The organism is Streptomyces tritici (genome assembly GCF_048500665.1).
Taxonomy (GTDB): Bacteria; Actinomycetota; Actinomycetes; order Streptomycetales; family Streptomycetaceae; genus Streptomyces; species Streptomyces tritici.
The window spans coordinates 997,763-1,219,962 of record NZ_CP183183.1 but is presented as its reverse complement, the minus strand read 5'-3'; the positions used below and the strand labels follow the sequence as shown (position 1 = coordinate 1,219,962).

The 222,200-nt window shown below is 73.4% G+C and carries 206 protein-coding genes and 6 tRNA genes (2 of these 212 running past the window's edge); 134 read left to right on the top strand and 78 right to left on the bottom strand.

Annotation, left to right across the window (positions count from 1 at the left end; all coding sequences use genetic code 11):
- From fxsBH to fxsT, 4 genes are all read left to right on the top strand, one after another.
- Positions 1-1,262 carry the 3' portion of a radical SAM/SPASM protein FxsBH, inactivated beta-hydroxylase extension form gene (gene fxsBH, locus ACNJ93_RS05665; RefSeq protein ID WP_418956224.1) on the top strand. Its footprint begins 970 nt before the window's first position, so 1,262 of the gene's 2,232 nt are visible here — the last part of the coding sequence; its start codon lies off the left edge, out of view; it ends in the stop codon at positions 1,260-1,262.
- The gene (locus tag ACNJ93_RS05660) at positions 1,255-2,049 is read left to right on the top strand and encodes an aminoglycoside N(3)-acetyltransferase (protein WP_418956223.1); all 795 of its coding nucleotides are present in this window, start codon (positions 1,255-1,257) and stop codon (positions 2,047-2,049) included. The genes fxsBH and ACNJ93_RS05660 overlap by 8 nt, the downstream gene beginning before the upstream one ends.
- A 76-nt stretch (positions 2,050-2,125) precedes the next feature.
- Positions 2,126-3,487 carry a TIR-like protein FxsC gene (locus ACNJ93_RS05655; protein ID WP_418956222.1) on the top strand — a complete coding sequence of 454 codons (1,362 nt, stop codon included), beginning with the start codon at positions 2,126-2,128 and terminating at the stop codon, positions 3,485-3,487.
- Positions 3,471-7,400, top strand: coding sequence for an FxSxx-COOH system tetratricopeptide repeat protein (fxsT, locus tag ACNJ93_RS05650; protein WP_418956221.1), 3,930 nt, complete (start codon positions 3,471-3,473; stop codon positions 7,398-7,400). The genes ACNJ93_RS05655 and fxsT overlap by 17 nt, the downstream gene beginning before the upstream one ends.
- A 51-nt stretch (positions 7,401-7,451) precedes the next feature.
- Here fxsT and ACNJ93_RS05645 read toward each other — a convergent pair whose 3' ends face one another.
- Entirely contained in the window at positions 7,452-8,306 is an 855-nt protein-coding gene (locus tag ACNJ93_RS05645) for an alpha/beta fold hydrolase (protein WP_418956220.1), read from the bottom strand.
- 78 nt (positions 8,307-8,384) lie between these two features.
- Positions 8,385-9,485, bottom strand: coding sequence for a DUF3533 domain-containing protein (locus ACNJ93_RS05640; RefSeq protein WP_418956219.1), 1,101 nt, complete (start codon positions 9,483-9,485; stop codon positions 8,385-8,387).
- A 210-nt stretch (positions 9,486-9,695) separates the two neighbouring features.
- Here ACNJ93_RS05640 and ACNJ93_RS05635 point away from each other — a divergent pair, with 210 nt between their 5' ends.
- The 3 genes from ACNJ93_RS05635 (at position 9,696) to ACNJ93_RS05625 (ending at position 15,383) form a co-directional block, all read left to right on the top strand.
- Positions 9,696-13,259, top strand: coding sequence for a DNA polymerase III subunit alpha (locus ACNJ93_RS05635; protein WP_418956218.1), 3,564 nt, complete (start codon positions 9,696-9,698; stop codon positions 13,257-13,259).
- On the top strand, positions 13,256-14,254 hold the full coding sequence (locus ACNJ93_RS05630) for a DNA polymerase Y family protein (protein WP_418956217.1): 999 nt from the start codon (positions 13,256-13,258) through the stop codon (positions 14,252-14,254). Before ACNJ93_RS05635 ends, ACNJ93_RS05630 begins: the two co-directional genes overlap by 4 nt.
- Before the next feature lie 268 nt (positions 14,255-14,522).
- Entirely contained in the window at positions 14,523-15,383 is an 861-nt protein-coding gene (locus ACNJ93_RS05625; protein ID WP_418956216.1) for an esterase/lipase family protein, read from the top strand.
- Here ACNJ93_RS05625 and ACNJ93_RS05620 read toward each other — a convergent pair.
- Entirely contained in the window at positions 15,380-16,369 is a 990-nt protein-coding gene (locus tag ACNJ93_RS05620; protein ID WP_418956215.1) for a lytic polysaccharide monooxygenase auxiliary activity family 9 protein, read from the bottom strand. The two genes, ACNJ93_RS05625 and ACNJ93_RS05620, sit on opposite strands and share 4 nt — an antisense overlap.
- A 300-nt stretch (positions 16,370-16,669) precedes the next feature.
- Here ACNJ93_RS05620 and ACNJ93_RS05615 point away from each other — a divergent pair, with 300 nt between their 5' ends.
- Entirely contained in the window at positions 16,670-19,240 is a 2,571-nt protein-coding gene (locus ACNJ93_RS05615; RefSeq protein WP_418956214.1) for a hypothetical protein, read from the top strand.
- Positions 19,237-19,872, top strand: a complete 636-nt coding sequence (locus ACNJ93_RS05610) for a hypothetical protein (RefSeq protein WP_418956213.1) — start codon at positions 19,237-19,239, stop codon at positions 19,870-19,872. Before ACNJ93_RS05615 ends, ACNJ93_RS05610 begins: the two co-directional genes overlap by 4 nt.
- Before the next feature lie 13 nt (positions 19,873-19,885).
- On the opposite strand, the gene ACNJ93_RS05605 is transcribed toward ACNJ93_RS05610, so the two are convergent.
- Entirely contained in the window at positions 19,886-20,551 is a 666-nt protein-coding gene (locus tag ACNJ93_RS05605) for a response regulator (protein ID WP_418956212.1), read from the bottom strand.
- Positions 20,552-20,683: 132 nt separating this feature from the next.
- Between ACNJ93_RS05605 and ACNJ93_RS05600 the strand changes: the two genes are divergently transcribed.
- From ACNJ93_RS05600 to ACNJ93_RS05580, 5 genes are all read left to right on the top strand, one after another.
- A complete protein-coding gene (locus tag ACNJ93_RS05600) occupies positions 20,684-21,667 on the top strand; it encodes a Bug family tripartite tricarboxylate transporter substrate binding protein (protein ID WP_418956211.1) in 984 nt (327 codons plus the stop codon).
- Positions 21,664-22,197 (top strand): tripartite tricarboxylate transporter TctB family protein, encoded by a 534-nt coding sequence (locus ACNJ93_RS05595; protein WP_418956210.1) that lies wholly within the window; start codon positions 21,664-21,666, stop codon positions 22,195-22,197. Before ACNJ93_RS05600 ends, ACNJ93_RS05595 begins: the two co-directional genes overlap by 4 nt.
- 3 nt (positions 22,198-22,200) lie before the next feature.
- Positions 22,201-23,697 carry a tripartite tricarboxylate transporter permease gene (locus ACNJ93_RS05590; RefSeq protein WP_418956209.1) on the top strand — a complete coding sequence of 499 codons (1,497 nt, stop codon included), beginning with the start codon at positions 22,201-22,203 and terminating at the stop codon, positions 23,695-23,697.
- Positions 23,694-24,170, top strand: coding sequence for a GNAT family N-acetyltransferase (locus tag ACNJ93_RS05585; RefSeq protein ID WP_418956208.1), 477 nt, complete (start codon positions 23,694-23,696; stop codon positions 24,168-24,170). Before ACNJ93_RS05590 ends, ACNJ93_RS05585 begins: the two co-directional genes overlap by 4 nt.
- Positions 24,171-24,257: 87 nt before the next feature.
- Positions 24,258-24,680, top strand: coding sequence for a DUF6299 family protein (locus tag ACNJ93_RS05580; RefSeq protein ID WP_418956207.1), 423 nt, complete (start codon positions 24,258-24,260; stop codon positions 24,678-24,680).
- Here the strand turns inward: ACNJ93_RS05580 and ACNJ93_RS05575 are convergent.
- Positions 24,677-25,198: a DUF402 domain-containing protein gene (locus tag ACNJ93_RS05575; RefSeq protein ID WP_418956206.1), complete on the bottom strand. Its 522-nt coding sequence runs from the start codon at positions 25,196-25,198 to the stop codon at positions 24,677-24,679. The two genes, ACNJ93_RS05580 and ACNJ93_RS05575, sit on opposite strands and share 4 nt — an antisense overlap.
- The gene (locus tag ACNJ93_RS05570) at positions 25,179-26,099 is read right to left on the bottom strand and encodes an N-acetyltransferase family protein (RefSeq protein ID WP_418956205.1); all 921 of its coding nucleotides are present in this window, start codon (positions 26,097-26,099) and stop codon (positions 25,179-25,181) included. The genes ACNJ93_RS05575 and ACNJ93_RS05570 overlap by 20 nt, the downstream gene beginning before the upstream one ends.
- A gap of 81 nt (positions 26,100-26,180) precedes the next feature.
- On the opposite strand from ACNJ93_RS05570, the gene ACNJ93_RS05565 reads away from it, so the two are divergent.
- Positions 26,181-26,555, top strand: coding sequence for a GntR family transcriptional regulator (locus ACNJ93_RS05565; RefSeq protein ID WP_418956204.1), 375 nt, complete (start codon positions 26,181-26,183; stop codon positions 26,553-26,555).
- Between the two features lie 9 nt (positions 26,556-26,564).
- Here ACNJ93_RS05565 and ACNJ93_RS05560 read toward each other — a convergent pair whose 3' ends face one another.
- Complete coding sequence (locus ACNJ93_RS05560) at positions 26,565-27,674, bottom strand: DUF5925 domain-containing protein (RefSeq protein ID WP_418956203.1); 1,110 nt, start codon at positions 27,672-27,674, stop codon at positions 26,565-26,567.
- A 239-nt stretch (positions 27,675-27,913) separates the two neighbouring features.
- On the opposite strand from ACNJ93_RS05560, the gene ACNJ93_RS05555 reads away from it, so the two are divergent.
- A complete protein-coding gene (locus ACNJ93_RS05555; protein ID WP_418956202.1) occupies positions 27,914-28,720 on the top strand; it encodes an SGNH/GDSL hydrolase family protein in 807 nt (268 codons plus the stop codon).
- Here ACNJ93_RS05555 and ACNJ93_RS05550 read toward each other — a convergent pair.
- Positions 28,704-30,344 carry a serine/threonine-protein kinase gene (locus ACNJ93_RS05550; protein WP_418956201.1) on the bottom strand — a complete coding sequence of 547 codons (1,641 nt, stop codon included), beginning with the start codon at positions 30,342-30,344 and terminating at the stop codon, positions 28,704-28,706. The two genes, ACNJ93_RS05555 and ACNJ93_RS05550, sit on opposite strands and share 17 nt — an antisense overlap.
- Before the next feature lie 359 nt (positions 30,345-30,703).
- Here ACNJ93_RS05550 and ACNJ93_RS05545 point away from each other — a divergent pair, with 359 nt between their 5' ends.
- The gene (locus ACNJ93_RS05545) at positions 30,704-30,976 is read left to right on the top strand and encodes a hypothetical protein (protein WP_418956200.1); all 273 of its coding nucleotides are present in this window, start codon (positions 30,704-30,706) and stop codon (positions 30,974-30,976) included.
- A gap of 256 nt (positions 30,977-31,232) precedes the next feature.
- Here the strand turns inward: ACNJ93_RS05545 and ACNJ93_RS05540 are convergent, their stop codons facing one another.
- From ACNJ93_RS05540 to ACNJ93_RS05530, 3 genes are read right to left on the bottom strand one after another with little or no spacing between them, the layout of a single operon-like run.
- Positions 31,233-32,435, bottom strand: coding sequence for a CaiB/BaiF CoA transferase family protein (locus ACNJ93_RS05540; protein ID WP_418956199.1), 1,203 nt, complete (start codon positions 32,433-32,435; stop codon positions 31,233-31,235).
- A 47-nt stretch (positions 32,436-32,482) separates the two neighbouring features.
- A complete protein-coding gene (locus ACNJ93_RS05535) occupies positions 32,483-33,259 on the bottom strand; it encodes an ABC transporter permease (RefSeq protein WP_418956198.1) in 777 nt (258 codons plus the stop codon).
- Positions 33,256-34,212 carry an ATP-binding cassette domain-containing protein gene (locus tag ACNJ93_RS05530; protein ID WP_418956197.1) on the bottom strand — a complete coding sequence of 319 codons (957 nt, stop codon included), beginning with the start codon at positions 34,210-34,212 and terminating at the stop codon, positions 33,256-33,258. The genes ACNJ93_RS05535 and ACNJ93_RS05530 overlap by 4 nt, the downstream gene beginning before the upstream one ends.
- A gap of 63 nt (positions 34,213-34,275) precedes the next feature.
- Here ACNJ93_RS05530 and ACNJ93_RS05525 point away from each other — a divergent pair, with 63 nt between their 5' ends.
- Positions 34,276-34,992: a TetR/AcrR family transcriptional regulator gene (locus tag ACNJ93_RS05525; protein WP_418956196.1), complete on the top strand. Its 717-nt coding sequence runs from the start codon at positions 34,276-34,278 to the stop codon at positions 34,990-34,992.
- A 33-nt stretch (positions 34,993-35,025) separates the two neighbouring features.
- On the opposite strand, the gene ACNJ93_RS05520 is transcribed toward ACNJ93_RS05525, so the two are convergent.
- A complete protein-coding gene (locus tag ACNJ93_RS05520) occupies positions 35,026-36,240 on the bottom strand; it encodes a type ISP restriction/modification enzyme (RefSeq protein WP_418956195.1) in 1,215 nt (404 codons plus the stop codon).
- Positions 36,241-36,326: 86 nt separating this feature from the next.
- Here ACNJ93_RS05520 and ACNJ93_RS05515 point away from each other — a divergent pair, with 86 nt between their 5' ends.
- A complete protein-coding gene (locus ACNJ93_RS05515; protein WP_418956194.1) occupies positions 36,327-36,497 on the top strand; it encodes a hypothetical protein in 171 nt (56 codons plus the stop codon).
- Positions 36,498-36,561: 64 nt separating this feature from the next.
- On the opposite strand, the gene ACNJ93_RS05510 is transcribed toward ACNJ93_RS05515, so the two are convergent.
- Together ACNJ93_RS05510 and hmgA are read right to left on the bottom strand one after the other, a co-directional pair.
- Positions 36,562-37,311 (bottom strand): GntR family transcriptional regulator, encoded by a 750-nt coding sequence (locus ACNJ93_RS05510; RefSeq protein ID WP_418956193.1) that lies wholly within the window; start codon positions 37,309-37,311, stop codon positions 36,562-36,564.
- Positions 37,312-37,340: 29 nt separating this feature from the next.
- The gene (gene hmgA, locus ACNJ93_RS05505; protein WP_418956192.1) at positions 37,341-38,675 is read right to left on the bottom strand and encodes a homogentisate 1,2-dioxygenase; all 1,335 of its coding nucleotides are present in this window, start codon (positions 38,673-38,675) and stop codon (positions 37,341-37,343) included.
- Between the two features lie 150 nt (positions 38,676-38,825).
- Between hmgA and ACNJ93_RS05500 the strand changes: the two genes are divergently transcribed.
- The 7 genes from ACNJ93_RS05500 to ACNJ93_RS05470 all read left to right on the top strand — a co-directional run bounded on the left by ACNJ93_RS05500 (position 38,826) and on the right by ACNJ93_RS05470 (position 47,113).
- Positions 38,826-40,937, top strand: coding sequence for a right-handed parallel beta-helix repeat-containing protein (locus tag ACNJ93_RS05500; protein WP_418956191.1), 2,112 nt, complete (start codon positions 38,826-38,828; stop codon positions 40,935-40,937).
- A gap of 146 nt (positions 40,938-41,083) precedes the next feature.
- Positions 41,084-41,830 (top strand): hypothetical protein, encoded by a 747-nt coding sequence (locus ACNJ93_RS05495; RefSeq protein ID WP_418961318.1) that lies wholly within the window; start codon positions 41,084-41,086, stop codon positions 41,828-41,830.
- On the top strand, positions 41,827-43,362 hold the full coding sequence (locus ACNJ93_RS05490; protein WP_418956190.1) for a hypothetical protein: 1,536 nt from the start codon (positions 41,827-41,829) through the stop codon (positions 43,360-43,362). The genes ACNJ93_RS05495 and ACNJ93_RS05490 overlap by 4 nt, the downstream gene beginning before the upstream one ends.
- Positions 43,363-43,381: 19 nt before the next feature.
- Positions 43,382-44,005 (top strand): TetR family transcriptional regulator, encoded by a 624-nt coding sequence (locus tag ACNJ93_RS05485; RefSeq protein ID WP_418961317.1) that lies wholly within the window; start codon positions 43,382-43,384, stop codon positions 44,003-44,005.
- 119 nt (positions 44,006-44,124) lie between these two features.
- Positions 44,125-45,576 (top strand): CitMHS family transporter, encoded by a 1,452-nt coding sequence (locus tag ACNJ93_RS05480; protein WP_418961316.1) that lies wholly within the window; start codon positions 44,125-44,127, stop codon positions 45,574-45,576.
- A gap of 156 nt (positions 45,577-45,732) precedes the next feature.
- Positions 45,733-46,497 carry a hypothetical protein gene (locus tag ACNJ93_RS05475; protein ID WP_418956189.1) on the top strand — a complete coding sequence of 255 codons (765 nt, stop codon included), beginning with the start codon at positions 45,733-45,735 and terminating at the stop codon, positions 46,495-46,497.
- Positions 46,484-47,113, top strand: coding sequence for a sortase domain-bontaining protein (locus ACNJ93_RS05470; RefSeq protein ID WP_418956188.1), 630 nt, complete (start codon positions 46,484-46,486; stop codon positions 47,111-47,113). Before ACNJ93_RS05475 ends, ACNJ93_RS05470 begins: the two co-directional genes overlap by 14 nt.
- Here ACNJ93_RS05470 and ACNJ93_RS05465 read toward each other — a convergent pair.
- Positions 47,097-47,597 carry a GerW family sporulation protein gene (locus ACNJ93_RS05465; RefSeq protein WP_418956187.1) on the bottom strand — a complete coding sequence of 167 codons (501 nt, stop codon included), beginning with the start codon at positions 47,595-47,597 and terminating at the stop codon, positions 47,097-47,099. The genes ACNJ93_RS05470 and ACNJ93_RS05465 overlap by 17 nt on opposite strands.
- Positions 47,598-47,798: 201 nt before the next feature.
- On the opposite strand from ACNJ93_RS05465, the gene ACNJ93_RS05460 reads away from it, so the two are divergent.
- The 3 genes from ACNJ93_RS05460 (at position 47,799) to ACNJ93_RS05450 (ending at position 51,074) form a co-directional block, all read left to right on the top strand.
- A complete protein-coding gene (locus ACNJ93_RS05460; protein ID WP_418956186.1) occupies positions 47,799-48,341 on the top strand; it encodes a DUF3574 domain-containing protein in 543 nt (180 codons plus the stop codon).
- A 109-nt stretch (positions 48,342-48,450) separates the two neighbouring features.
- Positions 48,451-49,842: an aldehyde dehydrogenase family protein gene (locus tag ACNJ93_RS05455; protein WP_418956185.1), complete on the top strand. Its 1,392-nt coding sequence runs from the start codon at positions 48,451-48,453 to the stop codon at positions 49,840-49,842.
- 137 nt (positions 49,843-49,979) lie between these two features.
- A complete protein-coding gene (locus tag ACNJ93_RS05450) occupies positions 49,980-51,074 on the top strand; it encodes a zinc-binding dehydrogenase (RefSeq protein WP_418956184.1) in 1,095 nt (364 codons plus the stop codon).
- Positions 51,075-51,082: 8 nt separating this feature from the next.
- On the opposite strand, the gene ACNJ93_RS05445 is transcribed toward ACNJ93_RS05450, so the two are convergent.
- Positions 51,083-51,793, bottom strand: coding sequence for a DsbA family oxidoreductase (locus ACNJ93_RS05445; protein ID WP_418956183.1), 711 nt, complete (start codon positions 51,791-51,793; stop codon positions 51,083-51,085).
- Between the two features lie 78 nt (positions 51,794-51,871).
- Positions 51,872-52,810, bottom strand: coding sequence for a DMT family transporter (locus ACNJ93_RS05440; RefSeq protein ID WP_418956182.1), 939 nt, complete (start codon positions 52,808-52,810; stop codon positions 51,872-51,874).
- 169 nt (positions 52,811-52,979) lie between these two features.
- Here ACNJ93_RS05440 and ACNJ93_RS05435 point away from each other — a divergent pair, with 169 nt between their 5' ends.
- Positions 52,980-53,585 carry a TetR/AcrR family transcriptional regulator gene (locus ACNJ93_RS05435; protein ID WP_418961315.1) on the top strand — a complete coding sequence of 202 codons (606 nt, stop codon included), beginning with the start codon at positions 52,980-52,982 and terminating at the stop codon, positions 53,583-53,585.
- A 50-nt stretch (positions 53,586-53,635) separates the two neighbouring features.
- Here the strand turns inward: ACNJ93_RS05435 and ACNJ93_RS05430 are convergent, their stop codons facing one another.
- The 3 genes from ACNJ93_RS05430 to ACNJ93_RS05420 are packed head-to-tail and all read right to left on the bottom strand — an operon-like array spanning position 53,636 to position 56,316.
- Entirely contained in the window at positions 53,636-54,331 is a 696-nt protein-coding gene (locus ACNJ93_RS05430; RefSeq protein WP_418956181.1) for an ArsR/SmtB family transcription factor, read from the bottom strand.
- An 18-nt stretch (positions 54,332-54,349) separates the two neighbouring features.
- On the bottom strand, positions 54,350-55,663 hold the full coding sequence (locus ACNJ93_RS05425) for a HEAT repeat domain-containing protein (RefSeq protein ID WP_418956180.1): 1,314 nt from the start codon (positions 55,661-55,663) through the stop codon (positions 54,350-54,352).
- The gene (locus ACNJ93_RS05420; RefSeq protein ID WP_418956179.1) at positions 55,642-56,316 is read right to left on the bottom strand and encodes a TetR/AcrR family transcriptional regulator; all 675 of its coding nucleotides are present in this window, start codon (positions 56,314-56,316) and stop codon (positions 55,642-55,644) included. Before ACNJ93_RS05420 ends, ACNJ93_RS05425 begins: the two co-directional genes overlap by 22 nt.
- Positions 56,317-56,367: 51 nt before the next feature.
- On the opposite strand from ACNJ93_RS05420, the gene ACNJ93_RS05415 reads away from it, so the two are divergent.
- From ACNJ93_RS05415 to ACNJ93_RS05405, 3 genes are all read left to right on the top strand, one after another.
- A complete protein-coding gene (locus ACNJ93_RS05415; protein ID WP_418956178.1) occupies positions 56,368-57,516 on the top strand; it encodes an acyl-CoA dehydrogenase family protein in 1,149 nt (382 codons plus the stop codon).
- Positions 57,517-57,577: 61 nt separating this feature from the next.
- On the top strand, positions 57,578-57,865 hold the full coding sequence (locus ACNJ93_RS05410; protein ID WP_418956177.1) for a YiaA/YiaB family inner membrane protein: 288 nt from the start codon (positions 57,578-57,580) through the stop codon (positions 57,863-57,865).
- Positions 57,866-57,923: 58 nt separating this feature from the next.
- On the top strand, positions 57,924-58,550 hold the full coding sequence (locus ACNJ93_RS05405) for a TetR/AcrR family transcriptional regulator (protein ID WP_418956176.1): 627 nt from the start codon (positions 57,924-57,926) through the stop codon (positions 58,548-58,550).
- Here the strand turns inward: ACNJ93_RS05405 and ACNJ93_RS05400 are convergent.
- Entirely contained in the window at positions 58,541-59,002 is a 462-nt protein-coding gene (locus ACNJ93_RS05400) for a MaoC family dehydratase (protein ID WP_418956175.1), read from the bottom strand. The two genes, ACNJ93_RS05405 and ACNJ93_RS05400, sit on opposite strands and share 10 nt — an antisense overlap.
- A gap of 131 nt (positions 59,003-59,133) precedes the next feature.
- Here ACNJ93_RS05400 and soxR point away from each other — a divergent pair, with 131 nt between their 5' ends.
- Complete coding sequence (gene soxR, locus ACNJ93_RS05395; RefSeq protein ID WP_418956174.1) at positions 59,134-59,601, top strand: redox-sensitive transcriptional activator SoxR; 468 nt, start codon at positions 59,134-59,136, stop codon at positions 59,599-59,601.
- 97 nt (positions 59,602-59,698) lie between these two features.
- Here the strand turns inward: soxR and ACNJ93_RS05390 are convergent, their stop codons facing one another.
- The 4 genes from ACNJ93_RS05390 to ACNJ93_RS05375 form a co-directional block, all read right to left on the bottom strand.
- On the bottom strand, positions 59,699-60,772 hold the full coding sequence (locus tag ACNJ93_RS05390) for an RNA ligase (ATP) (protein WP_418956173.1): 1,074 nt from the start codon (positions 60,770-60,772) through the stop codon (positions 59,699-59,701).
- A gap of 88 nt (positions 60,773-60,860) precedes the next feature.
- Positions 60,861-61,439 carry a hypothetical protein gene (locus ACNJ93_RS05385; RefSeq protein ID WP_418956172.1) on the bottom strand — a complete coding sequence of 193 codons (579 nt, stop codon included), beginning with the start codon at positions 61,437-61,439 and terminating at the stop codon, positions 60,861-60,863.
- A 148-nt stretch (positions 61,440-61,587) separates the two neighbouring features.
- On the bottom strand, positions 61,588-62,820 hold the full coding sequence (locus ACNJ93_RS05380; protein ID WP_418956171.1) for an alpha/beta hydrolase: 1,233 nt from the start codon (positions 62,818-62,820) through the stop codon (positions 61,588-61,590).
- Between the two features lie 165 nt (positions 62,821-62,985).
- Positions 62,986-64,230 (bottom strand): exo-beta-N-acetylmuramidase NamZ domain-containing protein, encoded by a 1,245-nt coding sequence (locus ACNJ93_RS05375; protein WP_418956170.1) that lies wholly within the window; start codon positions 64,228-64,230, stop codon positions 62,986-62,988.
- 194 nt (positions 64,231-64,424) lie between these two features.
- Here ACNJ93_RS05375 and ACNJ93_RS05370 point away from each other — a divergent pair, with 194 nt between their 5' ends.
- Entirely contained in the window at positions 64,425-65,180 is a 756-nt protein-coding gene (locus ACNJ93_RS05370; protein ID WP_418956169.1) for an SDR family oxidoreductase, read from the top strand.
- A 101-nt stretch (positions 65,181-65,281) separates the two neighbouring features.
- Positions 65,282-65,875 carry a TetR/AcrR family transcriptional regulator gene (locus ACNJ93_RS05365; protein WP_418956168.1) on the top strand — a complete coding sequence of 198 codons (594 nt, stop codon included), beginning with the start codon at positions 65,282-65,284 and terminating at the stop codon, positions 65,873-65,875.
- A gap of 76 nt (positions 65,876-65,951) precedes the next feature.
- Here ACNJ93_RS05365 and ACNJ93_RS05360 read toward each other — a convergent pair whose 3' ends face one another.
- The 9 genes from ACNJ93_RS05360 to ACNJ93_RS05320 form a co-directional block, all read right to left on the bottom strand.
- Entirely contained in the window at positions 65,952-67,166 is a 1,215-nt protein-coding gene (locus ACNJ93_RS05360; RefSeq protein ID WP_418956167.1) for an acyl-CoA dehydrogenase family protein, read from the bottom strand.
- A 7-nt stretch (positions 67,167-67,173) separates the two neighbouring features.
- Complete coding sequence (locus ACNJ93_RS05355; RefSeq protein WP_418956166.1) at positions 67,174-68,196, bottom strand: phosphotransferase family protein; 1,023 nt, start codon at positions 68,194-68,196, stop codon at positions 67,174-67,176.
- A gap of 145 nt (positions 68,197-68,341) precedes the next feature.
- Positions 68,342-69,253 (bottom strand): MBL fold metallo-hydrolase, encoded by a 912-nt coding sequence (locus ACNJ93_RS05350; protein ID WP_418956165.1) that lies wholly within the window; start codon positions 69,251-69,253, stop codon positions 68,342-68,344.
- A gap of 101 nt (positions 69,254-69,354) precedes the next feature.
- Positions 69,355-69,651, bottom strand: coding sequence for a hypothetical protein (locus ACNJ93_RS05345; RefSeq protein WP_418956164.1), 297 nt, complete (start codon positions 69,649-69,651; stop codon positions 69,355-69,357).
- Positions 69,652-69,761: 110 nt separating this feature from the next.
- Positions 69,762-70,073 carry a DUF202 domain-containing protein gene (locus tag ACNJ93_RS05340; RefSeq protein WP_418956163.1) on the bottom strand — a complete coding sequence of 104 codons (312 nt, stop codon included), beginning with the start codon at positions 70,071-70,073 and terminating at the stop codon, positions 69,762-69,764.
- A complete protein-coding gene (locus ACNJ93_RS05335; RefSeq protein ID WP_418956162.1) occupies positions 70,070-70,462 on the bottom strand; it encodes a YidH family protein in 393 nt (130 codons plus the stop codon). The genes ACNJ93_RS05340 and ACNJ93_RS05335 overlap by 4 nt, the downstream gene beginning before the upstream one ends.
- Before the next feature lie 10 nt (positions 70,463-70,472).
- On the bottom strand, positions 70,473-70,997 hold the full coding sequence (locus ACNJ93_RS05330; protein ID WP_418956161.1) for an NUDIX hydrolase: 525 nt from the start codon (positions 70,995-70,997) through the stop codon (positions 70,473-70,475).
- An 18-nt stretch (positions 70,998-71,015) separates the two neighbouring features.
- Entirely contained in the window at positions 71,016-71,780 is a 765-nt protein-coding gene (locus ACNJ93_RS05325; RefSeq protein ID WP_418956160.1) for a glucose 1-dehydrogenase, read from the bottom strand.
- Positions 71,777-72,418 carry a TetR family transcriptional regulator gene (locus ACNJ93_RS05320; protein ID WP_418956159.1) on the bottom strand — a complete coding sequence of 214 codons (642 nt, stop codon included), beginning with the start codon at positions 72,416-72,418 and terminating at the stop codon, positions 71,777-71,779. The genes ACNJ93_RS05325 and ACNJ93_RS05320 overlap by 4 nt, the downstream gene beginning before the upstream one ends.
- A 95-nt stretch (positions 72,419-72,513) precedes the next feature.
- On the opposite strand from ACNJ93_RS05320, the gene ACNJ93_RS05315 reads away from it, so the two are divergent.
- On the top strand, positions 72,514-74,169 hold the full coding sequence (locus ACNJ93_RS05315) for an FAD-binding dehydrogenase (protein ID WP_418956158.1): 1,656 nt from the start codon (positions 72,514-72,516) through the stop codon (positions 74,167-74,169).
- 68 nt (positions 74,170-74,237) lie between these two features.
- Here ACNJ93_RS05315 and ACNJ93_RS05310 read toward each other — a convergent pair whose 3' ends face one another.
- Both ACNJ93_RS05310 and ACNJ93_RS05305 read right to left on the bottom strand, forming a co-directional pair.
- The gene (locus tag ACNJ93_RS05310; RefSeq protein WP_418956157.1) at positions 74,238-75,635 is read right to left on the bottom strand and encodes a gluconate:H+ symporter; all 1,398 of its coding nucleotides are present in this window, start codon (positions 75,633-75,635) and stop codon (positions 74,238-74,240) included.
- Between the two features lie 88 nt (positions 75,636-75,723).
- Positions 75,724-76,248 (bottom strand): gluconokinase, encoded by a 525-nt coding sequence (locus ACNJ93_RS05305; RefSeq protein ID WP_418956156.1) that lies wholly within the window; start codon positions 76,246-76,248, stop codon positions 75,724-75,726.
- A 144-nt stretch (positions 76,249-76,392) separates the two neighbouring features.
- On the opposite strand from ACNJ93_RS05305, the gene ACNJ93_RS05300 reads away from it, so the two are divergent.
- The 4 genes from ACNJ93_RS05300 (at position 76,393) to ACNJ93_RS05285 (ending at position 80,600) form a co-directional block, all read left to right on the top strand.
- On the top strand, positions 76,393-77,094 hold the full coding sequence (locus ACNJ93_RS05300; RefSeq protein WP_418956155.1) for a FadR/GntR family transcriptional regulator: 702 nt from the start codon (positions 76,393-76,395) through the stop codon (positions 77,092-77,094).
- 192 nt (positions 77,095-77,286) lie between these two features.
- Positions 77,287-78,759, top strand: coding sequence for an amino acid permease (locus tag ACNJ93_RS05295; protein WP_418956154.1), 1,473 nt, complete (start codon positions 77,287-77,289; stop codon positions 78,757-78,759).
- A gap of 126 nt (positions 78,760-78,885) precedes the next feature.
- Positions 78,886-79,971, top strand: coding sequence for an S-(hydroxymethyl)mycothiol dehydrogenase (locus tag ACNJ93_RS05290; RefSeq protein WP_418956153.1), 1,086 nt, complete (start codon positions 78,886-78,888; stop codon positions 79,969-79,971).
- Positions 79,971-80,600 (top strand): MBL fold metallo-hydrolase, encoded by a 630-nt coding sequence (locus ACNJ93_RS05285; RefSeq protein WP_418956152.1) that lies wholly within the window; start codon positions 79,971-79,973, stop codon positions 80,598-80,600. Before ACNJ93_RS05290 ends, ACNJ93_RS05285 begins: the two co-directional genes overlap by 1 nt.
- Here the strand turns inward: ACNJ93_RS05285 and ACNJ93_RS05280 are convergent.
- The gene (locus ACNJ93_RS05280) at positions 80,584-81,516 is read right to left on the bottom strand and encodes a pseudouridine synthase (RefSeq protein ID WP_418956151.1); all 933 of its coding nucleotides are present in this window, start codon (positions 81,514-81,516) and stop codon (positions 80,584-80,586) included. The genes ACNJ93_RS05285 and ACNJ93_RS05280 overlap by 17 nt on opposite strands.
- An 81-nt stretch (positions 81,517-81,597) precedes the next feature.
- A tRNA-Leu gene (locus ACNJ93_RS05275) sits at positions 81,598-81,685 on the bottom strand.
- Between the two features lie 142 nt (positions 81,686-81,827).
- Between ACNJ93_RS05275 and ACNJ93_RS05270 the strand changes: the two genes are divergently transcribed.
- The 3 genes from ACNJ93_RS05270 (at position 81,828) to ACNJ93_RS05260 (ending at position 84,417) form a co-directional block, all read left to right on the top strand.
- Entirely contained in the window at positions 81,828-83,153 is a 1,326-nt protein-coding gene (locus tag ACNJ93_RS05270; protein WP_418956150.1) for a M20/M25/M40 family metallo-hydrolase, read from the top strand.
- 142 nt (positions 83,154-83,295) lie between these two features.
- A complete protein-coding gene (chpH, locus tag ACNJ93_RS05265; RefSeq protein WP_418956149.1) occupies positions 83,296-83,529 on the top strand; it encodes a chaplin ChpH in 234 nt (77 codons plus the stop codon).
- 153 nt (positions 83,530-83,682) lie between these two features.
- A complete protein-coding gene (locus tag ACNJ93_RS05260) occupies positions 83,683-84,417 on the top strand; it encodes a chaplin family protein (protein ID WP_418956148.1) in 735 nt (244 codons plus the stop codon).
- Between the two features lie 47 nt (positions 84,418-84,464).
- Here ACNJ93_RS05260 and ACNJ93_RS05255 read toward each other — a convergent pair whose 3' ends face one another.
- Positions 84,465-84,653 carry a DUF5703 family protein gene (locus tag ACNJ93_RS05255; RefSeq protein WP_418956147.1) on the bottom strand — a complete coding sequence of 63 codons (189 nt, stop codon included), beginning with the start codon at positions 84,651-84,653 and terminating at the stop codon, positions 84,465-84,467.
- Positions 84,654-84,700: 47 nt separating this feature from the next.
- Between ACNJ93_RS05255 and ACNJ93_RS05250 the strand changes: the two genes are divergently transcribed.
- The gene (locus ACNJ93_RS05250; RefSeq protein ID WP_418956146.1) at positions 84,701-85,348 is read left to right on the top strand and encodes a hypothetical protein; all 648 of its coding nucleotides are present in this window, start codon (positions 84,701-84,703) and stop codon (positions 85,346-85,348) included.
- 139 nt (positions 85,349-85,487) lie between these two features.
- Here the strand turns inward: ACNJ93_RS05250 and ACNJ93_RS05245 are convergent, their stop codons facing one another.
- Positions 85,488-87,845 carry a helix-hairpin-helix domain-containing protein gene (locus tag ACNJ93_RS05245; RefSeq protein WP_418956145.1) on the bottom strand — a complete coding sequence of 786 codons (2,358 nt, stop codon included), beginning with the start codon at positions 87,843-87,845 and terminating at the stop codon, positions 85,488-85,490.
- Positions 87,842-88,825, bottom strand: coding sequence for an aldo/keto reductase (locus tag ACNJ93_RS05240; protein ID WP_418956144.1), 984 nt, complete (start codon positions 88,823-88,825; stop codon positions 87,842-87,844). Before ACNJ93_RS05240 ends, ACNJ93_RS05245 begins: the two co-directional genes overlap by 4 nt.
- A 130-nt stretch (positions 88,826-88,955) precedes the next feature.
- Between ACNJ93_RS05240 and ACNJ93_RS05235 the strand changes: the two genes are divergently transcribed.
- Together ACNJ93_RS05235 and ACNJ93_RS05230 are read left to right on the top strand one after the other, a co-directional pair.
- The gene (locus ACNJ93_RS05235; protein ID WP_418956143.1) at positions 88,956-90,005 is read left to right on the top strand and encodes an LLM class F420-dependent oxidoreductase; all 1,050 of its coding nucleotides are present in this window, start codon (positions 88,956-88,958) and stop codon (positions 90,003-90,005) included.
- Positions 90,006-90,229: 224 nt separating this feature from the next.
- Positions 90,230-91,015, top strand: coding sequence for a ferritin-like domain-containing protein (locus ACNJ93_RS05230; RefSeq protein WP_418961314.1), 786 nt, complete (start codon positions 90,230-90,232; stop codon positions 91,013-91,015).
- 75 nt (positions 91,016-91,090) lie between these two features.
- On the opposite strand, the gene corA is transcribed toward ACNJ93_RS05230, so the two are convergent.
- Positions 91,091-92,095, bottom strand: a complete 1,005-nt coding sequence (corA, locus tag ACNJ93_RS05225) for a magnesium/cobalt transporter CorA (protein ID WP_418961313.1) — start codon at positions 92,093-92,095, stop codon at positions 91,091-91,093.
- A gap of 52 nt (positions 92,096-92,147) precedes the next feature.
- Between corA and ACNJ93_RS05220 the strand changes: the two genes are divergently transcribed.
- The 4 genes from ACNJ93_RS05220 (at position 92,148) to mshC (ending at position 95,691) form a co-directional block, all read left to right on the top strand.
- Positions 92,148-92,849, top strand: coding sequence for a histidine phosphatase family protein (locus ACNJ93_RS05220; protein ID WP_418956142.1), 702 nt, complete (start codon positions 92,148-92,150; stop codon positions 92,847-92,849).
- Positions 92,850-92,959: 110 nt separating this feature from the next.
- A complete protein-coding gene (locus ACNJ93_RS05215; RefSeq protein WP_418956141.1) occupies positions 92,960-93,550 on the top strand; it encodes a DUF3090 domain-containing protein in 591 nt (196 codons plus the stop codon).
- Positions 93,514-94,332, top strand: a complete 819-nt coding sequence (locus ACNJ93_RS05210; RefSeq protein WP_418956140.1) for an SCO1664 family protein — start codon at positions 93,514-93,516, stop codon at positions 94,330-94,332. The genes ACNJ93_RS05215 and ACNJ93_RS05210 overlap by 37 nt, the downstream gene beginning before the upstream one ends.
- Positions 94,333-94,461: 129 nt before the next feature.
- Entirely contained in the window at positions 94,462-95,691 is a 1,230-nt protein-coding gene (gene mshC / locus ACNJ93_RS05205; RefSeq protein ID WP_418956139.1) for a cysteine--1-D-myo-inosityl 2-amino-2-deoxy-alpha-D-glucopyranoside ligase, read from the top strand.
- Between the two features lie 298 nt (positions 95,692-95,989).
- On the opposite strand, the gene ACNJ93_RS05200 is transcribed toward mshC, so the two are convergent.
- From ACNJ93_RS05200 to ACNJ93_RS05180, 5 genes are all read right to left on the bottom strand, one after another.
- On the bottom strand, positions 95,990-97,075 hold the full coding sequence (locus tag ACNJ93_RS05200; protein WP_418956138.1) for a PAC2 family protein: 1,086 nt from the start codon (positions 97,073-97,075) through the stop codon (positions 95,990-95,992).
- A gap of 156 nt (positions 97,076-97,231) precedes the next feature.
- Positions 97,232-98,836, bottom strand: a complete 1,605-nt coding sequence (locus ACNJ93_RS05195) for an FAD-dependent oxidoreductase (RefSeq protein WP_418956137.1) — start codon at positions 98,834-98,836, stop codon at positions 97,232-97,234.
- Positions 98,837-98,841: 5 nt separating this feature from the next.
- A complete protein-coding gene (gene glpK, locus ACNJ93_RS05190; RefSeq protein WP_418956136.1) occupies positions 98,842-100,368 on the bottom strand; it encodes a glycerol kinase GlpK in 1,527 nt (508 codons plus the stop codon).
- Between the two features lie 35 nt (positions 100,369-100,403).
- Positions 100,404-101,189: an MIP/aquaporin family protein gene (locus tag ACNJ93_RS05185; protein WP_418956135.1), complete on the bottom strand. Its 786-nt coding sequence runs from the start codon at positions 101,187-101,189 to the stop codon at positions 100,404-100,406.
- A 256-nt stretch (positions 101,190-101,445) separates the two neighbouring features.
- Positions 101,446-102,210, bottom strand: coding sequence for an IclR family transcriptional regulator (locus ACNJ93_RS05180; protein ID WP_418956134.1), 765 nt, complete (start codon positions 102,208-102,210; stop codon positions 101,446-101,448).
- Between the two features lie 266 nt (positions 102,211-102,476).
- Here ACNJ93_RS05180 and metH point away from each other — a divergent pair, with 266 nt between their 5' ends.
- From metH to ACNJ93_RS05160, 4 genes are all read left to right on the top strand, one after another.
- Positions 102,477-105,986: a methionine synthase gene (metH, locus tag ACNJ93_RS05175; protein WP_418956133.1), complete on the top strand. Its 3,510-nt coding sequence runs from the start codon at positions 102,477-102,479 to the stop codon at positions 105,984-105,986.
- A 131-nt stretch (positions 105,987-106,117) separates the two neighbouring features.
- Entirely contained in the window at positions 106,118-106,816 is a 699-nt protein-coding gene (locus tag ACNJ93_RS05170; protein ID WP_418956132.1) for an HAD family hydrolase, read from the top strand.
- A 499-nt stretch (positions 106,817-107,315) separates the two neighbouring features.
- Entirely contained in the window at positions 107,316-108,920 is a 1,605-nt protein-coding gene (locus ACNJ93_RS05165; protein WP_418956131.1) for an ABC transporter substrate-binding protein, read from the top strand.
- Between the two features lie 68 nt (positions 108,921-108,988).
- Complete coding sequence (locus ACNJ93_RS05160; RefSeq protein ID WP_418956130.1) at positions 108,989-110,575, top strand: ABC transporter substrate-binding protein; 1,587 nt, start codon at positions 108,989-108,991, stop codon at positions 110,573-110,575.
- Between the two features lie 123 nt (positions 110,576-110,698).
- On the opposite strand, the gene ACNJ93_RS05155 is transcribed toward ACNJ93_RS05160, so the two are convergent.
- Together ACNJ93_RS05155 and ACNJ93_RS05150 are read right to left on the bottom strand one after the other, a co-directional pair.
- On the bottom strand, positions 110,699-111,370 hold the full coding sequence (locus ACNJ93_RS05155; protein ID WP_418956129.1) for a response regulator: 672 nt from the start codon (positions 111,368-111,370) through the stop codon (positions 110,699-110,701).
- Positions 111,371-111,380: 10 nt separating this feature from the next.
- Positions 111,381-112,283 (bottom strand): RecB family exonuclease, encoded by a 903-nt coding sequence (locus tag ACNJ93_RS05150; RefSeq protein WP_418956128.1) that lies wholly within the window; start codon positions 112,281-112,283, stop codon positions 111,381-111,383.
- Positions 112,284-112,352: 69 nt separating this feature from the next.
- Here ACNJ93_RS05150 and ACNJ93_RS05145 point away from each other — a divergent pair, with 69 nt between their 5' ends.
- The 3 genes from ACNJ93_RS05145 to ACNJ93_RS05135 all read left to right on the top strand — a co-directional run bounded on the left by ACNJ93_RS05145 (position 112,353) and on the right by ACNJ93_RS05135 (position 115,360).
- Positions 112,353-113,660, top strand: a complete 1,308-nt coding sequence (locus tag ACNJ93_RS05145) for a site-2 protease family protein (protein WP_418956127.1) — start codon at positions 112,353-112,355, stop codon at positions 113,658-113,660.
- A gap of 18 nt (positions 113,661-113,678) precedes the next feature.
- The gene (locus ACNJ93_RS05140) at positions 113,679-114,566 is read left to right on the top strand and encodes a tRNA (adenine-N1)-methyltransferase (RefSeq protein WP_393647736.1); all 888 of its coding nucleotides are present in this window, start codon (positions 113,679-113,681) and stop codon (positions 114,564-114,566) included.
- A 212-nt stretch (positions 114,567-114,778) separates the two neighbouring features.
- On the top strand, positions 114,779-115,360 hold the full coding sequence (locus tag ACNJ93_RS05135; protein ID WP_418956126.1) for a hypothetical protein: 582 nt from the start codon (positions 114,779-114,781) through the stop codon (positions 115,358-115,360).
- A 25-nt stretch (positions 115,361-115,385) separates the two neighbouring features.
- Here ACNJ93_RS05135 and ACNJ93_RS05130 read toward each other — a convergent pair whose 3' ends face one another.
- Positions 115,386-115,697 (bottom strand): ferredoxin, encoded by a 312-nt coding sequence (locus ACNJ93_RS05130; RefSeq protein WP_418956125.1) that lies wholly within the window; start codon positions 115,695-115,697, stop codon positions 115,386-115,388.
- A 255-nt stretch (positions 115,698-115,952) separates the two neighbouring features.
- On the opposite strand from ACNJ93_RS05130, the gene arc reads away from it, so the two are divergent.
- From arc to prcA, 5 genes are all read left to right on the top strand, one after another.
- Complete coding sequence (gene arc, locus ACNJ93_RS05125; protein ID WP_418956124.1) at positions 115,953-117,719, top strand: proteasome ATPase; 1,767 nt, start codon at positions 115,953-115,955, stop codon at positions 117,717-117,719.
- A 168-nt stretch (positions 117,720-117,887) separates the two neighbouring features.
- On the top strand, positions 117,888-119,399 hold the full coding sequence (dop, locus tag ACNJ93_RS05120; protein WP_418956123.1) for a depupylase/deamidase Dop: 1,512 nt from the start codon (positions 117,888-117,890) through the stop codon (positions 119,397-119,399).
- Positions 119,400-119,547: 148 nt separating this feature from the next.
- Positions 119,548-119,760, top strand: a complete 213-nt coding sequence (locus tag ACNJ93_RS05115; protein WP_418956122.1) for a ubiquitin-like protein Pup — start codon at positions 119,548-119,550, stop codon at positions 119,758-119,760.
- Positions 119,761-120,041: 281 nt separating this feature from the next.
- Positions 120,042-120,881, top strand: a complete 840-nt coding sequence (gene prcB / locus ACNJ93_RS05110) for a proteasome subunit beta (protein ID WP_418956121.1) — start codon at positions 120,042-120,044, stop codon at positions 120,879-120,881.
- A gap of 35 nt (positions 120,882-120,916) precedes the next feature.
- Positions 120,917-121,681: a proteasome subunit alpha gene (prcA, locus tag ACNJ93_RS05105; protein WP_418956120.1), complete on the top strand. Its 765-nt coding sequence runs from the start codon at positions 120,917-120,919 to the stop codon at positions 121,679-121,681.
- A gap of 84 nt (positions 121,682-121,765) precedes the next feature.
- Here prcA and ACNJ93_RS05100 read toward each other — a convergent pair whose 3' ends face one another.
- The gene (locus ACNJ93_RS05100; protein WP_418956119.1) at positions 121,766-122,785 is read right to left on the bottom strand and encodes a LacI family DNA-binding transcriptional regulator; all 1,020 of its coding nucleotides are present in this window, start codon (positions 122,783-122,785) and stop codon (positions 121,766-121,768) included.
- 148 nt (positions 122,786-122,933) lie between these two features.
- Here ACNJ93_RS05100 and ACNJ93_RS05095 point away from each other — a divergent pair, with 148 nt between their 5' ends.
- The 14 genes from ACNJ93_RS05095 to ACNJ93_RS05030 all read left to right on the top strand — a co-directional run bounded on the left by ACNJ93_RS05095 (position 122,934) and on the right by ACNJ93_RS05030 (position 137,448).
- On the top strand, positions 122,934-124,250 hold the full coding sequence (locus ACNJ93_RS05095; RefSeq protein WP_418956118.1) for an MFS transporter: 1,317 nt from the start codon (positions 122,934-122,936) through the stop codon (positions 124,248-124,250).
- 9 nt (positions 124,251-124,259) lie between these two features.
- Entirely contained in the window at positions 124,260-125,621 is a 1,362-nt protein-coding gene (gene pafA, locus ACNJ93_RS05090; RefSeq protein WP_418956117.1) for a Pup--protein ligase, read from the top strand.
- 502 nt (positions 125,622-126,123) lie between these two features.
- On the top strand, positions 126,124-126,633 hold the full coding sequence (locus ACNJ93_RS05085) for a matrixin family metalloprotease (protein WP_418956116.1): 510 nt from the start codon (positions 126,124-126,126) through the stop codon (positions 126,631-126,633).
- Between the two features lie 23 nt (positions 126,634-126,656).
- Entirely contained in the window at positions 126,657-127,289 is a 633-nt protein-coding gene (locus ACNJ93_RS05080; protein ID WP_418956115.1) for a hypothetical protein, read from the top strand.
- Positions 127,290-127,427: 138 nt separating this feature from the next.
- Positions 127,428-128,402: an FKBP-type peptidyl-prolyl cis-trans isomerase gene (locus tag ACNJ93_RS05075; RefSeq protein WP_418956114.1), complete on the top strand. Its 975-nt coding sequence runs from the start codon at positions 127,428-127,430 to the stop codon at positions 128,400-128,402.
- A 75-nt stretch (positions 128,403-128,477) separates the two neighbouring features.
- Positions 128,478-128,855 carry an FKBP-type peptidyl-prolyl cis-trans isomerase gene (locus ACNJ93_RS05070; protein ID WP_418956113.1) on the top strand — a complete coding sequence of 126 codons (378 nt, stop codon included), beginning with the start codon at positions 128,478-128,480 and terminating at the stop codon, positions 128,853-128,855.
- 130 nt (positions 128,856-128,985) lie between these two features.
- Complete coding sequence (locus tag ACNJ93_RS05065; RefSeq protein ID WP_418956112.1) at positions 128,986-129,942, top strand: helix-turn-helix transcriptional regulator; 957 nt, start codon at positions 128,986-128,988, stop codon at positions 129,940-129,942.
- A gap of 17 nt (positions 129,943-129,959) precedes the next feature.
- Positions 129,960-130,925 carry a helix-turn-helix transcriptional regulator gene (locus tag ACNJ93_RS05060; RefSeq protein WP_418956111.1) on the top strand — a complete coding sequence of 322 codons (966 nt, stop codon included), beginning with the start codon at positions 129,960-129,962 and terminating at the stop codon, positions 130,923-130,925.
- A gap of 123 nt (positions 130,926-131,048) precedes the next feature.
- Positions 131,049-131,303, top strand: coding sequence for a hypothetical protein (locus ACNJ93_RS05055; protein WP_418956110.1), 255 nt, complete (start codon positions 131,049-131,051; stop codon positions 131,301-131,303).
- 9 nt (positions 131,304-131,312) lie between these two features.
- Positions 131,313-131,510: a hypothetical protein gene (locus ACNJ93_RS05050; protein WP_418956109.1), complete on the top strand. Its 198-nt coding sequence runs from the start codon at positions 131,313-131,315 to the stop codon at positions 131,508-131,510.
- Between the two features lie 222 nt (positions 131,511-131,732).
- Complete coding sequence (gene tatA / locus ACNJ93_RS05045) at positions 131,733-132,014, top strand: Sec-independent protein translocase subunit TatA (RefSeq protein ID WP_418956108.1); 282 nt, start codon at positions 131,733-131,735, stop codon at positions 132,012-132,014.
- 77 nt (positions 132,015-132,091) lie between these two features.
- The gene (gene tatC / locus ACNJ93_RS05040) at positions 132,092-133,051 is read left to right on the top strand and encodes a twin-arginine translocase subunit TatC (RefSeq protein ID WP_418956107.1); all 960 of its coding nucleotides are present in this window, start codon (positions 132,092-132,094) and stop codon (positions 133,049-133,051) included.
- Positions 133,052-133,133: 82 nt separating this feature from the next.
- The gene (locus tag ACNJ93_RS05035; protein ID WP_418956106.1) at positions 133,134-135,962 is read left to right on the top strand and encodes a DEAD/DEAH box helicase; all 2,829 of its coding nucleotides are present in this window, start codon (positions 133,134-133,136) and stop codon (positions 135,960-135,962) included.
- Between the two features lie 136 nt (positions 135,963-136,098).
- Positions 136,099-137,448 carry a cytochrome P450 gene (locus tag ACNJ93_RS05030; RefSeq protein ID WP_418956105.1) on the top strand — a complete coding sequence of 450 codons (1,350 nt, stop codon included), beginning with the start codon at positions 136,099-136,101 and terminating at the stop codon, positions 137,446-137,448.
- Between the two features lie 87 nt (positions 137,449-137,535).
- Here the strand turns inward: ACNJ93_RS05030 and ACNJ93_RS05025 are convergent, their stop codons facing one another.
- From ACNJ93_RS05025 to ACNJ93_RS05015, 3 genes are read right to left on the bottom strand one after another with little or no spacing between them, the layout of a single operon-like run.
- The gene (locus ACNJ93_RS05025; protein ID WP_418956104.1) at positions 137,536-138,459 is read right to left on the bottom strand and encodes an ADP-ribosylglycohydrolase family protein; all 924 of its coding nucleotides are present in this window, start codon (positions 138,457-138,459) and stop codon (positions 137,536-137,538) included.
- Complete coding sequence (locus ACNJ93_RS05020) at positions 138,456-138,896, bottom strand: ABA4-like family protein (protein ID WP_418956103.1); 441 nt, start codon at positions 138,894-138,896, stop codon at positions 138,456-138,458. The genes ACNJ93_RS05025 and ACNJ93_RS05020 overlap by 4 nt, the downstream gene beginning before the upstream one ends.
- A complete protein-coding gene (locus tag ACNJ93_RS05015) occupies positions 138,893-139,876 on the bottom strand; it encodes a hypothetical protein (protein ID WP_418961312.1) in 984 nt (327 codons plus the stop codon). Before ACNJ93_RS05015 ends, ACNJ93_RS05020 begins: the two co-directional genes overlap by 4 nt.
- A 179-nt stretch (positions 139,877-140,055) precedes the next feature.
- Here ACNJ93_RS05015 and ACNJ93_RS05010 point away from each other — a divergent pair, with 179 nt between their 5' ends.
- Positions 140,056-140,754: a MerR family transcriptional regulator gene (locus ACNJ93_RS05010; RefSeq protein ID WP_418956102.1), complete on the top strand. Its 699-nt coding sequence runs from the start codon at positions 140,056-140,058 to the stop codon at positions 140,752-140,754.
- Between the two features lie 298 nt (positions 140,755-141,052).
- Here ACNJ93_RS05010 and ACNJ93_RS05005 read toward each other — a convergent pair whose 3' ends face one another.
- Positions 141,053-141,889 (bottom strand): siderophore-interacting protein, encoded by an 837-nt coding sequence (locus tag ACNJ93_RS05005; RefSeq protein ID WP_418956101.1) that lies wholly within the window; start codon positions 141,887-141,889, stop codon positions 141,053-141,055.
- Between the two features lie 47 nt (positions 141,890-141,936).
- Positions 141,937-142,842 carry a 5'-3' exonuclease gene (locus ACNJ93_RS05000; protein ID WP_418961311.1) on the bottom strand — a complete coding sequence of 302 codons (906 nt, stop codon included), beginning with the start codon at positions 142,840-142,842 and terminating at the stop codon, positions 141,937-141,939.
- 307 nt (positions 142,843-143,149) lie between these two features.
- Between ACNJ93_RS05000 and ACNJ93_RS04995 the strand changes: the two genes are divergently transcribed.
- The 4 genes from ACNJ93_RS04995 to ACNJ93_RS04980 all read left to right on the top strand — a co-directional run bounded on the left by ACNJ93_RS04995 (position 143,150) and on the right by ACNJ93_RS04980 (position 147,646).
- On the top strand, positions 143,150-144,232 hold the full coding sequence (locus ACNJ93_RS04995; RefSeq protein WP_418956100.1) for a quaternary amine ABC transporter ATP-binding protein: 1,083 nt from the start codon (positions 143,150-143,152) through the stop codon (positions 144,230-144,232).
- Complete coding sequence (locus ACNJ93_RS04990) at positions 144,225-146,105, top strand: ABC transporter permease/substrate binding protein (RefSeq protein WP_418956099.1); 1,881 nt, start codon at positions 144,225-144,227, stop codon at positions 146,103-146,105. The genes ACNJ93_RS04995 and ACNJ93_RS04990 overlap by 8 nt, the downstream gene beginning before the upstream one ends.
- A gap of 264 nt (positions 146,106-146,369) precedes the next feature.
- Positions 146,370-146,924, top strand: a complete 555-nt coding sequence (locus ACNJ93_RS04985) for a helix-turn-helix domain-containing protein (RefSeq protein ID WP_418956098.1) — start codon at positions 146,370-146,372, stop codon at positions 146,922-146,924.
- Positions 146,924-147,646, top strand: coding sequence for a helical backbone metal receptor (locus tag ACNJ93_RS04980; RefSeq protein ID WP_418956097.1), 723 nt, complete (start codon positions 146,924-146,926; stop codon positions 147,644-147,646). The genes ACNJ93_RS04985 and ACNJ93_RS04980 overlap by 1 nt, the downstream gene beginning before the upstream one ends.
- Here ACNJ93_RS04980 and ACNJ93_RS04975 read toward each other — a convergent pair.
- Positions 147,573-148,745 carry a TDT family transporter gene (locus tag ACNJ93_RS04975; protein WP_418956096.1) on the bottom strand — a complete coding sequence of 391 codons (1,173 nt, stop codon included), beginning with the start codon at positions 148,743-148,745 and terminating at the stop codon, positions 147,573-147,575. The genes ACNJ93_RS04980 and ACNJ93_RS04975 overlap by 74 nt on opposite strands.
- 71 nt (positions 148,746-148,816) lie before the next feature.
- Here ACNJ93_RS04975 and ACNJ93_RS04970 point away from each other — a divergent pair, with 71 nt between their 5' ends.
- Positions 148,817-149,749, top strand: coding sequence for a LysR family transcriptional regulator (locus ACNJ93_RS04970; RefSeq protein ID WP_418956095.1), 933 nt, complete (start codon positions 148,817-148,819; stop codon positions 149,747-149,749).
- Positions 149,750-149,864: 115 nt separating this feature from the next.
- Here the strand turns inward: ACNJ93_RS04970 and ACNJ93_RS04965 are convergent, their stop codons facing one another.
- The 3 genes from ACNJ93_RS04965 to ACNJ93_RS04955 all read right to left on the bottom strand — a co-directional run bounded on the left by ACNJ93_RS04965 (position 149,865) and on the right by ACNJ93_RS04955 (position 152,903).
- Positions 149,865-150,554: a gamma-glutamyl-gamma-aminobutyrate hydrolase family protein gene (locus tag ACNJ93_RS04965; RefSeq protein WP_418956094.1), complete on the bottom strand. Its 690-nt coding sequence runs from the start codon at positions 150,552-150,554 to the stop codon at positions 149,865-149,867.
- A 29-nt stretch (positions 150,555-150,583) separates the two neighbouring features.
- Positions 150,584-152,029 (bottom strand): ethanolamine permease, encoded by a 1,446-nt coding sequence (eat, locus tag ACNJ93_RS04960; RefSeq protein WP_418956093.1) that lies wholly within the window; start codon positions 152,027-152,029, stop codon positions 150,584-150,586.
- Between the two features lie 145 nt (positions 152,030-152,174).
- A complete protein-coding gene (locus ACNJ93_RS04955) occupies positions 152,175-152,903 on the bottom strand; it encodes a FadR/GntR family transcriptional regulator (protein ID WP_418956092.1) in 729 nt (242 codons plus the stop codon).
- 78 nt (positions 152,904-152,981) lie between these two features.
- Between ACNJ93_RS04955 and ACNJ93_RS04950 the strand changes: the two genes are divergently transcribed.
- The 4 genes from ACNJ93_RS04950 to ACNJ93_RS04935 all read left to right on the top strand — a co-directional run bounded on the left by ACNJ93_RS04950 (position 152,982) and on the right by ACNJ93_RS04935 (position 157,499).
- A complete protein-coding gene (locus ACNJ93_RS04950) occupies positions 152,982-154,352 on the top strand; it encodes a glutamine synthetase family protein (RefSeq protein WP_418956091.1) in 1,371 nt (456 codons plus the stop codon).
- Positions 154,353-154,360: 8 nt separating this feature from the next.
- Positions 154,361-155,725, top strand: a complete 1,365-nt coding sequence (locus tag ACNJ93_RS04945; protein ID WP_418956090.1) for an aldehyde dehydrogenase family protein — start codon at positions 154,361-154,363, stop codon at positions 155,723-155,725.
- Between the two features lie 6 nt (positions 155,726-155,731).
- Positions 155,732-156,523, top strand: a complete 792-nt coding sequence (locus ACNJ93_RS04940) for a 3-oxoacyl-ACP reductase (RefSeq protein WP_418956089.1) — start codon at positions 155,732-155,734, stop codon at positions 156,521-156,523.
- A 67-nt stretch (positions 156,524-156,590) separates the two neighbouring features.
- Positions 156,591-157,499, top strand: coding sequence for a DUF2510 domain-containing protein (locus ACNJ93_RS04935; protein ID WP_418956088.1), 909 nt, complete (start codon positions 156,591-156,593; stop codon positions 157,497-157,499).
- 85 nt (positions 157,500-157,584) lie between these two features.
- On the opposite strand, the gene ACNJ93_RS04930 is transcribed toward ACNJ93_RS04935, so the two are convergent.
- Positions 157,585-158,787, bottom strand: a complete 1,203-nt coding sequence (locus ACNJ93_RS04930) for an amino acid deaminase/aldolase (RefSeq protein ID WP_418956087.1) — start codon at positions 158,785-158,787, stop codon at positions 157,585-157,587.
- Between the two features lie 682 nt (positions 158,788-159,469).
- Between ACNJ93_RS04930 and ACNJ93_RS04925 the strand changes: the two genes are divergently transcribed.
- The 3 genes from ACNJ93_RS04925 to ACNJ93_RS04915 all read left to right on the top strand — a co-directional run bounded on the left by ACNJ93_RS04925 (position 159,470) and on the right by ACNJ93_RS04915 (position 162,768).
- On the top strand, positions 159,470-160,555 hold the full coding sequence (locus ACNJ93_RS04925) for a hypothetical protein (protein ID WP_418956086.1): 1,086 nt from the start codon (positions 159,470-159,472) through the stop codon (positions 160,553-160,555).
- Complete coding sequence (gene mycP, locus ACNJ93_RS04920; protein WP_418956085.1) at positions 160,552-161,763, top strand: type VII secretion-associated serine protease mycosin; 1,212 nt, start codon at positions 160,552-160,554, stop codon at positions 161,761-161,763. Before ACNJ93_RS04925 ends, mycP begins: the two co-directional genes overlap by 4 nt.
- A 270-nt stretch (positions 161,764-162,033) precedes the next feature.
- On the top strand, positions 162,034-162,768 hold the full coding sequence (locus tag ACNJ93_RS04915) for an SseB family protein (RefSeq protein ID WP_418956084.1): 735 nt from the start codon (positions 162,034-162,036) through the stop codon (positions 162,766-162,768).
- Between the two features lie 28 nt (positions 162,769-162,796).
- Here the strand turns inward: ACNJ93_RS04915 and ACNJ93_RS04910 are convergent, their stop codons facing one another.
- Positions 162,797-163,165 carry a DUF1844 domain-containing protein gene (locus tag ACNJ93_RS04910; RefSeq protein WP_418956083.1) on the bottom strand — a complete coding sequence of 123 codons (369 nt, stop codon included), beginning with the start codon at positions 163,163-163,165 and terminating at the stop codon, positions 162,797-162,799.
- 295 nt (positions 163,166-163,460) lie between these two features.
- On the opposite strand from ACNJ93_RS04910, the gene infC reads away from it, so the two are divergent.
- The 12 genes from infC (at position 163,461) to ACNJ93_RS04850 (ending at position 177,655) form a co-directional block, all read left to right on the top strand.
- Positions 163,461-164,174 carry a translation initiation factor IF-3 gene (gene infC / locus ACNJ93_RS04905; RefSeq protein WP_418956082.1) on the top strand — a complete coding sequence of 238 codons (714 nt, stop codon included), beginning with the start codon at positions 163,461-163,463 and terminating at the stop codon, positions 164,172-164,174.
- Positions 164,175-164,300: 126 nt separating this feature from the next.
- Positions 164,301-164,495: a 50S ribosomal protein L35 gene (gene rpmI, locus ACNJ93_RS04900; RefSeq protein WP_041128339.1), complete on the top strand. Its 195-nt coding sequence runs from the start codon at positions 164,301-164,303 to the stop codon at positions 164,493-164,495.
- 106 nt (positions 164,496-164,601) lie between these two features.
- Complete coding sequence (gene rplT / locus ACNJ93_RS04895) at positions 164,602-164,988, top strand: 50S ribosomal protein L20 (RefSeq protein WP_019884941.1); 387 nt, start codon at positions 164,602-164,604, stop codon at positions 164,986-164,988.
- Positions 164,989-165,086: 98 nt separating this feature from the next.
- Entirely contained in the window at positions 165,087-165,926 is an 840-nt protein-coding gene (locus ACNJ93_RS04890) for a TrmH family RNA methyltransferase (RefSeq protein WP_418956081.1), read from the top strand.
- Between the two features lie 82 nt (positions 165,927-166,008).
- Positions 166,009-167,283, top strand: coding sequence for an ATP-binding protein (locus ACNJ93_RS04885; protein ID WP_418956080.1), 1,275 nt, complete (start codon positions 166,009-166,011; stop codon positions 167,281-167,283).
- Positions 167,284-167,419: 136 nt separating this feature from the next.
- Entirely contained in the window at positions 167,420-168,547 is a 1,128-nt protein-coding gene (gene pheS / locus ACNJ93_RS04880) for a phenylalanine--tRNA ligase subunit alpha (RefSeq protein WP_418956079.1), read from the top strand.
- Complete coding sequence (gene pheT, locus ACNJ93_RS04875) at positions 168,547-171,075, top strand: phenylalanine--tRNA ligase subunit beta (RefSeq protein WP_418956078.1); 2,529 nt, start codon at positions 168,547-168,549, stop codon at positions 171,073-171,075. The genes pheS and pheT overlap by 1 nt, the downstream gene beginning before the upstream one ends.
- A 134-nt stretch (positions 171,076-171,209) precedes the next feature.
- Positions 171,210-172,859 (top strand): LuxR C-terminal-related transcriptional regulator, encoded by a 1,650-nt coding sequence (locus ACNJ93_RS04870; RefSeq protein WP_418956077.1) that lies wholly within the window; start codon positions 171,210-171,212, stop codon positions 172,857-172,859.
- 98 nt (positions 172,860-172,957) lie between these two features.
- Positions 172,958-174,085, top strand: coding sequence for a flavin-containing monooxygenase (locus ACNJ93_RS04865; protein ID WP_418956076.1), 1,128 nt, complete (start codon positions 172,958-172,960; stop codon positions 174,083-174,085).
- Between the two features lie 225 nt (positions 174,086-174,310).
- The gene (locus ACNJ93_RS04860; RefSeq protein ID WP_418956075.1) at positions 174,311-175,384 is read left to right on the top strand and encodes a PP2C family protein-serine/threonine phosphatase; all 1,074 of its coding nucleotides are present in this window, start codon (positions 174,311-174,313) and stop codon (positions 175,382-175,384) included.
- Between the two features lie 351 nt (positions 175,385-175,735).
- Positions 175,736-177,073 (top strand): transcriptional regulator, encoded by a 1,338-nt coding sequence (locus ACNJ93_RS04855; protein ID WP_418956074.1) that lies wholly within the window; start codon positions 175,736-175,738, stop codon positions 177,071-177,073.
- 51 nt (positions 177,074-177,124) lie between these two features.
- The gene (locus ACNJ93_RS04850) at positions 177,125-177,655 is read left to right on the top strand and encodes an NUDIX domain-containing protein (protein ID WP_418956073.1); all 531 of its coding nucleotides are present in this window, start codon (positions 177,125-177,127) and stop codon (positions 177,653-177,655) included.
- A gap of 117 nt (positions 177,656-177,772) precedes the next feature.
- Here ACNJ93_RS04850 and ACNJ93_RS04845 read toward each other — a convergent pair whose 3' ends face one another.
- On the bottom strand, positions 177,773-178,633 hold the full coding sequence (locus ACNJ93_RS04845; RefSeq protein WP_418956072.1) for a 3-hydroxybutyryl-CoA dehydrogenase: 861 nt from the start codon (positions 178,631-178,633) through the stop codon (positions 177,773-177,775).
- A 168-nt stretch (positions 178,634-178,801) separates the two neighbouring features.
- Between ACNJ93_RS04845 and ACNJ93_RS04840 the strand changes: the two genes are divergently transcribed.
- Positions 178,802-180,091: a glycoside hydrolase family 10 protein gene (locus ACNJ93_RS04840; protein ID WP_418956071.1), complete on the top strand. Its 1,290-nt coding sequence runs from the start codon at positions 178,802-178,804 to the stop codon at positions 180,089-180,091.
- A gap of 31 nt (positions 180,092-180,122) precedes the next feature.
- Here ACNJ93_RS04840 and ACNJ93_RS04835 read toward each other — a convergent pair whose 3' ends face one another.
- Together ACNJ93_RS04835 and ACNJ93_RS04830 are read right to left on the bottom strand one after the other, a co-directional pair.
- Positions 180,123-180,320, bottom strand: coding sequence for a DUF1918 domain-containing protein (locus ACNJ93_RS04835; protein WP_418956070.1), 198 nt, complete (start codon positions 180,318-180,320; stop codon positions 180,123-180,125).
- 100 nt (positions 180,321-180,420) lie between these two features.
- Complete coding sequence (locus tag ACNJ93_RS04830; RefSeq protein WP_418956069.1) at positions 180,421-181,329, bottom strand: DMT family transporter; 909 nt, start codon at positions 181,327-181,329, stop codon at positions 180,421-180,423.
- Here ACNJ93_RS04830 and ACNJ93_RS04825 point away from each other — a divergent pair.
- The 4 genes from ACNJ93_RS04825 (at position 181,328) to ACNJ93_RS04810 (ending at position 185,339) form a co-directional block, all read left to right on the top strand.
- Positions 181,328-182,767: a PLP-dependent aminotransferase family protein gene (locus ACNJ93_RS04825; protein ID WP_418956068.1), complete on the top strand. Its 1,440-nt coding sequence runs from the start codon at positions 181,328-181,330 to the stop codon at positions 182,765-182,767. The two genes, ACNJ93_RS04830 and ACNJ93_RS04825, sit on opposite strands and share 2 nt — an antisense overlap.
- 102 nt (positions 182,768-182,869) lie before the next feature.
- Entirely contained in the window at positions 182,870-183,319 is a 450-nt protein-coding gene (locus ACNJ93_RS04820; RefSeq protein WP_418956067.1) for a GNAT family N-acetyltransferase, read from the top strand.
- Between the two features lie 62 nt (positions 183,320-183,381).
- The gene (locus tag ACNJ93_RS04815) at positions 183,382-183,993 is read left to right on the top strand and encodes a histidine phosphatase family protein (RefSeq protein WP_418956066.1); all 612 of its coding nucleotides are present in this window, start codon (positions 183,382-183,384) and stop codon (positions 183,991-183,993) included.
- A gap of 188 nt (positions 183,994-184,181) precedes the next feature.
- Entirely contained in the window at positions 184,182-185,339 is a 1,158-nt protein-coding gene (locus ACNJ93_RS04810) for a methyltransferase (protein WP_418956065.1), read from the top strand.
- A gap of 36 nt (positions 185,340-185,375) precedes the next feature.
- On the opposite strand, the gene ACNJ93_RS04805 is transcribed toward ACNJ93_RS04810, so the two are convergent.
- A complete protein-coding gene (locus ACNJ93_RS04805) occupies positions 185,376-186,971 on the bottom strand; it encodes an ABC-F family ATP-binding cassette domain-containing protein (protein WP_418956064.1) in 1,596 nt (531 codons plus the stop codon).
- 253 nt (positions 186,972-187,224) lie between these two features.
- Between ACNJ93_RS04805 and ACNJ93_RS04800 the strand changes: the two genes are divergently transcribed.
- The 6 genes from ACNJ93_RS04800 (at position 187,225) to ACNJ93_RS04775 (ending at position 192,951) form a co-directional block, all read left to right on the top strand.
- Entirely contained in the window at positions 187,225-188,031 is an 807-nt protein-coding gene (locus ACNJ93_RS04800) for a hypothetical protein (protein ID WP_418956063.1), read from the top strand.
- 74 nt (positions 188,032-188,105) lie between these two features.
- Complete coding sequence (gene argC / locus ACNJ93_RS04795; RefSeq protein ID WP_418956062.1) at positions 188,106-189,134, top strand: N-acetyl-gamma-glutamyl-phosphate reductase; 1,029 nt, start codon at positions 188,106-188,108, stop codon at positions 189,132-189,134.
- Positions 189,131-190,282: a bifunctional glutamate N-acetyltransferase/amino-acid acetyltransferase ArgJ gene (gene argJ / locus ACNJ93_RS04790; RefSeq protein ID WP_418956061.1), complete on the top strand. Its 1,152-nt coding sequence runs from the start codon at positions 189,131-189,133 to the stop codon at positions 190,280-190,282. Before argC ends, argJ begins: the two co-directional genes overlap by 4 nt.
- Complete coding sequence (gene argB, locus ACNJ93_RS04785; RefSeq protein ID WP_418956060.1) at positions 190,279-191,190, top strand: acetylglutamate kinase; 912 nt, start codon at positions 190,279-190,281, stop codon at positions 191,188-191,190. Before argJ ends, argB begins: the two co-directional genes overlap by 4 nt.
- Complete coding sequence (locus ACNJ93_RS04780) at positions 191,187-192,383, top strand: acetylornithine transaminase (RefSeq protein ID WP_418956059.1); 1,197 nt, start codon at positions 191,187-191,189, stop codon at positions 192,381-192,383. The genes argB and ACNJ93_RS04780 overlap by 4 nt, the downstream gene beginning before the upstream one ends.
- 7 nt (positions 192,384-192,390) lie before the next feature.
- Positions 192,391-192,951, top strand: a complete 561-nt coding sequence (locus tag ACNJ93_RS04775; RefSeq protein WP_418956058.1) for an arginine repressor — start codon at positions 192,391-192,393, stop codon at positions 192,949-192,951.
- A gap of 197 nt (positions 192,952-193,148) precedes the next feature.
- Here ACNJ93_RS04775 and ACNJ93_RS04770 read toward each other — a convergent pair whose 3' ends face one another.
- Together ACNJ93_RS04770 and ACNJ93_RS04765 are read right to left on the bottom strand one after the other, a co-directional pair.
- On the bottom strand, positions 193,149-193,850 hold the full coding sequence (locus ACNJ93_RS04770) for a L,D-transpeptidase family protein (protein WP_418956057.1): 702 nt from the start codon (positions 193,848-193,850) through the stop codon (positions 193,149-193,151).
- A 37-nt stretch (positions 193,851-193,887) separates the two neighbouring features.
- Positions 193,888-194,484 (bottom strand): pyridoxamine 5'-phosphate oxidase family protein, encoded by a 597-nt coding sequence (locus ACNJ93_RS04765; protein WP_418956056.1) that lies wholly within the window; start codon positions 194,482-194,484, stop codon positions 193,888-193,890.
- Between the two features lie 253 nt (positions 194,485-194,737).
- Between ACNJ93_RS04765 and argH the strand changes: the two genes are divergently transcribed.
- Positions 194,738-196,174, top strand: a complete 1,437-nt coding sequence (gene argH, locus ACNJ93_RS04760) for an argininosuccinate lyase (RefSeq protein ID WP_418956055.1) — start codon at positions 194,738-194,740, stop codon at positions 196,172-196,174.
- Positions 196,175-196,183: 9 nt separating this feature from the next.
- Here the strand turns inward: argH and ACNJ93_RS04755 are convergent, their stop codons facing one another.
- Positions 196,184-196,690 carry an HAD domain-containing protein gene (locus ACNJ93_RS04755; protein WP_418961310.1) on the bottom strand — a complete coding sequence of 169 codons (507 nt, stop codon included), beginning with the start codon at positions 196,688-196,690 and terminating at the stop codon, positions 196,184-196,186.
- Between the two features lie 102 nt (positions 196,691-196,792).
- Here ACNJ93_RS04755 and ACNJ93_RS04750 point away from each other — a divergent pair, with 102 nt between their 5' ends.
- From ACNJ93_RS04750 to ACNJ93_RS04740, 3 genes are all read left to right on the top strand, one after another.
- Positions 196,793-197,344: a TetR/AcrR family transcriptional regulator gene (locus ACNJ93_RS04750; protein WP_418956054.1), complete on the top strand. Its 552-nt coding sequence runs from the start codon at positions 196,793-196,795 to the stop codon at positions 197,342-197,344.
- Positions 197,341-198,882, top strand: coding sequence for an MFS transporter (locus ACNJ93_RS04745; protein ID WP_418956053.1), 1,542 nt, complete (start codon positions 197,341-197,343; stop codon positions 198,880-198,882). Before ACNJ93_RS04750 ends, ACNJ93_RS04745 begins: the two co-directional genes overlap by 4 nt.
- Positions 198,883-198,965: 83 nt before the next feature.
- Positions 198,966-200,447 (top strand): membrane-associated oxidoreductase, encoded by a 1,482-nt coding sequence (locus ACNJ93_RS04740; protein WP_418961309.1) that lies wholly within the window; start codon positions 198,966-198,968, stop codon positions 200,445-200,447.
- A gap of 79 nt (positions 200,448-200,526) precedes the next feature.
- On the opposite strand, the gene ACNJ93_RS04735 is transcribed toward ACNJ93_RS04740, so the two are convergent.
- On the bottom strand, positions 200,527-201,201 hold the full coding sequence (locus tag ACNJ93_RS04735; RefSeq protein ID WP_418956052.1) for a lysophospholipid acyltransferase family protein: 675 nt from the start codon (positions 201,199-201,201) through the stop codon (positions 200,527-200,529).
- Positions 201,202-201,438: 237 nt separating this feature from the next.
- On the opposite strand from ACNJ93_RS04735, the gene ACNJ93_RS04730 reads away from it, so the two are divergent.
- The 3 genes from ACNJ93_RS04730 to ACNJ93_RS04720 all read left to right on the top strand — a co-directional run bounded on the left by ACNJ93_RS04730 (position 201,439) and on the right by ACNJ93_RS04720 (position 203,801).
- Positions 201,439-202,644, top strand: a complete 1,206-nt coding sequence (locus ACNJ93_RS04730) for a glycerophosphodiester phosphodiesterase (RefSeq protein WP_418956051.1) — start codon at positions 201,439-201,441, stop codon at positions 202,642-202,644.
- Between the two features lie 85 nt (positions 202,645-202,729).
- Positions 202,730-203,281, top strand: coding sequence for a sigma-70 family RNA polymerase sigma factor (locus tag ACNJ93_RS04725; protein ID WP_418956050.1), 552 nt, complete (start codon positions 202,730-202,732; stop codon positions 203,279-203,281).
- 37 nt (positions 203,282-203,318) lie between these two features.
- Positions 203,319-203,801, top strand: a complete 483-nt coding sequence (locus ACNJ93_RS04720; RefSeq protein WP_418956049.1) for a GNAT family N-acetyltransferase — start codon at positions 203,319-203,321, stop codon at positions 203,799-203,801.
- 3 nt (positions 203,802-203,804) lie between these two features.
- On the opposite strand, the gene ACNJ93_RS04715 is transcribed toward ACNJ93_RS04720, so the two are convergent.
- Positions 203,805-204,248 carry a hypothetical protein gene (locus ACNJ93_RS04715; RefSeq protein ID WP_418956048.1) on the bottom strand — a complete coding sequence of 148 codons (444 nt, stop codon included), beginning with the start codon at positions 204,246-204,248 and terminating at the stop codon, positions 203,805-203,807.
- A gap of 2 nt (positions 204,249-204,250) precedes the next feature.
- The gene (locus tag ACNJ93_RS04710; RefSeq protein WP_418956047.1) at positions 204,251-204,613 is read right to left on the bottom strand and encodes a hypothetical protein; all 363 of its coding nucleotides are present in this window, start codon (positions 204,611-204,613) and stop codon (positions 204,251-204,253) included.
- A 524-nt stretch (positions 204,614-205,137) separates the two neighbouring features.
- On the opposite strand from ACNJ93_RS04710, the gene ACNJ93_RS04705 reads away from it, so the two are divergent.
- The 8 genes from ACNJ93_RS04705 to ACNJ93_RS04670 all read left to right on the top strand — a co-directional run bounded on the left by ACNJ93_RS04705 (position 205,138) and on the right by ACNJ93_RS04670 (position 216,234).
- The gene (locus ACNJ93_RS04705; protein WP_418956046.1) at positions 205,138-206,208 is read left to right on the top strand and encodes a methionine ABC transporter ATP-binding protein; all 1,071 of its coding nucleotides are present in this window, start codon (positions 205,138-205,140) and stop codon (positions 206,206-206,208) included.
- The gene (locus ACNJ93_RS04700; protein WP_418956045.1) at positions 206,205-206,873 is read left to right on the top strand and encodes a methionine ABC transporter permease; all 669 of its coding nucleotides are present in this window, start codon (positions 206,205-206,207) and stop codon (positions 206,871-206,873) included. The genes ACNJ93_RS04705 and ACNJ93_RS04700 overlap by 4 nt, the downstream gene beginning before the upstream one ends.
- A 117-nt stretch (positions 206,874-206,990) precedes the next feature.
- Positions 206,991-207,851 carry a MetQ/NlpA family ABC transporter substrate-binding protein gene (locus tag ACNJ93_RS04695; RefSeq protein ID WP_418956044.1) on the top strand — a complete coding sequence of 287 codons (861 nt, stop codon included), beginning with the start codon at positions 206,991-206,993 and terminating at the stop codon, positions 207,849-207,851.
- 137 nt (positions 207,852-207,988) lie between these two features.
- Positions 207,989-208,675: a GNAT family N-acetyltransferase gene (locus tag ACNJ93_RS04690; RefSeq protein ID WP_418956043.1), complete on the top strand. Its 687-nt coding sequence runs from the start codon at positions 207,989-207,991 to the stop codon at positions 208,673-208,675.
- A gap of 115 nt (positions 208,676-208,790) precedes the next feature.
- Positions 208,791-210,011, top strand: a complete 1,221-nt coding sequence (cbiE, locus tag ACNJ93_RS04685) for a precorrin-6y C5,15-methyltransferase (decarboxylating) subunit CbiE (RefSeq protein ID WP_418956042.1) — start codon at positions 208,791-208,793, stop codon at positions 210,009-210,011.
- Positions 210,012-210,314: 303 nt separating this feature from the next.
- Positions 210,315-213,617, top strand: coding sequence for a nicotinate-nucleotide--dimethylbenzimidazole phosphoribosyltransferase (gene cobT, locus ACNJ93_RS04680; RefSeq protein WP_418956041.1), 3,303 nt, complete (start codon positions 210,315-210,317; stop codon positions 213,615-213,617).
- Between the two features lie 494 nt (positions 213,618-214,111).
- Positions 214,112-215,353: a uroporphyrinogen-III C-methyltransferase gene (gene cobA / locus ACNJ93_RS04675; protein WP_418956040.1), complete on the top strand. Its 1,242-nt coding sequence runs from the start codon at positions 214,112-214,114 to the stop codon at positions 215,351-215,353.
- Between the two features lie 62 nt (positions 215,354-215,415).
- Positions 215,416-216,234: a TrmH family RNA methyltransferase gene (locus tag ACNJ93_RS04670; RefSeq protein ID WP_418956039.1), complete on the top strand. Its 819-nt coding sequence runs from the start codon at positions 215,416-215,418 to the stop codon at positions 216,232-216,234.
- A 51-nt stretch (positions 216,235-216,285) separates the two neighbouring features.
- Here ACNJ93_RS04670 and ACNJ93_RS04665 read toward each other — a convergent pair whose 3' ends face one another.
- Positions 216,286-217,473, bottom strand: coding sequence for a serine/threonine-protein kinase (locus ACNJ93_RS04665; RefSeq protein ID WP_418956038.1), 1,188 nt, complete (start codon positions 217,471-217,473; stop codon positions 216,286-216,288).
- Between the two features lie 199 nt (positions 217,474-217,672).
- Here ACNJ93_RS04665 and ACNJ93_RS04660 point away from each other — a divergent pair, with 199 nt between their 5' ends.
- From ACNJ93_RS04660 to ACNJ93_RS04645, 4 genes are all read left to right on the top strand, one after another.
- Positions 217,673-217,927, top strand: coding sequence for a hypothetical protein (locus ACNJ93_RS04660; RefSeq protein ID WP_418956037.1), 255 nt, complete (start codon positions 217,673-217,675; stop codon positions 217,925-217,927).
- Between the two features lie 257 nt (positions 217,928-218,184).
- On the top strand, positions 218,185-218,352 hold the full coding sequence (locus tag ACNJ93_RS04655) for a hypothetical protein (protein ID WP_418956036.1): 168 nt from the start codon (positions 218,185-218,187) through the stop codon (positions 218,350-218,352).
- 233 nt (positions 218,353-218,585) lie between these two features.
- Positions 218,586-219,560: a phosphotransferase family protein gene (locus ACNJ93_RS04650; RefSeq protein WP_418956035.1), complete on the top strand. Its 975-nt coding sequence runs from the start codon at positions 218,586-218,588 to the stop codon at positions 219,558-219,560.
- 40 nt (positions 219,561-219,600) lie between these two features.
- A complete protein-coding gene (locus tag ACNJ93_RS04645; RefSeq protein WP_418956034.1) occupies positions 219,601-219,870 on the top strand; it encodes a zf-TFIIB domain-containing protein in 270 nt (89 codons plus the stop codon).
- Between the two features lie 52 nt (positions 219,871-219,922).
- Here ACNJ93_RS04645 and ACNJ93_RS04640 read toward each other — a convergent pair.
- From ACNJ93_RS04640 to ACNJ93_RS04620, 5 genes are all read right to left on the bottom strand, one after another.
- Positions 219,923-219,997: transfer RNA gene (locus ACNJ93_RS04640), tRNA-Val, on the bottom strand.
- Between the two features lie 34 nt (positions 219,998-220,031).
- A tRNA-Val gene (locus ACNJ93_RS04635) sits at positions 220,032-220,103 on the bottom strand.
- Positions 220,104-220,151: 48 nt separating this feature from the next.
- Positions 220,152-220,223, bottom strand: a tRNA-Val gene (locus ACNJ93_RS04630).
- 1 nt (position 220,224) lies between these two features.
- Positions 220,225-220,298: transfer RNA gene (locus ACNJ93_RS04625), tRNA-Cys, on the bottom strand.
- A gap of 38 nt (positions 220,299-220,336) precedes the next feature.
- Positions 220,337-220,409: transfer RNA gene (locus ACNJ93_RS04620), tRNA-Gly, on the bottom strand.
- Positions 220,410-220,609: 200 nt separating this feature from the next.
- Between ACNJ93_RS04620 and ACNJ93_RS04615 the strand changes: the two genes are divergently transcribed.
- Both ACNJ93_RS04615 and ACNJ93_RS04610 read left to right on the top strand, forming a co-directional pair.
- Positions 220,610-221,671 carry a chorismate-binding protein gene (locus ACNJ93_RS04615; protein WP_418956033.1) on the top strand — a complete coding sequence of 354 codons (1,062 nt, stop codon included), beginning with the start codon at positions 220,610-220,612 and terminating at the stop codon, positions 221,669-221,671.
- Positions 221,672-221,694: 23 nt separating this feature from the next.
- Positions 221,695-222,200: the 5' portion of an aminotransferase class IV gene (locus ACNJ93_RS04610; RefSeq protein WP_418961308.1), read on the top strand. The gene runs 322 nt beyond the window's last position; only the first 506 of its 828 coding nucleotides appear in the window; the start codon lies at positions 221,695-221,697; the stop codon falls past the right edge of the window.

Genomic DNA, 222,200 nt, shown 5'->3' with positions numbered 1-222,200 from the left:
TCTGCCGCTCCTGCCCGGTGGTCCGCTCCTGCGGCGGCGGGCTCTACACCCACCGCTACCGGCCCGACGGCAGTGGCCGCGACCCCTTCGCCCATGCCTCCGTGTACTGCACGGACCTGGAGGCGCTGATCCGCGGGATCGAGCAGCGCACCGCCGCGCGGCTCGTGGCCCCGGCCGTCGCCGAGCCCGCCCCCGCCCTCGCCGTCGAGCAGTACGAGCTCGACCGCGGGCTGCTCGCCGAGCTCCACCGCGAACTCGACGGCCGGGGCGGCGCGGACTGGGAGGAGTCCTGGGAGCTCGCCTGCCTGGTCGAGGCGCGCTCGGACGGCCTCGACGAGGTCCTGGTGCACCCGTACACCCGCGGCTGGCTCCTGGACGCCCTGCAGGCCCTGCGGGCCGGCCGCCCGGACGCGCCGGCCGTCGCGGGGCGCCTCGCCCGGTACGTGGCCGCCGCGGCCGTCCGCGGGGGCGTGGAGCTGCCGGTCCGGGTCCCGTACGAGAAGGGCGCCCTGCTGCTGCCGACGCTCGGCGAACTGGAGCTGGCCGGCGCTCCGGAGCGGGGCGAGGCGCGGGTGCGGGTGGCCGAGAAGGGCTTCCTGGTCGAGGTGGACGGCGTGGAGCGGCGCGTCGTCCGGCTGGACGAGACCGTCCCCGGCTGGCGGCCGGTGCGCGGACTCGGCCGGGACGGGGCGCCCGACGCGGCGATCGACGACCTCGACCCGTACCGCGACTGCTTCGGCGCGCCCGCCCACCACCGGCTCTCCCTGGAGGAGGCCGCGCGCTGGAGCGGACGGCTCGCCCGCGCCTGGGCGCTGCTGCGCGAGCGCGCCCCCCGGCAGGCCGACGAGGCCGCCGCCGCGCTGCACACCCTGACCCCGCTCGCCGGAACCGAGCCGTCCGTCGGCCGGCACGGCTACGGGGCGCTCGGTCTGCCGCTGCGCGGCACGGTGCCGGATCTGGCCAGGGCGCTGCTCGTCGGGTTCCGGCGGGCCCGGCTGCGGGCACTTCACGAGGTGGCGGACCTCCACGCGCAGGACGGCGTGTGGACCCACCCCGCGCCCTGGCAGGACACGCCGGTCCCGTACTCCCGGCTCCTCGCGGGGGCGTACGAACGGGTGGGGCTCGCCGGGTACGAGCCCGGCGACGCACGGCACGCCGAGCAGGCGGCGCGTGCCCTCGACACCCTGGAGCGCGCCGCGGAGACGACCGTCAGCGGCCGGGCGCTGCTGACCGCGATGCGCGAGGAGCTGAGCCGTGACTGACTCCGCGACGGGGCCCTGGGCCGGTCCCGCCGAAGAACTCGTCGCCGACCTCGTCCGATTAGGGCTGCGGCCGGGGGAGACCCTGCTCGTCCATGCCTCCCTGTCCGGGACCGGACTGGAGGCCGGCGCGCTGCGCGAGGCGCTGCGGGCCGTGCTGGGGCCCGCCGGGACCCTGGTGGTCCCGGCGTTCACCCCCGACAACTCCGACACCTCGCCGCAGTACCGGGCGAGTGTGGCGGGGCTGACCCCAGCCGAGGCGGCGGCCGTCCGGGCGCGGATGCCCGCCTTCGACCCGCGGCGCACCCCCTGCCTCGGGATGGGCCGGTTCGCCGAGTCGGTGCGGACCGCGCCGGGGGCGGTGCGCAGCGCCCATCCCCAGACCTCGTTCGCGGCGCTCGGCCGGGACGCGCAGCGCCTGATGGCGGACCATCCGCTGCACAGCCATCTCGGGGAGGAATCGCCGCTCGGGGCGCTCTGGCGGGCGGACGCGCAGGTGCTGATGATCAATGTGGGATTCGAGGTGTGCACCGCGTTCCACCTCGCGGAATACCGTACGGAAACGCCGGAGCGCACGTACCGCTGTGTGATCCGCGGGGCGGACGGACGGCCGGAATGGACCGAGTTCCGCGATCTTGCCCTGGACGACGGTGATTTCGGGGCGGTCGGCGCGGCCTTCCCCTGGCAGGCGAAACGCGAGCTACGCGTGGGGGGAACGTTCGCAAGGCTGTTCTCGTTGAGGGATGCGGTCGACCATGCTGTGCAATGGATGACCGAAAAGCGGCGTTGATTGACTGAAGGTCATGGGGATGGAGCAAGGTCTGCTCCGGTATTGATTAATCCGCTCACGTCCTTTCGATTCGTGGGTGTGGCACACACAGGACGGGGGTCGTGTGACAGCGTCATCGCTAGCGCGAGCGGCGGACCATCGCCCGTACTTCTTCTTGAGTTACGCGCATACGCCGAGGTACGGACCGGGCGGACAGGACCCGGACATGTGGGTGGAACGGCTCTTCCGCGATCTGTGCGGCCACGTGATGGCCATGACGGACCTCCCGGCCGGAGCCCCCGCGGGCTTCATGGACCGGGAGATACGCTCCGGCGAGGGCTGGTCGGAAAGGCTCGGCGAGGTACTGGCGACCTGCCGGGTCTTCGTCCCGCTCTTCTCGCCCCGCTACTTCGCCAGCGAGATGTGCGGCAAGGAATGGTTCGCCTTCGAACAGCGGACCATCACCCACCAGGCCAAGCACAACCGGCCCGCCGAGGCCATCGTGCCCGCCCTGTGGGTGCCCGTGCCGCCCGAGCAACTGCCCGGCCCCGCCGAGCGGTTGCAGTTCAACCACCGGGCCTTCGGGGACCGCTACGTCACCGACGGACTGTACGGACTGATCAAACTCCGGGTCTTCGCCGAGGAGTACGAGCGCGCGGTCTACGAACTCGCCAAGCGCATCGTCTCGGTGGCCGACTCCGCGGCGGTGGCGCCCAGCCGCCCGCTCGACTACCGTCACGCACCGAGCGCCTTCGGCGTGAAGGGCAGCTCCGGCCCCCGGCCCATCCAGGTGACCATCGCCGCCCCCACCCGGCACGACCTCCCCCCGGGCCGCTCGCCCGACTACTACGGGGACACACCGCACGACTGGAACCCCTACTACCCGGACGCCGCCCGGCCCCTCGCCTACGTGGCCGAGGACCTCATCCGCTCCCTCAACTACCAGGTCAGGCTCAGCTCCTTCGACCTGGACACCGGAATCCTGGACGCCAAGCAGCCGCCCACCCGCCCGGAGATCCTGATCGTGGACCGCTGGGCCCTGAAGGACGAGGCCAGACGCCAGCGGCTCGCCGCCTTCGACAGCGAGCACCGGCCCTGGGTGAGCGTGATCGTCCCCTGGAACCGGACCGACCGCGAGAGCCTCGCGGAGGAGGACGCGCTCACCGACATCTTCGCCCGCACGATGCCCGTCAAGATGGGCCAGGCCCGCGCCGCCGTCTGGGCCGCCGCCCGCGGCGTGCCCAGCATGGAGGTCTTCAGCCAGCTCCTGCCCCAGGTCGTCGAGACGGCCGCCCAGCAGTACCTCAGGCACGCCACCGTCTACCCGCCCGCCGGCGGCCGGCACACCGAACGGCCCCGGCTGCGCGGCCCGATGCCCAACGACTACGCGATCACCCAGTACGCCCCCGACACGCTCTCGGCGCCCGATGCGGAGGACCCGGATGACAGCCAGCCGTGACGGACGCATCGTCACGTTCTACTCGTACAAGGGCGGAACGGGCCGCACCATGGCCCTGGCCAACACGGCCTGGATACTCGCCGCCAACGGCAAGCGGGTGCTGGCCGTCGACTGGGACCTGGAGGCACCGGGACTGCACCGCTTCTTCCACCCCTTCCTCGACCCGGCCACCCTCGGCGCCACCACCGGTGTCATCGACATGATCACCGAGTACGCCTGGGCCGCCCCCAACGCCGCCGGACGGCCGGAGGACTGGCACCTCGAGTACGCCCGCATCCAGCCGCACGCCGTCTCGCTGCGGCCCGAGGCGCTCGGCTGGGAGTTCCCCGCCGGCGGCACCCTCGACTTCGTCTCCGCGGGCAAGCAGAACCGCGAGTACTCCACGACCGCCTCCACCTTCGACTGGGACGACTTCTACAACCGGCTCGGCGGCGGGCACTTCTTCGACGCGCTCCGCGACGACATGAAGGCCAACTACGACTACGTCCTCATCGACAGCCGCACCGGTCTCAGCGACATCGCCGACATCTGCACCGTCCACCTCCCGGACGTCCTCGTCGACTGCTTCACCCTCAGCGACCAGTCCATCGACGGCGCCGCCTCCATCGCCCGGCAGATCCACGAGCAGTACAGCGGCCGCGGCATCAAGATCTACCCGGTGCCGATGCGGATCGACGAGGGCGAGAAGGAGAAGGCCGACGCCGGACGCGCCCTGGCCCGGCTGAAGTTCGACGGCTTCCCCACCGGACTGAGCGGCGAGGAACTCACCTCCTACTGGGGCGCGGTGGAGATTCCGTACCGCCCCTACTACGCCTACGAGGAGACCCTCGCGGCCTTCGGCGACGAGGCCGGGCTCACCACCTCGCTGCTCTCCGCCTTCGAACGGCTCACCGCCGTGGTCACCGAGGGCGAGATCACCGGCATGCCGCCGGTCGCCGAGGAGCCGCGGCTGCGGATACGCGACGCCTTCACCCGCCGCCGCCCCGCCCTGCCCGCCGACCTCTTCCTGTCGTACGTGGCCGAGAACCGCATGTGGGCCGACTGGATCGAGTCGGTGCTCACCCGCGCCGGCTTCCGCGTCGTCCCGCGCGACGTCTCCGCCGAACCCGGGCCCGACGAGCCCTCGGTGCACCCCGGCGAGCAGGCCGCCCGCACCGTCGTGCTGCTGTCCAGCGCCTACCTGAAGTCCACCCGTGCCATGGAGGTCTGGCAGCGCGCCTCCGCCGAGGACTCGGCCGGCAGCCGCCGCCACCTGCTGGCGCTCCGGGTCGGCGACGTCCGGCTCACCGCCCCGTACATCGACCGCAACCCGGTCGACCTGTACCGGCTCGACGAGCACCACGCCACCAGCGCGCTGCTGCGCGCCCTGGAGCGGCCCGTCACCCTGCCCGACGGCGCGGCCCCCGGCCCCCGCTTCCCGGGGACCGTCCCCAAGATCTGGAACGCCCCGCCGCGCAACGCCGGTTTCACCGGCCGCTCCGTCGTCCTGGAGCGGATGCGCGACCAGCTCGGCGCCGGCATGGCCGTCGTCCTGCCGCAGCCGCAGACCCTGTACGGCCTCGGCGGCGTCGGCAAGACCCAGGTGGCCCTGGAGTACGTGCACCGCTTCATGGCCGACTACGACCTGGTCTGGTGGATCTCCGCCGAGCAGACCGACGACGTCGTGGCCGGCCTCGCCGAACTCGCCGTCCGGCTCGGCGCGCAGGGCGGCGACGACATGGCCGCCGCCTCTCAGGAGGCCGTCGACCTGCTGCGCCGCGGCGTGCCGTCCAACCGCTGGCTGCTCGTCTTCGACAACGCCGACGACCCCGACCAGCTGACCCGCTACTTCCCGACCGGCGGCCACATCCTGGTCACCTCCCGCAACCAGAGCTGGTCCCAGCACGGCAACGCGCTGCCCGTGGACGTCTTCCTGCGCGAGGAGTCCGTCGAGCACCTGCGCCGCCGCGCCCCCGGCCTGAGCGACGCGGACGCCGACCGGGTCGCCGCCGCGGTCGGCGACCTGCCGCTCGCCGTCGAACAGGCCGCCGCCTGGATCGCGGAGACCGCCACGCCGGTCAGCTCCTACCTGGAGCAGCTGGAGCAGCAGGCCGCCCGCACCCTGGGACTCAACCAGCCCGTCGGCTACCCCGAACCGGTCGCCGCCACCTGGAACGTCTCCATCGAGCGGCTCAAGCAGCGCTCGCCCGCCGCGGTCCGGCTGCTCCAGCTCTGCGCCTTCTTCGCGCCCGAGCCGATCCACTCCAACCTGCTCTACAGCAAGGAGATGATCGAGGCCCTCAAGCCCTACGACCCCTCCCTGCAGGAGAAGCTGGTCCTCGGCCGGGTGATCCGGGAGATCGGCCGGTTCGCCCTCGCCAAGGTCGACCAGGTCTCCGAGTCCATCCAGGTGCACCGGCTGGTCCAGGCCGTGATCCGCGCCCAGCTCAGCGAGGAGGAGCAGCGGGACGCCCGGCACGCCGTGCACCGCATCCTCGCCGGAGCCCGGCCGGACGACAACGAGCCGATCGACAACCCGGACACCTGGCCCCGGTTCAACACCATCTGGCCGCACCTCGGCCCGTCCGAGGCCCGGTACTGCAAGGAGCCGGAGACCCGCCGGCTGCTCATCGACCGCGTCCGCTACCTGTGGAAGCGCGGCGACGTGCGCACCGCGTACGCGCTCGCCAGCGATCTGCGCGAGGCATGGCGCGAGATGCTCGGCAACGACGATCTGCAGTACCTGTACCTGCGCTTCCACCTCGCGAACATCCTGCGCACGCAGGGCCGGTTCGTGGAGGCCCGGGAGCTGGGCGAGGAGACGCTGCTCCGGCAGCGGCGGGTGCTGGGCGACTCGCACCCGCACACGTACATGACCACCTCGGGCCTCGCCATGGACCTCGGCGCGCTCGGCCAGTACACCAGGGCCATGGAGCTGGCCACCGAGGCGCACGAGGGCTTCAGCGAGATCTTCCACGACTCGCACCCGAGAACGCTGGCCGCGGCCAACAACCTGGCGCTCAACCTGCGCATGGTCGGCCAGTACGCCCGGGCCCGCGAGATCGACCAGGAGGTCTTCGACCGGCGCTCCGAGGTGCTCGGCGCGGAGCACCCGTACACCCTGTCCTCGGCCACCTCGCTCGCCCGCGACCTGCGCGAGGTCGGCCGCTACGAGGACTCGGTCAACCTGCTCAGCCGCACCTACGAGGTGTACAAGGAGACCCTGGGCCGGGCCTTCCCCGGCACCCTGGCGGCCGCCAAGTCGCTCGCGGTGTCGCTGCGCCGGGCCGACCAGGTCGAGGACGCCCGCCGGCTCACCACGGCCACCCGCAACCGGTACCGGGAGAAGTACACCCAGGCCAACCCGGACACGCTCGCCTGCGACCTGAACCTGGCCGCCGACCTGTTCGCCTCCGGCGAGCCGGTCGCCGCCCGCGACCTGGCGCAGGAGGTCGTGGACCAGTACATGAAGGTGCCGGGGGAGCGGCACCCGTACACCCTGGCCGCGGTCAACAACCTCGGCATCTACCAGTGGGGCTGCGGGGCGCCGGAGCTCGCCGAGCAGCTGCTCGCCGGGGCGCTGAGGGTGCTGACCGACGTGCTCGGCGACCAGCATCCGCACGTCCTGTTCTGCACGGTCAACCTCGCCAACGCCAAGGCGGACCTCGGGAAGCTGGACGAGGTCCTGGAGCTGGAGCGGCGGGCCGTGGCCGGGCTGCGCGAGTCGCTCGGGGCGCTGCACCCCGAGGTGCTGGCGGTCTCCTCCAACATGGCGGTGACGCTGAGCGGCCTCGGCCGCAAGGAGGAGGCGGCGCGGCTGCGCCACGAGACCGTCGAGGAACTGGCCCGCCAGCTGGGCGAGGAGCACTCGCTCACCCGGGTGGCCCGCGACGAGCGGCGGGTCCACCGCGACCTGGAGCCGCTGGCGATGTGACGGCGGCGGGCCGGGGCTCCTCCTCGGAGCTCCGGCCCGGCCGCCCGCGGGTCAGGCGTCCAGCAGCCAGGTGAGCACCCGCGGCAGCGCGTGCAGGGCGTCGAAGTGGGCGGCGGACGGTTCGAGGACCGCGGTCGCCCCCGGGATGCGGTCGGCCAGCCAGCGGGAGTGGCCGACGGGCGAGAAGACGTCCTGCTCGCCGTGCCAGAGCATCACCTCGCCGGGGATGTCCGCGGGGTCGAAGCCCCAGGGGCTGCAGAAGGCCAGGGCGTCGTCGATCCAGCCCCAGGCCGAGGTGCGCAGCGCCTCCTGGTAGTTGCGCAGCAGCATGGAGCGGACCCCGGCGTCCGCGACGACCATCCGGTCCGGTTCGGTGAGCTCCCGGCGCAGATCGTCGAGGAGCCGGACCGGGTCCTTGCGGATCTCGTCGGCCCGCGGGGTGAGCCGGGCCGCGACCCCCGCCGGGTCCTGCGAGGCCGTGGTGTACTCCCGTACGTTCGAGGCGGCCATGCCCTCGAACCAGTCGAGCCCGTCCGCGTCCCGCGGGGCCAGCGCCACCAGGGCCGCGGTCCGGGTCACCCGCTCCGGTATCAGCGCCGCGCAGGCCAGCGCGTGCGGCGCGCCGCCGGAGCGGCCGACCACCGCGAAGCGCTCCAGGCCCAGTTCGTCCGCGATCGCCGTCACGTCGTGGACCACGTCGCCGACGCTGCGGCCCTCCAGCCGGTCCGAACCGCCGTAGCCGGGGCGGTCGTAGGCGATCAGCTGCATGCCGCGCTGGTACAGCACCATGGCGCGCGGGGCCGGGCCCAGCCTGCTGCCAGGGGTGCCGTGCAGCAGGAACACCGGCCTGCCCTGCGGATCCCCGAGCCGTTCCACCATCAGCCGGCGCCCGTCCGACACACGCACGTGCCCTCGCAACCCGTCGCCTCCTCAGTCGATGCCGTCTACAGGAATCGACCGCCCTATTCCCCCTGCGGGTGCTGATCACCCCTCGGAGAGCCGCTCCGTACGGACGTACGAGGCGTTGTCCGGCGCATTCGGGGGCGCGACCGGGAGCGGGGTGCCGCCCCGGCGCACGAGTGCGTCGATCTCGTCCCGGCGGCGGAAGGAGGAGAAGATCATCGTGATGATCGTGCCCGCCGCCGCCCACAGGGCGAGGACCAGCGTCGGGCCGGCCACCGAGTTGCCGCGGAAGTACGCGACGGAGCGGGCCGTCCACGTCGCCGCGCCGGGCGGCAGGAACGGGCCGATGGTCCGCCAGAACTCCGGCAGCAGCGGCGGCGGGTAGGCGCCGCCCGCGCTGGGGTTGCCGGCGATCACCACGAGCAGGATCGCCAGACCGATGCCGACCACGCCGAGGACGGACTGGAGCGCGAGGGTCGCCGCGCCGACCGCGAACACGGTGAGCGCGCCCAGGCCCCACAGGGAGCCGATGCTGCCGGGCAGCGCGTCCAGGACGGGGCCGGCGATCAGGGTGCCGAGCAGACCGGCCACGACCGCGTACACGGCCATGACGAGCAGCCGGATCGCCGCGCGCCTGCGGTCGGCGGGCCGGGCGCCGGCGCTGATGGCGAGCACCGCGGCGCACAGGTAGCCGCCCACGCACCAGCCGACGACCAGGTAGAACGAGGTCAGGCCGCCCGCGTCGCCGCGGGCGACCGGGGCCACGTCGTCGAGGCGCAGGGTGCGCTGCTGCTGCGCTTCGGCCTCGGTGAGGATCCGCACGATCGCCTGGGTCTCCGAGACGCCCTGGCCCGAGGCGGTCATCAGGGTGTCGGTGGTGGAGCGGGGGTCCAGCACGAGCGCGGCGTCGACCTCCCGGTTGAGCATCTGGTCGCGCGCGATCCGCTCGTCGGTGAGGGTGCGCGGGTCCAGCGGGGAGCCGGGCAGGCTGCCGAGCCGGTCGGCGACCGGCGCGGTGAGCCGCTCGGGGCCGACCACGGCGATCTTGATGTCCTCCGGTTTCGGATGGTGCAGGGCGCCCACGTAGGACGTGATGAACAGCAGCTGCAGCGCGAGGACCCCGAAGACCAGGAGGGCGGCCCGGGGGGTGACGGCGTTCTTCACCTCGTCGACGAAACTCATGCCCCCCACGCTCCGGGGCGACGGGAGTCCGTGCAGGTGGGGAGCGGCCGAATGGCGGAGGGGACGGTCCGGCGGGGGCGCGGCGGCGGGGGCGGGACGGCGTGGGACCGGCGCCGGAAGGGGGCCGTTCGAAGACCTCGTACATGCGTTCGAAAATTGGTCTATGGTGGAAGGAGGGGGAGGTGAGAACGGAACGATCAGGAGGTGCGGGTGCCCGGTTTCACGCATCTGCGCACCGTGTCGGGCTTCTCCCTGCGCTACGGGGCCTCCCACCCCGACCGGCTGGCCGAGCGCGCCGCCGAGCGGGGCATGGACGCCCTCGCCCTGACCGACCGCGACTCCCTCGCCGGCGCGGTCCGGTTCGCCAAGGCCTGCGCCGAGGCCGGGGTCCGTCCCCTGTTCGGCGTCGACCTGGCGACCGGCCCCGCCGCTGCCGCCCAGCCCGAGCCCGGGGACCGGCGCACCTCCGCGCGCCGGGTGCCGGTGCGCGGCGGGGCCTTCCTCGACGAGTCCGCCCCCCGCGCCGTCTTCCTCGCCCGCTCCCGCACCGGCTGGGCCGAGCTGTGCCGGCTGGTGACCGCCGCCCACGCGGCGACCGGCCCGGTCCCGCTCGCCGACGGCACCGCCCCGGCCGCCGGCGGCCGGCCCCCCGCCGCCGTGCCCCGCTCCGCGGGCGGCCCCGGCCCCCTGCTGCCCTGGGACGCCCACCGAGGCGAGGGCCTCACCGTGCTCCTCGGACCCGACTCCGAGGTCGGCCGCGCCCTCGCCGCCGGCCGCCCCGACCGGGCCGCCCGGCTGCTCGCCCCCTGGCGCGAGCGGTACGGCGACGCCCTGCGCCTGGAGGTCGTCCACCACGGCCGCGAGGGCACCGGGCCCGGCTCGCTGCGCCAGGCCGCCCGCACCCTCGGCCTCGCCGCCGACCAGGGCGTACGGGCCGTGCTCAGCAACGCCGTCCGGTACGCCGATCCCGGCCAGGGGCCGGTCGCCGACGTCCTCGACGCGGCCCGCCGGCTCGTCCCCGTCACCGCGCTCGGCGGCCTGGACAGCGGCGAGCGCTGGCTGAAGGACCCCGCCGCCATGCACCGGACCGCCGAGCGGGTCGCCGAGGCGGCCGGCTTCCGCCGCGACGCCGCGCACCGGCTGCTCGCCGTCACCGAGGAGACCGCCGCGGAGTGCCTCGTCGACCCCGAGGACGACCTCGGCATCGGGTCCGCCCACTTCCCCGAGCCGCAGCTCGTCGGCGCCGCGCACCGCACCGCCCAGCGGGTGCTGGCCTCCCGGGCCGCCGCCGGCATGGTCCTGCGCGGCTACGAGGGCCGCCGCGCCTACTGGGACCGGATGCACCGCGAGCTCGACATCATCGCCCACCACGGCTTCGCCACCTACTTCCTGACGGTCGCTCAGGTCGTCGACGACGTCCGCCGGATGGGCATCCGGGTCGCCGCCCGCGGCTCCGGCGCCGGCTCGCTCGTCAACCATCTCCTCGGCATCGCCCACGCCGACCCGGTCGAGCACGGCCTGCTCATGGAGCGCTTCCTGTCCAAGGCGCGCACCGCCCTGCCCGACATCGACGTGGACGTCGAGTCCGCCCGCCGGCTGGAGGTCTACCGGGCGATCATCGACCGCTTCGGCGCCGAACGGGTCGCCACCGTCGCCATGCCCGAGACCTACCGGGTCCGCCACGCGGTACGGGACGTGGGCGCCGCCCTGTCGATGGACCCGGCCGAGATCGACCGGATCGCCAAGTCCTTCCCGCACATCCGCGCCCGTGACGCGCTCGCCGCCCTCGACGAACTGCCCGAACTGCGGGCGCTGGCCGGGGAGAAGCAGAAGTACGGCAGGCTCTGGGAGCTCGTCGAGGCGCTCGACGCGCTGCCCCGCGGCATCGCCATGCACCCCTGCGGCGTGCTGCTCTCCGACGCCTCGCTGCTCACCCGCACCCCCGTCGTGCCCACCAGCGGCGAGGGCTTCCCGATGTCCCAGTTCGACAAGGACGACGTGGAGGAGCTCGGGCTGCTCAAACTGGACGTGCTCGGCGTCCGGATGCAGTCCGCGATGGCGCACGCCGTCGCCGAGATCGAACGGGTCTCCGGCGAGCGCGTCGACATCGACGCCGTCCCGGCCGGCGATCCGGAGACGTACCGGCTCGTCCGGTCCGCCGAGACGCTCGGCTGCTTCCAGATCGAGTCGCCCGGCCAGCGCGACCTCGTCGGCCGGCTCCAGCCGGCGACCTTCCACGACCTCGTCGTCGACATCTCGCTGTTCCGGCCCGGCCCGGTCGCCGCCGACATGGTGCGCCCGTTCATCGAGGCCCGGCACGGCCGGAGCCCGGCCCGCTATCCGCACCCCGACCTGGAGGAGGCGCTGAAGGAGACCTACGGCGTGGTGGTCTTCCACGAGCAGATCATCCGCATCGTCAGCATCCTGACCGGCTGCCGCCGCGACGAGGCCGACCAGGTGCGGCGCGCCCTGTCCCACCCCGAGTCGCAGGGGAAGATCAAGGTCTGGTTCGCCCAGCAGGCCGAACGGCGCGGCTACGACGCCGAGGTGATCGCCCGCACCTGGGAGATCGTCGAGGCGTTCGGCTCGTACGGCTTCTGCAAGGCGCACGCGGTGGCCTTCGCCGTGCCCACGTACCAGTCCGCCTGGCTCAAGGCGCACCACCCGGCCGCCTTCTACGCCGGGCTGCTCACCCACGACCCCGGGATGTACCCGAAGCGGCTGCTGCTCGCGGACGCCCGGCGGCGCGGGGTTCCGGTGCTGCCGTTGGACGTCAACCGGTCCGGGGCCGCCCACAGAATCGAACTGGTGTCTGATGGTGGGTCGTCGGAGCGGTGGGGGCTGCGGCTCGCGCTCGGCGACGTCCACGGCATCAGCGAGGCGGAGAGCGCCCGCATCGAGGCGGGCCAGCCGTACGCCTCCCTGCTCGACTTCTGGGAGCGGGCCCGCCCGCGCCGGCCGATCGCCGAACGCCTCGCACAGGTCGGCGCGCTGGACGCGTTCGGCGCCAACCGGCGCGACCTGCTGCTGCACCTGTCCGAACTCCACCGCGTCCAGCGCGGCGCGGCCTCGTACGGCGGTCAGCTCCCGCTCGCGCAGGGCCGGAAGACCGCGCCCGTCGGGCTGCCCGACCTCGACGAGTCCGAGCGGCTCAGCGCCGAACTGGGCGTGCTCGGCATGGACGCCTCGCGGCACCTCATGAGCGACCACCACGGCTTCCTGCGCGAACTCGGCGTGCTCTCCGCCCAGCGGCTGCGGGGCGCCGCGCACGGCCGGACCGTCCTGGTCGCCGGGGCCAAGGCGGCCACCCAGACCCCGCCGATCAGGTCCGGCAAGCGGGTCATCTTCACCACCCTCGACGACGGCACCGGCCTGGTCGACCTCGCCTTCTTCGACGACTCCCACGACGCCTGCGCCCACACCGTGTTCCACTCCTGGCTGCTGCTGGTCCGGGGCGTCGTGCAGCGGCGCGGACCGCGCAGCGTCAGCGTGGTCGGCGCGGCCGCCTGGGACCTCGCCGAACTGATCGAACTGCGCCGCGAGGGCGGGCTCGACGCGGTGGCGGCCCGGCTGGCGGAGCCGCCCGGTCCGGCCGGGCCGGCGGCGGGGGACGAGCGGGCTCCGGCGGACGAGCGGGCGTCGTCGGACGACGGCCGCCGCATCCGGATGCCCACCGGCTACGAGATGAACCCCTGGGCCGACCTCAAGCCGGCCGGCGAGGGGTCCCCGAGCGGACGGAAACTGTGGCACGCGAGTCCGGGGAGCGCGGGATGATCCTCTGCGTACGGCTCAGGCCCGACGCCGCCGAGGTGGAACTGCCCCGCCTGGTACGGCTGTTGAGCGAGTTCACCCCGGTCGTGCAGGCCGTTCCCCCCGGCGAGGCGCTCGCCGATGTACGGGGCGCGCTGCGCTACTTCGGCTGGACCCCGGCCGAACTCGCCTCCGTCGTACGGGTCAGGGCGCTCGCCCTGTACGGCACGGACTGTGTCATCGGCGTCGGCCCCACCCCGATGGCGGCCCGCGTCGCCGCCCGCGCGGCCGGCCGGGGGGCGACCCTGGTCGTCGAGGACGTGGCGGCCTTCCTGCGGGACCGCCCCGTCGCCGAGCTCGACGGGGTCGGCCGCAGCACCGCCCGCACCCTCGGCGGCTACGGGCTCGACACCGTCGGCCGGCTCGCCGACGCCCCGCTCGCCGTGGTCCAGCGGCTGATCGGCGCGCGCGCCGGCCGGGAGCTGTGGGAACGGGCCCGGGGCGTCGACCGCAGCACCGTCGTGCCGAACGCCGCCGCGCGCTCCGCCGCCGCCGAACACGCCTTCCCGCGCGACGAACTGGACCCCGCCGAGCACCGCAGGGCGCTGCTCGCGCTGGCCGACGACCTGGGCGCCCGACTGCGGCGCGAGCACCAGGTGTGCCGGGCGCTCGCGGTGACCGTGCGGTACGCGGACCGGTCCGTCACCACACGGACCCGCACCCTGCGCGAGCCGACCGCGCACACCACAGCGCTCACCGGGACGGCGTACGCGCTGCTGGCCTCGTTCGGGCTGCAGCGCGCCCGGGTCCGGGGCCTCGCGCTGCGCGCCGAGGGCCTGGGCCCGGCGGAGGGGGCGGCGCACCAGCTGACCTTCGACCCGGTGGACGAGAAGGTCCGGCGGATCGAGGAGGTCGCGGACCGGGCCCGGGCGAAGTACGGCCCCGGCGCCGTGGTGCCGGGCGCGCTGGCGCGACGGCGCCCGAGGCGGGGGAGCGGGCCGGGGGCGCGGGCGGCGTAGACGGGGAGTGGGCCTGGGGCGCGGGCGGCGCGGCCGGGGAGTGGGCCGGGGGCGCGGGCGGCGTGGCCGGGGCGCGGGCGGCCTGAGGTCTGCCCGGGCGGAGGGGTCTTGTTGACGACACGTCGAACTCCTGCCGCCGCGTGGCTTCCCCCGCACGCTACCCGTGCGTAGCTTGGCATGAGCAGAGCATCCCCACTTGTGGTCCGGGCCGCAGGGCTCCTGCCGTCGTTCGTTCCTGATTTCCCTTGAGCCGCAAGGAGATCGATCGATGCTGCCCTGGAAACACCTCCTCAGAGCACTGACCGTCCTGCTCCTCACGGTCGCCGCGACCCTCGCCCCCACCGCCGCCGCCCAGGCCGACACCGCCCCCAGCCGGGGCTGGAACGACTACTCCTGCAAGCCCTCCGCCGCCCACCCCCGCCCGGTCGTGCTGGTCCACGGCACCTTCGGGAACTCCGTCGACAACTGGCTCGGCCTCGCGCCGTACCTCGTCCACCGCGGGTACTGCGTCTTCTCCCTCGACTACGGGCAGCTGCCCGGCGTGCCCTTCTTCCACGGCCTCGGCCCGATCGCCAAGTCCGCCGAACAGCTCGACGCGTACGTGGACCGGGTCCTCGACGCCACCGGCGCCCGGGAGGTCGACCTCGTCGGCCACTCGCAGGGCGGCATGATGCCCCGTCACTACCTGAAGTTCCTCGGCGGGGCCGAGAAGGTGAACGCGCTGGTCGGGCTCGCCCCCGACAACCACGGCACCGACCTGCTCGGCCTGACCCGTCTCCTGCCGTACTTCCCCGGGGCCGAGGACCTCGTCGGCACGCACACGCCGGGGCTCGCCGACCAGATCGCCGGCTCGGCCTTCCTCACGAAGCTCAACGAGGGCGGCGACACCGTCCCCGGCGTGACGTACACCGTGATCGCCACGCGCTACGACCAGGTGGTCACCCCGTACCGCTCCCAGTTCCTGACCGGCGAGCACGTCACCAACGTGCTGCTCCAGGACAGGTGCGCCCTCGACCTGTCCGAGCACGTGGCCATCGGCACGGTGGACCGGATCGCCTTCCACGAGGTGGCCAACGCCCTCGACCCGGCCCACGCGACGCCGACCACCTGCGCGTCGGTGCTCGGCTAGTCCGCGGACCGGCGCCCCGCGGCGAACAGCACGCCGGCGCCGAGGGCGAGCACGGCGGCGCCGCCGGCCGCGAGGTACGGGGTCGCCGAGGCGCCGCCGGTCTCCGCGAGCTCCTCGTCCGCGCCGGATGCGGAGGCGGGGGCCGGCGCGTTCGGCGTGCTCGGTGCGGACGCCTCCGGCGCGTTCGGCGCGGGGGTGGCGGCGGCCTCGTGCCCGTCGTCACCGCCGTGTTCCCCGTCGCCGCCGTGTCCGCCGTGGTCGACGGTGGACTTCCCGGCGCCCTCCTCGATCTGCCGGTCGGTGGGGGCGCTCGGGGCGGGGGCGGGCGCGCCGCCGCCGGTCCCCGCGTCCTTCCCGAAGACGACGTCGGAGCAGGTGTAGAACGCCTCGGGGGAGTCGGACCGCTGCCAGACGGAGTAGATCAGGTGCCGCCCGGACCGCTCCGGGACGGTCCCGCGGAACACGTACGCCCCGTTCCCCAGGCGCGGGTTCGTGACCGTGGCGAACGGCTTCGCCTCCAGGTCCGACCACTTCAGCGGCTTCGTCGGGTCGTACCCCGGCTTGGTGAGGTACAGCGCGAACGAACCGCGGTGCGGGGCGGTCGCCTTGTACCGGAAGGTGTGCGCCCCCGCGGCGAGCGGGCTCGCCGGCCAGTCGGCGCGCGGCAGATCGAGCCCGCGGTACTTGTCCCGGCCCGCGCTGCACAGCTTGCCGTCCGGGATCAGCTCGCGGTGGCGCCCGGCGGCGTCGCCGATGTTGACCTCGTTCCAGTCGTAGAACGCCTGCGTCCCGCTCGCCGCCACGGCCGCCCTGCAGGCCGCCGAGTCCGGGCTCTCGGGCCCCTCCGCGTAACAGGCCGACACCCGGCTGACGGGATCGGTCATAGACCCGTGCGCGGCGGCCGGCAGGGCGGCCGGTCCGGCGAGGGCGAGCGAGGCGAGTCCGAGGGCGGCGGTTCCGGCGGCGGCCTTGCGGCGAACGGTCATGACGGCGAACTCCTTGGCGGATCGAGGGTGGCGGGACTCGGTGGCCCCGGCCCCACGAAACACCGGATCCGGCCACCGCGGCGGGGGCGGACGGATCTTTAGGGCCGCGTTAAGGCGGCGGTAAGCGCGCCCTGAGGTACGGGCGTGAGGCGCGTCGGGCAGCGGCGTCAACTCCGGCCCGCGTACATGTCGTTCGATCGAATGAACTAGTCTCGGCCGTCTGAGGGGGAGTCGACCATGTCTTTCTACGTCAACGCCGCCGGACTCGCCGGAGCAGGCGGATCCGCATCACGACGCTCCATGCCGACGCCACTGGTCGTCGCGCGCTGGCTCGTGTTCTTCCTGTTCGGGATGACGGTTCTCGGCGGGCTCGGCCTGATGCTGTCCGCCGTGCAGGCCGGCGCGCTCGACGGCGTCGTGCTCGGCATGCTGCTGTACGGCGCCGCGCCCGGCGTGGCCGGCTGGCTGCTGGCGCGGCGCGCGTGGACGGGCGGCAACAAGACCCGCTGGGGTCTGATCGCCATTCAGATCTGGCTGATCCTGGGCGGGTTGACCAACCTGCGCGACGGTTCGGTCCAGGGCTTCACCCAGCTCCTGCTGCCCGTCGTGATCCTGGCGTTCCTGTGCGCGCAGGACACCCGGGAATGGTTCGACTCGGACCCCTCCGAGCGGAGCGACGAGCCGCCGTTCTCGGTGGCCCACATGATCACCTGGAAGCGGGACCGCGGGCAGTCGGCGCTCGAGTACACCGGCATGATCATCCTGGTCGTCGCGATCATCGCGGCGCTGCTGATGACGAACGTCGGCGGCCGGATGGCCGGCGAGTTCAAGGAGGCCGTCTGCTCCCTGGTCGGCCAGTCCTGCCCCGCGGACGGCGGCGGCGACCCGACGACCCAGGCGGGCGACGGCGCGGACGGCGGCACGGGCGACGGCGCCGACGGCGGCGCGAGCGGCGGCACCGGCGGTGCCGACGGCGGCGCGGACGGCGGCGCGGACGGCGGCTCCGGCACCACGGACCCGGACGGCACCACCCAGGACGGCCCCGGCGCCACCCTGCCGGGCGCCTCCGAGGACGACGACGCCGGCGACCCCACCGACCCGTACGAGCCGATCGGCGACGTCAAGCCGGGCGGCGAGGACGACAACGCCGGCGACGGCGGCGGAGACGACAAGAAGGAGGACTGCTCCGGCTTCTGGGGCTGCACCTGGGACTACGGCGGCCAGGTGGTGGAGGGCCTCTTCGTCGACGGCATCTGGGGCGATGTCACCGGCATGTGGGACACCGTCACCAACCCCATCGACAGCCTCACCGGTCTCGCCGACTACGGCAGCCTGCTCGGCGACGTGTGGTCCGAGGGCACCAAGGACGCCGGCAAGAAGTGGGACGACGGCGACTACCTGGACGCCCTCACCGACTGGGGCGGCAGCGGCGTCGACGTCGGTGTGAAGGTCCTGGACGACATGTTCATCGGCCAGGACGTGAAGGACAGCTGGAACCGCGGCGAGAAGGTCCAGGCGGGCACCAACGTCGTCTGGAACGTCGGCTCGCTGTTCATCCCCGGGTACAACGGCGCCAAGTTCGCCGGCAAGCTCGGCAAGCTGGGCCGGCTCGGCAAGGTCGCCGACGCGATCTCCGAGGCCGCCGGCAAGGCCAAGGACGCGACCGGCCGGGCCAAGAAGGCCGCGGACTCCGGCGACGCCAAGGGCGCGCGGGACGCGGCGGACGAGGCGGACCGGATCGCCGACGACGCGGAGAAGAAGGTCGAGGAGGCCGGCGAGTGCAAGATCGCGCTCGGCGCCCTGCTCCGCGTCCCGTACGGCGGCGGCACCCCGCACCCCGTCGGCGGCGTCCCCGGCAACGGCACCGGCGTCATCGCCGCCGCCCGTTCGGCGATCCCGGTCGCCTTCGCCGCGGAGGGCGAGCCGCCCTGCACGGGCGCGGAGGCCGACAACGCCCGCGAGGCCCGCAGCGAGGCCGACAAGGCCGACGACATCGCGGACGGGGCGGAGCTGGACGGCGCGGCGGACAAGGTCAAGCAGACGATCCTCGACGCCCGCGACAAGCAGAAGACGCCCAAGCAGGACCGCATCCAGCTCAACGAGAAGGGCGTCGACAACCTCGTCAGGAAGGCGAAGGACGAGCCTGACCTCAGCAAGGGCGAGTACAGCAAGGAGGAGCTCTCCGCCGCGCTGAACGAGCTCGACACGATGCTCAAGAACACGAACATCGACAACCAGACCCGCGGCGCGCTCGCCTCCACCGTCCTCAAGGCCGGCAACCGGCACCAGCTCGCGGAGGCGATGGCCGAGGTCCGGGCCGCCCAGCGGTCGGCCTCCGAGGCGGCCGACGGCACGAAGGTGTACGGCGCGGTGGGCGACAAGAAGGGCCGTCAGTCCGTGGACATGGGCGACGGTACGCAGGTCGACGTGAGCGGGGTCGACGACGTCGACGTCCTCTACAAGGGCAAGGACGGCAACATCCACGTCGTCGAGGTGAAGAACACCGCCAACGCGGCGACCAAGGCGACCATCCCCGCGCAGGCGAAGCGGCTCGCGGACTGGGCCAAGGAGGACGGAGCATCCCCGCCGCGGGTGGCCCGGTACGAGATCGAGCAGCAGAAGGACTGGCACAAGATCTTCGACGGCTACGGCAAGGCCAAGGACGGCACCGCCCCTCCGGGCACGCCCGCCCAGACCTTCGGGGACAACGGCCTCAACGTCCGGATCGCCGGCCAGGACTTCACCCCGCAGCAGATCAAGGCCATGGACACCGCGTGGAACTCCAAGTCCGACGCGGAGAAGCGCGCGGCCCTCGACTCGGGCAAGATGAACGACCCGAAGAGCGCGATGGACTACCTGGGAGTCAAGTGACCGCCGCCGACACCCCCCTCCTGCCGGAGGCGCTGCGCGCGTACCCGTACTCGTGGTGGGACGGAAAGGCCTGGCCCATCGACACGGAGGAGAGCGAGGAGAACCTGGCGTACGCGCGGGCCGTGCTCGAAGCGTGTCTGCCGCCGGAGCCGCTGGCCGAGCCGCTGCCCCCCGAGGAGGTTCGGCTCAAGGACCTGGACGAGGCGGACTGGCCGGAGTGGGTGGTCCTGCGGGATCTGCTGCTGGAGCACATGCCGCGGGCCCGGGACGTCACGGTGGGCCGCATGGCCGAGGCGGAGGCGGAGTGGGCGCGGCAGGGCCGCGACACGACGGACTTCGCCGCGCGCTCGATCCGCCTGATCACGTCGTGGATCGCCGAGGCGACGCTCCACTGGTGCGGCCTCTACGTCGACGACGAGGCCGCCCTCACCCCGTGGCTCCAGGACCTCGCCGAGCAGTACGTCCCGCACCGCATGGCCGCGGAACAGGCGGCCTGGGCGCTGCACCAGACCTGGCGGATGCCCGAGAGCCTCGCCGCCCTCGCGCGTCTCGCCGCGGTCGAGGGTCTGCCCGGCGAGGTCAGGAGCATCATCGAGGGCGGCCTCGAACGGGCGGCCCGAGAAGGCTCGTGACAGGCCCCGGCCGCTAGCGCGTCCGGTACCGCCGCTCCGGTCGCCCCGTGCCGCCGTACTTGAGGGTGACCTCCGCGCGGCCCGTTTCCGCGAAGTACTCCAGGTAGCGGCGGGCGCTCACGCGGGAGAGGGAGCCGGCTTCGGCGCACTCCGTGGCAGAGAGGCCCTCGGGGTGGGCGCGCAGGATGCCCTCCACCAGCTCCGCGGTGTGCGCGGCGAGGCCCTTGGGCAGGTCGCGCGAGCCGGGCGGACGGGTGCCGAAGATCTGGTCCACGTCCTCCTGGCGGGCCTCCTCCAGGCCGTCGAGGCGGGCCCGCAGCGAGGCCACGTGCAGCAGCTGCTCCCGCAGCGCGGCCTGGTTGAACGGCTTGATCAGGTAGTGCAGGGCGCCCGCCCGCAGCGCCGAGCGGACCGTGCCCGCGTCCCGCGCGGCCGTGATGAACAGGGCGTCCACGCCCAGCCCCGCCGCCCGCAGCTCGCGCAGGACGGCGATCCCGTCCATGTCCGGCAGGAAGATGTCGAGCAGGACCAGGTCCGGGTGCAGTTCCCGCGCCGCCCGCAGCGCCTCCGCGCCGTTGTGCGCGACCCCGACCACGGAGAAACCCGCCACGGCCGAGACAAACCGGGCGTGCAGCTTCGCGACCATGAAGTCGTCGTCCACCACCAGCACCTTCGTCACGCGGACACGCTAGGTCGCGACCACAAGGACCACAACGTCCGTTGGTTGCGGAAGAGAGACAGCTTCTTAACGCGCGGGCAACATGTGGGCCACTTCACACACCCGTACACACCCGAAAGAGAGGCGGCTCACGTGCGTCTGCGCACCCCCCTCGCCCTGCTCGGGGCCGCGCTGCTGGTGCTGGTGGGACCGCCGCTGCTCACCCCCGGCAGCGGCGCCGAGACCGGCACCCGGATACCCGGCCTGCGCTTCATGGTCCCCAACACCCCCGGCGGCGGCTACGACATCACCGCCCGCACCGCGGCCAAGAACGCCGAGGAAGCCGGCCTGACCGGCGACATCGAGGTCTTCAACCTGCCCGGCGCCGGCGGCACCGTCGGCCTGACCCGGCTCGTCGGCGAGCACGGCAACGGCCGGCTCGCCATGTCCATGGGCCTCGGCGTCGTCGGCGCCGTGCACACCAACAAGACCCCGCGGACCCTCGCCGACACCACCCCGATCGCCCGGCTCACCATGGAGCAGGACATCGTCGTGGTGAGCAGGAACTCCCCGTACCGGACCATCCAGGACCTGCTCGCCGCATGGAAGAAGGACCCCGGCAAGCTGCCCGTCGGCGGCGGCTCCTCGCCCGGCGGCCCCGACCACCTCGCCCCGATGCTCATGGCCCAGGCCGCCGGCATCGCCCCGAAGTCGGTCAACTACGTGCCCTTCGACGGCGGCGGCGAACTCCTCGCCTCCATCCTCGGCAACAAGGTCGCCTTCGGCGTCTCCGGCGTCGGCGAGTACCTCGACCAGATCAAGTCCGGGCAGCTCCGGCTGCTCGCCGTCACCGGCGCCGAGCGCGTACCGGGCCTCGACGCCCCCACCTTGCGCGAGGCCGGTCTCGACACCGAGTTCATCAACTGGCGCGGCATCGTCGCCCCGCCCGGCCTCACCGACGCCGAACGCGACAAGCTCGTCGGCCTGGCGACCGCCCTGCACGACTCGCCCGAGTGGAAGGAGTCGCTGAAGAAGAACGGGTGGAACGACGCCTTCCTGCCCGGCGACGCCTTCGGGAAGTTCCTCGACGAGCAGGACGCCCGCGTCGGGTCGGTACTGAAGGAGCTGGGACTGTGACCACCACGACCGACCCCGCCACCGGCACCCCCGCACGCGGCTCCTGGCTGCGCGAGCACTCCGAGCTCGGCGTGAGCCTGATCCTGCTCCTGCTCGGCGCGCTCGTCCTCACCGACGCCCTCACCCTGTCCGTCGAGCTCACCCAGCGCGGGCCCGTCGGACCGAGGACCGTGCCCCTCGTCGTCGGCGCCGGGCTCCTGCTCGTCGCCGTGCTGCTCGCCGTCGACGTGCTCCGCGGCGGCCGAGGCGAGTCCGAGGCCGGCGAGGACGTCGACCTGTCCGAGCCCGGCGACCACCGCACCGTCCTGCTCCTCGTCGGCGTCTTCCTCGGCTTCGCCGTGCTCGTCGGCCCCCTCGGCTTCCCCGTCTCCGGCGCGCTGCTCTTCTGGGGCGCCGCCTACGCCCTCGGCAGCCGGCATCCCCGGCGCGACCCGCTGATCGCGGCGGCCCTCGCCCTCGTCACCTACGTCGTCTTCAACAACCTGCTCGGAGTCCCGCTGCCCGGCGGCCCGCTGATGGGAGTGCTCTGACCCATGGATTCCCTCACCTCCCTGATCGACGGCTTCGGCACCGCGCTCACCCCCGTCAACCTGCTCTGGGCCGCCCTCGGCGTGCTCCTCGGCACCGCCATCGGCGTCCTGCCCGGCATCGGCCCCGCCATGGCCGTCGCGCTGCTGCTGCCCGTCACGTACGGGCTCGAACCGACCGGCGCCTTCATCATGTTCGCCGGCATCTACTACGGCGCCATGTTCGGCGGCTCCACCACGTCCATCCTGCTCAACACCCCCGGCGAGAGCGCCGCCGTGGTCGCCGCCATCGAGGGCAACCCGATGGCCAAGGCGGGCCGCGGCGCCCAGGCCCTCGCGGCGGCCGCCGTCGGCCACTTCGCCGGCGGCATGATCGGCACGATGCTGCTGGTCGCCCTCGCGCCCCTGGTCGCGAAGCTCGCCGTCGACATCGGCGCGCCCGACTACCTGGCCCTGATGGTGCTCGCCTTCATCGCCGTGACCTCCGTCCTCGGCTCCTCCCGGATCCGCGGCCTCGCCTCCCTGCTCATCGGCCTCACCCTCGGCCTGGTCGGCCTCGACCAGATGACCGGCCAGCAGCGGCTCACCTTCGGCTCGCTCCAGCTCGCCGACGGCATCGACGTCGTCATCGTCGCGGTCGGACTCTTCGCCATCGGCGAGGCCCTGTGGGTCGCCTCCCACCTGCGCCGCACCGCCGGCGAGGCCATCCCCGTCGGCCGCCCCTGGCTCGGCCGGGACGACGTGAAGCGCACCTGGAAGTCCTGGCTGCGCGGACCGGTCATCGGCTTCCCGTTCGGCGCGATCCCGGCCGGCGGCGCGGAGATCCCCACCTTCCTGTCGTACGTCACCGAGAAGCGGCTGTCGAAGCACAAGGACCAGTTCGGCAAGGGCGCCATCGAGGGCGTCGCCGGACCCGAGTCCGCCGCCTCCGCCTCCGCGGCCGGCACGCTCGTGTCCATGCTCACCCTCGGCCTGCCCACGACCGCCGTCGCCGCCGTGATGCTCGCCGCCTTCCAGCAGTACGGCATCCAGCCCGGACCGCTGCTCTTCGAGCGCGAACCCGAGCTGGTCTGGGGCCTGATCGCCTCGCTGTTCGTCGGCATGGTGCTGCTCCTCGCCCTCAACCTGCCGCTCGCGCCGGTCTGGGCGAAGCTGCTGCGCATCCCGCGTCCGTACCTGTACGCCGGCATCCTGTTCTTCGCCGCGGTCGGCGCGTACGCGGTCGGCGGCGAGGCCTTCGACCTGGTCGTGCTGCTGATCATCGGTCTGATCGGCTTCGGCATGCGCCGGTACGGGCTGCCCGTGCTCCCCGCCGTCATCGGCGTCATCCTCGGCCCGGCCGCGGAGAACCAGCTGCGCCGCGCCCTGCAGATCAGCGACGGCTCGCTCACCGGCCTGGTGAACACCCCGTTCGCCGTCACCGTCTACGCGGTGATCGCGCTCCTGCTGGCCTGGCCCCTCGTCCGCCGACTCGTCAACTCCCGTCGTACCGTGGCGGGATGAACGATCACCAGACGCACGACGCACCCCGGCCCGCGACGGCCGCCGACGTCCCCGCCGTGAAGGCCGTGATCGACGCGGCCTTCCACCCCTACATCGAACGGATCGGCCTCGTGCCGGCCCCGATGGAGGAGGACCACGCGGCGAACGTGGCCGCGGGCCGGGTGTTCGTCTGCGGAGAGCCCGTGACCGGGCTCGTCGTGGTCGTCCCCGAGGAGGACCACCTGTACCTGGACACCGTCGCCGTCCACCCCGGTGTCCGCGGCACCGGCCTCGGCCGGGTCCTGCTCACCTGGGTGGAGCGGTACGCCCGCGAGCTCGGCACCCCCGAGATCCGGCTGCTCACCAACGCGCTGATGTGGGAGAACCAGAAGCTCTACGACCGCTACGGCTACGAGGTCGTGGAGCGCCGCATGGAGGGGCCGTACGACCGGATCCACTACCGGAAGGTGCTCAACGCGCCACCGATGGGGTGAGGTGCGGACAGAACGGGCGGCCGGTCCGGTATCCCTGGCGGGCAGCGGTGCCGCCCCGGCACCCCTCATCCCGAAGGGACACCCCAGATGCGCGTACGTCACCTCCTCGGCACCGTCGCCGCGGCGCTGCTGCTCGCGGGCGCGACGACCGCCCACGCCCTCCCGGCCGCGGTCGCCGACGGCGTGACCGTCCACCCGGCCGGAGCGCTGGCCGCCGACGGCACCGTGACGCTCACCGGCACCTACCGCTGCCTCGACGACGGCGACGGCCCGGTCTTCGTCAGCAGCACCCTGATCCAGGGCCAGCGCTCCCAGGGCATCGGCGGCACCCGCGCCGTCTGCGACGGCCGGGTGCACGCCTGGACCAACTCCTCCGTCGTGCACGACCCCGTGTACCGGCCGGGCGCGGCGAAGGTGCAGGCCACGCTGATGCAGCTGACCCCGAAGGCCCTGGGCGTGCCGCTGCCGCAGTTCCGGGCCGTCGAGAACGCGGACGTGACGCTGGGCTAGGGGGTGTCCGGCCCACGTCCGCCGGACAGGCCCGGACCCAGCAGGGCGAGCAGACCGTCCCGGCCCAGGGCCTCCAGCTCGTCCAGCGCGACGACGGCGCACTCGGCCGCCTCCGGATCGGCGGCGGCCAGACCGCTCGCCGCGAACTCGTCCTCGTCCAGGCGGAGCACCTCGCTCCCGTCCGCGGACACCCACAGGTCCAGGTCGAGGTCCTCGACCACGACCCGCCCGCCGTCGACCACGGCCGGCCGGGTGACATCGCAGTACCAGCCCTTGAGCGTGCCGTCGCCGGACCGGACCTCCTTCACCGCGTACCACCGGTCGCGCCAGTAGTGCTCGGTGAACACGTCGCCCGGCTCGAACCGCACGAAGCCGAAGTCCCGGACCCCCTCGCCCGCCCAGGGCGCGCGCACGGTGAGCCGGACGCCGTCGTCGGCGACGACATCCGCGGGGTACCGGATCTTGGTCCGCCCCGCCTTGACCAGCTCCACCTCGACCTCAGCCGAACGTGCGGACATGCCGGACCTCCGTCGCGCAGATCTCGTACCCGAACCACTTGTTGATGGCCAGCATCGGCCCGTTGCCGGAGTCGTTGCCGGTGAACGCCTCCGTGCAGCCGGCCGCGCGGGCCCGGTGCAGGGAGTCGTTCTTGGCGAGCTTCGCCAGGCCCCGGCCGCGGTACGCGGGCGCGGTGCCGGTCATGCCGGTGGCGTACCGGCCGGTGCCGTCGACCTGCGCGGCGCTGAACGCGGCCGGAACCCCGTCGACGACGGCGACCGTGGTCAGCTCGGCGCTGAACAGCGGGTGCCGCCAGGTGGTGGCCAGCCAGTGCGCGTAGTCCGTGAGCTCCGCGCCCACGTCGCCCGGCTCGTCGGCCGTCGTCACCGCGTCCAGCTCGAACAGCGGCCGCGGGTCGGCAGCGAAGGCGGCGGCCGGGCGCAGTTCGACCCCGGCGGGCGGCTCCTGGAGCGGCGGCAGCGGCGCGCCCGCCAGGTCGAGCCGGAGGAAGTGGGCGGAGCGCCGCGCCTCGTACCCGTGCCGCTCGGCGAAGGCCCGGTGCGCCGGGGCGTCGAGCACCCAGGAGTACACCTCGGTCGCCCCGCGCTCCGCGAGGTGCTCCTCGGCGGCGCGCAGCAGCAGCGCCCCCGCACCGCGCCCGACGTGCTCCGGGTCCACGTACACGTTGACGGAGCCGAGCCCCGGCCGGGGGCTCTCGTGGGCCAGCGCGACCTGCGCCGTCCCGATGATCCGGCCGTCGGCCTCGGCGACGAGCGGGCGGGCGTGGGCGTCGGGATGGGCGTGGGCCCAGTCGAAGGCCGTCTGCTCGGCGTTGGCGAGCATGAAGGGGAGCGCGGCACGCCGGACACGGGCGTAGCCCTCCGCGTCCTCCGGGCGCACGTCACGGACGATCACAGTCATGGGGCGCACGCTACGCGCGGCCGCACCGCGACCGCCTCCCCATTTCCGCCCGGCCGCGGCCCCGCCTGCGACAATCCGTGCGTGACCTTGAAGATCTCCGTGGACACGGACTCGACGACCGCCCCGTACGAACAACTGCGCGCCGGCATCGCGGAGCAGGCCCGCTCGGGGGTGCTCCCGGTCGGCCACAAGCTCCCGACCGTCCGCGGTCTGGCGGAGCAACTGGGCCTCGCCGCCAACACGGTGGCCAAGGCGTACAAGGCGCTGGAGGCGGACGGCGTGATCGAGACCCGCGGTCGGCACGGCACCTTCGTGGCCGCCGCCGGCGACGCCGCGGCCCGTCGGCTGGCCGCGGCCGCGGCGGTCTTCGCCCGTGAGGCGCACCGCCACGGCGCGAGCCGCGACGAGGCCCTGGCGGCCGCGGAGGAGGCGCTGCGGGCCGCGTACGAGGGCTGAGCCCGCCCGCTACAGGTACAGGCCCGCGTCCGGGGTGCGGGACTCGGGGACCGAGGCGGTCGGGGTGCCGCGGCGCAGGGCGTACAGCTCCGCGAGCGTCGCCCCGTCGCGGCCGACGCCCTCCTCGCGGCCGAGCCAGCGGACCGCCTCCTCGCGGGTCAGCGCGCCGACCTCGATCCGGGCCAGGCAGCGGCCGGGGCGGACGACCGCGGGGTGCAGCCGCTCCAGGTCCTCGTTGGTGGTGACGCCGACCAGCACGTTGCGGCCCTGGCCGAGCAGACCGTCCGTCAGGTTGAGCAGCCGGGACAGTGCCTGGCCCGCGGTGTGCTTGGCCTCGCCGCGGATCAGCTCGTCGCAGTCCTCCAGGAGCAGCAGCCGCCAGCGGCCCTTCGCGGTGCCCTCGTCCTCGCCGATGGCGATGTCCATGAGGTAGCCGACGTCGTTGAACAGCCGCTCCGGGTCGAGGACGCAGTCGACCTGGCACCAGTCGCGCCAGGAGCGGGCCAGGGTGCGCAGCGCGGAGGTCTTGCCGGTGCCGGGCGGGCCGTGGAGCAGCAGCAGCCGGCCGGCGATGTCGTCGGGCGTGACCTTCATCAGCCGGTCCATCGCCTCGGCCACCGGGGCGGTGTAGTTGGGGCGGACGTCGTCCCAGGTGCCGGCGGTGATCTGCCGGGTGGTGCGGTGCGGGCCGCGCCGGGGCGAGACGTACCAGAAGCCCATGGTCACGTTCTCCGGCTGCGGCTCCGGCTCGTCCTTCGCCCCGTCCGTCGCCTCGGCGAGGATCCGTTCGGCGAGCTCCGGGGCGGTGGCCGTGACGGTGACGTCGGCGCCGCGGTTCCACCGGGACACCAGCAGCGTCCAGCCCTCGCCCTCGGCGAGCAGGGCGCTGCGGTCGTCGTCCTTGGCGGCGCGCAGCACCCGCGCGCCGGCGGGCAGCAGCGTCGCCCCGGGCTTGACCCGGTCCAGCGAGGTGCTGTGCGCGTGCGGCTGCTCGCCGGTGGCGAAGCGGCCGAGGAAGAGCGCGTCGACGACGTCGGAGGGCGAGTCGCTGTCGTCCACGTTGAGCCGGATCGGCAGCACGCGGTGCGGTTCCGCTGGGGTGTCGGGCATGGCGTCCATGATCCGGCAACGGGCCGTGCCGTGCACGGTATTTTGACCGGATTTCTGCGCGAGTTGATTTCCGGTCAGCCGGCACGGTCCCGCGAGGAGGTTCCCTGCGCGGCCCGCCATGGCTGAATTCGCATGGACGCACGCTTCCGTGATGGTCCATCAATGAACTGTTCTTGGCATGGACACTTCCAGGGATCTACGCGCGGTGCTACCACGGAGTAGGCAGAGATCCTGCTAAAGGAGGTTGCATGAAACTGACCCGTTTCGCGGCATTTTCCTCTTCGCTGCTCCTCGGCGCCGTCCTCGCCCTCACCGGCTCCGGAGCGGCCCAGGCGGCAGAGAGCGCCGCGCTCGACTACGTGGCCCTCGGCGACTCGTACTCCTCCGGCGTCGGGGCCGGCAGCTACGACAGTGCCAGCGGTTCCTGCAAACGCTCCACCAAGGCGTTCCCGGTCCTCTGGAAGAACGCCAACTCACCCTCGTCGTTCGCGTTCACGGCTTGCTCCGGCGCTCGTACGGGTGATGTCACGGCCGGCCAGCTCGGCCCCCTGTCCGCCGCCACCGACCTGGTCTCGATCACGGTCGGGGGCAACGACGCCGGCTTCGCCGACGTCATGACCACCTGTGTCCTCCAGTCCGAGGCCACCTGCATCAACCGCGTGAATCAAGCCAAGAGCTACGTCGACACCACCCTGCCCGGTCAACTCGACTCCGTGTACAACGCGATCAGAGCCAAGGCGCCCAACGCCCGCGTCGTCGTCCTCGGCTACCCCCGCTTCTACAAGCTCGGCGGCAGCTGCGTCGCCGGCCTCACCGAGAACGAGCGGGCCGCCATCAACGGCGGCGCCGACCACCTCAACGCCGCCACCGCGAAGCGCGCCGCCGACCACGGCTACACCTTCGCGAGCGTCGTCCCGGCCTTCACCGGACACGAGATCTGCTCCGGCTCGGCCTGGCTGCACAGCGTCAACTGGCTGAACATCGGCGAGTCGTACCACCCCACCGCCTCCGGCCAGTCCGGCGGCTACCTGCCCACCTTCAGGAACGCGGCGTGACCGACGCTGTCGGGTAAGGGGTCCCGCCCGTCGGGGTCGCACCCGTGGGCGACCCGCTCGGGGTGCCTCCCGACGGGGTCTCCTTCTCGCAGATCACCGAGAACGCCACCCAGTTCGACCGTGCCGCGGCCGGGCTCCGGACCTCCACCCGGACCCGGTCGCGGTGCGTCGACCCGTCCTCCCGGTGCGTCCGCTCCGTGTGCTCCACCCGCTGCCGCTCCGGGCCGTCCGCCGGGAACCGCAGCGTCTGCCAGCCCGGCCCCGAGCTCTCCCCGCTCTCCGTCGCCCAGCGGTACTCGACGGTCGCGGGGACGCGCCCCACGGTGACCGTCGCCGCGAACGCCGGGGCCTCGCCCTCCGGCGCCGGACAGCGCCCGCGATAACTCCCGCGCACCGCCTCCGCCGTCACGTCCACCGTCGGCGCCGGCGTGGAGGCGGGCCCGGACGAGGGCGCGTCGCTCGTCGGCGTGGCCGGCGGCCGGGTGCTCGGCGGGGCGGCCGTGACGCCGCCCGTGGTGGCCCCGCCCCCGCCGCTCTCCTCGCCCGGGCCGTTCTGCCGCAGCAGCGTGTACACCAGCGCCCCGACGGCCAGGAGCAGCAGCGCCACCCCCGCCGCCAGCACGAGCCCGGCACGCCGCGACCGTTCGGGCCCGTCGCCGAGGGGGGCGGTCGGACCCTCGGGCGGGAGCGGGCCGCCGCCGCCCGGGCGGGCGCCGCCGCCGTCCCCGCCGTCCGCCGGCAGCGGCACGTACGGCCCCGGCGGCAAGGGCTCGGTACGCGGCTCCCCGCCCGCCGCGATCACGTGCAGCCGCTCCGCCGCCTCCCGGGCCGCGAGCCGTTCCCCGGGCTCCTTGCGCAGCAGTCCCTCGATCACGGGGGCCAGGGCGCCGGCCCGCCGGGGCGGCGGCAGTTCCTCGTCCACGACCGCGCGCAGGGTGGTCAGCGGGGTGTCCTGGCGAAACGGCGTGACGCCCTCGACCGCCGCGTACAGCAGCACGCCGAGCGACCACAGGTCGGACTCGGGCCCGGCCTCGCGCCCCAACGCCCGTTCGGGCGCGAGGAATTCGGGGGAGCCGATCAGCTCGCCGGTCATGGTCAGGTTCGAACTGCCCGCCACCTGGGCGATGCCGAAGTCGGTGAGGACCACCCGGCCGTCGTTGGCCAGCAGGACATTGCCCGGTTTCACGTCGCGGTGCAGCACCCCCGCGTCGTGCGCGGCCCGCAGCGCCGCGAGCACCTCGTCGCCGATCCGGGCGGCCTGCCGGGGCGGCATCGGACCCTCGGCCTCCAGCACCTCGGCCAGCGACAGGCCGCGGACCAGCTCCATCACGATCCAGGGGCGGCCGTCCTCGGTCGCCACGTCGTAGACCGTGACCACGTTGCGGTGCGGGATGCGGGCGGCCGCCCAGGCCTCGCGCTCCAGTCGCGCGTACAGCCGGCGCACGTCCTCGCCGGGGAGTCCGGAGGGCGCACGCACCTCCTTCACGGCGACCTCACGGCCCAGGACCTCGTCACGGGCCCGCCACACGACGCCCATCCCGCCCCGGCCGAGGGCGTCCAGGAGCCGGTACCGGCCCGCGACGAGGCGTCCGGACCGGTCGTCCTCGGGTGTCGCTCCGCTCATGGACGGCCCTCTCCGTCGGTCCGCGCCCGCGCGGCAACACGGCAGAAACCCTTCCAATCTAGCTCAGGAAGGTCTTCTGCCCCAGGGCGGGAGCACTCCGGACAGCGATGATCTTGGTGGTGGAGATCACACACCGTCAGATGTCCGCCGGTGATCCCCTTGTGTGCAGGATGGTTCGTGACGGTTCGGCAGGTGTTCGATCGCTGTCCAACTCGCCCTGGAATCAGATGGATTCGGACGGTGACCGTCAACCCCCTTTCGAGTGCGGTGAATCCTGCGGCCGGGATACCCGGGTGTCAGTGTGGGGCGATAGGGTTAACCTGCCCGGGCCGGGTGCCCTCGTACGGGTGGGGAGAGACATGGAACAGATAACGATGCGCAGCAGGCCGCGCGTGCCTGCCATCACCTGCGGGAGCAGCGCGACGAGTTCGCGCCTCGACCGCCACCTCGCGGTCCTCGGCGGACCCGCCATACCGCAGCGCGAGGCCGCCGAAGCCACGCTGCTGATGCGCGAACTGACGACGCGTGAAGTCGCGGCCCCGGTGCACGGTCACCGCAGCCGCAGCGCCCGCGTCTCGCTCTTCGCGCCCCTGCGCCGCCTGCGCCGCTCGCTCTTCGGCAGCCGGCACTAACCGCACGCAACGACCGGTCGGCCGGGCCCGCCTGCCCGGCGCACCCTCCCGCTCGCTCGGCCGACCGCCGTCACCCCCGCCCGGACGTGTTCCCCACCCGTCCGGGCTTCGTGCCGCCCGGCGCGGATCCGCCGAGGGAGCCGGTCCGCGGGGATTCCCCGCGCGCTCCCGCCGCGCGGATCCCGCCCGGGACCTCCTGGCGATCACGCTCGATCACGCTCGCGCGGATCCCGCTCGGCGATCCCGCCCGGCGCCCCTAAGCGATCACGCCCGCCTTCCGCAGCTCCGTCAGCTCCTCCTCGCCCACCCCGAGGTCCGCGAGCACCGCTTCCGTGTGCGCGCCGAGCGCCGGGACCGCGCCCATCGCCGGCTCCGGGCCGTCCGGGAACACGATCGGCGGCAGCATCGCCCGCAGCGGCCCCACCGCCGAGTCCACCGTCCGCCACCGGTCCCGCGCAGCGAGCTGAGGATGCTCCGCCAGGTCGGCCACCGTGTTCAGCCGGGCGCAGGCGATCCCCGCCGCCTCCAGCCGCGCCAGGGCCTCCGCCGCCGGCAGCGGCGCCAGCGCCGCGGCCACCGCCGCGTCCGTGTCCGCCCGCCGGGCCACCCGGGCCGTGTTGGTGGCGAAGCCCGGATCGTCGGCCAACTCCGGCCGCCCCAGGACCTGTTCGGCGAGCCGCCGCCACTCCCGGTCGTTCTGCACCGAGAGCAGCACCAGGCCGCCGTCCGCCGTCGGATAGGCGTCGTAGGGCGCGATGACCGCATGCGCGAGCCCCGTACGCGCCGGGGCCGTGCCTCCGTGCATCCCGTGGTGCAACGGATGCCCCATCCACTCCGCCAGCGCGTCGAACAGCGAGACCTCCACCGGTCCGCCCCGGCCCGTCGTGCCCCGGCGCACCAGCGCGGCCAGCACCCCCGAGAACGCGTACATCCCGGCCGCGATGTCCGCCGCCGGGATGCCCGCCTTCACGGGCTGCCCGGCCGTGCCCGTCACCGACACGAGCCCGGCCTCGCACTGCACGAGCATGTCGTACGCCCGCTTGTGCGCGTACGGCCCCTCCGCCCCGTACCCCGAGACGTCCACCGCGACCAGTCGCGGGTGCTCCGCGCACAGCGTGGCCGCGTCCAGGCCGAGACGCGCCGCCGCGCCCTGCGCCAGGTTCTGCACGAACACGTCCGCGTCCGCGATCAGCCGCCGCGCCAGGGCGAGGCCGCGCGGGTCCTTCAGGTCCACCGCGACGGACTCCTTGCCGCGGTTGCACCACACGAAGTGCGAGGCGAGACCGGCCGCCGCGGTGTCGTACCCGCGGGCGAAGTCGCCGCCGTCCGGGCGTTCGATCTTCACCACGCGCGCCCCGAGGTCGGCGAGCTGCCGGGTGGCGAAGGGCGCGGCGACGGCCTGTTCGACGGCGACGACGGTGATCCCGTCCAGCGGGAGCGGCTGTGTGCGGGTGCTCATCCCGTGTGCCTATCGCGCCCGCGCCCCGTTTGTCACCCGCGGATCCGTCACACCTTCGCGTACCGGCGGACCGCCGCCGGCGCGCACACCGCGAGCAGGGCCAGCGACCACAGCAGCGCCCCGGCCACCGGGTGCGCCACCGGCCAGGCCGCGTCCGCCGGCACCGGCGCGTTGCCGAAGAGGTCCCGGACGGCCGTGGTCACGGCGGAGATCGGGTTCCACTCGGCGACCGTGCGCAGCCAGCCCGGCATGCCGTCGGTGGGGATGTACGCGTTCGACAGCAGCGGCAGCATGAACGTGGCGCTGCCCAGCTGGCCGGCCGCCTCCTCGCTCCGCGAGGCGAGGCCCAGCAGGATGCCGACCCAGGTCATGGCGAAGCGGAAGAGCAGCAGCAGACCGAAGGCGGCGAGCGCCTCCGCGGCCGAGCCCTCGATCCGCCAGCCGATCGCCAGCCCGATCAGGATCATCGGGACCATGCCCGCCGCGCTGGCGACCAGATCGGCCAGGGCCTGTCCGAGCGGGACGGCGGCCCGGCTCATCGGCAGGGTGCGGAACCGGTCCATCACGCCGCGGTGGGAGTCCTGCGCGGCCTGGAACATCCCGGTCATCAGCCCGCCCGCCGCCGTCGCCACCAGCAGTCCCGGCACCAGGAAGGCGCGGTACTCGGCCCCGGGCATGGCGAGCGCGCTGCCGAAGACGTACGCGAAGAACAGCAGGAAGACGATCGGCATCGTCTGGGTCATGACCGTCATCGCGGGGGCGCGGCGGATGCGCTGCAGATGACGGCCGAGCACCGCGGTGCCGTCGTGGACCAGGGCGCTCATGCGGCGGCCTCCTCGCGTGCGGCGGGCAGGGCCCGGTCGGTGAGGCGCAGGAACACCTCGTCGAGCGTCGGCGGGCGCAGCGAGGCGTCCACGAGGTGCACCCCGGCCGCGTCGATCTCGCGGACGATCCGCGGCAGCGTCAGCGTGCCGTCGAGGCTGACCGCGCCGACGGTGCGGCGCTCGGGGTCGAGCGCCGGGGCCGAGCCGGTGAGCCGGTCGAGCACCCCGGCGGCGGCCTCCAGGAGCGCCGCGTCGGCGACGACCACCTCGGCGTAACTGCCGATCCGCGCCTTGAGTTCGGCGGGCGTGCCGCGGTGCGCGGCCCTGCCCTCGTCGATCAGCACGATCTCGTCGGCGAGCCGGTCTGCCTCCTCCAGGTACTGGGTGGTGAGCAGCACGGTCGTGCCCTGGGACGCCAACCCCCGTACGGCATCCCAGATCCCGTTCCGGCTGTGCGGGTCGAGTCCGGTGGTCGGCTCGTCCAGGAAGAGCACCCGCGGCGGCACGAGCAGGCTCGCGGCGAGGTCGAGCCGCCGGCGCATGCCGCCCGAGTACGTCCGGGCGGGGCGGTCGGCCGCCCCGGTCAGTTCGAAGCGCTCCAGGAGTTCGTCGGCGCGGGAGCGCGGGGCGCGCAGCAGCCGGGCGAAGAGCCGGAGGTTCTCCGCGCCGCTCAGCTCGCCGTCCACGGAGGCGTACTGGCCGGTGACGGAGATCCGGCGGCGCACTTCGGCCGGCTCGCGGACCACGTCGCGGCCGGCGACGCGGGCGCTGCCGGCGTCCGGGGCGGTGAGCGTGGTGAGCACCCGGACCGCCGTGGTCTTGCCCGCTCCGTTGGGGCCGAGGACCCCGCAGACGGTGCCCTCGGGGACCGCCAGGTCGAGCCCGTTCAGGGCATGGACGTCCCCGTAGCGCTTCCGCAGACCCTCACTAAGTACAGCGTACGTAGTTGTCATGCCGGGACCATACCGCACTACGTACGGTGTACGTAACTACGATGGTGGGCGAGGTGATGAGCCATGGCGGGCCGAGCGGCCGAACCCGAAGTGATCTGGGCGCGCCCCGAGCGCGCCGGCCGCGGACCCCGGCCCGCGTACAGCCGGGCCGACATCGTGGCGGCGGCGGTGCGCGTCGCCGACGCCGACGGCATCGACGCCGTCTCCATGCGGCGGGTCGCCGCCGAGATCGGCTGCGGCACGATGTCGCTCTACAACTACGTCCCGCGCAAGGAGGACCTGTACGAGCTGATGGTCGACGCCGTCAGCGCCGAGTACGACCTCTCCGCCGGTCCGAGCGGCGACTGGCGCGCCGACATGCTGCACCTGGCCCGCGAGGCCCGGGCGATCATGCGCCGGCACCCGTGGGTGATCCGCCTGATGACCACGGGCTACGCCTTCGGCCCGAACGCGCTGCGGTTCCTGGAGTACGGCCTGGAGTGCCTGAAGGACCTCGGCCTGCCCGGCGGCGTCAAGATGGAACTGCTCGCCACGGTGAACGGCACCGTCATGACCCTCGTCGCCAACGACCTCGCCCTCGCCGAACGCGCCCGCGGACTGCCCTGGTCCGAGGAGCAGGAGCAGGCCGTGCGCGGCGCGTATCTGGCGGGGCAGCTCGCCGGCGGCGCCTACCCGCGCCTGGCGGCCGTGATCGCCGAGTCGGGGGCCCGGCCGCTCGACCCGGAGGAGGTCTTCGAGCGCACCCTGCGCCGGGTCCTCGACTCCTTCGCCCCGGCGTAGGATCCGTTCGCCGGGATCCCTTCCGTACGCGGGCTACAGCAGGGCGAACTGCCCCTCCGGGCCCTCCTCCTGGAGGTCGAGCACCGACGCGGGCCGGCGCGCCCGGTCCGGTACGGGCAGAATCCCGGCCTCCCGCAGCGCCGCCCGGGTCAGCTCCGGGCCGCCGGCCAGTGCGGCCCGCTCCGGCTCGGCCTCGCCCAACAGGGCGAGCACCGTGATCAGTTCGAGCAGCTCCGAGGTCCACTCCTGCGGCCAGGCGGCCGGCCCGATCGCCTCCAGGGTGCCCGGCTCGGCGGGCGCGGTCCGGTGCGCGAACCACTGCTCCAGCACGCGTACGCCCCCGACCGCGAACTCCCAGGCCGCCACGGGCACCGGTGCGATCCGGCCCCCGTCCAGCGACAGCGTCTCCTCGGCCGCGTCGTAGGCGAGCGCGGCCGGCCGCGCGGGGATCGGCGCGCGCACGTACGGCCGCCGCCCGCCCGGCAGCCGGGGCTTCCCGCCGCCGCGCGCGCCCCGCAGCTGGACGTCGGTCAGGCGCCGGCCCAGCGCCACGCCCGCCGCCCAGCGCTCCGGGTCCGCCGGCAGCGGCACCCGGCAGCCGGCGGGGGAGGGGCGGGCGGCGGCCACGGCCCAGGCCAGCAGGTCGGGGGCGGTCACCTCGTGCCCGTACCGCCCGGCCAGGAAGGCGAGCAGGCCCGGGGCGACATTCGGCTCCGCGCCGCCGGGGCGGCGGTACAGAGGGCGGATCCGGCCCGGCCGGCCCGCGGGGGAGCGGCCGTCCGGCAGGACCGCGGTGACCAGGAGCGCGGGGCCCGCGGCGCCCGGCACGTGGCCCTGCTCGACGGCGAAGAGCTGGGCGTCGTCGGCGACCCGCCACAGCTCCGGGCGGCCGGAGTCGATCAGCCGGTGGTCAGGCAGCAGCCACTGCTCGTCGAACGGGCCGTGCGCCAGCCGCACCGGCTCGGGGCACCGGCCGCTCTCGCGGGCGAACCGCACGGTGCCGGTGCGCTGGCCGGGCAGCGCCGCCACCGAGGTCGCGGGGGTGCGCGCCCGGCTCGGCCGGAACAGGGCCGCCCGCTCCTCGCCCTCCGCCCCGACCAGCCGGTCCCAGCGGGCCCGCAGGGTGCGGACGTCCGGTGCGACGATCCAGGAGCGGCCGAGGCGCAACGGGGCCACGGACCAGGGGAGGAGGTCGTCCAGCAGCGGCGCTTCCTCGGCAGGGCTCGTGTGCGGGCTCCGGTTGGTCACGCAGCAGATGCTAGCCAGCCGGTGCTTCTCGCCACAGAGGGGCTACGCTCCTTCTGTGGGGATATGTGCCGACCCGGGAGGCGGGCATGAACCGGTACAGCCAGTACGACTACACCACTCCCTCGCAGGCCGAAGGCGAACGGCTAGAGGAGGACATGGACGCCCAGCAGAAGGAGCAGACCCACCACCCGCTGACCTCGCGGACCACACCCTCGCAGGCCGAGGGCGAGCGCGGCGCGGACGTCGTCGACCGGTGAGCCGGGCGGGCGGAGGCGGGGCTGCCGGCGGGTCACGGGCGGCCGGTGAGCGGCGCTTCCCGGCTCACTGCGCCTCGACGGTCACCGTGAAGGAGAAGCGGTCGCCGCGGTAGCGGATCCGGGCCACGTCCACGACCCGGCCGTCCTCGTCGTACGTCACGCCGGTGTAGTGCAGGATCGGTGAGAGCAGCGGCACCTCCAGGAGGGCCGCCGTCTCCGGATCGGCGAGCCGCGCCTCGACCGTGTCCGTGATCCGGCTGATCCGCACCCCGAGCACGTCCCGCAGCACCTTCGTCATGGGCCAGCGTTCCAGATCGGCCGGGTCCAGCCGCTCCGCGACGTCCGGACGGACCGCGTTCTCCGCCCAGTTGGTCGGCTCCCCGGTCTCGCCGTCGCGGCGCAGCCTGCGGTAGGAGACGACCTCCGCGAGGTCCGGGAAGTGCTCGGCCAGCTCGCCCGGCACGGGCGCGGGGCCGTGCCCGAGCACCGTCGTCCGCTCGCCGGACTGCTGGGCCACGATCGCGTCGATCGAGCCGAGCAGGCGGCGCGGCGCGCTGCGCCGCGCCCCCGGCTCGATGAAGGTCCCCCGCCGCCGGTGCCGGCTGATCAGACCCTCCTCCTCCAGTTCCTTCAGGGCCTGCCGCATCGTCAGCACGCTCACGCCGTAGTGGCCGGCGAGCTGCTCCTCGGTGGGCAGCCGCAGCGAGGCGTCGGGCGCGCGGCCGAGTATCGAGGCGCGGAGCGACTGCGAGACCTGGTACCAGAGCGGCAGCTTGCGGTTCAGGACCAGCGAGTCGGGAGAGAAGGCGGTCACGGGGGACTCCGTACGACGACTACGGGACACTACGGCCGGAAGTGGCGCTCAAGACCCTGCCATACGTCGTCGTAGCGGCTCTGCAGATGGTCGGCCTCCGCGGCCTGCGCGGTGGTGATCACCGGCCAGCGGGTCTCGAACATGAAGGCCAGACCGTCGTCGATCTTCTGCGGCTTCAGCTCGGCGGCGCTGGCCTTGTCGAAGGTCTCGCGGTCCGGGCCGTGCGCGGACATCATGTTGTGCAGCGAGCCGCCGCCGGGCACGAAGCCCTCGGCCTTGGCGTCGTACGCGCCCTCGATCAGGCCCATGTACTCGCTCATGACGTTGCGGTGGAAGTACGGCGGGCGGAAGGTGTCCTCGCCGACCAGCCAGCGCGGCGCGAACACCACGAAGTCCACGCCCGCGAGGCCGGGGGTGTCGGACGGCGAGGTGAGCACGGTGAAGATCGACGGGTCCGGGTGGTCGTACGAGATCGTGCCCATGACGTTGTAGAGCCGCAGGTCGTAGACGTACGGCGTGTGGTTGCCGAACCAGGCGACGACGTCCAGCGGGGAATGGTCGTAGGTGGCGGTCCACAGGTTGCCGCAGTACTTGTTCACCACCTCGACGGGGCCCTCGGTGTCCTCGTACGCGGCGACCGGGGCGCGGAAGTGGCGGGCGTGCGCCAGGCCGTTCGCGCCGATCGGGCCGAGGTCGGGGAGCTGGAACGGCTGCCCGTAGTTCTCGCACACGTAGCCGCGGGCCGTCTCGTCGAGCAGCTCCACGCGGAAGCGGACGCCGCGGGGGATCAGCGCGACCTCGCCGGGGCCGGCGGACAGCAGGCCCATTTCGGTGCGGACCAGCAGGCCGCCCTGCTCGGGGACGATCAGCAGCTCGCCGTCGGCGTCGCTGAACACCCGCTCCATGGAGGCGTTGGCGTGGTAGAGGTGCACCGCCATGCCGGCGCGCTGCGCGGCGTCGCCGTTGCCGCCGAGGGTCCACAGGCCCGCCAGCCAGTCCGTGCCGGGGGCCGGCTCCGGCAGCGGGTTCCAGCGCAGCCGGTTGGGGTCGGGAACCGTCTCGGTGAACGGCGCGGTGCGCACCGCGCCGTTGTCGGTCCGGGTGAACGGCGGGTGCGCCGCCGAGGGGCGGATCCGGTAGAGCCAGGAGCGCCGGTTGTGCGCCCGGGGCTCGGTGAACGCGCTGCCGCTGAGCTGCTCCGCGTACAGGCCGAGGGGGGCCCGCTGCGGCGAGTTGCCGCGGGTCGGCAGCGCGCCCGGGACGGCTTCCGAGCTGTGCTCGTTGCCGAAGCCGTGGGAGTACGCCAGCGCCTCCGCGGTCTTGCGTGCCTGCTCCGTGTGCGCCGTGCCGGCCGTGCCTGTCATGCCCGCTCCTGCCCTGGAATCCGCATTCCTGTATTCCTCTGTATGACCGTAGGATTCCCGGCCCGCCGCGTCAACGGTTCAGGGGGACGGCTTGGACGAATCCCGTGCACGAGGGGTTCCAGAAGATGAACATTGCTCTACTCTCACGCCATGTCGCGCTCCCCGTGGATACGCCGGCTCCTGGTCGCGCCCGCGGTCGCCCTGGCCGCCGCGCTCTGTCTCGTGCTCACCGCCGCGCCCGGGGCCCAGGCCCATGAGGAACGGCCCGTCACCTTCCCCGACGGCTCCGGCAGCGTGCCGACGCTGCGCACCGGGGAGCCCGACCTGCTCGTCTGCAAGACCGACCGGGCGGCCTTCGAACGCCGGATCGCCGCCTTCCCCGCCCCGCTGAAGGCCCGCAACCTCGCCCTGTACGAGCGCTGCGCGCGCAGCGGGTACCGCCACCTCCAGCAGGCCGTCGACGCGGTGGACCGGCCCGGCATGACCATCGCCGTGCTGCCGGGCCTGTACGAGGAGGAGCCCTCCCTGCCCCCGCCCACCGGGGCCTGCGCACGGCTCGACGCCCCGAAGTCCGCGCTCGGCTACCAGATCCTCAGCTACGAGCAGCAGAAGCAGTGCCCGCACAACCAGAACCTGGTCGCGATCCTCGGCAAGAAGAACCTGCAGATCGAGGGCACCGGCGCCTCACGCCTCGACGTGGTGATCGACGCCAGGTACGCCAAGCTCAACGCGATCCGCGCGGACGGCTCCGACGGGATCTACTTCCGCAACTTCACCGCCCAGCGCACCACGTTCAACTCCCTGTACGTGCTCGCCGCCGACGGCTTCGTCATCGACGACGTGCTCACCCGCTGGAACGACGAGTACGGCTTCCTCACCTTCGCCTCCGACCACGGGCTCTACAAGAACTGCGAGTCGTACGGCAACGGCGACTCCGGCATCTACCCCGGCTCGGCCTCGGACATCAACGACGGCCGCGGCTACGAGGTCCCTCGGTATTCCATCGAGATCACCGGCTGTCGCAGCCATCACAACATGGTCGGCTACTCGGGCACGGCGGGCGATTCCGTGTACGTCCACGACAACGAGTTCGACCACAACATGGGCGGGGCGTCGATGGACTCCGCCTTCCCCGGCCACCCCGGACTCCCGCAGAACCACGCCCGGTTCGAGCGCAACCTCATCCATGACAACAACCAGAACTACTACCGGTACGTCGCCGACGGCACCTGCGCCAGGCCGCCGGTCGAGCGCGGCTACGAACAGGGCGTCGTCTGCCCCCAGATCTCCATGCCGCCCGGCACCGGCATCATCACCGCGGGCGGCAACTGGAACCGGTACGAGGACAACTGGGTCTACGGGCACACCAACGCGGCCTTCTTCCTCAGCGCCGTGCCCGCGTTCATCCGCGGCGAGTCCGCCTGGGGCAAGCAGACCGACACCTCGCACCACAACAGGTACGCCGGGAACCGGCTCGGCGTCGACCGGTCCGGCAACGCCCGGCCGAACCGCATCGACGTCTGGTGGGACGGGCAGGGCGGCGGCAACTGCTGGCAGGGCGACGCCGGGGCCTCCACCCCGCTCACCCTGCCGGCCTGCGGCAAGCGGCTCGGCGCGGTGGCCGGCGGCAGCGCCCGGCTCGTCGGCGAGCCCGCCAAACTGGCCCACCTGCTGGTCTGCGCCGACTACGACGTGCAGGCCCGGCGGCTGCCGGCCGGCTGCGACTGGTACGGCGCCCGGGGCCTCCAGCGCGTCGAGACGCAGCTCGCGCTCGGCTGCGCGGCCGTCCTGGCGCTGGTCGGCCTCGCCCTGTGGCGGCGCAGGCTGCCCGGTGATTGGGTGGCCGCGCTCGCCACCGCGGCCGGCCTCGCCGGACTGGCGCTGGACGTGGCCGGCTCCACCCGGGACCTCGCCGCCGGCCCCGTCCCCGCCCTGGCCCTGCTCCTCACCGGCCTGTGGTGGACCGTCCTCGGCCTCCGCCTGCGCCCGGCCCGCCCGGTGTTCGCCTGGACCACGGTGCTCCTGGGCGCCCTGACCTTGCTGGACGCCTTCGACAAGGCGGTCCTCATGATCCCGGGCACCCCCCTGGGCCCCGCCTGGCTCCGCGCCCTCCTCGCCACGGCCTGGCTCCTGTGGGCCCTGGCCGCAGCAGCAGCTCCGACCCGGCGCGCAGGCTCGGCAGGCGAGCCCGCCACGGCCACGGGCGAGGCGACGGGCGAGGTCACCGCGACCGGCGCGACGGCGGACGGGGCCGCCTCGTGACCCGCCCCGTCGCCCGGACCGGCGGGGACGGTCCGGCCTGCGCGTCGGTCCTGGTTCGCTCATCCGCCGCGGCCCGCGACGAGGCCGCCCCCGCAGCCCGGTACCTCGGGCGGAGGGACGCCCGGCGTTCCCGGGCCGTCGCCGCCCTGGTCCTCGCCCTGGCCGTGCTGTTGCTCGGCGCGTGTGGCGGGCGGGCGACCACGCACCACAAGCCTGGCACCAGCCACCAGGAGGCAACCGGGGGCGCCGGCACGCTCCTCGACGCGCGGGACGGCAGCGGTCATCGGCTCCGCGAGGTCCCGGCCGCCGGTGCGCCCGCCGTCCGGGCCGAGGTCCGGCCCGACGCCGAGGGCGGCTGGAACCTCCGGCTCCATGTGAGCCGCTTCCGGTTCACCCCCGAGAGCACCGGCGGCGCCGCCGTCCCCGGCCGGGGGCACGCCCGGCTCCTCGTCGACGGCAAGGAGACCGCCCGGCTCTACGGCCCCTGGGCGTACGTCCCGCCCGGGGCGCGCGGCTTGACCGTCCGCCTGCACGCCGACGACCACACGGCCTGGGCCGTCGACGGCCGCCCCGTCGAGACCACCGTCGCCCTCGCCCCGGGCACGGCGGCCACAGCCGGGGCCCCGGCCCCCGGCCGTACCGTCGCCATCACCGTCACCGGATCCTCCGTCCAACCACCTCCGTCCCGCATCGAGTTGAAGAAGGGCGAACGGCTCACCCTCCGCGTCACCAGCGACCGCGCCGACACCCTGCACGTTCACGGCTACGACCGCGAACTCCCGCTCCGCCCCGGTGAGTCCGCCGTCCTCACCCTCATCGCCGACCGCACCGGCCTCTTCGAGGTCGAGACCCACGACACCGGGCTCCTGCTGACCCAGCTGGCGGTGCGATGACCGTGCTCGCCCACGGCGTGGGCACACAGCACGACCTGCCGGTCCCGCCCTTCTACGCCTACGCCGGCGCGTTCGCCGCCCTGCTCGTCTCCTTCCTGGCCCTGGGCCTGCTCTGGTCCGACTCCCGTCTCCGCGGCGACCGTTCCGGCCGCCCCCTGCCCGCCGTGCTCCAGCGCGCGGCCGACGCGCGCGCCACCCGCACCGCGCTGCGGGCGCTCGGCGCGGCCGGGCTGCTCGCCCTCCTTCTCGTCCTGCTCCTCGGCCCGGCCGACCCCGAGGACAGTCCCGCCCCGGGCGCGGTCTATGTCCTCCTGTGGGTCGGCCTGGTCCCCGCCTCCCTCCTCTTCGGCCCCGTCGGCCGGCTCTGCAGCCCCCTGCGCGCCCTCTACGCGACGGGCGCCGCCCTCCTTCCCGCCCGCCGCCGGCCGCCCCGTCCGCTCCCCGCCCGCCTCGGGATCCGCCCCGCCGCGGCCGGCCTGTTCCTCTTCACCTGGCTCGAACTCGTCGCCCCCGACCGGGCGTCCACCACCACCCTCCTCGTGTTCCTCGGCGCCCACACCCTCGTCCACCTCCTCGGCGCGGCCCGCCACGGCCCCGACTGGTTCGCCCGCGCCGACCCCTTCGAGGTCTACTCCGAACTGCTCGCCCGGCTCTCCCCTCTCGGCCGCCGCGCCGACGGCCGCCTCGTGCTGCGCAACCCCCTGCACGGCCTCGACGCGACCCCGCCCGGCCCGGGGCTCGTCGCCGCCGTCTGCGTGCTCCTCGGTTCCACCGCGTACGACGGCTTCTCCGACTCCCCGCGCTGGATCGCCGCCGTCCAGACCTCCTCCCTCGGCCGCAGCGCCGCCGCGACCCTCGGACTCCTCGGCGCCGTCGCCCTCGTCGCCGCCCTCTACTGCCTCTGCGCCGGAGCCCTGCGCCTGCTCGACCGCCCCCTCGCCGACCCGCCTGCGCCCTCCGCCCTGCCCGTACGTGCCGCCCCGCCGGTATGCGCCGACCTCTCCGCGACCGCCGACCGGCCCGCGACCGCCGACCGGCCCGCGACCGCCGACCGGCCCGCGACCGCCGACCTCTCCGCGACCGCCGACCGGCCCGCGGCCACCGCCCCGCCCGCCGTCTCCGCCCCGCCCGCCGTCTCCACCCCGCCCGCAGCCACCGCCCCGCCCGCAGCCACCGCCCCGCAGCGCCCCCCGCTCGCCCCGCTCACCGCATTCGCCCACTCCCTCCTGCCGATCGCGCTCGGCTATCTCGTCGCGCACTACTTCTCGCTCTTCGTCACCGAAGGACCACGCACCGTCATGCTCGCACTCGGCACTGACAACGCCCCCGCGCCCGCCCCGCCCCTGGCTCCCGGCGGCCTCGCCGCGCTTCAGATCGCCGCGGTCGTCACCGGTCACGTCCTCGGCGTCGTCGCCGCCCACGACCGCGCCGTCCGGCTCTTCCCGCCCGCCCGCGCGGTCGCCGGTCAACTCCCGTTGTTCCTGCTGATGATCGTGTACACCCTCGGCGGCATCGGCCTGCTCATCGCCTGACCCGGACCGGACCGGCATGATGGACCCCGTGTCCCAGCAGAACCCCCGCTCCCTCCGGCGCGCGCCCGTCCAGCAGCGCAGCGCCGAACGGCTGGCCCGGATCCTCGACGCCTGCGCCGAACTCCTCGACGAGACCGGGTACGAGCAGCTGAGCACCCGTGCCGTCGCCCTGCGCGCCGGCGTCCCGATCGGCTCCGTCTACCGCTTCTTCGGCAACAAGCGGGCCATGGCCGACGCCCTCGCCCACCGCAACCTGGACCGCTACACCGAGCGGATCACCGCCCGCCTCGCGGCCCGCCCGGCCACCGGCCCGTACGACACGATCGACACCGTCCTCGACGAGTACATCGCCATGAAGCGCACCGTCCCCGGCTTCGGGCTCGTCGACTTCGGCGTCCCGGCCCCGGCCGAGGCCGGCGCCGCCGACCCGAACCTGCTCGTCGCCGACCGGCTCTCCGACCTGCTCGCCGAGCACCTCGGCCGGACCGCCGACGCGGCCCTGCGCCGCCAGGTCCTCGTCGGCGTGGAGGCAACCGACGCGCTCCTCCAGCTGGCCTTCCGCACCGACCCGTCCGGCGACCGGGCGCTGATCATGGAGACACGGCGGCTGCTGCACGCCTACCTCGGGCCGGTACTCGCCTGACCTGGGGTTTTGCTCTTATTGCTCACGGCCCGACGTCTTGTTGGCGGGCGACGACGGCACCTACGGTCATCCGGACCGCCGCTCCGGCGGAGTTCAAAGGTGAACGTGAGGTGTCCCCCATGCTGACCGTCCTCGGTTTCGGCATGATCGCGACCTTCCTGGTCCTGATCATGATGAAGAAGATGTCGCCGATCGCGGCGCTCGTCCTCATCCCCGCGCTCTTCTGCGTCTTCGTCGGACAGGGTGCGCAGCTCGGTGACTACGTCATCGAGGGCGTCGGCAAGCTCGCCCCCACCGCGGCCATGCTGATGTTCGCGATCGTCTACTTCGGCGTGATGATCGACGTCGGGCTGTTCGACCCGATCGTCCGGGGCATCCTGCGCTTCTGCAAGGCCGACCCGATGCGCGTGGTCGTCGGTACGGCGGTGCTCGCCGCGATCGTCTCGCTGGACGGCGACGGCTCGACCACGTTCATGATCACCGTTTCCGCGATGTACCCGCTGTACAAGCGCCTCGGTATGAGCCTGGTCGTGATGACGGGTGTGGCCGCGACGGCCAACGGTGTGATGAACACCCTCCCGTGGGGCGGTCCGACCGCCCGCGCCGCCACGGCGCTCAAGCTGGACGCCGCCGACATCTTCGTCCCGATGATCCCGGCGCTCGGCGTCGGCCTGCTGTTCGTCTTCGGCCTGGCGTACGTCCTGGGCCTGCGCGAGCGCAAGCGGATCGGGTACCTCACGCTGGACGAGGCGCTGGAGCCGGAGTCGGAGACCGTGCTCGTCGCCGCGGGCGCTCCGGGCGACGGCGAGCGCCCCGGCGCGGCGCGCAAGGCCCCCACGGGCGGCAGCGGCCTCCCGGAGGCCCCGGAGGGGTCCGGAAACACCCAGGGCGCCGACGGCGAGCACGGCGAGGACGGCGACGATGGCGGCTTCCAGGGCCTCGACCCGAACCGTCCCACCCTGCGCCCGAAGCTGTACTGGTTCAACGCCGGTCTCACCGTCGTCCTGCTCGCGGCGATGATCCTCGAACTGCTGCCGATCCCGGTGCTGTTCCTGCTCGGCGCGGCCCTCGCGCTCACCGTCAACTTCCCGAAGGTCGCGGACCAGAAGGCGCGGATCGCCGCCCACGCGGACAACGTCCTCAACGTCTCGGGCATGGTCTTCGCCGCCGCCGTCTTCACCGGCGTCCTCACCGGCACCGGCATGGTCGAGCACATGGCGGACTGGCTCGTCGGCGCGATCCCCGACGGCCTGGGCCCGCACATGGCCCTGGTCACGGGCGTGCTGAGCCTGCCGCTCACGTACTTCATGTCGAACGACGGCTTCTACTTCGGCGTGCTGCCGGTCCTCGCCGAGGCCGGCGCCGCGCACGGCGTCTCGCCGCTGGAGATCGCCCGCGCCTCGCTCGTCGGCCAGGCGCTGCACATGTCGAGCCCGCTGGTGCCCGCCGTGTACGTGCTCGTGGGCATGGCCAAGGTCGAGTTCGGCGACCACACCCGCTTCACCGTGAAGTGGGCGGCGCTGACGTCGCTCGTCGTTCTCGCCGCCGGGCTGCTGTTCGGCATCGTGTGACCGCCCCGGGGAGGGGGTGAATCCGCTCGGCCATCGGCCGAACGGGCGGACTGCGGAGGGTGGCGCCGGTGCGGCCACCCTCCGTCACATTTCTGTGACGGATAGTCAGATCACCGGTTGATCCATCCGACGTCCCCACGGCTGGAGGAATTCCGCATGTCCGTCCGTCCCCCGAGTCCCCCCGCCCGCCCCACGAAGCCCCTCGGCCCCCTGCGGTCCCGCGGCGCGCTCACCGCCGCGGCTGCCGCCGCCGCCCTCGCCGTGTGCGCGGCCGTCCCGGCCCCCGCCTCCGGCACCCCCGCCGCCGGTACACCCGCCGCCGTGGCTCCCGCGCCCGTCCCCGGCGAGGGCGGCGACGTACGGATCCACCGGGTCGGCACCCCGTACGACGATCCGCGCTCCGAGGCCACGGTCTGCGCCTTCTATCTCGCCGCCACGGGCTTCGACGCCCTCGGCTCCGTGTCCTGGACGATCGCCCCGCAACCCCACGAGGCCGACGGCCACTCCGTCGCCGGCCGCATCGGCCTCGCGGGCGGCAGCGGCCAGTCCAGCCGGCTCGCCCTGCCCGACGGGACCTACCGGCTCGGCTGGACCCGCGCGGGCGCGGGAGGCGTCGGCACCCACAAGGCGTTCACCGTCTCCTGCCCCGACGCGGCCGACACGGGCGGCACGGCCGGTGCGGGCGGCGCCGAGGCCAAGAACGGCAACGCCGCCCCGCCGCACGCCCGTGCGGCCGCCGCGCCCGCCCCCGTCGAGCTCGCGGGCTCCCTGGAGGACCGGGGCCCGGTCACGGCCGCCGACGAACCGGCCGACGACAGCACGCTCTTCGGCCTCGGCTCGGGCATCGCCGCCCTGCTCGCCGGCATCGCCGGACTCGTCCTCGCCCACCGCACCCGGCGCCGCGACGATGAGCCCGCGTAACGCCCGGCCCGCGTCCGGGCGGCGCCGCCGGACCCGGCTCGTCCGTACGACCGCGCTCGGCGCCGTCCTCGCCGCGGCTGTCTGGTGGTCGTTCGGCGAAGGGCCGGGGGAGACCGCCGGTACGTCCACCGAGGCCCGATCCGACCACAAGGCGGGCCCCGGCCCCGGACCCGCCCCGCTCGGCCGCTCCCGGGCGACCCTGCTCTCGCTGCCCGGGATCACCGTCGAGGCGCCGGTCGTCGCCCTGCCCCGGGCGGCCGCCGCCCCGCCCGCCGTCGCCGAGCTGCGCGACCCCGACTCCGTCGGCTGGCACGCGCACGGGCCCAGCCCCGGCGAACCGGGCACCGCCGTGGTGGTGGGGCCCGGCGGGTCCGGGACCGCGCCGTCGGTCCTGCACGGACTCGCCGCCCTGCAGCGCGGCAACACCGTCCGGCTGACCCGCGCCGACGGCCTCACCGCGGTGTTCACCGTCGACGAGGTGCGGGCCCACGCCCTGCAGCACCTCCCCGCCACGGACGGCGGACGCGGCGCCCCGCGCGTGCGGGTGATCGCCGTGGACGCCGGCTCCGCCGTCGACGTGCGCGGTCACCTCACGGAGGTCACCCGCGAGAGGTGAGCCGCCGGCCGCGCCCCGCCGAACGGCCGGCGAGGGCGCGCGCCGTCCTCGTCACCAGGACGGCCACGAGGACGGCCGCCACCGGGGCCGCCAGTTCGGTCCAGGGACGGCGGATCGGGTGGTACACGGCGACGCCCTCGGCGATCTCGATGAAGCCCAGCGGCTTGGCGGCCGCCCCGCCCCCGCCGCCCCCGCCCGTCCGTTCGGAGTCCGCGTCCGCGCCGGTGCCGCCGCCGAAGCCGTAGGCGACCTCGGCGACGGGGATCACGGTGAGGCCGTCGCGGGTCACCGGCTCGCCGAAGACGGTGTCGACCGAGGCCCTGCCGCCGAGCCGCTCGGCCAGCCGCTCCAGGATCGCCGCCGTCGTCTCGGAGGCCCGGCGGGGGACCTGTGCGGCCAGCTCGGCGGGCGGCTCGGTGCTGTGGTGCGCCGTGCTGTCCCGCGCGGTGGGGTCCTGCGCGGTGCTGTCGTCGTGTCCGGTCATCGGGCCTCCCAGGGGCTGCCGGTGCGTACGGGCCGATCGGGGCGGCCCGGGTCTCGCCCGGGAGGGCGGCCGAACCGCCTCCCAGCATGCCGCCGACCCGGCGCCCGGCCGCAAGCCCCCGGCGGGGCGGGGTCGTGCGGAAGCCCCGGGACTGCCACAGTATGTGACGCTTTGTCATCACAGTGTCACACAAGGAACCCCATGACCCGCTCCCACCCCTCCCACCCTTCGCACGCCTCGCATGCCTCCCATCCCTCCCGGACCCCCGAACGTCCGCGCACCCGGTTCGGCCTCGCCGTCGTGGGCGGCCTGCTCGTGCTGGCCGGTGCTCCTGCCGCGTACGCCACCCTCGGCGGCGAGCCGACCGCGCCGGAGACGGCCGGCGGCGCGGTCTCCGCCGCCACCGTCCGCGGCAAGGCGTACCGGGAGACCCGGCTGCTGTTCGGCACCGAGCGTCCCGACGGCGGTCCGGCCGTCACCGACGCCCAGTTCAGGGCCTTCGTCGACCAGGAGGTGACCCCGCGCTTCCCGGACGGGCTCACCGTCCAGGACGGCCGTGGACAGTGGCGGGACCGGAACGGCACCATCGAGAGGGAGCGCAGCTACGAACTGGTCCTGCTGTACCCGCAGTCGGAGACCGGGGCGCGCGATCCGCTGATCGAGCGCGTCCGCGAGGCGTACGAGCGGGCCTACGGGCAGGAGTCGGTGGGCCGGGTCGACTTGCCCGTCCGGGCGGACTTCTGAGACGCGGCGCACGTCCGGGGCCCCTGGCGCGCGAAAACTATCAGCGCTAGTTTGGGCCCCGGCGCCACGCGACGCGGCGCCCGGCGCCCGCGACGAAGGAGAGCAGCGGATGAAGGCCCACGACGCCCTGTACATCGACGGAGCCTGGCGTCCCGCCACCTCGGCCGAGACCCTCGACGTGGTCGACCCCGTCGGCGAGCGGGTCATCGGCCAGGTGCCCGCCGGCACCGCCGAGGACGTCGACGCCGCCGTCCGCGCGGCCCGGGCGGCGCTCCCCGGCTGGGCCGCCACCCCGCCCGCCGTGCGCGCCGCGTTCCTCGGGGCGATCCGCGACGGTCTGCGGGACCGGGCCGAGGAGCTGGCCGCCACCGTCACCGCCGAGCTCGGCGCCCCGGCGAAGATCGCCTCCCGGGTGCACGCCGGACTGCCGGTCGCGGTCGCCGCCTCGTACGCCGAACTGGCCGCCACCCACCCCTTCGAGGAGAAGGTCGGCAACTCGGTCGTGTACGCCGAGCCGGTCGGCGTCGTCGGGGCGATCACGCCCTGGAACTACCCGCTGCACCAGATCGTTGCCAAGGTGGCTCCCGCGCTCGCCGCCGGCTGCACCATCGTGGTGAAGCCGGCCGAGGACACCCCGCTCACCGCCCAGCTGTTCGCCGGGATCGTCGACGCGGCCGGCCTCCCGGCCGGCGTCTTCAACCTGGTCACCGGCCTCGGCCCGGTCGCCGGTCAGGCGCTCGCCGAGCACCCGGACGTCGACCTGGTCTCGTTCACCGGCTCGACCGCCGTCGGCCGGCGGATCGGCGCGGTGGCCGGCGGCGCGGTCAAGCGCGTCGCGCTCGAACTGGGCGGCAAGTCCGCCAACGTGATCCTGCCGAGCGCCGACCTGGCGAAGGCCGTCTCCGCCGGCGTCGCCAACGTCATGGCCAACTCCGGCCAGACGTGCAGCGCCTGGACCCGGATGCTCGTCCCCGCCGAGCGGTACGAGGAGGCCGTCGCGCTCGCCGCCGAGGCGGCCGCCGCGTACCGGCCGGGCGAGCGCCTCGGCCCGCTGGTGAGCGCCAAGCAGCGGGAGCGCGTGCGCGGTTACATCGCCCGGGGCGTCGAGGAGGGCGCGCGGCTCGTCGTCGGCGGGCCCGAGGCGCCGCTGGAGACCGGCTACTACGTGTCCCCGACCGTCTTCGCCGACGTCACCCCCGAGATGACCATCGCCCGGGAGGAGATCTTCGGCCCAGTGCTGTCGATCATGCGGTACGAGGACGAGGACGAGGCCCTCGCGATCGCCAACGGCACCGAGTACGGCCTCGGCGGCGCGGTGTGGGGCGAGCAGGAGGAGGCCGCCGCCTTCGCCCGCCGGATGGAGACCGGCCAGGTCGACATCAACGGCGGCCGCTTCAACCCGCTGGCGCCCTTCGGCGGCTACAAGCAGTCGGGCGTGGGCCGGGAACTCGGCGCGCACGGCCTTGCCGAGTACCTGCAGACGAAGTCGCTCCAGTTCTGACCGGATCGGGCCCCTTCCGGACCGGATCGGACCCTTTCCGGACGGGATCTGGTCACTCCCGACCCTGGTCGGAACCGGACCGGTTCCGACCGGACCCATCGACCCGCATCGCCGTCACGTCCCCGAGGAGTACGCCCGTGGTCCGCGCCGCCGTTCTGCCCGCCGTCGGTTCCCCGCTGGAGATCACCGGCGTGGAGCTGCCCGAGCCCGGCCCCGGGCAGGTACGGGTGCGCCTGGCCGCCGCCGGGGTCTGCCATTCCGACCTCTCCCTGTCCAACGGCACCATGCGCATACCGGTTCCCGCGATCCTCGGTCACGAGGGCGCGGGCACGGTCGTGTCCGTCGGCGAGGGCGTCGCGCACGTCGCGCCCGGCGACGCCGTCGTCCTCAACTGGGCGCCCTCCTGCGGTTCCTGCCACCACTGCGCGATCGGCGAGGTGTGGCTCTGCGCCGACGCGCTGACCGGGACGGGACGGGTCCACGCGGTCGCCGAGGACGGCAGGGAGCTGCACCCGGGCCTGAACGTCGCCGCCTTCGCCGAGGAGACGGTGGTGGCGGCCGACTGCGTGCTGCCGGCCCCGGAGGGCGTGTCCCTGGAGGACGCCGCGCTGCTGGGCTGCGCGGTGCTCACCGGCTGGGGCGCGGTGCACCACTCCGCCCGGGTCCGGGAGGGCGAGTCGGTGGTGGTCCTCGGCGTCGGCGGCGTCGGGCTCGCCGCCCTGCAGGCCGCCCGGATCGCCGGTGCGGGCCCGATCGTCGCGGTCGACGTGTCGCCCGGGAAGGAGGCCCTGGCGCGAGCGGCCGGGGCGACCGACTTCGTCCTGGCCTCCGAGGCCACCGCGAAGGACGTCCGGCGGCTGACCGGCGGGCTCGGCGCGGACGTGGCCGTCGAGTGCGTCGGCCGCGCCGCCACCATCCGCGCCGCCTGGGACTCCACGCGGCGCGGCGGACGCACCACCGTCGTCGGCATCGGCGGCAAGGACCAGCAGGTCACCTTCCACGCGCTGGAACTGTTCCACTGGGGCCGCACCCTCTCCGGCTGCGTCTACGGGAACTCCGACCCGGCGCGCGACCTGCCGGTCCTCGCCGCGCACATCCGGGCCGGCCGCCTCGACCCGGGCGCGCTGGTCACGGAGCGGATCACCCTCGACGGCATCCCCGGCGCCTTCGACAACATGCTGGCCGGCAAGGGCGGCCGGGCCCTGGTCGTCTTCCCGCCGCACGGGGACTGAGCCTCGCCTCAGACCGCCGCGGGTTCAGGCGCCGCGGCCCGCAGCAGGAGGTCCTCGTACACCGTGGGGTCGTCGCTCTCGACCACCGGCCAGCCGATCCCGTACGAGCCCTGCCAGCCGACGGAGATCCCCGGGTTGGCGTGGTCGGTGCCGTCCGGCAGGAACAGGTGCGGGCTGCAGACGACCGCGTCGGTGGCGGACAGGGCGGCGTGGGACGAGAGTTCCGCGCGCGCCCGTCCGTCGTCGAGCGCCTCGGCGAGCGCCGCGACGTCGACCGCCCCGGTGGCGGCGGCCACGTCGAGGATCACCTTCCGGTTGCTGACGCACCGCGACTCGGCCCAGAAGGCACGGCGCAGCCCCAGATCGAGCTGCTCCGAGGCGTGCAGCCCCTGCTCCTTGGCGGCGAGCACCGCCTCCAGGGCGGGCAGCGTCGTCGAGGGGTACAGCCAGTCCTTGGCCTGCCACAGCTGCCAGCCCGCGCCGGGCTCCAGGCTCGCCATCCGGGCCACCTCGCTGTCCGTGCCCGGACGCGGGCTCGGGGCGTCGTTCAGCAGCTCCAGCGGGAAGGCGCGCAGATCGAAGCGGACCCGGTCCTCCAGGCCGAGCCGGGCGCGGGTGGTGTGCAGCCGGTGCACGGCGATGTGCGCGAACGAGCACCAGATGTCGGAGTGGACGACGATGACGCCCGGGGGCGGGGTCGGGACGCTGATGCGAGACATGACGTACTCCTCGGAGGAATGGGCGGGATGACGGGTCCGTGAGGGCGCGGGCCCGAGCGGCTCAAAGGGCCGCCGGGCTCAGGCGAGCTGGATGGCGAGCGAGCCGGCGAGGAGCAGCCCCAGGCCGGTGGCGCGGGGCGGGGTCAGGGCCCGCCGGGGCAGCCGGAACAGGCCGCGATGGTCGATCAGGGCGGACGTGAGCTGCTGGCCGGTCACGGTGAGCGCGACGGTCACGGCCGCCCCGACGGCCGGGATGAGCAGGAACGTGCCGGTGACGTAGGCGGCGGCGCAGGCCCCGCCGAGCCAGCCCCACCACGGCATCCCGCGCAGCGGCGCGAGCCGCGGCCGCGGGGTGCGTCCCGTGGCGTACAGGACGAGCAGGACCGCGGCGATGGCCAGGGTCGCCACCGTGAAGCTGACCACCGCCACGGCCAGCGGTTCGTCGAGCCGGGCGCGCAGCCGGGCGTTCACGGCCCCCTGGACCGGCAGCACCGCCCCGGCGACGAGGCCGAGCGCCGGCCAGCCGCGGCGTCCGGCGCGGGAGAGCGCCGGTCCCGTGGCTGCTCCGGCGGCCCTCTGGGCCCGGATGATCACGACGATCCCGGCCAGGACCGCGAGGGCGCCCAGCAGCACCCAGGCGCTCGGCTCGCGGCGTACCAGGCCGAGCAGGCCGAACAGGTCGAGCGCGAGCGAGGCGAACATCTGGCCGGTCACGAACAGCCCCACGGCCGCGAGCGCGCCGAGCCGGGGGAACAGCAGGATGCCGCTGGTGATGTAGAGCGGGCTGGCGAGCCCGCCGAGCAGCAGCGGGCCGTCGACGTCGGGCAGCCGGCCGAGGGCCCCGAGCGCGCCGGCGGCCGCGGCGAGGACCGTGAGCAGGGCGGCGGCGAGGGCGAGTTGGAGGGCGGAGGCCCCGTACGGGGTGCCGACGGCCTTGGTGAGCTGGAGGTTCGCCGAGGCCTGGACGGCGAGGAGGCAGCCCACCAGCAGGGCCGCGGCGAGAAGCGCGGTGTGCATCTGAATCTCCCCCGGGCACGGGCGGGCGTCGCCCCGCACCGCTGGATAAGTGGACGCTGTGTCCACTTAGACTGCCACGGTCGAGTCAAACGGACAAGGTGTCCACTTGTCGGGTGAGGGTGTGGGTGAGGGCATTAAGGTCGGGGCCATGAGCGAGAAGGCCGGGGCCATGGGTGAGGAAGAACAGCCGGGCCGGAGCGGGGCGGCGGGGCCCGCACCGCGCCGCCGGGCGGACGCCGTGCGCAACCGCGAGCAGATCCTGGCCGCGGCCGAGCGGCTCTTCGCCGAGCGTGACCCCGGGACGGTCACCATGGACGCCGTCGCGAAGGCGGCCGGCGTCGGCCGGGCCACGCTCTACCGCAGCTTCCCCGATCCCTCGTCGATCGCGCTCGCGCTCCTCGACGAGCACGACCGCCGGCTCCAGCAGCAACTCGTCTACGGGCCGCCCCCATTGGGCCCGGGAGCGCCTCCCGCCGAACGGCTGGCCGCGTTCTACGGGGCGATGCTCGACCTGCTGCGGCAGCACCTCCCGCTCGCGCTGGGCGCGGAGACGGGGCCGGCCCGCTTCGCGACCGGCGCGTACGGGTTCTGGCGGGTGCACGTCCGCTCCCTGCTCGCCGAGGCCGGGGTCCCCGACCCGGACGCCGCGATCGACCTCGCGCTGAGCCCCCTCGCGCCCGAGCTCTACCGCTTCCAGCGCTTCGAGCGCGGGCTCTCGCACGAGCGGATCGCGGACTCCCTCGCCCGCTTCGCCCGGGGCCTGCTGACGGACTGACGACGCTCAGCGCGGCGACCGGAGACGGCCGGCGCAACGGCCGACGACGGTCAGCGCAGCGCGGACGGCTCGATGCCCAGCGTCTCGCGCAGCGCCCGCTCGCCGTCCGCGGTGACCTTCACCGCCCGCTCGCCGCCGATCCGTACGCACCACCCCGCCCGCAACGCGTGCGCGCACAGCGCCGCGCCCGCGGCCCCGGCGAGATGCGGCCGGCGCTCGGTCCAGTCGAGGCAGCCGCGGGCCAGCGGCCGCCGCCCATGGGCCGGCAGCGCGATCCCGAGCTCCCCGAACCAGGCCACGCCCCGGTCGGTGAGCGCGAACCCGGTGTCCTGGCGCAGCAGTCCGTGCCCCGTCATCGCGTCGGCGATCGCGATGCCCAGCCGGCCGGCGAGGTGGTCGTAGCAGGTACGGCCGCGCGCCAGCGCCCGCCCCGCGCTCGCGGCCCGCAGCGACCGCGGCGCCTCCGGCGCGGCCGGGCCCGCGGCGGCGGCCAGGTCCTCCACGAGCTGCGCGACCGCCGGCCCGGCCAGCCGCACGTACCGGTGCCGCCCCTGCCGCTCCTCGGCCAGCAGCCCGCCGGTGATCAGCTTGCCCAGGTGCTCGCTGGCCGTCGACGCCGCGACCCCCGCGTGCCGCGCCAGCTCCCCGGCGGTCCAGGCCCGCCCGTCGAGCAGGGCGAGACAGAACGCGGCGCGGGTCTCGTCGGCGAAGAGGGACGCGAAGGCGGCGAGTTCACGGGAGGCCATGGCCTCAGGATGCCCCGCTCACGCTTCGGCCGCGGCCGAAGCGTTCTTGCGCTCCCACTCCCACTGCCACAGCCGGCTCCACCGGTGGTCGTGCTCCATGCCCGGCTCGAGCGGTCCGACCCGCCGGATCGCCTCGTACGTGCGGGGATCGTCGCGCCGGGAGAGGCCGTGGCCGGCGATCACCCGCGCGAGCTGGTCCTCCTCGTCCATCAGCGCGAACAGCGCGTCCGCCACGGCCGGATCGAAGTCGTCGCATGCGGCCAGGACGTCCGCCGCGTTGCACCGCACGTTCGCGTCGGGGTCGCGCGCCAGCGCGAGCAGCGCCGCCCGGACCTCGGGCAAGCCCTCGTGCGTCTCGCCGAGCGTGCGGCAGGCGCCGGCGCGCACTCCGGCGTCCCCGTCCCGGGCGAGAACCAGCAGTACCGCACGGGCCCGCGGGTCGAGGGGCTGTTCGTGCAGACACGAGGTGGCCGCCATCCGCACGCCCGGATGCGGATGGCCGGCGTACCGCAGCCCGACCGTCATCATGTCCGGATGGTCGTGGTCGCACGCCCATGCGGCCAGAAGCTCGGCCAGGACCTCGCCGTCCGTCTCCTCCGCGGCCCACACGGCGAAGAGTTCGCCGGTCTCCTTCCCGTAGTCGTGCATGCTGCTGCCCCGCGACAGCGTGAAGTAGCGCAGGGCGTCGACCGCGAACCGGCGGCGCACGGGGTCGGGATCGTGCCGCAGCGCCGCGACGGCGGACCAGGTCTGCCTGCTGCGCCGGCCGCCCAGTACGTGCAGGACCGCCCACCAGTTCGCGTGCTCCGGATCGGCGCCCGCCCGTTCCGCGAGCTCCTCGACCGGCGTCAGGACGCGCAGCGCCCACTCCAGCTCGGTCAGGATCGCGCCGTGCCCGGCCCGCACCCGGCGGCCGTCCAGCGTGAGTTCGTCGACGTGGCTGTACTCGCCGTCCGCCACCCGCACCCGCTCGCCGGCCGCCCCCGCGCACCGCTCGTACAGGTCCCGTGCCAGGGCCAGCGCCCGGGCGCCCTGCGGCCCCCGGATGCGCGGCCCGAAGCCGTGTCCCCGCAGCGCCGCGAACATCGCCGGCGAGCCGCCCCCGATCGCCCGCAGCAGCGGCGTCGTCCCGTCCGGGAGCACGCGCAGCGGGTCCGCTCCGCCCTCCACCAGCGCCTCGGCGACGTCCGCCTGGTACGCGGCCACGGCCGAGCAGAGCACCGGCAGGCCGTCCTCCGCCGCCGTGTCCGGGTCCGCGCCCGCCTCGATCAGCCGCCGGACCTCCTCCGCGTCCCCGCCTCGTACGGCAGCTAGGAACTCCGCCCCGCCCACTGTCCCCGTACCCCCGTCTCGTACTGCAGCGCCAGCCCGTCCAGCAGCGCCGTCAGCCCCGTCTCGAACGCCCGCTCGTCGACGACCTCCTGGCGCTCCGCCAGGAGGTGGGCCTGCCCCAGGTGAGGGTAGTCGGCCGGGTCGTACGCGGACGCGTCGTCGACGAAGCCGCCGGCGAAGGAGCCGAGGGCCGAGCCGGTGATGAAGTAGCGCATCAGTGCGCCGATGGACGTGGCCTGGGCCGGCGGCCAGCCGGCGCGGACCATCGCGCCGAAGACCGCGTCGGCGACCTTGAGGCCGGCCGGGCGGCGCCCCGGGCCCTCGGCGAGCAGGGGCACCACGTGCGGGTGGTCGGCGAGGGCGGAGCGGTAGGAGACGGCCCAGTCGTGCAGGGCCGTGCGCCAGTCCCGGCCGTCGGTCTCGTCGAACATCGACAGGTCGATCTGCGCGCTGACCGCGTCGGCGACCGCGTCGAGGATCTCGTCCTTGGTGCGGAAGTGGTTGTAGAGGGAGGGGCCGCTGACGCCCAGTTCGGCCGCGAGCCGCCGGGTGGAGAGCGCCGCGAGGCCCTCCGCGTCCACGAGCGCCGCCGCCGTCTCGACGATCAGGTCTCGGCTGAGGAGGGGCTTGCGCGGTCGGGCCATGGCGCACATAGTAGGCGGGCGACATAAAACTAGCAGTGGTAATTAAACCTGGGGTGGCGTATGAACCTGGAGCTCAGCGAGGAGCAGGAGGCGGCCCGGCGACTCGCCGCGGACTTCGTCGCGCGCGAGGTCGCCCCGTACGCGACGGCCTGGGACCGCGCCGAGGAGGTCGACCGGGGGCTCGTGAAGAAGCTGGGGGATGTCGGCTTCCTCGGCCTGACGCTGCCCGAGGAGTACGGCGGCTCCGGCGGGGACCACCTCGCGTACTGCCTGGTGACCGAGGAACTGGGGCGCGGCGACTCCTCCGTGCGCGGCATCGTCTCGGTCTCCCTGGGTCTGGTCGCCAAGACCGTCGCGACCTGGGGTGATGAGGAGCAGAAGCGGACCTGGCTGCCCCGGCTGGCCTCGGGCGACGCGGTCGGCTGCTTCGGCCTGACCGAGCCCGGCACGGGCTCGGACGCCGGCAGCCTCACCACCCGGGCGGTCCGCGACGGCGACGCGTACGTGATCGACGGGGCGAAGACGTTCATCACCAACGGAACCTGGGCCGACGTCGTCCTGCTCTTCGCCCGGACCGGCGGCCCCGGCCACAAGGGCGTCTCCGCCTTCCTCGTCCCGGCCGACGCCCCCGGCCTCACCCGCCGTGCCATCCACGGCAAGCTCGGGCTGCGCGGCCAGGCCACCGCCGAGCTGGTCCTCGAGGGCGTGCGCGTGCCCGCCTCCGCGATGCTCGGGCCGGAGGGCAAGGGCTTCTCGGTCGCCATGTCGGCCCTGGCCAAGGGCCGGATGTCGGTGGCCGCGGGGTGCGTGGGCATCGCGCAGGCCGCGCTGGACGCGGCGGTGCGGTACGCGGGGGAGCGGGCGCAGTTCGGCAAGCCCATCGCCGCGTACCAGCTGGTGCAGGAGCTGATCAGCGACATCGCCGTCGACGTGGACGCGGCCCGGCTGCTGACCTGGCGGGTCGCCGATCTGATCGACCGGGGGCAGGACTTCGCCACCGCCGCCTCCAAGGCCAAGCTGTACGCCTCCGAGGCCGCGGTCCGCTGCGCCAACAGCGCGCTCCAGGTCTTCGGCGGCTACGGCTACATCGACGAGTACCCGGTCGGCAAGCTGCTGCGGGACGCGCGGGTGATGACCCTGTACGAGGGCACCAGCCAGATCCAGAAGCTGATCATCGGCCGCGCGCTCACGGGCGTGTCCGCGTTCTGAGTACCGCGCTGAGTATCCGGGCGGATGCGGCACGGGGCACGTCCGCCCGATCCTGTCCGGCATGAGCGACACACCGGTCAAGCAGCAGAACACCGCCGCCTACTACATGCAGGCCGTGATCTCCTTCGGGATCGCCCTCGGCGCCACCGGCCTCGGGATCCTCAACCTCGACGCCGACGTCTGGGTCCGGGCCTTCCTCGGCATCGCGGTGCTGTACCTCACCACCTCGGCCTTCACCCTGGCCAAGGTCGTCCGCGACCGGCAGGAGGCGGGGCAGATCGTCAGCCGGGTCGACCAGGCGCGCCTGGAGAAGCTGCTCGCCGAGCACGACCCGTTCCAGAAGCTCTAAGCGCTTGCTCAGCTTCGTTGTACAGTGTTCGTCCTGACGGCGGGAGAAAGGGCGAACGATGACCGCGGCGGAGGAGACGGTCCCCGACGAGGACAAGCCATGGGGTGAGGTCACCCCCGAGGCGGCGCGCAAGCTGCTGGTGGCGGCCGTCGAGGCGTTCGCCGAGCGCGGCTACCACGCCACCACCACGCGCGACATCGCCGGCCGGGCCGGCATGAGCCCGGCGGCGCTCTACATCCACTACAAGACCAAGGAGGAGCTGCTCCACCGGATCAGCCGGATCGGTCACGACCGGGCCCTGGAGATCCTCCAGGAGGCGGCCGCCGGACCCGGCACGGCCGCGGAGCGGCTCGCGGACGCCGTCCGCTCCTTCGTCCGCTGGCACGCCGAGCGGCACACCACCGCGCGCGTCGTCCAGTACGAGCTGGACGCGCTCGGTCCCGAGCACCGCACCGAGATCGTGGATCTGCGGCGCAGGAGCGACGCGGCGGTGCGGGAGATCATCGAGCAGGGCGTCGCGGCGGGCGAGTTCGACGTGCCCGACGTGCCCGGCACCACGGTCGCCGTGCTCTCCCTGTGCATCGACGTCTCCCGCTGGTTCAACGCGCAGGGTCGTCGCACCCCCGACGAGGTCGGCGCGCTCTACGCCGACCTCGTGCTGAGGATGGTCGGCGCTCAGAAGTAGTAGCGCGACACGGACTCGGCGACGCACACCGGCTTGTCGCCGCCCTCGCGCTCGACGGTCACCTGCGCGGTGACCTGCACGCCCCCGCCCGCCTCGGTGACCTCCGTGAGCACGGCGGTGGCGCGCACGCGCGAGCCGACCGGGACGGGCGCGGGGAAACGCACCTTGTTCGTCCCGTAGTTCAGGCCCATCCGCATGCCCTCGACCCGCATGATCTGCGGGACCAGCGTGGGCAGCAGCGAGAGCGTCAGATAGCCGTGCGCGATGGTCTTCCCGAACGGGCCGGCCGCGGCGCGCTCCGGGTCCACGTGGATCCACTGGTGGTCCCCGGTGGCCTCGGCGAAGAGGTCGATCCGCTTCTGCTCGACCTCCAGCCAGTCGCTGGGTCCGAGCGGCTCGCCCACGGCGGCGGTCAGCTCCTCGGCGGAGGTGAAGATCCTCGGCTCGGCCATGTCCCTGCTCCCTCTGACGTTCTCACGCTCTGCACGGAAACACTTCGCAACGCTTCACGAAAACTCTAAGCGACTGCTTAGCATGTTGGGTCCGGGGTCGTCTGTCAATGGGGGACAGTAGGGTTCGGGGAGTGCCGCAGATTCCAGAGAAGATCCACGAGCTCACGGTCGGCCAGCTGTCCGCGCGCAGCGGGGCGGCGGTGTCCGCCCTCCACTTCTACGAGTCCAAGGGACTGATCTCCAGCCGCCGGACCATCGGCAACCAGCGCCGCTATTCCCGGGACGCCCTGCGCCGGGTCGCCTTCGTCCGCGCCGCGCAGCGGGTCGGCATCCCGCTCGCCACCATCCGGGAGGCGCTCGCCGCGCTGCCCGAGGAGCGCACCCCCACCCGCGAGGACTGGGCCCGGCTCTCCGAGACCTGGCGCTCCGAACTGGACGAGCGGATCCGGCAGCTCGGCCGGCTCCGCGACCACCTGACCGACTGCATCGGCTGTGGCTGCCTGTCCCTGGAGAACTGCGTGCTCTCCAACCCCGACGACGTCGTCGGCGAGCGGATGACGGGCTCCCGGCTCATGGGGGAGCGCCGCCCCGGCGCGTGACGCGCAGACGCACTCTTCGGTGCCGGTGCCGGTGCCGGTACGCGGACGGGGGACCCGCCCCCCGCGCGGGTCCCCCGTCCGCCGTCCCCGGGCCGGCCTACTCGTACTCGGTGCCGCCCTTGCGGGTCAGATACGCCGGGCTGACGGACTTGGCGATCGCCCGCCCGCCGACCACCGGGCTGTACCGGCCGGTCGCGGAACGGATCACCACGCCCTCCCGCAGATGCAGGTCGCGGCCGGAGACCGTCTCCCGGCCGCTGGTCAGCTCCAGCACCGTCGCCAGGTCGTACGGGCCGCTGTACAGCCGCGGGACGAGCGGCAGTTCGCCGTCGCCCAGCACCTCGGCCGGGTCCAGCCAGACCACCCGGCCGTCGATGTCGGCGGACACGTCGAAGACCGCGAGGCCGAGGCCGTCCTCGGCGCGGGCGTCCGCCCCGTACGCCAGGTCCTGGACGCCCGCGCCGTACACCTCGCCGAAGATCCCCACCCGGTCCGCGCCGAGCCGCTCGGCGAGCGCGGCGGCGACCGCGGGGACGCCGTGGCCGTGGACGGCGCGCCAGTACAGGTTGCGCGGATCCTCCTTCAGGGCCAGGCCCTTGGAGCCGAAGCCCTTGGAGGACACCTGCACACGGCCGTCGCCGGCGTGGTACGTCACCAGGCAGGCCGTGCCGTGCAGCTTCTCGGTCACCGTCACCGGCTCCCCGGGCTCGAACACGTCCGGGTACCGCTGGATGTTCTCGATGTCCGTCCACGGCAGCAGGTCCGGCGCGGACTCCACCTCCCCGCTCATCGTCGGCGGGATCGGCGGGGCCCACTTGGTGATGCCCAGGCGCTCCGCGAAGTCCGCGCCCTCGGCGGCCGCCCGCGCCAGCTCCTCCTCGGCGAGCGCCCGCGGACGGCAGACGATGCCCTGCGACAGCTCGCCGCGCAGCCGTACCGCCTTCACCCGGTCCTTCGCCTTGCCGGCGAGCCGGCCGGTGAGCCCCAGCTCCTCGATCAACCCGGCGGGCAGCACGGCCTGTTCGGGGATGTACAGGGCGATGTCGCCCGTCTTGTACGCCCCCTTGGCCACGACGGCGCGGTACAGGCCCACCTGGGCCAGCTCCAGCGCGTCGGCGTTCGGATGGGGATGGACGGTCAGGACTTCGGCGGTCACGCGCAGGGTGGACATCGTCGGGGCTCCGGTCGCTCGGGTTCGTGTGTCATCGCCGGACACTCTGCCGAGCCGGAAAACCCCTGGGCCAGGGATTTTCGTTCTGTTAGCGTCGCGCCGCGCCCACCGGCACCCGTCGGGCCCGTCCCGCGTCGGGCGTCAGGACCGCCGCCGGGAGCGTCACCCCGCAGGTCCCGCAGACCGGTTCGGGCCGGCGCTCGATCCGCGTCCCCGCGCAGACCGGGCAGTGCGCGCCCGGAGCGGCGCGCAGCGCGGCTATCAGCCGGCGCAGCACCTCCGCCAGCGGCTCCGACGGATGCACCCCCGGATCGTCGCAGCGCGCGACCCCGTTGCCGCCCCAGGTGCGGCGGTGCCAGTCGTCCACCGAGGCCGGCCGGCGCAGGCCGTCGTGCTTCTCGCGCCGCCGCCGTTCGGCGAACTCCCGCTCGTACGCGAGCCAGACCGTCCGCGCCTCCTCCAGTTCGTCGAGCGCGGCCACCAGCCGCGCCGGATCCAGCTCCCGGTCCTCGGGCCCGAACCCGTGCCTGCGGCACAGATGGGCCCAGGTGGCCCGGTGCCCGTACGGGGCGAACCGCTCCAGGCACTTGCGCAGCGAGTACCTGCGCAGCGCGAGATCGCACCTCGGGTCACGTACCTGTCTGGCGAGACTCCGGAAACCGGCCATCGCTCCGCCACCTCCGTCGCTGGTGCTTCGGCGTCATGAGAGGGACGAACGAGAGGCCCTTCCTGTTCCATCGGAGTTCGAGCGCGGGCCGTCATTGGCGCGGAAGAGACGGGCCGGAACGCGCCGGAACCTGACCCTCCGCACCGGCTCAGCGGCCGAAACGGCCCGCCGAGGCCACCACCCGCGCCAGCTCCGGATGGCAGATGTCGCTGTGCGCGCCGGACGGCGGCCCGCCCCGCCGCACCACCGCCGCCGCGTCCACGTTCACGCAGCCGCGGCCCGGGATCCCGGCCCGCAGCGCCTCGCCCAGGGTCAGCGCCCGGGTGCCCGGCACCGCCTGGATGCCGTCGTGCCCGACCGCCCACCAGCGCCGGTCGAGCCCCACGACCCGCGAGTCGTCCCCGGACAGCCGGGAGGCCAGCGGGTAGATCACGCCCAGCGCCGTGTCGTGCCGGGAGTAGCAGGCCACCACCGGCCCGTCGACCCGGCGCTGCATGTCCCGCAGCGCCCCCGAGGCGTCCCGGTCGTGCGGCAGGCTCGACGCGAACGCGTAGTGCGAGAACGCCCCTTGGAGCAGCGTCACGGACTTCACGTTCCGGGCCCCGGACGGCAGCCCCCGCAGCGCGAACGCCACCAGCCGGGCGCCCATGCTGTGGCCCACGAGATGGATCCGCAGCGCCGGGGCGCTGCGCGCCAGCCCGCCGAGCAGCGGGCCGAGCCCCCGCTCGCCGACCGTCCCGGCCCGGCGCTTCATCGTGTAGTACGTGGCCTGGCGCAGCGCCTCCTCCGCGCCCTTCCACAGCCGGCGCAGCCCGCCGCCGAACAGCTCGGGGCCGTCCACCGCGTCGTCCGCCGCGCCCCCCTGCCCGTCCAGGGACTCCAGCGCCGCCGTGAAGAGCCCGCAGGTCTCCACCGGGTCCCCGGTCAGGAACGCCGGCACCGCCTCGTCCGCCCCGGCGAGCACCGCCGCCCGGTCCACGTCCGTCAGGTCCCGCAGCAGCGCCCCGAACTCCGCGAACGCGGCCTCGCTCTCCGGCCGTTCCCCGAGCAGCTCCGCGAGCCGGCCCACGGTCCGCTCCTTGCCCGGCAGTTGCACCGCCAGGGCCTCGAAGTCGGGGACCGGCTCGCCGGTGAACCACATCGACGGCCAGAAAACGCCCCCGTAGCCGATCCTCGCCCCCTCGCCGACGAGCCCCGGGAAGGGGGCGAAGAAGGCCGAATACAGCCGGGCCGCCACGGATCTCGAGCTGTTCCAGCCGTGCGCGAACAGCACCAGATCCGTCACCCCCAGCCGGAGCAGGGCGTCCCGCTGCCCCGCGGCCCCGTCGCCCTCCTTGTCGAAGACGACCTCCCGGTACGGCTGCACACTCATCCCGGCCATGGCCCGCCCCTCCGCGTCGAGGATCGCTGCCCGGTCAGCATCCTGCAGAACCGGAGGGACGGCCATACCCGGCGCGGCGACGACCGCCGCGGCCCCGCGCCGGCCGTACGCGACGGCCGCGACGCCCCGGCGCCGGCGGTCCGGGACGGCCGCCACGCCCCGGCGTCAGCGGTACAGCAGGTACTCCTCGCGCACCGCCCGGAAGGCCGCCAGGTCCGCCTGCCAGGCCCCGGTCACCTCGTCCGGCCCTGCGCCCGCGTCGATCATGGTCCGGACCCGGGTCGACCCGGTGAGCTTGTCGATCCAGTGGTCCGCCCGCCAGGCGAAACCGCTCCACGACCGCTTCGCCGTCACCAGCAGCGCGACGCCCGTGCGCACCGGGTCGAACGCGGCCCGGTCGTGCACCATCAGCTGCACGCCGCCGACCGTCCTGCCCTGGAACTTCGAGAACGTCGGCGCGAAGTACGCCTCGCGGAACCGCACGCCGGGCAGCTCCAGCGCGTTCGCCGTCTCCGCCCACCGCCGGTCCACGCCCTCCGCGCCCAGGAGTTCGAACGGCCGGGTGGTGCCCCTGCCCTCGGAGAGGTTCGTCCCCTCGAAGAGACAGGTTCCGGCGTACACCAGCGCCGTGTCCGGCGTCGGCATGTTCGGGCTCGGCGGCACCCACGGCAGGCCCGTCGCGTCGAAGAACTCCGAGCGCCGCCAGCCCGTCATCCGGACCGTCCCCAGCTCCACCGGCCGCGCCAGGAACTCGGCGTTGAACAGCAGGGCCAGCTCCGCCACCGTCATGCCGTGCGCCTGCGCGATCGGCTCGCGGCCCACGAAGGTCGCGAACGCCCGGTCCAGGACCGGCCCGAGGGCCGCCCGTCCGGTGACCGGGTTCGGCCGGTCCAGCACCACGAACCGCTTGCCCGCCAGCTCCGCCGCGACCATGCAGTCGTACATGGTCCAGATGTACGTGTAGAAGCGCGCGCCCGCGTCCTGGATGTCGAACACCACCGTGTCCACGCCCGAGGCGGTGAACACGTCCGCGAGCGGCCGGCCGCTCTTGAGGTACGTGTCGTAGACGGGCAGCCCGGTCGCCGGGTCGTCGTACCGCCCCTCCGAGCCGCCCGCCTGCGCGGTGCCCCGGAAGCCGTGCTCCGGGCCGAACACCGCGATCAGGTCCACCCGGTCGTCGGCGTGCATCACGTCCACGATGTGCCGGGCGTCGGCCGTGATCCCGGTCGGGTTGGTGACCACCCCGACCTTCTGTCCCGACAGCGCCGCGAAACCGTCGGCCGCCAGCCGCTCGAAGCCGGTGCGCACCCGGCCGTGCCGCTCCTCCCGCGCCGCCGCCGGCCCGCCGGCGACCGCGACCGCGCCCAGTGCGCCGCCGCCGGCCAGTAGACCCCGTCTGGACAGGCTCATGCGGAAACCTCCTTGATCGCCTTTCCTGACATGGCCACGCACGCTAGCGCGGACGGGGGCGCGGCGGAACGAGGCGTGCGCGCGCCGTCACGCCGGTTCCCCCGGCCTGTCCCCTCCGCCGCCGCTCGGCCTTCCGCCCGGCATACCGACCGGTTAGTCTGCTGTCCGTCGAACGTGAGGGAGAGGCGGGACCCATGAGCGCGGTACAGGGGCAGACAGTGGTCGTCACGGGCGCGGGCGGAGGCATCGGTGCGGCGCTTGCCCGCCGGTTCGCCGCCGAGGGCGCCACGGTCGTGGTCAACGACCTCGACCCGGGCCGGACCAAGGCCGTCGCGGAGGAGATCGGCGCCACGGCCGTCGCCGGCGACGCCTCCGCGATCGTCGAGGAGGCCCGCGAGGCCCTCGGCGGCCACATCGACGTCTGGTGCGCCAACGCCGGACTCGCCTCGCCCGGCGACGCCTTCGCCGACGAGGCCGTCTGGGCCGCCGCCTGGGACGTCAACGTGATGGCGCACGTGCGCGCGGCCCGCGCCCTGCTGCCCGCGTGGCTGGAGCGCGGCAGCGGCCGCTTCGTCTCCACCGTCTCCGCCGCCGGCCTGCTCACCATGGTCGGCGCGGCCCCGTACAGCGTCTCCAAGCACGGCGCGTACGCCTTCGCCGAATGGCTCTCGCTCACCTACCGGCACCGCGGCCTCAAGGTCCACGCGATCTGCCCGCAGGGCGTCCGCACCGACATGCTCACCGCCGCCGGCTCGGCCGGCGAGCTGGTCCTCGCGCCCACGGCCATCGAGCCCGAGGACGTCGCGGACGCGCTCTTCGAGGGCATCGGGGCCGACCGCTTCCTGATCCTGCCGCACCCCGAGGTCGCCGACTACTACCGGGCCCGGGCCGGCGACCCCGAGCGCTGGCTGGGCAACATGAACCACATCCAGCGGAAATGGGAATCCTGACGGAGACCCCGTCCGGCGGAAGTGGGAAGATCCTCGGAAGGGGACGGCGTTCCCCACCCGACCACGAGCACACGGTGAGAACGAGAGAAAGGCGGCGGTGCATGGCCAGGACGACGGACGGGAGCGGCACCCCCGTCCCGCAGAGGCTGCTGGCCGCCGCCACCCGGCTGTTCGCCGAGCAGGGCTACGACCGGACCTCCGTGCAGGAGATCGTCGAGGCGGCCGGCGTCACCAAGGGCGCGCTGTACCACTACTTCGGCTCCAAGGAGGACCTCCTCCAGGAGGTCTACGCGCGGGTCCTGCGGCTCCAGCAGGAGCGCCTGGACGCCTTCGCGGGCGCCGACGCGCCCGTCGAGGAGCGGCTGCGGGACGCGGCGGCGGACGTGGTGGTGACCACCATCGAGAACCTCGACGACGCCTCGATCTTCTTCCGCTCGATGCACCACCTGAGCCCGGAGAAGAACAAGCAGGTCCGCGCCGAGCGCCGGCGCTACCACGAGCGGTTCCGGGCGCTGATCGAGGAGGGCCAGGAGAGCGGCGTGTTCTCCTCCGCCACTCCGGCGGACCTGGTGGTCGACTACCACTTCGGCTCGGTGCACCACCTGTCGACGTGGTACCGCCCCGACGGCCCGCTCACCCCACAGCAGGTCGCCGACCACCTGGCCGACCTCCTGCTCCGCGCGCTGCGCCCGTAGGGCCCCCGCGGCGCACGGGGTTCCACGGGGGTGCGGCGGCCGCATCCCGTCGGCCGCCGCACCGGATCCGGGCGTCTCAGCGGTACGTGCGCAGCTCCTGCCGGGCCAGGGAGCGCTGGTGCACCTCGTCAGGGCCGTCCGCCAGCTGCAGCGTCCGCGCCGACGCCCAGAGCTCGGCCAGCGGGAAGTCCTGGGAGACCCCGCCCGCGCCGTGCAGCTGGACCGCCCGGTCGATGATGCCGACCACCGCGCGCGGGGTGGCGATCTTGATGGCCTGGATCTCCGTGTGGGCGCCCCGGTTGCCGACGGTGTCCATCAGCCAGGCGGTCTTCAGGACCAGCAGCCGCAGCTGCTCGATCGTCACGCGGGCGTCCGCGATCCAGTTCTGCACCACGCCCTGCTCGGCCAGCGTCTTGCCGAAGGCGGTCCGGGAGACCGCCCGCCGGCACATCAGCTCCACGGCCCGCTCGGCCATGCCGATCAGCCGCATGCAGTGGTGGATCCGCCCCGGCCCCAGGCGGGCCTGGGCGATGCCGAAGCCGCCGCCCTCGTCGCCGATCAGGTTCGCCGCCGGCACCCGCACGTTCTCGAACACGACCTCGGCGTGGCCGCCGTGCGAGTGGTCCTCGAAGCCGTACACCTGCATCGCCCGCCGCACCTGGACGCCCGGGGTGTCCCGCGGCACGAGGATCATCGACTGCTGGCGGCGGATGTCCGGGCCGTCCGGGTCGGTCTTGCCCATCACGATGAAGATCCGGCAGTTCGGGTTCATCGCCCCGGAGATGTACCACTTGCGGCCGTTGATCACGTAGTCGTCGCCGTCGCGCTCGATCCGCGTCTCGACGTTGGTGGCGTCCGAGGAGGCCACCTCCGGCTCGGTCATCGCGAAGGCGGAGCGGATCTCCCCGGCGAGCAGCGGCTCCAGCCATTGATTCTTCTGCGCCTCGTCGCCGAAGAGCGCGAGCACCTCCATGTTGCCGGTGTCCGGGGCCGCGCAGTTCAGCGCGGTGGGGGCCAGCTCCGGGCTGCGGCCGGTGATCTCCGCGAGCGGGGCGTACTGGAGGTTGGTGAGCCCCGCGCCGTACTCCTCGTCCGGCAGGAACAGGTTCCACAGGCCCTGGCGGCGGGCCTCGGCCTTCAGCTCCTCCACGATCGGCGGAGTGTCCCAGGGAGAGGGGAGCGCGGCGCGCTGCTCGTGCGCGACCGGCTCGGCCGGGTACACGTGCTCGTCCATGAAGGCGAGCAGCCGCGCGCGCAGCTCCTCGGTGCGGGCGTCGAATGCGAAGTCCATGCGGGGTTCAGCCTTCCTGCAGGGTGGTGAGGCCGTGCTCGATGAAGACGGGGACGAGCTCGCCGATCCGGTCGAAGCCGGCGCCGACGGTTTGGCCGAGGGTGTAGCGGTAGTGGATGCCCTCGAGGATCACGGCGAGCTTGAACCAGGCGAAGGCCGTGTACCAGGGCAGCGCGGAGACGTCGCGGCCCGACAGCTCCGCGTAGCGCGCGACCAGTTCGGCGGGCGCGGGGTGGCCGGCGGCCGCTGCGGTGGTGCTGACGGGGGAGTCCGGCAGGTCCAGCTTCGTGCTGTACATCACCAGCAGGCCGAGGTCGGTCAGCGGGTCGCCGAGGGTGGACATCTCCCAGTCGAGGATCGCGGTGATCCGGTCGTCGCCGTCGATCAGCACGTTGTCCAGGCGGTAGTCGCCGTGCACCACGGTCGCGGCGGGGGAGACGGGCAGCGAGCGGCCGAGCGCCGCGTGCAGCTCGTCGATGCCGGCCAGCTCACGGTTGCGCGAGGCGTCCAGCTGCTTGCCCCAGCGGCACAGCTGCCGGTCGAGGAAGCCCTCCGGGCGGCCGAAGTCGCCGAGGCCCGCAGCGGCCGGGTCGACGGCGTGCAGCTCGACCAGGGTGTCGACCAGGCCGAGGACCGCGGCGCGGGTGCGCTCCGGGCCGAGGGGGGCGAGCTGCTCGGCCGAGCGGTACGGGGTGCCGGGCATGAACTCCATGACGTAGAACGGCGCGCCGAGCACGGACTCGTCGTCGCAGAGCAGCACCGGCCGCGGCACGGGCACGGCGGTCGGGTGCAGGGCGCTGATCACCCGGTGCTCGCGCTTCATGTCGTGCGCGGTGGCGAGCACGTGGCCGAGCGGCGGGCGGCGCACCACCCACTGCGCGACCCCGTCGGTGACGGCGTACGTGAGGTTCGAGCGGCCGCCCTCGATCAGCCGGGCCCGGAGCGGTCCGTCCACCAGGCCGGGCCGCTCGCGGTCCAGGTGGCCGCGGAGCCGCTCGAGGTCGAGACCTGGCGGGGGACTGGAGCTCATGGTGCCTACCTCCGGGAGCGGGGCGAGGGCCGTACGGACGGCCGGACGTCCTCCGTATCATGACCGACCAGTCGGTATGTCGTCCAGAGGGTGCACCCACAAGCGTCTGACCTGCGGGTTCGCGGCGGTCCCGTGCCGCGCGCGGCTAGGCGTGGCAGGCCACGGGCACCCCGCCGTTCATGGCCGCCATGTCGCGGAAGATCACCGCCGGGTCGAGCGGCGAGCCCACCGGCAGCCCGTCCAGCTCCGCGTAGGCCCGGTGCAGATTGGCGACCAGCCGCTCGCTCTCCCGCCAGGCCGCGAACTCGCCGAGGTCGGCGGTCCGCGCCGTCTCCAGCGGCCCCGCGCCCTTGGCGTGCCCCTCCCGCGCCAGCTCGGCGACCCAGCGCAGATAGCGCTCGGTGGCGTCGTACGCGGACGGGTCCGTCACCGGCCCGTGCCCCGGCACCACCGTTTCCGCGTCCAGCGAGCGCAGCAGGTCCAGGGCGCGCAGCGAACCGGCGAGCGAGCCCATCGGGACGAACGGCGTCCCGCCGTGGAAGATCAGGTCGCCGGTGAACACCACGCCCTGCTCGGGGAGATGGACGATCGAGTCTCCCGTCGTGTGCGCCACGCCCGGGTGCAGCACCCGGACCTCGGTGCCGCCGGCGTGCAGCGTCAGCCGCTCGCTGTACGTGAGGGTGGGCGGCGTGACGCGGATGTCGCCGAAGTCGGTCTGCGGCCACAGCAGGTGCAGCTGCCGCCCGGCGGCCAGCTGCTCGGAGCGGCAGCTGTCGTGCCCCACGATCAGTGCGGCCGGCGCGAACACCCCGTTGCCGTAGGTGTGATCGCCGTGGTGATGCGTGTTCACGACCGTGCGCGGCACGGGCAGCCCCGCGGCGAGCACCGCGTCGCGCAGCAGCAGGGCGCGGCGCTCGGTGGCCGCCGTGTCCACGAGCAGGCTCTCCCGCCCGTCGCCCAGGAAGCCGGCGTTGTTCAGGCACCAGCCGCCGTCCGGCTGCACGAACGCGTGCACCCCCGGGGCGAGTCGGACGGTGTACGGGTCGGTGGCGGTCATGAGGTCCCCCCGGGAGCGGCTGACGGATCGGCGAAAGCCTGCCAGCCGGGCGCGCCCGGGGGAAGCCGGTCCCGGTCGGGGGCCGGGTCGGTGACGAACCGTCAGTGGTCGTCCCAGTGGCCGTCGTGGGCCGCGTGACGGTGGCCGTCGTGCACGTAGTCGAGGTGGTCGCCGTGCACCACGGAGGTGTGCCCGCAGTTCGGCCCGTGCTCGTGGCCGGGGTGGGTGTGCGGGACGTGGTTCGGGGTCTCGCACTCGTCCCAGTGGCCCTCGTGCTCGCGGTGCAGGTGACCGGCGTGGGCGTAGTCGACGTGGTCGCCGTGGTCGACCGCGAGATGCCCGCAGGTCGGCCCGTGGGTGTGTGCGTGCGTCGGGTGCTCGTGGTGGAGGAGGGTCATGACGTCGCCTCCGGGATGGGGGTGGCTGTCCCCCTCAGGCTAGTCCGAAATGCCCGACTCTTCCCGGCCGGCTCCCGGAGCCCCGCCCCAGGCGGCCCCGTGCCGGGGGCTCAGACCACCATCGCCACCGCGAACGCCGCCAGGGCCACCGTCGCGCCCGCGCTCAGCAGGGCGGCGCGGTGGGACAGGGCGGCGGGCCGGGGCGCGTCCAGGGCCTGGATGCGGCGGTGCGCCACCACCAGGAACCCCAGCCAGACCAGCACCGACAGCGCCGCCGCGGACAGCCCCGCCGGCGTCACCCCGTCGTGGATCGACTGCTTCGCCGCGAACACCGCCGCCACCGTCGCCGACAGCGTCGTCCGCCGCCACGCGAGCCGCGTCCGCTCCGGCTGCAGCCCCGGGTCCCGGTCCGGCGCCGTCACCCGGCCCAGCCGAACAGCACGACCACCACCATCGCGAGCGCCACCACGGCCACCGCGAGGCTCAGCACCGTCGGGAACCGCGACACCGGCAGGTCCTCGCCGCGCCGCATCGCCCGCTCGCAGCGCACCCAGTGGTTCACCGCGCGCAGCGCGCACAGCACGCCCGCGCCGATCAGCGCCAGCGCGAGCCCGACCCGGACGCCCCACCGCAGGTCCGGCAGGAACTGGTCCACGGCGAAGCCGCCGCCGACCAGCGCGAGCCCGGTCCGCACCCAGGCGAGGAAGGTGCGCTCGTTCGCCAGCGAGAACCGGTAGTCCGGCGTCTCGCCCTCCTCCCGGATCCGCTGCGGGGCGAACCACAGGCGCAGGCTCTGTACGAAGTCGCTCACGCGGGGCACCTTACCCAGCGGTCCCGCCGGCCGCCCGGTGCGCGAGCAGCCGCTCGTACGCGGCCAGGCCGTCCGGCACCCACTCCCACGCGCCGAGCCGCGCGGTCAGCTCCTCCTCGGTCAGGAAGGCGTGCCAGGCGACCTCCTCCGCCTGCGGCTTCACCGGAAGGTCGCAGCGGACCTCGTACACCGCCGACCACCAGCGGCCGCCCTCGCCGTCGTACAGGAAGCGGAACAGCGGCCGCGGCCGGTCGAGCCCGGAGACCCCGAGTTCCTCCTCGGCCTCGCGCAGCGCCGCGTCGTCGTACGACTCGCCCGCCCCGACCACGCCGCCCACGAACAGGTCGTAGCGGGACGGGAACACCAGCTTGTCCGGGGTGCGCCGGTGCACGAAGGTCCGGCCCTCGGCGTCCCGGACGTGGATGAAGGTGCAGCGGTGGATCAGACCCCGCGCGTACACCTCGCCGCGCGGGGCCCGGCCGATCACCTCGTCGTTCTCGTCGACGACGTCGAGCAGTTCCTCGGCAGGGTTCATGCCGCCATCCAAGCAGCCTCAGCGGCCCATGACGTACTCCACCGTCGGGCCCGTGGTCCAGCCGCCGTCCACCGCCAGCTCCGCGCCCGTCACGTACGAGGCGGCGTCGGACAGCAGGAAGACGACCGCGCCCGCGATCTCGTCGGCCTCCCCGACCCGGCCCATGGGCGTGTTCGGGTACTTGCCCTCGCCCCGCTCGATGCCCACCGAGGCGGTCATCGGGGTGTACGTCATGCCGGGGTGCACGGAGTTGACGCGGATCCGCGCCGTGCCGAGCTCCACCGCGCCGATCTTCGTCAGCCCGCGCACGCCCCACTTGGACGCGCCGTAGCCGGCGGTCAGCGCCAGGCCCATGAGGCCCGCCGCGGAGGAGATGTTGACGATCGAGCCGCCGCCCGCCTCCTTCATCGCCGGGACCGCGGTCTTCATCCCGATGAACACGCCGGTCAGGTTGATGTCGAGGACCCGCCGGAAGTTCTCGACGGACTCGCTCTCCAGGAAGGCGCCGGTCGCGATGCCCGCGTTGTTCACCAGCCCGTGCAGCGCGCCGAACTCGGCGACGGCGTACGCGACGGCCGCCGCCCACTCCTCCTCGGAGGTCACGTCGTGGTGCAGGAACCGGGCCCGCTCGCCGAGCTCGGCCGCGGTCGCCGCGCCCTGCTCGTCCAGCACGTCGGTGAGCACGACGTTCGCGCCGGCCGCGACGGCCCGGCGGGCGGCCTCGGCGCCCAGGCCGCGGGCGCCGCCGGTGATGAGGACGGTCTTGCCGCTGAGGTCGTTCATGGAAGGTCCCTTCGGACGGCGGGCTGGGGCGCCCGGAGCAGTGCGGTGGTGGTGGCGACGAGATCGGACAGGAACAGCGACCGCCCGGTGAGCGGCTCGACGCCGTGGAGGTACTGCCGGGCCCGGTCGGCCATCGCCGCGCCGACGACGGTCAGCGCCAGGTCCAGCCGTTCGAGCCGCAGGGGCTCGGGCAGGCCCTCGGCGGCCAGCCGGGCCTCGATCCGCTCGAAGAGCGTCCAGTACGGGGTGCCGGCGAGGGTCGGGTGCGGCGTCCGGGTCCGGACCCCGCTCTCGTGGCTGAGCTGCGCGGAGATCCGCAGACAGCGCCGGCCCCGGTCGCTGTCCAGCTCGCTCGCCTCGGCCGCGACGAGGACCCCGACCAGCTCGGGCAGCTCGTCCGGCGCGACCGCCAGCAGAGGCGCGAGGACCGCGTTCGTGCGGAGCTGACGGCCGGCCGTCACCGCGTCGACCAGCCCCTCGCGGGAGCCGAAGTGGTACTGCACGGCCGACGGGTTGGCCTGTCCGGCCAGTGCCACGACGTCCCGGAGCTGGCCGCCGTGGACGCCCTGGACGGCGAAGATCTCCTCCGCCGCCCGGATCAGGCGCTCCCGCGTCTCGGGTCCTGAAGTCCTTGCCATGCAGCCATGTTAATGCCCGACATTAAAAAGGGAAGAGGTGCGGAATCCGGTCGCAGCCGTTGACTGGATACAGTCCTGTATCCACGATGTGGGCCATGTCGTACGACGCTGATGTGATCGTCATCGGGGCGGGCCTCGCCGGCCTCGTCGCCACCGCGGAACTGGTCGAGGCCGGCCGGAGCGTGATCCTGATCGACCAGGAGCCCGAACAGTCCCTGGGCGGCCAGGCGCACTGGTCCTTCGGCGGGCTCTTCCTCGTCGACTCGCCGGAGCAGCGGCGGATGCGGATCAAGGACAGTCACGCCCTCGCCCTGCAGGACTGGCTCGGCACCGCCGGCTTCGACCGGGACGAGGACCACTGGCCGCGCCGCTGGGCCGAGGCGTACGTCGACTTCGCGGCGGGCGAGAAGCGCGCCTGGCTCCGGGCCCGCGGCGTCCGGTTCTTCCCCGTGGTCGGCTGGGCCGAGCGCGGCGGGTACGACGCGAACGGGCACGGCAACTCCGTGCCCCGCTTCCACATCACCTGGGGCACCGGCCCCGGCCTCGTCGCCCCCTTCGAGGCGCGGGTCCGCGAGGGCGTCGCCCGGGGCCTGGTGACCTTCCGCTTCCGGCACCGGGTGACCGGCCTCGGCCGCACCGCCGGCAGCGTCGACACCGTCACCGGCGAGATCCTCGAACCCTCCGACGCCGAGCGCGGCACCGCCAGCAGCCGGGTGGCCGTCGGGGAGTTCTCGTACCGCGCCCAGGCCGTGATCGTCACCTCCGGCGGCATCGGCGGCAACCACGAACTCGTGCGCAAGCAGTGGCCGGAGCGGCTCGGCACCCCGCCGGCCCGGCTGCTCTCCGGGGTGCCCGCGCACGTCGACGGGCTGATGCTCGGGATCGCCGAGGACGCCGGGGCCCGCCACATCAACCGCGACCGGATGTGGCACTACACCGAGGGCATCGAGAACTGGAACCCCATCTGGGCCCGGCACGGCATCCGCATCCTGCCCGGCCCCTCGTCGCTCTGGCTGGACGCCCGCGGCCGCCGGCTCCCGGTCCCGCTGTTCCCCGGCTTCGACACGCTCGGCACGCTCGAACACATCATGCGGACCGGCCACGACCACACCTGGTTCGTGCTCGACAAGAGGATCATCGGCAAGGAGTTCGCGCTCTCCGGCTCCGAGCAGAACCCCGACCTCACCGGCAAATCGGTGCGCGACGTGCTCGGCCGCGCCCGCGTCGACGTGCCGGGTCCCGTGCAGGCGTTCATGGACCACGGCGTCGACTTCGTCGTCGAGGACGACCTGTCCGCGCTCGTCCGGGGCATGAACGCGCTGACGGAGGAGCCGCTGATCGACGAGGCGGAGCTGCGCCGCGAGATCACCGCCCGGGACCGGGAGATCGCCAACCCGTTCACCAAGGACCTCCAGGTCACGGCGATCCGCGGGGCCCGCAACTATCTCGGCGACCGGCTCATCCGGACCGCCGCGCCGCACCGCATCCTCGACCCGAAGGCCGGTCCGCTCATCGCCGTACGGCTCAACATCCTGACCCGCAAGTCCCTCGGCGGCCTGGAGACGGACCTGTCCTCGCGGGTGCTGCAGGAGGGCGGCGAGGTGCTGCCGGGCGTGTACGCGGCGGGCGAGGCGGCCGGCTTCGGTGGCGGCGGCGTCCACGGGTACCGCTCGCTGGAGGGCACCTTCCTCGGCGGCTGCGTCTTCTCCGGCCGCGCCGCGGGCCGCGCGGCGGCGCGCGCGGTGGACTAGGACCGGATGCGCACGAGGGCCGGCCGCCTCCGGAGAGGCGGCCGGCCCTCGTCATGTCCTGCCCCGGGTCACAACACCAGCGACAGCAGCAGCACGAAGACGATGCCGACGACCGAGATGATCGTCTCCATCACCGACCAGGTCTTGATCGTCTGGCCGACGTTCATGCCGAAGTACTCCTTCACCAGCCAGAACCCGGCGTCGTTCACATGGCTGAAGAACAGCGAACCGGCGCCGATGGCCAGCACCAGCAGGGCCGTCTCGGTGGTCGTCATGCCCTCGGCGAGCGGGGCCACCAGACCGGCGGCGGAGATCGTCGCCACGGTCGCGGAGCCGGTCGCGAGCCGGATCGCCACCGCGATCAGCCAGGCGAGCAACAGGGCCGGGATCGACCAGTTCTCGGAGAAGTCCAGGATCATCTGGCCCACGCCGACGTCGATCAGGGTCTGCTTGAACCCGCCGCCCGCACCGACGATCAGCAGCACGCCCGCGATCGGGGCGAGGGACTTCTCGACGGTCGAGGAGATCCGGTCCTTGGTGAAGCCGGCCGCGCGGCCCAGCGTGAAGATGCCCACGATCACCGCGGCGAGCAGGGCGATCAGCGGCGAGCCGATGACGTCGGTGACCTTCTGGACCGGGTTCTCCGGGTCGTCCACGACGATGTCGACGAGCGCCTTGACCAGCATCAGGACGACCGGCAGCAGCACGGTGGCGACGGTGACGCCGAAGCCCGGACGCTTCTCCAGGTCCTCCGAGGGCCGCTGCGGGATCATGTTCTCCGGGGCGGGCACGTCCACCCAGCGGGCGGCGTACCGGGAGAACAGCGGGCCCGCGATGATCACCGTCGGTATGGCGACCAGCAGGCCCAGGGCCAGCGTGATGCCGAGGTTCGCCTTGAGGGCGTCGATGGCCACCAGCGGGCCGGGGTGCGGCGGGATCAGACCGTGCATCACCGACAGGCCGGCCAGCGCCGGGATGCCGATCCGCATCAGCGAGTAGTTGCCGCGCTTGGCGACCAGCAGCACCACCGGGATCAGCAGCACGATGCCGACCTCGAAGAAGAGCGGCAGACCGATCACGGAGGCGATCAGCACCATCGCCCACGGCATGCCCCTGCCGCCGAACCTGGCCAGGATCGTGTCGACGATCTGGTCGGCGCCGCCGGAGTCGGCGAGCAGCTTGCCGAGGATCGCGCCGAGCGCGATCAGCACGCCGACGCTCGCCACCGTCTTGCCCAGACCCGTGCCGAAGGAGTCGACGGTCGCGCCGAGCGGGGCCCCGGCGAAGGCGCCCAGCGCCAGCGAACCGATGGTCAGCGCCAGGAAGGCGTGCAACTTGAACTTGGTGATGAGCAGGACGATGACGGCGATGCCGGCGAGCACGGCGAGACCGAGCTGGGCGTTGCCGGCCGAGGTGATCGGCTCGGTCGCGTCCGCTGCCAGCATCTCGACGCTGAGTCTGGTCACGGGGGTTCCTTAGGGACGGTGCCTCGGGGGAGGCCGGGGGAGTCGCGCCGCGGCGGGGGAGGACCGCGGCACGGGGGTGGGGCGAGGGTCAGGCGGCGAGCCGGCGCAGCGCGGCGACGGCCCGCTCGGTGATCTCCTCGGGGGAACCGGAGACGTCGACGGCGACGCCGGGCTCGTCCTCCTGCAGGGGCTGCAGGGTGGCGAACTGGGAGTCCAGCAGCGCGGTCGGCATGAAGTGGCCCCTGCGGGCCTCCATCCGCCGCTCGATCAGCTGCCGGTCGCCGGTGAGGTGCAGGAAGACCACGCCGGGCGCGGCCGCCCGCAGCCGGTCCCGGTAGATCCGCTTGAGGGCGGAGCTGCTGACCACCCCGCCGAGCCCGGCCCGGTCGTGCGCCCAGCGCCCGATGGCGTCGAGCCACGGGGCGCGGTCGGCGTCGTCCAGGGGGATGCCGGCCGACATCTTGGCCACGTTCGCCTCCGGGTGGAAGTCGTCGCCCTCGGCGTACGGGACGCCGAGCGCCTCGGCGACCAGCGGACCGATCGTGGTCTTGCCGGTGCCGGCGACTCCCATCACGACGACGACCTGGGGGGCCGTGCGAGAGGTGGTGCTCATGGGGGGCCTCGCGTTCTTCGCTGTCTCCGTCGACAGATGTCCGTCGCGCTCATGAAACCTATTGGGTACGACGTATTCAAGACTCTGTGACATAAAAGTCGTACTTTTTGTTCCCGCCTCTCGTGCGCCCGTAGGCTGATCCCCATGACGACACCGGCCCCGGGCCTTCATCCGCAGGTTCTGGCCACCCTGGGCCTCGCCATCACGGCCGGTGAGTACCCGCCGGGCACCGTGCTGCGCACCGACGAGCTCGCGGAGCGCTTCGAGGTCTCCCGCACCGTCGTCCGCGAGGTCGTCCGGGTCCTCGAGTCCATGCATCTCGTCGAGTCCCGCCGCCGGGTGGGCGTGATCGTCCTGCCGACCGACGCCTGGAACGTGTACGACCCCCAGGTCATCCGCTGGCGCCTGGCCGGCGCCGACCGGCCCCGCCAGCTGCGCTCGCTGACCGTGCTGCGCTCCGCCGTCGAGCCCGTCGCCGCGGGCCTGGCCGCCGTCCATGCCACCCCGGAGCAGTGCCGCGAGCTCACCGAGCAGGCGCTCGGCATGGTCGCCACCTCGCGCGGCCGGCAGCTGGAGGCGTACCTCGTGCACGACATCGCCTTCCACCGGGTCGTGCTCAACGCCTCCGGCAACGAGATGTTCGCCCGGCTCGGCGACGTCGTCGCGGAGGTGCTCGCCGGCCGCACCCACCACCATGTGATGTTCGAGGATCCCGACCCGGCCGCCGTCACCCTGCACGTCCAGGTCGCCGAGGCCGTTCGCGAACGGGACGCCGAGCGGGCCGAGCGCCTCACCCGCGAGATCGCCGTCGGCGCGCTCAAGGAACTGGACGTTCTCGCTCCGTAAATGCGGCCGACGCCGGGAAAATACCTGTGCGTAACCTCAGAAGTAGCTCAAATAAGGGCGTTCAGTGACGTTGGTCACTGTCAGTGAGGGCTTCTTGTCTGACGATGTGCGCTGGCCGCGCGAAAGGACGATCTCCTCGAGTCCGGCCGGGTACCGCACAGACCCCTCCCCCTCACGAAGGCGAACAACTCCATGAGTGACCGCATGTCCACTGCGGCCGACCCGCTGTCCGCCGGTTCGGCGGCCTCCACGGCGTCGAACACCCCCACCCACGTGGACGCCGGCGACGCCGGCTACCGCAAGGACCTGAAGTCCCGGCACATCAACATGATCGCCATCGGCGGCGCGATCGGCACCGGCCTGTTCCTCGGCGCCGGCGGCCGCATGGCGAACGCCGGCCCCTCCCTCTTCATCGCCTACGCGATCTGCGGCGTGTTCGCCTTCTTCGTGGTGCGGGCCCTCGGTGAGCTCGTGCTCTACCGCCCCTCCTCTGGCGCCTTCGTCTCCTACGCCCGTGAGTTCATGGGCGAGAAGGGCGCCTACACGGCCGGCTGGCTGTACTTCCTGAACTGGTCGACCACCGCCGTCGCCGACATCACCGCGGCCGCGACCTACGCCCACTTCTGGTCGATGTTCAGCGACGTCCCGCAGTGGATCCTCGCGCTGATCGCCCTCGCCATCGTGCTCGCCGCCAACCTCATCTCCGTGAAGTACTTCGGCGAGATGGAGTTCTGGTTCGCGATCATCAAGGTCGCCGCCCTGGTGATCTTCATGGTCGTCGGCATCTTCCTCGTCGTGACCTCGCACGACGTCGGCGGCCACACGCCTGGCCTGGCCAACATCAGCGAGAACGGCGGCATCTTCCCGAACGGCGTCATGCCGATGCTGCTGCTGATCCAGGGCGTCGTCTTCGCCTACGCCTCCGTCGAGCTGTGCGGCGTCGCCGCCGGCGAGACCGAGAACCCCGAGAAGATCATGCCCAAGGCGATCAACTCGATCATGTGGCGCGTCGGCCTGTTCTACGTCGGCTCCGTCGTCCTGCTGGCGCTGATCCTCCCGTACACCGCCTACACCGGCGACCAGAGCCCGTTCGTCACCGTCTTCGACAAGCTCGGCATCCCCGGCGCCGCCGGCGTGATGAACCTCGTCGTCCTGACGGCCGCGCTCTCCAGCCTGAACTCCGGCCTGTACTCCACCGGCCGCATCCTGCGCTCCATGTCGCTGGCCGGCTCCGCGCCGAAGTTCACCGGCGTCATGAACAAGGGCGGCGTCCCCTACGGCGGCATCCTGCTCACCGCGGGCTTCGGCGTCGCCGGCGTCTTCCTCAACTTCGTCATGCCGGAGGACGCCTTCGAGCTGGTGCTGAACTTCGCCTCGATCGGCATCATCGGCACCTGGGCGATGATCATGGTCTGCTCGCTGCTCTTCGTCCGCCGCGCCAAGGAGGGCAAGCTGGTCCGCCCGGCGTACCAGCTGCCCTGGGCCCCGTACACGCAGATCGTGACGCTGGTCTTCCTGGCCTCCGTCGTGGTCCTGATGTGGATGGACGGCGGCGTCGGCCGCACCACCGTCAACTGCCTGCCGCTCATCGCGGCCGCCCTGGTCGGCGGCTGGTTCCTGGTCCGCGGCCGGGTCCGCGCCACGGCCGGCTCCGCGCAGGACTGACGCCCCCCTCCCGTACGGGAGCAACGAGACCCCCGCAGGCGTGGCCTGCGGGGGTCTCGCGCTGCGTCAGGAGACAGTGATACCCAAGAGCCTTACAAGATCCGGTGCGAGGAAGGGAAGTCCACGATGCCGCAGCAGGTGCAGGGGGTCGTCGCCCCCGGCAGGAACGAGCCCGTACGCGTCGAGACGATTCTGATCCCCGACCCCGGACCGGGCGAGGCCGTGGTGATGGTCCAGGCCTGCGGCGTCTGCCACACCGACCTGCACTACAAGCAGGGCGGGATCAACGACGAGTTCCCCTTCCTCCTCGGTCACGAGGCCGCCGGCGTCGTCGAGTCCGTCGGCGAGGGCGTCACCGACGTCGCCCCCGGCGACTTCGTGATCCTCAACTGGCGCGCCGTCTGCGGCTCCTGCCGGGCCTGCCTGCGCGGCCGCCCCTGGTACTGCTTCGACACCCACAACGCGAAGCAGCGGATGACCCTGCTCGACGGCACGGAACTCTCCCCGGCCCTCGGCATCGGCGCCTTCGCCGAGAAGACCCTGGTCGCCGCCGGACAGTGCACCAAGGTCGACCCCGCCGTCGCCCCGTCCGTCGCCGGCCTTCTCGGCTGCGGCGTCATGGCCGGCATCGGCGCCGCCGTCAACACCGGCAACGTCGGCCGCGGCGACTCCGTCGCCGTCATCGGCTGTGGCGGCGTCGGCGACGCGGCGATCGTCGGCGCCCGGCTCGCCGGCGCGGCCCGGATCATCGCCGTCGACATCGACGACCGCAAGCTCGAGACGGCCACATCGATGGGAGCCACCCACACCGTCAACTCCCGCACCGCCGACCCCGTCGAGGCGATCCGCGAGCTCACCGGCGGCTTCGGCGCCGACGTCGTCATCGAGGCGGTCGGCCGCCCCGAGACGTACGAGCAGGCCTTCTACGCCCGCGACCTCGCCGGCACCGTCGTCCTCGTCGGCGTCCCCACCCCCGACATGAAGCTGGAACTGCCGCTGATCGACGTCTTCGGCCGCGGCGGGGCGCTCAAGTCCTCCTGGTACGGCGACTGCCTCCCCTCCCGCGACTTCCCGATGCTCATCGACCTGCACCAGCAGGGCCGCATCGACCTCGCCGCCTTCGTCACCGAGACCATCGGCCTGGGCGACGTCGAGAAGGCCTTCGCCCGCATGCACGAGGGCGACGTGCTGCGCTCGGTGGTGGTCCTCTGATGGCCGCCCGCATCGACCGCCTCGTCACCTCCGGCACGTTCTCCCTCGACGGCGGGACCTGGGAGGTGGACAACAACGTCTGGATCGTCGGCGACGACTCCGAGGCCCTCGTCATCGACGCCGCGCACGACGCCGAGGCGATCCTCGCCGCCCTCGACGGCCGCACCCTGCGCGCCATCGTCTGCACCCACGCCCACGACGACCACATCGACGCCGCCCCGGCCCTCGCCGCCGCCACCGGCGCGCGCATCCTGCTGCACCCCGGCGACCACCCGCTGTGGAAGCTCACCCACCCCGACCACACCCCCGACGGCGAACTGGCCGACGGTCAGGTGCTCACCATCGCCGGCACCGACCTCACGGTGCTGCACACCCCCGGCCACGCCCCCGGCGCGGTCTGCCTGTACGCCCCCCAGCTCGGCACGCTCTTCTCCGGCGACACCCTCTTCCAGGGCGGCCCCGGCGCCACCGGCCGGTCCTTCTCGGACTTCCCGACGATCATCGACTCGATCCGGGAGAAGCTGCTGACCCTGCCCCCGCAGACCGTCGTCCGCACCGGCCACGGCGACTCCACCACCATCGGCGAGGAGGCCCCGCACCTGGAGGAATGGCTCAGGCGCGGCCACTGAGCGAGAGCCCGCTCCCGAACCGCAGCTCCGCGCCCGTGACCGGGTCGGGGAACTCCAGCGTCCGCGCCAGCAGCCGCAGCGGCCGCGTGTGGTCCTCCGGCCCGTCCGGGCGCACCACCGGGTACACCGGGTCGTCCAGGATCGGCACGCCCAGCGCGTTCATGTGCACCCGGAGCTGATGGGTCCGCCCGGTCACCGGCACCAGCCGGTACCGGGCGAGCCCGCCGTCGAGCCGCTCCACGAGCTCCACACGGCTCTCGCTGTTCGGCTCGCCGGGCACCTCCCGGGCGGCCTGCTCCCCGCGCTCCTTCTCGATCCGGCTGCGCACGGTCACCGGCAGCGCCAGGCCGGGGTCGTACGGGGCGACCGCCTCGTACTCCTTGCGCACCCGCCGGTCCCGGAACAGCGTCTGGTACGCCCCCCGGTCCTCCGGCCGTACGACGAAGAGCACCAGGCCCGCGGTGAGCCGGTCCAGCCGGTGGGCCGGCTGCAGCTCCGGCAGTTCCAGGTCTCGCCGCAGGCGTGCGAGAGCGGTCTCGGTGATGTGCCGCCCGCGCGGCATGGTGGCGAGGAAATGCGGCTTGTCGGCGACCACGATCCGCTCGTCCCGGTGCACCACGGCCACCTCGAACGGAACCCGCTCCTCGGGGGCGAAGTCCCGGTGGAACCACAGGTACCGCCCGGCGGTGTACGGCTCGTCCCCGTCCACGGCCCGCCCGTCGGCCCCCACGAACCGCCCCTCGGCGAGCATGGCCTCGACCGGCCCGCCCCCGACGGCCGGGCCGAAGCGCGCGATCAGATGCTCCCGTACGGTTCCCCAGACGCCGTCCCGGTCCTCGGGCAGCCGCACGCGCACCGCGTCGATCCCGTCGCGCTGCGGCAACGGCGACACCGGGGTCTTCGTTCTCCGTCGCATCAGGGGCGCTCCGTCGTACGTTTCCGGCCACACCAAGATTCGGCCACAACAAGAAGGACCCCACGTCGTGGGGTCCTTCGCTGGTGTCCGAGGGGGGACTTGAACCCCCACGCCCGATAAAGGGCACTAGCACCTCAAGCTAGCGCGTCTGCCATTCCGCCACCCGGACCAGGTGTCTGTCTTTCCGGCCTGGGCCGTTCCGACGAGGAAAACCATAGCAAACATTCGAGGGGGTCGATCACCACCCCGGGTGCGCGGGAGGATGAGGGGGACCACCGGCAGTGAGGGGCAGTGAAGTGGGAGGAAGCAGCGTGAGCGAGTCGAACGCGAACCGGGGCGTCGCCGGCGAGGACGAGGTCGCGGACCTCTGCCGCGACCTCATCCGCATCGACACCAGCAACTACGGCGACCACTCCGGCCCGGGCGAGCGGGCGGCGGCCGAGTACGTGGCCGAGAAGCTCGCCGAGGTCGGCCTCGAACCGAAGATCTTCGAGTCGCACAAGGGCCGGGCCTCCACGGTGGCCCGGATCGAGGGCGAGGACCCGTCCCGGCCGGCCCTGCTCATCCACGGCCACACCGACGTCGTCCCGGCCAACGCCGAGGACTGGACCCACCACCCGTTCTCCGGGGAGATCGCCGACGGCTGCGTCTGGGGCCGGGGCGCGGTGGACATGAAGGACATGGACGCGATGACCCTGGCGGTCGTCCGCGACCGGCTGCGCAGCGGCCGCAGGCCCCCGCGCGACATCGTGCTCGCCTTCCTCGCCGACGAGGAGGCCGGCGGCACGTACGGCGCGCGGTACCTGGTCGACAAGCACCCGGACCTCTTCGAGGGTGTCACGGAGGCGATCGGCGAGGTCGGCGGCTTCTCGTTCACGGTGAACGAGAACCTGCGGCTCTACCTGGTGGAGACGGCGCAGAAGGGCATGCACTGGATGCGGCTGACCGTCGAGGGCACGGCCGGCCACGGCTCCATGACCAACAGCGACAACGCGATCACCGAGCTGTGCGAGGCGGTGGGACGGCTCGGCCGGCACACGTGGCCGGTGCGGGTCACCAAGACCGTGCGGTCCTTCCTGGACGAGCTGTCCGACGCGCTCGGCACCCCGCTCGACCCCGAGGACATGGACGCCACCCTCGCCAAGCTGGGCGGCATCGCCAAGATGGTCGGGGCCACCCTGCGCAACTCGGCCGCCCCGACGATGCTCGGCGCCGGCTACAAGGTGAACGTGATCCCGGGCCAGGCCACTGCCCACGTCGACGGCCGCTTCCTGCCGGGGTACGAGGAGGAGTTCCTGGCCGATCTGGACCGGATCCTCGGGCCCCGGGTCAGGCGCGAGGACGTGCACGCCGACAAGGCCCTGGAGACCAGCTTCGACGGGAGCCTGGTGGACGCCATGCAGTCGGCGCTGCGCGCCGAGGACCCGATCGCGCGGGCCGTCCCGTACATGCTCTCCGGCGGCACCGACGCCAAGTCCTTCGACGATCTCGGCATCCGCTGCTTCGGCTTCGCACCGCTGCAGCTGCCGCCGGAGCTGGACTTCGCCGGGATGTTCCACGGCGTCGACGAGCGCGTCCCGGTGGACGGGCTGAAGTTCGGCGTGCGCGTGCTGGACCGTTTCATCGACGCCTCGTGACACCCGGGCGGACATTCGCCCGCCTGTTTGACTCTGACCGGAAAGAGTGAATGCGCTCATAGGCTCGTAGCCCCATTACTTCCCCCTCGTTACAGGTGTTGCGGTCCGCAGCGATGGGACCGCTTGCCATCAAGGAGGAATAATGATCAAGAAGGTCGTCGCTGCTGCGGCTGCCACCGGCGGTCTCGTTCTGGCGGGCGCGGGCATGGCCGTTGCCGACGCGGGCGCTCAGGGTGCCGCCGTGCACTCCCCGGGCGTGCTCTCGGGCAACGTCGTCCAGGTCCCGATCCACATCCCGGTGAACGTGTGCGGCAACACGGTCTCCGTGATCGGGCTGCTGAACCCCGCCTTCGGCAACACCTGCGTCAACGCCTGACGTTGAGCCTCGACCCCCAGCGGGTCTGAGCCACGCCGGCCCCGGAGTGCGTGCCATGCACTCCGGGGCCGGTGGGCATTCCGCCCTCCCGGCCGGGTGTCGGGAGGATTCCGAGAAGCCGAGACGGCTTCAGCCGAGAAGGCAGGACTAGCTATGCGACAGGTCACGCGCAAGGGCCTGATCACCGTTGCGGCCGCGGGCGGGGTATTCGCCGCGCTGGGCGGCGGTTACGCGCACGCCGACGCGAATGCGGGCGGCGCCGCGACGAATTCCCCGGGCGTCGCGTCCGGCAATTCCGTCCAGGTTCCGGTGCACGTTCCGGTGAACGCCTGTGGGAACACCGTCAGCGTGGTCGGGGTGCTGAACCCGGCGTTCGGCAACTCGTGCGCCAACGTCTCCGGGCCGGCCTCCGAGCCGGGCGGCGGCGGCAGCGGCTCGTCCGCGGACGGGCAGACGAGCGACTCGCCGGGCGTGGGCTCCGGCAACAACGTCCAGGTGCCGGTCGACGTGCCGGTGAACGCCTGCGGCAACAGCGTCGACGTGATCGGCGTGGGCAACAGCGCGTACGGGAACGACTGCGACAACGGCGTCGAGCCGACGCCGCCGGGCGAGCCGCAGGAGCCGGGGAACCCGGGCGAGCCGAACAACCCGGGCAATCCGGGCGAGCCGCAGCACCCCGGCGAGCCGGGGAAGCCCGCTCACCCGGGTGAGCCCGGCACGTCCGGCGGTCACAACAACCCCGGGACGCGTGCGATCACCCCGCCGCAGAGCTCCGGGGAGCTCGCCGAGACCGGCGCCGGCATCCCGCTCGGCCTGCTGCTCCCGGCCGGCGCGGGTGCGCTGATCGGCGGCGCGATCCTGTACCGCCGCGCCCGCGTCTCCGCCTGACGGACGACGCGACACCAGGGGCCCCGCACGGCGGGGCCCCTTTTCTCTCACCAGGTGGCGCGGAGCTGGCGGATGATGCGCCGGCGCAACCGCACCTTGCGGCTGCCGTCCCGGAGCAGGCTCAACCGGTCCAACTCCCAGTGTCCGTACTCGGCATGATCGGTCAGGAGCCGGGTCGCCTCCTTGCGGGAGACGCCTCGCGGCACGTACACGTCGACAAATTCGTATTCCGGCATCGCATCTATTGTGCGGGCACCGGCTCCGTACGGATAGCGTCTGTCCTATGTCTGATGCTGCGCAGCCCACCGCTGCCGAGGTACGCGCCGCCGCCGAGGCGGTCAAAGCCGCACTGGACCGTCACCTGCAGGCGGTCGAACGCCGCGAGGGCGACGACGACCCCGCCGTCCACGAGGCCTTCAACGCCCTGGCCGCCGCGGCCGAGGCCTACGACGAACGGCTCTACGACCGGTACGACGAGGTCACTCCCTTCGAGATCCCCGGCGCCGAGGACTCGCTGCCTCCGTACGCCGGTCCCGAGGAGCCGCACGCGCTGAGCGTGCTGATCCGGCGCGACTACGCCGTGGTGGAGCCACAGCGCCTGCTCGCCCAGGCGCAGCGGATCGCGGACCTGGAGGCCGACGACGAGGACGGGCCGGAGGGCGCCGCCCTGGTCGGCGGCAGCACGCACGCGGCGATCGGGGTGCTGTTCGGGGAGTACGAACCGGACGAAATCGCCTCGCGGCACAAGGAGTTCGGTCTGGAGGAGGGCGACTCCACGCTCTGGGTCTCGGCCGCCGAGGAGCTGCCGGAACCGGGGGAGTGGCTGGACGCGCCCTTCGAGCAGGCCGACCCGGAGCGGATCGTGTGCCGCTTCGACGTCAGCGCGGTCTTCGACGACGAGACGGCCGACGAGGACGACGTCCGCGGCTGAGCGCCCGGAGGGGCGCGACGCGCCGAGGGGCGGGACACCGGGTGTCCCGCCCCTCTCGCGTCTTCTCGTCCAGGGCGTGTCCGGAAAGAGTCGTCTGCCCGAAGGGCAGGGCGAGCCAGGCGGGACTTTCCCGGCGCCCCTAGCCCTCGTCCGGCGTGGCCAGCAGGGCCTCCAGGAGCGGGCGCAGGCGGGTCGTACGGGGCGGCGCGAGGACCTCCGCGACCGCGCGGGGCAGCGCCTGGTCCACGCCGTGCACCACCGACAGATGCCGCTCGGCCCGACCGAAGGCCGTGTACACCCACGCCCGGCTCAGGCCCTGCGCCGCGTCGCCCGGCAGCACCGCCACCACGGCCGGCCAGCGCATCCCGGCCGCCTGGTGCGCGGTCAGCGCCCAGCCGTGCCGGACCTCCGCCTCCACGCGGTCCTTCGGCACGAGGACCTTCTCGCCCGAGCAGTCCAGGTACAGGCCCTCCGCGTCGGCGGAGACCACCGCACCGCACCGCGTACGGCCCGGCGCGGGGGAGTGGGCCACCCGGTCGCCCGGGTCGAAGCCGCCGAACCGGCCGGGGCCCGGGTTGAGCCGCAGCTTGAGCGCCGCGTTCAGCGCGCGGGTGCCCGCCGAGCCGCCGTGGCCCACGGTGATCACCTGCGTCTGCTCGGCGGGGACGCCGATGGCCCGCGGCACGGAGTCCGCGACCAGCTGCACCGTGCGGTGCACGGCCTCGCCCGCGTCCCGCACCGGGACGATCACCAGCTCCTTGCCCGGGGCCTCGACCTGCGTCAGCTCGCCGGCCCCGATGCCGGAGACCAGCTCGCCCAGCGGCCCCGGGTCCGGCGTGCGCGAGGCGAGCTGCGGGCAGACCTTCGCGGCCAGCACGTCGCCGAAGACGCGGCCGGCGCCGGCCCCGCCGAGCACGGCGGGATCGCCGCTCAGCAGCAGCCGGCAGCCGTCCGGCAGCGCCTCCACCAGCATCGCCGCGGTCTCCACGTCCAGCTGCGGGGCGTCCAGGACCGCGAGGAGGTCCAGGGCCAGCGCGCCGTCCTCGTCACGGGCCAGGCCCGCGGCGCCGGACAGCAGGTCGGCCACGGTGACCGCGGCCGCGTCCGGCCCCAGCCTGCGGCGGCCGTTCTCCGTGTGCACCGCGACGGCGGCGCGCAGCCCGCGCTCCCGGGCGGCGCGCACGAGCGCCACCGGCTCGGCGCGGGCGGCCTCGCCGCCGGTGTGCACGACGAGGCCGTGCGCCCCGCAGGCGCGGGCGAGCTCGGGGCCGTCCCACTCGGCTGGGTCGACCGTCCGGGCCAGCCGGGCCAGGCCGTCGGCCAGGCTCTCCTCGGCCAGCGCGTACCGGTCGAGGCCCAGCAGCACGGGCGCGGGCGGACCGGCGTCCGCCGCGGGCTCCGGGGCCTCCTCGCCCTCGACGGCCTGCTCCTCCGGCTCGTCCTCCTGGAAGACGAGGACCACGCCCTCGGCGACCGCCTGCCGCACGGCCTCGTCCGGGTCGGGCACCGACCGCTCGGCGAGCGCGGCGCGGACCGCCGACAGCTCCATGGCCGTGTGGCCCTGCAGCGCGGCCCGCTCCAGCAGCCAGGCGACGAGGGCCGCGGTACGGCGCGGGTCGCCCGGCCCCGCGGCCTGCCCCAGCAGCGCCCGGGCGAAGCCGTCCGCCGGGTCGGGCTGCACTCCGGGCACGGCCAGCAGCCGCCAGGGGTCCTCCCGCAGCGCCTGCGCCGCGCCCTCGCCGAGCAGGGCGGCGACCCTGGGCGCCAGCCCCTCCGGGGCGCCGCCCGCCGCCAGCACCTCGCGCACCGCCGCGACGGTCTCCGGAGCGGCCGTCCGCGCGGCGGGCGCCGCCTCGGGCCGCGGCGCGCGTACCGGCGGGGCCGGCTGCGGGGCGGGGCGCCGGGGCGCGGGGGCGGGGGGCTCGTAGAACGCCTCGCCCGGGGTCGCCCCGGACTCCACGGCGCGTACGGCCGCGAGCAGGTCGGCCGCCTTGCCGCTGAGCTTGGCCCCGCTCTCGATCGGCCCGGCCTTCTCGGCCTTCCGCCGCTCGATCCGGGCCCGCTCCTCCCGCTGCGCCGCCAGCTCGGCCTCCGCCTCGGACAACTGCCGCGCGGCCTCCGCCTCGCCGTCCTCCGCACCCGGGGCCGAACCGGCGTCCTCCGCGTCGGGGGCCGTGCCCGCGTCCTGCGCGTCCGGCTCCGTACCCGCGTCCTCGTCCTCGCCGCCGTCCTCCGCACCGGGCGCCGTCCCCGTGTCTTCCGCGCCGGGTGCCGTACCGGCGCCCTCAGCGTCCCGGGCCGTACCCGCGCCCTCCGCCCCCGGCGTCGTACCCGCGTCCTCGGCCCCGCCGGCCGCCGCGCCCTCCGGCGGCGTGCCGGTGTCGCCCTCCGTGGGCTCCGCCGCGTCCGCCGCCCCCTGCTGAGGCTCGGCGGCGGTCGCCTCCGGCTCCGGCGCGTCGGGGGACGGGGAAACCCGCGAGGGGTCGGGGACGGTCACAGCGTGCTCCAGTCGTGGTCCGGGTAGCGATGCACGGGCGCCGAGACGTCGTCGAGGGCCCGGCAGATCTCGTCAGGAAGACTAAGGGTCTCCACCGACAACGCCTCGATGAGCTGCCGCGCGTCGCGCGCGCCGACGATCGGGGCCGTCACGCCCGGCCGGTCCCGCACCCACGCGAGCGCGACCTGCAACGGCGTGGCCGCCAGGCCGTCCGCCGCCGTCGCGACCGCCTCCACGATCCGGCCCGCCGTCTCGTCCAGGTACGGCTCCACGAACGGGGCCATCGTCTCCGAGCCGCCCCGCGAGTCCGCCGGGGTGCCGTGCCGGTACTTGCCCGTCAGCACCCCGCGGCCGAGCGGGGAGGAGGGCAGCAGCCCTATGCCGAGGTCCCGCGCGCAGGGCAGCACCTCGCGCTCCACGCCCCGCTGCAGCAGCGAGTACTCCATCTGCGTCCCGGCCAGCCGGGTCCGCGTGCCCGCCCCGCCGAGCTGCCAGGTCGCCGCCTTGGCCAGCTGCCAGCCGCAGAAGTTCGCCACCCCCGCGTACCGCGCCCGCCCGCTGCTCACCGCCAGGTCGAGCGCCTGCAGCGACTCCTCCAGCGGGGTGTGCGGGTCGTAGGCGTGCAGCTGCCACACATCCACGTAGTCCGTGCCGAGCCGCGCCAGCGAGGCGTCGAGCGCGGCCAGCAGATGCCCCCGCGAGCCGTCGCAGCGCCGGTCCGGATCCGGGACGCTGCCCGCCTTCGTGGAGATCACCAGGTCCCGCCGCGGCACCAGACCGCCCACGAACTGCCCGAGCAGGTACTCCGCCTCGCCGCCGCCGTACACGTCCGCCGTGTCGACCAGCGTGCCGCCCGCCTCCCAGAACGCCTTCAGCTGTTCCGCGGCGTCGTGTTCGTCCGTGTCCCGGCCCCAGGTCAGGGTGCCGAGCCCGATCCGGGACACGCGCAGGCCGGTACGGCCGAGATGCCTCTGCTCCATGAGCGCGAGATTACTGGCCAGGGCACCACGCGGAGAGAGCCTGTGGACAACCGGCTCCTGACGGATCCGGTCCGCCGCGCTAGAGTCCGGCGCACAGGGACGTTACTGATCGGTAAAGAGGGTGTTGAGCATGCGACTGGGCATCAACCTCGGCTACTGGGGCGCCGGGATGGACGGCGACAACCTCGCCGTCGCGCAGGAGGCCGACCGGCTCGGCTACGACGTGTGCTGGGCCGCCGAGGCGTACGGCTCGGACGCCCCGACCGTGCTCACCTGGGTCGCCGCCCAGACCGAGCGGATCGACGTCGGCTCCGCGATCATGCAGATCCCGGCCCGCCAGCCCGCCATGACGGCGATGACCGCCGCCACCCTCGACTCCCTCTCCGGCGGCCGCTTCCGCCTCGGCCTCGGCGTCTCCGGCCCGCAGGTCTCGGAGGGCTGGTACGGCGTCAAGTTCGACAAGCCGCTGGCCCGCACCCGCGAGTACGTGGAGATCGTCCGCAAGGCGATGACCCGCGAGCGCCTCAGCTACGCCGGCGAGCACTGGACGCTCCCGCTGCCCGACGGCCCCGGCAAGCCCATCAAGCTCACCGTGCACCCGGAGCGCGAGCACATCCCGCTCTACATCGCGGCGATCGGCCCGAAGAACCTGGAGCAGACCGGCGAGATCGCCGACGGCGCCCTGCTGATCTTCCCCTCCGCCGAGCACCTTGAGGAGACCGCGATCCGGCACCTCCGGGCGGGCCGGGAGAAGGCCGGTCTGACCATGGACGGCTTCGACGTCCACCCCACCCTGCCGATCGCCCTGGGCACGGACGTCGACGCGCTGGCGGACATGTTCCGCCCGTACACCGCCCTGTACGTCGGCGGCATGGGCAGCCGCAAGCAGAACTTCTACAACCAGCTCGCCCAGCGCATGGGCTACGAGAAGGAGGCCGCCGAGATCCAGGACAAGTACCTGGCCGGCGACAAGACCGGCGCGGCCGCGGCCGTGCCCCGGAAGCTGATCGAGGAGACCGCGCTGCTCGGCGACGTGGCCGCCATCGCGGACCGGATGGCCGCCTACGCCGCCGCCGGCGTCACCACGCTGACGCTGTCCCCGGCCGGGTTCACCCTCGACGAGCGGGTGGCCGCGCTGCGCGCCGGCGTCGAGGCCCTGGAGCGCGCCGGCCTCGCGTGACCGGCGGCGCCCGGTGAGTCCGCGGCCGTGGTGGGGGCTCGGGGGTCTTCCCCGCCACGGCCGTCACGCTGCACAACGCGTCATCGCGCCGCCGGTTACGGGGCCGGACGATTCCGCCGTTCGGCGGAGCCGGCGCCTCCCCGTGTTGCCGCCTCCGGCCGCGCGCACTTGACTTCTTCACTGCGGGCGTGCGACGTGCGGACGTCCGCATGGAGGTGGCAGCAATGCTCTCGGCCCGAAGCCTGTTCCAGGAAATCGTCGACGACGACGACGCCTTCCAGCTCTTCTGCTCCATCGCCGCCAGCGGCGAGGCCCAGGGCGGCTGGGAGAACGGCCGGATCGCCGCCCTCGTGCCCGCGGCCATGCGGGACCTGGCGCCGAAGATCACCCGGCACGGCGCCGACGAGGACAAGCACGGCAGGATCTTCAACGCGCTGCTCAAGAAGCGCGGTCTGCCGCCCGTCGACGTCCCGCCCGAGACCGACTACACGATGCTCCTGGAACGGCAGGGGATCGGCCTGCCCCACGCCAAGCTCAAGCGGGACGAACCGCTGACCGAGCGCGACGTCATCGTCTACCTGTCGCACAGCCGGGTCACCGAGCAGCGCGCCGCCGACCAGATGGACATGCTGGTCAAGCACTTCGGCGACCACCCCGAGCTCGGCAAGGCGATCCGGATGATCTGCGACGACGAGGACAACCACCTCGCGTACTGCCACGAGGAGCTGCTGCGCCTGGCGTACGCCGGCCACGGCCGGCTCATCCAGCGCACCCTGCGCGAGTCCGCCCTCACCGAGATCCGGGTCTACCGCGACGTCAGTCTCGCCGTGATGGAGCACATGGGCGGGCTGCTGCGCTGGCCCAAGGCCAAGTCGCTCGCCCTGAAGGCCGGCATCCACGCCATGTACCTGTACGAGCGGGCCGGCGGCTGGCGGCGCATGGTGCAGCTGGAGATGCCCGCGCGCCGCGACGCCCTCGGCGGACCGGCCACCCCCGCCCCCGCCTTCTGAGCGGGCGCGCGCCGAAACCCGTGCAGCGCGCCCCGAAACCAGCGCTCCCCGAACCCCTGCGGCGCGTCCCGGCCCCTACAGCCAGCCGCGCCGCTTGAACAGCCGGTGCAGGCCCGTCACGGCGGCGGTCATCAGCAGGATCACCGCCGGATAGGACCACCACCAGCCCAGTTCGGGCATGTGATCGAAGTTCATGCCGTAGATCCCCGCCACCATGGTGGGGACCGCGGCCATGGCCGCCCACGCCGAGATCTTGCGCATGTCGTCGTTCTGACGCACGCCCATCTGCGCCAGATGCGCCGACAGCACGTCCGACAGCAGCCGGTCCAGGCTCTCCACCTGCTCGTTGGCCCGCAGCAGATGGTCGCCGACGTCACGGAAGAACGGCCGCGCCTCCTCGTGCACGAACGGCACCGAGGCGGCCGCCAGCCGGGACAGCGGCGAGGTCAGCGGGCCGCTGGCCCGGCGGAACTCCAGCACCTGCCGCTTCGCCGTGTAGATCCGCGCCGCGGTGCTCTTCGCGTCCCCGCCGTGCGGCGAGCCGCTCGGCGCGAACACCACCGTCTCCAGCTCCTCCAGGTCCACCTGGAGCTCGGCCGCCACCTCCATGTAGTGGTCCACGACCGCGTCGCTGATCGCGTACAGCACCGCCGTCGGCCCCTGCCGCAGCACCTCCGGCGCCGCCTCCAGCCGGCGGCGGACCTGCGCCAGCGGCGCGCTGTCGCCGTGCCGGACCGTCACCACGAACGAGTCGCCGACGAAGAGCATCAGCTCGTCCGTCGACACCCGGTCGCTCTCCGGCTCGTACACCACCGGCTTGAGGACCATGAACAGCGAGTCGTCGTACACCTCGAGCTTCGGCCGCTGATGCGCCTTCAGCGCGTCCTCGACCGCCAGCGGATGCAGCGCGAACTCCTGGGTGACATGGTCGAACTCGTGCTCCGTGGGCTCGTGCAGGCCGACCCACAGGAACGCGTCGCCCGACGCCCTCGCCTCGTCGAGGGCGTCCGAGAGGTCCCGGGGACCCTCCGTGCGGCGCCCGTTCCGGTAGATGGCACTGTCCACGATCACGCCGCGTATTCTTCCCCGCCCGTCCGCCCCCTGCACCCGCTCCGGCCCTTACCCTTCCCCCATGGCCACGCTGATCCTCGTCCGCCACGGACGCTCCACCGCCAACACCGCCGCCGTCCTCGCCGGCCGGACCCCCGGTGTCGGGCTCGACGAACGGGGCGCCGCGCAGGCCGCCGCACTGCCCGGCCGGCTGGCCGGAGTGCCGCTCGCCGCGGTGGTCAGCAGCCCCCTGCAGCGCTGCCGGGAGACCCTCGCCCCGCTCCTGGAGGCCCGCCCGGAGCTGGCGCTGCACACCGAGGAGCGCATCAACGAGTGCGACTACGGCGACTGGTCCGGCCGCAAACTCGCCGAGCTGACCGACGACCCCCTCATGCAGGTCGTCCAGGCCCACGCCTCCGCCGCCGCGTTCCCCGGCGGCGAGTCGATGCGCGGGATGCAGCAGCGGGCCGTGGAGGCGGTCCGGGACTGGAACGCCCGGATCGAGGCCGAGCACGGCGAGGACGCCGTCTACGCGATGTGCTCGCACGGCGACATCATCAAGTCCGTCGTCGCCGACGCGCTCGGCATGCACCTCGACCTCTTCCAGCGCATCCACGTCGACCCCTGCTCCGTCACCGTCATCCGCTACACCCGCCTGCGGCCCTTCCTGATCCGCCTCGGCGACACCGGCGACCTCACCGGGATCGCGCCCCGGGGCACGGGCGACGCCGGGGGCCGCGACACGGGCGCGGCGGAGGTCGGCGGCGGCGCGGGCGCACCGTGATCGCCCGGCGCAGTAGGGTGGACGGGCCGGAGGGCTGCCACCGGGACAACCCCGGGGCTGCGTAGCCCGATTGCCGCCGGCGACCACCGAGACCCAAGGGAGACAGGGACGTGGCCCGTCAGGTGTTCCTCTACGACCCACCGGAGCGCTTCGTGGCCGGCACGGTCGGGCTGCCTGGCCGCCGCACGTTCTTCCTGCAGGCCTCCGCCGGGGGCCGGGTCACCAGCGTGGCCCTGGAGAAGACGCAGGTCGCGGCCCTCGCCGAGCGCATGGACGAACTGCTCGACGAGGTCGTCCGGCGCACCGGCGGGAACGCGCCGGTGCCCGCCGTCGCCCCGCCCGACGTCTCCGACACCGCCCCGCTCGACACACCCGTCGAGGAGGAGTTCCGGGTCGGCACGATGGCCCTCGCCTGGGACGGCGAGGAGCAGCGGATGATCGTCGAGGCGCAGGCCCTCGTCGAACTCGACGTCGAGTCCGAGGAGGATCTCGCCGAGGCCGAGGAGCGGCTGCTCCAGGACGAGGAGAACGGTCCGCCGATGCTGCGGGTCCGGCTCACCGGCGCGCAGGCCCGCGCGTTCGCCAAGCGGGCTCTCGACGTCGTCAACGCCGGCCGCCCGCCGTGCCCGCTGTGCAGCCTGCCGCTCGACCCGGAAGGACACGTATGCCCGCGCCAGAACGGATACCGCCGGGGGGCGTGACGGTGCTCGACCTGCTCGCCAAGGGCGAGCTGACCGTCCGGGGCCAGGTCCGTGAGGCGTCCAACGCCGTGCTGCTGTGCACCGTCGCGTACGAGGGCGAGACCGCGGACTGCGTGTACAAGCCGGTCGCCGGCGAACGGCCGCTGTGGGACTTCCCCGACGGAACCCTCGCCCAGCGCGAGCTCGCCGCGTACGAGATCTCCGAGGCCACCGGCTGGGGCCTGGTGCCCCCGACCGTGCTGCGCGACGGCCCGTACGGCGAGGGCATGGTCCAGCTGTGGATCGAGGCGGACGCCGGGGCGGAGCTGCTCGGACTGGTCGAGCGGGACGAGCCCGACGAGGGCTGGAAGGCCGTCGGGCTCGCCCAGGTCGCCGAGGACCGCACCGCACTGCTCGTGCACGCCGACGATCCCGCGCTGCGCCGGCTCGCCGTCCTCGACGCGGTGATCAACAACGGCGACCGCAAGGGCGGCCACCTGCTGCCCGCGCCCGACGGCCGGCTGTACGGCATCGACCACGGCGTCACCTTCCACGTCGAGGACAAACTGCGCACCCTGCTGTGGGGCTGGGCCGGCGAGGCGCTGCCCGACGAGGCCGCCGGGGCGCTCGCCGCCCTCGACGCGGGGCTCGCCCCGGGTGCGTCCCTCGCCACCCGCCTGGCGGAGCTGCTCACCGCGGCCGAGATCGACGCCCTCCGGGCGCGCGTCACCCGGCTGCGCACCACCGGACGCCACCCCGAGCCCTCGGGGCAGTGGCCCGCGATCCCCTGGCCACCGGTCTGACCGGCCCGGACGGCGGAAACCCGGGCGGCTCCCCCAGGCACAGCCCCGGCGCATCCGCAAGAGTGCCTCATCGGACAAGATCCCGTATCCGGTTCGTATCCGGAACACCCGTCCGGTTACGCTCGGGGCATGCATGCCTGGCCCGCTTCTGAGGTCCCCGCCCTGCCCGGCAAGGGCCGCGACCTCCGGATCCACGACACCGCGACCGGCGGGCGAGTGACCCTCGCCCCCGGCCCTGTCGCCCGTCTCTACGTCTGCGGCATCACGCCGTACGACGCGACCCACCTGGGTCACGCGGCGACCTACAACGCGTTCGACCTCGTGCAGCGCGTGTGGCTCGACACCAAGCGGCAGGTCCACTACGTCCAGAACGTCACCGACGTCGATGACCCGCTCCTGGAGCGCGCGCTCCGCGACGACATCGACTGGGTCGTTCTCGCCGAGCGCGAGACGGCCCTCTTCCGCGAGGACATGACGGCCCTGCGGATGCTGCCCCCGCAGCACTACATCGGCGCCGTCGAGGCGATACCGGGGATCGTGCCGCTGGTGGAGCGGCTGCGCGACGCCGGCGCCGCGTACGAGCTGGACGGCGACGTCTACTTCTCCGTCGAGGCCGACCCGCACTTCGGCAAGGTCTCGAACTACGACACCGCGCTGATGCGCCACCTGTCCGCCGAGCGGGGCGGCGACCCGGACCGTCCGGGCAAGAAGAACCCGCTCGACCCGATGCTGTGGATGGCCGCCCGCGAGGGCGAGCCGAGCTGGGACGGCGGCAGCCTCGGCCCCGGCCGCCCCGGCTGGCACATCGAGTGCGTCGCCATCGCCCTCGACCACCTCGGCATGGGATTCGACGTGCAGGGCGGCGGCTCCGACCTGATCTTCCCGCACCACGAGATGGGCGCCTCCCACGCCCAGACGCTCACCGGCGAGTACCCCATGGCCAAGGCGTACGTGCACGCCGGCATGGTCGCCCTGCACGGCGAGAAGATGTCCAAGTCCAAGGGCAACCTGGTCTTCGTCTCCGCGCTGCGGCGGGCCGGCGTCGACCCGGCGGCGATCCGCCTGTCCCTGCTGGCCCACCACTACCGGGCCGACTGGGAGTGGACCGACGACGTCCTGGACGAGGCCGTCGCCCGGCTCGGCCGCTGGCGCGCCGCCGTCTCCCGGCCGGACGGTCCCTCGGCCGACGCGCTGGTCGAGGAGCTCCGTGAGGCCCTCGCCGACGACCTGGACGCCCCGGCCGCGCTTGCCGCGGTCGACCGCTGGGCCGCGCTGCAGGAGAGCGAGGGCGGCACGGACGAGTCCGCGCCCGGCCTGGTCTCCCGCGCGGTCGACGCCCTCCTCGGCGTCGCCCTCTAGGAGCCCGTCGCGGGCCGCTCCCGGACCACACAAGTCCAGGAGCGGCCCGCGGCGAGTCCATGGTCCGGCCCGCCGCGCGGGCGCTACAAGTCGCCGCTTCGCTTCGCGGCGTACCGCGCCGACGGCACCGAACTCTGGTCGGGGGCCAAGGGCCTGACGTGGAACCAGGACCGACCACGGAGACTGGGCCGCGGCCCGGTTCTCCTGCGGCTGAAAGGTCCCCATGGCAGGGTCGGTTTTCGGCCGATCCTGAGGAACGCGTATGGGAGGGGCGGCCGTGCCACCCCTCCCATACCGGTCACTCCTCGCGGTCCGGGCCGCCGCCCGTGTCCTCGCCCTGCTCCGGCTGCCCGGACTGCTCGGGCTGCTCGCCCTGCTCCGGCAGTTCCGACTGCTCCTGCTGCTCCTGCTGCTCCTGCTGCTCCGTGCCCGGCACCGCCTCCGGCCCCGGCTGCTGGGGCTTCGGCGGACGGGTGCGGTCGGCGCCGGGGTCGCGCAGGTACGAGCCGTCGCCGCCCTCCGTGGCCACGCCCGGACCCGTACCGGGCTCACGGCGGCGCAGATAGCGCTCGAACTCCCGGGCGATCGCCTCGCCGGACGCCTCCGGGAGCTCGGCGGTGTCCCGGGCCTCCTCCAGCGTCTGGACGTACTCGGCCACCTCGCTGTCCTCGGAGGCGAGTTGGTCCACGCCCAGCTGCCAGGCCCGCGCGTCCTCGGGCAGCTCGCCCAGCGGGATGCGCAGCCCGATCAGGTCCTCCAGCCGGTTCAGCAGCGCCAGGGTGGCCTTCGGGTTGGGCGGCTGGGACACGTAGTGCGGCACGGCCGCCCACAGGCTCACCGCCGGGACGCCCGCGTGCGTGCACGCCTCCTGGAGGATGCCGACGATGCCGGTCGGACCCTCGTAGCGGGTCTCCTCAAGGTCCATCGTGCGGGCCAGGTCGGGGTCGGAGGTGACGCCGCTGACCGGGACCGGACGGGTGTGCGGGGTGTCGCCGAGCAGCGCGCCGAGGATGACGACCATCTCCACGCCCAGTTCGTGCGCGAAGCCCAGCAGCTCGTTGCAGAACGAACGCCAGCGCATGGACGGCTCGATGCCGCGGACCAGCACCAGGTCGCGGGGCTTCTCGCCGCCGATCCGGACCACGGAGAGCCGGGTGGTGGGCCAGGTGATCTTCCGGACGCCGCCGTCCATCCACACCGTGGGGCGGTTGACCTGGAAGTCGTAGTAGTCCTCGGCGTCGAGCGCGGCGAAGACCTCGCCCTTCCATTCCCGGTCGAGATGCGCGACCGCGGTGGAGGCGGCGTCGCCGGCGTCGTTCCAGCCCTCGAACGCGGCCACCATGACCGGGTCGATCAGCTCGGGAACCCCCTCGAGCTCGATCACCCAGTGCCTCCTTTTCGAAGTTCTTGTCGTACGGACCAACCTTACGGCTTTCCCGAACCCGATTCGGTCGTGATCAGCTACCCAGGAAACCCCGCCCGCACACGGACGCGGAAGGGGCGGTCCCCGAAGGGACCGCCCCTGGAAGCCGCCTGGGGTTCACCCGCGCAGCATGTCCTCGACCTTCGCGCGGACCTCGTCCGTCGCCAGTCCGCGGATCGTCAGCGTGGTGCGGCGGCGCAGCACGTCGTCCGCCGTCTCGGCCCACTCGTGGTCGCGGGCGTAGGCCACCTGCGCCCAGATCTCCGGGGCGTCGGGGTGGATGCGCTCGCCGAGCTCCGGGTTCTCGTTCGCCATCCGGGCGATGTCGAAGGAGAGCGAACCGTAGTGCGTCGCCAGGTGCTTGGCGGTGTCGGCGGCCATCCGCGGACCGGGCGCCGGACCGTCCACGAGCAGCCGGTGCGCGACCGCGTTCGGGTTGGCGATGCCGGGCAGCGGCAGCCGCTTGGGCAGCGTGGCGACCGGCTCGTAGTCCTCGCCGAGCGGACGGCCGGGCAGCGACTCCAGCTTCTTCATGATCGTGCGGCCGATGTGGCGGAAAGTGGTCCACTTGCCGCCGGCCACCGACAGCATCCCGCCGCGGCCCTCGGTGACGACCGTCTCGCGCTTGGCCTTGGACGTGTCGCCGGGCCCGCCCGGCAGCACCCGCAGACCCGCGAAGGAGTACGTGATCAGATCGCGCGAGAGCTGCTGGTCGCGGATGGAGAAGGCGGCCTCGTCGAGTATCTGGGCGATGTCCTTCTCGTTGACCGCGACGTCGGCCGGGTCGCCCTCGTACTCCTCGTCGGTGGTGCCGAGGAGCAGCATGTCCTCCCAGGGGAGGGCGAAGGTGATCCGGTACTTGTCGATCGGGGTGGCCAGCGCCGCCTTCCAGGGGGAGGTGCGCTTGAGGACGAGGTGCGCACCCTTGGACAGGCGGATGGACGGGGCCGCGTTCGGGTCCTCCATCCGGCGCAGGTGGTCCACCCACGGGCCGGTGGCGTTGAGCACCAGCCGGGCCGAGACGCCGAACTCGTCGCCGGAGAGCCGGTCCCTCAGCTCCGCGCCGGTGACCCGGCCGCGGGTGAAGCGCAGTCCGGTGACCTCGGCGTGGTTGAGGACGACCGCGCCGGCGTCGACGGCGGCCCGGACGGTCATCAGGGCCATGCGCGAGTCGTTCATCTGGTCGTCGCCGTAGACGGCCACGGCCTTGAGGTTGTCCGTCCGCAGCTCCGGCACGTCCTGCGCGGCCTTGGCGGGGGAGAGCAGGTGGCCGACGCCGTCGCCGAACGCGGAGAGCGCGCTGTACGCGAAGACTCCGGCGCCCAGCTTGGCGGCGCCGTGCGGGCCGCCCTTGTAGACGGGCAGGTAGAAGGTCAGGGGGTTCGAGAGGTGCGGCGCCACCTGACGGGACACCGCACGTCGCTCGAAGTGGTTCTCCGCGACCAGCTTCACGGCGCCGGTCTGCAGGTAGCGCAGTCCGCCGTGGAGCAGCTTGGAGGAGGCGGAGGAGGTGGCGCCGGCGAAGTCGCCGGCGTCCACCAGGGCCACCCGCAGACCGGACTGCGCGGCGTGCCAGGCGGTCGAGATGCCCAGGATGCCGCCGCCGATCACCAGAAGGTCGTAGGTCGCCTTCGCAAGCTGCTCTCTGGTCTCGGCGCGGGTCGGAAGCGATCCGGCAGCCGGGTGCGTCCCGAGGGAGGGGACGCTCTGCAGGGTGGTCATTCGAATTACTCCTCGTCCTCGATCCAGCCCATGGTCCGCTCGACGGCCTTGAGCCAGTTCTTGTACTCGCGCTCACGCTGGTCGGCGTCCATGCGAGGGGTCCATTCCGCGGCCCGGCGCCAGTTGGCGCGCAGGGCGTCGGTGTCCGGCCAGAAGCCGACCGCCAGGCCGGCGGCGTAGGCCGCGCCGAGGCAGGTGGTCTCGGCGACCATGGGGCGCACGACCGGCGCGTCCAGGAAGTCCGAGAGGGTCTGCATCAGCAGGTTGTTGGAGGTCATGCCGCCGTCGACCTTCAGCGCGGTCAGCTCGACGCCGGAGTCCTTCGTCATGGCGTCGGTGATCTCGCGGGTCTGCCAGGCGGTGGCCTCCAGGACGGCGCGGGCGATGTGCGCCTTGGTGACGTACCGGGTGAGGCCGGCGATCACACCGCGGGCGTCGGAACGCCAGTACGGGGCGAACAGGCCGGAGAAGGCCGGCACGAAGTACGCGCCGCCGTTGTCCTCGACCGAGGACGCCAGGGTCTCGATCTCGGCGGCCGAGTTGATCAGACCCATCTGGTCGCGCATCCACTGCACCAGCGAACCGGTGACGGCGATCGAGCCCTCCAGGGCGTAGACCGGCTTCTGGTCGCCGATCCGGTAGCCGACCGTGGTCAGCAGGCCGCTGTAGGAGTTGATGATCTTCTCGCCGGTGTTCATCAGCATGAACGTGCCGGTGCCGTACGTGGACTTGGCCTCGCCCTCGGAGAAGCAGGTCTGGCCGAACAGGGCGGCCTGCTGGTCGCCGAGCGCGGAGGCGACCGGGACGCCGTCAAGGACGCCGCCCTTGACGGTGCCGTACACCTCGGCGGAGGAGCGGATCTCGGGCAGGACCGCGGCCGGGACCTCCATGGAGGTGAGGATCTTCTCGTCCCACTCCATGCTGTGCAGGTTCATCAGCATGGTGCGCGAGGCGTTGGTGACGTCCGTGACGTGCCTGCCGCCGTCGACGCCGCCGGTCAGGTTCCAGATGACCCAGGAGTCCATGGTGCCGAAGAGGATGTCGCCGCGCTCGGCGCGCTCGCGCAGCCCCTCGACGTTGTCGAGCAGCCAGCGGACCTTCGGGCCGGAGAAGTACGAGGCGAGCGGCAGGCCCGTCTCGCGGCGGAACCGGTCCTGGCCGACGTTGCGGCCGAGCTCCTTGCACAGGGCGTCGGTGCGGGTGTCCTGCCAGACGAGGGCGTTGTGCACCGGCTCGCCTGTGTTCTTGTCCCACAGCAGCGTGGTCTCGCGCTGGTTCGTGATGCCGATGGCCTTGACGTCGGCGGCGGTGATGCCGGCCTTGGCGATCGCTCCGGCGACCACCTCCTGGACGTTGGTCCAGATCTCGGTGGCGTCGTGCTCCACCCAGCCCGGCTTCGGGAAGATCTGCTCGTGCTCCTTCTGGTCGACGGAGACGATGCGCCCGTCGCGGTCGAAGACGATGCAGCGGGACGAGGTCGTGCCCTGGTCGATCGCCGCGATGAAGGGGCCGGCGGTGTGTGCGTCGGTCACGGGGTACTCCAAGGGAGGTCGGGAGGAAGGACGGCTCAGGCGAACGCGATGTTGTAGATACCCGCGGCGATCGCGCCACCCACCAGGGGGCCGACCACCGGGATCCAGGCGTAGCTCCAGTCAGAGCCGCCCTTGTTCGGCAGCGGGAGCAGGGCGTGCACGATGCGCGGACCGAGGTCACGGGCGGGGTTGATGGCGTAGCCGGTGGGGCCGCCGAGCGAGAGGCCGATGCCGACCACCACGAGCGCGGTGATCAGGGCGCCGAGGACGCCGAGGCCCTTGCCGCTGTCGTTGAGGCCCTGGGTGAGCACTGCGAGGACCAGCACGACCGTGCCGATGATCTCGGTGGCCAGGTTCTGCCAGACGACCCGGACCTCCGGGCCGGTGGAGAACACGCCGAGCACGGGGCCGGCGCCGCCGTTGTCGTGCGGGCCCTCCACGGCCTTCTTCTCCGGGTCGCCCACGATCTCCGGGTCGGTGAGGTGGGCCTGGAACTGGCCGTAGTAGGCGATCCAGACCAGGAAGGCGCCGACCATGGCACCGAGCAGCTGGCCGGCGAAGTAGACCGGAACGTTGCTCCAGTCGCCGTCCTTGATCGCGATGCCGACGGTGACCGCCGGGTTGAGGTGGGCGCCCGAGAGGGAGCCGGTCATGTAGACGGCCGTCAGGACCGCGAAGCCCCACCCGAAGGTGATCGCGAGCCAGCCGGCGTTCTGCGCCTTGGAGCGCTTGAGCACGACGGCGGCGACGACGCCACCGCCGAGCAGGATGAGTACGGCGGTCCCGATGACCTCGCCGATGAAGATGTCGGAGCTGGACACCCGCGACTCCTTTGTCCTTCGTCCAGGGGAAGGCGAACCCCGGGTCCCTCCGGTGGTCCGCGCCCTCAGGTGAGGGCGTCGTCGGCCCTTGGCACGGTCACACTCTAGCGGTCATTCCCGGTAGGTGTTCGACAATGCCGACCGACGAACGGAAGTTTTGCCCTGGGGTGAACAGTGCGTCAAGGGTTCCGGTAACGAAAAACCCGCCGATAACGCGATCGTTACCAGCGGGTTCGTGAGGTTCCGTTTCCGGGTGTCAGAAGCGGCCCGCCCCCAGGTCGCGGGAGACCGCCCGGGCGCAGTCGCGTACCGCCGCCACCAGTTCCGAGCGCAGCTCCCCGCCGTCGCAGACGCGTTCCACCGCGCCCGTGATGGCCACCGCGCCCACCGGCATCCGCCGCCGGTCGTGGATCGGCGCCGCCACCGAGGCCACGCCCTCCCAGGTCTCCTCCACGTCCGCGGCCCACCCCCGGGCCCGCGTCATGTCGAGCAGCGACTCGAAGTCGTCGAGCCCGGTGACCGTACGGTCGGTGAACGCCTTCAGCTCGACCTCAAGCACCTCGCTGTGGGCCACCGGGTCGTAGGCCGAGAGCACCTTGCCCAGGGCCGTGGAGTGCAGCGGCTGCATGGCCCCGACCTCCAGGACCTGGCGGCTGTCGTCGGGCCGGAAGACGTGGTGCACGATCAGCACGCCCTGCTGGTGCAGCACGCCGAGGTGGACGCTCTCCCCGCTGGACCGGGCCAGGTCGTCCGTCCACACCAGGGCCCGCGCGCGCAGCTCGTGCACGTCCAGATAGCTGTTGCCCAGGCGCAGCAGCTCCGCCCCCAGCTGGTACCGCCCGGAGGCGGCGTCCTGCTCGACGAAGCCCTCCGCCTGCAGCGTGCGCAGGATGCCGTGCGCGGTGCCCTTGGCCAGGCCCAGGGACGAGGCGATGTCGGACAGGCCGAGCCGGCGCTCGCCGCCCGCGAGCAGTCGCAGCATCGCCGCCGCCCGTTCAAGCGACTGGATGTTCTTCGCCATCGCCCGGCCCTTTCTCCTGCCTGGATCGCATGATCGCCGTCGATCACGCTGTTCGACAATGCTGAACACTATCGGTCGATGCCGACCTCGCGTCACACAAGACAGTGTCCGCCAGGAAAGAGCCGACCGGGAGTGCCCCGACACAGGATGCCGTCCGCTCAGTGGGACAGCGTGTCCACCCCGGCAGGTCCGCGGTTACGCTGACCCCGTGCGCCCTCCGCCGAGGGTGCAAAGCCGACAGCCGTCGCATCCCAGGGAGCACATCCATGGCCTCGTTGCCGACCCCTTCCGCCGACAGCCGGACCCGCGCCGCCGCCCTCCGCGAGGCCCTCGCCACCCGTGTGGTGGTGGCCGACGGAGCCATGGGCACCATGCTCCAGGCCCAGGACCCGACGCTCGAGGACTTCCAGAACCTCGAGGGCTGCAACGAGATCCTCAACGTCACGCGCCCCGACATCGTCCGTTCGGTGCACGAGGAGTACTTCGCCGCCGGCGTCGACTGCGTCGAGACCAACACCTTCGGCGCCAACTTCGCCGCCCTCGGCGAGTACGACATCTCCGAGCGGGTCCACGAGCTGTCCGAGGCCGGCGCCCGGATCGCCCGAGAGGTCGCCGACGCGTACACCGCCGACACCGGCCGCCAGCGCTGGGTGCTCGGCTCCATCGGCCCCGGCACCAAGCTGCCGACCCTCGGCCACGCCCCCTACACCACCCTGCGCGACGCCTACCAGCAGAACGCCGAGGGCCTGCTCGCCGGCGGCGCCGACGCCCTCCTGGTGGAGACCACCCAGGACCTGCTGCAGACCAAGGCGTCCGTCATCGGCGCCCGCCGCGCCCTGGAGGCGCTGGGCGCGGACGTGCCGCTGATCGTCTCCGTGACCGTCGAGACCACCGGCACCATGCTCCTCGGCTCCGAGATCGGCGCGGCGCTCACCGCCCTGGAGCCGCTCGGCATCGACATGATCGGCCTGAACTGCGCCACCGGCCCCGCCGAGATGAGCGAGCACCTGCGCTACCTCGCCCGGCACTCCCGCATCCCGCTCTCCTGCATGCCCAACGCCGGCCTGCCGGTCCTGGGCAAGGACGGCGCGCACTACCCGCTCACCCCCGCCGAGCTGGCCGACGCCCAGGAGGGCTTCGTCCGCGACTACGGACTCTCCCTGATCGGCGGCTGCTGCGGCACCACGCCCGAGCACCTGCGCCAGGTCGTGGAGCGGGTCCAGGGCCTCACCCCCGCCGTCCGCGAGCCGCAGCCCGAGCCGGGCGCCGCCTCGCTGTACCAGACCGTCCCGTTCCGCCAGGACACCTCGTACCTGGCGATCGGCGAGCGCACCAACGCCAACGGCTCCAAGAAGTTCCGCGAGGCCATGCTGGAGGGCCGCTGGGACGACTGCGTCGAGATGGCCCGCGACCAGATCCGCGAGGGCGCGCACATGCTCGACCTCTGCGTCGACTACGTGGGCCGCGACGGCGTCGCCGACATGGAGGAGCTGGCCGGCCGCTTCGCCACGGCCTCCACGCTGCCGATCGTGCTGGACTCCACCGAGGTCGAGGTCATCCGGGCCGGCCTGGAGAAGCTCGGCGGGCGGGCCGTCATCAACTCCGTCAACTACGAGGACGGCGACGGCCCCGAGTCGCGCTTCGCGAAGGTCACCCGGCTCGCCCAGGAGCACGGCGCCGCGCTGATCGCGCTCACCATCGACGAGGAGGGCCAGGCCCGCACCGTCGAGCACAAGGTCGCCGTCGCCGAGCGGATCATCGCCGACCTCACCGGCAACTGGGGCATCCACGAGTCGGACATCCTCATCGACACGCTGACCTTCACCATCTGCACCGGTCAGGAGGAGTCGCGCAAGGACGGCGTGCACACCATCGAGGCGATCCGCGAGCTCAAGCGCCGCCACCCGGACGTGCAGACCACCCTCGGCCTGTCCAACATCTCCTTCGGCCTCAACCCGGCCGCGCGCATCCTGCTCAACTCCGTCTTCCTCGACGAGTGCGTCAAGGCGGGCCTCGACTCGGCGATCGTGCACGCCTCCAAGATCCTGCCGATCGCGCGTTTCGAGGACGAGCAGGTGCAGACGGCGCTGGACCTGATCTACGACCGCCGCACCGAGGACTACGACCCGCTGCAGAAGCTGATGGCGCTGTTCGAGGGCGCCACCGCCAAGTCCCTCAAGGCCGGCAAGGCCGAGGAACTGCTGGCCCTGCCGCTGGAGGAGCGGCTCAAGCGGCGCATCATCGACGGCGAGAAGAACGGCCTGGAGGCCGACCTCGACGAGGCGCTTCAGGACACCCCGGCCCTCGACATCGTCAACAACACCCTGCTCGACGGCATGAAGGTCGTCGGCGAGCTCTTCGGCTCCGGCCAGATGCAGCTGCCGTTCGTGCTCCAGTCCGCCGAGGTCATGAAGACCGCGGTGGCCTACCTGGAGCCGCACATGGAGAAGTCCGACGCGGAGGGCAAGGGCACCATCGTGCTCGCCACCGTCCGCGGCGACGTCCACGACATCGGCAAGAACCTCGTCGACATCATCCTGTCCAACAACGGCTACAACGTCGTCAACCTGGGCATCAAGCAGCCCGTCTCCGCGATCCTCGACGCCGCCGAGGAGCACCGGGCCGACGTCATCGGCATGTCCGGCCTCCTCGTGAAGTCCACCGTGATCATGAAGGAGAACCTGGAGGAGCTGAACCAGCGCGAGCTGGCCGCCAAGTACCCGGTGATCCTCGGCGGCGCGGCCCTCACCCGCGCCTACGTCGAGCAGGACCTCCACGAGATCTACCAGGGCGAGGTCCGCTACGCCCGCGACGCCTTCGAGGGCCTGCGCCTGATGGACGCGCTGATCGCGGTCAAGCGCGGCGTGCCCGGGGCCGCGCTGCCGGAGCTGAAGCAGCGCCGGGTCGCCAAGCGGGACACCGCCCTGGAGATCACCGAGCCGGAGCCCGCCGGCCGCTCGGACGTGGCGACCGACAACCCGGTGCCCACCCCGCCGTTCTGGGGCACCCGCGTGGTCAAGGGCATCCCGCTCAAGGACTACGCGAGCTGGCTCGACGAGGGCGCCCTCTTCAAGGGCCAGTGGGGCCTGAAGCAGAACCGCGCCGGCGACGGGCCGACGTACGAGGAGCTGGTGGAGACCGAGGGCCGGCCGCGGCTGCGCGGCTGGCTGCACCGGCTGCACACCGACAACCTCCTGGAGGCGGCCGTCGTCCACGGCTACTTCCCGTGCGTCTCCAAGGGCGACGACCTGATCATCCTGGACGAGGAGGGCAACGAGCGGACCCGCTTCACCTTCCCGCGCCAGCGCCGCGGCCGCCGGCTCTGCCTCGCCGACTTCTTCCGCCCGGAGGAGTCCGGCGAGACCGACGTGGTCGGCCTCCAGGTCGTCACCGTCGGCTCGCGGATCGGCGAGGCCACGGCCGAGCTGTTCGCCGCCGACTCCTACCGTGACTACCTGGAGCTGCACGGCCTGTCCGTGCAGCTGGCCGAGGCCCTCGCCGAGTACTGGCACGCCCGGGTCCGCGCCGAGCTGGGCTTCGGCGGCGAGGACCCGGCGAACGTCGAGGACATGTTCGACCTCAAGTACCGCGGCGCGCGCTTCTCGCTCGGCTACGGGGCCTGCCCCGACCTGGAGGACCGGGCGAAGATCGCCGAGCTGCTGAGGCCGGAGCGGATCGGCGTCCACCTCTCCGAGGAGTTCCAGCTGCACCCGGAGCAGTCCACGGACGCCATCGTGATCCACCATCCGGAGGCGAAGTACTTCAACGCACGGTGACGGTGCGGAGGTATATCCGTGCGTCTCGTGTGATTCCGCCGTACACTGGTCGGTCCAGTGCAGGCCGGTCGCCCTCTCCCGTGGCGGGGGAGGGTGGCCGGCCTCTTCGTCCCTTCGTGGAGGTGTGCCGGATGACCAGTACGGTCCCCGCGTCCCTGTTCCGTGCCGACGGCAGCGCCGCCCTGCAGGCGGTCTTCCTCGACATGGACGGCACCCTCGTGGACACCGAGGGCTTCTGGTGGGACGCGGAGGTCGAGGCGTTCGCCGCGCTCGGCCACCGGCTGGACGAGTCCTGGCGCGACATCGTGGTCGGCGGCCCGATGAGCCGCAGCGCCGGGTACCTCATCGAGGCCACCGGCGCCGACATCACCCTCGCCGAGCTGACGGTGCTGCTCAACGAGAAGTTCGAGCAGCGCATCGACCGGGGCGTGCCCCTGATGCCCGGGGCCGAGCGGCTGCTCGCCGAGCTGGCCCGGCACGACATCCCGACCGCGCTGGTCTCCGCCTCGCACCGGCGGATCATCGACCGGGTGCTCGCCTCGGTGGGCCGCGACCGGTTCGCGTACTCCATCGCCGGCGACGAGGTGACCCGGACCAAGCCGCACCCCGAGCCGTACCTCACGGCCGCCCTGCGGGCCGGGGCCGACCCGGCGCTGTGCGCGGTCATCGAGGACACCGCGACCGGGGTGGCCTCCGCCGAGGCGGCCGGCTGCCGGGTCGTCGCGGTGCCGTCCGTGGCGCCGATCGCGCCGGCCGGCGGGCGGGTCGTGGTGCGCTCGCTCGAAGAGGTCGACGTACCGTTTCTGCGGACGCTGATCGCGAGCCCCTGAGCCACCTCGGCGAGGCCCTTCGCGCGAACGCGCGGATGGGAACAGAGGGCTGCGGACCGTGCGTCCTGCGTGACCGGCCACCGCCGCTTCCCGGCCACCTCTCCCGCGGTCGCCCGAGTGACCTTGGTCACCCAGCGTACCCGGGGGTAGGTGGCCTTTCTGTGCCGCATGCCCGGAACATGCGCTTGCTGCGTCCCCATGTGTCCGCATTCATGGATCATTGAGCGGATCGTTCCCGCGCATGATTATCGATCATCGCGCATCTGTGATCACTCAGCGGTGACCGGAAGCCCGCCACCCCGTCAGGGGACCGCCCTTGCGCGCACTAATCTTTCGGTCGTACTTCGCCGCAACACCGTGTGCGCCGGCGCAAACCCCCGCTGCCCGCGCCCACAGGAACGATCGCTGTATCCGGCCCGATCGCTCCGCCCCGACCGGGCGGCAGCGGCGGAGTGTTCCGTGCCCGCTGCATCCAGAGCCGGATGAGGAGAACGTTTCCGTGAACCGCAAGACCCTTGTGCTGCCGGCCGTGGCCGGAGTGCTCGCCCCTTTGCTCGCCGGCTGCGGTACCACCGTCGGCGTGGGCGGGGGCGACGAGCAGCACATCGTCGTCGGCACCACGGACCAGATCGCCGCCACCGAGGACGCCCCCGCGCCCCTCGACCCGGCGTACGCGTACGACACCGGTGCCTGGAACGTCCTGCGCCAGACCCTCCAGACGCTCATGCACGTCCCGCGGGGCGGCGGCCGCCCGGTCGGCGACGCGGCCTCCGGCTGCGGCTTCACCGACAAGGAGAGCCAGAGCTTCCGCTGCACCCTGCGCGACGGGCTCACCTTCGCCGACGGCTCGCCGCTCACCTCGGAGGACGTGAAGTTCTCCATCGAGCGGGTCCTCGCCATCAAGTCCGACAACGGCCCCTCGGCGCTGCTCTCCAACATCGACAAGATCGAGCCGCAGGGCGAGCAGGCGATCGTCTTCCACCTGAAGACCCCCGACGCCACCTTCCCGTACAAGCTCTCCACCCCGGTCGCCGGCATCGTCAGCAAGAACGCGTACGAGGGCAGGAAGCTCCGCGAGGGCTTCGAGGTCGACGGCTCCGGCCCCTACACCCTCCAGGTCGAGCGCGACGGCGACCAGCTCGTCAAGGCCGTCTTCAGCAAGAACCCGCGCTACAAGGGCGACGTCAAGCTCCGCAACGACAAGATCGAGCTGCGTTCCTTCGCGACGGCCGAGGCCATGAGCGAGGCGCTGGAGGCCGACCGGATCGACATGGCCACCCGCGCCCTGGAGCCCGAGCAGATCAAGAAGCTCGCGGACGAGCCGAAGCCGGGCATCGAGCTCATCGAGGTCCCCGGTCTCGAGATCCGCTACCTCGCCTTCGACACCACCGACCCGTCCGTCCGCAACAAGGCCGTCCGGCAGGCCATCGCCGCCGTCGTCGACCGCGGCCGGATCGCCGGCGAGGTCTACGGCTCCACCGCGCAGCCCCTCTACTCGCTGATCCCGTCGAGCATCCCCGCGCACACCAACTCGTTCTTCGACAAGTACGGCGAGCCGAACAAGGCCAAGGCCGCCGAGCTGCTGCGCGACGCCGGCATCAGCACCCCGGTGAAGCTGTCCCTGCACTACACCACCGACCGCTACGGCGACAGCACCGCCAAGGAGTTCGCGGCCCTGCGCGGCCAGCTCAACGCCACCGGGCTGTTCGACGTCACCGTCAAGGGCACGAAGTGGTCGGAGTTCCGTCCCGCGCAGAAGCGCGGCGACTACCCCGTCTACGGGCTGGGCTGGTTCCCCGACTTCCCCGACCCGGACAACTACGTCGCCCCGTTCCTCGACACGGACAACTTCCTCAACACCCCCTACGTCAGCAAGGTCGTCCGCGAGCAGCTGATCCCGCAGTCGCGCCGCGAGGCCGACCGCAACGCCGCGGCTCCCGCGTTCGAGCAGATGCAGGAGATCGTCGCCGGCGACGTGCCCGTCCTCCCGCTGTGGCAGGGCAAGCAGTACGTCGCCGCCCGCGACGACCTCACCGGCGTCGACTGGGCCCTGAGCTCCTCCTCCGACCTGCAGCTCTGGGAGCTCGGTCGCGGCACCGCCTGACCCCCTGCGTTACCCGGCCGCGCGACCCGCGCGCGGCCGGCCGGCAAGAGATCACGAGGCAAGGTTCTGTGAAGGCACACAACAAGTGGCTGACCGCCCCGCTGGCGGCCGGCCTGGCCACCGCACTGCTCAGCGGCTGTGGCACGGAGACGGGCGGCGGCGCGGGCGGCGCGGACAACGCCGTCCGCGTCGGCATGTCGGACGAGGTTCTGGCCACCGACCCCGCCGCGGGCTACGACCCGGGCTCCTGGCTTCTGTTCAACAACGTCTTCCAGTCCCTGCTCGCCTTCCCCAAGGGCGGCACGGAGCCCGAGCCGGAGGCCGCCGACACGTGCGCCTTCGAGGGCGGCAGCAAGGTCTACCGCTGCACCCTGCGCGAGGGCCTCAAGTTCAGCAACGGCCACCCGCTCACCTCCAAGGACGTCAAGTTCTCCTTCGAGCGGGCGCTGAAGATCGACGACCCGTCCGGCCCCGGCCCGCTGCTGTCGACCATCGACACCATCGAGACCCCCGACGACCGGACCGTCGTCTTCCGCCTCAAGGTCCCGGACGCCACCTTCCCCAGCAAGATCGCCTCCGGCGCCGGCTCGATCGTGGACCACCGCGAGTACCCGGCCGACGCGCTGCGCACCGACGGCAAGGCCGTCGGCTCCGGCCCGTACAAGCTGGACAGGATCAGCGAGACCGAGGCCGTCTTCTCCGTCAACCCGGAGTACAAGGGCGGTGCCGAGCACCAGAACCAGGGCGTCACCCTCAAGCTGTTCGGCGGCGACCGCAAGGCCCTGTCCGAGGCGCTCACCAAGGGCGAGATCGACGTCGCCTACCGAGGTCTCGCCGCCGGGGACATCGCCGCCCTGGAGACCGCCGCGACCAGCGCCAACCAGGGCGTCGAGGTCGTCGAGGGCAGCAGCGCCGAGGTCCAGCACCTGGTGTTCAACCTCAAGCACCCGGTCGCCGGCAAGCTGGGCGTCCGCAAGGCCATCGCCCACCTGGTCGACCGCGAGGCGCTCGTCGAGGACGTCTACAAGTCGACCGCCACGCCGCTGTACTCGATCGTCCCGGCCGGCATCGCCGGTCACAACACCGCCTTCTTCGACAACTACGGCGGCCGCCCCGACGTCGCGAAGGCCAAGGCCGCGCTCCGCTCCTCCGGCGTCAAGGACAAGGTGAAGCTCACCCTCTGGTCCACGCCCAGCCGTTACGGCCCGGCCACCGACCAGGAGCTGGAGGCCATCGCCAAGCAGCTCAACGACAGCGGCCTGTTCGAGGCCGACGTGAAGTCGGTCGAGTTCGAGCAGTACGAGAAGGACATCGAGGCCGGCAAGTACGGCGTCTACGTGAAGGGCTGGGTGCCGGACTACCCGGACCCCGACAACTTCACGGGCCCGTTCTTCGGCGAGGGCAACGTCCTCGGGAACAACTACGAGAACAAGCGGATCACCGGCACGATCATCCCGAAGACCGCCTCCGCCGCCGACCGCTCCACCACCGGCGCCGACTTCGGCGAGCTGCAGGACCTCGTCGCCGAGGACCTGCCGATCCTGCCGCTGTGGCAGGGCAAGCAGTACGCGGTGGCCGCCGAGAACATCACCGGCCTGGAGTGGACCCTCGACGCCTCCACCGTCTTCCGCTTCTGGGAGCTCAAGAAGTCCTGACCCGGGGCCGGAACGCGAACGGGCCCGGCGCGCCGTCGATGCGCGCCGGGCCCGTCCGGCTTCTGCTTCCTCTGGTCCTTGCGGTTCCGCTTCCGCTTCCGCCCGGGTTCCGTTTCCGCCGGGCTACTGGGCGCCCGGCCGCACCAGACCGCTCTCGTACGCGTACACCGCCGCCTGCACCCGGTCCCGCAGCCCCAGCTTCGTCAGCACATGGCCCACATGCGTCTTCACGGTCGTCTCGCTGACGAACAGATCCGCCGCGATCTCCGCGTTCGACAAGCCCCGCGCCACCAGCTTCAGCACCTCGACCTCACGCTCCGTCAGCGTGCCCAGCGTGTCCGGGACCTGCTCCTCGCCGGAGGGCAGGTGCCCCGCGTACTTGTCGAGCAGCCGCCGGGTGATGCTCGGCGCCAGCATCGCCTCGCCCGCCGCGACCACCCGGATCGCCTGCACCAGCTCGTTCGCCGGCGCGTCCTTCAGCAGGAAGCCGCTGGCCCCGGCGCGCAGCGCCTCCACCACGTACTCGTCCAGGTCGAAGGTGGTCAGCACCAGCACCTTCGCCGGGCCGTCCCGGCCCGGGCCGGTGATCTGACGGGTCGCCTCCACGCCGTCCATCCGAGGCATCCGGATGTCCATCAGCACCACGTCCGGCTGCAGCGCCCGGACCTGGTCCAGCGCCTGCAGACCGTCCCCGGCCTCGCCGACGACCGCGAGATCCTGCTCCGCCTCCAGAATCATCCGGAAACCGGTGCGCAGCAGCGGCTGGTCGTCGACCAGAAGGACGCGGATGGCCACGAGAACTCCTTTACGGGGCAGGCTGAACCGGCTCCATTCTGCCCTGCGCGTCCGGCCCCGCCTCCGGCGGGCGCGCGGACACCAGCTCCAGCGGATACACCGGGGGAGTGCCCCCGAACTCGGGGCAGTGCGCCCGGTGGTCGCACCACCCGCACAGCTTCGTCGGCCGCGGCCGCCACTCACCCGTACGAGTGGCCAGCGAGATCGCCTCCCACAGCGCGTGGAGCTTCCGCTCCACTCGCAGCAGATCCGCCTCGACCGGGTCGTACGTCAGCACCTCGCCGCTGCCCAGGTACACCAGCTGCAGCCGCCGCGGCACCACCTGCTTCAGCCGCCACACCACCAGCGCGTAGAACTTCATCTGGAACAGCGCTTCCTCGCTGTACTCCGGCCGCGGCGCCTTGCCCGTCTTGTAGTCGACGATCCGCACCTCGCCCGTCGGCGCCACGTCCACCCGGTCGATCACCCCGCGCAGCCGCAGCCCGGAGTCCAGCTCCGTCTCCACGAACAGCTCGCGCTCCACCGGCTCCAGGCGCGTCGGGTCCTCCAGCGTGAACCAGCGCTCCACCAGCCGCTCCGCCTCGCCCAGCCAGCGCGCGAGCCGCTCCCCGTCCGCGTCCCCGTCGAACAGCTCGGCCAGCTCCGGGCGCGAGGTCAGCAGCCGGTCCCACTGCCCCGGGATGAGCGCCTTCGCCCGCGGGGCGGTCCGCTCCGCCGCCGGCGCGTCGAAGAGCCGCTCCAGCACCGCGTGCACCAGCGTGCCCCGGGTCGCCGCCTCGCTGGGCTTCTCCGGCAGCCGGTCGATCACCCGGAACCGGTACAGCAGGGGGCACTGCATGAAATCGCTCGCGCGGGACGGCGACAACGACGAAGGGGTGCGGGGCTCCGCCGCCGGCTGCTCGCTGGTACTCATGCCCCAGACCCTACGGCCCGCCACTGACATCCGGCGGAATACCATCGACTCCACACCCCGTCACGCTGCATGATCGAAGCGTGCCGCACCGACGGGGACGAGGCGCACCGGCAGCAGCGAAGGGAACCCGTGAACCAGGACGACGCCAGCGGCGAGAACGACCGGCCGCGGTCCGGCCCGGCGGGACCGGAACAGGGCGACGGCAAGCCGCGGCGCACCGACGAACCCGGCGGCGGCATCCTCATGGGCCGTCTCTTCGGCGTGCCCGTGTACGTCGCCCCCAGCTGGTTCCTGGTCGCCGCCCTGATCACCTGGGTCTTCGGCAACCAGATCGACCGCGTGCTGCCCGAGCTCGGCGCCGCCCGCTACCTGGTCTCCCTCTTCTTCGCCGTCGCCTTCTACGCCTCCGTCCTCGTCCACGAGCTCGCCCACACCGTCGCGGCCCTGCGCTTCAAGCTGCCGGTCCGCCGCATCCAGCTCCAGTTCTTCGGCGGCGTCTCCGAGATCGAGAAGGAGGCCGAGACCCCCGGCCGCGAGTTCGTCCTCGCCTTCGTCGGGCCGCTGCTCTCGCTGGTCCTCGCCGGGGTCTTCTACGGGGCCATGGAAGCCGTCCGGCCCGGCACGGTCCCCGGCGTCCTGCTCGCCGGCCTGATGATCTCCAACCTGATCGTGGCCGCCTTCAACCTGCTGCCCGGCCTGCCCCTGGACGGCGGCCGGATGCTGCGCGCCGTCGTCTGGAAGCTCACCGGCAAGCCCATGAGCGGCACCGTCGCCGCCGCCTGGGTCGGCCGCGCCCTCGCCGTCGCCGTCCTCGTGGGCCTGCCGCTGCTCACCCGGACCGGACTGCTCGGCAACGACCCGGACGAGATCAGCGGCGTCGACACCGTCACCGACGCGCTGCTCGCCGCCATCCTCGCCGCGATCATCTGGACCGGCGCCGGCAACAGCCTTCGCATGGCCCGGCTCCGCGAGCACCTGCCCGAACTGCGCGCCCGCACCCTGACCCGGCGGGCCATCCCCGTCCCGCCCGCCACCCCCCTCTCCGAGGCGCTGCGCCGCGCCAACGAGGCCGGCGCCCGGGCCCTGGTCGTCGTCGACGGCGGGGGCAACCCCACCGGACTCGTCCGCGAGACCGCCATCGCCGGCGTCCCCCAGCACCGCCGCCCCTGGGTCGCCGTCAGCGCCCTCTCCCAGGAACTCACCGAGGGCATGCGCGTCCCCGCCGAGCTCGCCGGACAGGGCCTCCTCGACCACCTGCGGGCCAGCCCCGCCACCGAGTACCTCGTCGTGGAGGACTCCGGGGAGATCTACGGAGTGCTCTCCACCGCCGACGTCGAGCGGGCGTTCGTCCGGGCCATGGCAAGACCCTCCTCCTGATCCCGGTACTCTGGTCACATGTCCGAACCGACCGGTGCCGCCCGCCGTCGCGGGCCCTTCAAGGTCGGGGACCAGGTCCAGCTCACCGACCCCAAGGGACGCCACTACACGTTCACGCTCGAGGCCGGGAAGAATTTCCACACCCACAAGGGTTCCTTCCCGCACGACGAGCTGATCGGCGCTCCCGAGGGCAGTGTCGTCCGTACCACGGGAAACGTCGCCTACCTCGCGCTGCGCCCCCTGCTCCCCGACTACGTCCTGTCCATGCCCCGCGGCGCCGCCGTGGTCTACCCGAAGGACGCGGGGCAGATCCTCGCCTTCGCCGACATCTTTCCCGGCGCACGCGTCGTCGAAGCCGGCGTGGGCTCGGGCTCGCTCAGCAGCTTCCTGCTCCGCGCCATCGGCGACAGCGGCATGCTGCACTCCTACGAGCGCCGCGAGGACTTCGCGGAGATCGCCAAGGGCAACGTGGAGCGCTACTTCGGCGGCCCGCACCCCGCCTGGCAGCTCACCGTGGGCGACCTCCAGGACAACCTGACCGACACCGACGTCGACCGGGTCATCCTCGACATGCTCGCCCCGTGGGAGTGCCTGGAGGCCGTCTCCAAGGCGCTCGTCCCCGGCGGCATCCTGTGCTGCTACGTGGCCACCACCACGCAGCTCGCGCGCACCGTGGAGTCCATCCGCGAGTTCGGCTGCTACGCCGAGCCGCAGCCCTGGGAGTCCATGATCCGCAACTGGCACGTCGAGGGCCTGGCCGTCCGCCCGGACCACCGGATGATCGGTCACACCGGCTTCCTCGTCACCGCCCGCCGTCTGGCCGACGGCGTCGAGCCCCCGATGCGCCGCCGCCGTCCCGCCAAGGGCGCCTACGGCGAGGACTACGAGGGCCCGAACAAGGGCTGACCCCCACCCGGCCGTCCCGCGCGGCCGGATCCACCACGACAACGTGACGGCGCCGCCGTCGAGTTCCCCGCCCCCTGGCGAGAACTCGACAGCGGCGCCGCCGCGTTGGTGCCCGCCTTTCCGGGGGTCACCCCCGGCTGTTCCGCCGTCGTGTGACGTATGGCACGATGCTGGCCACTCCCACCGCACCACCTTCACAGGAGACGCCTCGCGTGCAGCCCGCCGCCCTCCCGGACCTCGCGCACACCCACCCCCGCCCGATGCACTGGCTCGCCACCGCGGCCGCCATGGCCGCGGTCGTCGCCGGAGCGGGACTCCTCCAGCCCGAGGCGGCCACCGCCACCGGCGCCGGCGCCGCGCCCGTGGGGGCGCCCCGGGCGGCTCCAGGACCGGCCCCCGAGGCGGCGGGCGCCGCGTACCCCCTGGAGTGCGGGGGAGCGCCCAGCGTCGTCGTCCGGCAGGCCTCCGGGGACCTCGACGGGGACGGGAGCCCGGAGACCGTGGCGGTGGCGCACTGCGACGCCGGGTCGGGCACCCCGCCCAGCGGGGTCTACGTGCTGACGCGCGGGAAGGACGGCGCGGCGAGGGTCGTCGCCACCCTGGTCGAGCCGGCGGTCAAGCAGAGCGTGGAGGCGCTCGCGGTCCGCGACGGCGTGGTCACGGCCACCCTGCTCGGCTACTCCTCGCCGGACGTGCCGAGCTGCTGCCCCGATCTGCGGGAGAGCGCCGAATGGCGCTGGCGGGGCGGTGCGTTCGTGCGCAGCGCTGCCGGAGCGGCCGCGCGGAGCGTGTGAGGGCGGGCGCGGAGCGTCCGCGCCGTCAGTCGGCGTCGGGGCCGTACACCTCGACGCCGTCGGTCACCCGGCGGACGTGGATGCAGTCGCCGGGGCACTCCTTGGCGGAGTCCACCACGTCCTGGAGCAGCGGCAGCGGTACGGGGGTCGTGGCGCCCGGATCCTGGAGCAGTTCGTCGTCCGCGCTCTTCACGTACGCGAGCCCGTCGATGTCCAGCTCGAACACCTCCGGCGCGTACTGCGCGCAGATCCCGTCCCCCGTGCAGAGGTCCTGGTCGATCCAGACCTCCAGCGCCTCCCCGGCGCCCGTGGACGGGACCTCGTGCTGCACGGTCATTTCCCCTGCCGTTTCCTGCGTCCGCTGATCGATTACGAAGTAAGTCGGGCCACCCCTGACGGGTGTTGACCACCGACGACGATACAACCGCGCGCTTTCCGATGTTTGATGGGTGGGTATTTCCCTGGCGTGAGGGGAAGCGCAAGGGTGAAGATCGGACACACCCCGAGAGTCTTTGTGATCTAGGGGTTTCAATCACCACCCACGCAGGTAGGGTCAGGAAGCGTCCAGCTCCCCTTGGAGGAGGTGAGGACCGTGGCAGCCCACGACGACGACATCAACCGCGGCATCCGGCCGGGGCGGGGGTCTGAGGACCCTGCCGGCCAGGTTGCCTATCTCGAGCAGGAAATCGCCGTCCTGCGCCGCAAGCTCGCCGACTCTCCGCGACACACGAGGATTCTCGAGGAGCGGATCGTCGAGCTGCAGACCAACCTGGCCGGCGTGTCCGCTCAGAACGAGCGGCTCGCCAACACGCTCCGTGAGGCCCGCGACCAGATCGTGGCCCTCAAGGAGGAGGTCGACCGGCTCGCGCAGCCGCCGGCCGGCTTCGGGGTGTTCCTGCAGGCCAACGAGGACGACACCTGCGACATCTTCACCGGGGGCCGCAAGCTCCGGGTGAACGTCAGCCCCAGCGTCGCGCTCGAGGAGCTCCGGCGCGGCCAGGAAGTCATGCTCAACGAGGCGCTCAACGTGGTCGAGGCCATGGAATTCGAGCGCACCGGGGACATCGTCACCCTCAAGGAGATCCTCGAGGACGGCGAGCGGGCCCTGGTGATCGGGCACACCGACGAGGAACGGGTGGTCAGGCTCGCCGAGCCGCTGCTGGACGTCACCATCCGCCCCGGCGACGCCCTGCTCCTGGAGCCCCGCTCCGGGTACGTCTACGAGGTCGTGCCCAAGAGCGAGGTCGAGGAGCTCGTCCTCGAAGAGGTCCCCGACGTCGACTACGGCAAGATCGGCGGCCTCGGCGACCAGATCGAACTGATCCGGGACGCCGTGGAGCTCCCGTACCTCTACCCGGACCTCTTCAAGGAGCACGAGCTCCGTCCGCCCAAGGGCATCCTGCTCTACGGGCCCCCCGGCTGCGGCAAGACGCTGATCGCGAAGGCCGTCGCCAACTCCCTTGCCAAGAAGGTCGCCGAGGTCACCGGCCAGCCCGCCGGAAAGTCCTACTTCCTGAACATCAAGGGCCCGGAGCTGCTCAACAAGTACGTCGGCGAGACCGAGCGGCACATCCGCCTGGTCTTCCAGCGGGCCCGTGAGAAGGCGAGCGAGGGCACCCCCGTCATCGTCTTCTTCGACGAGATGGAGTCCCTCTTCCGCACCCGCGGCTCCGGCGTCAGCTCGGACGTGGAGAACACCATCGTCCCGCAGCTGCTCGCGGAGATCGACGGCGTCGAGGGCCTCGAGAACGTGATCGTGATCGGCGCCTCCAACCGCGAGGACATGATCGACCCCGCGATCCTGCGGCCGGGCCGGCTCGACGTCAAGATCAAGATCGAGCGGCCGGACGCCGAGGCGGCGAAGGACATCTTTGCCAAGTACCTCACGTCCTCCCTGCCGCTCCACTCCGACGACGTCGCCGAGCACGGCGGCTCGAAGGAGGCCGCGGCGGTCGGAATGATCCAGTCGGTCGTCGAGAAGATGTACGCCGAGAGCGAGGAGAACCGCTTCCTCGAAGTGACGTACGCGAACGGCGACAAGGAAGTCCTGTACTTCAAGGACTTCAACTCCGGAGCGATGATCCAGAACATCGTCGACCGGGCCAAGAAGATGGCCATCAAGGCCTTCCTCGACCACAACCAGAAGGGCCTCCGGGTCTCCCATCTCCTCCAGGCGTGCGTGGACGAGTTCAAGGAGAACGAGGACCTCCCGAACACCACCAACCCCGACGACTGGGCCCGGATCTCCGGAAAGAAGGGCGAGCGGATCGTCTTCATCCGCACCCTCGTCACCGGAAAGCAGGGCGCGGACACCGGACGCTCCATCGACACGGTGGCCAATACAGGGCAGTACCTCTAGAAACGCGGGCCGGCTGCGGATGTCCGGAGGCACGGACATCCGCAGCCGTCGCATTTCACCTCAGCAAAACCTCGAAACGATCTCCCCACCGGCGCGGAGTCGCTCTAGGCTCGTCGGTACTTGTTGCGCCGCACCCGAAGGGGAGCGCCGCCGGGCAAGGAGGGCCGCATGACCGTACGGCGAGTAATGGGCATCGAGACGGAGTACGGAATCTCCGTCCCGGGCCATCCGAACGCCAATGCCATGCTCACCTCGTCCCAGATCGTCAACGCCTACGCGGCGGCGATGCACCGGGCGCGCCGCGCCCGCTGGGACTTCGAGGAGGAGAATCCGCTGCGGGACGCCCGCGGCTTCGACCTCGCCCGCGAGGCCGCCGACTCCAGCCAGCTCACCGACGAGGACATCGGCCTGGCCAATGTGATCCTCACCAACGGCGCCCGGCTCTACGTGGACCACGCCCACCCCGAGTACAGCGCCCCCGAGGTCACCAATCCGCGCGACGCCGTGCTCTGGGACAAGGCCGGCGAGCGGATCATGGCCGAGGCCGCCGAGCGGGCCGCCCAGCTCCCCGGCGCCCAGCCGATCCACCTCTACAAGAACAACACCGACAACAAGGGCGCCTCGTACGGCACGCACGAGAACTACCTGATGAAGCGGGAGACGCCGTTCTCCGACATCGTGCGCCACCTGACGCCGTTCTTCGTCTCCCGCCAGGTCGTCACGGGCGCCGGCCGCGTGGGCATCGGCCAGGACGGCCGCGAGCACGGCTTCCAGATCAGTCAGCGCGCGGACTACTTCGAGGTCGAGGTCGGCCTCGAGACCACGCTCAAGCGGCCCATCATCAACACCCGCGACGAGCCCCATGCGGACGCCGAGAAGTACCGCAGGCTCCACGTGATCATCGGGGACGCCAATCTCTCCGAGATCTCGACGTACCTCAAGCTGGGCACGACCGCCCTGGTCCTCTCCATGATCGAGGACTCCTTCATCAACGTCGACCTGGCCGTGGACCAGCCCGTCCGCACGCTCCACCAGGTCTCGCACGACCCCGGCCTGCAGCACCTGATCACGCTCCGCAGCGGCCGGACACTCACCGCGGTGCAGCTCCAGATGGAGTACTTCGAGCTGGCCAGGAAGTACGTCGAGGAGCGCTTCGGGGCCGACGCCGACGACCAAACCAAGGACGTCCTCGTCCGCTGGGAGGACACCCTCAACCGGCTCGAGAACGACCCCATGAGCCTGGCCGGCGAGCTCGACTGGATCGCCAAGCGGGAGCTCATGGAGGGCTACCGCCGCAGGGACAGCCTGGACTGGGACGCGGCCCGGCTGCACCTCGTGGACCTCCAGTACGCCGACGTGCGCCCCGAGAAGGGCCTGTACAACCGTCTGGTGGCCCGCGGGCGCATGAAGAGGCTCCTGACCGAGGACGCGGTCGAACGGGCCGAGACGAACCCTCCTGAGGACACCAGGGCCTACTTCCGCGGCCGCTGCCTGGAGCAGTACGCGGACGACGTGGCCGCGGCCTCCTGGGACTCGGTCATCTTCGACCTGCCCGGGCGCGACTCGCTGCAGCGGGTCCCGACCCTGGAACCCCTGCGGGGTACCCGGAACCACGTGAAGGAACTGCTCGACCGCTGCCGCACCGCGGAGGAACTGGTCCGCGTGCTGTCGGGCGGCTGAGACACGCCTGAAAGCCCTCCGGGGAGGGAATCATGAAAGCGACCCCCGCGGACGTACCAGCGACCGCGGGGCCGATGTCAGACCAGGCTCGTAGGGTCTGATCTCGACAGACTCAACCGAGCGGGCCGATTCGAGCGGGGTGAGGGAAATGGCGACCAAGGACACCGGCGGCGGACAGCAGAAGGCGCAGCGGACCACCGAGGAGGTCGAGGAGACCACCACGGAGGCGAGCTCCGACCTCAAGGAACGCCAGGAGAAGCTCTCGGAGGACGTGGACTCCGTCCTGGACGAGATCGACGACGTCCTCGAGGAGAACGCCGAGGACTTCGTGCGGTCGTTCGTGCAGAAGGGCGGCGAGTAACCCCACCCTGCCTTCGAAACGAAGACGCAGGCGGGGGTGACGGGCGGAAGCCACGGAGCGTGGCGCCGCGCGCGGCACGGCGGTACGCGCCGGGCGCGCGGCGCCCGCGGCTTCCGCCCAAGCATGTCCCCACTTCATGTGGATCACCGTCGCACGGCGGGTAGGGTCCGTGGCGTAGGGTGCTTCACTGCAATTTCAGCGCTTCAACTGCAATTCGGCCGTCGGCGAGTTGGGCAGCCTCCCGACCGTCGGCCGGCCGTCTCATACCTGGAGGGACACGCGTGGAAGCCAACACTCGTAGCACCGGGCGTCTACCCGCTGCCTTCCTGACGCCGGGCTCGTCCTCGTTCATGGACTTCCTGTCCGCGCACTCCCCGGACCTGCTCCCGGGCAACCGGAAGCTGCCCGAGGGGATCGTCGAGGCCCCGCACGGCACGACCATCGTCGCCACCACCTTCCCCGGCGGCGTGGTGCTCGCCGGTGACCGGCGGGCCACGATGGGCAACATGATCGCGCAGCGGGACATCGAGAAGGTCTTCCCGGCGGATGAGTACTCGGCCGTGGGCATCGCCGGCACCGCCGGCCTGGCCGTGGAGATGGTCAAGCTCTTCCAGCTGGAGCTGGAGCACTTCGAGAAGGTCGAAGGCGCGCAGCTCTCCCTGGAGGGCAAGGCCAACCGGCTCTCCACGATGATCCGCAGCAACCTGGGCATGGCCATGCAGGGCCTGGCCGTGGTCCCGCTGTTCGCGGGCTACGACCTGGACCGCGAGCGCGGCCGGATCTTCTCCTACGACGTCACCGGCGGCCGCTCCGAGGAGCACGGCTACGCGGCCACCGGTTCCGGCTCCCTGTTCGCCCGGGGCGCCATGAAGAAGCTCTACCGCGACGACCTGACGGAGCAGCAGGCGACCACGCTGGTCGTGCAGGCGCTGTACGACGCGGCGGACGACGACTCGGCGACCGGCGGCCCGGACGTGGCCCGCAGGATCTACCCGATCGTCACCGTCATCACCGAGGACGGTTTCCGCCGGCTCACCGACACCGAGTCCTCGGAGATCGCCCGCTCGATCCTGGAGCGCCGCCTCGAACAGCCCGACGGCCCGCGCGCCGCGCTGCTCTGACTCACTCGCCACTGACAGAAAGGGACGGATAGCCGGTGTCCACGCCGTTCTATGTCTCTCCCCAGCAGGCCATGGCCGACCGGGCGGAGTACGCCCGCAAGGGCATCGCCCGCGGCCGCAGCCTGGTCGTCCTCCAGTACTCCGACGGCATCGTGTTCGTCGGTGAGAACCCGTCCCGCGCGCTGCACAAGTTCAGCGAGATCTACGACCGGATCGGCTTCGCGGCGGCCGGCAAGTACAACGAGTACGAGAACCTCCGCATCGGCGGCGTCCGTTACGCCGATCTGCGGGGCTACACCTACGACCGCGACGACGTGACGGCGCGCGGTCTGGCCAACGTCTACGCGCAGACGCTGGGCACCATCTTCTCCAGCGCCGGCGAGAAGCCGTACGAGGTGGAGCTGGTCGTCGCCGAGGTGGGCGAGTCCCCCGAGGGCGACCAGATCTACCGGCTGCCGCACGACGGCTCGATCGTGGACGAGCACGGCTCGGTCGCGGTCGGCGGCAACGCCGAGCAGATCAGCAGCTTCCTGGACCAGCGGCACCGAGACGGGATGTCGCTCGCCGAGGCCCTGAAGCTGGCGGTGCAGGCCCTGTCCCGCGACACCAACGGCAGCGAGCGGGAGATCCCCGCGGAGCGGCTGGAGGTGGCGGTCCTGGACCGTACGCGGCCGCAGCAGCGCAAGTTCAAGCGGATCGTGGGGCGCCAGCTCTCCCGGCTGCTCGAAGCGGACAACGCGGCGCTGGCCAAGACGGACGACCCGTCCGACGAGCTGCCCGAGGCCGGCTCCGAGGAGTAGCGCGTACGCCGACGGGCCCCGTCCTTCCGCCGCAGCGGAGGGCCGGGGCCCGTCCCCATGTCCGGGCGGCGGCCGGGACGCGGCTCAGGAGGCCGGGGGAGGCCCCGAGGAGCCCCGCGCGACGAGGGTGACCGGCAGGAAGCCGCGTTCCGGCTCCTCGCCCGCCAGAACGGCCAGGAGCGCCGCCATGCCCTGTTCGCCGATCCGCTCGGCCGGCAGCCGGACCGTGGTGAGCTCGGGCTCCACGGCGGTGGCGAGCGCCAGGTCGTCGAAGCCGGTCACCGACACGTCCTCGGGCACCCGCAGACCGAGCCGCCGTACGGCCTTGCAGGCGCCGGCGGCCAGGATGTCGTCGTCGCAGACGATCGCGGTGGGCCGCGGCCCCGGTCCGCCCAGCGCCTGCTCGACGGCGGCACGGGCCCCGGCGACGTCGAGCGGGGCGCGAACGGTGCGCACCCGGACGTCCCGCAGCGCCTCGGCGAGGGCGGCGGCGCGCACGTCGAAGGTCCAGGAGGGCACCGCGGACGCCAGGTGCAGGAACCTCCGGTGGCCCAGCGCCAGCAGATGGTCCGTCACCTGGCGCATGCCGTCGGCGATGTCGAGGTTGACCTGCGCGGCGGAGCCGGTGTCGGCGGGGTCGCTGTCGAGCATCACCAGCGGCAGATCGGTCCCCCGGAAGGCGGTGAGCGCCTGCGTGGCCATGGACGAGGCGATCACGCCGTCCAGGGCGGCGCGGGCGGAGGCGAAGGGGTCCCGGGCGGGGCCGACGCCCTCGGGGGAGGGGTACAGCACCACGCCGAAGCCGTGCCGCGCGGCGACCGTCGCGGCGCCGGTGTAGACCCGGGCGAAGAACTCGTTGGTGAGCGCGGGGACCACGAGCAGGGCGGTCCGGGTGTGGCCGAGGCGCAGATTGCGGGCGGCGAGGTTGGGCCGGTAGCCGAGCTCGCGCGCGGCCTCGCGGACCAGTCCCGCGGTGCGTTCGGAGACGCGGCCGCGCCATTTGTCGCCGAGCACGAGCGAAACCGTGGCCTGGGAGACCCCTGCGGCGCGCGCGACGTCGCGGCTGGTGGGCCGCGCCGGCCCGGGGGAATCCGTGGTCTGCACTCACTGCCTCCGCTGGGCCGGGTCCGGGCCGCGGGGTGGACCCGCGTACGGAGGCCATGGTACGTATGACACACGACGTTATACGTAAAACCTCGGGGTCGCCCGGGAGGAGACCCCGGGAGTGCGCCCCGGGAAGAAGGAGGCAGGGATGACCAGCGAGGCCGGCCCGAGCGGCGGTTACCTCGACATCCTCCGGGCGCCCCACGCCGCCCGGCTGCTCGCGGGCACCCTCCTCGGCCGGCTGCCCAACGGCACCGGCCCCGTCGCGATCGTGCTCTTCGCCCGCGCCGAGGGCGGCTCGTACAGCCTCGCCGGAGGACTCGCGGCCGCGTACGGCCTCGCCAACGCCGTCGGGCAGCCCCTGCTCGGCCGCCTGGTCGACCTCAAGGGGCAGCCGAAGGTCCAGCTCCCGGCCGCGGTCGTCTCCGCGCTCGGCATGGTCCTGCTCGCCGTCGCCGGCATCCAGCCGCTCGCCCTGGCCTACGCGGCCGTGGTCGTCGCCGGACTGTTCACCCCGCCCCTGGAGGGCGGCCTGCGGGCCCTGTGGCCCGGCGTCCTCGGCAACGAGGACCGGGTGCACCGGGCGTACGCCCTGGACGCCGTCGCCCAGGAGGTCATGTTCACCGTCGGGCCGCTCCTGGTGACCCTCCTGGTGGCGCTGCACTCCCCGGCCGCCGCCCTGCTGGTCATCAACGCGCTCGGGGTGCTCGGCGCGCTCTCCGTGGTGCTCTCCGAGCCGTCCCGCGCCTGGCGCTCCGCGCCCCGGGAGGCCCACTGGCTGGGCGCGCTGCGCTCGCCCGGCCTGCTGGCGCTCCTCGGCTCGTTCCTCTTCGTCGGCATCGCCCTGGGCTCCATCACGGTCGCCGCCGTCGCGTACGCCGACGACCACGGCGACGAGTCGGTGTACGGCTGGCTGATGGCCGCCCTGGGCCTCGGCGCCCTGGTCGGCGGCGTGCTGTACGGAGCGCGGCAGTGGGCCGGCTCGCCCGAGCGGCGGCTGCGCGTGATCGTCGCCCTGCTCGCCCTCGGCTACGTGCCGCTGGTCCTCACCCCCGGGGTCGCCGTCATGACGGCCCTGTCGGCCCTCGCGGGCGTCTTCCTGGCCCCGGCCCTCGCCTGCGGCTTCATCGTCGTGGACCGGCACGCCCCGCGCGGCACCGTCACCGAGGCGTTCTCCTGGCTGGTCACCACCTTCGGCGTCGGCGCCGCCCTGGGCACCGCGGCCGCCGGGCCCGCCGTCGAGCTGTCCGGCACCTCCGCGGGCTTCGGCGTGGCCGTCGCGGCGGGCTTCGCGGCCCTCCTGGTGCTCGCGGCCACCGGCCGCGCGCTCGCCGCGCCGGGGCGCTCCGTACGACACGCCGGGCACGGCTCGGGCGCCGCTCACCCCGACAACTCCGCGCCGTCGGAGGAAAACGATCGGAACGCGGCCGTCGAACCCGGTTTCAGCTCGGGCCATCAGGCGTAATGTTCCCTCATGGACCGCCGCATTTTCGGGCTGGAGAACGAGTACGGCGTCACGTGCACGTTCAGGGGACAGCGCCGACTGTCTCCTGACGAAGTGGCGCGCTACCTCTTCCGCCGTGTCGTGTCATGGGGCCGCAGCAGCAATGTCTTCCTGCGGAACGGCGCCCGCCTGTACCTCGACGTGGGTTCGCATCCGGAATACGCAACGCCGGAATGCGACAACGTGACCGAGCTGGTCACCCACGACAAGGCCGGCGAGCGCATTCTCGAAGGTCTGCTCGTCGACGCGGAACGCCGCCTGCACGAGGAGGGAATCGCGGGCGACGTCTACCTCTTCAAGAACAACACCGATTCGGCGGGAAACTCCTACGGCTGCCACGAGAACTATCTCGTCGCCCGGCACGGCGAGTTCTCCCGGCTCGCGGACATCCTCATCCCGTTCCTGGTCACCCGTCAGCTCATCTGCGGCGCCGGCAAGGTGCTGCAGACCCCGCGCGGGGCCGTCTACTGCGTCTCCCAGCGCGCCGAGCACATCTGGGAGGGCGTCAGCTCCGCGACCACCCGGTCGCGGCCCATCATCAACACCCGTGACGAGCCGCACGCGGACGCCGAGCGCTACCGCCGGCTCCACGTCATCGTCGGCGACTCGAACATGTCCGAGACCACGATGCTGCTCAAGGTCGGCGCGACCGACCTCGTGCTGCGCATGATCGAGGCCGGCACGGTGATGCGCGACCTGACCCTGGAGAACCCGATCCGGGCGATCCGCGAGGTCAGCCACGACATCACCGGCCAGCGCAAGGTCCGCCTGGCCAGCGGCCGCGAGGCCTCCGCGCTGGAGGTCCAGCGGGAGTACTACGAGAAGGCCGCCGACTTCGTCGACCGCCGGGGCATCCGCACCGGCATCGTCGCCCAGGTCCTGGAGCTCTGGGGCCGCACGCTCGACGCGATCGAGGCGGAGGACCTCGACCGCATCGGCACCGAGATCGACTGGGTGATGAAGTACAAGCTCATCGAGCGGTACCGCGCCAAGAACAACATGACCATGTCGCACCCGCGGGTCGCGCAGATAGACCTCGCGTACCACGACATCCACCGTCGCCGCGGCCTGTACTACCTCCTGGAGCGCAACGGCCAGGCGGCCCGGATCTGCAACGACGTGAAGATCTTCGAGGGCAAGTCGGTGCCCCCGCAGACCACCCGCGCCCGGCTGCGCGGCGACTTCATCCGCCGCGCCCAGGAGCAGCGCCGTGACTTCACGGTGGACTGGGTGCACCTGAAGCTCAACGACCAGGCGCAGCGCACGGTCCTGTGCAAGGACCCGTTCCGCTCCGTCGACGACCGGGTGGAGAAGCTGATCGCCGGCATGTGAGCCGGCGGCCGGCCGAATCCGACGACCGGCCGGATCCAGAGGCGCCGCCGCCCGCGGCCGCACGCGTGTCCTCGTGACCGCATGCATTCCGCGGGCGGCGGCGCCTCTTTTCGTCGTGCGAGAGATCTCACACGGCACGGAGCGTTGTGCGCGTGCCACGGAGAAAGAAATTCCGAATTGGAAGTTCCCCTTCCGGAAAAGCGGCGGTCAGTCCGGATGAATCGGGCATGAAAGGGTGTCAGGCTCTCGTTCCGCCCCTTCCGACTTCCTTCACCGATGCGCAAGTCATTAAACGAGCGAGCCCCCGGCCGGTATCGGCGGCCTCCGGTCGGCGTGATAGCTTCCCGTCGACCAAGCAGCACAAGGGGGAACGATGCGCATCAGCAGCATCACTACAGGAAAAGGGCGGAAGGCATTCGCCCTGGGAGTGGCCGGCAGCGTCATGGCCGCCACTCTTGTAGGAATAACGGCCTCCCCGGCTTCGGCCTATTGCCGGTCCGGGATGGTCAAGTGGCGGACGTCCGGGACGAAGTCCCTCGCGGCGAACACCAATTTTCCGCGGAGTCTCCGGGACGGCCTCAAGGGCGGCCTCACCCAGTGGAACCGCAGCGGCTCGGGCCTGAAGTACGCGGCTCCGACGTACACCAGCGGCTGGCAGATCTACGCCTTCCGCGCGTCCTACACCTACTCGAACCTCATGGGCCCCGCGCCGGGCTATGCCGCGACCCAGCGGTCCGGCTCCTCGCACAACGGCGGCACGCTGTACCTGAACAACCGGTTCACCTGGGTCAACGGCAGCCAGAACATCTCCGCCCGCAAGGCCGACGTCCAGACCGTCGTGGTGCACGAGGTCGGTCACTTCACCGGTCTCGCCCACCCGTGGCCCGGCCACTGCACCGACGGCACCGCGTACACGGACGCGGAGAAGAAGTCCGTCATGACGACGATCAACACCGGTACGCGGCGCTCGCTCAACAGCGATGACGTGCGCGGCGTGACGACGCTTTACTGACGGGGGAAATCACGATGCGTGGAATGACGCGTCCGCGTGCTCACGTACGCGTGGCGGTAATCGCCGCCGCACTGGCTCTCGGAGTCACCGGCTGCTCCCAGGCGCCGCAGGCTTCGCAGCCGGAGAAGAACCGCGGGGCCGAAAAGGCCGAGCGGGTCATCGAGGGGCATTCCTACAAGGTCGACAGCGGCCCCGCCGCTGCCGCCGCCTTTCCCATGAACGCGAATGTCTTCGAGGGCAAGGTCGTGGCCCTGAAGCCGGATGTCCGGGCCGTCGACAAACTCGACGACGGCTCGGAATTCGAGGTGGTCTACACGCCGGTCGTGATCCGGGTGACCACCGTCCACAAGGGAACGCTCAAGCCGGGCGCGGACGTCGTCGTGCGCTCCATGGGCGGCACCGCCGACGGCGTCACGTACCGGACGGAGGAGGCGCCCGCCAAGGAGACCTTCGCCAAGGGCCGGTCGCTGTTCGTCTTCGGCGGCGCGCTGGAGGCCGTCGACTCGGAGACCGCGCCGGCGATCACGCCGCACTTCGTCTACCGCGAGTCCGGCGCGGCGTACGTGGACGCCACGTACGCCAGCGGATCGAGCGGCGCGAGCGTCAGCAAGAGCACGCTCCGCTCCCACGTGGGTGTACGGAACTCCGGTTCCTGACCCGCCCCGAACCGGCCGCAACCCCGCAGGGGGTTGCGGCCGCGGCCGTGTCGCCGCGTGTCGCGGAGCCCCTCGGAGCTCGGGGGCCGACCCGTAGAGTGGGCCCGTTCCCATTGACCCCGACTCCCAGTTGGACTGATGAACCACAAGACGATGCGACGTATCGGCGCACTGCTGGCCGTGCCTGCCCTGCTGTTCACCGCCGCGTGCGGATCGGACTCGGAGTCCGACGCACCGGCGGGTGCCGTGGCCCAGGTCAAGGGGAAGTTCGGGGAGCAGCCCGACGTCTCCATCCCGAAGGACGGGGAGGCGGCCGACAAGACGGTGATCAAGACCGTCTCGGAGGGCAGCGGCAAGGAGGTCGCCAAGGGCGACTTCGTCCGCCTCGACTGGATGGTCGAGAAGTGGAAGGGCGGCGAGTCGCTCGGCAGCACCTGGACCCAGCAGCCCGGCGCCAAGGGCCCGCGCCGCCAGGAGGTGGGCCGTGTCGGCCAGCCCAGCCAGCAGCTGCCCGAGAAGGTCCTCGGCTCGGTCGAGGGCAAGAAGGCCGGCAGCCGCATCCTTCTGCAGGGCACCGCGGGCGACCTGGTCGGCCAGAACCTGAACCCGCAGACCGGCCTGACCGAGAAGGACGTCCTCGTCTGGGTCGTCGACATCGTCGGAGCCGCCACCGTCGACTCCAAGGCCGAGGTCAAGGGCACGCAGGCGGCCCCGGAGGCCGGCATGCCCGAGGTGACGGCCGCCGGCCAGAAGGCCGCCACGATCGTCATCCCCAAGGGCGAGAAGGCCCCGACCACGCTGAAGCAGCAGGTGCTCATCAAGGGCAAGGGCCCGAAGGTCCAGGCCGGACAGGGCCTGATCGCCCAGTACACCGGCGTGAAGTGGGAGGACGGCAAGAAGTTCGACTCCTCCTGGGACCACGGCGGCGCCACCGCCTTCCAGATCGGCAACGGCTCCGTCGTCGAGGGCTGGGACCAGGGTCTCGTCGGCAAGAACGTCGGCGACCGCGTGCTGCTGGTGATCCCGCCGGCCCTCGGCTACGGCGCCAACCCGAGCAGCGAGCTGGCGAAGAACACCCTCGTCTTCTCGGTCGACATCCTGGGCGCGGTCTGACCCCGGAACCGGCGGCCCCCACCCGGGTCTGGAAGACTCTCCCCGTAGTACGCCAGCAAGAAGGAGCACACTGCAGTGAGCATCGACAAGCCCGAGGTCGACTTCCCGGGCGGCGAGCCGCCGAAGGATCTGGAGATCAAGGACATCTGGGAGGGTGACGGCCCGGTCGCCAAGGCCGGCGACAACGTCCTGGTCCACTACGTGGGTGTCTCCTTCGACTCCGGCGAGGAGTTCGACGCCTCCTGGAACCGCGGCGCCCCGCTGCCGTTCCGGCTGGGCGTCGGCCAGGTCATCGCGGGCTGGGACCAGGGCGTGCAGGGCATGAAGGTCGGCGGCCGCCGTCAGCTGATCATCCCGCCGCACCTCGCCTACGGCGACCGCGGCGCCGGCGGCAAGATCGGCCCCGGCGAGACGCTGATCTTCGTCTGCGACCTCGTCTCCGTCGGCGGCTGACCCCGCCTGCGAACGATCTCCCGAGGGCCCCCGCCTCCACGGCGGGGGCCCTCGGCTTTTGTCCGGACACCCCGGGGCGGTACGGTCGGACCGCGAGAAGTCAATCCGGCAGAAGAGGTGCAAGGCGTCGATGGCCATTGCCAAGGCCGAGCGGCTGATGAACCTGGCGCTGTGCCTGCTGGGCACCCGCCGCCCGCTGAGCAAGCGGGAGCTGCGCGGCTCCATCGAGGCCTACATGGAAGCCGGCTCGGACGACTCCTTCAACCGGATGTTCGAGCGTGACAAGGACGATCTGCGCGAGCTCGGCCTGGTCATCGAGACCGTCGAGAACCTCGACGGCGAGACCGGCTACCTGGCCCGCCGCGACTCCAACCGCCTCCCGCCCATCACCCTCGACGCCGAGGAGGCCGCCGCCCTCGGCCTCGCCGCCAAGGTGTGGCAGCAGGCCCGGCTCGCCGGCGCCGCCAGCGGCGCGCTCCAGAAGCTCCGCGCCGCCGGCATGCCCGAGGCGGAGGACGCGTACGACACCCAGCACAGCGCCCTCGAACCGCGCATCCCCGTCCACGAGGCCGCCTTCGAGCCGCTGATGCTGGCCTGCCGCGACCGCCGCCCGGTCACCTTCGAGTACCGCAAGGCCAGCGCCGCCCGCCCCGAGCCCCGCCAGGTCGAGCCCTGGACCCTGGAGTGCTGGCGCGGCCACTGGTACCTCGCCGGCTGGGACCGCGACCGCAAGGCCGAGCGCGTGTTCCGGCTCTCCCGGATCACCGGCAAGGTCCGCTCCCGCGCCGGGGCCTTCACCGCGCCCGTCCCCGACGTGGTCACCGTCCGCGAGACCGTCGAGACCTGGGCCGGCGAGACCGCCACCCGCTCCGCCCGCATCCGGCTGCGCTCCGGCAGCGGCTACCCGCTGCGGGCCCGCGCCACCTCCGTGCGCGAGGCGGGCGAGGGCTGGGACGAGCTGGAGATCCCGTACGGGCACGGCCTGGACGCCTGGCTCGTCGAGTTCGGTCCCGACGTGGTCGTCCTGGAGCCCGAGGACCTGCGGGCCGACGTGGTGGACCGGCTGCGCGCCGTGGCCAAGGGCTGAGGGGGAGAGGAACGACCATGGCAGCCAACGCCATCGACCAGACGAGGCGGATGCTCTCCCTCGTCACCTATCTGCGCGAGCGCCCCGGCGCCCACGTCGCGGACGTCGCCCGCGCCTTCGGCATCACCGAGGACGAGCTGATCTCCGACCTCGACGTGCTGCCCATGTGCGGCACCAGCTTCCGGGGCGGCGACCTGCTGGACATCGACACCGACGGCGAGCGGATCTGGTGGCGCAACCCGGGCGCCCTCGCCGCGGAGGCCGCCGAGCCGCTGCGGCTCGCCGCCGACGAGGCGACCGCGCTGCTGGTCGCCGCCCGCGCCGTCGCCACCCTGCCGGGGCTGCGCGAGGGCGACCGGGAGGCGCTGCTGCGGGCCACCGCGAAGCTGGAGGCCGCGGCCGGCGAGGCAGCCGGGGCCAGCTCCCGGCTCTCGGTCACCTTCGAGTCCGAGGGCGGCGTGTTCGCCGAGGTCGACCGGGCCATCTCCGAGCGCCGGCGGCTCTGGGTGCGGTACTACTCGCCCGCCCGCGACGAGCTCACCGAGCGCGAGGTGGACCCGATCCGGCTGTTCGCCGTGGGCCACACGTACATGGAGGCGTGGTGCCACCTCTCCGAGGCGCGCCGCACCTTCCGGCTCGACCGGGTCGCCGAGATCCGGATCCTCGACGAGTCCTCAGCGCCGCCGGAGATCGAGCTGCGGGACCTGTCCGAGGGGCTGGTGCAGCCCTCCGCGGAGGACCCCGAGGTCGTGGTGGAGGTCGGGCCCGGCGGCCGCTGGGTCGCCGAGTACTACCCGCACGACCGGGCCGAGGAACTGCCCGACGGCGGTCTGCGGATCACGCTGCGCACGCCCGCGCCCGCCTCGCTGCGCCGGCTCGCCCTGCGGCTGGGCAGCGACGGGCGGATCGTCGCCCCGCAGGACCTGGCGGACAGCGCCCGGCGGGCGGCGGCCGAGGCCCTGGCGGCGTACGAGACGGTCTGAGGCCGTGGCGCGGGTGACGCCCGGGAAGCCGGGGACGCTGTACAGGACGTGCTCCGCGTGAAGCACGAGAGCGTCCGGACCGGCGGGGCGCACGAGTTCAGCGAATTGGGAGAGGTGAGGGAAATGTCCGTGATGCACGGAATTCCGATGACGGCGGCCCCGGTGCTCTTCAAGGCCGCCTGCCCCGAGTGCCGTTCCCGCTTCGAACTGGCCGCCGGAGCGCTGCGCCTCGCCATCGGCGGCAGCCGCCGCACCACCTTCTACTCCTTCACCTGCCCCGAGTGCGGCAGCTCCGTCCGCAAGCCGGCCGGAGAGCGCATCGTCGAGCTGCTGACCGGCGGCGGAGTCAGCACGCTGCGCCTGCATTCGACGGTCTAGGCTCGCCCCATGTTCTGGCCCATGCTCGCCGTCGCCCTCGGCTTCCTCGGCATCGCCGTCCTCGGCGTCCTCGCCATCAAGGTCTTCCTGGAGGCCCGGCGGCTCGGCCGTCAAGTGGCGGAGACCACACAGCGCATCAACCGCGCCGCCGAAGACCTCGAACAGGCGGCCACCCACCTGAGCCGCACGGGGGGCGCGCTGCGCTGAGGCCGCGCTGAGGCGGTCTCCTCGGCTCGCGGGCCCCGGGGTACCCTGCTGAAGCGGCCGAGGTCAAGAGGCCCCGGGCCGCAGCCACGTGTATGCACAGGGATTGCCCTGCGTTTACTCGTGCGCGTTACGATCGCTGGACGGTCGGGGTTCGGACAGCAGTCCGGGCGGCGGCCGGACAGCCCCGCCCCAAGCCGCCTCGGTGAGAAGGTAGACAGACTTATGTTGCATCAGATCGGTGGCCTCGAGATTGCCCTGATTCTCCTCGTCGTCGTGCTGCTCTTCGGCGCCAAGAAGCTCCCCGAGATGGCCCGTTCGCTGGGCAAGTCGGCCCGCATCCTCAAGAGCGAGGCCAAGGCGATGAAGTCGGAGGGCCAGCAGACCGCCCCCGCCGACCCGCCGGCCGACCAGAACGCCACCGCGCCGCGCACCATCAAGGCCGCCCCCGGCGACGCCGCCACCGCGCGTCCGGTCACCGAGACCACGGACTCCGCGCAGCGCTGACCCGGCCGCGGCGTACCGCGCCGCTCGACTTCCAGGGCCGCTCCACAGCGGCCTGCCGCACGAGATGAGGACGTGGGTTGCTCAAGTCTGCCCGCAGCAAGAAGGAGAAGGACCCCGAGGGGCGGATGCCGCTCGCGGACCACCTGCGCGAGCTGCGCAACCGTCTCGGCAAGGCGATGCTCGCGATCGTCGCCTGTTCGATCGTGGCCGCCTTCTTCAGTCAGCAGCTGATGGAGCTCCTCTCCTCGCCCGTGCCCAAGTGTCCGCCCGGCACGTCGGTCTCCGACAACACCGGCGGAAGCTGCGTCATCATCGCGTACCAGACCATGCTGTCGCCCTTCACCTCCACGGTGAAGGTGGTCATGCTGGCCGGCCTCATCGCCTCGACCCCGATCTGGCTGTACCAGCTGTGGGCCTTCATCGCGCCCGGCCTTCACCAGAACGAGAAGAAGTACACCTACTACTTCGCCTCGGTCGCCGTGCCGCTCTTCGCCGCCGGCGTCTACACCGCCTTCCTGATCATGCCGGTCAGCGTCAAGGTCCTGATCAGCATCACGCCCGACGTGGCGTCGAACTTCCTCTCCCTCGACGACCTCCTGGACTTCACCACCAGGATGGTGCTCGTCTTCGGTCTCGCCTTCGAGCTGCCCGTCCTGCTGATCATGCTGAACATCGCCGGCGTCGTGACCGGCAAGCGCATGGCCGGCTGGTGGCGCGGCATGATCATGGGCACCTTCGTCTTCGGCGCCGTCGCCACCCCCTCGACCGACCCGCTCGGCATGATCGCGCTGTCCGGTCCGATCGTCCTGCTGTACTTCCTCGCCGTCGGCGTCGCGCTCCTCAACGACAAGCGCCGCCGCGCCGGCGACCCCGACGCGCACCTGGACGACGACGAGGCATCCGAGCTCGACCTCACGCCCTCCTCCCTCGGCGCCGTCGAGCCGGTCCACGCCGCCCCGGCCCTGCCCGAGCAGGCGAGCGGCGAAGTGGATCACACCAGGTCGCAGCGGCTGAACGGCTACGACGACATCACCTGAGGGCCGTGCCGGAGCCGCCGGGAGCCCGCCCCCGATAAAGATCGCGTCACTGTCAGTGGGGGCGGGTAGGCTCGAAGACAAGATGACAGACGACCTCACACCAGCCGAGCGGTACGCGGCAGCCATCGCCCGCAACCGTGAGCAGGCCACGGCCCTCGCGCCGTTCCGCGAGATGTACGAGTTCGGTCTGGACCCCTTCCAGATCGAGGCGTGCGAGGCGCTCGAGGCGGGCAAGGGCGTGCTCGTCGCCGCGCCCACAGGCTCGGGCAAGACCATCGTCGGCGAGTTCGCCGTCCACCTCGCGCTGCGCCAGGGCCGCAAGTGCTTCTACACCACGCCCATCAAGGCGCTCTCCAACCAGAAGTACGCGGACCTGGTGAAGCGGTACGGCCCCGACAAGGTCGGCCTGCTCACCGGTGACAACAGCGTCAACGGGGACGCGCCGATCATCGTCATGACCACCGAGGTCCTCCGCAACATGCTGTACGCGGGGTCCCAGGCGCTCAGTGGCCTCGGCTACGTCGTCATGGACGAGGTGCACTACCTCTCGGACCGCTTCCGCGGCGCCGTCTGGGAGGAAGTGATCATCCACCTCCCGGAGTCCGTGACCCTGGTGTCGCTCTCCGCGACCGTGTCCAACGCCGAGGAGTTCGGCGACTGGCTCGACACGGTCCGCGGCGACACCGAGGTGATCGTCTCCGAGAGCCGTCCCGTGCCGCTGTGGCAGCACGTCCTGGCCGGCCGCCGGATGTACGACCTCTTCGAGGAGGAGACGGACCACGGCGGCCGCGGCTCCGCCCGCCGCGAGGTCAACCCGGACCTGCTGCGGCTCGCCCGCACCGAGAACTCGCGCACGTACAACCCGCGCGACCGTCGCCGGGGCAAGATGGTCCGCGAGGCCGACCGCGAGCGCGAGCGCCGCCAGCGCTCCCGGATCTGGACGCCGGGCCGCCCGGAGGTCATCGAGCGTCTCGACAACGAGGGCCTGCTGCCCGCGATCACCTTCATCTTCAGCCGCGCCGGCTGCGAGTCCGCCGTCCAGCAGTGCCTCTACGCGGGGCTCCGGCTCAACGACGAGGAGGCCCGGCTCAAGGTCCGCGAGCTCGTCGAGGAGCGCACCGCCTCCATCCCCACCGAGGATCTGCACGTCCTCGGGTACTACGAGTGGCTCGAAGGGCTCGAGCGGGGCATCGCCGCGCACCACGCCGGCATGCTGCCGACCTTCAAGGAGGTCGTGGAGGAGCTCTTCGTCCGCGGTCTGGTCAAGGCGGTCTTCGCCACCGAGACCCTCGCGCTCGGCATCAACATGCCGGCCCGCTCCGTGGTCCTGGAGAAGCTCGTCAAGTGGAACGGCGAGCAGCACGCCGACATCACGCCCGGCGAGTACACCCAGCTCACCGGCCGCGCCGGCCGCCGCGGCATCGACGTCGAGGGCCACGCGGTCGTCCTGTGGCAGCGGGGCATGGACCCGGGCTACCTGGCCGGCCTCGCGGGCACCCGCACGTACCCGCTGCGCTCCAGCTTCAAGCCCTCGTACAACATGGCGGTCAACCTGGTCGACCAGTTCGGCCGGCACCGCTCCCGGGAGCTCCTGGAGACCTCGTTCGCCCAGTTCCAGGCGGACCGCTCGGTCGTCGGGATCTCCCGCCAGGTCCAGAAGAACGAGGAGGGCCTGAGCGGCTACCGCGAGGGCATGACCTGCCACCTCGGCGACTTCGAGGAGTACGCGCGGCTCCGCCGCGACCTGAAGGACCGCGAGACGGAACTGGCCCGGCAGGGCGCCGCCCAGCGGCGCGCGCAGGCCGCGGCCTCCCTGGAGCGGCTGAAGCCGGGCGACGTCATCCACGTCCCCACCGGCAAGTTCGCCGGTCTCGCCCTCGTCCTCGACCCGGGCATCCCGGCCGGCCGCACCAACGGCCACCGCGGCTTCGAGCACCACGACGGGCCCCGTCCGCTCGTCCTGACCGCGGAGCGTCAGGTCAAGCGCCTGGCCTCCATCGACTTCCCGGTGCCCGTGGAGCCGCTGGAGCGGATGCGCATCCCGCGCACCTTCAACGCGCGCTCCCCGCAGTCCCGTCGCGACCTCGCCTCGGCGCTGCGGACCAAGGCCGGACACCTCGTGCCCGACCGGCACCGCAAGCAGCGGTCGGCGGCCGCCGACGACCGTGAGATCGCGCGGCTCCGTGCCGAACTGCGGGCTCACCCGTGCCACGGCTGCGACGAGCGCGAGGACCACGCCCGCTGGGCCGAGCGCTACCACCGCCTCCAGCGGGACACGCGGCAGCTGGAGCGGCGCATCGAGGGCCGGACGAACACCATCGCCCGCACCTTCGACCGCATCGTCGCCCTGCTCACCGAGCTCGACTACCTGCGGGGCGACGAGGTCACCGAGCACGGCAAGCGGCTCGCCCGGCTCTACGGTGAACTCGACCTGCTGGCCAGCGAATGCCTGCGCGACGGCGTGTGGGAGGGTCTGAACCCGGCCGAACTCGCCGCCTGCGTCTCGGCGTTGGTGTTCGAGGCGCGCCAGTCGGACGACGCCGTCGCGCCCAAGCTGCCCACCGGCAACGCGAAGGCCGCGCTCGGCGAGATGGTCCGGATCTGGGGCCGGCTCGACGCCCTGGAGGAGGAGTTCAAGATCAACCAGGCGGAGGGCGTCGGCCAGCGCGAGCCGGACCTCGGCTTCGCCTGGGCCGCGTACCAGTGGGCCTCCGACAAGAGCCTCGACGAGGTGCTGCGCGAGGCGGAGATGCCGGCCGGCGACTTCGTCCGCTGGTGCAAGCAGGTCATCGACGTCCTCGGACAGATCGCGGCGGCGGCCCCGAGGGAGAACAGCACGGTCGCCAAGAACGCCCGCAAGGCCGTGGACTCCCTGCTCAGGGGCGTCGTGGCGTACAGCTCGGTCGGCTGACCGCAGCAGTCGAGGGGCCCGTCGCGACGGGCCCCTCGTGCGTTCACGGAGAGTTATCCACAGGGGTGGCGTGGGTGCCCTCCGGTCCGCTTCCATGGATCTGCGCATCGAGCAACAGTGCGGGGAGGGGAAGCAGTTGACCACGCAAGCACGTCCGGCCACGCCCGGACACGAGATCACGACGGGGCCACGCGGGGTTCCGGTGCTCGGCAATCTGCCCGAGTTCGGCAAGGACCCCCTGGCCTTCTTCGAGCGGCTGCGCGCCCGGGGAGACGTGGTCAGCTGGCAGTTCGGCCCCAAGCCGTCGCTGTTCGTCGCCCACCCCGAGCAGGTCGGCGAGCTGCTCACCGAGGTGGAGCGCACCTTCGACCAGCCCGACCTCGGCATCGCCTTCCGCACGCTCCTCGGGAACGGTGTGGTGGTCGCCAAGGGCCCGGACTGGCGGCGCAAGCGCTCCCTCGTCCAGCCCTCCGTGCGGCCCAAGCAGGTCCGCTCGTACGCCGCCACGATGACCGAGTGCGCGGTCGGCCTCGCCGAGCGGTGGGCTCCCGGGCAGCGGATCGACATCAAGAAGGAGATGGCGGCCCTCACCCAACTCATCGCCGTGCGCACCATCTTCGGGGTGGACACCGCCGCCGACGCCGAGGCGATCGGCCGTGCGATGGACGTCGCCCAGCAGGAGATCGGCGCCGAGTTCAGCGGGATCGGGGCCGTACTGCCGGACTGGCTCCCCACTCCCGGACGAGCCCGGATCAAGCGGGCCACGGCCGTCATCGACGCCGAGGTGGCCCGCGTCGTCGCCCGCCACCGCGACAGCGACACCGACCGCCCCGACCTCCTCAGCCGCCTCCTCACCGCCCAGGACGAGACCGGCGCGCACCTCTCCGACCGGGAGATCCGCGACGAGACCATCACCCTGTACATCGGCGGTCACGAGACGACGAGCAGCACGCTGATCTGGGCGTGGTACCTCCTGTCCCGCCACCCGGAGGCGCAGGAGGCCCTCTGGGCCGAACTCGACGAGGTCCTGGGGGACCGGGACCCCACCTTCGACGACTACGCCCGCCTCATCCGCACCCAGCACGTCGTGAAGGAGACCCTGCGCCTCTACCCCACGATCTGGCTGCTCACCGGCATAGCCAAGGAGGGCGCGGTGATCGCCGGCAGACCGGTGCCGCCCGGCACCCGGGTCTGGAGCAGCCAATGGGCGACCCATCGGGACGCCCGCTGGTTCGAGGAGCCCGACGCCTTCCGCCCCGACCGCTGGGAGAAGGAACACGACATACCGGAGTACGCCTGGTTCCCCTTCGGGGGCGGCCCTCGGGTGTGCCTCGGCACCCGATTCGCGATGGTCGAAGCGGTCCTGATCCTCGCGGTCCTGGCCCGCCGCTACCGCCTCGCGGTCGACCCCGGCGAGATACGCCCCGTCCCGAGCCTGACCCTGCAGCCCGACCGGCAGGTCCTGGCCACGGTCGAGGCGCGCTGAGGGGCCGGACGGGAGCGCGTTCCGGAACGTCCCACGCGGCGTCGCAGGTGGAGTCCCACATGGCGTCCCGGGCGGCACCCGCCGCGGTCACGCCCCCAGTGCGACGGCGAGCCCGCGCAGGTCGTCGGCCCGCAGCACGCGGTCGCCGAACCCCGGCAGGGGGACGTGCAGCGGTGCCGTCCACCGCGCCGGGACGGCGTCGGCCCCGTACACGGCGCCCGCCAGCGTGCCCGTCACCGCCGCCACGGTGTCGGTGTCGCCGCCCAGGTCCACGGCGGCGGCAAGGGCCGCCTCGAACGAGGTCGTCGTCCGCAGGGCCCACACGGCCGAGCCGAGGCACGGCCAGACGGCGCCGTTGAACTCGGTCGCGTCGTCCGGACACCACCCGGGTGCCAGGACGGCGGCCCAGCGCGGGCGTTGGGCTTCGGCGACATCGGCCAGGACGGAGGGGAGGACGCTCAGCGGATCGTCGCCCGCGAGCGCCAGCCGCACGAGTTCGTGGAGGATCGCGGTGCCCTCCCAGGCCGCCGCGTCTCCGTGGGTGAGCGCGGCGATCCGGCGGGCCGCGTCCATCGTGGCCGGCCGGCCGGCGGCTGCGAAGTAGACGGCCGAGGTGGCGGCGCGCATCAGCGAACCGTTGCCCGCGGCACGGCCGTTGACCTGCAAGTGCAGCGCGGCGGCGAGGTCCCAGGGGTCGCCGCTGCCGAGCACGGCCTCGGTCTGCAGGCCGATGTCCTTCGGCTCGCCCGCCGCCCAGCGGCGGAACCGGTCGAAGACGTCCGGCAGATCGAGACCGCCCCGGTCGAGGAGGGACTCGCCGACGAGCACGGCCATCTGCGTGTCGTCGGTCGCCTCGCCCGGATCCCAGCCGCCGCCTCCGCGCATCTCGCCCACGCCGTCGGGGAACCGCTCGCGGAACACCCCCGGCAGCCCGAACTCGAAAGGAGCGCCGAGCGCGTCCCCCACGGCGGAGCCGAGCACGGCTCCCACGACCCGGTCGATGCGGTTCATCCGGGCAGCGTAGCGGCCGTACGGCGGCGGGCCGCCTCGCGGACCAGGAGGAAGAGCGGCAGGCCGATCGGGGACAGCAGGATCGTCAGGACGAGGAGCGGGCCCATGACCAGAGGAGGGATGCCGAGCCGGCGGGCCTGGAGGAACATCCACTGGCCGATCAGCAGGTCCCAGGCGATGACCTGCGCCCAGACGGCGCCCGCGCCCTGGGGCGTGGCCACCAGGTCACGGAAGACGTCGACGTCGGGGCTGCTGACCGCCGCCCACAGCTCCGGGGCGACGGGGACGGCCAGGGTGAGCCACACGAGCAGGACCGGGACGACGGTCAGAGGGGAGGCGGCGACACGGGAGGTGACCGGCCGGGAGGGGGCGAGGATCATGGCCAGCCAGACGGGGGCGGCCAGCCAGAAGGACAGCTGGAAGAGGAAGCCGGTCATGCGGTGTGCTCCTTGACGGGTTCGGTGAGGGGGAGCGAGTTCTCCTGGGCGCGAGTCGGGGTCCGGGTTTGGGTGCCGGTGCCGGTGCCGGTGCCGGTGCCGGGCCGGGGCCGGCTCGGGGTGCGCAGGGCGGTCCAGGTCCCGGCCGCTCCGAGGAGGAGGATCGCGGCGGCGGTGAGCGAGGTCGCGGTGTCGGGCCTCAGAAGCGGCTGACCGCGCAGCGCCTGCCAGGTCAGCAGGGCGAAGACCGCCGCGTACGCGCCGGAGGCGACGAGGACGAGGCGCAGCCGGACGAGGGGGCGCCGCAGCCGGGCGTGGCGGGGAGTGAGGGCGAGGAGGGCGAGGAGCACCAGCGGCAGGATCTGGAGCGCGTGCATCCCGAAGAAGTGGGCGATCCGCAGGTCGCCGCCGGTGGTGGACCAGCCGAGGACGGGCAGGCCGGGCCCGCCGTCGGGTACGCCGACGCTGTGGGCGCCGACGACCGGGGAGTCCGCCCGGACTCCGGCCGCGAGCTGCTCCGGCGTGGGGCCGATCATCATGAAGCCGATGGCCGCGCCGGCCAGGGCGATCAGCGAGCCGAGCCGTACCGCCCAGGCCAGGGCGGGGTCGAGTATTCGGGCGCGCAGCAGCAGGACGGCGATGACCAGGGCGCCGAGCCACAGCACGACGACGGTGGCGCCCATGGCGTCGAAGAGCGTCGCGTCCAGCGGGGTGGCGCGGTTGAAGTGGCTGCGGTGGCCGCGCGCGGCCTGGGCGGTGATGATCGCCATCTCGACGGCGCAGGCGGCGGCGACGACGGTGCCGGCCCACCAGCCGGTCCGCCGGAAGCGGGGGAGCAGGGAGAGCATCCACGCGAGCGTGGGGCAGTAGGCGGCGAACGAGATCGCGAACTTGAACGGCTTGGCCCAGATCGGCGCGCCGTCGAGCAGGCGGTCGTCGGCGAGGATGCCGATACCGGTGAGGACGGTCGCCACGGCCATCGCGGCGGAGAAGGCGATCAGGGGACGGTGCAGGTCGCGGATCGGCGGTAACGAGACGACGGACACGGACATGAGGAGGCACCTCCGAACCAGAATGGATAGTGGCGCTTGCCGCTATCTGATAGTGGAACTATCTATGATGGAGGGAGCAATGGCAAGGGCGGAGAGGTGAACGCGACGTGCGTATCGGTGAGTTGAGCCGCAGGACCGGGGTGTCCGTGCCGACGATCAAGTACTACGTGCGGGAGGGGCTGTTGCCGGCGGGCCGGCTGACCAGCCCGAACCAGGCGTCGTACGACGAGGGGCACGAGCGTCGGCTCCGGCTGATCCGCGCGCTGCTCGACGTCGGGGGCCTGTCGGTGGCGGCCATCAGGGAGGTGCTGGCGGCGGTCGACGACCCGGAGAAGCCGGTCCACAAGGTCCTGGGCACGGCCGCGGACCGCGTTCTGCCGCGGTACGAGGAGCAGCCGGGGGAGGTGCTGGCGGCGCGGGAGACGGTCGCGGAGCTGATCCGGCGCCGCGGCTGGCGCGTCGACGAGGCCGGCCCCGCCGCCGAGGCCCTTGCGGTGGCGCTCGCGGCCCTGGAGGAGGTCGGGCACGGCGACTTCGCCGAGCACCAGCTGGACGCGTACGCGCAGGCGGCCGAGGAGGTGGCGACCGTCGACCTGGGCTATGTGAACCGCCGCGTCGGGCGGGAGCGCCTGGTCGAGACGGTGGTCGTCGGCACGGTCCTGGGCGACGCCGTCTTCAGCGCCCTCCGCCGCCTCGCCCACGTGGACGCCTCGGCCCGCCTGTACGGCGAGTCGGGCGCGGCGGAGACGGGAGACGCCGGCGAGACCGGCGAGGCGGGGGGTGCGGCGGAGACCGCGCGCGTCTAGGGGCGCAAGCCGCGCCGGGGAGCTCCGGCGGCCGGGCCTGGGGGAGCGCCGGTGCCGGGCGGTGCGGCGGCCGGGCCGCGGCTGGGCGCGCTGTGGCGGGCCGGGCAGCGGTCGTTGGCTGCGGCGGCCGGGTCGCGGCTGGGCGCTGCGGCAGTCGGGGCGCGGGGATCGGGGGCCGGGCGCTGTGGCGGCCGGGCCGCTGGGGGGTGGCCCGCGGCCGGGGGAACGGCGCGGGCCCCGGGGTGGTGTCACCCTGGGGCCCGTCCGTAGAGGTCCGGCGCGTCGTCGGTCGGGGCGGTCAGTTCTCCTGCTCGCGTTCGACCTGTTCGTTCCACTCGCGCTTGATCGCGCGCCAGGCCTCGTCGGTCTTGCCGAGGCGCCAGTAGCCGGAGATGGAGAGGCGTTCGCGGGGGATCTCGCGCTCCAGGCGGAGGTGGCGGCGGAGTTCCTTCACCGCGCCGGCCTCGCCGTGGACGAACGCGTGGACGTCGCCGGCCGGGAAGTCGAAGGCGCGCACCGCCTCGACCAGCGGCGCGCCGACCGGCCGCTCGCCGCGGTGCAGCCACGTCACCTCGATGCCGGCCGCCGTCGCGAGCTTCTGCTCCTCCGCCGCGTCCGCGACCTCGACGAAGGCGTGCGCCCGCGCCCCGGCCGGCAGGCGCTCCAAGGCGACCGCGATGGCCGGGAGCGCGCTCTCGTCGCCCACGAGGAGGTGCCAGTCCGCCGCCGGGTCCGGCGCGTACGCGCCGCCCGGACCGAGGAACCGCACGGTGTCGCCCGCCTGTGCGCGCGCCGCCCACGGCCCGGCCAGGCCCTCGTCGCCGTGCACCACGAAGTCGACGGTCAGCTCGCGGTGCACCGGGTCCCAGGCCCGCACCGTGTACGTCCGCGTGGTCGGCCACTGCTCGCGGGGGAACTCCGCGCGGATCCGCTCCATGTCGAACGGCTCCGGGTAGGTCACGCCCTCCGCGGCGAACAGCAGCTTGACGTAATGGTCCGTGAACTCGCCGACCTCGAAGGCCGCGAGGCCCTCGCCGCCCAGCACCAGGCGCACCATGTGCGGAGTGATCCGCTCCGTGCGCACCACGCGGGCCTCATGGGCCTTCGGCGCCTTCCGTGCCGGCTGCTCTGCCACGACGGTCTCCCCTGCTCCATATGCTTAGGCTTGCCTAAGCTAGCACTTCAGCGCCGAAGCGTCGTCAGGAGTCGGCCCACCGCGCCGCCCAGACCCCACCGCGCCACGAGTGCCTCCAGGAGCTCCGGGTCCGCCGGGGCGACCGGCAGCGTGGCGTCGAAGTCCGGCATCGGCACGTCGTCGGCGACCCGCACCACCTTCGGCGCCACGTCCAGGTAGGCCGCCGCCTCCACGATGCCGCGCCGCTTCGCCGGGGTGAGCCTCGACCTCGGGTCGGCGGCGGCCGCGCGGACGCCGGCCAGGTCGCCGTACTCGGTGATCAGCTGCGCCGCCGTCTTCTCGCCGATGCCCTTCACCCCGGGCAGTCCGTCGCTGGCGTCGCCGCGCAGGGCGGCGAAGTCCGCGTACTGACCGGCCGCCACCCCGTACTTCTCGCGGATCAGCTCCTCGTCCACCAGGTCCGGGTCGCCCACGCCCTTGCGGGGGAACAGCACCCGCACCTCGCGGGCGTCGTCGACCAGCTGGAACAGGTCGCGGTCGCCGGTGACGATGTCGACCGGGCCCTTCGCCCGGGCGGCCAGCGTGCCGATCACGTCGTCCGCCTCGTAGCCCTCCGCGCCGACCCGGGCGATCCCCAGCGCGGCGAGGACCGCCTCGATGATCGGCACCTGCGGGGCCAGCGTGTCCGGGATCTCCTCCTCGTCCGGACCGGCCGGCGTCTCCTCCGCAACCCGGTGCGCCTTGTACGAGGGGATCAGGTCCACCCGCCACTGCGGCCGCCAGTCCTCGTCCCAGCAGGCCACCAGCTCGTCCGGCCGGTGGTCCTGCACCAGCCGGGCGATGAAGTCGAGCAGACCGCGCACGGCGTTGACCGGCGTGCCGTCCGGGGCCTTCACGGAGTCGGGCACGCCGAAGTAGGCGCGGAAGTACAGGGAGGCGGTGTCGAGGAGCATCAGGCGTCGCGTCACACCCCGATGATGCCGCACCCCGCCGACAACCCCCCGCCGTCGCCGCCCACCCACGACCCCCGCCGTGGCCCGCGCCACAGCCGCGCGCGGTTCCGCGTGGTCTTCGTGACCCCCGTCACCTTCGCGTTTGCCGCCCGGGGGCCCGGGCAGGCGCGGGCCCGGAGCGAACCGGGTCGAATTTCAACCTTTACAGCCGAAACACACTCGGTCGGCGGGCCGATCCCGCCCCGCTCCACGGCCCGGCGACCGCGGGGGTCCAGGGCTGTTTTTCGTTCCAGCACGTGAGGTGTATGTGTCCAGGCTCCAGGCCGACCACCTGTACAAGGTGTTCGGCAGACGACCCGGCGAGGCCGTCGAGAAACTCGCCCGAGGGGCGGATCGCGACGAGCTGCGCTCCGACGGCACGACCGCGGCGGTGATCGACGCCTCGTTCGTCGTCGAACCCGGCCAGATCTTCGTGGTCATGGGACTGTCGGGATCCGGGAAGTCGACCCTGCTGCGGATGCTCAACGGGCTCCTGGAGCCCACCGCGGGCCGGGTGCTGTTCGACGGCGAGGACCTCACCGCGCTCGGCCCCCGCGAACTGCGCGCCGTCCGGTCCACGAAGATCAGCATGGTGTTCCAGCACTTCGCGCTGTTCCCGCACCGCAGCGTCCTGGAGAACGCCGCCTACGGCCTGGAGGTCCAGGGCGTGCCCCGCGCCGCGCGCGAGAAGCGCGCCGCCGAGGCCCTGGAACTGTGCGGCCTGGCCGGCTGGGAGAAGTCCTGGCCCGACGAGCTGTCCGGCGGCATGCAGCAGCGCGTGGGCCTCGCCCGCGCACTCGCCACCGACGCCGACCTGCTGCTCATGGACGAGTCGTTCAGCGCGCTCGACCCGCTGATCCGCCGCGACATGCAGGACCAGCTCCTCGAACTGCAGAAGCGGCTCGGCAAGACCATCGTGTTCATCACGCACGACCTCAACGAGGCCATGCGCCTCGGCGACCGCATCGCGGTCATGCGCGACGGCCGGATCGTCCAGCTCGGCACCGCCGAGGACATCCTGCTGCGCCCCGCCGACGACTACGTGGCCTCCTTCATCCAGGACGTCGACCGCTCACGGGTGCTCACCGCCGCCGCGGTCATGATCGCCCCGGAGGACGAGGCCGCCGACGCCTGCGGCTGCGAGACCGTCGGCCCCGACACCCCCGTCGCCGACCTCTGCGCCGTCGCCGCCCGCGTCCCGCACCCCGTGGCCGTCAAGGACGCGCAGGGCGCCGTGCTCGGCGTCGTACCGCAGTCCCGGCTCATCGGCTTCATCGGCGACGAACAGCGCCCGCCCATGGCCTGCGATGCCGCCCCGGGCCGGCAGGAGGAGGTGACCGCCGGTGCCTAGGCTCCGTCTCGGCGACTGGATCGACGGCTCCGTCGACTGGCTCCGCGCCCAGCTCTCCTGGCTCTTCGACGCCATCAGCGCCGGCGTCACGGGCCTGTACGACGGCATCGAGGCCGTCCTGTCCGCCCCGCAGCCCCTGCTGTTCGCCGGCATCCTCGCCGTCGCCGCCTGGTGGCTGCGCGGACTGACCGCCGGTGTGCTCGCCTTCGCCGGCTTCGCGCTCATCGACTCGATCGAGCTGTGGGACGAGGCGATGTCGACCCTCTCCCTCGTCCTGGTCGCGACGCTCGTCACCCTGGCGATCGCGGTCCCGCTCGGCATCTGGGCGGCCCGCTCCAAGACGGTCAGCGCCGTGCTGCGCCCCGTCCTGGACTTCATGCAGACCATGCCGGCGATGGTGTACCTCATCCCCGGCATCATCTTCTTCGGCGTCGGCGTCGTCCCCGGCATCATCGCCACCATCGTCTTCGCCCTGCCCCCGGGCGTCCGGATGACCGAGCTCGGCATCCGCCAGGTCGACGGCGAACTGGTCGAGGCGGCCGAGGCGTTCGGCACCACCCCGCGCAACACCCTGCTCCGGGTCCAGCTGCCGCTCGCCCTGCCGACGATCATGGCCGGCATCAACCAGGTCATCATGCTCGGCCTGTCGATGGTCGTCATCGCCGGCATGGTCGGCGGCGGCGGTCTCGGCGGCGCGGTCTACCGGGCCATCGGCAACGTCGACATCGGCCTCGGCTTCGAGGCCGGCGTGTCCATCGTGATCCTCGCGATGTACCTCGACCGGATGACCGGCGCCCTCGGCCGCCAGGTCTCCCCGCTCGGTCGGCGCGCCCTCGCCAAGGCCCGCGCCGTCACCTCCCGCACCGCCCGCCTGCGCCACCACCGCCCGCAGCCCGTCACCGCGCTCGCCGGAGTCGTCGTCCTGGCGCTGGTCGCCGGCGGCATGGGCTTCCTCGGCGGAGGCACGTCCGGCGGCACCGCCGCGGGCTCCGACGACGTCGGCAAGGGCGAGAAGCTGTCCGTCGGCTACATCCCCTGGGACGAGGGCATCGCCTCCACCTTCCTCTGGAAGGAGCTCCTGGAGCGCCGCGGCTTCGAGGTCGACGCCAAGCAGCTGGAGGCCGGCTCGCTCTACACCGGCCTGGCCGGCGGCCAGATCGACTTCCAGACCGACTCCTGGCTGCCCGTCACCCACGCCCAGTACTGGTCGAAGTACAAGAACAAGCTGGAGGACATGGGCGCCTGGTACGGCCCCACCTCCCTGGAGCTCAGCGTGCCCTCGTACCTGAAGGGCGTCGACTCGCTCGACGACCTGAAGGGCAAGTCGGGCCAGTTCAAGGGCCGGATCATCGGCATCGAGCCGAGCGCCGGAATGATGGGCATCCTCAAGGACAAGGTCCTCAAGGACTACGGCCTGGAGGGCGAGTACAAGGTCGTCGACGGCTCCACGCCCGGCATGCTCGCCGAGCTGAAGCGGGCGTACGACAAGAAGGAACCCGTCGTCGTGACCCTGTGGTCCCCGCACTGGGCCTACTCCACCTACGACCTGAAGAAGCTGAAGGACCCCAAGGGCTCCTGGGGCACCGGCGACGGCGTCCACACCCTGGCCCGCAAGGGCTTCGCGGCCGACCAGCCGCAGGTCGGGAAGTGGCTGAGGAACTTCAGGATGACGGAGAAGCAGCTCACCGGCCTGGAGGCGAAGATCCAGGAGACCGGCAAGGGCAATGAGCAGGAGGCCGTCCGTGCCTGGCTGAAGGAGAACCCCGGCCTGGCGGACAAGTGGACCCCCGTGTCCGGCAAGCAGAAGTCCGCGCAGGGCGCCGACCGCGCGCAGGGCGCCGACCCCGCGCAGGCGCGTCCCCCGAAGGACTGAACGCGACCGGCGTCCACCTCCGCGTGACCCCCCGCAGCGCCGTGCGCGAGCGGCCCCGCCCCCTCCGGGCGGGCCGCTCGCGCGCGGCGTTCGCGCGCTCACCGACGGCACCGGATACCGGCCGATTCCGCCGGCGCGCGAAACCCGGGCCCAAAGCTGCGTAAGGTGCAGGTAACCGATGAGTACGCATGACGCGTACACGTGACGAGTACGGACCTGCACCACCGCCGACGGGCACGACGGGATCGGGAGGGAGCCGAGGTCATGGACGACAAGGAATCGCTTCGGGTGGGCGCCGCCGTCAGGAAGCGCCGCCGGGCACTGGAGCTGACCCTGGCCGTCGTCAGCTCGCGCAGCGGCCTGTCCGTGCCCTTCCTCAGCCAGATCGAGAACGAGCGCGCCCGCCCGAGCATGCGCTCCCTGCAGCGCGTCGCCGACGCCCTGGAGACCACCGCCACCGCGCTGCTCGCCGCCGCCGACTCCGCCCGCACCGTCGACGTCGTACGGGCCGCGGAACACCTCGAGCAGATGCCCGAGGGGGTACGCCCCCTGCTGCGCGGCCACCATCAGCTGCACGCGCTCGAGTTCCGCGGCGAGCAGGAGGCCGGCCGCGAGTACCAGCACCGCAACGACGAACTCCTGTACGTGGCCGACGGCTCGGTCGAGGTCGAGGCGGAGGGCCGCGCGTACCGGCTGGAGCGCGGCGACGCCCTGCACCTGACCGGCGGCGTGCGCCACCGGTGGCGGGCCACCGGGCCGGACACCCGGCTGCTGGTCGTCGCCGTGGCGGACCACATCGAGGCGACGGAGCCCGACTGATGCGCGTCGTCTCCCTGGTGCCCTCCCTCACGGAGGCGATCGCCGTCACGGCCCCCGGCGTGCTCGTCGGCGTCACCGACTGGTGCACCCACCCGGCCGACCTCGGCGGCGCGGCCCGCGTCGGCGGCACGAAGAACCCCGACGTCGCCGCGATCATCGCGCTCCGGCCCGATCTCGTCGTCGCCAACGAGGAGGAGAACCGGGCGCCCGACCTCGCCGCCCTGCGCGCCGCCGGCCTCGACGTCCTGGTCACGGAGGTCCGCACGCTGCCGCAGGCGCTGCGCGAACTGGAGCGCGTCCTGCGGGCCTGCGGGCTCCCGCCGCGGCCCCGCTGGCTCGACGAGGCGGAGGCGGCCTGGGCGGACAGCACGCCGGAGGGCGCCTCGCACACCGCCGTCGTGCCGATCTGGCGGCGGCCCTGGATGGTCCTCGGCCGGGACACCTTCGCCGGCGACCTGCTCGCCCGGCTCGGGGTGCGCCAGCTGTACGCCGGGCACGCCGAGCGCTACCCGCGGATCCCGCTCGACGAACTCCGGGACGCCGGCGCCGACGTGGTCGTGCTGCCCGACGAGCCGTACCGCTTCACCGCCGACGACGGGCCCGAGGCCTTCCCCGGACTGCCCGCCGCGCTCGTGAGCGGCCGTCACCTCACCTGGTACGGGCCGTCGCTGGCCGAGGCGCGCCGGGAACTCGACCGGGCCCTGGCAGCAGCGCTCCGCTGACCAGCCCGCGCGCCGTCAGCGCCGCCGCCGTCAGCCATGCGGCGACCAGCAGCGCGTACAGGCCCGCCGCCAGCCACCGGAACAGACCGAGCCCCGTGTGCCCGGCCAGCGCCTCGGCGGCGGTCACGCAGGTGCCGACCGGGAAGGTGAACGCCCACCAGCTGAGCGCGAACCCCATCCCGCGCCGCCGCGCCCGCAGCACCAGCACCCCGGCGAGCCCCAGCCACAGCAGCGCGAAGCCCGTCACGGGCACCCCGTACAGCACGGCGAAGACCGTGAACCCCTCGGCGTACGGAGCGGGCAGCACGCCCGGCGCCGCGTCGGCGAACTTGCCCGCCGCGGTGGCGGACTGGCCCAGCGGCCCCAGGACCAGGAACAGCGTCGGCGTCAGCGCGAGCGGCGGCGGGCCGGCGGTGACGAGCCGGCCGAAGACCAGCGGCAGGATCAGCAGCGTGGCGAGCAGGCTCAGCCCGAACAGCGCGTGGCAGGTGTACAGCAGCGACTCCCGCCACGGCCCGCCGGCCGGCAGGTGCGGCACGAGCAGCGGGCCGAGCGCCGCCGAGACCATCGGCGGCACCACCGGGAGCAGCCAGGCCGGCGAGGCGTGTTCGACGCGGTGGTGCACGACCATCAGGTACGGGACGGCCACCGCGACCGCGAGTCCGGCCGCGGTGCCGGCGGTGAACAGGACCGCGTCGACGGCGACCGCCGCGCCGCTCCCGATCCAGTCCCGCCCCACGACCAGCGTCGCGCCGCCGACCGCGAGCAGCGCCATCGGCGCACAGCCCAGGAACGGCGCGACCGCCGGGTCCATGAGGTGCTCGCGCGCCCGGTCGCGGTGGTGGATCCAGTGCAGCGCGCGGGCCGACAGCAGCACGGCGAGCAGGACGCAGGAGAACGCCCAGACGACGACCGCGGCGGCGCGCAGACCGGGGACGTGCACGGGGAGCGTCGCGCCGGCGGTGGCGACGATCGCGGTCCCCATGACCGACGCGTACCAGTTGGGTCCGAGGTCACGGACCCACCCCGCCTTCGCCCGGTGGGGCTGGGCGGGGAGGACGGCACGGCGCACGGCCGGAGTTCGAACAAGGGTTGCCATGAAAGCCACCGTCTCCCGGCGGCTCCGGCCCGACCAGGGATCATGGCCCTATGACGTCATAAGCTGGCTTTATGAGCAGTGACGGTTCGCCCTCCGAGACGCACGCCCCGCTGGCCCACCGGGTGCCCGACCTGGGCGCGCTGGAGCTGCTGCTCGCCGTGGCCCGGCACGGCAGCCTCGGGCGGGCGGCCCGCGAGGTCGGCATCACGCAGCCGGCCGCCAGCAGCCGGATCCGCTCCATGGAGCGCCAGCTCGGGGTCGCCCTCGTCGACCGTTCGCCGCGCGGTTCCCGGCTCACGGACGCGGGCGCGCTGGTCACCGACTGGGCGCGGCGGATCGTGGAGGCGGCGGAGGCGTTCGACGCGGGCGCGCAGGCGCTGCGGACCCGCCGCGACTCGCGGCTGCGGGTGGCCGCCTCGATGACGATCGCGGAGTATCTGATGCCGGGCTGGCTGATCGCGCTGCGCGCCGAGCGCCCCGACACGGCGGTCTCCCTGCACGCGGGCAACTCGGCCTCGGTCGCGGAGCGGCTGCTCGCCGACGAGGCGGACCTCGGCTTCGTGGAGGGCCTGGCGGTGCCGGACGGCCTGGAGGGCGCGGTCGTCGCGCACGACCGGCTCGTCGTGGTCGCCGCGCCGGGCCACCGCTGGGCCCGCCGCCGGAGCCCGCTGACCGCGGCGGAGCTGTCGGCGACCCCGCTGATCCTGCGCGAACGCGGCTCGGGCACCCGGCAGGTCCTGGACGCCGCCCTCGCGGACGAGGGCGGTCTCGCCCGGCCGCTGCTCGAACTGGCCTCCACCACCGCGGTGAAGGCCGCGGCGGTCAGCGGCGCGGGCCCGGCCGTGCTCAGCGAGCTGGCCGTGACCGAGGAGCTGGCCTCCCGCCGGCTCGTCGAGATCCCGCTCGACGGCGTCCCGCTGGCCCGCGCCCTGCGCGCCGTCTGGCCCACGGGCCACCGCCCGACGGGCCCGGCCCGCGACCTCCTGTCGCTGACGCGCGGCTGAAACCCGGCGCCCGCCATCGCCCGACAGGCAATCGGCCGGGACGCGCGGCCGGCCCCGACGCGCCATCGGCCTGTCGTGCGGCCGGATCCGACGCGCGGCTAGCCCCGACGCGCGGCTAGCCCCGACGCGCCCGGGCCGCCGCCACCAGGCCGCGGATCACCCGCAGGTCCTCGCCCATCTCGGGGTGCCACTGCACGCCCAGGGCCCAGCCGGGGCCGGGCAGTTCGACCGCCTCGACCGTGCCGTCCTCGGCGTACGCGGACGGGGCGAGCCCCGCGCCGAGCCGGTCGACGGCCTGGTGGTGGTACGTCGGTACCGAAGCGGCCTCCGGGACCAGGGCGGCGTACAGCGTGCCCGGCACCGGCTTGACCTCGTGCCGGCCGATCACGCCGACCGCCTCCACATGCCCGTCCAGGTGCTGCACCAGCGTCCCGCCGCGCGCCACGTTCAGCAGCTGCATCCCCCGGCAGATGCCGAGCAAGGGGGTGCCGGAGGCGAGCGCCGCCTCGACGAGCGCCAGTTCCCAGGCGTCCCGCTCGCGGGCCGGCGGCCCCGTACGGGGGTCGGGTTCGGCGCCGTACCGCACCGGCTCGACGTCCGCGCCGCCCGCGACGACCAGCGCGTCGAGCCGGGCCACGACGGCTGCCGCGGCGTACGGCTCGTCCGGCGGCAGCATCACGGCGTGGCCGCCGCCGGCCTGCACCAGCCGGGGATAGGCGGCGGGCAGCAGGGCGGCGGGCAGGTCCCACACGCCCCACCGCGCCTGGTCGAGATAGGTCGTCACGCCGATGAGCGGCTTGGACAAGGTTTCCTCCGGGAGATCCGTCGTGCTGCTCAGTCGCGTTCGAGCTCGGCCTCGGCCGCCGCCAGGGCCGCGAACTCCTCCTCGGGAGCCTGGGCCACCAGGCGGTGCCGACTGTAGAACGCGAAGTAGGCGAGGGCGATCACGTACACACCGAGCGCCATGAACGCCGCGTCCTTGTCGACCAGGAAGGTCGCCACCAGCGCCGACAGGGCGAGGACGAAGGCCACGGACGAGGTCACGACGCCGCCGGGCGTGCGGTACGGGCGGTGCAGTCCGGGCTCGCGGCGGCGCAGCACGATGTGCGAGAGCGCCATCAGCGCGTAGCTGATCGTCGCCCCGAACACCGCGATGTTCAGCATCCGCGCCCCGTTGCCCGTCCCGGCGGCGAGCGCGAAGCCGATCGCGCCGGGGATCAGCAGCCCCAGGTACGGGGACTTGCGGCGGCTGGTCAGCGAGAGGAACCGGGGCAGGTAGCCCGCCCGGGAGAGTGCGAACAGCTGCCGGGAGCCGGCGTAGATGAGGGAGAAGAACGAGGCGACCAGGCCCGCGAGCCCGGCGTAGTTGACGAACCGGCCGAGCGTGGTGGGCTCCCCGTCGCCCTGCAACGCGACGACCAGCGGGTTCCCGGCCTCCTGCACGGCCGCCGAGCCGCGGGCGCCGGTGGTGGCGAGGAAGGTCACGACGGCGAGCAGGACCAGGATGCCCATGGACAGCGCCAGCGCCCTCGGCATCGAGCGCACCGGGTCCTTGGCCTCCTCGGCGGCCAGCGGCACGCCCTCCACGCCGAGGAAGAACCACATGCCGAACGGGAACGCCGCCCAGATGCCGAGCAGTCCGTACGGGAGCCAGGAGTTGGAGCCGAACGCCTCCGGGTCGGCCGGGATGTCGTTCAGCCCGTCGACGTGGAAGTCGCTGAGCGCGCCGAGCGCGAAGATCACCAGCGCGGCGACCGCGATCACCGTCACCACCAGGCTGAAGCGCAGCGCCTCGCCGACGCCCCACAGGTGGATCCCGATGAAGATCACGAAGCAGGCGAGGTAGACCGGCCATCCCGACTCCAGGCCGAAGAGGCCCAGCGATTCGACGTAGTCGCCGATGAAGATGGAGATCGCCGCGGGGGCGAGCACGTACTCGATGAGGATCGCGGTACCGGTGAGGAAGCCGCCCCACGTGCCGAGGGCCCGGCGGGCGAAGCCGTAGCCGCCGCCCGCCGTCGGCAGGATCGCCGAGAGCTCGGCGAGCGCGAAGACCAGGCAGGCGTACATCGCGCCCATCAGGACCGTCGCTATGGCGAGGCCGCCGAAGCCGCCCTTGGACAGGCCGATGTTCCAGCCCGAGAAGTCGCCGGAGACGACGTACGCCACGCCGAGGCCGGTGAGCAGCAGCCAGCCGGCGCTGCCGCGGCGCAGCGCACGGCGCTCCAGGTACGCGTCGGGCGGTGGGGTGGTGCTCCCGGAGGTGTCTTCCAGCGTCATGGCAGCGTCAGCTCCCGCGTCGGGCCCAATGGAATGGATCCATACCTTTGCGCCGGGCGGGCGGGAGCGCAAGCCCCGTGCGTTACTTTCCGGTTACTGCGGATGCTCCGGTCGCCCCGGATGCTCCGGTCGCTCCGGCCGCGCCTCAGCTGAGGAAGCCGCGCAGCAGCGCCGCCGTGCCCTCGCAGTGCTCCCGCGCCGTCTCGTACGCCCGCGCCGTGTCCCCGGCGAGGACCGCCTCCACGAGCGCCGTGTGCTGGCGCTGCGAGTGCTCCAGGTTCCGCACGAGCAGCGGGATGCAGTCGAGCAGGTCGTTCACCGTCGCCCGGACCGCCGCGTACTGCGCGGTCAGCGCCGGCGAGCCGGACAGCTCGGCCAGCGTCAGGTGGAACAGCGTGTCCTGGCGCCGGTAGTCGGCCAGCGGCGCGTCGTGCGTCGCCGCGAGCGCCGCCCGCAGCCGCTCCGCCCCCTCCTCCGACAGGCCGTGCGCGGCGCACAGTCCGGCCGCGCCCACCTCCAGGGCCTCTCGGAAGCGCAGCGTGTCCTCGATGTCGACGGAGGCGATCCGGCGGCGCAACTCGTCCTCGTCGCCGCTCGGCCTGCGCTCCCGGACGAACGTGCCCCCGTACCGGCCGCGCCGGCTCTCCACCAGGCCCTGCTCCTGCAGCACCTTCAGGACCTCGCGCAGGGTGACCCGGCTGATGCCTATCCGGTCCGCCAGCTCCCGCTCGGGCGGCAGCCGGTCGCCGCCCGGCACGAGACCGAGCCGCACCACGCGCAGGATCTGCTCCAGCGCCTCCTCGAAACCGTTGCCCGCACGCACGGGCCGCAGCACGGACGTCAGGCGGTCCGTCGGCTCCTCGATCCCTGTCACGTCGCGGATCCCCTTCCCAAGCAATGGTCTTCGGTAATACCTTATGGCTCCCGGCTGGCCGAAGGAGGAGCAAATCCCGTGGCAGACCGCAAACCCCCGCTCGACGTCGAGGAGCTGCGCGCCCTCGTCGCGAGCGGTGAGATCGACACCGTCGTCCTCGCCTTCCCCGACATGCAGGGACGGCTCCAGGGCAAGCGGTTCGCCGCACCGTTCTTCCTGGACGAGGTCCTGGAACACGGCACGGAAGGCTGCAACTATCTCCTGGCCGTCGACACCGAGATGAACACGGTCGACGGCTACGAGATGTCCTCCTGGGACCGCGGCTACGGCGACTTCGCCATGCACCCCGACCTCGCCACCCTGCGCCGCGTCCCCTGGAACGAGGGCACCGCGATGCTGGTCGCCGACCTCGCCTGGGCCGACGGCTCGCCCGTCGTCGCCGCGCCCCGGCAGATCCTCAGGCGCCAGCTGGAACGGCTCGCCGAGCACGGCTACACCGCGCACGTCGGCACCGAGCTCGAGTTCATCGTCTTCAAGGACACCTACGAGGAAGCCTGGGACGCCGGCTACCGCGGCCTGACCCCGGCCAACCAGTACAACATCGACTACTCGGTCCTCGGCACCGGCCGCATCGAGCCCCTGCTGCGCCGCATCCGCAACGAGATGGCCGGCGCCGGGCTCACCGTCGAGTCCGCCAAGGGCGAGTGCAACCCCGGCCAGCACGAGATCGCCTTCAAGTACGACGAGGCCCTCGTCACCTGCGACCAGCACGCCGTCTACAAGACCGGCGCCAAGGAGATCGCCGCCCAGGAGGGCGTCTCCCTCACCTTCATGGCGAAGTACAACGAGCGCGAGGGCAACTCCTGCCACATCCACCTCTCGTTGCAGGACGCCGACGGCCGCAACGCCATGGCGGGTTCCCCGGACGACCCCCACGGCATGTCGGACGTGATGCGGCACTTCCTGGCCGGACAGCTCGCCGCCCTGCGCGAGTTCTCCCTCCTGTACGCGCCGAACATCAACTCCTACAAGCGCTTCCAGCCCGGCTCCTTCGCCCCCACCGCCGTCGCCTGGGGCCACGACAACCGCACCTGCTCCCTGCGCGTCGTCGGCCACGGCCGCTCGACGCGCTTCGAGAACCGGCTCCCCGGCGGCGACGTCAACCCGTACCTCGCCGTCGCCGGACTCGTCGCGGCCGGCCTGTACGGCATCGAGCAGCAGCTCGAACTGCCCCCGGCCTGCGCCGGGAACGCGTACACCGGCGAGTACGAGCACGTCCCCACCACGCTGCGCGAGGCCGCCGAACTCTGGGAGAACAGCGCGATCGCCAAGGCCGCCTTCGGCGCCGAGGTCGTCGCGCACTACCGCAACATGGCCCGCGTCGAACTCGACGCCTTCGACGCCGCGGTGACCGACTGGGAGCTGCGCCGCTCCTTCGAACGCATGTGAGGACCTACGTGCCGCACCAACTGCTCGTCCTGAACCCGGCGACCGAGGACGTCGTCGCCACCGTCCCCGCCGCCACCGCCGCGGACGTCGACGCCGCCGTCGTACGCGCCGCCGCCGCGCAGCGCGGCTGGGCCGCCGCCGCGCCCGCCGACCGGGCCCGGCTGCTGCGCCGCTTCGCCGTCGTCGTCGACGACCACCTCGAGGAACTCGCCCGCCTGGAGGTCCGCGAGGCCGGCCACACCATCGGCAACGCCCGCTGGGAGGCGGGCAACGTCCGCGACCTGCTCGACTTCGCCGCCGGGGGAGTGGAGCGGCTCAGCGGCCGGCAGATCCCCGTCCCCGGCGGCCTCGACGTCACCCTCCTGGAACCCCTCGGCGTGGTCGGCGTGATCGCGCCCTGGAACTTCCCCACGCCGATCGCCGCCTGGGCCACGGCCCCCGCGCTCGCCGCCGGCAACGCGGTGATCCTGAAGCCCGCCGAGACCACCCCGCTCACCGCCCTCAGGCTCGCCGAACTCGCCCTGGAGGCGGGGCTGCCCGAGGGGCTCTTCCAGGTCCTGCCCGGCGAGGGCGCGGTCGCCGGAGACGCGCTCGTCGTCCACCCCGGCGTCGCCAAGATCGTCTTCACCGGCTCCACCAAGGTCGGCAAGGCGATCATGGCCAAGTGCGCCGACCAGGTGAAGCGCGTCACCCTCGAACTCGGCGGCAAGAGCCCCAACATCGTCTTCGCCGACGCCGACATCGAGGCCGCCGCGGCCGCCGCCCCCATGTCCTTCCTCGACAACAGCGGCCAGGACTGCTGCGCCCGCACCCGCATCCTCGTCCAGCGCGGCGTGTACGACCGCTTCCTGGAGCTGCTCACCCCGGCGATCGAGGAGATCGTCGTCGGCGACCCGGCCGACGAGCGCACCCAGATGGGACCGCTGATCTCGCGCGCCCAGCTGGACCGCGTCCGCTCCTATGTCCCCGACTCCCTGCCCGGCATCCGCGGCAAGGCCCCCGAGGGCCCCGGCTTCTGGTTCCCGCCGACCGTCCTCACCGACGTCGCCGAGGACGCGCCCTGCGCCGTCGAGGAGATCTTCGGCCCCGTCGCCGTCGTCCTGCCCTTCGAGGACGAGGCCGACGCGATCCGGCTCGCCAACGCCACCCCGTACGGCCTGTCCGGCTCGATCTGGACCCGCGACGTGGGCCGCGCCGTGCGCGCCTCGCGGGCGGTCCGGGCCGGCAACCTGTCCGTCAACTCCCACTCCAGCGTGCGCTACTGGACCCCCTTCGGCGGCTACAAGCAGTCCGGCCTCGGCCGCGAACTCGGCCCCGACGCCCTCACCGCTTTCACCGAGACCAAGAACGTCTTCATCAGCACGGAGGCCTGAACACCCATGACCGACCGCACCGAAGAGATCGTCTGCCGCCGCCTGGTCGGCCGCACCGCCGTCATCACCGGAGCCGGCAGCGGCATCGGCCTCGCCACCGCCCGCCGGCTCGCCTCCGAAGGCGCGAACGTCGTCTGCGGCGACATCGACGCGACCGCCGGCAAGGCCGCCGCGGAGGAGGTCGGCGGCACGTTCGTCCAGGTCGACGTCACCGACCCGGAGCAGGTGGAGGCGCTGTTCAGGACCGCGTTCGACACGTACGGCTCCGTCGACGTCGCCTTCAACAACGCGGGCATCTCCCCGCCGGACGACGACTCCATCCTGGAGACCGGCCTGGAGGCGTGGAAGCGGGTCCAGGAGGTCAACCTCACCTCCGTCTACCTGTGCTGCAAGGCGGCCCTGCCGTACATGCGGCAGCAGGGCCGCGGCTCCATCATCAACACCGCCTCGTTCGTGGCGATCATGGGCGCGGCGACCTCGCAGATCTCGTACACCGCCTCCAAGGGCGGCGTGCTCGCCATGTCGCGCGAGCTCGGCGTGCAGTTCGCCCGCGAGGGCATCCGGGTCAACGCGCTGTGCCCGGGGCCGGTCAACACCCCGCTGCTGCAGGAACTGTTCGCCAAGGACCCGGAGCGCGCCGCGCGCCGCCTGGTGCACATCCCCGTCGGCCGGTTCGCCGAGGCCGAGGAGATCGCGGCGGCCGTCGCGTTCCTCGCCAGCGACGACTCCTCCTTCGTCAACGCGACCGACTTCCTCGTGGACGGCGGGATCTCCGGCGCGTACGTGACGCCGCTGTAGGCGTCCCTTCGCCGCGGGGGCTCCTTTCCGGCCCGCCCAACCCGCCCTCTAGGCTGGCCGGATGAGCATGAGCACGCCTGCGGGCTGGTACCCGGACCCCGGGACGCCCGGGACCGAGCGGTGGTGGGACGGCAGCGCGTGGAGCGGCCACACGAGGCCCGCCGGCGGGCAGCCGGCCGGCGGGTACCCGGGGCCGGCCGCGGGCTATCCCGGGCCCGCGCCCGGACACCCCACGGCCGTCGTCGTGCCGCCGGCGGCCCCCGGGCCCCGGCGCGCGGCGGTGATCGGCGGAGCCGCCGCGGCCGTCGCCGTCGTGGTCGCGGTGATCGTCGCCGTCGTCGTCAACGGCGGCGACGACCCGGCCCCGCCGCCCGTCGCCGGACCGACCACCAGCGCCACGTCCTCCGCCCAGCCGGCCGGCGACCCCACCGGGCAGGCCAGCCCCGGCGGCGACGCGACCGTGGTCGAGGACCAGCTCAACGGCATCTCCCTGCCCATCCCGCAGGGCTGGGAGAAGCCCGAGCGCACCACCGACGACGTCCCCACCGTCAGCACGATCGGCGACTACCAGTGCCCCGGCGACGTCGGCGAGAGCTGCAAGTACGGCACCGTCACCTCCCGGACGCCCTCCAAGACCGACGCGGCCACCCCGGAGGCCATCGCCAAGGCCGACATCGCCCAGGCGGTGGAGCAGGCGTACGGCGAGGACATCCTCGGCAACAACCCCTACGGCGGCGTCACGTCCCACACCGTCCTCGCCTCCAAGCCGACCGTCGTCGCGGGCCGCGACGCCTACCTGGTCCGCTGGAAGGTCGTCACCGGCAAGGGCCCCGGCGGCGTCGTGCAGTCCCTCGTCTTCCCCTCGCCCTCCGGCAGCCAGGCGCCGGTCCTCGTCCGCTTCGTCTTCGACGGCGGACCGAAGGGCCCGCCGCTCACGCTGATGGACGAGATCGCCGCGGGCATCAAGGCGCTGTAGCGGCGCGGCGGCCGGGCGCGCCGGGCGTCCGTCAGAGGCGCGCCGGGCGGTGGCCAGTCCGTTCAGCACGATGCCGAGGACCCCGTCAGAGGAACGTCCGGCCCTCGCCGCGGTACGTGGGCACCGTCGCCGTGACCCGGTCGCCCTCGACCAGGTGCAGCCGGTCGAACCGCTCGCACAGCTCCCCGGCCTTCGCGTGCCGGAACCACACCTTGTCCCCGATCAGCAGATCGTCGGCGGCGGGTCCGAGCAGCGGCGTCTGCACCTCGCCCGGCCCCTCGCGCGGGTCGTACCGCAGCCCCGCCGGCAGGTACGGGACCGGCAGCCGGTCCCGGCCCGCCGCGCCCGACGCTGGGTAACCCCCGCCGAGCACCGTCACCACGCCCACGCCGGGGCGGCGGACCACCGGCTGGGCGAACAGGGCGGCGGGGCGGCCGGCGAACGACGAGTAGTGGTCGAACAGCCGCGGCACGTACAGGCCCGAGCCGGCGGCGATCTCCGTCACCGCGTCCTCCGCGGCGGTGTGCTGGACGCTGCCGGTGCCGCCGCCGTTCACGAACTCCAGGTCCGGCGCGACCGCCCGCACGGCACGGACCGCGGCCGCGCGGCGCGCCGCCAGCTCCTTGCGCGCCGCGGCCTGCATGAGCCGGACCGCCCGCGAGCGCAGCGGACGGCCGTCCACCGCGTCGCCGACGCCGGCGACATGACCCTCGTACGCCATCAGGCCGACCAGCCGGAACCCCGGGCGGCGCGCCACCGAACGCGCCAGCTCGGCCAGCTGCGCCGGCTCGTGCAGCGGAGAGCGGCGGGCCCCGACCCGGACCCGGCCGCCGAGCAGACGAAGCGAGGTATCCAGCTCCAGGCAGACCCGGACGGTCTCCCGGCCGCCGTCGCGCGCCCGGTCGATCAGCTCCAGCTGCGCCGGGTCGTCGATCATCACCGTCACGGACGCGGCCAGCTTCTCGTCGCCGGCGAGCGCGGCGAAGCCGGCGCGATCCGCGGAGGGGTAGGCGAGGAGCACGTCCTCGAAGCCCGCCCGCGCGAGCCACAGCGACTCGTCCAGCGTGAACGACATGATCCCCGCGAAGCCCTCGCGGGCCAGGGCCCGTTCCAGCAGCGCCCGGCAGCGCACGGACTTGCTCGCCACCCGTATCGGCTTCCCCGCGGCCCTGCGCACCAGGTCGTCGGCGTTGGCGTCGAACGCGTCCAGGTCGACGATCGCCACGGGCGCGTCCAGATGGGCGGTGGCCCGGTCGTACCGGGCGCGGTCGGCGGCACGGGGAGTCATGGCCCGAGCTTGCCAGACCGCACTACCCGAGGGTAAGGGGATCATCCGGTCAGAACCCCCGCGGTTCCCGTCCGGGGCGGAACAGCCCGTAGAGTGACGCCCATTGCCAGGCCGGTACGAGCACCCGTACGACTGTGCGTGGGTACGACGACGGAAACGAGAACGAGCGGGGGGACGCGCGATGCCGACCGACGCCCACCCGTCGCCCCAGCCCCATCCCCAGGCCCCGTCACCCCAGCAGCCCCCGTCCCCCCGGGCCCCCGCGCCAGCTCAGCCCGCGCCCGCGCAGGCACAGACCGCGCAGACCCCAGCCGCACCGGCCCAGGCCGTGCCCGCGCCGCAGCAGCCGTCGGCTGCGCAGGCCGGGTCGTCGCGCCCCCAGGGGCCGGCAGGCCAGCCGCCGCAGCGCCCCCGGGCCACCGCGCCGGCCCAGTCCGCGTCCGCGCAGTCCGCGCAGGCACAGACCGCGCAGACCCCAGCCGCACCGGCCCCGGGCGTGCCCGCGGTGCAGCAGCCGTCGGCTGCGCAGGCCGGGTCGTCGCGCCCCCAGGGGCCGGCAGGCCAGCCGCCGCTGTCGCCCCGGAACCCCGTACCGGCGCAGGCCGCACCGGCCCCATCCGCCGCCCCCGCGCCCCAGCCGTCGGCGACCCCGCAGGCCGGGGCGTCGCGCCCGCAGGCGCAGGTGCCGTCCGCGCCTCAGCAGCCCCCCGCCGCGCCGGTCCCGTCCGCGCGGCCGGCGGGCGCGCAGACCTCCCTCGTGCCGCCGCAGTCCACGGCCACGGGTCCGCAGCGGACGCCCCCGCCCCCGGCCGTGCCGCCGCGGCCCACGACGGTCCCGCGGTCGCCCGCCGCCGGGCAGCCCTGGGCCGTGCCCGTTGCGGCCGTGCCGGACGAGGACACCGCCCGGCTGCGGGCCACGCCGCCGCGCGCGTACCCCTCCTTCTCCTACGCCGTGCCGCCCGAGACGCCCAGCGAGACGACCACGCGGCTGCGGCCGATCCGGGAGCGGCGGTTCGGGTGGGTCGTCGCGGCGGGCACCTGCCTCGTCCTGGGGCTCGGGCTCGTCGGCGGGGCCGTCGCCGGTGTCGTCCTGGCCCGGCAGGGGCACGGGGCCGCACAGGAGCCTGCGGGATACGCCGAGGCCCGGCGGGCCTGGCACAGCACGCCCGTCGACACGCTCTTCCCGCGCAGCCTCAAGGGCCCCGGCGCCGGCCCCGGCGGGGCCGACCGGGCGTGGACCCGCGTCGCCGTCGCGCCCGACGCGCCCTGCACCCCCGCCGTGCTCTCGCCCGCGCTCGTCACGACCCTCCGGCCCGCCGGCTGCGTCCGCGTCGTCCGCGCCACGTACACCGACGCCACCGCCACCGGCGTCGTCACCGTCGGCCTGGTCTTCACCGAGGCCGACCCCGCCGCCATGTCGACCCTCACCCAGCAGCTCACCGCCGGGGGCCGCGCCAAGCGCGCCGACCACATGCCGCGCGCCCTGGCCGCCCCCGGCACCCCCGCCGCCCGCTTCGGCGACGCCCAGCGCGCCAGCTGGCAGCTCGCGGCCGTGCCCGAACTGCCCGTCCTCGTCTACGCGGTGTCCGGCTTCGCCGACGGCCACCCCGTCCCCCGCCCCCAGCCCGCCGCCGAAGCCATGGACTCCCGCCAGACCACCGCCCCCGCGCAGGCCGGCCTCGGCCACGAGGCCAAGGGCGTCGCCGACCGCGTCGAACGCGGACTGCGCCGCGTCGTCGCCGCGGCCGCCCGGGAGGGCGAGCGGTGACGCGCCCCCGCCCCCTCCTGGCCCGGCTCCGCGCCCTCGCGCTGCCCCTGGCCGCCGCCTTCGTCGTGCTGCCCGCCGCCGCCCCGGCCCACGCCGACACCATCCGCGCCCGCCAGTGGGGGCTGGAGGCGCTGCACACCTCCGATGCCTGGCGCACCACCAAGGGCCGCGGCATCACCGTCGCCGTGCTCGACACCGGCGTCGACGCGAGCCACCCCGACCTCGCCGGCAACGTCCTCGCCGGCAAGGACCTCATCGGCTTCGGCGCGGAGCGCGGCGACCGCGCCTGGGCCCGCCACGGCACCGCCATGGCCGGCATCATCGCCGGACACGGCCACGGCCCCGGCCGCCAGGACGGCGTCCTCGGCATCGCCCCGCAGGCGACGATCCTGCCCGTCCGGGTCATCCTCGAAGGCACCGACAAGGCCCGCGCCCGCGCCCGCGAGACCCGCGGCGGGGCCCTCGCGCAGGGCATCCGCTGGGCCGCCGACCACGGCGCCGACGTCATCAACCTCTCCCTCGGCGACGACAGCGAGTCCGCCCACCCGGACGCCGAGGAGGACGCGGCCGTCCAGTACGCCCTCGCCAAGGGCGTCGTGGTGGTGGCCTCCGCGGGCAACGGCGGCGACAAGGGCGACCACATCTCGTACCCCGCCGCCTACCCCGGCGTCATCGCCGTCGCCGCCGTCGACCGGTACGGCACCCACGCCTCGTTCTCCACCAGCCGCTGGTACGCCACCGTCAGCGCACCCGGCGTCGACGTCGTCATCGCCGACCCGGACCGCCGCTACTACGAGGGCTGGGGCACCAGCGCCGCCGCCGCGTTCGTCTCCGGCGCCGCCGCGCTCGTCCGCGCCGCGCACCCCGGTCTGACGCCGGCGCAGGTGAAGCAGCTTCTCGTCGACACCGCGCGGAACCGCCCCAAGGGCGGGCGCAGCGACGACAAGGGGTACGGCACCGTCGACCCGGCCGCCGCGATCCGGGAGGGCGGGAAGCTCGCCGCCACCGCGAAAGCCGCCGCCGGGCAGGCCGCGGCCGCCGGACACCAGGGCCGGTACTTCGGCGCGGGGCCCGCCCCGGAGGCGGGCGACGACCGGCCCGTCGGCGTGCTCGCGCCGGCCGCCGGCGGCGTCGGCGTGCTGCTGCTGGTCGCCGCGGTCGTCCTGTGGCGCGGCAGCCGCACCCCCGCCCCGCGCCGCCCCCGCTGACGCACCACGGCCGACCGGCGCCGCCCCCGCGACCGCCGCATTCCGCCGCCCCGCGCCGCCCCCGCCGGACCGAGCGACCCGCCGTGCCCTGCCGACCCGCTGGACCGGGCGACCCGACCCGCCCCGCCCCCGACGCGCCGCGCCCTTGCCGACCGCCGCGCCCCGCCGACCCGCGCCCCGCCGGACCGAGCCATCCGCCGCCCCGCCGACCCGCCCCGCCCCGCCGACCCGCCGGACCGAGCGGCCCGCCCCGCCGGATAGGCTCGGGGGGTGGCGCTCAAGAACATCCCGGACTCCGGTTTCTCCGACGACGACGGCACCGCGGACCCGCGGCTCACCGCGGCCCTCGCCGCCTGGGCGGAGGACCGCACCGCCCACGCGCCGGTCCTGGAGGCGCTGAAGAGCGCCCGGCTGCTGGTCCCGGTCGTCGCGATGCTCGGCGAGGTCGAGGAGGACCCGGAGACCGGTCTGCGCCGCGAGAAGACCAGCGACATGGCCGTGCCCACGCTCACCGCGGGCGACCGCCGGGCCCTGCCGGCCTTCACCTCGATCGCCTCGCTGGCCCTGTGGGACCCGGCCGCCCGGCCCGTGGCCGTACCGCTGCACCAGGCCCTGGCCGCCGTCGCGCACGAGAAGGCCGACACCCTCGTGCTGGACCTGGCGGGCCCCGTGCCGTACCAGGTGACCGGCCCCGCCCTGCTGGCCCTCGCGGAGGGCCGCACCAGCACCGACCCGCTGCGGGACCCGGCCGTACGGGACGCGGTGCGCGCCGCCGTGGCCGGCGAGCCCGCCGTCGTACGGGCCTACCTCGGCCCCGGCGCGACGGACGGCACCCTGGCCCTCGTCCTCGCCGACGGCGCCGCCCCGGCGGAGGCCGCCCAGCGCGTGGCCCGCGCCCTGGCCGCGGACGACACACTGAGGGCCCGCCTCGTGCGGGGCCTCGACCTGGCACTCCTGCCGGCCACGGCCCCGCCTCCCGGCGAGCCCTTCTACGTACGCGACTGAGGTACGGGAGCTCCCGTACCGGTACGGACTAGCCGTACACCGGCCCCGTGTACTTCTCGCCCGGGCCCTGGCCCGGCTCGTCCGGGACGATCGACGCCTCGCGGAACGCCAGCTGCAGGGACTTCAGGCCGTCCCGCAGCGGCGCCGCGTGGAACGAGCTGATCTCCGTCGCGCTGGCGTCCAGCAGACCGGCCAGCGCGTGCACCAGCTTGCGGGCCTCGTCCAGGTCCTTGTGCTCCTCGCCCTCCTCGGTCAGCCCGAGCTTCACCGCGGCGGCGCTCATCAGGTTCACGGCGACCGTCACGATCACCTCGACCGCCGGGACCTCCGCGATGTCGCGGGTCATGGCGTCGAAGTCGGGGGAGTCGGGGGAGTCATTGGTGGGCGTCTCACTCATGGGGCCCACGATATGCCCCGCCGGGCGGCGGCCCTCCGGTTAGCCCTCGCCCCGGGGACCTGCTAACCTTGTGTAACGACCGGCCGGACACCTGCGTGCCCGGCCCACAAGTGGAGGCTCCGACTTCCCACCTTGCCGCCCTCAGGGGCGGCGGGTCACCGGTCAGGCGGCCGCCATCGTTCCGTACGGACGATGGAGTCGCCCGATGTGCGCCCCGCGGTACACCGCGGCGGTGCTCCGGTATTTCCGTGGAGCCCCGCCTGTGTCCCGTCCGGGGCATTTTTCGTGCGCCGGCATGGTTGGTCTCAACGTTCTACACGTGACGTGTCCGTCCGCCAAGGCGGTCGCGTGGTGCTACCGAGGAGGATCCATCAGCGCCGAGCCCCGCATCAACGAGCGGATTCGCGTTCCCGAGGTGCGTCTTGTCGGCCCCAGCGGCGAGCAGGTGGGCATCGTCCCGCTTGCCAAGGCCCTGGAGCTCGCGCAGGAGTACGACCTCGATCTGGTTGAGGTCGCGGCGAACGCCCGTCCGCCCGTGTGCAAGCTCATGGACTACGGGAAGTTCAAGTACGAATCGGCCATGAAGGCCCGTGAGGCGCGCAAGAACCAGGCGCACACGGTCATCAAGGAGATGAAGCTCCGGCCGAAGATCGACCCGCACGACTACGACACCAAGAAGGGTCACGTCGTCCGGTTCCTCAAGCAGGGTGACAAGGTCAAGATCACGATCATGTTCCGTGGTCGTGAGCAGTCCCGGCCGGAGCTCGGTTACCGACTGCTGCAGCGCCTCGCGGAGGACGTTCAGGAGCTTGGCTTCATCGAGTCCAACCCGAAGCAGGACGGCCGGAACATGATCATGGTTCTCGGTCCCCACAAGAAGAAGACCGAGGCCATGGCCGAGGCGCGTGAGGCCCAGGCCGCACGCAAGGCCGAGCGCCAGGGCGGTGCGTCCGAGGCGCCGGCCGAGAAGTCTTCGGCCGACGAGTCGGCCGAGAACGCCGAGGCGTGATCCGGCGGGGGCTGCCCTCCAGGCAGCCCCCCGGACCGCCCGGCACCACCACACGAAGAATTGACGCTCCCGGTCGCCCGGTGCCCGCACCGGAGGGAGCGCCACTGACGAGGAGAGAACGGCGCCATGCCGAAGAACAAGACGCACTCCGGTGCCAAGAAGCGCTTCAAGGTCACCGGCTCCGGCAAGATCCTGCGGGAGCGCGCCGGCAAGCGCCACCTGCTCGAGCACAAGTCGTCCAAGCTGACGCGTCGCCTCACCGGCAACGCCGAGATGGCCCCGGGCGACTCGGCCAAGATCAAGAAGATGCTGGGCATCTGACCCTGATCTCCCGCCCTCGTTGACGAGGGCTTCCGGCCCAGTCCGGGACCCAATGGATTTCGGGTCGTGTGAGTACCACCACGGCCCCCCTACAAGGAGTTAAGAAGTGGCACGCGTCAAGCGGGCAGTCAACGCCCACAAGAAGCGCCGGGCGATCCTCGAGCAGGCCTCCGGCTACCGCGGTCAGCGTTCGCGCCTGTACCGCAAGGCCAAGGAGCAGGTCACCCACTCGCTGGTCTACAACTACAACGACCGCAAGAAGCGCAAGGGCGACTTCCGTCAGCTGTGGATCCAGCGCATCAACGCCGCTGCCCGCCTGAACGGCATGACCTACAACCGCCTCATCCAGGGCCTGAAGGCTGCCAACATCGAGGTGGACCGCAAGATCCTCGCGGAGCTGGCCGTCAACGACGCCAACGCGTTCGCCGCGCTGGTCGAGGTCGCGCAGAAGGCTCTGCCGGCCGACGTCAACGCCCCGAAGGCCGCCGCCTGATCCTGCAGGCCGCAGTACTTCCGCCCGGACCCGCAGGCGCTCGCCTGCGGGTCCGGGTGCGTCAGCCCCCGGACCACGAGAGAGAACCGCCGCAGCCCATGGTCACCCCCGAGCCGATCTCCCCGCGCTCCCCGCGCGTCGTCGCCGCCCGGCGGCTCGCCAAGCGCAACTTCCGGGGCAAGGAACGCCGGTTCATCGCCGAGGGCCCGCAGGCCGTCCGGGAGGCCGTCGCCCACCGCGGCGGCGACGGGCAGCCCACCCTCGTGGAACTCTTCACCACGGCCGAGGCCGCCGAGCGGTACGCCGACATCGTCGAGGCCGCCCGCGCCACCGGCGCCCGCGTCCATCACGCCTCCGACGCCGTGCTCGCCGAGGTCTCCCAGACCGTCACCCCGCAGGGCCTGCTCGGCGTCTGCCGCTTCCTCGACTCGCCGTTCGAGGAGATCCTCGCCGCGAAGCCCAGGCTCGTCGCCGTCCTCGCGCACGTCCGTGACCCCGGGAACGCCGGCACCGTGCTGCGCTGCGCCGACGCCGCGGGCGCCGACGCCGTCGTCCTCACCGACGCCTCCGTCGACCTGTACAACCCCAAGTCCGTGCGCGCCTCCGTCGGTTCGCTGTTCCACCTGCCGGTGGCCGTCGGCGTCCCGGTCGAGCAGGCCGTCGCCGGACTGAAGGAGGCCGGCGTGCGGATCCTCGCCGCCGACGGCGCGGGCGAGGACGACCTCGACGACGAGCTGGACGCCGGCACCATGGGCGGCCCCACCGCATGGATCTTCGGCAACGAGGCGTGGGGGCTCCCGGAGGAGACCCGCGCCCTCGCGGACGCCGTGGTGCGCGTCCCCATCCACGGCAAGGCCGAGAGCCTCAACCTCGCGACGGCCGCCGCCGTGTGCCTCTACGCCTCCGCGCGGGCCCAGCGACCCCGCCGTACCCACTGAGGGGGTCCAAACCGTCACCTTCAGCTAGTAGGGTGACGGGCTCGGGGGCCCACTGCGTCACACGGAGGGGTGGGATACGGGGATGACGGCCGACACGGACACGGACAGGCCCGCAGGCGAGCCGAGCGCGCCGCCGCACGACCCCGAACCGCGCCGTCCCGCCGCCGGGCCGCACCCGGCCCCCGCCGAGCCCCACGCGGCCGGCGCCGCGCCCACGCCCCTCGCCGACGCCGACGGCCCGCCGGACGGGCTCGTCGCCGCAGGGACCGTAAACCCCGACGGCCCGCCCGACGCGCTCGTCGTCGCCGCGACCGTGGACCCCGACGAGCTGCCCGACGGGCTCGTCGTCGCCGACGCCGCCGGCCGGGTCGTGTGCTTCAACGCCGCCGCCGCACGCATCACCTCCGTCCCCCCGGCCCGCGCCCTCGGCCGCCCCCTGGAGCAGGCGCTGCCCCTGGAGGACCTCAAGGGCCGCCGCTGGTGGACGCTCACCGACCCGTACGGCGGCCTCGCCACCCGCACCGGCCAGCCCGAGCGCAATCTGCTGCTGCCCGGCGGCCGCGAGGTCCTGGTCTCCGCCCGCTACGTCCGCGACACCCCCGCCGGCCCCGTCCGCCGGGTCGTCGTCAGCCTCCGCGGCACCGAGGCCCGCCGCCGCACCGAACGCAGCCACGCCGAACTCATCGCCACCGTCGCCCACGAGCTGCGCTCCCCGCTCACCTCCGTCAAGGGCTTCACCGCGACCCTGCTCGCCAAGTGGGAACGGTTCACCGACGACCAGAAGCGCCTGATGCTGGAGACCGTCGACGCCGACGCCAACCGCGTCACCCGGCTCATCGCCGAACTGCTCGACATCTCCCGGATCGACTCCGGCCGGCTCGAAGTCCGCCGCCAGCCCGTGGACATCGCCGCCGCCGTCGGCCGGCACATCCAGGCCCACACCGCCGGCGGCCAGTCCCCGGACCGCTTCTTCGTCCGCGTCCGCCCCGGACTGCCCGCACTCTGGGCGGATCCGGACAAGATCGACCAGGTGCTCGGCAACCTGCTGGAAAATGCCGTGCGCCACGGCGAGGGAACCGTCACCATCGACGTGGCACCCGCCATCGCGCAGGACGACGAGAAAGGCACGGCCGTCACCGTGAGCGACGAAGGCCCCGGCATCCCCGAGGAGTCGATGGGCCGTGTCTTCACCCGCTTCTGGCGGGGGAGCAAGCGCGGCGGCACCGGCCTCGGCCTCTACATCGTCAAGGGCATCGTCGAGGCCCACGGCGGCACCATCACCGTCGGCCGCGGCCCCCGAGGCGGGGCCGAATTCCGATTTGTCCTGCCCGTCGGCGCCCCGGCCTATCTCGCCTGACGAGACCGAAGCCGCGCAGGCCGCCCACGGGCCCGAACGCGTCCCCGCGCCCCGTTAGACTCGACCTTTGGCACGTTTGCGCCCTTGTCGTCGAGCGGGGGCCGCGCCCAGCCAGCCAACGGAAGCACGGGAAGAGATGTCGGCACCCAATAAGTCGTACGACCCGGTCGAGGTCGAAGCCTTGAAACCGGAAGAGATCGAGCGCATGCGGGACGAGGCGCTCGCCGCCTTCGCGGCCGCCGGCGACCTCGACGCGCTCGCGCACGCCAAGACGGCGCACACCGGCGGCACCTCGCCGCTGGCCCTCGCCAACCGGGAGATCGGCGCGCTGCCCCCGCACGCCAAGGCCGCCGCCGGCAAGCTCGTCGGCCAGGCCCGCGGAGCGGTCTCCAAGGCGCTGGCCGCCCGCCAGGCCGAGCTCGAGGCCGAGCGCGACGCCCGGGTCCTGGTCGAGGAGGCGGTGGACGTCACCCTGCCGTACGACCGCGTCCCGGCCGGCGCCCGCCACCCGCTGACCACGCTGATGGAGCGCGTCTCCGACGTCTTCGTCTCCATGGGCTACGAGGTCGCCGAGGGTCCCGAGGTCGAGGCGGAGTGGTTCAACTTCGACGCCCTCAACTTCGTGCCGGACCACCCGGCCCGCCAGATGCAGGACACCTTCTTCGTCCAGGGCCCCGAGGGCACCACGGGCGACGAGTCCGGCATCGTGCTGCGCACCCACACCTCCCCGGTGCAGGCCCGCACGCTCATCGACCGGGAGCCCCCGGTCTACGTCGTGTGCCCCGGCCGCGTCTACCGCACCGACGAGCTCGACGCCACGCACACCCCGGTCTTCCACCAGATCGAGCTGCTCGCCGTCGACGAGGGCCTCACCATGGCCGACCTGAAGGGCACCCTCGACCACATGGTCCAGGCGCTCTTCGGCCCGGACATGAAGACCCGGCTCCGCCCCAACTTCTTCCCGTTCACCGAGCCGTCCGCCGAGATGGACATGCTCTGCTACGTCTGCCGCGGCGAGTCCGTCGGCAACCCCGACCGCCCCTGCCGCACCTGCGGCAGCGAGGGCTGGATCGAGCTCGGCGGCTGCGGCATGGTCAACCCGAAGGTGCTCGTCGCCTGCGGCGTGGACCCCGAGAAGTACAGCGGATTCGCCTTCGGCTTCGGCATCGAGCGGATGCTGATGTTCCGGCACAACGTGGAAGACATGCGAGACATGGTCGAGGGTGACGTCCGGTTCACCCGGCCGTTCGGGATGGAGATCTGATGCGGGTCCCGCTTTCCTGGCTGCGGGAGTACGTCGACCTGCCGGCGACGGAGACCGGCCGTGACGTGCAGGCCAAGCTCATCTCCGCCGGCCTCGAGGTCGAGACGGTCGAGCAGCTCGGCGCCGGCCTGACCGGCCCGCTGGTGGTCGGCAAGGTCCTCACCATCGAGGAGCTGACGGAGTTCAAGAAGCCCATCCGCTTCTGCACCGTCGACGTCGGACAGGCCAACGGCACCGGCGAGCCGCAGGAGATCATCTGCGGCGCCCGGAACTTCGCCGAGGGCGACAAGGTCGTCGTGGCCCTGCCCGGCGCCGTGCTCCCCGGTGACTTCCGGATCGCCGAGCGCAAGACGTACGGCAAGGTCTCGCGCGGCATGATCTGCTCCGGCGACGAGCTCGGCATGGGCGACGACGGCAGCCACGGCATCATCGTGCTCCCGCCGGAGCACGAGGTCGGCACCGACGCCCTCGCGCTCCTGGAGCTGTACGACGAGGTCCTCGACATCGCCGTCACCCCGGACCGCGGCTACTGCCTGTCGATGCGCGGCGTCGCCCGCGAGACCGCCATCGCGTACGGCCTGCCGCTGCGCGACCCGGCGCTGCTCGACGTGCCCGCCCCGAACTCGTACGGCTACCCGGTCACGGTCACCGACCCCACCGGCTGCGACCGCTTCGTGGCCCGCACGGTCAGCGGCCTCGACCCCGAGGCCCGCTCGCCGATCTGGCTTCAGCGCCGCCTGCAGAAGGCCGGCATGCGCCCGATCTCGCTGGCCGTCGACATCACCAACTACGTGATGCTGGAGCTCGGCCAGCCGCTGCACGCCTACGACCGCAGCCGCGTCCAGGGCACCATCGGCGTGCGCCGCGCCGAGGAGGGCGAGCACTTCGTCACCCTCGACGGGGCCCACCGCGCCCTGCACCACGAGGACCTGGTCATCACCGACGACCGCGGGCCGATCGGCCTCGCCGGCGTCATGGGCGGCCAGAACACCGAGATCGCGGACTCCGTGACCGACCCCGAGACCGGCGCCGTCACCGGCACCACCGAGGTCGTCATCGAGGCCGCGCACTTCGACCCGATCGCCATCGCCCGCACCGCGCGCCGCCACAAGCTCTCCTCCGAGGCGTCCAAGCGCTTCGAGCGCGGCGTCGACCCGCAGGCCGCCGCCGCTGCCGCGCAGCGCACGGTCGACCTGCTGGTGCTGCTCGCGGGCGGTACGGCCGAGGCCGGCGTCACCGAGATCGTCGCGCCGTCCGGGCCGCGCACGGTCGCCATGCCGGCGAACCACCCCGACAAGGTCGCGGGCGTCGCCTACGGCCGCGAGACCGTCGTCCGCCGCCTGCAGGAGATCGGCTGCGACGTCTACGGCCAGGACGAGCTGATCGTCACCGTGCCGTCGTGGCGGCCCGACCTCAACGAGCCGAACGACCTCGCGGAGGAGGTCATCCGGCTCGAGGGCTACGAAAACCTGCCGTCGACGCTGCCCAAGCCGCCTGCCGGCCGCGGGCTGACCGAGCGGCAGCGCACCCGCCGCCGGGTGGGCCGCGCGCTCGCCGGCGCCGGCTACGTCGAGGCCCTGAACTACCCGTTCATCGGCGAGCAGGTCCTCGACCAGCTCGGCCTCGACGCCGACGACGCCCGCCGCAACGTGGTGACCCTGGTCAACCCGCTCTCCGACGAGGAGCCCGCGCTCCGTACGACGCTGCTGCCGGGCCTGCTCGGCGCGCTGCGCCGCAACGACGGGCGCGGCAGCCACGACCTGGCGCTCTTCGAGGCCGGTCTGGTCTTCCGGCCGGGCGAGAAGCCGGGCGAGGCGGAGCGGCTGCGGGTCGACGCCCGGCCCGCCGACGAGGACCTCGCCGGACTCGACGCCGCGCTGCCCGCGCAGCCGTACCGCGTCGCCGTCGTCCTGGCCGGCGGCCGCGAGCAGGCCGGCTGGTGGGGCAAGGGCCGTCCGTCCGACTGGGCCGACGCGATCCAGGCGGCTCGGATCGTCGCCGCCGAGGCCGGCGTCGAGCTGATCATCGGCGCCGACCAGCACGCCCCGTTCCACCCGGGCCGCTGTGCCGCGTTCCACGTGATCGTGGACGGCGAGCAGGTCCTCGCCGGCCACGGCGGCGAGCTGCACCCGCGGGTCGTCAAGGCGCTGGGCCTGCCGGCCCGGACCTGCGCGATGGAGCTGGACCTCGACCTGCTGGAGCGGGCGAACCAGGGGCCGCTGAAGGCCCCGCGGATCTCGTCCTTCCCGGTCGCCACCCAGGACGTCGCCCTGGTCGTCGGCGCGGACGTGCCGGCCGCCACGGTCGAGTCGGCGCTGCGCGAGGGGGCGGGTGAACTCCTGGAGTCCATCCGGCTGTTCGACGTCTACACCGGCGACCAGATCGACGCGGGCAAGAAGTCCCTGGCGTACGCGCTGAAGTTCCGCGCCCCGGACCGCACGCTCACCGTCGACGAGGCGTCGGCGGCCCGCGACGCGGCCGTCGCGCTTGCGGCCGAGCGCTTCGGCGCGACGCTCCGCGGCGCGTAGCCACCGCCCACGGCCGGAGGGCCGTCGCCGGGACCTCCCGGCGGCGGCCCTCCGCCGTTCCCGCCGCCGTGTCGCCCCGCCCGCCCGGCCTGACAAGTCCCCGGCCGTGCGGTGCAATGGTCGTGGGAGACGTCATGGACGTGGCTGCGGAAGTCGAACGGGCGCGGGACGCCTTCGCGCGTCAGGCGTGGTCGGAGGCGTACACCGCGCTCTCGGCCGCCGACCGGGCGCGACCGCTCGGCCCCGACGACCTGGTGCGCCTGGCCACCGCCGCCAGCCTGGCGGGCCGCGACGAGGAGTGCGGCGCGGCGACCGAGCGGGCCCACCACGCCTACCTGGACCTCGGCGAGACGGCGCGCGCCGTGCGCTGCGCCTTCTGGATGGCCGTGCCGCTGCTGCTGCGCGGCGAGCGCGCGCGCGGCGGCGGCTGGCTCGCCCGGGCCCGGCGGCTCCTCGACGAGGGCCGGCTCGACTGCGTGGAGCAGGGCTACCTGCTCTTCCCGCAGGGCCTGCGGCTCGCCCACAAGGACCCCCGGGCCGCGTACGCCACGTTCACCGAGGCCGCCGCGATCGGCGAGCGCTTCGGGGACGAGGACCTGGTGACGCTGGCCCGGCACGGCCAGGGCCGGGCCCTGATCTACACGGGCGACACCGCCGCCGGGACGGCCCTGCTCGACGAGGCCATGGTCGCGGTCAGCTCCGGCCGGCTCTCGCCGCTCGTGACCGGCCTGGTGTACTGCAGCGTCATCGAGGCCTGCGAGGAGATCTACGACCTGCGCCGCGCCCAGGAGTGGACGGAGGCCCTGTCGGACTGGTGCGCCGCGCAGCCGGACCTCGTGCCCTACCGCGGCCAGTGCCTGATCCACCGCTCCCACGTGCTGCAGACCCACGGGGCCTGGCCGGATGCCTTGGACGAGGCGCGCCGGGCCTGCGAACGGCTCGCCGCGTCCCCGGGACGGGCGGTCCTCGGCATGGCGCTCTACCAGGAGGCCGAGCTGCACCGGGTCCGCGGGGCCTTCGACCGCTCCGAGGAGGCGTACAGGAACGCCGGCGCCTGCGGGCACCGGGCCCAGCCGGGCCTCGCGCTGCTGTGGCTGGCCCAGGGGCGGACCGACGCGGCGGCCGCGGCCATCCGCAGCGCCGTGGACGAGACCCCGGACCGGCTGCGCCGGGCCCGGCTGCTCGCCCCGTACGCGGAGATCATGCTCGCCGCCGGTGACGTGCCGGCCGCCCGGGCCGCCGTCGACGAGCTGACGCGGACCGCCGGGGACCTCGACGCGCCGCTGCTGCGGGCCGTCGCCGCGCAGGCCCGCGGCGCCGTGCTCCTGGCGGAGGACGACCCCGCGGCGGCGCTCGACGCGCTGCTGGAGGCGGGCCGGATCTGGGACGAGATCGAGGCCCCGTACGAGCGGGCGCGCGGCCACGTCCTGCTGGGGCTCGCCCGGCGGCGGCAGGGGGACGCGGGCACCGCCCTGCTCGAACTGAACGCGGCCCGCCAGGTGTTCCGCGAACTCGGCGCGGTCCCCGACCTCGCCCGCCTGGATGCCCTCACCCGCGAGGCCCCGCGCGGTGACGACCGGCTCAGCCCACGCGAGATCGAGGTCCTGCGGCTCGTCGCCACCGGCCGGACCAACCACGCCATCGCCGCCGAACTCGTGCTCAGCGAGAAGACCGTGGCCCGTCACCTCAGCAACATCTTCGGCAAGCTCGGCCTCTCCTCCCGGGCCGCCGCCACGGCCTACGCCTACGAGCACGAACTGGTCGGCCGGCGATGGGCAGAATGACCCATCGCCGCCGCCCCGCCCGATTGGGACGTTCTCCCGAAGCCGCCGGGCCGACGGGTGCCTAGTGTCGGGTCCAGGAACGCACGAGGAGGCCCGCGATGAACCCCACCGACAGGCTGGAACACATCGAGACGGTCGTCATCGGCGCAGGTCAGGCGGGTCTCTCGACCGGTTACCACCTGGCCCGCCGCGGCCGCCCGTTCGTCGTCCTCGACGGCAACGCCCGCATCGGCGACAACTGGCGCTGCCACTGGGACTCGCTGCGGCTGTACAGCCCGGCCAAGGTCGCCTCGCTGCCCGGGATGCGCTTCCCCGCGCCGCCGATGTCCTTCCCCGCCAAGGACGAGATGGCGGACTTCCTGGAGGCGTACGCCGAGCGGTTCGACCTGCCGGTCCGCACCGGCGAGCGCGTCGCCCGGCTGGGCCGCGAGGACGGGTCGTACGTCGTCGAGACCGGCACCACGACCTACGTCTGCGAGCACGTCGTCGTCGCCTCCGGCTCGTTCGGCCGGACCCCGTACGTCCCCGCCTTCGCCGACGGGCTCGACCCGCGCATCGCCCAGCTGCACTCCAGCGCCTACAAGAACCCCGGGCAGCTGAGGCCCGGCGGGGTGCTGGTGGTCGGCGCCTCGCACTCCGGCGGGGACATCGCGTACGAGGCGGCCACGGCCGGCCGTCCGACCGTGCTCAGCGGGCGGATCCGCGGCGAGATCCCGTTCGACATCGAGGGCCGCCCGGCGCACGCCGTCTTCCCGGTCCTGTGGTTCCTCGCGCAGCACGTGCTGAACCTGCGGACCCCGGTCGGCCGGAAGATGCGCCCCGAGGTCCGGGCCCACGGCGGGCCGCTGATCCGGGTCAGGCGGGCCGACCTCACCGGCGCCGGCGTCGAGCTGGTCCCCGAGCGGACCGTCGGCGTGCGCGACGGGATGCCGGTCCTCGACGGCGGCCGGGTCCTGGACGTGGCGAACGTCGTCTGGTGCACCGGCTTCCGCCAGGACTTCTCCTGGATCGACCTGCCGGTCACCGGCGAGGACGGCTGGCCGCTGGAGCGGCGCGGCGTGGTCGACTCCGCGCCCGGGCTGTACTTCGTCGGCCTGGCCTTCCAGTACGCCTTCGCCTCGATGCTCATCGGAGGCGCGGGCCGGGACGCGGAGCACGTGGTGAACCATCTGGTGAGGCACCGCTCCGGAACCGCCGCGAAGGAGCGCACGGCGGCGCACGCCTGACGCCGCGCGCCCGGCGCTCCCGCACGGCCGGCCGGCTGCGCACCCGTACGGCGGTCCGCCGTCTGTGCGGGTGGCGCGGCCCTGGCGCAGGGAGGCGAACGCCGGGCGCTCACTCCTTCGGGTGAGAAGTCTGGCGGATGTTCCCCCGTGACCGGCCGCGTCGACAGAATCGACGCGGCCGCAGGGGCCGGCCTGCGTGCTGGAGGGCCTCAGGGAGGGCCGTGCATGATCCGTACAAGGTCGTCGCACTCCGAGGGCTCCCGGCTGCGCCGGTTCGGCCCGCTCGTCCTTCCCGGCGTCTGGGGTGCCGCGGCCGTCACCTGGAAGCTCGTCTGTCCGCTCGCCCAGCAGCCCGGGCTCGCCATGCGCATCGCCACGAGTGCGCTGTTCTTCAGCGTCGGCACCGGGCTCGTCCTCGGCATCCGCCGCGGCTTCGCCCGCGAGCTGGAACGGATGCGGGCCATCGCCCACGCCGCCCAGCGCGTCGTACTGCGCCCGCTGCCGCCCCGGCTGGACGGGCTCGCGCTCGCGGCCGCCCAGCTGTCCGCCTCCCGGGGCGCGGAGGTCGGCGGCGACCTGTACGAGGCGGCCGCGACCCCGTACGGCGTGCGCCTGCTCATCGGGGACGCCCGCGGGCACGGCCTCGCCGCGCTCGGCGCCGTCGCCGCGGTCCTGGGCAGCTTCCGGGAGGCCGTCCACGACGAGCCGCAGCTCGGCGGTGTGCTCCGCAGACTGGACCGGGCGCTGGCCCGGCATCTGCGCGACCGGGCCCGCGACGAGCACCCGGCCGGGGGAGCGGAGGAGCCCCAGCACCCGGCGGCCGAGGAGTTCGTCACCGTCCTGCTCCTGGAGATCCGCGCCGACGGGTCCGTACGCGCGCTCAACTGCGGCCATCCCGGCCCGGTCCGGCTCGCCCGCACCGCCGAGGCCCTGCCGGCCGGCGACCCGCTGCCGCCGCTGGGCGCGTTCCCGCTGCCGGCCGAGCTCACCCCGTACTCCTGCGGCCGGCTGCGGCCCGGCGAGGCGCTGCTGCTGCACACCGACGGCGTCGAGGACGCCCGGGACGCCGGCGGCCGGTTCTTCCCGCTGGACGCGGTCCTCGCCGACGCCCTGCGGGAGGGGCCCGTCGTGCCGGCGGCCCTCGTGGAGCGGGTGCACACCGCCCTGCTGCGGCACACCGGCGGCCGGCTCGCCGACGACGTGGCGCTGCTCGTCGTCCGCAACGACCGGGTGCGGGTCCCGGCGCAGCCCGCCGAACCCGGGCTGCGCCGTACCCGACCGGCGCCGTACCCGCGTTGAGGGCCGGGGCCTTCCGGTCGGCGCCGCCCGCCCTGCCACGGAGTGTCGGGCAGACGGCAGGACGGACGGCGCGGGGCGGGCCGTCGCACTGTACGAGGGGGAGCAGACGGCCCGGCCGCCTCCGGGGAGGCGGGTCCCTCCTCCGTGAGGGGCAGGCGCCCTCAGCGGAGAGGACGCTCAGTCAACCGGCAGCGCGGGCCGGACGGCAGAGCGCACAGGCCACGTATGCGGGCCTTCCCATCACACCCCGTGCGAATCAGCCCCTGGGCCTGTCCGGCGGATCATGGCCGAGGCCGCGATCCGCCGGACAGGCCCTAGTCTGTGCGCACCGAGCCACGGGAGAGCGAGCCCATGCAGCCCAACACCCTGCTCGACGCCCTGCTCGACGAGGCGGGCGTCTCGCACGCGGGCCTGGCCGCGCACGTCAACCGGGCCGGGCGGGCCCGGGGTCTGACGCTGCGGTACGAACACACCGCCGTCGCCCGCTGGTTGAAGGGCCAGCGGCCGCGCGGGCAGGTGCCCGACCTGATCTGCGAGGTGCTGGCCGCCCGGCTGCACCGCACCGTCACCCTCGACGACATCGGCCTCGGCGTCCCCGGCGCCGCGGCCCCGCACGGCTCGCCGCTGTCCGGCTTCGTCGAGCGGGCCACCGCCCTGTGGCGCTCCGACGAGCAGCAGCGGCCGCACGTCATCGCGGCGGCGGCCGTCACCGGCACGCCCGCCGTGATGCCGGTCTGGGAGTGGGAGAACCCGCCGGAGGACTCCGACGTCTCCCGCGACGGCCTGACCCGCGTGGGCCCCTCCGACATCGCCCTGCTGCGCGCCGCCCGCGCCCACTACGAGCTGATGTACCGCAAGGCCGGCGGGCTCGCGACCCGCGCCCGGATCGTCGGGTTCCTCAACGCCGAGACCGCGCCCCTGCTGCGCGGCTCGTACCCCGACGCGCTGGGCCGGGAGCTGCACCGGGCGACCGGCGGCCTGGTCGCGATCGCCGGGATCTGCGCGTACGACTCCGACGCGCACGGGCTGGCGCAGCGGTACTTCCACCAGGCGCTGCGGCTCGCGAAGGCCAGCGGCGACCGCGGCCTGGGCGCGTACGTGATCGCGCTGCTCGTCAACCAGTCGCTGTTCATGGGGGAGTACCGGCAGGCGGTGGCCTTCGCGGAGGCGGCGCTGCGCTCGGCCGGCCGGCGGATCACCCCGGCGCTGGCCGGGGACCTGTCGGCGATGCAGGCGAAGGCGTACGCGCATCTCGGCGACGGGGCCGCCGCGTTGGCCTGCATCCGGCGGGCCGAGGCGGAGGCGGAGCGGATCTGCCCGGGGTCCGAGCCGGCGGAGACCGGGTACGTGCAGCCGGGGCACGTCGACGTGCAGATCGCGGAGGCGCTGCTGCAACTGGGCGATCTGCCCTCGGCGCACGCGCACGCCGAGGAGGCCGTGGCGGCGCCCGCGCACGACCGCGCGCGGGTGCACCGGCTCGCGATGCTCTGCCAGATCGAGCTGCGCGAGGGCGAGGCGGACCGGGCGGCCCGGACGGCGGTGGAGATGACCGAGCGGGCCCGGGGGATGGAGTCGCAGCGGCTGCGCGACCGGCTCCGGCTGGTGCGGGAGCACCTGCTGGCGAGCGGCGGCGGGGACGCACGAGCGGCCGCGGAACTCATCGACGGCGCGCTGCGCGTTCCGCTGTGACCGTCGGGCTGCTGCCATATTGCCACCTACCGATCGGAAGGCGGCAGAAACGTGCAGTGGACGAAATTAAGCGAACAGCCTGTCTATGAGAACCGCTGGTTCCGGGTGAACCTGGCGGACGTCGCGCTCCCCGACGGCCGCCGCCTCGACCACTATCTGATCCGGCTCCGCCCCGTCGCCGTCGCGACGGCCGTCAACGAGGCCGACGAGGTCCTCCTGCTCTGGCGCCACCGCTTCATCACCGACAGCTGGGGCTGGGAACTGGCCGCCGGCGTCGTCGAGGACGGCGAGGACATCGAGGCCGCGGCCGCCCGCGAGATGGAGGAGGAGACCGGCTGGCGGCCCGGCCCGCTGCGCCCGCTCCTCACCGTCGAACCCGCCAACGGCCTCACCGACGCCCGGCACCACCTCTACTGGGCGGAGGAGGCCACGTACACGGGCCCGCCCGAGGACGCGTTCGAGTCCTCGCGGCGGGCCTGGATACCGCTCAAGGAGATCCCCGGCATGGTCGCCCGCGGCGAGATCCCGGCCGCCAACATGGCCGCCGGACTGCTGATGCTCCATCATCTGCGCCTGGGCTGACGGGAGGAGAAGCGCCGGACGGCCCGTACCTGTGCGGTGTACGGGCCGTCCGGCCGGCGCGCCCGCGGGCAGCGGAGCCCGGGCGCGGGTCTGGGGTGGGCTTCCTCGGGGCGGGGCTCAGGCGTAGACGTAGAACCCCGAGCCGGTCTTGCGGCCGAGCCGGCCCGCGTCGACCATGCGCTGCAGCAGCGGGGGAGCGGCGTACAGGGGCTCCTTGAACTCGCTGTACATCGAGTCGGCGATCGAGGCGATGGTGTCCAGGCCGATCAGGTCGGACAGCTTCAGCGGGCCCATCGGGTGGGCGCAGCCGAACTCCATGCCGTTGTCGATGTCCTCGCGGCTGGCGATGCCCGACTCGAACATCCGGATCGCGGAGAGCAGGTACGGCACGAGCAGCGCGTTCACCACGAAGCCCGAGCGGTCCTGCGCGCGGATCGCGTGCTTGCCGAGCACCTTCTCGGCGAACACCTGGGCGCGGCTGATGGTGCCCTCGGAGGTGGTGAGGGCCGGGATCAGCTCGACCAGCTTCTGCACCGGGGCCGGGTTGAAGAAGTGGATGCCGATGACGTGGTCCGGGCGGGACGTCGCCACGGCCAGCTTCACCAGCGGGATGGAGGAGGTGTTCGAGGCCAGGATGGCGTCCGGGCGGGTCAGCACCTGGTCGAGCACCTGGAAGATCTCGGTCTTGACCTGCTCGTTCTCGACGACGGCCTCGATGACGAGGTCGCGGTCGGCGAACTCGCCCAGGTCGGTGGTGAAGCTGAGCCGCGCCAGCGCCGCGTCCCGCTCCTCCTCGCTGATCTTGCCGCGTTCGGCGGCCTTCGACAGCGAGGTGGTGAGCCGGGTGCGGCCGATCTCCAGCGCCTCGCCGGTGGTCTCGGCGACCTTCACGTCGAGCCCCGAGCGGGCGCACACCTCCGCGATGCCCGCGCCCATCTGGCCGCAGCCGACCACTCCGACGCGCTCAATGTCGGCCATGGAGTCCGTCACCTCGTGTCTTTCGCTCTGCTTGGCGGCGGACCCCGTGTGATTCCGGTTCTCCGCCTCGACCCCATGACGTTACTCCGCCAGCCTCGTTTGATCGATCGTTCAGGAGGGGCATGCTGGCCGCACAGGTGTGACGTACCCGACATCCGAGGGGCATCGATGCGGCGAATGGGACGAAGGGGTTTCGTGACGGGGGCGGCCGGAACGGCCGCGGCACTGGGGTTCGGCGGCGACACCGCCGCGTACGCCGGTTCCGCCAGGGCTTCCGGGGCCGGGCCGGAGGGAGGTGGGCGGATGAGAAGAAGGCCACAGCGCGCCTCCGAGTTCCGGGGCATGTGGATGGCCACCGTCGCCAACCGCGACTGGCCCTCGCGCAGCGGACTGACGGCCGTGCAGCAGCGCGACGAGCTGCTGACCCACCTCGACACGGCCGTGGCCCGCCGGCTCAACGCGGTGGTGCTCCAGGCCCGGCCGACCGCCGACGCCCTGTGGCCCTCGCCGTACGAGCCGTGGGCCCAGTGCCTCACCGGCGTCCAGGGTCGCGACCCGGGCTGGGACCCGCTGGGCACGGCCGTCGAGGAGGCGCACGCCCGCGGTCTGGAGCTGCACGCCTGGTTCAACCCGTACCGCGTCGCCAACCACACCGACCCGGCGCGGCTGGTCGCCTGGCACCCCGCCCGCCGGCACCCCGACTGGGTCGTGCCGTACGGCGGGAAGCTGTACTACAACCCCGGGCTGCCCGAGGTGCGGGCCTTCGTCCAGGACGCCATGCTCGACGCGGCGGGGCGCTACGCGCTCGACGGCTTCCACTGGGACGACTACTTCTACCCGTACCCGGTGGCCGGCCAGACCTTCGCCGACGACGAGGCGTACGCGCGCTACGGCGGGGATCACCCCGACAAGGCGTCCTGGCGGCGGAGCAACATCGATCTGCTCGTCGCGGAGACCGCGCGGCGGCTGCGGGACGTCGCGCCGGAGGTGCCCTTCGGCATCAGCCCGTTCGGGGTGTGGCGCAACGCGGCCACCGACCCGCTCGGCTCCGACACGCGGGCCGGGGTGCAGACCTACGACGACCTGTACGCGGACACCCGCACCTGGGTCCGCGAGGGCTGGATCGACTACGTCGTCCCGCAGCTGTACTGGCACCTCGGCAACGAGTCGGCGGACTACGCGAAGCTGGTGGCCTGGTGGGACGGGGTCGCCCGGGACGCGGACTGCGCGCTCTACCTCGGCGAGGCGCTCTACAAGGCCGGCGATCCGGCGCAGCCGGCCGCCTGGCAGGACCCCGCGGAACTGTCGAGGCACCTGGACGTGGCGGGGTCGTACCCGTCGGTGCGGGGGCACTGCTTCTTCGCGGCGAGGGAGGTCGCGGCGGACCGGAACGGGGCGATGGCGCGCGTGGTGGAGGACCACTACCCGACCAGGGTCCGCACGCCCGGACGTCGGTGAGAGCGGCCGTGCCCACGCCCGCTCTCGACGCTCACATCTGCTGTTCGTGGTGGCGGACGACGGTGTCGGGGCCCGGGGACACCAGGGCCTCGTGCCCGTCGTCGTCGAACTTCACCCGGAACGGCGGCTCGCCGTTCTGGCCCAGGACCTGAAGGACCTCGGCCGTACGGTCGCCGTGTCCGACGGTGCGGCCGTGCACCACCAGCTTGTCGCCCTTGCTTGCATGCATCGCGATCGACCTCCCGCGCGACCGGCCTGTCTGCTTCGGAGTCTACGTCTGCCATTGTGACCTGCGTCACCCCCGGTGTCCTCCGGGGCCCCGGCGCCCGTCAGGTGTTCGCGCGCTGGGTGACCGCGATGCAGACCAGCACGCCCACCGCGGCGAGCGGCGCGGCCAGGGGCAGGTGCTCGCCGAGCAGGAAGACCGACCAGAACAGGGTGAGCAGCGGCTGGGCCAGCTGGAGCTGGCTGGCCCGCGCGATGCCGATCTCGGCCATGCCGCGGTACCAGACGTACAGCCCGAAGAACGTCGAGCCGGCCGCCACCCAGATCAGGCCGATCACCCCGTGCGCGGTCAGCCGCACCGGCTCGTGGGCCAGGGCCACCGCGGAGGCCACGACCGCGAGCGGCAGGCACAGGATCAGCGCCCAGCCGATGACCTGCCAGCCGGGCATGACGGCCGCGAGCCGGCCGCCCTCGGTGTACCCGGCGGCGCACACGAGCAGCGCCCCGAACAGGTACAGGTCGCCGGACGACAGCACGCCGCCGCTCTGCTGGAGGGTGAACGCGGCGACCACCACGGCCCCGCCGACGGCGGCCGCCCAGAAGGTGCGGGAGGGCCGGCGGCCGGTGCGGATCGCGGCGAAGGCGGCCGTCGTCAGCGGCAGCAGACCGACGACCACGGCGGCGTGCGAGGTGGTGGAGGTCCGCAGCGCCAGCGTGGTCAGCAGCGGGAAGCCGACGACCACGCCCAGGCCGACGACGGCCAGCCCGGCCCAGTGCCGGCGCTCGGGCAGCGGCACGCGCAGGGCGAGCAGGAACGCGCCCGCGATCAGGGCGGCGAGGGTGGAGCGCACGGCGACCAGGGACCACGGGCCGAAGCTCTCCAGGCCCCAGACGGTCGACGGGAAGGTGAGCGAGAAGGCCACCACGCCGAGCGCGGCGAGCAGGGTCCCGCGGGCCCGGGGGGCGACGACCGCTATCGAGTTCGGGGCAGTAGCGCTATTCTGTGCTGTCATGCATGAGCGTAGCAGTGTCGCGGAACTGGCGAACTCCCTGCGGTCCGAACTGGACCGCTACTCACCTGGAGGAAAGCTGCCGTCGAGCCGGGCCCTCGTGGAGCGGTACCGGGTCTCCCCGGTCACCGTCACCCGCGCGCTCGCCCAGCTCGCCGCCGAGGGCCTGGTCGTCACCCGGCCCGGCGCCGGGGCCTTCCGCGCCGAGCCGCGCACCGCCGCGGCCGCGGTCGGCGACACCTCCTGGCAGGAACTCGCGCTCAGCGCCGACACCGCCGCCGACGTCATGCCGCGCGCCGTCGACGCCTCCGGCGTCCTGGTCACCCTCGCCGCCCCGCCGCCCGGGGTCGTCGAGTTCAACGGCGGCTATCTGCACCCCTCCCTCCAGCCCGAGCGCGCCCTCGCCGCCGCCCTCGCCCGGGCCGGCCGCCGCCCCGGGGCCTGGGGCCGGCCCCCCGCCGACGGGCTGCCGGAGCTGCGGGACTGGTTCGCCCGGGAGATCGGCGGCGGCGTCACCGCCGCGGAGGTGCTCGTCACCGCGGGCGGCCAGTCCGCGCTCACCACCGCCCTGCGCGCCCTCGGCACGCCCGGCACGCCCGTGCTCGTCGAGTCGCCCACGTACCCCGGCATGCTCGCCGTCGCCCGCGCCGCCGGGCTGCGGCCGGTGCCCGTGCCGGTCGACGCCGACGGGGTCCGCCCCGATCTGCTCGAAGCGGCCTTCCGGGCCACCGGGGCCCGGGTGTTCGTCTGCCAGCCGCTGTTCCAGAACCCGACCGGCGCGGTGCTGCGCGGCGAGCGCCGCCGCGAGGTGCTGCGGATCGCCCGCGCCGCGGGCGCCTTCGTCGTCGAGGACGACTTCGCGCGCCGGCTGGTCCACGAGGACGCCGGACCGCTGCCCGCGCCGCTCGCCGCCGACGATCCCGACGGCGTGGTGGTCCACGTCTGCTCGCTCACCAAGGTCACCTCGGCCAGCCTCCGCGTCGGCGCCCTCGCCGCCCGGGGGCCCGTCCTGGAACGGCTGCGGGCCATCCAGGTCGTCGACAGCTTCTTCGTCCCCCGCCCCCTCCAGGAGGCCGCCCTCGAACTCGTCGGCGCGCCGGCCTGGGGCCGGCACCTGCGGCAGGTGGCGGGCGAGCTGAAGAACCGCCGGGACACCCTGGCCGCCGCGCTGGCCTCGGTCCTGCCGGAACTGGCCCTTCCCGCCCGCATCCCCTCCGGCGGCTACCACCTCTGGCTCCGGCTGCCCGACACCCTCGACGAGGCCGCCCTGCTCTCCGGCGCCCTCCGCGCCGGCGTCGCCGTCGCCCCCGGCCGCCCGTACTTCAGCGCCGAACCCCCGGGCGGCCACGTCCGGCTGAGCTTCGCCGGAGTGGCGGGCCCGACGGAGATCGCCGAGGGCGTCCGCAGACTCCGCACGGCGGTGGACGAGCTGCTGGGGTGAGGGACGACGGGGTGACGCCCGGCGGCGGGGAGGCCCGCCGCGTACCCGCCCAGTCCGCGAAAAGGACCTGACAGCTTCGTGCCGCCCTGCGAGCCTGCGGGCATGAGCGAAGCGATCAACGGAATCCTCGCCGTGCACGGCGCCTACGAGATCTCCCTCGGCACCGCCCGCCTGGACCGGGCCCGCGTCCACCACTGGCTGTCCACCGACGCGTACTGGGCTCTCGGCCGTACGCGCGCCCACCAGGACCGCGCCGTCGACGGCTCCCTCAACTTCGGCGCGTACCACCGCGAGACCGGCGAGCTCGCCGCGTACGCCCGGGTCGTCACCGACCGCGCCACCTTCGCCTGGCTCTGCGACGTCTACGTCGACCGCCCGGCCCGCGGCACCGGACTCGGCACCGCGCTCGTCACCGCCGTCCGCGACCACCTGGAGCCCTTCGGCCTGCGCCGCATCATGCTCGCCACCCACGACGCGCACGGCGTGTACGCGAAGGTCGGCTTCGAGCCGCTCGAGAACCCGGACATGTGGATGGCCCTCGGCCTGAACTGACACCCGTTCCGTCACCGTCCGAACTCTTGACCGGGCGGGCCCGTGGCCCCACGATCGCGGCCATGGGACTCCGGGTCACGCTGGTCGCCGCGGCGCGCAGCTCCTCCCTGCTCGCGGAGCGGTTCGACGACGACCGCCCGCTGGACGCCGCCGGCTGGTACGAGGTGCAGTGCGCCGCCGAGGCGCTCGTCCCGCTGGGCGCGGCCGAGCTGCGCTACTGCTCCCCGACGCCGCGCAGCCGCGCCACCGGCGAGGCGCTCGGCTACGCCCCGCTCGTGCAGCCCGCGCTGCGGGACTGCGACATGGGCCGCTGGCGCGGGCTCACGCTCGCCGAGGTCGCCGCGCTGGAACCGGCCGCCGTCGACGCCTGGCTCGCCGACCCGCGCACCGCCCCGCACGGCGGCGAACCGCTGCTCGCCTTCATCACCCGGATCGGCGGCTGGCTCGACACCCGGCCCGCCGAGGACGGGGCGATCGTGGCGGTGGCGGAGCCGTCCGTGGTCCGCGCCGCGTTCGTCTACGCGCTGAAGGCCCCGCCCGCGACGTACTGGAACGTGGACGTCCGGCCGCTGTCCACGGTCGCCCTGAGCGGCGGGCCGGGGCGGTGGCGGCTGAGGCTGGAGGCGGCGGCGCAGCCGGCGCCGCTCACCCGCCCGTACACGCCGGGCCTGTGAGCGGCCGGCACGCGCCGGGCCTGTGAGCGGCCGGCACGCGCCGGGCCTGTGAGCGGCCGGCACGCGCCGGGCCCGTGAGCGGGTGGCGCGCCCGGCCTGTGCGCGGGCCGTCCACCCGCGCCCCCGCGAGCCGCCCGCACCCGCCGGGCCCGTGACGGGCGTGCCGACCGGCTAGCCTGGGAGGCACGATGAACCGTTTGACCACGTCATGGGGCGAGTTCGAGCTCACCCGCTTCCCCGAGGACCCGCGCGAGACCCTCCGCGCCTGGGACGCCTCCGACGAGTACCTGCTGCGGCACCTCCACGAGAGCGACCAGGACCTGTCGGGCACGGTGGCGGTGGTCGGCGACCGCTGGGGCGCGCTGACCACCGTGCTCGCCGGCGCCGCCGGCCGGCTCGTGCAGATCACCGACTCGCACCTCGGCCGGGAGGCGACCCGCGCGAACCTGGCCCGCGCGGGGGCCGGGGACGGCGCGGTCGCGCTGCTGACGACCCAGGACGCCCCGCCGGAGCGGATCGACGTCCTGCTCGTCCGCGTGCCGAAGAGCCTGGCGCTCCTGGAGGACCAGCTGCACCGGCTCGCGCCCGCCGTCCACGAGGGCACGGTGATCGTGGGCACCGGCATGGTCAAGGAGATCCACACCTCCACCCTCCGGCTCTTCGAGCGGATCCTCGGCCCCACCCGCACGTCCCTCGCGGTGAAGAAGGCCCGGCTCGTCCACACCACCCCCGACCCCGCGCTGCACCCGGGCGCCAGCCCGTGGCCGTACCGCTACGAGCTCCCCGCCGACGCGCCCGGCGGCGTGGCGGGCCGCAGCGTGACCAACCACGCCGGGGTGTTCTGCGCCGACCGGCTGGACATCGGCACCCGCTTCTTCCTGCGGCACCTGCCGCGGGACCTCGGCCGCGCGCGGGTGGTCGACCTCGGCTGCGGCAACGGCGTCGTCGGCCTGTCCGTCGCCCTGCGCGAACCGGACGCCGACCTGGTCTTCACCGACGAGTCGTACCAGGCCGTCGCCTCCGCGCGGGAGACCTTCGAGGCCAACACCGCACCCGGCCGCAAGGCCGAGTTCCTGGTCGGCGACGGCCTGGCCGACCTGCCGGCCGGCTCGGCGGACCTGGTCCTGAACAACCCGCCCTTCCACAGCCACCAGGCCACCACCGACCGCACCGCCCGCCGCATGTTCGCCGACGCCCGCCGGGTGCTGCGCCCCGGCGGCGAACTGTGGGTGGTCGGCAACCGCCACCTCGGCCACCACGTGACCCTGCGCCGCCTCTTCGGCGGCTGCGAGACCGTCGCCGGCGACCCGAAGTTCGTCGTCCTCCGCGCCGTCAAGCGCCGCTGAAGGGGGCCCGGATCCCGGGCCCCCTTCCCGCGCGCCTCAGGACAGCGACACCAGTTCGCGGTACTCCTCGCTCCACAGGTCCTCGTCCGCGTCCGGCAGCACGAGGACGCGGTCGGGACGGAGGGCGTCGAGCGCGCCCTCGTCGTGCGTGACCATGACGATCGCGCCCGGGTACGTGCCCACCGCCGCGAGCACCTCGTCCCGGGAGGCCGGGTCGAGGTTGTTCGTCGGCTCGTCCAGCAGCAGCACATTGGCCCCGGAGTGGGTGATCCCGGCGAGCGCGAGCCGGGTCTTCTCACCGCCGGACAGCACCCCGCCCGGCTTGTCCGCGTCGTCGCCGCGGAACAGGAACGCGCCGAGCACGCCGCGCACCTCGGCGTCCGTGAGGTGCGGCGCGGCGGCGGCGAGGTTCTCGCGGACGGTGCGCGCCGGGTCGAGGGTGTCGTGCTCCTGCGCGAAGTAGCCCAGCCGCAGCCCGTGCCCCGGCACGACGCGGCCGGCGTCGGGGCGCTCGCGGCCGGCGAGCAGCCGCAGCAGGGTGGTCTTCCCGGCGCCGTTGAAGCCGAGCACGACGAGCCGGCTGCCTCGGTCCACGGCCAGGTCCACCCCGTCGAGGACGGTCCGGCCCGCGTACGCCTTGGTGAGGCTCACCGCGCCGAGCGGCGTACGGCCGCAGGGGGCGGGCTCGGGCAGCCGGATCCGGGCGGTGCGCTCGGTCCGCCGCGCGGGCTCCAGGCCGGCGAGCAGCCGGTCGGCCCGGCGGGCCATGCTGCGGGCGGTGACGGCGGTCGAGGACCGGGCCTTCATCCGGTCGGCCTGCGCGTGCAGGGCCGCGGCCTTGCGCTCGGCGCCGGCCCGTTCGCGGGTGCGCCGGCGCTCGTCGGCGTCCCGCTGGGCGAGGTAGGCGGCCCAGCCGGTGTTGTGGACGTCGATCGCGGCCCGCGTCGGGTCGAGGTGGAAGACCCGGTTGACGGTGTCGGCCAGCAGGCCGACGTCGTGGCTGACGAGGACGAGCCCGCCCTCGTGGGCGTGCAGGAAGCCGCGCAGCCAGCCGATCGCGTCGGCGTCCAGGTGGTTGGTGGGCTCGTCGAGCAGCAGGGTCGCGCCGCCGTGCCCGGCGAACAGGATGCGGGCGAGCTCGACGCGCCGCTTCTGTCCGCCCGACAGCGTGCCGACGGGCCGGTCCATGGCGTCGGCCGGCAGCCCGAGCCCGGCGGCGACCCGCGCGGCCTCGGCCTCGGCCGCGTACCCGCCGAGGGCCTCGAACTCGGCCTCGGCGCGGGCGTACGCGTCCATGGCCCGCCGGTCCCCGGCCGTGCCGAGCCGCTCGGCCGCGGCGTGCAGGCGGCGGACGGCGCGGTCGAGGCCGCGCGCGGACAGGATGCGGTCGGTGACCGACACCGCGGGGTCGGCGGCGCGCGAGTCCTGTGCGAGGTAGCCGATCTCGCCGGTCCGCACGACCTCGCCGGCGGCGGGCCGGCTCCGGCCGGCGAGCAGTTCGAGCAGGGTGGTCTTGCCGGCCCCGTTCCGGCCGACGAGGCCGATCCGGTCGCCGGGGGCGATGTGGAAGGAGAGCTCGGCCAGCAGAAGCCGAGCGCCGACGCGCACGTCGGCACCGCGAACGGTGATCATGGGGCAACGCTCCGAAACAGCAAGAGGACACACGGGTGGCGTGGAAGCGGGTCCTCGAGCTAGGAGATTCGGGGCGTAGACATGCCGGCCATGGTACGAGGGCCCCGGGAGGGGGCGCACATGGTTTTCGCGCGCGGTGTCCGCAAACGCTTTGCCCCGCGGTTCTCACGCGGGGGGACGGGCTCGGGAGGCCCTGCCGGTGAAGGTCCTGCGAGGGCTGTGCGGGCGGTTCGTGGATCTTTAGGATCGCGCCATGTCGAACACGTCTTCCCTTCCCCTCCTGCGCAGCGGCAGGGGCACCTCTCTCCGGTGCGGCGACGACGGGCTGGTTCTCCGCCGCGGGGCCCGCGAGACCGTCATCCCGCTGGCGGCCGTCGCGGAGGTCCGCGCCGACCGGCGCAGCGTCGAGGTGCGCCTGAAGGCGCCGGCCGGCGCCGAGCCCGTCGTGCACCGGGTCGACGGGGTCAGCGAGGCCGCCGCCGCGGTCTTCGCGCCCGCCGTGACCCGCCTGCTGCCGTCGGACGGTGAGACCGCGGACGGGGCCGCACTCGTGACCGTGCGGGACGTCGAGGCGGAGCCGCCCACGTTCCGGGAGGTGTTCCGGCGGAGGCTGAAGCGGTACGTCTGGGGCTCGCTGCTGGCGATCGTCGCGATGTGCGTGGTCGTCTCGTACGCCCAGCATCCCGTCCTCATCGTGCCCGTCGTGATGACCGGCGGCATCGGCTTCTTCTTCGCGGGCGGCGTCCTCGCCCTCGCCCCGGACGCCCTCAGGAAGTGGACCCTGCCGCGGCGCGGGATCACCGTGATCGCGGACTACGCCCACCAGCGCCAGGAGCCGAACCTCTACCTCTGGGGCGACCAGCACGGGAACACGCGCGCGTACTTCGACACCAGCCGGGAGCTGCGGATCGAGATCAGCTACGACCCCGTCGACCCCGGGACGGTGGTCCGCGCCGACGGCAAGGGGCGGGTCCTGGAGTCGTCCCTGCTGCTGGCGGCGGCCCTCGTCGCGCTCCTCATGCTCGCGAGCTTCCTGGCGCTGCCCTTCTACGAGATCTAGAGCCGCGAGCCCGCGGAGGCTTTGCATAAAACTGCTGCACTACGTATAGTCATGCCATCCACAAGGAGGGTTCGATGACGGTACGAGCAGCAGTGGCGGGTGCGAGCGGATACGCGGGCGGGGAACTCCTGCGCCTGCTCCTCGCCCACCCCCACATCGAGATCGGAGCCCTGACCGGCCACTCCAACGCCGGTCAGGCGCTCGGCGGCCTCCAGCCGCACCTGGCGCCGCTCGCCGGCCGGATCCTCGAACCGACCACCGCGGACGTGCTCGCCGGGCACGACGTGGTCTTCCTCGCCCTGCCCCACGGGCAGTCCGCCGCCGTCGCCGAACAGCTCGGCCCGGACGTCCTCGTCGTCGACATGGGCGCCGACTTCCGGCTCCAGAACGCCGCCGACTGGGACCGCTACTACGGTTCGGAGCACGCCGGGACCTGGCCGTACGGCCTCCCCGAACTGCCGGGCGCACGCGCCGCGCTGGAGGGGTCCAAGCGCATCGCGGTGCCCGGCTGCTACCCCACCGCCGTCTCGCTCGCGCTCTTCCCCGCGTACGCGGACGGCCTCGCCGAGCCCGACGCCGTGATCGTCGCCGCCAGCGGCACCTCCGGCGCCGGCAAGGCCCTCAAGCCGCACCTGCTCGGCGCCGAGGTCATGGGCAACATGACCCCCTACGGCGTCGGCGGCGGCCACCGCCACACCCCCGAGATGATCCAGAACCTCAGCGCCGTCGCGGGCGCCCGGGTGGGCGTCTCCTTCACCCCGACCCTGGCCCCGATGCCCCGCGGCATCCTCGCCACCTGCTCCGCGTACGCCAAGACCGGCGTCACCCCCGAGGCGGTCCGCGCCGCGTACGAGAAGGCGTACGCCGACGAGCCGTTCGTCCGCCTGCTCCCCGAGGGGCAGTGGCCCGCGACGGCCGCCGTGTACGGCTCCAACGCCGTCCAGATCCAGGTCGCGTACGACGCCGAGGCGAACCGGATCATCGCGATCAGCGCCATCGACAACCTCACCAAGGGCACCGCCGGTGGCGCGGTGCAGAGCATGAACCTCGCCCTCGGACTCCCCGAGGACACCGGACTTTCCACGATTGGAGTCGCTCCATGAGCGTCACCGCAGCGAAGGGATTCACGGCGGCGGGCATCGCCGCCGGGATCAAGCAGAACGGCAACCCGGACCTGGCCCTCGTGGTCAACACCGGGCCGCGCCGCGCCGCCGCGGGCGTCTTCACCTCCAACCGCGTCAAGGCCGCCCCCGTCCTGTGGTCCCAGCAGGTCCTCGCCGACGGCGAGCTGACCGCCGTCGTCCTCAACTCCGGCGGTGCCAACGCCTGCACCGGCCCGAAGGGCTTCCAGGACACCCACGCCACCGCCGAGAAGGTCGCCGAGGTGCTGGAGATCGGCGCCGGCGAGGTCGCCGTCGCCTCCACCGGCCTCATCGGCGTCCTGCTCCCCATGGACAAGCTGCTGCCCGGCGTCGAGAAGGCCGCGGCCGAACTCTCCGCGCACGGCGGCGAGAAGGCCGCCATCGCCATCAAGACCACCGACACCGTCCACAAGACGGCCGTCGTCACCAAGGACGGCTGGACGGTCGGCGGCATGGCCAAGGGCGCGGGCATGCTCGCCCCCGGCCTCGCCACCATGCTCGTCGTCCTCACCACCGACGCCGACGTCGACGCCAAGGGCCTGGACGACGCCCTGCGCAAGGCCACCCGGGTCACCTTCGACCGGGTCGACTCCGACGGCTGCATGTCCACCAACGACACCGTCCTGCTGCTCGCCTCCGGCGCCGCCGGCGTCACCCCGCCCGAGGACGAGTTCGCCGAGGCCGTCCGGCAGGTCTGCGACGACCTCGGCCGTCAGCTGATCGGCGACGCCGAGGGCGCCAGCAAGGACATCCGGATCGAGGTGACGAACGCGGCCACCGAAGAGGACGCCGTCGAGGTCGGCCGGTCCATCGCCCGCAACAACCTCCTCAAGTGCGCCATCCACGGCGAGGACCCCAACTGGGGCCGGGTGCTCTCCGCCATCGGCACCACGAGCGCCGCCTTCGAGCCGGACCGGCTGAACGTCGCCATCAACGGCGTCTGGGTGTGCAGGAACGGCTCCGTCGGCGAGGACCGCGAGCTGGTCGACATGCGCTACCGGGAGGTCGTCATCACCGCGGACCTCGCCGCCGGCTCCGAGTCCGCGGTCATCTGGACCAACGACCTGACCGCCGACTACGTCCACGAGAACAGCGCGTACTCGTCATGACCAACTCCACCCGGAAGCACAAGGCCCTGCCCAAGGCGCAGATCCTCATCGAGGCGCTGCCCTGGCTGACCCGCCACCACGGCAAGACCATCGTCATCAAGTTCGGCGGCAACGCCATGATCGACGACGAGCTCAAGGCCGCCTTCGCCCAGGACGTCGTGTTCCTGCGGCACGCCGGCCTCAAGCCGGTCGTCGTGCACGGCGGCGGCCCGCAGATCAGCGCCGCCCTCGACCGGCACGGCATCGTCAGCGAGTTCAAGGCCGGCCTGCGCGTGACCACCGAGGACGCCATGGACGTCGTACGGATGGTGCTCGCCGGCCAGGTCCAGCGCGAGCTGGTCGGCCTGCTCAACCAGCACGGCCCGCTCGCCGTCGGGCTCACCGGCGAGGACGCGCACACCATCACCGCCACCAAGCACCGGCCGGTCATCGAGGGAGAGCAGGTCGACATCGGCCGGGTCGGCGAGATCACCGCCCTCGACACCGGCGCCATCCGGGCGCTCCTGGAGGACGGCCGCATCCCGGTCGTCTCCTCCATCGCCCGCTCCGAGGACGACGGACACGTCTACAACGTCAATGCCGACACGGCGGCTGCGGCACTCGCCGCGGCGCTGGGCGCGGAGACGCTGATGGTCCTGACCGACGTCGAGGGCCTGTACGAGGACTGGCCGAACAGCGACGAGGTCATCAGCCGGCTCACCGCGAGCCAGCTGGAGAAGCTGCTGCCCGAGCTCTCCAGCGGCATGGTCCCCAAGATGGAGGGCTGCCTGCACGCCGTACGCAACGGGGTCCGCACGGCCCGCGTGATCGACGGCCGGGTCCAGCACTCGATCCTGCTGGAGATCTTCACCGACGAGGGCATCGGCACCATGGTCGTGCCGGACGGACAGGGGGACACGGAGTCATGAGCAACCAGGACCTGACCCAGCGGTGGCAGGGCGCCCTGATGAACAACTACGGCACCCCCCGCCTCCCGCTGGTGCGCGGCGAGGGCGCCAAGGTCTGGGACGCCGACGGCAGGGAGTACCTCGACTTCGTCGGCGGCATCGCGGTCAACGCCCTCGGCCACGGCCACCCGGCCGTCGTCGAGGCCGTCTCCCGGCAGATCGCCTCCCTCGGCCACGTCTCCAACCTGTTCGTCGCCGAACCGCCCGTCGCGCTGGCCGAGCGGCTGCTGCAGCTCTTCGGCCGCCCCGGCAAGGTGTTCTTCTGCAACTCCGGCGCCGAGGCCAACGAGGCCGCGTTCAAGCTCGGCCGGCTGACCGGCCGGACACACATGGTCGCCACCGGCGGCGGCTTCCACGGCCGCACCATGGGCGCGCTGGCGCTCACCGGCCAGCCCGGCAAGCAGACCCCGTTCCTGCCGCTGCCCGGCGAGGTCACCCACGTCCCGTACGGCGACGTCGAGGCCCTGCGGGCCGCCGTCACCGAGGAGACGGCGTTCGTGATCATCGAGCCGATCCAGGGCGAGTACGGCGTGGTCGTCCCGCCGGCCGGCTATCTGCGGGCGGCCCGCGAGATCACCCGCGCCACCGGCACGCTGCTCGTCCTCGACGAGGTGCAGACCGGCGTCGGCCGCTGCGGCACCTGGTTCGAGCACCAGGCCCACGACGGCGTCGACCCCGACGTGGTCACCCTCGCCAAGGGCCTCGGCGGCGGGCTGCCGCTCGGCGCGACGGTCGCGTTCGGCCCGGCCGCGGAGCTGTTCGAGCCCGGTCACCACGGCACCACCTTCGGCGGCAACCCGGTCTCGTGCGCCGCCGGGCTCGCCGTCGTCGACACCCTCGCCCGGGACGGCGCGCTCGACCAGGTCAAGCGGATCGGCGAGAAGCTGCGCGCCGGAATCGAGGGTCTGGGCCATCCGCTGGTCTCCCACGTCCGTGGTGCCGGCCTGCTGCTGGGTATCGTGCTCACCGGGCCCCTCGCACCCCAGGTGCAGCAGGCGGCCCAGGACGCCGGCCTCCTGGTGAACGCGCCCGCCCCCGATGTCGTACGGATCATGCCGGCGCTGACCATCGGGGACGCGGAGGCGGACGCCTTCCTGGAGGCGTTCGCGGGCGTCCTGGACGCGGTGAACGGGGAAGGACGAAGCGGAGAATGAGACGACGATGACCGAGGCGCAGGGCACCGAGCACGACGGGTCCTCCCGGACGGACCCCGGCGGACCGTCCGTTCCGCAGACCCGCACCGCACGCCACCGCAGGATCGTCGACATCCTCAACCGGCAGCCGGTGCGCTCGCAGAGCCAGCTGGCCAGGCTCCTCGCCGACGACGGGCTGAGCGTCACCCAGGCGACGCTCTCCCGGGACCTCGACGAGCTGGGCGCGGTGAAGATCCGCAACACCGGGGGCGAGCTGATCTACGCGGTTCCCAGCGAGGGCGGTTTCCGCACCCCGCAGGCGCCGCTCGGCGAGTCCGCGAAGGAGGAGCGGATGCGCCGGCTCTCCGGCGAACTGCTGATCTCCGCGGAGGCGTCGGCGAACCTGGTGGTGCTGCGCACCCCGCCCGGCGCGGCCCAGTTCCTCGCCTCGGCCATCGACCAGGCCGAACTGCACGACATCCTCGGCACGATCGCGGGCGACGACACGCTGTTGCTCATCTCCCGCGATCCGGCGGGCGGCCAGGCGCTGGCCGACCACCTGCTGCGGCTGGCGCAGAACGACCGCTAGGGGGTGTCCGGAAAGTAGCGTCGTCTGCCCGAAGGGCAGGGCTCGCGGCGTCCGGTGCGTGTCATCGCAAGGCGGAGGAGGGAGTCATGGCGTGCCATGGCGACCGACGACAACGCCGCGAGGGCGCGTGCCGGGCGTCGCGAGCCAGGCGGGACTTTTCGGACACCCCCTAGGACCGCTGGGGCCGGTCCGTACCGCTAGTACCGCGTGATCGCCGTCGGGCCGCCCCGCGTCCCGATGGCGAGGTGCGGGCGGCGGTCCGGATCGGCCCAGCGCAGGATGCGGCGCATCGCGTCCGCCGGCACGGACACGCAACCGGCCGTCGCCCCGCGCCCGTTGACGTGCAGGAAGATCCCGGCGCCGCGGTGGCGCACGGGCCGGTCGTAGTTGAACGCGACGACGAGCGCGTGCGCGTACTGCGTCCCGTACGTGACGAGATGCTCCGCCTCGGCGGCCCGGCAGTCGGCGGGCAGCCCCTCGACCCAGCGGTTGTACGCGCGCGAGTCGTTGTCCTGGCACCACCAGGACCGCTGTGTCACCGGCCGGTGCGGGTACGTGGCGCCGGCCGGCCGCGGCTCGATGCCGAAGGCGTAGGGCAGCCGGTAGAGCCCGGTCGGAGTGGTGCTCGTGCCCTGCCGCCGGGTCTCCCCGTCGGCGAGGCCGTTCGCCCCGAACCGCGCGGGCGCCGAGCCGGCCGCCACCCACCGCCCGCCCCGCCGGTCCCACCAGGTGACCCTCCCGGTGGTGGAGGTCAGGGCGGGCGCCTCGGCGGTGATCAGCTGCGTCCCGCCCCCGGTGTCGTCCATCCGGGCGGGCAGAGGCTCGGCACCGGGCGCGACGGGAGAGGGCGCGGAGAGGAGCGCGGTGAGCGAGGCGAGGGCGACGAGCAGCAGGCGCATGGCGCGACGCTAGACCCGCCGCGGCCCCGCCGCACGCCTACTGGCCCGGCCGGGGGAGCGGCGGCAGCGGGAGCGGCAGCCCGGGCAGCCCGTCCATGCTCGTCGCGATGTGCTCCTTCTTCGCGAAGTACGCGCTCAGCGAGGCGTCGTCCTCCCGGGCGAACCGCTTCCCGTGCAGGTCGCGGTCCTCGTCGTACGACATGAACGGCACCGCGTACCCGCAGCTGTCCCGGATCACGTCGGCGCGCACGACGATCACGGCGCGCAGACCGTGCTGCGTCACGTCGATGTCCGGGAAGTGCGCCATCAGCCCCTCCCAGCGCTCGTCGTCCCGGAACACGGCCTCGCCCTTGCCGTGCACCCGCACGATGTTCGGCGGCCCCTGGAAGGCGCACCACATGAGCGTGATCCGCCCGTTCTCCCGCAGGTGCGCGACGGTCTCGGCGGTGGACCCGGCGAAGTCCAGGTAGGCGACGGTGCGTTCGTCGAGAACGGCGAACGAGCCGCGCAGCCCCTTGGGGGAGAGATTGACCGTTCCTTCGCCGTCGAGCGGCGCGGTGGCGGTGAAGAAGAGGGGCTGCGCCTCGATGAAGGCACGCAGTCGTCCGTCGATACGTTCATGCGTTTTTCCCATGTACGCCATTCTCCCCGGTCCGCGTGGGACAGGGCCGGCCCTGCCCAGGTCCTTGGGGCGCAGCACCCCGGCGTCCTCCATCGCGGTCAGGGCGGCGTGCGCGACCGCGCGCTCGCGGCAGGCACCCAGGAAGGCGTGGAAGCGGTCGTACGCCTCGTCGGCAGCCGGACGCCGGATGCGACGTCGGATTGACGAAACATGCGTAGCATTGCATACTCATGCATGACATCCCGTCCTCCTGAGGAGCATCAGAGTGAGCAGCAACAACGGTGACGTCCGGCTCTGGGGCGGCCGGTTCGCCGACGGCCCCGCCGAGGCCCTGGCGAAGCTGTCCGCGTCGGTCCACTTCGACTGGCGCCTCGCGCCGTACGACATCGCCGGCTCCCGCGCCCACGCCCGCGTGCTCCACAAGGCCGGGCTGCTCACCGAGGACGAGCTCACGCGCATGCTGGACGGGCTCGACCGGCTGGAGGCGGACGTGGCCTCCGGCGAGTTCGTCGGGACCATCGCCGACGAGGACGTGCACACCGCCCTGGAGCGCGGCCTCCTGGAGCGGCTCGGGCCGGACCTCGGCGGCAAGCTGCGCGCCGGCCGGTCCCGCAACGACCAGGTCGCCACGCTGTTCCGGATGTACCTGCGGGACCACGCCCGGATCATCGGCGGACTGATCGCCGACCTCCAGGACGCCTTGGTCGGCCTCGCCGAGGCGCACCCGGACGTCGCCATGCCGGGCCGCACCCACCTCCAGCACGCGCAGCCGGTGCTCTTCGCCCACCACGTGCTCGCCCACGTCCAGGCCCTGTCCCGGGACGCCGAGCGGCTGCGCCAGTGGGACACCCGGACCGCGGTCTCCCCGTACGGCTCCGGCGCCCTCGCCGGCTCCTCGCTCGGGCTCGACCCGGAGGCCGTCGCCAAGGACCTCGGCTTCGAGCGCGGTTCGGCCGGCAACTCCATCGACGGCACCGCGTCGCGCGACTTCGTCGCCGAGTTCGCGTTCATCACCGCGATGATCGGGGTCGACGTCTCCCGGATCGCCGAGGAGATCATCATCTGGAACACGAAGGAGTTCTCCTTCGTCACCCTCCACGACGCCTTCTCCACCGGCTCCTCGATCATGCCGCAGAAGAAGAACCCGGACATCGCCGAGCTCGCCCGCGGCAAGTCCGGCCGCCTCATCGGCAACCTGACCGGCCTCATGGCCACCCTCAAGGCCCTGCCGCTCGCCTACAACCGGGACCTCCAGGAGGACAAGGAGCCGGTCTTCGACTCCTGCGACCAGCTGGAGATCCTGCTGCCGGCCTTCACCGGCATGATGGCCACGCTCACCGTCCATCGCGAGCGCATGGAGGAGCTGGCCCCGGCCGGCTTCTCGCTCGCCACCGACATCGCCGAGTGGCTGGTCCGGCAGGGCGTGCCCTTCCGCGTCGCGCACGAGGTCGCCGGCGAGTGCGTCAAGGTCGCCGAGTCGGAGGGCAAGGAGCTGGACGAGCTGACCGACGAGCAGTTCGCGAAGATCTCCTCTCATCTGACGCCCGAGGTCCGCTCCGTGCTCGACGTCCCCGGCGCGCTCGCCTCCCGCAGTGGCCGCGGCGGCACCGCCCCCTCCGCGGTCGCCGCCCAGCTCGTCGAGGTGAAGGCCGACCTGGTCATCCAGCACGCCTGGGCGGACGCCAAGAACGCCGGGATCTGAGCCCCCTCCCTACAGCGCCGCCGCCCAGTCCGCGAGGGCGTCGAAGTCCGGCCGGAGCAGTCCGAGCCGGGGGTCGATGTTCAGCAGCAGGGCGGCGGCGAGGTGGTTCTGCTCCACGTACTCGTGGTCGTACGACGTGATGTCGTCGTCCACCCACGCGAACGGCCGCCCCGCCGCGTACTCGAGGATGTACTGCGTCTTCCAGAACGTCCCGCGCGGGGCGGCTCCGTGCATCTTGGGCCAGTCGATGAACGGCAGCTCGGGCAGCCCCAGATGGGGCCCGATCCACTCGTTCGCCTCGTTCTTCCAGGTCGTCGCCCAGACCAGCTCGTACTGGGCGGCCAGCTCCCGCAGCTCCGCCCCGTGCCCGGGGTTCAGCCACACCCGCAGGGGCTTTCCGTCGAACCAGCCCGAGGGGCGCATCCGGTGCGTGCGGTAGCCCTCCGGCCGGCGCTGGGCCTGCGCCGCGTACGGGTTCAGCGGGCCGTCGACATCGATCAGCAGCAGGGGCTTCAGGCCCGCATCCGTAGTCATGTACACAGCATTCCTGTTCCGCCTCGGTGAGGCATCGATATTTCTGGTGAGACATTGATGTCTCACCCGGGGTATGCTCGTCTCATGGCAGTCGACCGCACCCAGGTACTCCGCTCCGCCGCCGCGACGCTCAGCCTCCGAGCGACCGCCACCATGGACGACGTCGCACGGGCCGCCGGCATCGGCCGCGCCACGCTGCACCGGCTCTTCGCCGGGCGCGACGCGCTGATCCGCGCGCTGGAGGAGATGGCGCTCCAGGAGCTGGACGCCGCCTTCGACGGCGCGGCGCTGGAGGACGGCCCCGCGGACGAGGCCGTCCGCCGGCTCGTCGCCGAAGTGGAGCCGCTCGCCCCGCTGTTGTCCTTCCTCGTCACCGAGAACCAGCTGTTCGAGGGGGAGGGGCAGAACGAGGGCTGGGCCCGGCTCGACGCTCGCGTCTCCGCGCTCTTCCGGCGCGGCCAGGAGCAGGGCGTCTTCCGGATCGACCTGACGCCCGCCTGGCTCACCGAGGCCTTCTACGGACTCGTCGGGAGCTGCGCCTGGGCCGTCATGGACGGGCGGGTCGCCGCCAAGGACTACCAATACATGATCGTCGAGCTGCTGCTCGGCGGAGCGCGCAGGAGCGTGGAGCCATGACCGTGATCGACCGGCACCGAGAGCATACCGAGGCGAGTCCCCGGCCCGGCCGCTGGCTCGCCCTCGCCGTCCTCGTCCTGGCCGTGCTGCTGGTGGCGGTGGACGCCACCGTGCTCGGCCTCGCGACGCCCTTCCTCTCCGAGGACCTGAAGCCGTCCGGCACCCAGCTGCTGTGGATCGGCGACGTCTACTCCTTCGTCATCGCCGGACTGCTGGTCTCCATGGGCAGTCTCGGCGACCGCATCGGCCGCAAGAAGCTGCTGCTCACCGGCGCCGCCGCGTTCGGCGCCGTCTCCGTGCTCAACGCCTACGCCACCAGCCCGGAGATGATGATCGCGGCCCGCGCCCTGCTCGGCGTGGCCGGCGCGACCCTCATGCCGTCCACCCTCGCGCTGATCCGCAACCTCTTCCACGACCCGCGCGAGCGCAGCCTCGCCGTCGGCATCTGGGGCGCCATGGCCTCCGCCGGCGCGGCCGTCGGCCCGGTCGTCGGCGGCTTCCTGCTCGAACACTTCTGGTGGGGCTCGGTCTTCCTCATCAACCTGCCCGTGATGGCGGTTCTCGTCGTCGTCGGCGTCAAGCTGATCCCCGAGTCGAAGAACCCGAACCCCGGCCCCTGGGACCTGCCCAGCGTCGGTCTGTCCCTCGTCGGCATGATCGGCGTCGTGTACGCGATCAAGGAGCTGGCCGCGCACGGCCCCACGGTCGACGTGGGCGCCGCCGTCCTCCTCGGCGCGGGCGCCCTGACCTGGTTCGTCCGCCGTCAGCTCACCCTGCCGGCGCCGCTGCTCGACATGCGGCTGTTCCGCAACCGCGGCTTCTCCGCGGCCGTCCTCGCCGACCTGCTGACCATCCTCGGCCTGTCCGGACTGATCTTCTTCCTCTCCCAGTTCCTGCAACTGGTCCAGGGCCGCCAGCCGTTGGAGGCCGGGCTCGCCGAACTCCCGGCCGCCGTCGGCGCGGTGACCGCCGGACTGATCGCCGGCTCCGCCGCCCGCCGGTACTCCGTCCGCTCCGTGGTGGCCGGCGGCCTCGCCGCGGTCGGCCTGTCCCTCGCGGCGCTGACCACCCTGCACAGCGGCAGCGGCTACCCGCTGCTGGGCGCCAGCCTGCTCGTCGTCGGCGTCGGCGCGGGCTTCGCGTTCACGGTCACGGCCGACGTGATCCTGTCCAGCGTGCCCAAGGAACAGGCCGGTTCGGCCTCCGCCGTCTCCGAGACCGCGTACGAACTGGGCGCGGCGCTCGGCATCGCCCTGCTCGGCTCCATCGTCACCGGCGTCTACCAGGGCTTCGCCGCCCCGGCGGGCGTCCCGTCCGGCGCGGTGGCCGCCGCCCACGACTCGCTCGGCGGCGCGGTCGAGGCGTCCGCGGACCTCGCTCCGGGGACCGCCGCGGCGCTGCTCGGCGCGGCCCAGGACGCCTTCACCGACGGCCTGCGCATCGCCGCCGGCGTCGGCGCGGCGGTCCTGCTCGCGACCGCGGTCGCGGCCTGGTTCCTGCTGAAGGGCCAGCGGCTGGCCGACGGCCCCGAGCACTGACCGTCTAACACTGATGGCGCGTCAGCGCGCCCCGTTCCCCTTGGAATTGACAGGGGGAACGGGTGCGCGAAACCATCCCCGCGATGGAGATCAACGACCTGACGCCGGCCGAACGCCGCATCTGGGAGGCGTTCCCGCACGACGAGGGCGTCGACTTCCGCGCGCATCCCGACGAGGACCCCGGCACCGGAGCGTCCTGGGGCCCCGAGCGCACCGTGCGCGCCGAGGTACTGCGCGCCCTGCTCCTCGACGGCCCGGACCGCGAGGGGGCGACCCCCGGCCTGAAGGTCACCGGCGCCCGCGTCACCGGAGTGCTCCGCCTCAAGTACGGGGACGTCGACCACCCGCTGCGCCTGCGCGGCTGCTGGTTCGACGAGCGCCCCGACTTCTACGCCGCCCGGATGCGCACGCTCGTCCTGACCGACTCGGTGCTCCCCGGCCTGGAGGCGTCGAACCTGCGCCTCGACGTGTCGCTGCGGCTGTCCTGCTGCCGGATCACCGGCCCGCTCCAGTTGTCCGGCGCCCAGGTCGCCAACGGGGTCTTCCTCAACGACGCCGTCCTCGGCGGCCCGGTCCCCGTCGACCCCGAGGACCCCGACGCCCCGGTCCTGCTGCTCAACCACGCCACGATCGGCACCGACGTCCGGGCCAAGCGGCTGGTCGCCCACGGCCGCGTCCTGCTGAACGCGACCACCGTCGGCGGCCAGGTCCTGCTGGACGACGCCGTGCTCGACTGCCCCGGCGGCACCGCCCTGCACGCCGAGACCCTGGCCGTCGGCACCGACCTGCGCGCCATGCGACTGCGCGCCACCGGCCGGGTCAACCTCACCGGCGCCCGCATACCCGGCCAGCTCAACCTCGCCCACGCCCGGCTCGCCAACCCCGGCGGCACCGCCCTACGGGCCAGCAGCTGCACCGTCGGCGAGATCTGGCTGCGCGACTGCCCCCGGGTCGAGGGCTCGGTCAACCTCCGCCGCACCCAGTGCGACCTGCTCTTCGCCGCCCCGGAGGTCTGGCCCGACCAGGTCCGCCTCGACGGCCTGACCTACCGCAGTCTCGGCCCGCACCTGCCCGCCGAGGAGCGGCTCCCCGCCCTGGAACGCGACGCGCACGGCTACACGCCCTTCGCGTACGAACAACTGGCCGCCGCCTACCGCACGGCCGGCGACGACGCGGCCGTACGCACCGTCCAGCTGGCCAAGCTCCGCCGCCACCGGCGCACCCTGCCGCTCTTCGCCCGCGCCTGGGGCCTGCTCCAGGACGCCACCGTCGGCTACGGCTTCCGGCCCACGCGCGCGGCCGGCTGGCTGGCGGCGCTGCTGCTGACCGGCTCCCTCGCCTTCGCCCTGCACCACCCCCGGCCGCTCAAGGCCGGCGAGGCGCCGGACTTCAACCCGGTCTTCTACACCCTCGACCTGCTCCTGCCGATCATCGGCTTCGGGCAGGAGGCGGCCTACGCGCCGAGCGGGACCCAGCAGTGGCTCTCGTACCTCCTGATCGTCACCGGCTGGACCCTGGCGACCACCATCGCGGCGGGCATCACGCGTTCCCTCAGCCGCCAGTAGCGTCCGGCGGCGCGCGGCAGACCGAAGGGCCGGACCCCCCACGGGGATCCGGCCCTTCGGCGAACGCCGTGCCGCGGGCTCAGGCGGCTTCCTTCGCCTTCGTGGCGTACATGTCGACGTACTCCTGCCCCGACAGCCGCATCACCTCGGCCATCACCGAGTCCGTCACCGCGCGCAGCACGTACCGGTCGCGGTCCATGCCGTCGTAGCGGGAGAACTCCATCGGCTCGCCGAAGCGGACCGTCACCCGGCCCGGCCGCGGCATGCCCGCGCCGCCCGGCTGGATCTTGTCCGTGCCGATCATCGCGAACGGCACCACGGGCGCACCGGTCATCAGCGTCAGCCGCGCGATGCCGGTACGGCCCCGGTACAGCCGGCCGTCGGGGGAGCGGGTGCCCTCCGGGTAGATCGCGAACGCCTTGCCCTCCTCCAGCACGCGGCGGCCGGTCATCAGCGCCGCGACACCGCCCCGGCCGCCGTCCCGGTCCACCGGGATCATGCCGACGCCGGTGAAGAACCACGCCATCAGCCGGCCCTTGAGGCCCTTGCCCGTCACGTACTCGTCCTTGCCGATGAAGTACACCGGGCGGTCCGTGCACAGCGGCATGATCATGGAGTCGATGAAGGTGAGATGGTTTCCGGCCAGGATCACGGGGCCCGTGCCCGGGATGTGCTCCGCGCCCTCCACGCGTGGGCGGAACATCAGACGCAGGATCGGTCCGAGCACTGCCTTGATGAGCGCGAGACGGGACAACGGTTCCTCCGGTGTCGGGGACGGTAGGCGTGGTGCGGCGTGCGAAGTGCAGGTGAGGACGATACTCGCGGGTCACCGCGATCCGCACATCGGGTTCACACGAAGGCAACGGCACGTTGACGTGAGTTTGCGCCCCGTTCGCCGAAGGTCTGCCGCCAGGAAGGCGGCTCGGCCTACGGTCGTCAGCGCCCGCGGACAGGCGCGGGACTTCGGACGACAGCGGCAGAAGGAGCCTTCATGACCCAGGGTTCGCGTACAAACCCGGCCCGGCGGACCGTCCTCGGCGCGGCGGGAGCCGCCGTCCTCGGCTCCGCGGCCCTCGGCGCCACGGAGGCGCACGCCGGCGCGCACACCACCGGGCACGCCGCCGCGCCCTCCGCCGGGCCGGCAGCGGACCGCGCCGCCGGCCGGGGCCACCGCGCCCTGCCGGTCCCCACCGTCATCGCCCACCGCGGCGCCAGCGGCTACCGCCCCGAGCACACCCTCGGCTCCTACCAGCTCGCCCTGGACATGGGCGCGCACGTCGTCGAGCAGGACCTCGTCCCCACCAAGGACGGACACCTGGTGTGCCGCCACGAGAACGACATCACCGGCACCACCGACGTCGCCGACCACCCGGAGTTCGCCTCCCGGAGGACCACCAAGACCGTCGACGGCACCGCGTACACCGGCTGGTTCACCGAGGACTTCACGCTCGCCGAGCTGAAGACCCTGCGCGCCAAGGAGCGCATCCCCGGCACCCGCCAGGAGAACACGCTCTACGACGGCCGCTGGACCGTCCCCACCTTCGAGGAGGTGCTGCGCTGGGCCGACCAGGAGGGCCGCCGGCGCGGCCGCGAGGTGTGGCTGCACGTCGAGACCAAGCACCCCACGTACTTCCGCGGCCTCGGCCTCGGCCTGGAGGAGCGGCTCGCCAAGCTGCTGCGCCGCCACGGCCGGCACCGCGCCCACTCCCCGGTCTTCCTGCAGTCCTTCGAGCCCAGCAGCATCCAGCGCCTGGCGAAGCTCGTGGACTCCCCGCGCGTGGTCCTGCTCTCCGGTGCGAGCACCCGCCCGTGGGACTTCGTCCAGGCCGGCGACCCGCGCACCGTCGCCGACCTGGTCACGCCCGAGGGCCTGGCGTGGATCGCCTCGTACGCGCAGGGCATCGGCCCCACGCTCGACCTGGTGATACCCAAGGACGCGGGCGGGAAGCTCGGCGCCCCGACCACCCTGGTCCGCGACGCCCACGCGCAGGGCCTGATCCTGCACCCGTACACGCACCGCAACGAGAACGCCTTCCTGCCCGCCGACTTCCGCCGGGGCACCGACCCGACGGCGTACGGAGACTCCTTCGGCGCTTTGAAGACCTACCTGGCCACCGGCATCGACGGCATCTTCTCCGACAACCCCGACACGGCCCTGCTCGCCGCCGCCGACCTGGCAGACCGCGACGGGCACTGAGCGTCCGCGACGGGCGGTGCACCCGACCGGGTGGTTGCCGCGGCAGCGCGCAACCACCCCGCGGCCGCCGCCCGTCGTGCCGGGCATGACGACTGACGAACCCCCCGCCCCCGAGCGGGCCCCGCGCCTGGTCGCCGAACTCGCCCCGCTGCTCGCCGCCGAGTCGCACGCCGAGGCCGCCGGCGCCGGCATCGAGCCCGGCGACCTCGAACAGGCCGTCTGGCTCCGGCTCCTGGAGCGGCTGCACGACGACGACGCCCCCGCCCGCCCCGCCGACTGGCTGCGCCGCGCCGTCCGCGACGAGGCCCGCCGGGCCCGCCGCACCGCGGGCCGTGAGGGCGCCTACCCGCAGGAACCCGCCGCCCCGCACAGCGCCCACGGCTCCCCGGAGCGCTCCGCGCTCGTCGCCGAACGCCGCCGCACCCTGCGCGCCGCGGTGCGCCGCACTCCCGGCCAGTGCCCCCGGGTGCTCACCGCGATGCTCTCGCCGGAGGACCCCACCTACCGCGAAATCGCAGGGGAGTTGGGTATCTCACAAGGCAGTCTGGGGCCGATGCGTTCCCGCTGCCTGGGATGTCTGCGCAGAATGCTGGCCGCAGAGGTTCCCGCTCCCGAACCGAGGGGAAAGGAGCGGTAGACCGGCCAGTGGACCAGGTGAGCGGAAGGCAGCGCACATGGGCATGAGCGTGACCATCTCGGCGGCGACCGGGCAGGACGCCGAGCGGATACTCAAGCTGCAGTACCTCTGCTACCAGAGCGAGGCGGAGCTGTACGGCGACTGGGGCCTGGAACCGCTCACCCAGTCCCTCGACGACCTGCGGGCCGAACTGGAGCGCGGGCACGCCCTGGTGGCCCGGCTCGGCGACGAGGTCGTCGCGTCGGTGCGCGCCGAGGCGGACGAGGCGGGGACGGTGCACATCGACAAACTGATCGTCCACCCGAGACTGCGCCGGCACGGCCTCGGCGGCCGGCTCCTCGACGCCATCGAGCGTCACTACGCCGCCGAGCCCGCCCCCGCCGCCAAGCGCTTCCAGCTGTTCACCGGCCACCGCAGCGACGGCAACCTGCGCCTGTGCCGCAGCCGCGGCTACGAGCAGGTCGCCACCCGGCAGGTCGGCCCCCGGTTCACCCTGGTGACCCTGGAGAAGGCCGCCTAGCGGTCAGACCGCCGCCGCACCCGCCGCCCGGGACCGGCGCAGCCACAGGATGCCGGTCACCGGGAGCAGGACCGGGATGAAGACGTAGCCGTACCCGTACTCCGACCAGACCGTGGCGTCAGGGAAGGCGGACGGGTCGAGCACCGTCCACGTGCCCACGATCAGGACGCCCGCCAGTTCGGCGGCGCAGCACACCAGCGCCGCCCGGCGGGCCGTCTCGCCGCCCCGGACGAGGGTGTACGTGATGAAGACGTACACCACGGCCGCCGCCGCCGTCAGCGAGTAGGCGAGCGGCGCGCGGTCGAACTCGGTGGCGATCTGGTAGGCGGACCGCGAGACCGCGCCCACCGACATCACGCCGTACAGCCAGACGAGCAGCAGACCGGGGCCCTTGACGAGCCGCGCCGCCCGCCCGCTCTCCGTCGTCTCCGCGTCGGTCGCGGTCATCGTCAGCCCACCGTCCAGATGTCGAAGAGGCGCACCTCCAGGACCGCGAGCACCACCGCGCCCGCCGCCACCGTCGCCGAGCCCCAGCGGCTGCGTTCCGCCAGCGACATGAAGCCCGCCGCCGGGACCGCGCACAGCGCGCCCAGCAGATACGCCACGAAGATCACCGTGCCCTCCTCGGCCTCCTGGCCGCGGGCCAGCTGCACGACCCCGATGACCAGCTGGACCAGGGCGAGCACCGACACCACGGCCATGCCGATGAAGTGCCAGTCCTTGGTCGGCTGGTCGCGGTACGCGGCGAAGCCGCACCAGGCGGCGAGGGCGAGCGCGGCCACGGAGACCGCGACCGTCAGGGCGTCAAGCATGGGCCCGAGGGTATTACGCGGCGGGGGACCGGACGCCCCCGGCCCCGGCCCGCCGGCCCCGGGCGTGCCCCGGGGGTGGCCTTGGCCACACCGGACGGCCCGCCCGCCCCCCGGACGGCTCCCTCGCCGGCCGCGTCCGGCCAGGCAGGGAGCGGAACGAAGCCCTCCGGGCCCCGGGCCGGTGTCCGCCTGGTGTCCCAGCGGTGTCCGCTATTCGGACACCGCCCTTCCGTTCGAAATGCCCCGTGCTTTACTTGCAGCCATGACCACGACGAGCGACCGCACCCCTGCGACCGAGGCGAACCTGACGCCCGGTGCTCGTTGTATGTGTCGAATGTGCGCCAACTGAGGGCCCCCGCCTGAGACTCGCGCCCCGAAGCGAGCCCCCGACGGCCGAACCGTCCGTGTGCCCCGCGGCACCGGAACGTGGCTGCCCCGCGCATCCCCGCGCCTGACTGTCCCTTTTGCGAATGTTCGTGCCCGGCGGACCCATGCGCCGCGCACTCGACAGTACGGAAACCCCTGTGATCACCACTTCGGGCCTCACCAAGGTCTACGAGTCACGAGGCCGCCAGGTCACCGCTCTGGACGGCGTCGACCTCCACGTCCGGGAGGGCGAGGTCTTCGGCGTGATCGGCCAGAGCGGCGCCGGCAAGTCCTCCCTGATCCGCTGCGTCAACCTCCTGGAGCGCCCCACCTCCGGCACCGTGACCGTCGACGGGGTCGACCTCACCGCCCTGGCCGGCCGCGGCCGCCGGGCCGGCGCCGAACTGCGGCGCGCCCGCACCGGCATCGGCATGGTCTTCCAGCACTTCAACCTGCTGTCCTCGCGCACCGTCCAGGACAACATCGAACTGCCCCTGGAGATCCTCGGCGTCTCCGGCGCCGAGCGCAGCCGCCGCGCCCTCGAACTGCTCGACCTCGTCGGCCTCGCCGACAAGGCCGGGGCCTACCCCGGCCAGCTCTCCGGCGGCCAGAAGCAGCGCGTCGGCATCGCCCGCGCCCTCGCCGGCAAGCCCAAGGTGCTGCTCTCCGACGAGGCCACCAGCGCCCTCGACCCCGAGACCACCCGCTCCATCCTCCAGCTCCTGCGCGACCTCAACCGGCAGCTCGGCCTCACCGTCCTGCTCATCACGCACGAGATGGAGGTCGTCAAGACGATCTGCGACTCCGCCGCGCTGATGCAGAAGGGCCGCATCGTCGAGTCCGGCACGGTCAGCGAACTGCTCGCCACCCCCGGCTCCGAGCTGGCCGCCGAGCTCTTCCCGCTCACCGGCGCCGCCACCGGCCCCGAGCGGACCGTCGTCGACGTCACCTTCCACGGCGAGGCCGCCACCCAGCCGGTCATTTCGCAGCTCGCGCGCACGTACAACATCGACATCTCGATCCTCGGCGCCGCGATGGACACCGTCGCCGGCAAGCAGATCGGCCGCATGCGCATCGAGCTGCCCGGCCGCTACGAGGACAACGTCGTGCCCGTCGGCTTCCTGCGCGAGCAGGGCCTCCAGGTCGACGTCGTCGACGCCGACGAGGCCCCCGTGACCGCCGCGATCCCCGTCCAGCAGCCCGCGCTCGCGAAGGAAGACGCCCAGTGACCTGGTCCGAAATGCAGCCGCTCCTCGAACAGGGCACGATCGACACCCTCTACATGGTGCTGTGGGCCACGGTCGTCTCCGTGCTCGGCGGACTCCCGCTCGGCATCCTCCTCGTCCTCACCGACAAGGGCGGACTGCTGCAGAACACCGCCGTCAACAAGGTCCTCGGCGTGATCGTGAACATCGGCCGCTCGCTGCCGTTCATCATCCTGCTGATCGCCCTGATCCCCTTCACCACCTTCGTCGTCGGCACCTTCATCGGCCCGACCGCGATGATCGTCCCGCTCGCCATCGGCGCCATCCCGTTCTTCGCGCGCCTCGTCGAGACCGCGATCCGCGAGGTCGACCACGGACTGGTCGAAGCCGTCCAGGCCATGGGCGGCTCGGTGCCCACGATCATCCGCAAGGTCCTGCTCCCGCAGGCCCTGCCCTCGCTCGTCTCCGCCGTCACCACCACCGTGATCGTGCTCATCGGCTACTCGGCCATGGCCGGCGCGGTCGGCGGCGAAGGCCTCGGCTCCAAGGCCATCACCTACGGCTACCAGCGCTTCGACACCCAGTTCATGCTCGTCACCGTCGTCGTCCTGATCGCCATCGTGACCGTGGTCCAGCTGGTGGGAGACGGCATCGTCCGGCTCCTGTCCCGCCGCGGCCGCACCGCGTAGCACCCGCGCACCCCGCGCGGTCCCCCGGTACCGCAGTACCGCAGTACCCGCACCACCCCACAGCCCGCACTTGTCGTGCTCGGGCGAAGTCCGCACCACCGGAAAGAGGCACTCTTCGTGCGTAGGAACACCAAGCTCACCGCCGCTGCCGCCGCCACCGCCGCGCTCGCCCTGGGCCTGACGGCCTGCGGCACCTCCTCCGACCCCGCCGCCAAGGGCGAGGGCGGAGCCGCCGACGCGTCCCAGCCGCTCGTCGTCGCCGCGTCCCCGACGCCGCACGCCGACATCCTCAACTTCGTCAAGGACAAGCTCGCCGCGAAGGCCGGCCTCAAGCTGGAGGTGAGGGAGTTCACGGACTACGTCCTGCCGAACACCGCCACCGAGTCCGGCCAGGTCGACGCCAACTACTTCCAGCACAAGCCGTACCTCGACGACTTCAACAAGAAGAACGGCACCCACATCGTCCCGGTGGCCAACGTCCACCTGGAGCCCCTCGGCCTCTACTCCAAGAAGCTGAAGGCCCTCAAGGACCTCAAGCCCGGCCAGACCGTCGCCGTGCCCAACGACACCACCAACGAGGGCCGCGCGCTCCAGCTGCTCGCCGCCAACGGGGTGATCACCCTCAAGCCCGGCGTCGGCACCGAGGCCAAGCTCTCCGACATCACCGACAAGAAGGGCCTGGAGTTCAAGGAGCTGGAGGCCGCCACCGTGCCCCGCGCCCTGAACGACGTCGACGCCGCGGTCATCAACGGCAACTACGCCATCGAGGCCAAGCTGAAGCCCGCCACCGACGCGCTCGTCCTGGAGAAGGCGGAGGGCAACCCCTACGCCAACTTCCTCGCCGTCAAGCAGGGCGACGAGAAGGACCCGCGGGTCGCCAAGCTCGTCGAGCTGCTCGCCTCCCCCGAGGTGAAGAAGTACATCGAGGACACCTACGCCGGATCGGTCGTCCCCGCCGCCGGCACGCCCGTCAAGTAACCGGCGGCCGCAGGCGACGTGCCGTCAGACGGCGCTCGCAGTACTGTCCTTGTGACGAAGGCCCCGCGCATCCCGTCCGGTGCGCGGGGCCTTCGCCGCGACCCACCCGGCCATGCGCACGGACAGCGCCATGCTGCATGCTGTGCGTTCACGGTCTCTTCCGACGGTTCTTCGGCATGGAGCTGCGCATGACTACCACCTTTCCGGACATCTCCATCAGCACGGACAGGCTGGTGCTGCGCCCGTACGAAGAGGCCGACATCCCCGCGTTCGTGGAGATGATGAACGACGAACTCGTCACCGCCTGGACCTCCGTACCGCACCCGTACACCCGCTCCGACGCCGAGGACTGGGTGCGCAGGATCGCTCCTGCGGAGAGAACCGAAGGCCGCGGCATCGTCTTCGCGGTGACCGAGTTCCTGACCCAGCGTCTGGTCGGCACGGTCCACCTGCACCACACCAACTGGCGCACCGGCGCCACCGAGGTCGCGTACGTCACCGCCCCCTGGGCCCGCGGCGAGGGCTACGCCACCGAGTCCGTCCTCGCCGTCGCCCAGTGGCTCTTCCGCGACCGCGGCTTCGAACGCCTCGAACTGCGCACCGCCGCCGACAACACCGCCTCCCAGCAGGTCGCCCAGAAGATCGGCTGCATCAGCGAGGGCGTGCTGCGCAACGCCTGGATCGTGCGCCACCAGACCGAGACCGGCGAGTGGACCGACCTCCGGACCGACCTCATCGTCTGGAGCCTGCTCCCCGAGGACCTGGAGGGCGTCGCGGACCAGATGGCCGACGCCGGGTACTCCTCGTTCGCCGACTGGAGCTGATCGGTACGGTGGTCCGGGGAGCCCCGCCGGTCCGCCGCGCTCCTTCGCCGAACCGGACCGCTCCGGGTACCCTCACCCTGCCCCGACCAGCCACGACCTCAGGAGACACGCGACGATGGCCGACCGGGTCACGGTGATCGGCTGGGACGGATCTCCCCTCACCGCGGCGGCCCGGTCCGCGCTCTCGGCCGCGACGCTGGTGGCCGGCGCCGCGCACCACCTGGCCCTGCCCGAGGTGCCGTCCGGCGCCGAACGCATCCGCCTCGGCAGCCTCGACCTCGCCGCCCGCCGCATCGCCCAGCACCGCGGCACCGCCGTCGTCCTCGCCGACGGCGACCCCGGCTTCTTCGGCGTCGTCCGCACCCTGCGGGCCCCCGAGCACGGCCTGGAGATCGAGGTCGTCCCCGCCGTCTCCTCCGTCGCCGCCGCCTTCGCCCGGGCCGGCATGCCCTGGGACGACGCGAAGATCGTCGTCGCCCACCAGCGCACCCTGCGCCGCGCCGTCAACGTCTGCCGGGCCCACCCCAAGGTCGCCGTGCTCACCTCGCCCGGCGCCGGCCCCGCCGAACTCGCCCTCCTCCTCGACGGAGTGCACCGCACCTTCGTCATCTGCGAGGAACTCGGCACCGACCGCGAACAGGTCAGCGTCCTCACCTCCGACAAGGCCGCCGACCACGTCTGGCGCGACCCCAACGTGGTCATCGTCATCGGCGGCGCCGGCGCCCCGGCGCAGCCGCACCCGAGCGGCTGGCTGATGGGCCACGACACCCCCGCCGTACGCGACTGGGTCCTCCCGGCCGGCGAGTACGCCGACGACCCCGGCCCCGGCGACGGCCGGTCCCCGGCCCTGCGCGCCGCCCAACTGGCCCGCCTCGCGCCCCGCGTCGGCGACCTCGTCTGGGACATCGGCAGCGGCGCCGGCGCGCTCGCCGTGGAGGCCGCCCGGTTCGGCGCGGCCGTCATCGCCGTCGACGCCGACCCCGCCGCCTGCGCCCGCACCGAGGCCGCCGCCCGCCGCCACCACGTCCAGCTCCAGGCCGTCGCCGGCCGCGCCCCGCACGTACTGGAACGGCTGCCCGAACCCGACGTCGTGCGCGTCGGCGCGGGCGGCGCCCCGGTCGTCGCCGCGTGCACCGACCGCCGCCCCGAGCGCATCGTCGCCCACGCCTCCACCCGCGACGACGCCGAGGCCATCGGCAAGGCCCTGTCCGACGGCGGATACACCGTCGAATGCGCCCTGCTCCAGTCCGTGGAACTCGACCCGGGGAACTGGTCGGAGCGCGAGCGCTCGGTGGTGTTCCTGCTGTCGGGACGCCGTATCGATCGCGCCCCGTGAACCCGGGCGCACCGTACGCCAGGTAGGCTGGCCGATCGTTGTACCGCACCCAGGCGTCCGGCGTTTGGTTCGCCAATGTCCGGAAAAGGTGGCCCGATTGGGTCGCTCCTGTGGTAGGGGTCAACCGGGGGACGCGCGACGTGGCGCAGTCCACAGCGCACCGTGGCGGATCTCCCTGCCACGATGGCGGAAGGCCGCGAGAATGCAGATGCTCGCGTGCTGTTCGTGCCGCGCGGCGCGCCGGCTCGTTCTTGTGGACGGGCGAAAGTCTGAAGGAGCACAACCGATGGGCGAGGGGTACGCATGACGGACACCGGCCAGGTCCCGGGCGAGGGGCTGCCGGAGAACGCAGGCATGGTGGAGCAGCCGGGCATCCCCGCACCGGGCGCGTACACCTTCCTGGACCCCTCCGGCGGCGCTTCCGAGGACGACGAGATCCTCCTCATGCCGGGCGCGCAGGGCGCGTGGAGCGAGCACCAGCCGGGCGTCGTCCCGGCGCCGCCGATCGCCGTCCCCGCCCCGCAGATGGGCGACCCGCTGACGGACCCCCTGCCCGACCCCCTCACCGACCCGCTGCCGCCGGCCCCGCAGCACGCGTACGAGACGGCGGGCATGATGGGCGCGCACGAGGGCGTCGTGGGCGGGCACGAAGGCGTCATGGGTGCGCACGAGGCCGCCGGCCGGGACTCCGGAGCGCTGGACCTCGGCGCCGTACGGACGCCCCAGGCCGCCGCCTCCGCCGCGCCGACGCCGCCGCCCGCGCGCCGTCCCCTCCACATGGGCCCGCCGGCCCCGGACAGCACCGGCGGTGTGGTCCGCTCCCTGTCCGATCGCGGCCCGGCCGCGGCCCCGCAGGCCGCCCCCGCGCCGATGCGGACCCAGGGCCCGCCGACCACCGGCCCCGAGTACCTGGACGTGCCCCGCGACGACGCGGCCGCGCTGCCCGGCCCGCGCCTCGGCGAGGTCCCGCAGGGCGCGGTCCCGTGGCCCGCGGCCGCCCCGGAGGCCGCCGCGCCGCAGGAGCAGCAGGCCCCGGTGGAGGCGCAGGTTCCGGCGCAGGCGCCCGAGCCGGTGGCGGAGCCGGCGGCCGTGGCGGAGCCCGTCGCCGCCGCGGAGCCTGAGGCCGTGGCGGAGCCCGTGGGTGCGGCCGCGCCCGCGCCCGCAGAAACGGTCGTGCCGCCGCAGGGCGGCGAGCCCGTACCGGCGGCTCAGTTCGTCCCGGTCGAGGGCCAGGTCCCGACGACCCCGCACCTCGCCCCGACGCAGGCCGAGCCGGTCGCGCCCGAGCAGCCCGCCGCCGAGGCGGTCGCGGAGCCGGCGGCGGAGCCCGTCGCGGAGCCCCAGCCGGTCGCCGTCGCCGAGCCCGAGCAGCCGGTCGAGCCGGCCCCCGCGCCGGAGCCCGAGGCCGCCGTCGCCGCCGAGGAGCAGGCCCCCGTGGCCGAGGCCGTGGCGGAGGCCGCCGTACCGGCGGAGCCGCTCGCCGAGCAGACCGAACAGGGCCCCGAACAGCAGGCCCAGCAGGTCGTCGACCAGGCCGAGCAGATCGAGCAGTCGGCGGAGCAGGTCGAGCAGTCGGCGGAGCAGGTCGAGCAGGTGGCCGAGCCGGTCACCGCGCCGGTCGAGACCCCCGAGATCATCGAGGCGGCGGAGGCGCCGGAGCAGGCCGCGCCGGAGCAGCCGGTGGAGCCGGCAGAGCCGGTCGGGACGGCCCCCGAGGCGGAGGCCGTGGCCGAGACCCCGGCCCCGGTCGCCGAGGACACCGCCCCCGTCGCACCCGCGGAGAGCGCCGCCCCCGTGGCGGCCGGGGGCGCCGCCCAGGCGGAGCCCGCCGAGGAGCCCCAGGAGCCCGCGCAGCAGGACGCCCCCGCCGCCTCCGCCCCCGCGCCGGGGTACGACGAGGCGGAGCGCGAGGCCGTGCTGCGCGTGATGCGCGAACGCCGCGACATCCGCAACGGCTTCCGCAGCGACCCCATCCCGCACGAGGTGCTGCTGCGCGTCCTGGAGGCCGCGCACACCGCGCCCAGCGTCGGTCACTCCCAGCCGTGGGACTTCGTCGTCATCCGCTCCGCCGAGACGCGGCGCACGATGCACGAACTGGCCACGCGGCAGCGCGAGGCGTACGCCAAGTCGCTCCCCAAGGGCCGGGCGAAGCAGTTCAAGGAACTGAAGATCGAGGCGATCCTCGACACCCCGGTCAACATCGTCGTGACCGCCGACCCGACCCGGGGCGGCCGGCACACCCTGGGCCGGCACACCCAGCCCCAGATGGCCCCGTACTCCTCGGCCCTCGCCGTCGAGAACCTGTGGCTCGCCGCCCGCGCCGAGGGCCTCGGCGTCGGCTGGGTCAGCTTCTTCGACGAGCGCGAGATGGTCCGGGCGCTGGGTCTGCCGGAGCACCTGGAGGTCGTCGCGTACCTGTGCGTCGGGTACGTGGACGAGTTCCCGGAGGAGCCGGAGCTGATGCAGGCGGGCTGGTCGAAGCGCCGGCCGCTGTCGTGGGTCGTCCACGAGGAGACGTACGGCCGCCGGGCGCTGCCCGGCGAGGAGCCGCACGACCTGCTGCAGGAGACGGTCGCCAACATCCGCCCGCTGGACGCCAAGGCGCTCGGCGAGGCGTGGGAGCGGCAGAAGCGCATGACGAAGCCGGCCGGGGCGCTGGGCATGCTGGAGATCATCTCCGCGCAGCTGTCCGGGCTGTCCCGGATGTGCCCGCCGCCGATCCCGGAGCCCGCGGCCGTCGCGATCTTCGCCGGCGACCACGGGGTGCACGCCCAGGGCGTCACGGCCTGGCCGCAGGAGGTGACCGGCCAGATGGTCGCGAACTTCCTCGGCGGGGGAGCGGTCTGCAACGCGTTCGCCAACCAGGTCGGCGCGGAGGTCTGCGTCGTCGACGTGGGCGTCGCCTCCGACCTGCCGGCGACCCCGGGCCTGCTGCCGCGGAAGGTCCGCCCGGGCACGGGCGACTTCACGACCGGTCTCGCGATGACCCGCGAGGAAGTCGTGGCGGCGATCGAGGTCGGCATCGAGACCGCCCGCGACCTGGTCGCGGCGGGCAACCGCGCGCTGCTGACCGGCGAGATGGGCATCGCGAACACCACGGCGTCGGCCGCGCTGATCTCCGTGTACACGGGCGTCGACGCGGCGGAGGTCACCGGGCGCGGCACGGGCATCAACGACGAGATGCACGCCCGGAAGGTGGACGTGGTCCGGCGGGCCCTCGACCTCCACCAGCCGGACCCGGCGGACCCGATCGGCGTGCTCGCGGCGGTCGGCGGCCTGGAGCACGCGGCGCTGGTGGGCCTGATCCTCGGCGGCGCGTCGCTGCGGACGCCGGTGATCCTGGACGGCGTGTCGACGGGCGCGGCGGCGCTGGTCGCCCGGGCGATCGCGCCCGAGGCCCTGGCGGCGTGCATCGCGGGTCACCGCAGCGCGGAGCCGGGTCACGTGGCGGCCCTCAACAAGCTGGGCCTGCGCCCGCTGGTGGACCTCGACCTCCGCCTCGGCGAGGGCACCGGCGCGCTTCTCGCGCTGCCGGTGGTCCAGAGCGCGGCGCGAGCGATGCACGAGGTGGCCACCTTCGATTCCGCAGGCGTCACGGAAAAGTAACCCGCCCCGACGAGGGCCCTGGGACGCGGCCACCCCAGGGCCCACGGTCGCCAGCACCGCCGGGCGCCCAGCGTCGCCGCGCCCTCCTCCCCCCGTTGTGGGCAGTCGTTCCGCTGGGGCGGAACGGGTGGGCACAACGGAATGGCGCCCTTGCGCGCGCCTGCGCCCCGTTGCCGTGACCCGCACCCGGTGCCGGGCGCGGCCGGACAGGGCACCGCCCCGTGGGCACCCCGGGCCCGGAAGCGGTACGCGCCGCATGGGCGCGGCCCCGTGTGCCCACCCGTCCCGCCCTGCGGGACGGTTGCCCACACGGGTGGCGGCGGGGCCCCGGGGCCGAGGCCCCGTACTGCCGCGGACCCGAGGGACATGGGTCACAGCGTCGGCGGGGGGTCGCACCGATATCGTGGGGCGACGGGCCCCACACCCCGCCCCACCAGCCGCTTCACCGCCGCAGCGGCCCACCGCACCGCCACGCCGCTAGGAGCCGCCACGCCATGACCGAGACCGCGCCGCACGCCGCGTACCCCGCCTACCCCGTCGGACTCCGTCTCGCCGGCCGCCGCGTCGTCGTCATCGGCGGCGGACAGGTCGCGCAGCGCCGTCTTCCGGCCCTCGTCGCCGCCGGCGCGGACGTCACCCTGATCTCCCCCTCCGCCACCCCCTCCGTGGAGGCCATGGCCGAGGCCGGCGAGATCCGCTGGACGAAGCGCCGCTACCAGGACGGCGACCTCGCCGACGCCTGGTACGTCCTGGTCGCCACCGGCGACCCCGCCGCCAACGCCGCCGTCTCCGCCGAGGCCGAGCGCACCCGCACCTGGTGCGTCCGCTCCGACGACGCCGAGGCGGCCACCGCCTGGACCCCGGCGACCGGCCACAGCGAGGGCGTGACCGTCGCCGTGCTCACCGGCCACGACCCCCGCCGCTCCGCGGCCGTGCGCGACGCCGTCGTCGAGGGCCTGCGCGACGGCTCCCTCGCCGCGCCCGTGCACCGCTCCCGCACCCCCTTCGTCGCCCTCGTCGGCGGCGGCCCCGGCGACCCGGACCTCATCACCGTCCGCGGCCGGCGCCTCCTCGCCGAGGCCGACGTCGTCATCGCCGACCGCCTCGGCCCCCGCGACCTCCTCAGCGAACTGCCCCCGCACGTCGAGGTGATCGACGCGGCGAAGATCCCGTACGGCCGCTTCATGGCCCAGGAGGCCATCAACAACGCGCTCATCGAGCACGCCAAGGCCGGCCGCTCGGTCGTCCGTCTCAAGGGCGGAGACCCGTTCGTCTTCGGCCGCGGCATGGAGGAGGCCCAGGCGCTCGCCGCCGAGGGCATCGCCTGCACGGTCGTGCCGGGCATCTCCAGCTCCATCTCCGTGCCCGGCGCCGCCGGCATCCCCGTCACCCACCGCGGCGTGGCGCACGAGTTCACCGTCGTCAGCGGGCACGTCGCCCCCGACGACCCGCGCTCCCTCGTCGACTGGGCGTCCCTCGCCAAGCTCACCGGCACCCTCGTGATCCTCATGGGCGTCGACAAGATCGGGAAGATCGCCGAGGCGCTCATCGCCCACGGCAAGGACCCCGGCACCCCGCTGGCCCTGGTCCAGGAGGGCACCACGGCGACCCAGCGCCGGGTCGACGCCACGCTCGCCACGGTCGCCGAGACCGTGAAGGCCGAGGACGTCCGCCCGCCCGCCGTCATCGTCATCGGCGACGTCGTGACCGAGGGCCCGGACAAACTGGTCAAGTAACTGCCGGTAACCCGGCTCTCCCGCACATTGGCACCACCCCCCGGACAAGGCAGTATCGACCCGTGGCAGATCTCATCACCGTCGACGACCCCGACGACCCGCGCCTGCGCGACTACACCGGCCTGACCGACGTCGAACTGCGCAGACGGCGCGAGCCCGCCGAGGGCCTGTTCATCGCCGAGGGCGAGAAGGTGATCCGGCGCGCCAAGCAGGCCGGCTACGAGATGCGGTCGATGCTGCTCTCCGCGAAGTGGGTCGACGTCATGCGCGACGTCATCGACGAGGTCCCGGCCCCCGTGTACGCGGTGCAGCCGGACCTCGCCGAGCGGGTCACCGGCTACCACGTGCACCGCGGCGCCCTCGCCTCCATGCAGCGCAAGCCGCTGCCGACCGCCGAGGAACTGCTGCGCACCGCACGGCGCGTGGTCGTCATGGAGTCGGTCAACGACCACACCAACATCGGCGCCATCTTCCGCAGCGCCGCCGCCCTCGGGATGGACGCGGTCCTGCTCTCCCCGGACTGCGCGGACCCGCTGTACCGCCGCTCCGTGAAGGTCTCCATGGGCGCGGTCTTCTCCGTCCCGTACGCCCGGCTCGACTCCTGGCCCAAGGGCCTGGAAGCGGTCCGCGAGGCGGGCTTCAAGCTGCTCGCCCTCACCCCGGCCGAGCGCGCCGCCTCCATCGACGAGGCGGCCCCGCACAAGCTGGAACGGGTCGCGCTGATGCTCGGCGCGGAGGGCGACGGACTGTCCCGGCAGGCCCTGATGGCCGCCGACGAATGGGTCCGCATCCCCATGGCCCACGGGGTGGACTCCCTCAACGTGGGCGCGGCGGCCGCCGTCGCGTTCTACGCCGTCGCCACCGGCCGCCCGCAGGACTGACGGCCTGTACGGGCCCCGGCTCAGCCCGGGGGCTCCTGGGGGCTCCCGGGGTCAGCCCTGCAGGGCCTGCAGGGCGGTGATCCCCAGGGCCACCAGCAGCGTCACCACCACGAACACCACCAGCCGCTGCCGCAGCAGCCGGGGGTTCGCGGGGCGGCGGCCCGTCGACGTCGTCCGCACGCCGGGCCGGGAACCCGTCGGACGGCCGCCGCCGGTGCGTGCGCCCTGGGGCCGGGAGCCCCCGCCCGTACGCGCCCCGCCCGCGCGGGACGACGGGCCCTGCTTGCGCGGCGCGCCGCCGGAGCCGCCGTTCGTGCCCAGCGTCGCGCGCTCCGTGTACCGCTCCGTGGGCCGGAGCGTGGCGCGGGCCTGCTCGGTCCGCTCCCGCTGCGCCGGCGGACGCGCCTCGGGCAGGCCCTGGGCCTCCCGCGCCGCGATCTCCTTCAGCCGCATCGACAGCTGCAGCGTGCTCGGCCGCTCCTCCGGGTCCTTCGCCAGGCACGCCCGCACCAGCGGCGCGAGCGCGTCCGGGACGCCGTGCAGCTGCGGCTCCTCGTGCACGACGCGGTAGAGCATGACCTCCGAACTGCCGTGCCCGAAGGGCGAGTCGCCCATCGCCGCGTACGCCAGCGTGGCGCCGAGCGAGAACACGTCCGTCGCCGGGGTCACCGCGGCGCCGCGCACCTGCTCGGGGGCGAGGAAACCGGGGGAGCCGACCGCGGTCCCCACGTGCGTCAGCGTGCTCGCCCCGGTCGCCCAGGCGATGCCGAAGTCGATGATGCGCGGGCCCTTGGGGGAGAGCAGAATGTTCGACGGCTTGAGGTCCCGGTGCACCACACCGGCCTCGTGGACCGCGACCAGGCCCTCCGACAGCGCCGCGCCGATCGCCGCGACGTCCGCGGCCCGCAGCGGGCCCTCCTCGGCGACCCGGTCGTGCAGCGAGGGCCCCGGCACGTACTGGGTCGCGAACCACGGCCGGTCGGCCTCCAGGTCGGCCGCGACGAGACGCGCGGTGCAGCCGCCGCGGATGCGCCGCGCGGCGGACACCTCGCGGGCGAACCGCGAGCGGAACTCCTGGTCCTCCGCGAGATCCGGCCGGATCACCTTCAGCGCCACGCGCTGACCGCGCCGGTCCGAGCCGAGATAGACGACGCCCATCCCGCCCGCCCCGAGGCGCCGGTGGAGCCGGAACGACCCGACGATCCGCGGATCCTCGCGCCGGAGCCGCATCATCGCCATGTCCGTCCCCTGGTCGTCCGTTCTGACGTGGCACAGCTTACGTACCGTCGCCCCGGTGCGCTCATAGGCCGCGCCCTCTCGGCCCGATCGATTGTCAGTGCGCGGTGCGAGAATTGAGGGGTGGTCAGGGGCCGGCCGCGGGCCGGCCCCCGAATCCGGCACGTTCCCAATGGCCCGTCCCAGAAGGGGGATTGGATCGATGAAGGGTGACCGGGTGGAGATCGTCGTGGACGCGGGGGACACGACGCGGACGTACGAAGTGGTGGCAAGCCGGGCGGGCCGCAGGGTGGAGACGGCGGTCCGCCGGGGGGTGGTGGAAGTGAGCGAAGTCACGCGCACCGGGGTCGTGGTCCGCACCGCGCGCTTCATGGCGAACCGGGTCCTGGCCCTGGTGGAGCAGCCCGTGCCGCGGGCGGCCTCCGGCGAGGCCGCGGAGACCGGCACCGCGGCCTGACCTGCGCGGACGGCGCGGGGGAGGGGCGGCGCCCGGGGAGTCCCCTCGGGGAAGTCCCGCAGTCCGGAGGAGCCGTCTCCACCCAGGGGAGTACGCCGCGGGGTGCGGGCTCATCCTCCGGGAGGCCCGGAAGCCGGTACGCGGGCATGACGCCGCGGCCGTCCCGCGTCCCTACTGTGGAAGACAAGCGGCGGGTGGTGCACTCGTCCCCCGAGGTCAGACACCCGCCGCTGTCGGACATGACAGGGAGAGGAACCATGGCGCACACGGCATCCCGCGAGATGTCCCGCACCGAGGGACGCCGCCACCCCCTGGTGGCGACCGCCATGGTCCTCCCCCTCGCTGCCCTGCTCGTCGTCGTCTTCGGCGGCTGGGAAGCGGTGGTCACACAGGCGTCGTCCGTGGGCGTGATGCTGGGGCGCTGAGCGGCGCCCCGGACCCGGGAGAGCGGCCCGGGTCGGGGACATCCGGCCACCAACCCCGTGGGGACGGGGGTGCGGCGGACGACAGCGTTTGGCCGGTCAGCTGGGGAGCTGACCGGCCATCGCGCTGTCCGGCCCCGTCCGTCCCTCCGGCTCCAGGGGCCCGCCGGCCGCCCGTGCGGGCGTTGCACGCCCTCCGTGGTCGGGGGCTCGCGGGGGGCCCGTACGCTCCTCGCGTGGTCGAAGACAGCAGTGTGCTCCTCGGCGGGCTCCGGCGGCTCGCCCGATTCGCCGCGCACCGGGCCGGGGTGCCGGGCTCCTGTGCCGCCTGCGGCGGGGCCCTCGGCGGGGACGTGCTCGCCGACCGGGCGGACGGGACCGTCGTACGCCACGGCGCGGCCGTCGCCAAGGCGCACGCCCCCGACGCCGACCCCGGCGGACATGCCGCCCGGGTGGCCGTGGCCGCCGACCCCGCGCTCCGGGGCATCCTCCTGCCGCCCCTGCCGCTGCCGGAGGACGCCGAGGTGGCCGGCCGGACGGTCACCGTGTGGCCCTACGGCGTACCCGTCGACCCCGCCGACCCGGACGCCGCCCCCTGGGAGGAGACCGCGCGCCTCCTCGCCCGCCTGCACCGCACCCCGCCGCCCGCGGGCCCTCTGCCGCCGCACCGCGGACCGGCCAAGGCCGCCCGGGCCGTCGCCCGGCTCCTGGCCGGGGCCCCGCAGCCCGACGCCGCGCCCGTCCTGCGGGCCTGGGCGGGGCTGCCGGCCTGGGCCCGAGGCGAGGCGCCCCCGCCCCGGGCGGACGTCCTGTGCCACGGCGACCTGCACCTGGGGCAGCTGGTCCGGCATCCCGCGCCCGACGGCCCCTGGCTGCTCATCGACGTCGACGACCTCGGCCTCGGCGAGCCCGCGTGGGATCTCGCGCGGCCCGCCGCCTGGTACGCGGCCGGGATCCTGCCGCCGGACATCTGGGCGGCGTTCCTCGCCGCCTACCGCGCCGCCGGCGGCCCCGCCGTCCCCGCCGAGGGCGACCCGTGGCCGCAACTCGACGTCCCGGCACGGGCCCTGACCGTGCAGACCGCGGCCCTCGCGCTGGTCAAGAGCGCCGCGGAGAACCGCTCGCCGGACGAGGTGGAGCGGCTGATGCTCGACGCCTGCGCCCGAATCGCTTCCGTCCGAACCGACTTGGACGGATCCGCGTCATCGTAGGGTGAGCACATCATCCGAACGGCGAGGAGTTGAGCCGAGCATGCAGTGTCCCAAGTGCCATGCCCCCATGCACACGTACAACCGCAGCGGCGTGCAGATCGAGCAGTGCAGCGGCTGCCGGGGGATCTTCCTGGACTACGGCGAGCTGGAGGCCCTGACCCGCCTCGAGTCCCAGTGGGTCCCGCAGGCCCCGCCGCCCGCCGCCCCGCCGGCCGCGCCCGCCTGGGGCGCCCCGCAGCAGGTGCATCACCACCACCACGGCGGTCACCACCACCAGCGCGGCTTCGGCCGGATGCTGTTCTCGTCCTGACGCGAACGCACGACGGAGCCCCCGGTCGCACTGGGCGACCGGGGGCTCCGGGTGGTGGACGATACTGGGATTGAACCAGTGACCTCTTCCGTGTCAGGGAAGCGCTCTCCCGCTGAGCTAATCGTCCTCGGGACCACGACCCGCGGGTCATGGGCACTGCGTGCGCGATACTGGGATTGAACCAGTGACCTCTTCCGTGTCAGGGAAGCGCTCTCCCGCTGAGCTAATCGCGCGGGGATCCTCGCGGACCAGGTCCTCACGGACGGATCCGTGCAGACCAGTGGACGATACTGGGATTGAACCAGTGACCTCTTCCGTGTCAGGGAAGCGCTCTCCCGCTGAGCTAATCGTCCTTGGAGGTGGAGACGGGATTTGAACCCGTGTAGACGGCTTTGCAGGCCGTTGCCTCGCCTCTCGGCCACTCCACCCGGAGTGATTCGGGGGTTCGGGAAGATCCCCCACATCGAGCGGACGACGAGATTCGAACTCGCGACCCTCACCTTGGCAAGGTGATGCTCTACCAACTGAGCCACGTCCGCTTGTCGTTTCCGTTTCGCTTGCGCGTCCCGGCGACGTGTTGAACTCTAGCGGATTCCCCGCCCAGTACAAAAACGCGTTTCCGCAGCGTGCTGACCTGTGGCCGAGCCGACGCCGATCGACCGGCCCCGCCGGGGTCACTCCGCGTGGCCTCCCGCTCGCTCCGCACGCCCCCGCGCGAGCCCCCACCTAGACTCGAGCCGTGCACGACCTCGCTCCCCTGGCCCGCTTCGGCGGCCTCGTCGCGACCGACCTCAGGGACGTCACCCACGATCCCGAGGCGCTCGACTCCACCGGCTTCTGGGCCGTCGCGGCCGACTTCGAAGGCAGGCTCACCTGCGCCCGCTTCGCCGACGTCCGCCCGGCCGCGGTCCCCGCGCCCGTCGCGGGCGCCTGGCGCGGACCGGCCCCCGACGCCTGGACCTCCTCCCTCGACCGGGCCGCCTACACCGAAGGCGTCCGCCGGGTCCGCGCCCACATCGCGCGCGGCGAGGTCTACCAGGCCAACCTCTGCCGGGTGCTCTCCGCCCCGCTGCCCGACCCGGAGGCCGCCGACGTCGACGCCCTCACGGCGCTGCTCGCCCGCGGCAACCCCGCCCCCTACGCCGGAACGATTCGGCTCCCCGGGCACGGCGTGGAGATCGCCACCGCCTCGCCCGAGCTGTTCCTGCGCCGCGAGGGCGCCCGGATCTCCTCGGGCCCCATCAAGGGCACCGGCCGCACCGCCGCCGACCTGCTGCCCAAGGACCACGCCGAGAACGTGATGATCGTCGACCTGGTCCGCAACGACCTCGGGCGCGTCTGCGAGACCGGCACCGTCAGCGTCCCCGCCCTCTGCGCCGTCGAGGAGCACCCCGGCCTCGTCCACCTGGTCTCCACCGTGAGCGGACTGCTGCGCGACGACGCCCGCTGGAGCGACGTCCTCGCCGCCGCCTTCCCGCCGGGCTCGGTCACCGGCGCGCCCAAGTCCAGCGCGCTGCGGATCATCGAGGCTCTGGAGACCGCGCCCCGCGGCCCGTACTGCGGAGGCATCGGCTGGGTGGACGCCGACGCCGACACCGCCGAGCTCGCCGTCGGCATACGCACCTTCTGGGTCGACCGCGACGAGCCCGGCGGCCCCGTCCTGCGCTTCGGCACCGGCGCCGGCATCACCTGGGGCTCCGACCCCGAGCGGGAGTGGGACGAGACCGAGCTGAAGGCCGCCCGGCTGCTCGCGGTAGCGTCGGGCGCGTACGAGGCGAGCGAAAGGGCCATCTCTCTTTGAACGCGACGAACGCGACGAACGCGATGAAGCTGTGGGTCGACGGCGCGCTGCGCGACGAGGCCGACGCCCGGTTCTCCGTCCTGGACCACGGACTGACCGTGGGCGACGGGGTCTTCGAGACCGTCAAGGCGGTGCGCGGCGAGACCTTCGCTCTCACCCTCCACCTGGAGCGGCTCACCCGCTCCGCCCGGGGCCTCGGCCTGCCCGACCCCGACCACGACGAGATCCGCCGGGCCTGCGCCGCCGTCCTGGAGGCCAACCCGATGGAGCTCGGCCGGCTCCGCATCACGTACACCGGCGGCGTCTCCCCGCTCGGCTCCGAGCGCGGCGACGCCCGCCCCGGCCTGGTCGTGGCCCTTGGGGCGACCGGACGGCGCCCGGACAGCACCGCCGTGATCACCGTCCCGTGGACCCGCAACGAGCGCGGCGCGCTGGTCGGTCTCAAGACCACCTCGTACGCCGAGAACGTCGTCGCGCTCGCCCGGGCCCGTGCCGCCGGCGCCTCCGAGGCGCTGTTCCCCAACACGCG

What these genes read in the sequence shown, in the direction of transcription:
- ACNJ93_RS05515 (WP_418956194.1), top strand. Translation starts at nt 36,327, where the DNA reads ATGAACCGGTACAGCCAGTACGACTACACCACTCCCTCGCAGGCCGAA.
- ACNJ93_RS04740 (WP_418961309.1), top strand. Translation starts at nt 198,966, where the DNA reads ATGGAGATCAACGACCTGACGCCGGCCGAACGCCGCATCTGGGAGGCG.
- ACNJ93_RS05085 (WP_418956116.1), top strand. Translation starts at nt 126,124, where the DNA reads ATGGTCAAGTGGCGGACGTCCGGGACGAAGTCCCTCGCGGCGAACACC.
- ACNJ93_RS04910 (WP_418956083.1), bottom strand. Translation starts at nt 163,165, where the DNA reads ATGAGTGAGACGCCCACCAATGACTCCCCCGACTCCCCCGACTTCGAC.
- ACNJ93_RS05235 (WP_418956143.1), top strand. Translation starts at nt 88,956, where the DNA reads ATGCGACTGGGCATCAACCTCGGCTACTGGGGCGCCGGGATGGACGGC.
- ACNJ93_RS05535 (WP_418956198.1), bottom strand. Translation starts at nt 33,259, where the DNA reads ATGAGCGCCCTGGTCCACGACGGCACCGCGGTGCTCGGCCGTCATCTG.
- ACNJ93_RS05375 (WP_418956170.1), bottom strand. Translation starts at nt 64,230, where the DNA reads ATGAGCCTGTCCAGACGGGGTCTACTGGCCGGCGGCGGCGCACTGGGC.
- ACNJ93_RS04645 (WP_418956034.1), top strand. Translation starts at nt 219,601, where the DNA reads ATGCAGTGTCCCAAGTGCCATGCCCCCATGCACACGTACAACCGCAGC.
- ACNJ93_RS05590 (WP_418956209.1), top strand. Translation starts at nt 22,201, where the DNA reads ATGGATTCCCTCACCTCCCTGATCGACGGCTTCGGCACCGCGCTCACC.
- ACNJ93_RS05525 (WP_418956196.1), top strand. Translation starts at nt 34,276, where the DNA reads ATGGCGGGCCGAGCGGCCGAACCCGAAGTGATCTGGGCGCGCCCCGAG.
- ACNJ93_RS05140 (WP_393647736.1), top strand. Translation starts at nt 113,679, where the DNA reads ATGTCCGAACCGACCGGTGCCGCCCGCCGTCGCGGGCCCTTCAAGGTC.
- ACNJ93_RS05580 (WP_418956207.1), top strand. Translation starts at nt 24,258, where the DNA reads ATGCGCGTACGTCACCTCCTCGGCACCGTCGCCGCGGCGCTGCTGCTC.
- ACNJ93_RS05545 (WP_418956200.1), top strand. Translation starts at nt 30,704, where the DNA reads ATGGAACAGATAACGATGCGCAGCAGGCCGCGCGTGCCTGCCATCACC.
- ACNJ93_RS05035 (WP_418956106.1), top strand. Translation starts at nt 133,134, where the DNA reads ATGACAGACGACCTCACACCAGCCGAGCGGTACGCGGCAGCCATCGCC.
- ACNJ93_RS04805 (WP_418956064.1), bottom strand. Translation starts at nt 186,971, where the DNA reads ATGATCACCGTTCGCGGTGCCGACGTGCGCGTCGGCGCTCGGCTTCTG.
- ACNJ93_RS05475 (WP_418956189.1), top strand. Translation starts at nt 45,733, where the DNA reads ATGTCCGTCCGTCCCCCGAGTCCCCCCGCCCGCCCCACGAAGCCCCTC.
- chpH (WP_418956149.1), top strand. Translation starts at nt 83,296, where the DNA reads ATGATCAAGAAGGTCGTCGCTGCTGCGGCTGCCACCGGCGGTCTCGTT.
- ACNJ93_RS05485 (WP_418961317.1), top strand. Translation starts at nt 43,382, where the DNA reads ATGGACCCCGTGTCCCAGCAGAACCCCCGCTCCCTCCGGCGCGCGCCC.
- ACNJ93_RS05640 (WP_418956219.1), bottom strand. Translation starts at nt 9,485, where the DNA reads ATGAGTTTCGTCGACGAGGTGAAGAACGCCGTCACCCCCCGGGCCGCC.
- ACNJ93_RS05020 (WP_418956103.1), bottom strand. Translation starts at nt 138,896, where the DNA reads ATGACCGGCTTCCTCTTCCAGCTGTCCTTCTGGCTGGCCGCCCCCGTC.
- ACNJ93_RS04720 (WP_418956049.1), top strand. Translation starts at nt 203,319, where the DNA reads ATGGGCATGAGCGTGACCATCTCGGCGGCGACCGGGCAGGACGCCGAG.
- ACNJ93_RS04840 (WP_418956071.1), top strand. Translation starts at nt 178,802, where the DNA reads ATGCGGCGAATGGGACGAAGGGGTTTCGTGACGGGGGCGGCCGGAACG.
- ACNJ93_RS04885 (WP_418956080.1), top strand. Translation starts at nt 166,009, where the DNA reads ATGACGGCCGACACGGACACGGACAGGCCCGCAGGCGAGCCGAGCGCG.
- ACNJ93_RS05240 (WP_418956144.1), bottom strand. Translation starts at nt 88,825, where the DNA reads ATGGAGCAGAGGCATCTCGGCCGTACCGGCCTGCGCGTGTCCCGGATC.
- ACNJ93_RS05630 (WP_418956217.1), top strand. Translation starts at nt 13,256, where the DNA reads ATGATCCTCTGCGTACGGCTCAGGCCCGACGCCGCCGAGGTGGAACTG.
- ACNJ93_RS05455 (WP_418956185.1), top strand. Translation starts at nt 48,451, where the DNA reads ATGAAGGCCCACGACGCCCTGTACATCGACGGAGCCTGGCGTCCCGCC.
- ACNJ93_RS05320 (WP_418956159.1), bottom strand. Translation starts at nt 72,418, where the DNA reads ATGGCAAGGACTTCAGGACCCGAGACGCGGGAGCGCCTGATCCGGGCG.
- ACNJ93_RS05325 (WP_418956160.1), bottom strand. Translation starts at nt 71,780, where the DNA reads ATGAACGACCTCAGCGGCAAGACCGTCCTCATCACCGGCGGCGCCCGC.
- infC (WP_418956082.1), top strand. Translation starts at nt 163,461, where the DNA reads ATGGTTGGTCTCAACGTTCTACACGTGACGTGTCCGTCCGCCAAGGCG.
- ACNJ93_RS05130 (WP_418956125.1), bottom strand. Translation starts at nt 115,697, where the DNA reads ATGACCGTGCAGCACGAGGTCCCGTCCACGGGCGCCGGGGAGGCGCTG.
- ACNJ93_RS05350 (WP_418956165.1), bottom strand. Translation starts at nt 69,253, where the DNA reads ATGACCGCCACCGACCCGTACACCGTCCGACTCGCCCCGGGGGTGCAC.
- ACNJ93_RS05000 (WP_418961311.1), bottom strand. Translation starts at nt 142,842, where the DNA reads ATGCTCCTCGACACCGCCTCCCTGTACTTCCGCGCCTACTTCGGCGTG.
- ACNJ93_RS04750 (WP_418956054.1), top strand. Translation starts at nt 196,793, where the DNA reads ATGGCAGTCGACCGCACCCAGGTACTCCGCTCCGCCGCCGCGACGCTC.
- ACNJ93_RS05060 (WP_418956111.1), top strand. Translation starts at nt 129,960, where the DNA reads ATGGCAGCCAACGCCATCGACCAGACGAGGCGGATGCTCTCCCTCGTC.
- ACNJ93_RS05145 (WP_418956127.1), top strand. Translation starts at nt 112,353, where the DNA reads ATGATCGAAGCGTGCCGCACCGACGGGGACGAGGCGCACCGGCAGCAG.
- ACNJ93_RS04660 (WP_418956037.1), top strand. Translation starts at nt 217,673, where the DNA reads ATGAAGGGTGACCGGGTGGAGATCGTCGTGGACGCGGGGGACACGACG.
- pafA (WP_418956117.1), top strand. Translation starts at nt 124,260, where the DNA reads ATGGACCGCCGCATTTTCGGGCTGGAGAACGAGTACGGCGTCACGTGC.
- ACNJ93_RS04770 (WP_418956057.1), bottom strand. Translation starts at nt 193,850, where the DNA reads ATGCGCCTGCTGCTCGTCGCCCTCGCCTCGCTCACCGCGCTCCTCTCC.
- rpmI (WP_041128339.1), top strand. Translation starts at nt 164,301, where the DNA reads ATGCCGAAGAACAAGACGCACTCCGGTGCCAAGAAGCGCTTCAAGGTC.
- ACNJ93_RS04690 (WP_418956043.1), top strand. Translation starts at nt 207,989, where the DNA reads ATGCTGTGCGTTCACGGTCTCTTCCGACGGTTCTTCGGCATGGAGCTG.
- ACNJ93_RS04940 (WP_418956089.1), top strand. Translation starts at nt 155,732, where the DNA reads ATGACCGACCGCACCGAAGAGATCGTCTGCCGCCGCCTGGTCGGCCGC.
- ACNJ93_RS05280 (WP_418956151.1), bottom strand. Translation starts at nt 81,516, where the DNA reads ATGCGACGGAGAACGAAGACCCCGGTGTCGCCGTTGCCGCAGCGCGAC.
- ACNJ93_RS04715 (WP_418956048.1), bottom strand. Translation starts at nt 204,248, where the DNA reads ATGACCGCGACCGACGCGGAGACGACGGAGAGCGGGCGGGCGGCGCGG.
- fxsT (WP_418956221.1), top strand. Translation starts at nt 3,471, where the DNA reads ATGACAGCCAGCCGTGACGGACGCATCGTCACGTTCTACTCGTACAAG.
- ACNJ93_RS05300 (WP_418956155.1), top strand. Translation starts at nt 76,393, where the DNA reads ATGACGACACCGGCCCCGGGCCTTCATCCGCAGGTTCTGGCCACCCTG.
- ACNJ93_RS05150 (WP_418956128.1), bottom strand. Translation starts at nt 112,283, where the DNA reads ATGAGTACCAGCGAGCAGCCGGCGGCGGAGCCCCGCACCCCTTCGTCG.
- cobA (WP_418956040.1), top strand. Translation starts at nt 214,112, where the DNA reads ATGACCGAGACCGCGCCGCACGCCGCGTACCCCGCCTACCCCGTCGGA.
- ACNJ93_RS04855 (WP_418956074.1), top strand. Translation starts at nt 175,736, where the DNA reads ATGCAGCCCAACACCCTGCTCGACGCCCTGCTCGACGAGGCGGGCGTC.
- ACNJ93_RS05260 (WP_418956148.1), top strand. Translation starts at nt 83,683, where the DNA reads ATGCGACAGGTCACGCGCAAGGGCCTGATCACCGTTGCGGCCGCGGGC.
- ACNJ93_RS04845 (WP_418956072.1), bottom strand. Translation starts at nt 178,633, where the DNA reads ATGGCCGACATTGAGCGCGTCGGAGTGGTCGGCTGCGGCCAGATGGGC.
- ACNJ93_RS05305 (WP_418956156.1), bottom strand. Translation starts at nt 76,248, where the DNA reads ATGAGCACCACCTCTCGCACGGCCCCCCAGGTCGTCGTCGTGATGGGA.
- ACNJ93_RS05435 (WP_418961315.1), top strand. Translation starts at nt 52,980, where the DNA reads ATGGGTGAGGAAGAACAGCCGGGCCGGAGCGGGGCGGCGGGGCCCGCA.
- ACNJ93_RS04730 (WP_418956051.1), top strand. Translation starts at nt 201,439, where the DNA reads ATGACCCAGGGTTCGCGTACAAACCCGGCCCGGCGGACCGTCCTCGGC.
- ACNJ93_RS05025 (WP_418956104.1), bottom strand. Translation starts at nt 138,459, where the DNA reads ATGAACCGCATCGACCGGGTCGTGGGAGCCGTGCTCGGCTCCGCCGTG.
- pheS (WP_418956079.1), top strand. Translation starts at nt 167,420, where the DNA reads ATGTCGGCACCCAATAAGTCGTACGACCCGGTCGAGGTCGAAGCCTTG.
- ACNJ93_RS04970 (WP_418956095.1), top strand. Translation starts at nt 148,817, where the DNA reads ATGAGCAGTGACGGTTCGCCCTCCGAGACGCACGCCCCGCTGGCCCAC.
- ACNJ93_RS05490 (WP_418956190.1), top strand. Translation starts at nt 41,827, where the DNA reads ATGACCGTGCTCGCCCACGGCGTGGGCACACAGCACGACCTGCCGGTC.
- ACNJ93_RS04890 (WP_418956081.1), top strand. Translation starts at nt 165,087, where the DNA reads ATGGTCACCCCCGAGCCGATCTCCCCGCGCTCCCCGCGCGTCGTCGCC.
- ACNJ93_RS05290 (WP_418956153.1), top strand. Translation starts at nt 78,886, where the DNA reads ATGCCGCAGCAGGTGCAGGGGGTCGTCGCCCCCGGCAGGAACGAGCCC.
- ACNJ93_RS04775 (WP_418956058.1), top strand. Translation starts at nt 192,391, where the DNA reads ATGACCGAGGCGCAGGGCACCGAGCACGACGGGTCCTCCCGGACGGAC.
- ACNJ93_RS04745 (WP_418956053.1), top strand. Translation starts at nt 197,341, where the DNA reads ATGACCGTGATCGACCGGCACCGAGAGCATACCGAGGCGAGTCCCCGG.
- ACNJ93_RS05410 (WP_418956177.1), top strand. Translation starts at nt 57,578, where the DNA reads ATGAGCGACACACCGGTCAAGCAGCAGAACACCGCCGCCTACTACATG.
- ACNJ93_RS05180 (WP_418956134.1), bottom strand. Translation starts at nt 102,210, where the DNA reads ATGGCGAAGAACATCCAGTCGCTTGAACGGGCGGCGGCGATGCTGCGA.
- ACNJ93_RS05170 (WP_418956132.1), top strand. Translation starts at nt 106,118, where the DNA reads ATGACCAGTACGGTCCCCGCGTCCCTGTTCCGTGCCGACGGCAGCGCC.
- argC (WP_418956062.1), top strand. Translation starts at nt 188,106, where the DNA reads ATGACGGTACGAGCAGCAGTGGCGGGTGCGAGCGGATACGCGGGCGGG.
- ACNJ93_RS05500 (WP_418956191.1), top strand. Translation starts at nt 38,826, where the DNA reads ATGTCGCGCTCCCCGTGGATACGCCGGCTCCTGGTCGCGCCCGCGGTC.
- ACNJ93_RS04830 (WP_418956069.1), bottom strand. Translation starts at nt 181,329, where the DNA reads ATGACAGCACAGAATAGCGCTACTGCCCCGAACTCGATAGCGGTCGTC.
- ACNJ93_RS05370 (WP_418956169.1), top strand. Translation starts at nt 64,425, where the DNA reads ATGAGCGCGGTACAGGGGCAGACAGTGGTCGTCACGGGCGCGGGCGGA.
- cbiE (WP_418956042.1), top strand. Translation starts at nt 208,791, where the DNA reads ATGGCCGACCGGGTCACGGTGATCGGCTGGGACGGATCTCCCCTCACC.
- ACNJ93_RS04655 (WP_418956036.1), top strand. Translation starts at nt 218,185, where the DNA reads ATGGCGCACACGGCATCCCGCGAGATGTCCCGCACCGAGGGACGCCGC.
- ACNJ93_RS04765 (WP_418956056.1), bottom strand. Translation starts at nt 194,484, where the DNA reads ATGGGAAAAACGCATGAACGTATCGACGGACGACTGCGTGCCTTCATC.
- ACNJ93_RS05430 (WP_418956181.1), bottom strand. Translation starts at nt 54,331, where the DNA reads ATGGCCTCCCGTGAACTCGCCGCCTTCGCGTCCCTCTTCGCCGACGAG.
- metH (WP_418956133.1), top strand. Translation starts at nt 102,477, where the DNA reads ATGGCCTCGTTGCCGACCCCTTCCGCCGACAGCCGGACCCGCGCCGCC.
- ACNJ93_RS05365 (WP_418956168.1), top strand. Translation starts at nt 65,282, where the DNA reads ATGGCCAGGACGACGGACGGGAGCGGCACCCCCGTCCCGCAGAGGCTG.
- ACNJ93_RS05465 (WP_418956187.1), bottom strand. Translation starts at nt 47,597, where the DNA reads ATGACCGGACACGACGACAGCACCGCGCAGGACCCCACCGCGCGGGAC.
- ACNJ93_RS05385 (WP_418956172.1), bottom strand. Translation starts at nt 61,439, where the DNA reads ATGGCCGGTTTCCGGAGTCTCGCCAGACAGGTACGTGACCCGAGGTGC.
- ACNJ93_RS04780 (WP_418956059.1), top strand. Translation starts at nt 191,187, where the DNA reads ATGAGCAACCAGGACCTGACCCAGCGGTGGCAGGGCGCCCTGATGAAC.
- ACNJ93_RS04865 (WP_418956076.1), top strand. Translation starts at nt 172,958, where the DNA reads ATGAACCCCACCGACAGGCTGGAACACATCGAGACGGTCGTCATCGGC.
- ACNJ93_RS04985 (WP_418956098.1), top strand. Translation starts at nt 146,370, where the DNA reads ATGGACGACAAGGAATCGCTTCGGGTGGGCGCCGCCGTCAGGAAGCGC.
- ACNJ93_RS05220 (WP_418956142.1), top strand. Translation starts at nt 92,148, where the DNA reads ATGGCCACGCTGATCCTCGTCCGCCACGGACGCTCCACCGCCAACACC.
- ACNJ93_RS05550 (WP_418956201.1), bottom strand. Translation starts at nt 30,344, where the DNA reads ATGAGCGGAGCGACACCCGAGGACGACCGGTCCGGACGCCTCGTCGCG.
- ACNJ93_RS05420 (WP_418956179.1), bottom strand. Translation starts at nt 56,316, where the DNA reads ATGTGCGCCATGGCCCGACCGCGCAAGCCCCTCCTCAGCCGAGACCTG.
- ACNJ93_RS04935 (WP_418956088.1), top strand. Translation starts at nt 156,591, where the DNA reads ATGAGCACGCCTGCGGGCTGGTACCCGGACCCCGGGACGCCCGGGACC.
- ACNJ93_RS04860 (WP_418956075.1), top strand. Translation starts at nt 174,311, where the DNA reads ATGATCCGTACAAGGTCGTCGCACTCCGAGGGCTCCCGGCTGCGCCGG.
- ACNJ93_RS04710 (WP_418956047.1), bottom strand. Translation starts at nt 204,613, where the DNA reads ATGCTTGACGCCCTGACGGTCGCGGTCTCCGTGGCCGCGCTCGCCCTC.
- ACNJ93_RS04980 (WP_418956097.1), top strand. Translation starts at nt 146,924, where the DNA reads ATGCGCGTCGTCTCCCTGGTGCCCTCCCTCACGGAGGCGATCGCCGTC.
- ACNJ93_RS05620 (WP_418956215.1), bottom strand. Translation starts at nt 16,369, where the DNA reads ATGACCGTTCGCCGCAAGGCCGCCGCCGGAACCGCCGCCCTCGGACTC.
- ACNJ93_RS05080 (WP_418956115.1), top strand. Translation starts at nt 126,657, where the DNA reads ATGACGCGTCCGCGTGCTCACGTACGCGTGGCGGTAATCGCCGCCGCA.
- argB (WP_418956060.1), top strand. Translation starts at nt 190,279, where the DNA reads ATGACCAACTCCACCCGGAAGCACAAGGCCCTGCCCAAGGCGCAGATC.
- ACNJ93_RS05415 (WP_418956178.1), top strand. Translation starts at nt 56,368, where the DNA reads ATGAACCTGGAGCTCAGCGAGGAGCAGGAGGCGGCCCGGCGACTCGCC.
- ACNJ93_RS05065 (WP_418956112.1), top strand. Translation starts at nt 128,986, where the DNA reads ATGGCCATTGCCAAGGCCGAGCGGCTGATGAACCTGGCGCTGTGCCTG.
- pheT (WP_418956078.1), top strand. Translation starts at nt 168,547, where the DNA reads ATGCGGGTCCCGCTTTCCTGGCTGCGGGAGTACGTCGACCTGCCGGCG.
- ACNJ93_RS05230 (WP_418961314.1), top strand. Translation starts at nt 90,230, where the DNA reads ATGCTCTCGGCCCGAAGCCTGTTCCAGGAAATCGTCGACGACGACGAC.
- ACNJ93_RS04665 (WP_418956038.1), bottom strand. Translation starts at nt 217,473, where the DNA reads ATGGCGATGATGCGGCTCCGGCGCGAGGATCCGCGGATCGTCGGGTCG.
- ACNJ93_RS05390 (WP_418956173.1), bottom strand. Translation starts at nt 60,772, where the DNA reads ATGTCCACCCTGCGCGTGACCGCCGAAGTCCTGACCGTCCATCCCCAT.
- ACNJ93_RS05285 (WP_418956152.1), top strand. Translation starts at nt 79,971, where the DNA reads ATGGCCGCCCGCATCGACCGCCTCGTCACCTCCGGCACGTTCTCCCTC.
- ACNJ93_RS05095 (WP_418956118.1), top strand. Translation starts at nt 122,934, where the DNA reads ATGACCAGCGAGGCCGGCCCGAGCGGCGGTTACCTCGACATCCTCCGG.
- ACNJ93_RS05405 (WP_418956176.1), top strand. Translation starts at nt 57,924, where the DNA reads ATGACCGCGGCGGAGGAGACGGTCCCCGACGAGGACAAGCCATGGGGT.
- ACNJ93_RS05555 (WP_418956202.1), top strand. Translation starts at nt 27,914, where the DNA reads ATGAAACTGACCCGTTTCGCGGCATTTTCCTCTTCGCTGCTCCTCGGC.
- argJ (WP_418956061.1), top strand. Translation starts at nt 189,131, where the DNA reads ATGAGCGTCACCGCAGCGAAGGGATTCACGGCGGCGGGCATCGCCGCC.
- ACNJ93_RS04810 (WP_418956065.1), top strand. Translation starts at nt 184,182, where the DNA reads ATGAACCGTTTGACCACGTCATGGGGCGAGTTCGAGCTCACCCGCTTC.
- ACNJ93_RS05560 (WP_418956203.1), bottom strand. Translation starts at nt 27,674, where the DNA reads ATGGACGCCATGCCCGACACCCCAGCGGAACCGCACCGCGTGCTGCCG.
- ACNJ93_RS05210 (WP_418956140.1), top strand. Translation starts at nt 93,514, where the DNA reads ATGCCCGCGCCAGAACGGATACCGCCGGGGGGCGTGACGGTGCTCGAC.
- ACNJ93_RS04870 (WP_418956077.1), top strand. Translation starts at nt 171,210, where the DNA reads ATGGACGTGGCTGCGGAAGTCGAACGGGCGCGGGACGCCTTCGCGCGT.
- hmgA (WP_418956192.1), bottom strand. Translation starts at nt 38,675, where the DNA reads ATGACAGGCACGGCCGGCACGGCGCACACGGAGCAGGCACGCAAGACC.
- ACNJ93_RS05055 (WP_418956110.1), top strand. Translation starts at nt 131,049, where the DNA reads ATGTCCGTGATGCACGGAATTCCGATGACGGCGGCCCCGGTGCTCTTC.
- ACNJ93_RS05585 (WP_418956208.1), top strand. Translation starts at nt 23,694, where the DNA reads ATGAACGATCACCAGACGCACGACGCACCCCGGCCCGCGACGGCCGCC.
- ACNJ93_RS05445 (WP_418956183.1), bottom strand. Translation starts at nt 51,793, where the DNA reads ATGTCTCGCATCAGCGTCCCGACCCCGCCCCCGGGCGTCATCGTCGTC.
- ACNJ93_RS05195 (WP_418956137.1), bottom strand. Translation starts at nt 98,836, where the DNA reads ATGACCACCCTGCAGAGCGTCCCCTCCCTCGGGACGCACCCGGCTGCC.
- ACNJ93_RS04815 (WP_418956066.1), top strand. Translation starts at nt 183,382, where the DNA reads ATGGGACTCCGGGTCACGCTGGTCGCCGCGGCGCGCAGCTCCTCCCTG.
- ACNJ93_RS05570 (WP_418956205.1), bottom strand. Translation starts at nt 26,099, where the DNA reads ATGACTGTGATCGTCCGTGACGTGCGCCCGGAGGACGCGGAGGGCTAC.
- ACNJ93_RS05460 (WP_418956186.1), top strand. Translation starts at nt 47,799, where the DNA reads ATGACCCGCTCCCACCCCTCCCACCCTTCGCACGCCTCGCATGCCTCC.
- ACNJ93_RS05015 (WP_418961312.1), bottom strand. Translation starts at nt 139,876, where the DNA reads ATGGCCGTGGCGACCGTCCTCACCGGTATCGGCATCCTCGCCGACGAC.
- ACNJ93_RS05345 (WP_418956164.1), bottom strand. Translation starts at nt 69,651, where the DNA reads ATGACCCTCCTCCACCACGAGCACCCGACGCACGCACACACCCACGGG.
- ACNJ93_RS05625 (WP_418956216.1), top strand. Translation starts at nt 14,523, where the DNA reads ATGCTGCCCTGGAAACACCTCCTCAGAGCACTGACCGTCCTGCTCCTC.
- dop (WP_418956123.1), top strand. Translation starts at nt 117,888, where the DNA reads ATGACCGTACGGCGAGTAATGGGCATCGAGACGGAGTACGGAATCTCC.
- ACNJ93_RS05330 (WP_418956161.1), bottom strand. Translation starts at nt 70,997, where the DNA reads ATGAACCCTGCCGAGGAACTGCTCGACGTCGTCGACGAGAACGACGAG.
- ACNJ93_RS05075 (WP_418956114.1), top strand. Translation starts at nt 127,428, where the DNA reads ATGAACCACAAGACGATGCGACGTATCGGCGCACTGCTGGCCGTGCCT.
- ACNJ93_RS05360 (WP_418956167.1), bottom strand. Translation starts at nt 67,166, where the DNA reads ATGGACTTCGCATTCGACGCCCGCACCGAGGAGCTGCGCGCGCGGCTG.
- ACNJ93_RS05470 (WP_418956188.1), top strand. Translation starts at nt 46,484, where the DNA reads ATGAGCCCGCGTAACGCCCGGCCCGCGTCCGGGCGGCGCCGCCGGACC.
- ACNJ93_RS05575 (WP_418956206.1), bottom strand. Translation starts at nt 25,198, where the DNA reads ATGTCCGCACGTTCGGCTGAGGTCGAGGTGGAGCTGGTCAAGGCGGGG.
- cobT (WP_418956041.1), top strand. Translation starts at nt 210,315, where the DNA reads ATGACGGACACCGGCCAGGTCCCGGGCGAGGGGCTGCCGGAGAACGCA.
- ACNJ93_RS05440 (WP_418956182.1), bottom strand. Translation starts at nt 52,810, where the DNA reads ATGCACACCGCGCTTCTCGCCGCGGCCCTGCTGGTGGGCTGCCTCCTC.
- ACNJ93_RS05115 (WP_418956122.1), top strand. Translation starts at nt 119,548, where the DNA reads ATGGCGACCAAGGACACCGGCGGCGGACAGCAGAAGGCGCAGCGGACC.
- mshC (WP_418956139.1), top strand. Translation starts at nt 94,462, where the DNA reads ATGCATGCCTGGCCCGCTTCTGAGGTCCCCGCCCTGCCCGGCAAGGGC.
- ACNJ93_RS05295 (WP_418956154.1), top strand. Translation starts at nt 77,287, where the DNA reads ATGAGTGACCGCATGTCCACTGCGGCCGACCCGCTGTCCGCCGGTTCG.
- ACNJ93_RS05315 (WP_418956158.1), top strand. Translation starts at nt 72,514, where the DNA reads ATGTCGTACGACGCTGATGTGATCGTCATCGGGGCGGGCCTCGCCGGC.
- ACNJ93_RS04825 (WP_418956068.1), top strand. Translation starts at nt 181,328, where the DNA reads ATGCATGAGCGTAGCAGTGTCGCGGAACTGGCGAACTCCCTGCGGTCC.
- ACNJ93_RS04800 (WP_418956063.1), top strand. Translation starts at nt 187,225, where the DNA reads ATGTCGAACACGTCTTCCCTTCCCCTCCTGCGCAGCGGCAGGGGCACC.
- ACNJ93_RS04820 (WP_418956067.1), top strand. Translation starts at nt 182,870, where the DNA reads ATGAGCGAAGCGATCAACGGAATCCTCGCCGTGCACGGCGCCTACGAG.
- ACNJ93_RS05540 (WP_418956199.1), bottom strand. Translation starts at nt 32,435, where the DNA reads ATGAGCACCCGCACACAGCCGCTCCCGCTGGACGGGATCACCGTCGTC.
- ACNJ93_RS05355 (WP_418956166.1), bottom strand. Translation starts at nt 68,196, where the DNA reads ATGAGCTCCAGTCCCCCGCCAGGTCTCGACCTCGAGCGGCTCCGCGGC.
- ACNJ93_RS04725 (WP_418956050.1), top strand. Translation starts at nt 202,730, where the DNA reads ATGACGACTGACGAACCCCCCGCCCCCGAGCGGGCCCCGCGCCTGGTC.
- ACNJ93_RS05380 (WP_418956171.1), bottom strand. Translation starts at nt 62,820, where the DNA reads ATGGCCGGGATGAGTGTGCAGCCGTACCGGGAGGTCGTCTTCGACAAG.
- ACNJ93_RS05480 (WP_418961316.1), top strand. Translation starts at nt 44,125, where the DNA reads ATGCTGACCGTCCTCGGTTTCGGCATGATCGCGACCTTCCTGGTCCTG.
- ACNJ93_RS04835 (WP_418956070.1), bottom strand. Translation starts at nt 180,320, where the DNA reads ATGCATGCAAGCAAGGGCGACAAGCTGGTGGTGCACGGCCGCACCGTC.
- ACNJ93_RS05250 (WP_418956146.1), top strand. Translation starts at nt 84,701, where the DNA reads ATGTCTGATGCTGCGCAGCCCACCGCTGCCGAGGTACGCGCCGCCGCC.
- eat (WP_418956093.1), bottom strand. Translation starts at nt 152,029, where the DNA reads ATGACGCTGGAAGACACCTCCGGGAGCACCACCCCACCGCCCGACGCG.
- ACNJ93_RS05530 (WP_418956197.1), bottom strand. Translation starts at nt 34,212, where the DNA reads ATGACAACTACGTACGCTGTACTTAGTGAGGGTCTGCGGAAGCGCTAC.
- ACNJ93_RS04930 (WP_418956087.1), bottom strand. Translation starts at nt 158,787, where the DNA reads ATGACTCCCCGTGCCGCCGACCGCGCCCGGTACGACCGGGCCACCGCC.
- ACNJ93_RS05400 (WP_418956175.1), bottom strand. Translation starts at nt 59,002, where the DNA reads ATGGCCGAGCCGAGGATCTTCACCTCCGCCGAGGAGCTGACCGCCGCC.
- ACNJ93_RS05615 (WP_418956214.1), top strand. Translation starts at nt 16,670, where the DNA reads ATGCCGACGCCACTGGTCGTCGCGCGCTGGCTCGTGTTCTTCCTGTTC.
- ACNJ93_RS05255 (WP_418956147.1), bottom strand. Translation starts at nt 84,653, where the DNA reads ATGCCGGAATACGAATTTGTCGACGTGTACGTGCCGCGAGGCGTCTCC.
- tatA (WP_418956108.1), top strand. Translation starts at nt 131,733, where the DNA reads ATGTTGCATCAGATCGGTGGCCTCGAGATTGCCCTGATTCTCCTCGTC.
- ACNJ93_RS04975 (WP_418956096.1), bottom strand. Translation starts at nt 148,745, where the DNA reads ATGGCAACCCTTGTTCGAACTCCGGCCGTGCGCCGTGCCGTCCTCCCC.
- ACNJ93_RS05050 (WP_418956109.1), top strand. Translation starts at nt 131,313, where the DNA reads ATGTTCTGGCCCATGCTCGCCGTCGCCCTCGGCTTCCTCGGCATCGCC.